Annotated in this window: 172 protein-coding genes and 5 pseudogenes (2 of these 177 running past the window's edge); 100 read left to right on the top strand and 77 right to left on the bottom strand. The window is 60.9% G+C overall.

What is annotated here, in order from left to right; translation table 11 throughout:
- The 7 genes from ACVI9W_RS23260 to ACVI9W_RS23290 form a co-directional block, all read right to left on the bottom strand.
- Positions 1-354: the beginning of a peptidoglycan-binding protein gene (locus ACVI9W_RS23260; RefSeq protein ID WP_461531363.1), read on the bottom strand. The gene continues 579 nt to the left of window position 1, outside the view; the window shows 354 of its 933 coding nt (coding positions 1-354); it begins with the start codon at positions 352-354; its stop codon lies beyond the left edge, outside the window.
- 236 nt (positions 355-590) lie between these two features.
- A complete protein-coding gene (locus tag ACVI9W_RS23265; RefSeq protein ID WP_461531364.1) occupies positions 591-2,546 on the bottom strand; it encodes an alkyl/aryl-sulfatase in 1,956 nt (651 codons plus the stop codon).
- A gap of 89 nt (positions 2,547-2,635) precedes the next feature.
- Entirely contained in the window at positions 2,636-3,538 is a 903-nt protein-coding gene (locus ACVI9W_RS23270; protein WP_461531365.1) for a transporter, read from the bottom strand.
- Positions 3,539-3,593: 55 nt separating this feature from the next.
- Positions 3,594-4,382 (bottom strand): hypothetical protein, encoded by a 789-nt coding sequence (locus tag ACVI9W_RS23275; RefSeq protein WP_461531366.1) that lies wholly within the window; start codon positions 4,380-4,382, stop codon positions 3,594-3,596.
- 273 nt (positions 4,383-4,655) lie between these two features.
- Positions 4,656-5,522 (bottom strand): diguanylate cyclase domain-containing protein, encoded by an 867-nt coding sequence (locus tag ACVI9W_RS23280; RefSeq protein ID WP_461531367.1) that lies wholly within the window; start codon positions 5,520-5,522, stop codon positions 4,656-4,658.
- Entirely contained in the window at positions 5,512-5,667 is a 156-nt protein-coding gene (locus tag ACVI9W_RS23285; RefSeq protein ID WP_342622521.1) for a hypothetical protein, read from the bottom strand. Before ACVI9W_RS23285 ends, ACVI9W_RS23280 begins: the two co-directional genes overlap by 11 nt.
- Before the next feature lie 186 nt (positions 5,668-5,853).
- A complete protein-coding gene (locus tag ACVI9W_RS23290) occupies positions 5,854-7,014 on the bottom strand; it encodes a GGDEF domain-containing protein (RefSeq protein WP_461531368.1) in 1,161 nt (386 codons plus the stop codon).
- Positions 7,015-7,234: 220 nt separating this feature from the next.
- On the opposite strand from ACVI9W_RS23290, the gene ACVI9W_RS23295 reads away from it, so the two are divergent.
- The gene (locus ACVI9W_RS23295; protein ID WP_461531369.1) at positions 7,235-8,590 is read left to right on the top strand and encodes a DUF1214 domain-containing protein; all 1,356 of its coding nucleotides are present in this window, start codon (positions 7,235-7,237) and stop codon (positions 8,588-8,590) included.
- 58 nt (positions 8,591-8,648) lie between these two features.
- The gene (locus ACVI9W_RS23300) at positions 8,649-9,686 is read left to right on the top strand and encodes a DUF1254 domain-containing protein (protein ID WP_461531370.1); all 1,038 of its coding nucleotides are present in this window, start codon (positions 8,649-8,651) and stop codon (positions 9,684-9,686) included.
- A gap of 926 nt (positions 9,687-10,612) precedes the next feature.
- On the opposite strand, the gene ACVI9W_RS23305 is transcribed toward ACVI9W_RS23300, so the two are convergent.
- Together ACVI9W_RS23305 and ACVI9W_RS23310 are read right to left on the bottom strand one after the other, a co-directional pair.
- A complete protein-coding gene (locus tag ACVI9W_RS23305; protein WP_461531371.1) occupies positions 10,613-11,983 on the bottom strand; it encodes a DUF1329 domain-containing protein in 1,371 nt (456 codons plus the stop codon).
- 23 nt (positions 11,984-12,006) lie between these two features.
- On the bottom strand, positions 12,007-13,839 hold the full coding sequence (locus tag ACVI9W_RS23310; protein WP_461531372.1) for a DUF1302 domain-containing protein: 1,833 nt from the start codon (positions 13,837-13,839) through the stop codon (positions 12,007-12,009).
- Positions 13,840-14,043: 204 nt separating this feature from the next.
- On the opposite strand from ACVI9W_RS23310, the gene ACVI9W_RS23315 reads away from it, so the two are divergent.
- Complete coding sequence (locus tag ACVI9W_RS23315) at positions 14,044-16,497, top strand: LuxR C-terminal-related transcriptional regulator (RefSeq protein ID WP_461531373.1); 2,454 nt, start codon at positions 14,044-14,046, stop codon at positions 16,495-16,497.
- On the opposite strand, the gene ACVI9W_RS23320 is transcribed toward ACVI9W_RS23315, so the two are convergent.
- A complete protein-coding gene (locus ACVI9W_RS23320) occupies positions 16,498-19,212 on the bottom strand; it encodes a LuxR C-terminal-related transcriptional regulator (RefSeq protein ID WP_461531374.1) in 2,715 nt (904 codons plus the stop codon).
- A gap of 208 nt (positions 19,213-19,420) precedes the next feature.
- On the opposite strand from ACVI9W_RS23320, the gene ACVI9W_RS23325 reads away from it, so the two are divergent.
- From ACVI9W_RS23325 to ACVI9W_RS23360, 8 genes are all read left to right on the top strand, one after another.
- Complete coding sequence (locus ACVI9W_RS23325; protein ID WP_461531375.1) at positions 19,421-20,548, top strand: CaiB/BaiF CoA transferase family protein; 1,128 nt, start codon at positions 19,421-19,423, stop codon at positions 20,546-20,548.
- A gap of 147 nt (positions 20,549-20,695) precedes the next feature.
- Complete coding sequence (locus ACVI9W_RS23330; protein WP_461531376.1) at positions 20,696-21,883, top strand: lipid-transfer protein; 1,188 nt, start codon at positions 20,696-20,698, stop codon at positions 21,881-21,883.
- Positions 21,884-21,914: 31 nt separating this feature from the next.
- Entirely contained in the window at positions 21,915-22,355 is a 441-nt protein-coding gene (locus ACVI9W_RS23335; protein WP_461531377.1) for a MaoC family dehydratase N-terminal domain-containing protein, read from the top strand.
- A gap of 9 nt (positions 22,356-22,364) precedes the next feature.
- Positions 22,365-22,799: a MaoC family dehydratase gene (locus ACVI9W_RS23340; protein ID WP_461531378.1), complete on the top strand. Its 435-nt coding sequence runs from the start codon at positions 22,365-22,367 to the stop codon at positions 22,797-22,799.
- A gap of 46 nt (positions 22,800-22,845) precedes the next feature.
- A complete protein-coding gene (locus ACVI9W_RS23345) occupies positions 22,846-23,676 on the top strand; it encodes an SDR family NAD(P)-dependent oxidoreductase (RefSeq protein ID WP_157192269.1) in 831 nt (276 codons plus the stop codon).
- A gap of 18 nt (positions 23,677-23,694) precedes the next feature.
- Positions 23,695-24,846, top strand: coding sequence for an acyl-CoA dehydrogenase family protein (locus ACVI9W_RS23350; RefSeq protein ID WP_461531379.1), 1,152 nt, complete (start codon positions 23,695-23,697; stop codon positions 24,844-24,846).
- A gap of 111 nt (positions 24,847-24,957) precedes the next feature.
- Positions 24,958-26,526: a long-chain-fatty-acid--CoA ligase gene (locus ACVI9W_RS23355; protein WP_461531380.1), complete on the top strand. Its 1,569-nt coding sequence runs from the start codon at positions 24,958-24,960 to the stop codon at positions 26,524-26,526.
- 12 nt (positions 26,527-26,538) lie between these two features.
- Complete coding sequence (locus tag ACVI9W_RS23360; protein WP_461531381.1) at positions 26,539-29,181, top strand: LuxR C-terminal-related transcriptional regulator; 2,643 nt, start codon at positions 26,539-26,541, stop codon at positions 29,179-29,181.
- A 91-nt stretch (positions 29,182-29,272) separates the two neighbouring features.
- On the opposite strand, the gene ACVI9W_RS23365 is transcribed toward ACVI9W_RS23360, so the two are convergent.
- The 10 genes from ACVI9W_RS23365 to ACVI9W_RS23410 form a co-directional block, all read right to left on the bottom strand.
- Positions 29,273-30,055, bottom strand: a complete 783-nt coding sequence (locus tag ACVI9W_RS23365; protein WP_461531382.1) for an SDR family NAD(P)-dependent oxidoreductase — start codon at positions 30,053-30,055, stop codon at positions 29,273-29,275.
- A 55-nt stretch (positions 30,056-30,110) separates the two neighbouring features.
- Positions 30,111-32,222 carry a 3-hydroxyacyl-CoA dehydrogenase NAD-binding domain-containing protein gene (locus tag ACVI9W_RS23370; RefSeq protein WP_461531383.1) on the bottom strand — a complete coding sequence of 704 codons (2,112 nt, stop codon included), beginning with the start codon at positions 32,220-32,222 and terminating at the stop codon, positions 30,111-30,113.
- Between the two features lie 35 nt (positions 32,223-32,257).
- Positions 32,258-34,060, bottom strand: a complete 1,803-nt coding sequence (locus tag ACVI9W_RS23375) for an acyl-CoA dehydrogenase (protein WP_461531384.1) — start codon at positions 34,058-34,060, stop codon at positions 32,258-32,260.
- Between the two features lie 844 nt (positions 34,061-34,904).
- Complete coding sequence (locus ACVI9W_RS23380) at positions 34,905-36,701, bottom strand: acyl-CoA dehydrogenase C-terminal domain-containing protein (protein WP_461531385.1); 1,797 nt, start codon at positions 36,699-36,701, stop codon at positions 34,905-34,907.
- A 139-nt stretch (positions 36,702-36,840) separates the two neighbouring features.
- On the bottom strand, positions 36,841-38,439 hold the full coding sequence (locus ACVI9W_RS23385) for an arylsulfatase (protein WP_461531386.1): 1,599 nt from the start codon (positions 38,437-38,439) through the stop codon (positions 36,841-36,843).
- On the bottom strand, positions 38,436-38,897 hold the full coding sequence (locus ACVI9W_RS23390; RefSeq protein WP_461531387.1) for an acyl-CoA thioesterase: 462 nt from the start codon (positions 38,895-38,897) through the stop codon (positions 38,436-38,438). Before ACVI9W_RS23390 ends, ACVI9W_RS23385 begins: the two co-directional genes overlap by 4 nt.
- A gap of 4 nt (positions 38,898-38,901) precedes the next feature.
- Positions 38,902-40,185, bottom strand: a complete 1,284-nt coding sequence (gene hisD / locus ACVI9W_RS23395) for a histidinol dehydrogenase (RefSeq protein WP_461531388.1) — start codon at positions 40,183-40,185, stop codon at positions 38,902-38,904.
- Positions 40,186-40,218: 33 nt separating this feature from the next.
- Positions 40,219-41,523, bottom strand: coding sequence for an MFS transporter (locus tag ACVI9W_RS23400; RefSeq protein WP_461531389.1), 1,305 nt, complete (start codon positions 41,521-41,523; stop codon positions 40,219-40,221).
- Between the two features lie 49 nt (positions 41,524-41,572).
- The gene (locus ACVI9W_RS23405) at positions 41,573-42,616 is read right to left on the bottom strand and encodes a LacI family DNA-binding transcriptional regulator (protein WP_461531390.1); all 1,044 of its coding nucleotides are present in this window, start codon (positions 42,614-42,616) and stop codon (positions 41,573-41,575) included.
- A gap of 160 nt (positions 42,617-42,776) precedes the next feature.
- Positions 42,777-45,473: a LuxR C-terminal-related transcriptional regulator gene (locus ACVI9W_RS23410; protein ID WP_461531391.1), complete on the bottom strand. Its 2,697-nt coding sequence runs from the start codon at positions 45,471-45,473 to the stop codon at positions 42,777-42,779.
- Positions 45,474-45,642: 169 nt separating this feature from the next.
- Between ACVI9W_RS23410 and ACVI9W_RS23415 the strand changes: the two genes are divergently transcribed.
- Complete coding sequence (locus ACVI9W_RS23415) at positions 45,643-46,386, top strand: SDR family NAD(P)-dependent oxidoreductase (protein WP_461531392.1); 744 nt, start codon at positions 45,643-45,645, stop codon at positions 46,384-46,386.
- Positions 46,387-46,486: 100 nt separating this feature from the next.
- On the opposite strand, the gene ACVI9W_RS23420 is transcribed toward ACVI9W_RS23415, so the two are convergent.
- Positions 46,487-47,545: an MBL fold metallo-hydrolase gene (locus ACVI9W_RS23420; protein WP_461531393.1), complete on the bottom strand. Its 1,059-nt coding sequence runs from the start codon at positions 47,543-47,545 to the stop codon at positions 46,487-46,489.
- A 182-nt stretch (positions 47,546-47,727) separates the two neighbouring features.
- Between ACVI9W_RS23420 and ACVI9W_RS23425 the strand changes: the two genes are divergently transcribed.
- From ACVI9W_RS23425 to ACVI9W_RS23455, 7 genes are all read left to right on the top strand, one after another.
- The gene (locus ACVI9W_RS23425) at positions 47,728-49,422 is read left to right on the top strand and encodes a DUF1302 domain-containing protein (protein WP_461531394.1); all 1,695 of its coding nucleotides are present in this window, start codon (positions 47,728-47,730) and stop codon (positions 49,420-49,422) included.
- 102 nt (positions 49,423-49,524) lie between these two features.
- Positions 49,525-50,607, top strand: a complete 1,083-nt coding sequence (locus ACVI9W_RS23430) for a WD40/YVTN/BNR-like repeat-containing protein (protein WP_461531395.1) — start codon at positions 49,525-49,527, stop codon at positions 50,605-50,607.
- On the top strand, positions 50,607-53,078 hold the full coding sequence (locus ACVI9W_RS23435; RefSeq protein WP_422421461.1) for an efflux RND transporter permease subunit: 2,472 nt from the start codon (positions 50,607-50,609) through the stop codon (positions 53,076-53,078). The genes ACVI9W_RS23430 and ACVI9W_RS23435 overlap by 1 nt, the downstream gene beginning before the upstream one ends.
- A 46-nt stretch (positions 53,079-53,124) precedes the next feature.
- Complete coding sequence (locus tag ACVI9W_RS23440; protein ID WP_461531396.1) at positions 53,125-54,273, top strand: acyl-CoA dehydrogenase family protein; 1,149 nt, start codon at positions 53,125-53,127, stop codon at positions 54,271-54,273.
- Between the two features lie 211 nt (positions 54,274-54,484).
- Positions 54,485-55,171, top strand: coding sequence for an acyl-CoA dehydrogenase family protein (locus ACVI9W_RS23445; protein ID WP_461531397.1), 687 nt, complete (start codon positions 54,485-54,487; stop codon positions 55,169-55,171).
- Positions 55,172-55,256: 85 nt separating this feature from the next.
- A complete protein-coding gene (locus ACVI9W_RS23450) occupies positions 55,257-57,230 on the top strand; it encodes an alkyl/aryl-sulfatase (protein ID WP_461531398.1) in 1,974 nt (657 codons plus the stop codon).
- Positions 57,231-57,233: 3 nt separating this feature from the next.
- Positions 57,234-57,947 (top strand): TetR/AcrR family transcriptional regulator, encoded by a 714-nt coding sequence (locus ACVI9W_RS23455; RefSeq protein ID WP_461531399.1) that lies wholly within the window; start codon positions 57,234-57,236, stop codon positions 57,945-57,947.
- A 776-nt stretch (positions 57,948-58,723) separates the two neighbouring features.
- On the opposite strand, the gene ACVI9W_RS23460 is transcribed toward ACVI9W_RS23455, so the two are convergent.
- From ACVI9W_RS23460 to ACVI9W_RS23475, 4 genes are all read right to left on the bottom strand, one after another.
- Entirely contained in the window at positions 58,724-60,295 is a 1,572-nt protein-coding gene (locus tag ACVI9W_RS23460) for an AMP-binding protein (protein ID WP_461531400.1), read from the bottom strand.
- Between the two features lie 83 nt (positions 60,296-60,378).
- A complete protein-coding gene (locus ACVI9W_RS23465; RefSeq protein WP_038610249.1) occupies positions 60,379-61,299 on the bottom strand; it encodes an SDR family NAD(P)-dependent oxidoreductase in 921 nt (306 codons plus the stop codon).
- 85 nt (positions 61,300-61,384) lie between these two features.
- Positions 61,385-62,629 (bottom strand): thiolase family protein, encoded by a 1,245-nt coding sequence (locus tag ACVI9W_RS23470; protein WP_422420169.1) that lies wholly within the window; start codon positions 62,627-62,629, stop codon positions 61,385-61,387.
- A 45-nt stretch (positions 62,630-62,674) separates the two neighbouring features.
- The gene (locus tag ACVI9W_RS23475) at positions 62,675-63,448 is read right to left on the bottom strand and encodes an enoyl-CoA hydratase/isomerase family protein (protein ID WP_157192292.1); all 774 of its coding nucleotides are present in this window, start codon (positions 63,446-63,448) and stop codon (positions 62,675-62,677) included.
- A 167-nt stretch (positions 63,449-63,615) separates the two neighbouring features.
- On the opposite strand from ACVI9W_RS23475, the gene ACVI9W_RS23480 reads away from it, so the two are divergent.
- From ACVI9W_RS23480 to ACVI9W_RS23515, 8 genes are all read left to right on the top strand, one after another.
- Entirely contained in the window at positions 63,616-66,327 is a 2,712-nt protein-coding gene (locus tag ACVI9W_RS23480; RefSeq protein WP_461531401.1) for a LuxR C-terminal-related transcriptional regulator, read from the top strand.
- A gap of 114 nt (positions 66,328-66,441) precedes the next feature.
- Positions 66,442-67,587, top strand: coding sequence for an acyl-CoA dehydrogenase family protein (locus tag ACVI9W_RS23485; RefSeq protein WP_342625294.1), 1,146 nt, complete (start codon positions 66,442-66,444; stop codon positions 67,585-67,587).
- 17 nt (positions 67,588-67,604) lie between these two features.
- Positions 67,605-68,405 (top strand): enoyl-CoA hydratase/isomerase family protein, encoded by an 801-nt coding sequence (locus ACVI9W_RS23490; protein WP_461531402.1) that lies wholly within the window; start codon positions 67,605-67,607, stop codon positions 68,403-68,405.
- A 130-nt stretch (positions 68,406-68,535) separates the two neighbouring features.
- A complete protein-coding gene (locus tag ACVI9W_RS23495) occupies positions 68,536-69,723 on the top strand; it encodes a lipid-transfer protein (RefSeq protein ID WP_342625296.1) in 1,188 nt (395 codons plus the stop codon).
- A gap of 13 nt (positions 69,724-69,736) precedes the next feature.
- Positions 69,737-70,933, top strand: a complete 1,197-nt coding sequence (locus ACVI9W_RS23500; RefSeq protein ID WP_461531403.1) for an acyl-CoA dehydrogenase family protein — start codon at positions 69,737-69,739, stop codon at positions 70,931-70,933.
- A gap of 15 nt (positions 70,934-70,948) precedes the next feature.
- Positions 70,949-72,088, top strand: coding sequence for an acyl-CoA dehydrogenase family protein (locus ACVI9W_RS23505; protein WP_461531404.1), 1,140 nt, complete (start codon positions 70,949-70,951; stop codon positions 72,086-72,088).
- A 36-nt stretch (positions 72,089-72,124) separates the two neighbouring features.
- Positions 72,125-72,580 (top strand): MaoC family dehydratase, encoded by a 456-nt coding sequence (locus ACVI9W_RS23510; RefSeq protein ID WP_461531405.1) that lies wholly within the window; start codon positions 72,125-72,127, stop codon positions 72,578-72,580.
- An 834-nt stretch (positions 72,581-73,414) separates the two neighbouring features.
- Positions 73,415-74,767: a DUF1329 domain-containing protein gene (locus ACVI9W_RS23515; protein ID WP_461531862.1), complete on the top strand. Its 1,353-nt coding sequence runs from the start codon at positions 73,415-73,417 to the stop codon at positions 74,765-74,767.
- Between the two features lie 75 nt (positions 74,768-74,842).
- On the opposite strand, the gene ACVI9W_RS23520 is transcribed toward ACVI9W_RS23515, so the two are convergent.
- Positions 74,843-76,420, bottom strand: coding sequence for an AMP-binding protein (locus tag ACVI9W_RS23520; RefSeq protein ID WP_461531406.1), 1,578 nt, complete (start codon positions 76,418-76,420; stop codon positions 74,843-74,845).
- Between the two features lie 176 nt (positions 76,421-76,596).
- Here ACVI9W_RS23520 and ACVI9W_RS23525 point away from each other — a divergent pair, with 176 nt between their 5' ends.
- From ACVI9W_RS23525 to ACVI9W_RS23555, 7 genes are all read left to right on the top strand, one after another.
- Positions 76,597-77,739: an acyl-CoA dehydrogenase family protein gene (locus ACVI9W_RS23525; RefSeq protein WP_422419989.1), complete on the top strand. Its 1,143-nt coding sequence runs from the start codon at positions 76,597-76,599 to the stop codon at positions 77,737-77,739.
- A 248-nt stretch (positions 77,740-77,987) separates the two neighbouring features.
- Complete coding sequence (locus ACVI9W_RS23530) at positions 77,988-80,669, top strand: LuxR C-terminal-related transcriptional regulator (protein ID WP_461531407.1); 2,682 nt, start codon at positions 77,988-77,990, stop codon at positions 80,667-80,669.
- A gap of 260 nt (positions 80,670-80,929) precedes the next feature.
- A complete protein-coding gene (locus ACVI9W_RS23535; protein ID WP_461531408.1) occupies positions 80,930-82,075 on the top strand; it encodes an acyl-CoA dehydrogenase family protein in 1,146 nt (381 codons plus the stop codon).
- 32 nt (positions 82,076-82,107) lie between these two features.
- Entirely contained in the window at positions 82,108-83,247 is a 1,140-nt protein-coding gene (locus tag ACVI9W_RS23540) for an acyl-CoA dehydrogenase family protein (RefSeq protein ID WP_461531863.1), read from the top strand.
- A gap of 25 nt (positions 83,248-83,272) precedes the next feature.
- Entirely contained in the window at positions 83,273-85,090 is a 1,818-nt protein-coding gene (locus ACVI9W_RS23545; protein WP_461531409.1) for an SDR family oxidoreductase, read from the top strand.
- A gap of 62 nt (positions 85,091-85,152) precedes the next feature.
- A complete protein-coding gene (locus ACVI9W_RS23550) occupies positions 85,153-86,250 on the top strand; it encodes a thiolase C-terminal domain-containing protein (RefSeq protein ID WP_461531410.1) in 1,098 nt (365 codons plus the stop codon).
- Between the two features lie 86 nt (positions 86,251-86,336).
- Positions 86,337-88,034 carry an AMP-binding protein gene (locus tag ACVI9W_RS23555; protein ID WP_461531411.1) on the top strand — a complete coding sequence of 566 codons (1,698 nt, stop codon included), beginning with the start codon at positions 86,337-86,339 and terminating at the stop codon, positions 88,032-88,034.
- Positions 88,035-88,254: 220 nt separating this feature from the next.
- Here ACVI9W_RS23555 and ACVI9W_RS23560 read toward each other — a convergent pair whose 3' ends face one another.
- Positions 88,255-88,881, bottom strand: coding sequence for a DUF1963 domain-containing protein (locus tag ACVI9W_RS23560; protein ID WP_461531412.1), 627 nt, complete (start codon positions 88,879-88,881; stop codon positions 88,255-88,257).
- A gap of 88 nt (positions 88,882-88,969) precedes the next feature.
- Between ACVI9W_RS23560 and ACVI9W_RS23565 the strand changes: the two genes are divergently transcribed.
- Positions 88,970-89,826 (top strand): IS5 family transposase gene (locus ACVI9W_RS23565; protein WP_461531413.1). Its coding sequence is split into 2 segments (ribosomal slippage): positions 88,970-89,324 and positions 89,324-89,826, totalling 858 coding nucleotides; the frame shifts between segments, so codons are not numbered across the junction.
- 327 nt (positions 89,827-90,153) lie between these two features.
- Here the strand turns inward: ACVI9W_RS23565 and ACVI9W_RS23570 are convergent.
- The 4 genes from ACVI9W_RS23570 to ACVI9W_RS23585 form a co-directional block, all read right to left on the bottom strand.
- Positions 90,154-91,089 carry a hypothetical protein gene (locus ACVI9W_RS23570; RefSeq protein ID WP_461531414.1) on the bottom strand — a complete coding sequence of 312 codons (936 nt, stop codon included), beginning with the start codon at positions 91,087-91,089 and terminating at the stop codon, positions 90,154-90,156.
- 127 nt (positions 91,090-91,216) lie between these two features.
- Positions 91,217-92,269, bottom strand: a complete 1,053-nt coding sequence (locus ACVI9W_RS23575) for a hypothetical protein (RefSeq protein ID WP_461531415.1) — start codon at positions 92,267-92,269, stop codon at positions 91,217-91,219.
- Between the two features lie 96 nt (positions 92,270-92,365).
- Complete coding sequence (locus tag ACVI9W_RS23580) at positions 92,366-93,301, bottom strand: hypothetical protein (RefSeq protein WP_461531416.1); 936 nt, start codon at positions 93,299-93,301, stop codon at positions 92,366-92,368.
- Between the two features lie 9 nt (positions 93,302-93,310).
- The gene (locus ACVI9W_RS23585) at positions 93,311-94,750 is read right to left on the bottom strand and encodes a metallophosphoesterase family protein (RefSeq protein WP_461531417.1); all 1,440 of its coding nucleotides are present in this window, start codon (positions 94,748-94,750) and stop codon (positions 93,311-93,313) included.
- A gap of 554 nt (positions 94,751-95,304) precedes the next feature.
- On the opposite strand from ACVI9W_RS23585, the pseudogene ACVI9W_RS23590 reads away from it, so the two are divergent.
- The 3 genes and pseudogenes from ACVI9W_RS23590 to ACVI9W_RS23600 all read left to right on the top strand — a co-directional run.
- Positions 95,305-95,607, top strand: a pseudogene (locus ACVI9W_RS23590) (transposase); the annotation flags it as partial.
- Positions 95,608-96,347: 740 nt separating this feature from the next.
- The gene (locus ACVI9W_RS23595; protein WP_461531418.1) at positions 96,348-97,775 is read left to right on the top strand and encodes a hypothetical protein; all 1,428 of its coding nucleotides are present in this window, start codon (positions 96,348-96,350) and stop codon (positions 97,773-97,775) included.
- Positions 97,768-98,325 (top strand): hypothetical protein, encoded by a 558-nt coding sequence (locus ACVI9W_RS23600; protein ID WP_461531419.1) that lies wholly within the window; start codon positions 97,768-97,770, stop codon positions 98,323-98,325. Before ACVI9W_RS23595 ends, ACVI9W_RS23600 begins: the two co-directional genes overlap by 8 nt.
- Before the next feature lie 638 nt (positions 98,326-98,963).
- Here the strand turns inward: ACVI9W_RS23600 and ACVI9W_RS23605 are convergent.
- Complete coding sequence (locus ACVI9W_RS23605) at positions 98,964-99,659, bottom strand: winged helix-turn-helix transcriptional regulator (protein WP_461531420.1); 696 nt, start codon at positions 99,657-99,659, stop codon at positions 98,964-98,966.
- A gap of 103 nt (positions 99,660-99,762) precedes the next feature.
- Between ACVI9W_RS23605 and ACVI9W_RS23610 the strand changes: the two genes are divergently transcribed.
- Both ACVI9W_RS23610 and ACVI9W_RS23615 read left to right on the top strand, forming a co-directional pair.
- Entirely contained in the window at positions 99,763-100,704 is a 942-nt protein-coding gene (locus ACVI9W_RS23610; RefSeq protein WP_461531421.1) for a carbon-nitrogen hydrolase family protein, read from the top strand.
- A gap of 71 nt (positions 100,705-100,775) precedes the next feature.
- Entirely contained in the window at positions 100,776-101,210 is a 435-nt protein-coding gene (locus tag ACVI9W_RS23615) for a GFA family protein (RefSeq protein WP_461531422.1), read from the top strand.
- Positions 101,211-101,284: 74 nt separating this feature from the next.
- Here the strand turns inward: ACVI9W_RS23615 and ACVI9W_RS23620 are convergent, their stop codons facing one another.
- The 4 genes from ACVI9W_RS23620 to ACVI9W_RS23635 are packed head-to-tail and all read right to left on the bottom strand — an operon-like array spanning position 101,285 to position 107,774.
- Positions 101,285-101,905, bottom strand: a complete 621-nt coding sequence (locus ACVI9W_RS23620; protein WP_461531423.1) for a DcrB/PsbP domain-containing protein — start codon at positions 101,903-101,905, stop codon at positions 101,285-101,287.
- A 58-nt stretch (positions 101,906-101,963) separates the two neighbouring features.
- Positions 101,964-102,368, bottom strand: a complete 405-nt coding sequence (locus tag ACVI9W_RS23625; RefSeq protein ID WP_461531424.1) for a DUF6632 domain-containing protein — start codon at positions 102,366-102,368, stop codon at positions 101,964-101,966.
- A 40-nt stretch (positions 102,369-102,408) separates the two neighbouring features.
- Complete coding sequence (locus tag ACVI9W_RS23630; RefSeq protein ID WP_461531425.1) at positions 102,409-103,593, bottom strand: alpha/beta hydrolase family protein; 1,185 nt, start codon at positions 103,591-103,593, stop codon at positions 102,409-102,411.
- A complete protein-coding gene (locus ACVI9W_RS23635; RefSeq protein WP_461531426.1) occupies positions 103,593-107,774 on the bottom strand; it encodes a hypothetical protein in 4,182 nt (1,393 codons plus the stop codon). Before ACVI9W_RS23635 ends, ACVI9W_RS23630 begins: the two co-directional genes overlap by 1 nt.
- A gap of 725 nt (positions 107,775-108,499) precedes the next feature.
- Here ACVI9W_RS23635 and ACVI9W_RS23640 point away from each other — a divergent pair.
- Complete coding sequence (locus tag ACVI9W_RS23640; protein WP_461531427.1) at positions 108,500-109,156, top strand: Bax inhibitor-1 family protein; 657 nt, start codon at positions 108,500-108,502, stop codon at positions 109,154-109,156.
- Between the two features lie 67 nt (positions 109,157-109,223).
- On the opposite strand, the gene ACVI9W_RS23645 is transcribed toward ACVI9W_RS23640, so the two are convergent.
- Both ACVI9W_RS23645 and ACVI9W_RS23650 read right to left on the bottom strand, forming a co-directional pair.
- Complete coding sequence (locus ACVI9W_RS23645; RefSeq protein ID WP_461531428.1) at positions 109,224-110,117, bottom strand: polysaccharide deacetylase family protein; 894 nt, start codon at positions 110,115-110,117, stop codon at positions 109,224-109,226.
- Positions 110,117-110,989, bottom strand: coding sequence for a GNAT family N-acetyltransferase (locus tag ACVI9W_RS23650; RefSeq protein ID WP_461531429.1), 873 nt, complete (start codon positions 110,987-110,989; stop codon positions 110,117-110,119). Before ACVI9W_RS23650 ends, ACVI9W_RS23645 begins: the two co-directional genes overlap by 1 nt.
- Positions 110,990-111,209: 220 nt before the next feature.
- Here ACVI9W_RS23650 and ACVI9W_RS23655 point away from each other — a divergent pair, with 220 nt between their 5' ends.
- Together ACVI9W_RS23655 and ACVI9W_RS23660 are read left to right on the top strand one after the other, a co-directional pair.
- The gene (locus ACVI9W_RS23655; protein ID WP_461531430.1) at positions 111,210-112,070 is read left to right on the top strand and encodes a CAP domain-containing protein; all 861 of its coding nucleotides are present in this window, start codon (positions 111,210-111,212) and stop codon (positions 112,068-112,070) included.
- 175 nt (positions 112,071-112,245) lie between these two features.
- Positions 112,246-112,974 carry a lytic transglycosylase domain-containing protein gene (locus tag ACVI9W_RS23660; RefSeq protein WP_461531431.1) on the top strand — a complete coding sequence of 243 codons (729 nt, stop codon included), beginning with the start codon at positions 112,246-112,248 and terminating at the stop codon, positions 112,972-112,974.
- A gap of 122 nt (positions 112,975-113,096) precedes the next feature.
- On the opposite strand, the gene ribD is transcribed toward ACVI9W_RS23660, so the two are convergent.
- Positions 113,097-113,561, bottom strand: a complete 465-nt coding sequence (gene ribD, locus ACVI9W_RS23665; protein WP_461531432.1) for a bifunctional diaminohydroxyphosphoribosylaminopyrimidine deaminase/5-amino-6-(5-phosphoribosylamino)uracil reductase RibD — start codon at positions 113,559-113,561, stop codon at positions 113,097-113,099.
- Between the two features lie 366 nt (positions 113,562-113,927).
- On the opposite strand from ribD, the gene ACVI9W_RS23670 reads away from it, so the two are divergent.
- Together ACVI9W_RS23670 and ACVI9W_RS23675 are read left to right on the top strand one after the other, a co-directional pair.
- Positions 113,928-115,244, top strand: coding sequence for an NHL repeat-containing protein (locus ACVI9W_RS23670; protein ID WP_461531433.1), 1,317 nt, complete (start codon positions 113,928-113,930; stop codon positions 115,242-115,244).
- Positions 115,245-115,409: 165 nt separating this feature from the next.
- On the top strand, positions 115,410-116,339 hold the full coding sequence (locus tag ACVI9W_RS23675) for a malate dehydrogenase (protein WP_461531434.1): 930 nt from the start codon (positions 115,410-115,412) through the stop codon (positions 116,337-116,339).
- 249 nt (positions 116,340-116,588) lie between these two features.
- Here ACVI9W_RS23675 and ACVI9W_RS23680 read toward each other — a convergent pair whose 3' ends face one another.
- The 3 genes from ACVI9W_RS23680 to ACVI9W_RS23690 are packed head-to-tail and all read right to left on the bottom strand — an operon-like array spanning position 116,589 to position 118,480.
- Positions 116,589-116,981 (bottom strand): DoxX family protein, encoded by a 393-nt coding sequence (locus tag ACVI9W_RS23680; protein ID WP_422418886.1) that lies wholly within the window; start codon positions 116,979-116,981, stop codon positions 116,589-116,591.
- A 9-nt stretch (positions 116,982-116,990) separates the two neighbouring features.
- Positions 116,991-117,476: a YybH family protein gene (locus tag ACVI9W_RS23685; protein ID WP_461531435.1), complete on the bottom strand. Its 486-nt coding sequence runs from the start codon at positions 117,474-117,476 to the stop codon at positions 116,991-116,993.
- Positions 117,477-117,493: 17 nt separating this feature from the next.
- On the bottom strand, positions 117,494-118,480 hold the full coding sequence (locus tag ACVI9W_RS23690; RefSeq protein ID WP_461531436.1) for a zinc-binding alcohol dehydrogenase family protein: 987 nt from the start codon (positions 118,478-118,480) through the stop codon (positions 117,494-117,496).
- A 136-nt stretch (positions 118,481-118,616) separates the two neighbouring features.
- Here ACVI9W_RS23690 and ACVI9W_RS23695 point away from each other — a divergent pair, with 136 nt between their 5' ends.
- Positions 118,617-119,504: a LysR family transcriptional regulator gene (locus ACVI9W_RS23695; RefSeq protein WP_461531437.1), complete on the top strand. Its 888-nt coding sequence runs from the start codon at positions 118,617-118,619 to the stop codon at positions 119,502-119,504.
- Between the two features lie 147 nt (positions 119,505-119,651).
- On the opposite strand, the gene ACVI9W_RS23700 is transcribed toward ACVI9W_RS23695, so the two are convergent.
- Positions 119,652-120,785, bottom strand: a complete 1,134-nt coding sequence (locus ACVI9W_RS23700; RefSeq protein ID WP_461531438.1) for an alanine--glyoxylate aminotransferase family protein — start codon at positions 120,783-120,785, stop codon at positions 119,652-119,654.
- Between the two features lie 286 nt (positions 120,786-121,071).
- Here ACVI9W_RS23700 and ACVI9W_RS23705 point away from each other — a divergent pair, with 286 nt between their 5' ends.
- From ACVI9W_RS23705 to gapS6b, 3 genes are all read left to right on the top strand, one after another.
- Positions 121,072-122,199, top strand: a complete 1,128-nt coding sequence (locus tag ACVI9W_RS23705; RefSeq protein ID WP_461531439.1) for a PIN domain-containing protein — start codon at positions 121,072-121,074, stop codon at positions 122,197-122,199.
- Positions 122,200-122,699: 500 nt separating this feature from the next.
- Positions 122,700-123,041: a GapS6a family protein gene (gene gapS6a, locus ACVI9W_RS23710; protein ID WP_461531440.1), complete on the top strand. Its 342-nt coding sequence runs from the start codon at positions 122,700-122,702 to the stop codon at positions 123,039-123,041.
- Between the two features lie 37 nt (positions 123,042-123,078).
- On the top strand, positions 123,079-126,402 hold the full coding sequence (gene gapS6b / locus ACVI9W_RS23715) for a GapS6b family protein (protein ID WP_461531441.1): 3,324 nt from the start codon (positions 123,079-123,081) through the stop codon (positions 126,400-126,402).
- A 66-nt stretch (positions 126,403-126,468) separates the two neighbouring features.
- On the opposite strand, the pseudogene ACVI9W_RS23720 reads toward gapS6b, so the two are convergent.
- The 5 genes and pseudogenes from ACVI9W_RS23720 to ACVI9W_RS23740 all read right to left on the bottom strand — a co-directional run.
- Positions 126,469-126,864 (bottom strand): annotated as a pseudogene (locus tag ACVI9W_RS23720) (IS3 family transposase); the annotation flags it as partial.
- Positions 126,865-126,938: 74 nt separating this feature from the next.
- Positions 126,939-127,379 carry a pyruvate kinase gene (locus tag ACVI9W_RS23725; protein WP_461531442.1) on the bottom strand — a complete coding sequence of 147 codons (441 nt, stop codon included), beginning with the start codon at positions 127,377-127,379 and terminating at the stop codon, positions 126,939-126,941.
- A gap of 246 nt (positions 127,380-127,625) precedes the next feature.
- Positions 127,626-128,023, bottom strand: a pseudogene (locus ACVI9W_RS23730) (IS5 family transposase); the annotation flags it as partial.
- A gap of 113 nt (positions 128,024-128,136) precedes the next feature.
- Positions 128,137-128,610: a GNAT family N-acetyltransferase gene (locus ACVI9W_RS23735; protein ID WP_461531443.1), complete on the bottom strand. Its 474-nt coding sequence runs from the start codon at positions 128,608-128,610 to the stop codon at positions 128,137-128,139.
- A 374-nt stretch (positions 128,611-128,984) separates the two neighbouring features.
- Positions 128,985-129,140 carry a DUF3077 domain-containing protein gene (locus tag ACVI9W_RS23740; protein ID WP_461531444.1) on the bottom strand — a complete coding sequence of 52 codons (156 nt, stop codon included), beginning with the start codon at positions 129,138-129,140 and terminating at the stop codon, positions 128,985-128,987.
- Between the two features lie 671 nt (positions 129,141-129,811).
- Between ACVI9W_RS23740 and ACVI9W_RS23745 the strand changes: the two genes are divergently transcribed.
- Positions 129,812-130,057 (top strand): hypothetical protein, encoded by a 246-nt coding sequence (locus ACVI9W_RS23745; RefSeq protein ID WP_461531445.1) that lies wholly within the window; start codon positions 129,812-129,814, stop codon positions 130,055-130,057.
- Positions 130,058-130,244: 187 nt separating this feature from the next.
- Here the strand turns inward: ACVI9W_RS23745 and ACVI9W_RS23750 are convergent, their stop codons facing one another.
- The 4 genes from ACVI9W_RS23750 to ACVI9W_RS23765 all read right to left on the bottom strand — a co-directional run bounded on the left by ACVI9W_RS23750 (position 130,245) and on the right by ACVI9W_RS23765 (position 139,259).
- Positions 130,245-130,607, bottom strand: a complete 363-nt coding sequence (locus ACVI9W_RS23750; RefSeq protein ID WP_461531446.1) for a hypothetical protein — start codon at positions 130,605-130,607, stop codon at positions 130,245-130,247.
- A gap of 325 nt (positions 130,608-130,932) precedes the next feature.
- A complete protein-coding gene (locus tag ACVI9W_RS23755) occupies positions 130,933-135,270 on the bottom strand; it encodes an AAA domain-containing protein (protein ID WP_461531447.1) in 4,338 nt (1,445 codons plus the stop codon).
- A gap of 718 nt (positions 135,271-135,988) precedes the next feature.
- Positions 135,989-137,359, bottom strand: a complete 1,371-nt coding sequence (locus ACVI9W_RS23760; protein WP_461531448.1) for a DUF1329 domain-containing protein — start codon at positions 137,357-137,359, stop codon at positions 135,989-135,991.
- Between the two features lie 25 nt (positions 137,360-137,384).
- Positions 137,385-139,259: a DUF1302 domain-containing protein gene (locus ACVI9W_RS23765; protein ID WP_461531864.1), complete on the bottom strand. Its 1,875-nt coding sequence runs from the start codon at positions 139,257-139,259 to the stop codon at positions 137,385-137,387.
- Between the two features lie 310 nt (positions 139,260-139,569).
- On the opposite strand from ACVI9W_RS23765, the gene ACVI9W_RS23770 reads away from it, so the two are divergent.
- From ACVI9W_RS23770 to ACVI9W_RS23795, 6 genes are read left to right on the top strand one after another with little or no spacing between them, the layout of a single operon-like run.
- Positions 139,570-140,757 carry a lipid-transfer protein gene (locus ACVI9W_RS23770; protein WP_038610348.1) on the top strand — a complete coding sequence of 396 codons (1,188 nt, stop codon included), beginning with the start codon at positions 139,570-139,572 and terminating at the stop codon, positions 140,755-140,757.
- Between the two features lie 57 nt (positions 140,758-140,814).
- Positions 140,815-141,255 carry a MaoC family dehydratase N-terminal domain-containing protein gene (locus tag ACVI9W_RS23775; protein WP_461531449.1) on the top strand — a complete coding sequence of 147 codons (441 nt, stop codon included), beginning with the start codon at positions 140,815-140,817 and terminating at the stop codon, positions 141,253-141,255.
- A gap of 10 nt (positions 141,256-141,265) precedes the next feature.
- On the top strand, positions 141,266-141,685 hold the full coding sequence (locus ACVI9W_RS23780) for a MaoC family dehydratase (RefSeq protein ID WP_461531450.1): 420 nt from the start codon (positions 141,266-141,268) through the stop codon (positions 141,683-141,685).
- A gap of 26 nt (positions 141,686-141,711) precedes the next feature.
- Positions 141,712-142,539 (top strand): SDR family NAD(P)-dependent oxidoreductase, encoded by an 828-nt coding sequence (locus tag ACVI9W_RS23785; protein ID WP_461531451.1) that lies wholly within the window; start codon positions 141,712-141,714, stop codon positions 142,537-142,539.
- Between the two features lie 49 nt (positions 142,540-142,588).
- The gene (locus tag ACVI9W_RS23790) at positions 142,589-143,170 is read left to right on the top strand and encodes a DUF2889 domain-containing protein (protein ID WP_422421233.1); all 582 of its coding nucleotides are present in this window, start codon (positions 142,589-142,591) and stop codon (positions 143,168-143,170) included.
- Between the two features lie 20 nt (positions 143,171-143,190).
- The gene (locus tag ACVI9W_RS23795) at positions 143,191-144,594 is read left to right on the top strand and encodes a DUF1254 domain-containing protein (RefSeq protein WP_461531452.1); all 1,404 of its coding nucleotides are present in this window, start codon (positions 143,191-143,193) and stop codon (positions 144,592-144,594) included.
- 97 nt (positions 144,595-144,691) lie between these two features.
- Here ACVI9W_RS23795 and ACVI9W_RS23800 read toward each other — a convergent pair whose 3' ends face one another.
- Genes ACVI9W_RS23800 through ACVI9W_RS23810 form a run of 3 tightly spaced genes read right to left on the bottom strand, consistent with a single transcriptional unit; the run spans position 144,692 to position 148,222 of the window.
- On the bottom strand, positions 144,692-146,236 hold the full coding sequence (locus ACVI9W_RS23800) for a class I adenylate-forming enzyme family protein (RefSeq protein ID WP_461531453.1): 1,545 nt from the start codon (positions 146,234-146,236) through the stop codon (positions 144,692-144,694).
- Positions 146,236-147,393 carry an acyl-CoA dehydrogenase family protein gene (locus ACVI9W_RS23805; protein WP_461531454.1) on the bottom strand — a complete coding sequence of 386 codons (1,158 nt, stop codon included), beginning with the start codon at positions 147,391-147,393 and terminating at the stop codon, positions 146,236-146,238. Before ACVI9W_RS23805 ends, ACVI9W_RS23800 begins: the two co-directional genes overlap by 1 nt.
- A 16-nt stretch (positions 147,394-147,409) precedes the next feature.
- The gene (locus tag ACVI9W_RS23810) at positions 147,410-148,222 is read right to left on the bottom strand and encodes an IclR family transcriptional regulator (protein WP_461531455.1); all 813 of its coding nucleotides are present in this window, start codon (positions 148,220-148,222) and stop codon (positions 147,410-147,412) included.
- Positions 148,223-148,508: 286 nt separating this feature from the next.
- On the opposite strand from ACVI9W_RS23810, the gene ACVI9W_RS23815 reads away from it, so the two are divergent.
- From ACVI9W_RS23815 to ACVI9W_RS23875, 13 genes are all read left to right on the top strand, one after another.
- A complete protein-coding gene (locus tag ACVI9W_RS23815; protein WP_461531456.1) occupies positions 148,509-149,279 on the top strand; it encodes an enoyl-CoA hydratase in 771 nt (256 codons plus the stop codon).
- A gap of 3 nt (positions 149,280-149,282) precedes the next feature.
- Positions 149,283-150,800 (top strand): 3-hydroxyacyl-CoA dehydrogenase, encoded by a 1,518-nt coding sequence (locus ACVI9W_RS23820; protein WP_461531457.1) that lies wholly within the window; start codon positions 149,283-149,285, stop codon positions 150,798-150,800.
- A 23-nt stretch (positions 150,801-150,823) separates the two neighbouring features.
- Entirely contained in the window at positions 150,824-152,023 is a 1,200-nt protein-coding gene (locus ACVI9W_RS23825; protein ID WP_461531458.1) for a 3-oxoadipyl-CoA thiolase, read from the top strand.
- 13 nt (positions 152,024-152,036) lie between these two features.
- Positions 152,037-153,815: an acyl-CoA dehydrogenase C-terminal domain-containing protein gene (locus ACVI9W_RS23830; protein ID WP_461531459.1), complete on the top strand. Its 1,779-nt coding sequence runs from the start codon at positions 152,037-152,039 to the stop codon at positions 153,813-153,815.
- A gap of 23 nt (positions 153,816-153,838) precedes the next feature.
- Positions 153,839-154,885 (top strand): AraC family transcriptional regulator, encoded by a 1,047-nt coding sequence (locus tag ACVI9W_RS23835; RefSeq protein ID WP_461531460.1) that lies wholly within the window; start codon positions 153,839-153,841, stop codon positions 154,883-154,885.
- A gap of 174 nt (positions 154,886-155,059) precedes the next feature.
- Positions 155,060-156,007 carry a lactate/malate family dehydrogenase gene (locus ACVI9W_RS23840; RefSeq protein ID WP_461531461.1) on the top strand — a complete coding sequence of 316 codons (948 nt, stop codon included), beginning with the start codon at positions 155,060-155,062 and terminating at the stop codon, positions 156,005-156,007.
- Between the two features lie 83 nt (positions 156,008-156,090).
- Positions 156,091-157,299 (top strand): hypothetical protein, encoded by a 1,209-nt coding sequence (locus ACVI9W_RS23845; RefSeq protein ID WP_461531462.1) that lies wholly within the window; start codon positions 156,091-156,093, stop codon positions 157,297-157,299.
- 187 nt (positions 157,300-157,486) lie between these two features.
- The gene (locus tag ACVI9W_RS23850; protein WP_157192354.1) at positions 157,487-158,542 is read left to right on the top strand and encodes a beta-keto acid cleavage family enzyme; all 1,056 of its coding nucleotides are present in this window, start codon (positions 157,487-157,489) and stop codon (positions 158,540-158,542) included.
- Positions 158,543-158,605: 63 nt separating this feature from the next.
- Positions 158,606-159,433, top strand: coding sequence for an SDR family NAD(P)-dependent oxidoreductase (locus ACVI9W_RS23855; protein ID WP_461531463.1), 828 nt, complete (start codon positions 158,606-158,608; stop codon positions 159,431-159,433).
- A 29-nt stretch (positions 159,434-159,462) separates the two neighbouring features.
- On the top strand, positions 159,463-160,197 hold the full coding sequence (locus ACVI9W_RS23860) for a carboxymuconolactone decarboxylase family protein (protein ID WP_461531464.1): 735 nt from the start codon (positions 159,463-159,465) through the stop codon (positions 160,195-160,197).
- A 63-nt stretch (positions 160,198-160,260) separates the two neighbouring features.
- On the top strand, positions 160,261-161,595 hold the full coding sequence (locus ACVI9W_RS23865; protein ID WP_461531465.1) for an MFS transporter: 1,335 nt from the start codon (positions 160,261-160,263) through the stop codon (positions 161,593-161,595).
- A 97-nt stretch (positions 161,596-161,692) separates the two neighbouring features.
- On the top strand, positions 161,693-163,513 hold the full coding sequence (locus tag ACVI9W_RS23870; RefSeq protein WP_461531466.1) for a DUF1302 domain-containing protein: 1,821 nt from the start codon (positions 161,693-161,695) through the stop codon (positions 163,511-163,513).
- Entirely contained in the window at positions 163,513-164,865 is a 1,353-nt protein-coding gene (locus ACVI9W_RS23875; protein WP_461531467.1) for a DUF1329 domain-containing protein, read from the top strand. The genes ACVI9W_RS23870 and ACVI9W_RS23875 overlap by 1 nt, the downstream gene beginning before the upstream one ends.
- A gap of 172 nt (positions 164,866-165,037) precedes the next feature.
- Here the strand turns inward: ACVI9W_RS23875 and ACVI9W_RS23880 are convergent, their stop codons facing one another.
- Positions 165,038-165,925: a LysR family transcriptional regulator gene (locus tag ACVI9W_RS23880; RefSeq protein WP_461531468.1), complete on the bottom strand. Its 888-nt coding sequence runs from the start codon at positions 165,923-165,925 to the stop codon at positions 165,038-165,040.
- A 92-nt stretch (positions 165,926-166,017) separates the two neighbouring features.
- Here ACVI9W_RS23880 and ACVI9W_RS23885 point away from each other — a divergent pair, with 92 nt between their 5' ends.
- From ACVI9W_RS23885 to ACVI9W_RS23905, 5 genes are all read left to right on the top strand, one after another.
- Positions 166,018-167,040: a YeiH family protein gene (locus tag ACVI9W_RS23885; protein WP_461531469.1), complete on the top strand. Its 1,023-nt coding sequence runs from the start codon at positions 166,018-166,020 to the stop codon at positions 167,038-167,040.
- 35 nt (positions 167,041-167,075) lie between these two features.
- On the top strand, positions 167,076-167,243 hold the full coding sequence (locus tag ACVI9W_RS23890; protein WP_461531470.1) for a hypothetical protein: 168 nt from the start codon (positions 167,076-167,078) through the stop codon (positions 167,241-167,243).
- Positions 167,240-170,107 (top strand): HD domain-containing phosphohydrolase, encoded by a 2,868-nt coding sequence (locus ACVI9W_RS23895; RefSeq protein ID WP_461531471.1) that lies wholly within the window; start codon positions 167,240-167,242, stop codon positions 170,105-170,107. The genes ACVI9W_RS23890 and ACVI9W_RS23895 overlap by 4 nt, the downstream gene beginning before the upstream one ends.
- Before the next feature lie 101 nt (positions 170,108-170,208).
- Entirely contained in the window at positions 170,209-171,216 is a 1,008-nt protein-coding gene (locus ACVI9W_RS23900) for an acyltransferase family protein (RefSeq protein WP_422417379.1), read from the top strand.
- Between the two features lie 259 nt (positions 171,217-171,475).
- Positions 171,476-172,747, top strand: coding sequence for a RidA family protein (locus ACVI9W_RS23905; protein WP_461531472.1), 1,272 nt, complete (start codon positions 171,476-171,478; stop codon positions 172,745-172,747).
- Positions 172,748-172,812: 65 nt separating this feature from the next.
- Here ACVI9W_RS23905 and ACVI9W_RS23910 read toward each other — a convergent pair whose 3' ends face one another.
- The 3 genes from ACVI9W_RS23910 to ACVI9W_RS23920 form a co-directional block, all read right to left on the bottom strand.
- Complete coding sequence (locus ACVI9W_RS23910; RefSeq protein WP_461531473.1) at positions 172,813-174,159, bottom strand: tetratricopeptide repeat protein; 1,347 nt, start codon at positions 174,157-174,159, stop codon at positions 172,813-172,815.
- 110 nt (positions 174,160-174,269) lie between these two features.
- Positions 174,270-175,898 (bottom strand): ATP-binding protein, encoded by a 1,629-nt coding sequence (locus ACVI9W_RS23915; protein ID WP_461531474.1) that lies wholly within the window; start codon positions 175,896-175,898, stop codon positions 174,270-174,272.
- A 179-nt stretch (positions 175,899-176,077) separates the two neighbouring features.
- A complete protein-coding gene (locus tag ACVI9W_RS23920) occupies positions 176,078-176,368 on the bottom strand; it encodes a hypothetical protein (RefSeq protein WP_461531475.1) in 291 nt (96 codons plus the stop codon).
- 228 nt (positions 176,369-176,596) lie between these two features.
- On the opposite strand from ACVI9W_RS23920, the gene ACVI9W_RS23925 reads away from it, so the two are divergent.
- The gene (locus ACVI9W_RS23925; protein WP_461531476.1) at positions 176,597-176,977 is read left to right on the top strand and encodes a hypothetical protein; all 381 of its coding nucleotides are present in this window, start codon (positions 176,597-176,599) and stop codon (positions 176,975-176,977) included.
- 11 nt (positions 176,978-176,988) lie between these two features.
- Entirely contained in the window at positions 176,989-177,213 is a 225-nt protein-coding gene (locus ACVI9W_RS23930) for a YMGG-like glycine zipper-containing protein (protein ID WP_038610370.1), read from the top strand.
- Positions 177,214-177,228: 15 nt separating this feature from the next.
- Here the strand turns inward: ACVI9W_RS23930 and ACVI9W_RS23935 are convergent, their stop codons facing one another.
- Both ACVI9W_RS23935 and ACVI9W_RS23940 read right to left on the bottom strand, forming a co-directional pair.
- A complete protein-coding gene (locus ACVI9W_RS23935; protein ID WP_461531477.1) occupies positions 177,229-179,022 on the bottom strand; it encodes an alpha/beta fold hydrolase in 1,794 nt (597 codons plus the stop codon).
- A gap of 295 nt (positions 179,023-179,317) precedes the next feature.
- Entirely contained in the window at positions 179,318-179,659 is a 342-nt protein-coding gene (locus tag ACVI9W_RS23940) for a DUF6124 family protein (RefSeq protein ID WP_461531478.1), read from the bottom strand.
- A gap of 717 nt (positions 179,660-180,376) precedes the next feature.
- Between ACVI9W_RS23940 and ACVI9W_RS23945 the strand changes: the two genes are divergently transcribed.
- From ACVI9W_RS23945 to ACVI9W_RS23955, 3 genes are all read left to right on the top strand, one after another.
- Positions 180,377-181,057 carry a hypothetical protein gene (locus tag ACVI9W_RS23945; protein ID WP_461531479.1) on the top strand — a complete coding sequence of 227 codons (681 nt, stop codon included), beginning with the start codon at positions 180,377-180,379 and terminating at the stop codon, positions 181,055-181,057.
- An 81-nt stretch (positions 181,058-181,138) separates the two neighbouring features.
- Positions 181,139-181,573, top strand: coding sequence for a DUF6998 domain-containing protein (locus ACVI9W_RS23950; RefSeq protein WP_461531480.1), 435 nt, complete (start codon positions 181,139-181,141; stop codon positions 181,571-181,573).
- Between the two features lie 90 nt (positions 181,574-181,663).
- On the top strand, positions 181,664-182,500 hold the full coding sequence (locus ACVI9W_RS23955; protein ID WP_461531481.1) for a hypothetical protein: 837 nt from the start codon (positions 181,664-181,666) through the stop codon (positions 182,498-182,500).
- Positions 182,501-182,848: 348 nt separating this feature from the next.
- On the opposite strand, the gene ACVI9W_RS23960 is transcribed toward ACVI9W_RS23955, so the two are convergent.
- A complete protein-coding gene (locus ACVI9W_RS23960; RefSeq protein ID WP_461531482.1) occupies positions 182,849-184,153 on the bottom strand; it encodes a hypothetical protein in 1,305 nt (434 codons plus the stop codon).
- 334 nt (positions 184,154-184,487) lie between these two features.
- Positions 184,488-187,199, bottom strand: coding sequence for an AAA domain-containing protein (locus ACVI9W_RS23965; RefSeq protein WP_461531483.1), 2,712 nt, complete (start codon positions 187,197-187,199; stop codon positions 184,488-184,490).
- 325 nt (positions 187,200-187,524) lie between these two features.
- On the opposite strand from ACVI9W_RS23965, the gene ACVI9W_RS23970 reads away from it, so the two are divergent.
- From ACVI9W_RS23970 to ACVI9W_RS23980, 3 genes and pseudogenes are all read left to right on the top strand, one after another.
- Positions 187,525-188,067 carry an AAA family ATPase gene (locus ACVI9W_RS23970; RefSeq protein WP_461531484.1) on the top strand — a complete coding sequence of 181 codons (543 nt, stop codon included), beginning with the start codon at positions 187,525-187,527 and terminating at the stop codon, positions 188,065-188,067.
- 80 nt (positions 188,068-188,147) lie between these two features.
- Positions 188,148-188,658 (top strand): annotated as a pseudogene (locus ACVI9W_RS23975) (GrpB family protein).
- An 81-nt stretch (positions 188,659-188,739) separates the two neighbouring features.
- A pseudogene (locus tag ACVI9W_RS23980) lies at positions 188,740-188,873 on the top strand (transposase); the annotation flags it as partial.
- 88 nt (positions 188,874-188,961) lie between these two features.
- Here ACVI9W_RS23980 and ACVI9W_RS23985 read toward each other — a convergent pair.
- Together ACVI9W_RS23985 and ACVI9W_RS23990 are read right to left on the bottom strand one after the other, a co-directional pair.
- Complete coding sequence (locus tag ACVI9W_RS23985) at positions 188,962-189,516, bottom strand: YdeI/OmpD-associated family protein (protein WP_461531485.1); 555 nt, start codon at positions 189,514-189,516, stop codon at positions 188,962-188,964.
- Between the two features lie 152 nt (positions 189,517-189,668).
- Positions 189,669-190,583: a LysR family transcriptional regulator gene (locus ACVI9W_RS23990; RefSeq protein ID WP_038610382.1), complete on the bottom strand. Its 915-nt coding sequence runs from the start codon at positions 190,581-190,583 to the stop codon at positions 189,669-189,671.
- 199 nt (positions 190,584-190,782) lie between these two features.
- Here ACVI9W_RS23990 and ACVI9W_RS23995 point away from each other — a divergent pair, with 199 nt between their 5' ends.
- From ACVI9W_RS23995 to ACVI9W_RS24005, 3 genes are all read left to right on the top strand, one after another.
- The gene (locus ACVI9W_RS23995; protein ID WP_422417397.1) at positions 190,783-191,805 is read left to right on the top strand and encodes a zinc-dependent alcohol dehydrogenase family protein; all 1,023 of its coding nucleotides are present in this window, start codon (positions 190,783-190,785) and stop codon (positions 191,803-191,805) included.
- A 498-nt stretch (positions 191,806-192,303) separates the two neighbouring features.
- Positions 192,304-193,776 carry a hypothetical protein gene (locus ACVI9W_RS24000; RefSeq protein WP_461531486.1) on the top strand — a complete coding sequence of 491 codons (1,473 nt, stop codon included), beginning with the start codon at positions 192,304-192,306 and terminating at the stop codon, positions 193,774-193,776.
- Positions 193,776-195,164, top strand: a complete 1,389-nt coding sequence (locus tag ACVI9W_RS24005; RefSeq protein ID WP_461531487.1) for an aminotransferase-like domain-containing protein — start codon at positions 193,776-193,778, stop codon at positions 195,162-195,164. The genes ACVI9W_RS24000 and ACVI9W_RS24005 overlap by 1 nt, the downstream gene beginning before the upstream one ends.
- Here ACVI9W_RS24005 and ACVI9W_RS24010 read toward each other — a convergent pair.
- Both ACVI9W_RS24010 and ACVI9W_RS24015 read right to left on the bottom strand, forming a co-directional pair.
- Entirely contained in the window at positions 195,161-196,081 is a 921-nt protein-coding gene (locus tag ACVI9W_RS24010) for a SphA family protein (protein ID WP_038610388.1), read from the bottom strand. The two genes, ACVI9W_RS24005 and ACVI9W_RS24010, sit on opposite strands and share 4 nt — an antisense overlap.
- A gap of 24 nt (positions 196,082-196,105) precedes the next feature.
- Complete coding sequence (locus ACVI9W_RS24015) at positions 196,106-197,524, bottom strand: OprD family porin (RefSeq protein ID WP_461531488.1); 1,419 nt, start codon at positions 197,522-197,524, stop codon at positions 196,106-196,108.
- 178 nt (positions 197,525-197,702) lie between these two features.
- On the opposite strand from ACVI9W_RS24015, the gene ACVI9W_RS24020 reads away from it, so the two are divergent.
- The 4 genes from ACVI9W_RS24020 (at position 197,703) to pgm (ending at position 204,337) form a co-directional block, all read left to right on the top strand.
- Positions 197,703-198,608 carry a LysR substrate-binding domain-containing protein gene (locus ACVI9W_RS24020; RefSeq protein ID WP_422417403.1) on the top strand — a complete coding sequence of 302 codons (906 nt, stop codon included), beginning with the start codon at positions 197,703-197,705 and terminating at the stop codon, positions 198,606-198,608.
- A gap of 85 nt (positions 198,609-198,693) precedes the next feature.
- The gene (locus ACVI9W_RS24025; protein ID WP_461531865.1) at positions 198,694-200,346 is read left to right on the top strand and encodes a VRR-NUC domain-containing protein; all 1,653 of its coding nucleotides are present in this window, start codon (positions 198,694-198,696) and stop codon (positions 200,344-200,346) included.
- Positions 200,343-202,604: an ATP-dependent DNA helicase gene (locus tag ACVI9W_RS24030; protein ID WP_461531489.1), complete on the top strand. Its 2,262-nt coding sequence runs from the start codon at positions 200,343-200,345 to the stop codon at positions 202,602-202,604. Before ACVI9W_RS24025 ends, ACVI9W_RS24030 begins: the two co-directional genes overlap by 4 nt.
- Before the next feature lie 95 nt (positions 202,605-202,699).
- Positions 202,700-204,337 (top strand): phosphoglucomutase (alpha-D-glucose-1,6-bisphosphate-dependent), encoded by a 1,638-nt coding sequence (gene pgm / locus ACVI9W_RS24035; RefSeq protein WP_461531490.1) that lies wholly within the window; start codon positions 202,700-202,702, stop codon positions 204,335-204,337.
- A gap of 90 nt (positions 204,338-204,427) precedes the next feature.
- Here pgm and ACVI9W_RS24040 read toward each other — a convergent pair whose 3' ends face one another.
- Entirely contained in the window at positions 204,428-205,126 is a 699-nt protein-coding gene (locus ACVI9W_RS24040) for a pirin family protein (protein WP_461531491.1), read from the bottom strand.
- 221 nt (positions 205,127-205,347) lie between these two features.
- Here ACVI9W_RS24040 and ACVI9W_RS24045 point away from each other — a divergent pair, with 221 nt between their 5' ends.
- Positions 205,348-207,822 (top strand): UvrD-helicase domain-containing protein, encoded by a 2,475-nt coding sequence (locus ACVI9W_RS24045; protein WP_461531492.1) that lies wholly within the window; start codon positions 205,348-205,350, stop codon positions 207,820-207,822.
- A 115-nt stretch (positions 207,823-207,937) separates the two neighbouring features.
- Here the strand turns inward: ACVI9W_RS24045 and ACVI9W_RS24050 are convergent, their stop codons facing one another.
- Both ACVI9W_RS24050 and ccoN read right to left on the bottom strand, forming a co-directional pair.
- Positions 207,938-208,150, bottom strand: coding sequence for a cbb3-type cytochrome c oxidase subunit 3 (locus tag ACVI9W_RS24050; protein WP_461531493.1), 213 nt, complete (start codon positions 208,148-208,150; stop codon positions 207,938-207,940).
- Between the two features lie 11 nt (positions 208,151-208,161).
- Positions 208,162-209,589, bottom strand: coding sequence for a cytochrome-c oxidase, cbb3-type subunit I (gene ccoN, locus ACVI9W_RS24055; RefSeq protein WP_461531494.1), 1,428 nt, complete (start codon positions 209,587-209,589; stop codon positions 208,162-208,164).
- A gap of 449 nt (positions 209,590-210,038) precedes the next feature.
- Between ccoN and ACVI9W_RS24060 the strand changes: the two genes are divergently transcribed.
- The 5 genes from ACVI9W_RS24060 (at position 210,039) to ACVI9W_RS24080 (ending at position 215,404) form a co-directional block, all read left to right on the top strand.
- Positions 210,039-211,640 (top strand): phosphopantetheine-binding protein, encoded by a 1,602-nt coding sequence (locus tag ACVI9W_RS24060; protein ID WP_461531495.1) that lies wholly within the window; start codon positions 210,039-210,041, stop codon positions 211,638-211,640.
- Complete coding sequence (locus ACVI9W_RS24065) at positions 211,627-213,204, top strand: class I adenylate-forming enzyme family protein (RefSeq protein ID WP_461531496.1); 1,578 nt, start codon at positions 211,627-211,629, stop codon at positions 213,202-213,204. Before ACVI9W_RS24060 ends, ACVI9W_RS24065 begins: the two co-directional genes overlap by 14 nt.
- A 37-nt stretch (positions 213,205-213,241) precedes the next feature.
- Positions 213,242-214,168, top strand: a complete 927-nt coding sequence (locus ACVI9W_RS24070) for an alpha/beta fold hydrolase (protein ID WP_461531497.1) — start codon at positions 213,242-213,244, stop codon at positions 214,166-214,168.
- A 12-nt stretch (positions 214,169-214,180) separates the two neighbouring features.
- Positions 214,181-214,864 carry a ribulose-phosphate 3-epimerase gene (rpe, locus tag ACVI9W_RS24075; RefSeq protein ID WP_461531498.1) on the top strand — a complete coding sequence of 228 codons (684 nt, stop codon included), beginning with the start codon at positions 214,181-214,183 and terminating at the stop codon, positions 214,862-214,864.
- A 111-nt stretch (positions 214,865-214,975) separates the two neighbouring features.
- Positions 214,976-215,404 (top strand): MarR family winged helix-turn-helix transcriptional regulator, encoded by a 429-nt coding sequence (locus ACVI9W_RS24080; protein ID WP_157192387.1) that lies wholly within the window; start codon positions 214,976-214,978, stop codon positions 215,402-215,404.
- A 12-nt stretch (positions 215,405-215,416) separates the two neighbouring features.
- Here ACVI9W_RS24080 and mobA read toward each other — a convergent pair whose 3' ends face one another.
- From mobA to ACVI9W_RS24095, 3 genes are all read right to left on the bottom strand, one after another.
- Entirely contained in the window at positions 215,417-215,992 is a 576-nt protein-coding gene (gene mobA, locus ACVI9W_RS24085) for a molybdenum cofactor guanylyltransferase MobA (protein ID WP_461531499.1), read from the bottom strand.
- Between the two features lie 61 nt (positions 215,993-216,053).
- The gene (locus ACVI9W_RS24090; RefSeq protein WP_461531500.1) at positions 216,054-219,182 is read right to left on the bottom strand and encodes a multidrug efflux RND transporter permease subunit; all 3,129 of its coding nucleotides are present in this window, start codon (positions 219,180-219,182) and stop codon (positions 216,054-216,056) included.
- 11 nt (positions 219,183-219,193) lie between these two features.
- Positions 219,194-220,372 (bottom strand): efflux RND transporter periplasmic adaptor subunit, encoded by a 1,179-nt coding sequence (locus ACVI9W_RS24095; RefSeq protein ID WP_461531501.1) that lies wholly within the window; start codon positions 220,370-220,372, stop codon positions 219,194-219,196.
- Positions 220,373-220,529: 157 nt separating this feature from the next.
- Here ACVI9W_RS24095 and ACVI9W_RS24100 point away from each other — a divergent pair, with 157 nt between their 5' ends.
- Both ACVI9W_RS24100 and ACVI9W_RS24105 read left to right on the top strand, forming a co-directional pair.
- Positions 220,530-221,231, top strand: a complete 702-nt coding sequence (locus ACVI9W_RS24100; protein WP_038610422.1) for a response regulator — start codon at positions 220,530-220,532, stop codon at positions 221,229-221,231.
- A gap of 7 nt (positions 221,232-221,238) precedes the next feature.
- Complete coding sequence (locus tag ACVI9W_RS24105; protein ID WP_461531502.1) at positions 221,239-222,537, top strand: ATP-binding protein; 1,299 nt, start codon at positions 221,239-221,241, stop codon at positions 222,535-222,537.
- Here ACVI9W_RS24105 and ACVI9W_RS24110 read toward each other — a convergent pair.
- The 3 genes from ACVI9W_RS24110 to ACVI9W_RS24120 all read right to left on the bottom strand — a co-directional run bounded on the left by ACVI9W_RS24110 (position 222,512) and on the right by ACVI9W_RS24120 (position 225,877).
- Positions 222,512-223,627 carry a GGDEF domain-containing protein gene (locus ACVI9W_RS24110; protein ID WP_038610426.1) on the bottom strand — a complete coding sequence of 372 codons (1,116 nt, stop codon included), beginning with the start codon at positions 223,625-223,627 and terminating at the stop codon, positions 222,512-222,514. The two genes, ACVI9W_RS24105 and ACVI9W_RS24110, sit on opposite strands and share 26 nt — an antisense overlap.
- A gap of 97 nt (positions 223,628-223,724) precedes the next feature.
- Positions 223,725-224,879, bottom strand: coding sequence for a non-hydrolyzing UDP-N-acetylglucosamine 2-epimerase (gene wecB, locus ACVI9W_RS24115; protein WP_461531503.1), 1,155 nt, complete (start codon positions 224,877-224,879; stop codon positions 223,725-223,727).
- Positions 224,880-224,950: 71 nt separating this feature from the next.
- Positions 224,951-225,877: a LysR substrate-binding domain-containing protein gene (locus ACVI9W_RS24120; RefSeq protein ID WP_461531504.1), complete on the bottom strand. Its 927-nt coding sequence runs from the start codon at positions 225,875-225,877 to the stop codon at positions 224,951-224,953.
- Between the two features lie 97 nt (positions 225,878-225,974).
- On the opposite strand from ACVI9W_RS24120, the gene ACVI9W_RS24125 reads away from it, so the two are divergent.
- From ACVI9W_RS24125 to yiaY, 3 genes are all read left to right on the top strand, one after another.
- Positions 225,975-226,403, top strand: a complete 429-nt coding sequence (locus ACVI9W_RS24125; protein ID WP_191831770.1) for a PACE efflux transporter — start codon at positions 225,975-225,977, stop codon at positions 226,401-226,403.
- A 178-nt stretch (positions 226,404-226,581) separates the two neighbouring features.
- Positions 226,582-228,144: a threonine ammonia-lyase, biosynthetic gene (gene ilvA / locus ACVI9W_RS24130; RefSeq protein ID WP_461531505.1), complete on the top strand. Its 1,563-nt coding sequence runs from the start codon at positions 226,582-226,584 to the stop codon at positions 228,142-228,144.
- A gap of 82 nt (positions 228,145-228,226) precedes the next feature.
- Positions 228,227-229,375, top strand: a complete 1,149-nt coding sequence (yiaY, locus tag ACVI9W_RS24135) for an L-threonine dehydrogenase (protein WP_157192397.1) — start codon at positions 228,227-228,229, stop codon at positions 229,373-229,375.
- Positions 229,376-229,451: 76 nt separating this feature from the next.
- Here yiaY and ACVI9W_RS24140 read toward each other — a convergent pair whose 3' ends face one another.
- A protein-coding gene (locus tag ACVI9W_RS24140; protein WP_038610434.1) for a GntP family permease crosses the window boundary here: on the bottom strand, positions 229,452-230,686 show its 3' portion. It continues 118 nt past the right edge of the window; only the last 1,235 of its 1,353 coding nucleotides appear in the window; its start codon lies off the right edge, out of view; its stop codon occupies positions 229,452-229,454.

Genomic DNA, 230,686 nt, shown 5'->3' on the forward strand with positions numbered 1-230,686 from the left:
CCAATAGGTCTGATCGAAGAACTGGTCCTGGGTCTCGCGCATGACCGGGTCGTCGGCGGTGGCGCGCAGGATGTTGTGCAGATGCCCGGCATGGTCGAGGGCGGTGTCACACGCTGCCAGGCGAGCCAGGAAGGGGCTGAGACGTGCACTGAATCGCGCACCGGGATTCTGGCAATAGCGCTCGATCAGGGTATGCAAGTTGCCGGTGGCCAGGGTGGTTTGCGATCGACCGAAGGTCAGGTGCCCGGAATCACCCTTGATCAAGGTGACATTGCCATAGTCACCGAGGACGCTCCCGGTTTCGAAGATGTTGACGATGGCCTGGGCGGTTTGTTTCTGTAGTGGCGTCAGCATGGCTGTTCTCCTCGCGTTCAGCGAGTGACGAGGAGCAACCTCCTGCTCTTGGTCGCAGAGCTACATCTGTTCATCGGCACTAGTTAATAGGGTTAGCCGAGAGTTTTATACGCGTCTACCCGCATGCGCGGTCGCACGACGGAAGGTGTTTGCCGGGGCGCCTGTGGATGTCGGCAAACACACAGCAGGTAGATCTTCGATCGCGCCCCACAGCGGGGGCGCGGCCGAATCTTCACTCAGGGTGTGACGATATTGAACATGCCTGGGAAGGTATCGAGCAGACCCAGTAATTCGTTCACCTTGTCCGCACCACCTTCCAGCTTGGCTTTACCGCCGGCTACTTCCTTGTCCAGCGTCGCGCCACCCATCATTAATCCGGCGAAACCCAGCTTGTCGACGGTGAGGGTGGCGTCCGCATCGTCGAAGCTCTTGTCGGCGGTGTAGATCAGCACGCCATTGCGCAGTTCGATGGCATAGGTCTGACCCTCAGGCTGCTTCCAGTTGATCCGCAGGTGCTTGCCGGTGGCCTTCGGCCCATTGATCCGTACGCCCATGTAATCAAGCAGCAGGTCCGGGCTCATGGCTGCCACCATGTCGGGACTTGCGGTGTTGATCGCAGGCAAGTTGGGTACGCCATTACGCAACTCGAAAGCACCCATCAGGTACTCGTTACGCCAGGTCGGGTTCTCGGTCTGGTAGCCGAGCTGTTCCAGTGCATCGGCCTGCAAGTTGCGCGCAGCCTGGTTGTCCGGATCGGCAAAGACCACATGCTTGAGTACTTCCGCGGCCCAGCGATAGTCCCCCTTGGCGATAGACTCCTTGGCCTTGTTCATGATGACCTCAGCGCCACCCATGAACTCGACGTACTTCTTCCCGGCCTCGACCGGCGGCAACGGATGCAGGTTGGCCGGGTTGCTGTCGTACCAGCCCAGGTAGCGCTGGTAAACCGCTTTGGCGTTGTGATTGACCGAACCGTAATAGCCGCGGTTATGCCACTGCTTGCCGGTGCTGTCGGGCAGCTCCAGCTGCTCGGCGATTTCGGTCATGGTCAAGCCCTTGTTGGCCAGGTTCAGCGACTGGTCGTGGATGTACTTGAACATGTCGCGCTGGTCGGAAATGAAATTGACGATGCGCTGCTGGCCCCACATCGGCCAATGGTGCTGGGCGAGCACCACCTCCACCTTGCCACCGTAGCTATTGATGGCCTGGTTTAGCGTCTTCCACCAGTTGGCCGCGTTACGCACCTGGGCGCCGCGCAAGGTGTAGAGATTGTGCAGGGTGTGAGTGGCATCCTCGGCGGTGTTGAGCAGCTTGAACTGCGGGAACCAGATCAGCATCTCAGTGGGTGCCTCGGTACCCGGGGCCATCTGGAATTCCATCTCAACGCCGTCCACTGTGCGCTTTTCGCCGGTTTTGGTAATCGTGTCAGTGGGCGGGATCAGGGTGAAAGTACCAAAGGAAGTGGTCTTGCCAAGACCCGCGTCCATCTGGCCTTTAGCGCTGCGCGGCAGCATCGCACCGTACTGGTACAACGTGCGGCGGTTCATGGCGGTGCCAGCTAGCACGTTCTCACTCACCGCCTCCTCGAGGAAACCGTCTGGCGCGTAAATCTTCACCTTGCCGGACTTCACATCCTCTTCGTTGGTGACGCCCTTCACGCCGCCGTAGTGGTCGGCATGACTGTGGGTGTAGATCACCGCCACCACCGGTTTCTTCGGACGGTTAGCGTAGTAGAGGTCAAGGCCGGCTTTGGCCACTTCAGTGGTCACCAGCGGATCGATGATGATCAGCCCGGTGTCGCCTTCGATGATGGTCATGTTGGACAGGTCGAAGCCACGGATCTGATAGACCCGTTCGGTGACCTGGAACAGGCCGTTGTTGAGGTTCAGTTGTGAGATGCGCCACAAGCTTGGGTTGACCGTATCCGGCGCCTCGCCTTTGATGAAGTCGTAGCTGGTCAGGTCCCAGGAGATCTTGCCCTTGGCGTCCTTGATGGTCATCGGCGTCAAGGTGGCGATAAAGCCCTTCTTCGCATCTTCGAAGTCCTGTTTGTCGGCAAAGGGCAAATCCTTCAGTACCGCCGCGTTCATCTGCTTGGTGATCTCGCTGGCATCCTTGGGCTCGACAGCGCCCAGCGCCGTAAAGGACGTCAGGGCCAGGGCCATGGTCAACACCGACAATTGAAACTTCATCTTGTACTCCTTGTGTTGGAAATCAGCCCCCGCTACTGCTTGTCTTGGGGGATTGGCGTGTGGTTCAGGAAAGAAGCTGCTAGCTGCGCTTACCAGAGGTATTGCAGGCGCAGGGTCCAGGTGTTCACATCGGGCGAGCCAGTCTGCTCAGAGACGGTATCGCTGTAAGCAACCAGGCCACCGAACTGCGGCGAGAGCATGAAGCCCAGGCTGGCACCGAGCAGGGTATTTTCCTGCTCGTTGTCCTGCTTCACGCCGTCAACCTTGGTCTCGCCGCCCTTGTTCCAGGTGGCGTCCAGGGAGACCCAGAGGGCACGATTAATGGTGTAGCTGTAGTGGCCTTCGATGGCGTACAGCGGGTCCTGCTCCAGCTTGCTGTTGCCCTGGTAGTCATCGTTGTCACCGTAGAGCGAGACCCAGGTGTTCAGCTCCAGCCAGGTCGGTCCGATGGGGTGACCGAAGGCAATCTCCGGCTTGACCACCCAGCGGTTGGCGCCGATGTTGATCACCCTGTCCTTGTCATAGTCGCCGTTGGGAACGGTGAGCCAGACTGCACTGGTAAGGAAGGTTTCCGGTGTCCACTGCGCGAATTCCTCCTTGCTCAGCGCCGGGCCGCCAAACAGGTTGTGGACGAACACCACCTGGGTATCACCCATACCGCCATTGTGTTTGGTGCCGTTGAAAAATCGCGCGTTGTCGAACGACGCTGAAACGTCGGCATAAGGCTGCAACAGCTGAATGGCACTGTTGCGTCCGGCAATGTCGAACGAGCGGGCGTAACGCAGGATGTACAGGTCGGCATTCAGTGACAGGCCGTCCAATGGCAATGAAGTGTCGATCGGGGTGTTTGTGTCGATCTTGCTGTAGTAGCCAAACACCATGTTCAGGTCGGTCGGCAGGTTCTGCCAGTCGCGGGCGTTGTCCGCCTGGGCCTGCAGACTCAGGCCGAGACCGAGCGCGGCCAGCCCGTTCAGATAACGTGAAGTGTGCATTGGGTTACTCCTGGTACTGTTTTCTGCAGCCCGCAGCCTATTGGCCACCCGGAATCTAGTTGCCGAGCGTGATGTTCAGTCCGGCGAACAGCGTGAACTTCGGTAGACCTTCGCCCTTGTGGTCCACCGTCCATTGCGGCTCGACAAACAGGTTGTAGACGTTGCTGCCGACTTTGCTGGCCTTTCCCACCCCAAAACCGATCGGGATGTAATGGGTGTCGTTCTTCAGATCGTAGGTCCAGGTACCTGTGGAGCGCAGGTACCAACCCTGAGTGAGGTTGTGCATGAGGAAGGGCTGGAAGGTGGCGGTTTCCACATGTTGGCGATCGCTGTCGCCGGCGAATGAACTCTGGTATTGCACCAAGGCTCCGAGCAGGCCACGCGGCGAAGCATCGATGGCCACGGCAGCAAGGCCGGCCTGCCATTTTCCGCTGCCCAGTTCGTCATGCTCGGCCGTGGGGGCAGTGATCTGCGGACCGATACCGAGCTGAACTCCATCAGTCTTGAGCAGGAAGATGTCGAAGATGTTCAAGTCTCCGATCCCGGTGCTGTAGCCGCTGTGCGGGTCGGGACGGGTACTGACGGGAAGGGTGGCGCGTAATAGCTGTGGAACGCCGATGAAGTCGCCAGAAGCTACCGGTAGGGTACCGCGCAGCAAGAAGTCGTTTGTGTGGGCGTCGCTGTCGTACAGCTCAGGCGTGTAATAGTCTTGAAAGTTCAGACCTGGAGCCAGACTTAGCGGATTATTGCTCTTGTTGGCAATCTCTGCGTTATCCGCTCGGGCTAACCCGCAGTTCAGTACAAACAAGACTGTCGCGATAACGATATTGAGGATCTTTTGCATTGATTTCCTTATCTATGGCACAGCTCCGTATAACTTCATGATGTTGCGGATCTAATAAATTCGAGCGAGCTTGAGTGGTTGGACGGCCCATAGGTATTAGGCCGATTGAACAACCTGGGTGTCTTTTCATCACGCGGCCTTCAGCGAGCCAGGCAAAGACCTTTGGAGAGTAGACCGCATTGAGCAGTTATCAACTAATCCCAAACACTGATCTAAATTTCTCTCAAACATAGCGGGAGGCAGTCCGCCGTTAAACTGATGTCAGCAGGCTCGCTACCCAGCCGCCGAAGAACGCTGCCTTTTGATCCGGTACATCTCGCCATCGGCATGGCTGAGCAGCGTATCGGCATCTTCCCCGTCCGCAGGATAAAAGGCCACGCCGATACTGCAGGACGGCATGTTGATCGCGCCAAACTCAGCACCCAGCGGCTCGGCCATGGTCGCGAGAATCTGCGCTACCTTCTCGGCGACGGCTTCCTGCGACTGGATATCCGTCAACAGCACGGTGAACTCATCACCCCCCATCCGCGCCACGGTGTCCGTCTCGCGAACGCTGGCTTGCAGCCGCCGAGCAACCATGCAGAGCACCTGATCACCCATTGCATGGCCATGCACATCGTTGATGCCCTTGAAGTCATTGATATCCAGGAACAGCAACGCCAGCATGTTGTTGTGGCGATGTGCGGCGCGCAGGGCCGAGTCCAGCCGGTCATTGAACAGCGAGCGGTTGGTCAGGGCGGTCAGCGGATCGTGGTGGGCCATGAAGCGCAATTCTTCCTCGGCCTGCCGGAGGGCGGTCACGTCCCGCGCGACACCGATCCGCGCTTCCACCTCATCGGACCAGAAGGCCGCCCAGAGGATGTGCACGACACCGCCATCCTTGCGGATGTAACGGTTGCGGAAATCGACGTGGGAATGCCCGTTCATGACCCGGATGATGGAGGCCCGTGTCACCGACAGGTCGTCAGGATGGATGTAGTCGGTGATCGGGGTGCCGATCAGCTCGACGGCCCGGTAACCGAGCAGGGTTTCACAGGCATCACTGACAAAGACAATCTGGTTGTCCCGATCGACCACGAACACTGTGTCCAGCATCAGGTGGATCAGTTTGGGGTAGAGCGCTTGTAGGTCAACGGGCATAGGCCAGGAGGTCCGGTTCAAATTGCTTGATCATAGCCTGACCGCGCAGGGCGGCGGCAAGCAATCCTGCAGACTTGCGCTGCGCCTGTAAATGGACTTGCGTGCCATTCAAGTCTGGTTTTGCGCCACCTGACAAACGGATCATGCACGCGTTCACTGGGAGTTGCTTTCAAGGGGAGGCCTTCACGGAATCCCGGGGAGCATGATCTTGGGACTGGACTGGGGCTGGGAAGGGGCCGGCAGCATCGCCACACAAAATGGATAAGCTCACAGCCACAACAACCCAGCCCAACCCAAGGATCATAGCCCCCGAGACTCCGTGAAGAACCTTTTAAAGACTTGCAACCGTACGCTCCACCAGACGAATACTGTCGCGCCCACCACGCTTGGATTCGTAGAGCGCCGCATCACCTTGCTCGATCAGCGCCGCCAGGCTTGCCGGTGGCTGGTCGAACAAGGTGGCGCCGATGCTCAGGGTCACGGCATCGGGGGTGACGAACGAGGCTGAGGCCGTCTGCTGAAAGCGCTCGCGCAAGGTATTCCCCAGCTCGACAATGCGCTGCGCAGAGGTATTGCTCAGGACAATGACGAACTCGTCACCGCCCAGTCTGGCGGCCAACGCGCCTTCGGGCAGGTGCGCACGAATCATCTCGCTCAGGGCCATGAGCAGGCGGTCGCCGGCCAGATGGCCGTGCAGGTCGTTGACACCTTTGAAGTTGTCGATGTCGATCAGCATCAAGGCGCCTGGGTGCGTGGCCGAGACACTTTCGAACAAGCGCGGAGCCCGCACTTCAAGGGCGCGGCGGTTGTACAGGGAAGTCAGCGGATCGCGTGCGGCCAGCCGCGCTATGCGCGCTTCACGGCGGTGGCGCTCGGTACCGGTCATCGACAGCGCGATCAACATGATCGCCATCGCGCCTTCGACCAGCGAAATCTGGATGATCTCGCCATGAAACGCCGCCAGATCGATCAGTGTGCCGGGAATCACTGCGGCCAGGGCCTTGGCCAGATAGAACAGGCCGTGGATCAGCAATACATAGCGCAGTTGCACGGCGCCAACGCTCAATGACTTGCCATGGGGGCGCAGAAGCAAGCTGGCTCTGAGCGCCAGCACGGCAACCAGCAGCGAGTTGGCCATCAACATGACCTTCGACCACCATGGCTCGCTTGGCAGTAGCAGCAGCGCCAGCCAGGTGACGAAGACCAGGTACCAACCGCGTGACAGACGAGTTTGGGTGAAGCGCGCGACGCCGATCAGAAATAGCCAATGGGCCAGCACCAGCAGGCCGTTGGCGAACCAGATGCCGATCAGCAGCAGGCCACTGATGCGCAGCAGGGCGAGGGTCGAGCCGACGCTGATGGTGGCAAAGCCTGCGCTCCAGAACAGCAGCGAGGATTCGCGAATGCTGCGCCATTCGACCGCCAGATACAGGGCGGCGGCCGCGGCGAGGGCGATAGAAAGGATCAACAGCGTAGGAGGGTCGAGAGCCATAGCCTGAGGGGTCTGTCTGATGTGCAGAAATGGAATCAATTGTAAGCGTTTGCGTCGATTTTTTCCGCGTCCCGGCCTGCCACAACCCGAACGCTGAAGCGCTGCAGCTGCAAGATACCCTAGCATCCGGCTACCCACTCCAAAGGAGAGGTGTGGAACCCGTCTGTCTCATGCATAAGCTGCGGGTGCTGCAGATAATGGATTACCACGGAGAATAATAATGAAACGATCATCGCGACTGGCGCTTGCCGGAGGCGTTTTTGCAGTTTCCTGCCTGACGGCCGCGTTGCAGTCATCTTTTGTCCACGCCAGTGAAACCGTCACTGCGCCACAAACGCAGGCGTTCTCGGACCAGGAGGTCAGTGACGCCTATATCTATTTGCTGGGTCGCCTGCTGGTGCTGCGCCAACAGCAGCTGGACTTTCAGCAAGGGATGCAGTGGAACCAGCTTGTGCACCGCAAGCCAGGAGCCGTGGACTGGCCCAATCCGAACCTGGATGTGGCCTATTCGGAAGCCTGGCTAGCTCTGGACGAGCGCAGTTGCGCGCAGATTTCGGTACCGAAAATCGTCGATCGCTACTACACGGTGCAGTTCCTCAATGGCTGGGGCGAGACACTGGCCAATATCAATGAGCGCAGTCAGCCCGATCATCCTTTTGGCGATTTTGCGGTCTGCCTCAAGGACGCGAAGGTGACGCTGCCCGCTGGCGTCAAACGTATCGATCTGCCGGTGCGCACCGCCCGCGTGCTGTCGCGGGTGGAGCTGGGCGCCGATGCCAGGCAAGCCGAGCAGCTGCAGCAGCAGTTCAGCTTGCGTCCTACCGGCACGCCAACGCTTGCGGCGGTACCCGAGGCGCTGATGTTCGAGCTGAGCAAGCTGCCTGGCGTCGAGGCATTCGACAAGGCTGAGGTTGCCCTGCAGGAGCCGGACCTGAATCCCGGCATGCAAGCCGTGCAGGCCAAGGTGCGGGCAATTGCCGCGCAGGTTGCAGACCCGGCCACGCGCGCACGTATCGATCAGCAGATCAAAACCCGTACCTATCCTGCACTAGCCAAGTCGGCGGCTACGATCGGGCCGGGAACCGTGCGCAACGGCTGGGTGCGCCCGGCAGTCTCCGGCGCCTACGGCAGCGACTTCCTGACCCGGACCCTGGTCGACTATGGCGGCATTTGGGCCAACACCCAGCAGGAGGTTCACTACTTCCGTGCGGCCGCAACGGGCAGCGGCGAGGTGCTTGATGGTGGCCAAAGCTATGCCCTGACGATTCCGGCTGACCAGTTGCCGCAAAATTTTGCCCGCTACTTCTGGTCGATCACCGCCACCGATGCGAAAAACTTCCGCGTCTTGCCCAACACGCTGGGGCGTTTTCTGCTCAACAACCAATCCGACCTGAAATACAACGCCGATGGTTCGCTGACCCTCTATTTCGGTCCGCAACAGCCGACAGGCGCGAATCAGGGCAATTGGCTGCCTACCGCCGCGGGCCAGCCGTTCAGGCTGATCCTGCGCTATTACGGCGCCAAGGGTGTGGTAGCCGATGGCGACTATTTCCCTCCGGCGCTGGTCAGGCTCTGAGAGGCGTCAAGACCGCGGCCAGCGCGCCGCGGTCATTGCAACCATAAGGACAACAACAATGAATGAATTGAAAGCACTGGTGGCTGCTATCGCCTTGTACGGCGCCTACCTGCCGGTAGCCCATAGCGATGCGTTGCAAACGGCGGCGGTGCCGGTCACCGTCGACAACTTCGCCCGCGCCGAGACCGACCGTTACTTCGGCCTGACTGCCAAGCGCGGCGGTTTTGGCACGTTCTCCCATTGGCGCGACCTGATTCCGGTGGATCGCCCGACCGTGATCCGGCCGAACCGCGACACGCTGTATTCAACCGCGGTGTTCGATATGGACGCCGGCCCTGTCAGCGTGACCCTGCCAGACGCCGGCGGGCGCTTCATGTCGCTGGTGATGATCGACGAGGATCACCAGGTCATCGGCGTTCACTATGGGGCAGGGGAGTACCGCCTCAACCGCGCGGACGTGTCCACTCGCTATGTCATGTTCGGCGTGCGGACCCTGATCAACCCCGCCGACCCGCAGGACCTGACCAAGATTGCCGCCCTGCAGGATGCCATCGTCGCCAGGCAGGACGGCGGGCCTGGGCAGTTCCAGGTGCCGAACTGGGACGAAGCCAGCCGCGCGCAAATACGCAAGGCATTGTTGGCGCTAGGCTCGACCCTTGAAGATTCGCGCGGCATGTTCGGCAAGCGTGAAGACGTCGACCCGGTACGCCACCTGATCGGCAGTGCCATGGCCTGGGGCGGCAACCCGGAGAAGGATGCTTACTACCAGGTTGTCACGCCGCAGCTTAATGATGGCAAGACCCCGTACCAGCTGGATGTTTCCAATGTGCCTGCAGGGGCTTTCTGGTCCATCAGTGTTTACAACGCGCAAGGGCAATTCCAGAAGAATGCCCAGGAAGCCTACGCACTGAACAACCTCACTGCACGCAAAGGTGAGGACGGTAAGGTGTCGGTTCGCTTTGGCGGATGCACGGCGACGGTTGCCAACTGCTTGCCGATCATGCCGGGCTGGAACTACATGGTGCGCTTCTATCAGCCGGCCAAGGCGGTGCTGGATGGCTCGTGGAAGTTGCCTGAGGCACATCCCGCCTCCTGAGGTAGGCAATAAAACAAACGGCGGCCAAGTGGCCGCCGTTTGTTTTTATGGTTCTTCACGGAAATTCGGGGACTATGATCCTTGGGTTGGGTTGGGTTGGGTTGGGTTGTTGGGGTTGTGAGCTTATCCATTTGGTGTGGCGCCGCTACCGGCCCCTTCCGCCTTTACGGCGGGTCCCTTTTGTCTTGGCAAAAGGAACCAAAACCGCTCGCTCCTGCATCCGGCCCTACGCTGCGCTCCGGGTCCCTTCGCTCCGGCACCTTCCGGGGCCACGCGGCCTACGACTTGCTTCGCCAAGTCTACGGCTCGCGTTCTTCGGCTACGCCGAAGGTGCTACGCACTGGCCCCTACAGGCACCTACGCTCAGCCTCCTGAAGTCGCAGTCCGCAGCGTCTGAACTTGCGTGTATGAAGATCAAGATCAAGATCAAGAGCGTGTCGTTACTGACTTTACGCGGGCTTGTCCCGCAATGGCAGCGGCCTGCCGCCGCCAATATCTGATGTCGAAGATGCGTCAGCACAGGCGCCGCCCGTAACTTTGCGACTTCAGGAGGCTGAGCGTAGGTGTCTGGAGGGGGCTGGTGCGCAGCACCCTTCGGCCTCAGCCGAAGTTCGCGAGCCGTAGACTTGGCGAAGCAAGTCGTAGGCCGCGATGCCCCTGGAGGGCACCGAAGCGAAGGGACCCGGAGCGCAGCGTAGGGCCGGATGTAGGAGCAGGCGGTTTTGGTTCCTTTTGCCAAGACAAAAGGGACCCGCCGTAAGGGCGGAAGGGGCCGCCAGCATCGCCACACAAAATGGATAAGCTCACAACCCCAACAACCCAACCAACCCAACCAACCCAACCAACCCAAGGATCATGCCCCCCGGGATTCCGTGAAGAGCTGTTTTTATCCGATAGCTGCTACGCCCCTGGTGAGCGGGCTGTTCCTACCGTACGCCGGCATTGCGCAAAGCCGCCGGGGTGAAGTCGTTCATGCGGGTCGGCTTGCCGTAGTAGGTCGCATGTTTGGACTCGTTGGTCATCGCCAGAATGTTGTAGCGGCCGGCGATCAGGTCAAAGACGCCCTGCATGGCGTAGGCTGGCGCACCGCGCTCGTAGTCATTGACCGCATAGCCTTCAGCGACACGCCAGAGTTGGCCGCGGCCGTCATAGTGGTCGACTTCGGCGAGCTGCCAGGTGTCTTCATCAAAGTACAGATCACGCTTGGCATAGATGTGCCGCTGACCAGCTTTGAGCGTGGCCTGCACGTGCCAGACACGATGCAGTTCGTAGCGAGCCAGGTCCTGGTTGATGTGGCCGGGTTTGATGATGTCGGCGTACTTGACGCTCGGCGACCAGAGTTTGTAGTTGTTGTAGGGGATGTAGATCTCCTTCTTGCCCATCAACTTCCAGTCGTAGCGGTCCGGCGCGCCGTTCATCAGGTCGGTGTTGTCGGCGGTGCGCAGCCCATCGGCAGCCGACCCGACACCGTCATAGGCGACCTGCGGCGCACGGCGAACGCGGCGTTGGCCGGCATTGTAGACCCAGGCCAGGCGAGGCTCCTTGACCTGGTCAATGGTTTCGTGGATGAGGGTCACGCTGCCGGCCAGGCGTGCAGGTCCGGTGATACGCTGCTTATAGAAGTAAAAGATGTTCTCGGCTTGCTTGGCGTCGACTCCCTCCATGTATTGCGGGTAGCTCAGTTCGTCATCGTATTCGACGATGGAATAGGACCCGTTGACCTGCGGCGCGGCCTGGGCGGCCTGGCGCAGCATGTTGCCGCCGCGATAGCGGTTGGTGTGGTTCCAGTACACCTCAACGCCGTTTTTCGGGATGGGGAAGGGGTAGTAGCGGGTGTCGGCAAAGTTGCGCAGGCCGTTGCCGTCGTCGGTCAGTTCGGTGTTTACCGCGCTCTTTTTGGCGATGGTGTAGATCGCCTCGGGGACGGCGGCGGTGCGCTGGCTCTTGTACACCGGAATCTTGTAGCTGTCGGGGTAGCGCTTGAACAGCGCCAGCTGGCCGGGGGTCAGCTTGTCCTTGTATTGCTCGGCGTTGGCGGCGGTGATGACGAACAGCGGTTGCTCATTGGCAAACGGATTGCCAAGAAAGCCATTGCCATCCACTGGCGCGGCACCGGGCTTGAGGCCGCCGGTCCAGGCCGGGATGCTGCCGTCGGCGTTGCCTTCCTTCTGCGCGCCCAGCGGGGTGAGGGTGGTGCCCAGTTGTTGCGCTTCCTGCGGCGAGACGGCGGCGATCACGCTGGTGGCCAGCAGCGACAGGGCCAGTGCGCCAGTGCGCATCATGGTGAGGGTAGTCATGCTTGTGTTCCTCCGGTCTTGCATCAGAAATTCAGGCCAAAGCTGAGCGCTACATAGTCGCGGTCGACGTTGGTGTTGAAGTCGCCACCGAAGAAGTCGGTGTAACTGAGGCTGGTGGTGTAGGTATTGAGGTAGTCGGCATCCAGGCCGATGCTGACGGCCTTGTTACCTTCCTCGAAGTTCGGCCCGTAACCGTCGACATCGTGGGACCAGGCCAGGTTGGGCGACAGGTTGATGCCGGCGAGCACGTTGGGGTAATCGAGCTTGGCGCGCACGCGGTAGCCCCAGGAACTGCTGGTGTAGAAACCCTTGTCGTTGCATTGCTGGGCCGGGTTACTCGCGCTCGGGGTGCCGGCGCCGCTGCCGAGGCAGGTAGCAAGGCCGGCTGCGCCGGGCAGGATGCCGGAGCCATAGGCCGGACTGCGACCAAAACGCAGGTCGTTGCCGTCGCTGTCGCCCAGGCCGTTGATACGGTTGTAGCCGACTTCGCCGATCAGGGTCAGGCGGCTGGCGCCCATCACCTGATCGATGAACTGGGTGGCGGTGACTTGCGCCTGGACCACGGGCATGCGCTTGTAGCCATTGATATCGCTGCCGGCCACCGCCGCTGACGCCGGCGCAATGAAACCGGTGGTGATCAGCGGTGAGGTGGCGCTGTTGAGCGTGCCGGTGAGCAGGTCGGCGGTGTTGAGCTGCAAAGGCATGTTTGGCCGGTAGCTGACTTCACCGCCCAGCGAGATGCCACTCAAGTTGGTCTGGAAACTCAGGCCGTAGAGACGGATGTCCTCGGGGTAATCGATGAAGTAGCGCGCGTTGCGCGGCACGTTCAGGGCACTGGGCGGTGTGCCCGCACCGGTGGTGCGCACGGTGCTCAGGTAGGGGTTGCGGCTGTGGTAGTTCATGGCATACGCACCGAACTCGGTGTCGTGCAGCTCGGGTACGTACCAGCGCAAGGCGATGCCGAACTGACCGCTGTCGCCGGGTTCATTGTCTTCCAGGCGCGGGATGTACACGTTGTTGTTGGCACCCGGAGCGCCGACGTTGCTGGAGACGCCGGGCGGCAGATCGAGGCCGGCCACCACCAGGCGGTCGTTGCAGCCCTGGGCCACGCCATCGTTGCCGAAGAAGGTGCCGCAGTTGTCCACCACCGAGTTGTCCCACTCCAGCTGATAGAACGCCTCGGCGGTGAGGTTTTCGGAAAGCCCCTGGGAGACATACAGCATGTTTACCGGGATCAGGCCCTCCTTGATCTCGGCCCCCGGACGCCGCAGTGCGGCAACGTCAATCGGGTTGATGCTGTTGATCGAGTTGCCGATGAAGGTACTTTCGCCCCAGCTCACCACCTGCTTGCCCAGGCGCACATTACCGGCCAGGTCGGCGAGGGTGTAGTTGTGGTAGACGAAGGCGTCGAGGAATTCGGCGCCCGAGGCTTTGGCCAGGTCGTCGCGGCCGCTGTCATCGATGTCGTAGAACAGCCGGTGTTCGTCCTTGAGCTCAAAGTCGTACCAGTACTTGCCGCGTACGAACACGCCGCTGTCGCCGTATTTCAGCTCCAGGTCATGCACACCCTTGAAGATCTTTGAAAACGTTTCGCCTTTCTTGAAGTTCAGGCGGTTGTCGTCGACGGTGCGTGAAGACGATGTGCCGCGCTTGCCCATCGAGTTGAAGTTGGAAATCAGCGACGGGTCGGCACCGCGCACTGACCAACTGGCACCGATCGACAAAGACGAGTCGAACTGGCCCTCGATTTCCCCGATGTTGAAGTCAACGGCACACGCCGGATGGCTTGCGCCGATGGCGACTGCAGCAGCCAGCAGACTTGGCTGAAACACTCCGCGCTTTTTTGTTGTTGTCATGCGGTTCTCCAGGTTCGGATGATGTAGCGATGCCATCCTAGGGGGGCGAACCTGGGTGATGTATTGCCTGATCGGATAGTTCTGCGTATTACCCGAAAGCATTAGTAGCCTGCTTGTGCCCTGAAAATACCTCGATTGGCGGATGGGGGATTTACGCCTCGCGCGCGAACATAGCGCTTACCTTGATCGACTTCAGGAGGCGCCGTGTCCCAGCTCCATTCAGCAATGGCGGCCTTGCCCAGGCCCCCTTCGGCACACCTTCAGCGTGAGCGGCTTGAGGATCGATTGCTTGAACGCAACTATCGCCTGCGCCTGCTCTGTGCACCGGCTGGCTATGGCAAGACTGTGCTGCTCAACGATTGCCTGCGTCGTCGGCAAGCCGGGGCTCGCTGCCTGTGGCTGGACCTCGGCGGGCACACGCCGACCTTTGTCCAGTTCTGCCAGCGGCTGGCCGATGGCCTTGGCCTGGAGCCGAAAGCCGCCGCAGACGGCAATGCGCTACTCGCCCTGCTGGAAAGCAGCAAGGTGTGCTGGTGTTTTGCCTTCGACGACTTTCCGGCCGATGCCTGCGCCGAACTCAACGCCTGGATCGACCGCCTGCTGCGTTCCCAGGCGCCGGTGCAGCTGTGGGTCAGTTGCCGGCAACGGCCAGCCTGGAAGCTGGCGCGTTTGCTGCTGGAAGGTGAACTGCTGGAGCTTGGTGCCGGACAGCTGGCGTTCAATGGCCAGGAGCTTGAAACCCTGGCCGAGCGCCTTGACCCGCTGGCTGGCCCCTCCAGCCTTGCCCAACTGTGGCTACAGACCCAGGGCTGGTGCGCAGGCGTGCGCCTGTTGCTGGGCGCAGAGGGCCGCAACGAGCGGGCTGGGGGAACCTGGATGCGCGAGTACCTGGGCGGCGAGTTGCTGGCGTTCTTGTCCGAAGACCAGCGCAAGCTGTTGTTGAGCGTCGCCTACCTGCCACGGGTGTCGATCGGGTTCTGCGCACGGCTGTGGCCGGAGCGCGATGCGGGCGCGCTGTTGCGTGGCCTCTTGCAGTCCGCGTCGTTCTTCCAGCCGCTGGGCGGGGACGGGCAGTGGCATCGTTTGTTGCCAGCGGTGGCGCTGGCATTGCAGGGGGAACTTGCCGCTGCAGAACTCAACCGCCTGCGCCTGGATGCCTGCCGGCTGTTGTGCGAAGACGGCTTCATTGACGAAGCCATCGAGTTGGCGTTGTCCACCCAGCAGCCCGAGATGGCTGCCAGCCTGATGGAGCGCCTGACCCTGGACTGGATGTTCAGCGAGCGCCACTTGCACACCTGGCTCAATTGGCTGACGCGCCTGCCTGTGCGGACGCTGGAAAGCTCGCCGAACCTGATTTACCTCAACGTCAGGGCACTGCTCAGCAGCTGGCGCCTGGACGATGCCCAGACGCACATCGCCAGGCTGGCATGGGCAGTGCCGCAGCCCAAGGCGCGCAACAACAGTCGTCTGCTGGCCAACTGGCAGGCGCTGCAGGGCACGCTTTACGGCCTCAGTGGCGATGCCGACGGCGCACGTGAGCACTGTCACTCGGCCTTGCAGCATCTGGAGTTGCGTGACTGGCCGTCGTCGTTCCTGTGTTACTCGACCCTGGCCCGGGTGTCGATGGCCGCGGGCGAACCGGAGCAGGCCCGGCTGTTGCTGGATTCGTCGCTGCAACTGGCACGCCGCCACCGCTGTATTGCCAGTGAAGTGCTGATCAACGCTGATCGCATTCGGCAATTGATTCTCAACGATGAGCTGGCGTTGGCCGAATCGGTATTGCAGGAGTGCCTGGCGCTGGTTGCCGCCGACGGCGGTAGTCATGATCTGCTGCTCAGCCGTCTGCTGTTGTTGCGCGGCGAACTGTGTCTGCTACGGGGCGACCTGCAGGCCGGTGAAAGTGCGCTGCGCGCGGGCCTTGAGCGTGGCACCGAGAGTAGCGACCCCTATGTACTGCATGCGCTGATCGGTCTGTCGGAAGTGGCCTCGTGTAAGGGCGAGTTGTGGCAGGCGCAGCAGCATCTGCGCAACGCCGAGCGGCACATGCAGCGCTGCCGGGTCAGCGAAACCTGCTACAAGGGGCTTATCGACTATCAGCAGATGCGCCTGCTGGTCCGTCAGAAAGACTGGGAGGCGATATTGCGGCTGGCCCGCAACGCAATCAGCGCCGATATCGGGCGCCTGCCACCGCTGCATGCACCTTCTTTGCCGCAACGCCTGCAGCTGATGCTCGCCCTTGCCGAACTGGGCACGGGCAAGCCGGAGCATGCCGCCAAGCGCCTGCAGGCCTTGCTCGCCGCGTGTGAGCGCCTGAGTTTCCGTGGCCTGCTGGCGGAGGCGCGGGTGGCGCTGGCCCAGGTCGGCAAACACGGCGGTGTGAGCTGCGCGGATGAGCCTCCGGCCCTGGTGCGTACCAGCCTGCTGGCCGACTGGCGCGCGACGCCGTCGGGGCCGGGCGCCCGTGACGGCCTCACTTCTCGGGAGTTTTCGGTGCTGCAACTGGTGGCCCACGGGCTGTCCAACCAGGAAATCAGCGAGCGGCTGTTCATCTCCTTGAATACCGTCAAAGCGCATACGGTGAAGATCAACCATAAGCTTGGGGTCAAGCGGCGCACCCAGGCGGTGATGCGGGCCAAATCCTTAGGGATGCTTGCCTGATCAGTCGAGCAGACCACGGGCGCGGGCGATGGCGATGGCTTCGGTGCGGCCCTGGGCGTCGAGCTTGGCGCTGATGTTGCGCAGGTGCGTCTTGACCGTATGTTCGGACAAGTGCATCTGCTCGGCAATTGCGCGGTTGCGATGACCGGCGGCCAGCAAACGGATCACCTGCAGCTCGCGTGCGGTCAGTTGCAGGTCGCTTTGGGCCGACTCACTGCCTTGCGCCGGTTCTGTCCGGGCACCGCTGCGTTGCAGCAAGTCGGCGAGAAACTCCGGAGCAATGCCCAGGCTGCTGGACGACGCCTGGTAGGTTACCGCCCAGCGTTCCAGCAGTTTGACCAGTGCCGGCCCTTCTTCGAGGAAAGTGCGCAGGAAACCTTCCTGGCTGGCATGGCGCAAGGCGGGTGTCAGTGTATCCAGCGCGAGTTTTTGCCGGCCTTTTCCTGCCAGGGCCATGGCCAGTAACAGGCGTAGTTTGAGCGCCCGGCGCCGCTGCTGGCGACTGTCGGCAAGCTCGATGCGCGGGCGCAGCTCGGCTGCGGCCAACTCATAGTCGCCGCGGGCAATACTCAGGCGCTGGCGGGCAACAAAGGGGGTATCGGTATCGCAGGCGAATGTCGTTACGTCGGGGCGGTCCCATTCACCGGCAAGCTCCGCCGATGAGAGCGCCTGCGCGGCGACTTCCAGACGCCCTTCAAGGGTGGCAACGCGGGCGCGCTCAAGCCAGGCCGCGCAGAGAATTCGCAGCGAGCCGCTGCGCCGTCCCAGTTGCTCAAGATCGGCCAGGTGACGGAGCCAGGCCTCGCGGTTGCCGTGTTGCAAGGCGATGCGCGCCAGCACCACACGGTGGGCGATAAGGGCATCGGGGCCGCCGAGATCGAGGGCATGCTGGGGGATCTGGTTGAGCATGGTCCAGGCGTGCGTCAGCTCATCGCCTTCGTACAGCACCAGCGCATGGAGGATGTCCAGCGTCGCCTTGGCACCTACCCAGCGTCCTTCCAGCACTGCAGCCTGCACGTTGCTGGCAGCCTCAAGGCGGGCGAGGGCGGCATGGCGATGGCCCAGGGTCAGTTCCAGTGAGCTTTCTATATAGACCGCGATGCCATCGACCAGGGCGGAGCGCTCCTGGGGTGCCTGGCGCGCCATGTCGGTCAGCACCTTGCGGGCATCGTCATAGTGGCCGGTGGCAATCATGCAGAACGCCAGGGGCGTGGCCACCATGCCGTATTGCAGGTTGTCACTGGGCGACAGGCGGGCGAGCTGGGCTTGCGCTGCAATTACCGCCGCCTCCGGCTGGTCGGTAAAGGCCAGCAGCAGGCAGCGGATGGTATCGGTTTCCAGACTGACCGGATTGCCTTCGACCACCTGCATGGCATCCCGGTAGCGCCGGTCGAGCACCAGCAGCCAGGCGTGGGTGAGGGTCAGTCGCGGTCGTCCTTGCAGTGTGTCAGCGGGCATCTGCTGCAGCCAGCGCAACATCAGGCGCAGGCGTCCGGCATCGACCAGCTCGTCCAGGTGCCGTTCCAGCAGCGCCGCCGCCTGGTCGATGGCGCCTGCGCGCATCAGGTGCTCGATCGCCGCCGCCGGGTGTTTGTGGGCGAGGTACCAGCCGGAGGCGGCGCGATGCAGTCCTTCGGCGTGCCCGGGCAGTTGACGGGCCAGGGCGTTGCGCAGGAAGCCGCTGAACAGACGGTGGTAGCGGAACCATTGCTGCTCAGGGTCGGTTGGCTGGATGAACAGGTTGGCGCGCAGCAACTGCTCAATCAGCCCGGCGCTGTCGCGGCGCTGGGTGAGGGCGTCGCACAGCGGCGCGCAGAAGCGCTCGAGGATGCTGGTCTGCAGCAGGAACAGACGCACCTCATCGCTCTGCCGGGCGAGGATGTCTTCGGTCAGGTACTCGGCCAGCTCCTGGTTGCTGCCGGAAAACGAACCGATGACATCAGCCTGGGCACTGCGGCCGTTGAACGACAGGGTGGCCAGGAACAAGCCGGTGATCCAGCCTTCGCTGATGTCCTGCAGCCGCGTCACCTGTTCGTCGCTGATCGGCAACTGGCAGCGGCCACGCAGGTACGCCCGGGTTTGCTCCGGGCGCAAACGCAGCGCTTCGGTGTCAATGTCCAGCACCTGGCCCTGCATGCGCAGGCGGCCAAGTCCCAGCTCGGGGTTGACCCGCGAGGCGATGGCCAGGCGGGCGCCAGGCGCCAGTGCGGCCAGCACCTGCTGGATGAAGGCCAGGGCCTGGGGGGTATCGAGTGCTTCGAAGTCGTCCAGCACCACGGTGAAGCCCGGCTGCAGTCTGCCCAGTTGTTGCAAGAGCGCCTGCGGGGTGGCCAGCGGATCGGCGACTGACTGGCCATCCAGGGCCTGCAACCCGGCATGCAGATGGGCGGCCAGGCGCCTGGGGTCGTTATCGGCGCTGTCGAGAGTGAGCCAGAGTACGCCTTGGCCATTGGCCAGGCAGCGCTCGCGCAGTTGACGCAACAAGGTGGTTTTGCCAAAGCCTGCGGCGGCGCGGATCAGGATCAGGCGGATATCGCCGGGTGGGTCGATACTTTGCAGTAAGTGGTCACGCGGCAGCAGGCCGGCGGTGGTGCCCGGCGTGGCGAACTTTTCTGCACGAATAGGGTGAACGGCCGGCTCCGGCTGCGCGTCTGCGGGCGCATTGCCGCCGGTTACAAGGCGCAGGCGGGCAATAAGATCCTGGCGATCGGGCATGGGTCTCTCTGGCCATGTGGGCTGACTGGCAGCCTCTGATTGTTCTGTGTGCCGATAATGCCACGGCTACGCGCATCGGGGAAAAACCGCAGTGCGAACTTCACTCTTTCGAGCGATAGGTAAGCGCAAATGGACTGGCTAGCCTGTTGCCGGTCGCAAGCCTTCGCGTTGCTGACTTCAATGCCCATAACAAATAGAGAGAACAACCATGGCAGGAGCACTGGCAGGGGTAAAGGTAATCGAAATGAATGCGATCGGGCCGGCGCCCTTTGCCACCATGTTGCTTGCCGACATGGGCGCAGAGGTGATCCGCATCGACCGGCAACAGTCAGGATTCCTCAATGGTGATGACAGTGTGATCGGCCGTGGCCGCCGCAGCCTGGCGATCGACCCGCGCAAGCCGGGGGCCACCGAGGTGCTGCTGCAGCTGATCGAGGGTGCCGATGTGTTGATCGAAGGCTTCCGGCCAGGGGTCATGGAGCGTCTGGGGCTCGGGCCCGACGTCTGTCTGGCGCGTAATCCCGGGCTGGTCTACGGGCGCATGACCGGCTGGGGCCAGAGCGGGCCGTTGGCGCAGAGCGCCGGCCACGACCTCAACTACCTGGCGATTACCGGTGCCCTGCATGCCATGGGCCACGCCGACCGCGAGCCGACGCCGCCGCTGCACCTGGCCGGCGACATGGGCGGTGGCGCGATGTTTCTTGCTTTCGGCGTGGTGTGTGCGCTGTTCGAGGCGCGTCGTTCGGGCAAGGGGCAGGTGGTGGATGCCGCCATCAGCGATGGCGCTGCGCTGCTCAGCACCATGTACTACGAGTTCAAGCAGAGCGGCCAATGGGCCGGACGCGGGGAAAACATCTTCGATGGCGGGGCGCCGTTCTACGGCTGCTACACCTGCGCCGATGGCCGCTTCATTTCCATCGGCGCCATCGAGCCGCAGTTCTACCAACGCTTGCTGGAGCTGTGCCAGATCGATGACCCGCTGTTCCAGGTGCAGTGGGACCGAAGCCTGTGGCCGGTGCAGCGCGAGAAGCTGGAAGCGCTGTTCCGCACCCGCAGCCGCGACCAGTGGTGCGAGCTGCTGGAAGGCACCGAGGCCTGCTTTGCCCCGGTGCTCGACTTCAGCGAGGCACCGACCTATGCCCATAACCAGGCGCGCGGCACCTTCATGCGCAGCGCTGGCGTCGTTCATCCGGCCCCGGTACCGCGCTTGAGCCGCACTCCGGCGCAGGCTGGCGAGCAGGTGCGCAACGGTCAGCACAGTGTGCAGATTCTCCGTGAGCTGGGCCTGGACGAAGCCGCGATTGCCGCGCTGCGCGAGGCCGGCGCCATCGCTTGAGCAAAAGGAGTGGGGTGACCCCACTCCAATCCCACCCCTTTCTACTCCCGGGGGGCGGGATACAGCTCAAAAGCGTTGCGCAACCATGATGCCAGGGCCCCGGAACGACCGGTGTGCCAGTCCAGTCAACTGACCGCGGAGAAACAGATGTCCCAGAAAACCTATGTTGCCGGTGTCGGCATGATCCAGTTCGCCAAGCCCGGTGCCAGCGCCAGCTACATCGAGATGGGCGCCCAGGCTGTGCGCCAGGCGCTGCAGGATGCCGGTATCGGTTATGAGCTGGTGCAGCAGGCCTATGCCGGTTATGTCTATGGCGACTCCACCTGCGGCCAGTCGGCGCTGTATGAAGTCGGCATGACCGGCATTCCGGTGATCAACGTCAACAACAACTGCGCCAGCGGCTCTACCGCGCTGTTCATGGCGCGCCAGGCGGTGGAAAGCGGCGCTGTCGATTGCGCCCTGGCCTTTGGCTTCGAGCAGATGCAGCCGGGTGCGCTGAAGAATTTCTGGACCGATCGTCCGCTGACCATGGGCAAGGGCTTCGACAGTGCCGCCCAGGTGTTCCCGGAAGGCATCGGCATGCCGGGCGCTCTGATGTTCTTCGGAGGCGCTGGCCGCGAGCACATGGAAAAATACGGCACCAAAATGGAAACCTTTGCGGCGATCCGCGCCAAGGCCAGCCGTCATGCTGCCAACAACCCGCTGGCAGTGTTCAAAAAAGTGGTCAGCACCGAGGAGGTGATGGCCGACCAGGTGGTCTGGGAAGGCGTGATGACCCGGCTGATGGCCTGCCCGCCGACCTGCGGCGGCGCTGCCGCGATCATCGTTTCCGAGCGCTTTGCCAAACGCCATGGCCTGCGCACCGATGTGTCGATCCTGGCCCAGGCCATGACCACCGATACCCCCGATGCGTTCGATCCGCCCTCGATGATTGAGATCGTCGGCTCCGGCATGACCCGCTCGGCCGCCTGGCAGGTGTACGACAAGGCCGGTGTCGGCCCTGAAGATATCCGCGTTTGCGAGCTGCATGACTGCTTCGCCCACAACGAGCTGCTGACCTATGAAGGCCTGGGTTTCTGCCCGGTCGGTGGCGGCGAGCAGTTTGTCCTGGATGGCGACAACACCTACGGCGGGCAAGTGGTGGTCAATCCGTCTGGCGGCCTGCTGTCCAAAGGCCACCCGCTGGGTGCCACCGGGCTGGCGCAATGCTACGAGCTGACCCACCAGTTGCGCGGCAGCGCCCAGGCCCGCCAGGTCGAAGGCCTGCAGCACGCGCTGCAGCACAACCTCGGCCTGGGTGGTGCGGGCGTCGTGACCCTCTACGGTCGCGGCTGATCGCCCCGTCAATCTTCAGGAATCAATCGAAATGGCAGACAAAAGTCTGATCGGCCGTTCCCTAGGCGTCACTACCTGTGCGGTGGAAAAAGGTCGTTTGCGCTTCTTCGCCAAGGCTATCGGCGAGACCGATCCGCTGTACACCGATGAAGAGGCGGCCAAGTCCGCGGGTTATCCGGCCCTGCCGGTGCCACCGACCTTCCTGCTGTGCCTGGAAAGCGAGGGGCGCAATCCGCAAGCGATCGTCGAGGACATTATGGGCTTTGACCTCGGGCGCATCCTGCATGCCGAGCAGGAGTTCAGCTACCACCGCATGGCCTTTGCCGGCGATGTGCTGACCTTCGATACGCGCATCGTTGATGTCTACGAAAAGAAGGGCGGGGCCCTGCAGTTCGTGGTCCAGCAAACCCGTATCACCAACCAGGACGGCGAACACATCGCCGACCTTCGCTCTTCGCTTGTGCAGCGCTGAGGTACAGCCATGACTCACTCACGAACCTACGGCCCGCAGTACAGCGACGTACAGGTCGGCAGCGAACTTCCGCTGCTCAAGTTGCGCCCGGTCGATCGCACCACGCTGGCGCTGTATGCCGGCGCGTCCGGTGACCACAACCAGATTCACATCGACATCGATTTTGCCCGCAAGGCCCGCGTTCCGGACGTGTTCGCCCACGGCATGCTCTCGGCAGCCTACCTTGGCCGGTTGCTGACCAGCTGGGTGCCGCAGACACAGATCCGCGCGCTGTCGATGCGCTTTGTCGGCATCACCCAGATCGGTCACATCCCGCACCTGAGCGGGCGCATCACCGAAAAATTCGAGGCCGACGGCGAAAAGCGCGTGCGCCTGCAGATCCAGTGCGCCAACCAGTATGGCGAAGCCAAGGTGGTGGGCGAGGCGGTCGTGGCCCTGGCCTGACGCTCCTTGCGCACTGACAACCCGACTTAATTAGAAGGCAATAACAATGAAAAAACTTGAAGGCAAAGTCGCCCTGGTCACCGGTTCCGGTCGTGGCATTGGCCGTAGCGTCGCGCTGAAACTGGCGGGCGATGGCGCCCGTGTGGTGGTCAATGACCTGGATGCCGGCCCTGCTGAAGAAGTGGTTGCCGAGATCCGCGCCGCTGGCGGCGAAGCCGTGGCCTGCGTCGGCAGCGTCACTGCTGTCGATTTCGCCGAGCGCTTCGTCAAGACCGCGGTCGACAACTTTGGCGGCATCGACATCATCGTCAACAATGCCGGTTACACCTGGGACAACGTGATCCAGAAGATGAGCGATGAGCAGTGGTACGCCATCATCGACTGCCACCTGACCGCACCGTTCCGCATTCTGCGCGCTGCCCAGCCGGTCATCAGCGCCCTGGCCAAGCAGGAGGCCGCCGAAGGCCGTGTGGTCAACCGCAAGGTGGTCAACATTTCCTCGATCGCCGCTGGTGGCAACGCCGGGCAGGCCAACTATTCCTCGGCCAAGGCCGGCATCCTCGGCATGACCAAGTCGCTGTCCAAGGAGTGGGGGCGCTACAACGTCAACGTCAACGCCGTGGCTTTCGGTCATATCGACACCCGTATGACCCAGGCCCTGGCCGGTGATGCCAGCAAAACCGTGAGCATCGAAGGCCGCGAGATCAAGGTCGGCATCCAGCCCGCTGCGATTGCCGCCAGCAACCAGCTGTGCCCGCTGGGCCGTCCGGGCACCCCGGACGAGGCCGCCGGTTCGGTTTACCTGTTCTGCATCCCTGAATCCAATTTCGTCTCCGGCCAGGTGCTGGTGTGCGGCGGCGGTTTCGGCAACGTCTGACCTGATAAGGAGAGCATCATGCGTGTAGAGAACTACGTATCGCCCTGGGAAGACGCCGACCTGGTGGCCTTCCGCGACAGCATCCGCCGTTTTGTCCGCGAGCAACTGCTGCCCCACGAAGACAAGTGGCGCCAGCAGCACCGCTCCGACCGTAGTGCGTGGCTGGCCTGTGGCGAAATGGGCATGATCCTGCCGGACATGCCGTCCGAATACGGCGGCGCCGACGGTACCCCGGCGCACTACGCGGTGGCCATGGAAGAGCTGACCTATGCCGGTGCGATGAGCATCGCCCTGAGCATCAACCACATCGTCGGTCACTACATTCTGGCCAGTGGCACCGAGGCGCAAAAGCGCCAGTGGCTGCCGAAGATCGCCTCGGGCGAGTGCATCTGTTCGATTGCCATGACCGAGCCGGGTACCGGCTCCGACCTGCAAGGCGTGCGTACCCGTGCCGTGAAGCACGGCGACAAGTACCTGATCAGCGGTTCGAAGACCTTTATCAGCAACGGTCAGAACAGCGATATGGTGATCGTGATCGCCAAGACCGACCAGGAAGCCAAGGGCTCGCGCGGCATTTCGTTGTTCATCGTCGACACCAACACCCCGGGTTTCCAGCGCGGCAAGTGCCTGGACAAGATCGGCCTGCCAGGCCAGGACACCTCGGAAATGTTCTTCCAGGACTGCGAAGTGCCGGCGGATTGCCTGCTGGGCGGCGTCGAAGGCCAGGGCTTCGTCCAGTTGATGCAGCAACTGCCCTATGAACGCGCCGAGATTTCGATCCAGGCTGCCGCTTCGCTCGAGCGTGCGCTGGCCTTGACGGTGGAGTACACCCGCGAACGCAAGGCCTTTGGCAAGTCGATCCTGGACTTCCAGAACACCCGCTTCACCCTCGCCGAAGTAAAGGCTACGGTGCTTGCTTCACGGCTGTTCGCCGACCTGATTGTGCAGCGCTGGGTGGATGGCACTCTGGATACGACGCTGGCCTCGATGGGCAAGTTCTGGCTGACCGATCGTCAGGGTGAAGTGATCGACGATTGCCTGCAGTTCTTTGGCGGTTTCGGCTACATGAACGAGTACCCGATTGCGCGCATGTTCGCCGATGCGCGGGTGGCCCGTATCTATGGCGGCGCCAACGAAATCCAGCGTGAGCTGGTGGGACGCTCGCTGTAAGGGGATGGGCCGGGCGACGCTCATCCACGAGAGTGTCGTGCGGCTCGCCAGGGACGGCTTGAGCTTTTTGATCCGAAAGCTCAGACAACAACAATAAGATAGGAGGTTAGGATGAATATCACCCAAGGACTGCACCGCCATCTGCAGCAACGTGCCGATGCCGTTGCCGTGCGTGAATCGGGCCGCAGCCTGACCTTTGCCCAGCTTGCCGAGCGGGTTGCACGCCTGGCCGGTGCCCTCAAGGGCCTGGGCATGGCCAGCGACGACTGCATTGCCATGCTGGCGCGCAACTCGCAGCGCTACATCGAATACAGCCTGGGTGTGCCTTGGGCCGACGGCGTACTCAACCCGGTCAACACCCGCTGGAGCAGCGCCGAGATCGTCTATTCCCTGAACGATTCGGGCTCGACCCTGCTGATCGTCGACGATGCCTTCAAGGATCAGGGTGCGCTGATTGCCAGTCAGGCCGAAACCGTGCGCCATGTCATTTACGCCGGCGACGGCGAAACCCCGCCAGGCATGCTCAGCTACGAAGCGCTGCTGGCCGAAGCGACGCCTGTAGAAGACGTGCGCCGTGGCGGTAATGCCTTGCTGGGGATTTTCTACACCGGCGGCACCACGGGCTTCCCCAAGGGCGTGATGATCAGCCACGACAACCTGGCGTTCGCCGGGCTGTCGGCGATGAGCCGGGGGTTTTTCGGCCCGAACTCAGTGTTCATGCATGCCATGCCGATGTTCCATCTCGCTGATTTTTCGGCCTTGTACTGTCTGATGGTCAGTGGTGGCACGCACGTCATTCTGCCGGCATTCACTGGCGAAGCAGCGCTGGCCACCATTGTCGATGAAGGGGTCACCGACCTGATGCTGGCGCCGACCATGATCCAGATGATGCTGGACGCCCGTCAGGCCAACCCGGACACCGCCGGGCTGGAGCTTGCGAGCATCCGCCATATCGTCTACGGCGCCTCGCCGATCACCCCGGCGCTGCTTGATCGTGCCTGCCAGGCTTTCCCGGCGGCCGGCTTTTTTCAGGGTTACGGCATGACCGAACTGACCACCGGCGGCACCATGCTCGATGCCGAGTATCACTGCGTGAAGCACCAGCTCAGCGGCAAGATGTATTCGGCGGGTCGCGCCGTGAACTGCGTGGAGGTGAAGATCGTCGACAGCCAGGGTCACGAGGTGCCGCGTGGTACGGTCGGCGAGATCATTGTCCATGGCCCCAACGTCATGCTGGGCTACTGGAACCGGCCGCAAGACACCGCACAAGTCCTTAAAGATGGCTGGATGTACACTGGTGATGGCGCGTACATGGACGCTGAGGGCTTCGTGTTTATCGTCGATCGACTCAAAGACATGATCGTCAGTGGTGGCGAGAACATCTACTCGGCCGAAGTGGAAAATGCCCTGTGCAGTCATCCGGCGGTGGCCCAGTGCGCGGTGATTGGCATCCCGTCGGACAAGTGGGGCGAAGCCGTGCATGCCGTGGTCGTGCTCAAACCCGAGGGCAACGCTGACCTTGAGCAACTGGTCGCCCATTGCCGTGAGCGCATCGCCGGCTACAAGTGTCCGCGCAGTGTCGAATTCCGTGCGGCCATGCCGCTGTCGGGGGTGGGCAAGATACTCAAGAACGAGCTGCGCAAGTCCTTCTGGGAAAACCGCACACGCAATGTCGGTTGAGCGGATGAACTCATGACCAGCGTTCAGTTGATTACCACCAAGTTCGCACCACCGCGTCTCGGTACCCAGGCCGTGGCGCGAGAGCAGTTGCTGGAAAAACTGCAGCACTGGCGCCACAGCCGCCTGTTGCTGGTGACCGGCAGCGCCGGGTTCGGCAAGACCACCCTGATTACCCAATGGCGGCAAAGCCTGATCAAGGCCGGTGCACAGGTGGCCTGGCTATCGTTGTCGGCGGACGATGCCCGCTTCGAATCCTTCTGTGCCAGCCTGCTGGGGGCGCTGCGCCATGCTGCGGTTGCGGTCGACGAAGACCTGTTGCTGCTGGCGGGTGCCGAGCGTGATGCGGTGCAGACGGTCTCGGCGCTGCTGGTCAACGCACTGGCGCGCTGTAACGGCAAGCTTTACCTGATGCTCGATGACTTTCACCACGCTCACGACGAACGCATCGCCAGGCTGGTGCAAATGCTCGCCGAGCACCTGCCAGAGGATGTTCACCTGGTGCTGGCGTCGCGCATTGCACCGAACCTGCAATTGGGGCGGTTGCGTGCGCAGGGCGAAGTGTACGAGGTGGATTGCGCGCAGTTGTCCTTCGATTTTCGTGAATCTCTGACCTTTCTCAGGGCGCAGCTCGACGAGCACATGGACCTGGATACGGTGCACGCCGCGCACGAACTCACCGACGGCTGGCCCATCGGCCTGCAGTTGCTGGCCATCGCCCTCAAGAGCAACCTGCGCAAGGCGGTACAAAGCACCCTGCCGGCACGCAGCAGCACGGCGCTGGCCGACTACCTGGCCCAGGACGTGATGGCCGATTTGCCGGGTGATCTGTTCGAGTTCCTGCAAAAGCTGTCGATACTGCGGCGTTTCAATGCCGAACTCGCCGCCCATGTCACCGGCGTGCCGGAGGCTGCCGCGCTGATCGCCGCGATCGAGGAGCGCAATCTGTTCATCCAGCCGGTGGATCAGGCGGGCCAGCAGTGGTATCGGCTGCATCCATTGTTTGTCGAATTCCTCGGCCAGCGCTTGCACAACGGCCAACGCGATATTCGCTGCTTGCACCGGCGCGCGGCGCAGTGGTTCGAGCGCGCCGGACTGGTGCAGGAGGCACTGCGCCACGGCCTGTTGTGCGAGGACTTCGGCCTGATCGTGGAAATGCTTGAGCGCATGCAGCCGTCCACGCGCCGGGTCAGCCACCTGAACCAGTTCATGCGCTGGCTGGAACAGGTACCCAGCGGGGTGCTGGCGGCGCACCCGAACCTGATGTTGCTGGGGATCTGGGGGGCTGTGCTCACGGTACTGACGCACAAGGCGCAGGCCTGGATCACTGAACTCGAGCGTGAGCCGCTGGAGGAACAATGGGCGCTCCAGGTGGTGCTGCTGAAGGCATCACTGGCCATGCACAACGATGACGACAGCCGCTGCATGGCCCTGCTGGAGTCGTTGCAGGGCAGGGCGTTGGAGGTGCCGTTTCTGCAGCAGGTGCGGATCGGCCTGACCCTTAACTGCCTGGCCTTGCGCGGACAGCACGCCCAGGCCCGCAGTCTGTTCCGCCAGCCCGAGGCACGCTGCCTGCGCAGCGACGACGAAATGGCGCTGATGGGGCAGTTGAGCATGGCTTCGGTGAGCCTGCTGGAGGGCAAGGTGCTTGAAGCCGAACGCCTGTGCGCGCCGTTGCTGGAGCAGGCTGAGGCCGTGCATGGGCGGCGTTCGGTGAGTGCCTGCGGCGCTGCCGTGGTTATGGCTCAGGCGTGCTACGAGCTGGACCGTGTGGAGCAGGCCCGTGAGGTGTTGGCCAATCGCCTGGATATCCTGCGTTTTTCCACCCCGATGTCGATGATCGGTGCGGCACTCTGCCATGCGCGGTTGATGACACTGGAAGCATCGCCGCGGGTCGCGCTGGATTACCTGGCCGAGAAGGAAGAGCATTTTTGCACCCTGGGCCTGGATCGCGGTACGGGCAGCATGCTCGCCGAGCAGCTGCGCCTGGCCCTGACCTGCGGGGATCTGTTCCACGCCGAGACGCTGCAGTGCAGGCTCGACGAGCTGGCCCGCAGCCATCGCGGGGCGACACCTTGCGACGCCGAGATCATGGCCCTGGCGGCGCTGTCCAGGGCGCGTCTCTCGCTGGCGCGCCGGCAACCCGAGGCGGCGCTGCAAGTGCTGGATATCGCTCATCGCTATGCGGGCGAGTTCGATCGCGGACGCTGGCGGGTTCAGGTCGAGTTGCTGCGGGCGTTCGCCCTGCAGGCCCTGACGCGTGATACCGAAGCGCGGGAAAGGCTCCAGGCTGCGCTGGCCTGCGGATACCGGCTGGGCCTGGCGCGCACCTTGCTCGATGAAGGTGAGCCGTTTCAGCTGCTGCTTGGCACGCTTGAGCTGGAGGAGGGGGCGGTGCTGGCGGGCTATCGCAATGGGTTGCTCAAGACGTCGGCGATCCGTCCTGCGCCGGTTGCGCGCACGTCGAGCGCGTTGATGACCCGGCGTGAGCAGGAAATCCTCGAGCTGCTGGAGCAGTCGATGTCCAACAAACGCATCGCCCTGGCACTGAACCTGAGCCTGCAGACGGTGAAGTGGAACCTGAAGAACATCTTCTCCAAGCTTGGCGTGTCCAGCCGTTACGACGCCATTCTGGTGGTGCGCCGGCAGCGTGAATGAATCACCCCGGTGGGAGCGGGCTTGCCCCGCGATTGCGGGCTGTCAGCCACATCGCATCGCGGGGCAAGCCCGCTCCCACCGGAAAGCAGCCTTACAAACTTCCCACCAATTGGCCGCCATCTACCGCCAGTACTGCTCCGGACATATAGGCTCCGGCCTGGCTGGCCAACAGCAAAAACGGCCCCTCAAGCTCCTCCAGGCGTCCAAGGCGGCGCATCGGCACGGCGTTGCGAATGTAAGCCTGACCCTGTTCGCTGTCGAAGTAACCGTCGGTCATTTCGGTGATGAAGTAGCCCGGTGCAATGGCGTTGACCCGAATGTCATAGCGGGCCAGCTCCAGCGCCAACGACTTGGTCAGTTGCACCACGCCAGCCTTCGCCGTGCAGTAATGGCTGTAGCCGGTACCGACGCGCAGGCCGAGCATGGAGGCGATGTTGACGATGCTGCCGCCCTGCTTGGCGCGAGCCAGACGTTGCGCTGCACACTGGGCCACGCGCCAGACGCCGTCGAGGTTGGTCGACAGCATGTGGCTCCAGTCCTGCTCGCTGACCTCAAGCACGCGCTGGCCATTGCCGATGCCGGCATTGTTGAGCACCACGTCGACAACGCCGAACGCGGCTTCGGCAGCATCGAAGGCGGCTTCGACGCTGGCCCGATCAGTGACGTCCATGGCCACTGCCAGGGCCTGGCCGCCGTTCTGGCGCAGGGCTTCAGCCAGTTCGTGCAGGCGTTCCACGCGGCGTGCGGCCAGAACCACCCGCGCTCCGGCACGGCTGGCAACGCGGGCGAGGTGGGCGCCGATACCACTGGAAGCACCGGTGACCAGCACGGTTCGGCCATTCAGGGAGAAGGGAGAGGTGATGTCTTCTTGCATGGGCTAATCCTGTTTGTGCGAGGGGCAGGCGCCAGTGTGGCGCCTGCCTGATGCATCAGATGCGTTCGATGGTGGTTTTGCCGGCGGCCACCAGGCGTTCGAGCAATGGCGCCGGGGTAAACCACATCCGGCCATAGTCACCCAGCGAATCGCGATAGTGGCGGATGCCGGCCAGCACTTTGTCCAGGCCGTACTGCTCGGCGTAGTGCATCGGGCCACCAAGGTGGGCCGGGAAGCCATAGCCGTTGATCCACACCAGGTCGATATCCCCCGAGCGCAAGGCGATACCTTCATCGAGCAACTGGATGCCTTCGTTGATCAACATGAACAGGCAACGGGCATGGATTTCCCCATCGTCGACGGGGCGGCGGGTGACATGCAGCTCACCGGCCAGGCGCTCGGCGAGCGCGACCACTTCGTAGTCGTTGTGGCGCTCGCGACCTTCATACTGGTAGAAGCCGCGCCCGGTTTTCTGGCCGTAGCGACCAAGCGCGTAGAGCTCGTCACCGACGCGGCAGTAACTCTCGTCGTGGGCGATGGCAGCGCGGTTGGCATCGCGCACCAGAAAGTTTACGTCGATGCCGGCCAGGTCAAGCATGCTGAACACGCCCATGTTCAGGTCCAGGCCGGTGAGGACGTTGTCCACCTGGGCCGGGGTGGCGCCTTCGAGCACCAGGCGGTGGGCTTCACGGGCGTAGGGCTCAAGCATGCGGTTGCCGATAAAGCCGAAGCAGACACCGGAAACCACCGGGATCTTGCCGATGCTGCGGCCCATCTTGAGCGTGGTGGCCAGCACATCGGCGGCGGTTTCCCGGGCGTTGACCACTTCCAGCAGGCGCATGACATTGGCCGGGCTGAAGAAGTGCAGGCCGATCACATCCTGCGGGCGCGAGGTCACGGCGGCGATCTGGTCGACGTCCAGCGACGAAGTGTTGGTGGCGAGAATCGCGCCCGGCTTGCACACGCGGTCAAGGGTGCGGAACACCTCCTGCTTGATCTGCAGTTTTTCGAACACCGCCTCGATCACCAGGTCGGCGTCGGCCAGGTCGGCATAATCCAGGGTGCCGCTCAGCAGAGCCATGCGCTGCTCCAGCTGGGCCTCGCTGAGTTTGCCGCGCTTGACGCTGATGCCGTAGGTCTGGCGGATCTGGGTCAGGCCGCGGTCCAGGGCATCGCCCTGGCGTTCCAGAAGGATTACCGGAATACCGACATTGGCGAAGTTCATGGCGATACCGCCACCCATGGTGCCGGCGCCGATCACCGCGACCTTGGCAATCGGGCGCAATGGCGTGCAGGCGTCGATCCCGGGCACCTTGCCGGCCTCGCGTTCAGCAAAGAATACATGGCGCAGGGCCTCGGACTGGCGCGAGGCTTCAGCCTGCTTGAACAGCGCCAGTTCGCGTGCCAGGCCTTGCTCCTGCGGCAGCAAACAGGCGGCTTGCACCGCCGAGAACACCAAGCGCGGCGCCAGCCGGCTTTTCCAGCGCGGCTCCTGCTCGACGCAGTAACGTTCGAAGAAGTCTGCAGCCACGCCCTTGGCCGGATCGGCAAAAGGCTCGCTCGGGCGGGCCGGAGCGCCGCTGGCAATCAACTCGCGGGCATACTCGCAGGCGCTGGCAAGCAGGTGTTCGGCGCTGTCGGCGAGGCGGTCTACAATCCCCAGCTCCAGGGCGCGTTTGGCCGGAACCTGGGCGCCACTGATCATCATCTCCAGTGCCGCTTGTACCCCGATCAGCCGCGGCAGGCGCTGGGTTCCACCGGCACCGGGCAGCAGGCCGAGGTTGATTTCCGGCAAGCCGACGCGGGTTTGCGGCTCACCAATGCGATAACCACAGGCCAGGGCCAGCTCAAGACCGCCACCCAGGGCGAGTTTGCCAATGGCGGCAACCAGGGGCTTGTCGAGCCGGGTCAGGCGCAGCAGGACGTCGGGCAGATTCGGTGTGGCAAAGGATGCGGGGCTGCCGAATTCAGTGATATCGGCGCCGGCGCAGAACAGCCCCGAGGCGCCGAAGATCACGATGGCACGCACCGAAGGATCGCTGTTGGCCTGTTCGCATGCCTGCAGCAGGGCGGCGCGCAGCGGCTGGCCGAGGGCGTTGACCGGCGGACGAGCGAGGCCGATCAGGGCCAGGTTGTCTTCCACCTGATAGGTAACCAGAGAATTCATGGTGACTCCTTTGTAGCGCTAATGGGGGGACGGGCTCAGAACCACTGGTCCTGCATGTCAACGCTGGTGCGGTTGGCACTGGCGAGCAGGCGGGCCTGGGCATCGATGCCGGCCAGTTCCCAATCCATGAAGTAACGTGCCGCCTGCAATTTACCGCTATAGAAGTCGGCTTCGCTGTTTACTGCCCCGGCATCCAAGGCGCGGCTGGCGACCAGTGCCATGCGCAACCAGAGCCAGCCCACCAGCACGCGGCCGAACAGGTCCAGGTACGCAGTGGCGTTGGACAGGCCGCGATTGGCGTCGGCGGCAACCTGGGCCAGCAGGCTTTCGGTGACATCCTGCAAGCGATCCATGGCGCCACTCAACAGGTAGGCAAGGGCGGCGCAGCGGTCGTCGCGCCCGGCTTCGCCGAGGGTGCGGCGGACCCGCTCGCAGAACAGACGGTAACCTGTGCCGCCGTTCTGCTGCAGCTTGCGCCCGAGCAAATCAAGGCCGTGAATACCTTCGGTGCCTTCATGGATGGGGTTCAGGCGGTTGTCCCGGTAGTACTGCTCCAGCGGGTACTCGCGGATGTAGCCGGAGCCGCCGAGGATCTGCACGCCGATGTCCGAGGCGATAACGCCGTACTTCGACGGGTAGGACTTGACCATCGGAATCAGCAGGTCGAGCAGTTCGCCGGCATCGCGGCGCGTTTGCTCCTCGGCTGCGGTATGGGCGTCTTCGTACAGGCTGCTGGCATACAGACACAGCGCCAGGCTGCCTTCGGCGTAGGTCTTCTGCTGCAGCAACATGCGCCGCACATCGGCGTGTTCGACAATACGCACCTGTGGCGACAACGGGTCTTTGGCGCCTGGCAGGCGGCCTTGCGGGCGTTCGCGGGCGTAGTCCAGGGCGTGAATGAAGCTCTGGTAGGCCAGCGCCGAAGCGCCCAGGGCCACACCGATACGCGCCTCGTTCATCATCTGGAACATGTACGACAGGCCCTTGTTGGCTTCGCCCACCAGGTAACCGACCGCACCCGCCTGCTCACCGAAGTTCAGCACGGTCGAGGTGGTGTTGCGGTAGCCCAGCTTGTGCAGCAGCCCGGCCAGGGCCACGTCGTTGCGTTCGCCGCGCTGACCGTTGGCGTTGACCAGGAACTTGGGCACCAGAAACAACGAGATGCCACGGGTGCCGGCAGGAGCGCCTTCGATCCGCGCCAGCACCATGTGCACGATGTTGTCGGTCAGCTCGTGGTCACCACCGGAAATGAACATCTTCTGTCCGAACAGGCGGTAGCTGCCGTCGTCGGCCGGGCGGGCGAGGGTGCGCAGATCGCCAAGGGCCGAGCCCTGGCCCGGTTCGGTCAAGGCCATGGTGCCGCTGAAGCGGCCATCGAGCATCGCCGGCAGAAAGCGCTCGCGCAGGGTGTCGCTGGCAAAGCTCTTGACCAGGTTGGCAGCGCCGATGGTCAGGAACGAGTAGGCCACGGTGGCGATATTGGCGGCATTGAAATAAGCCATGCTGGCGCGCAAGATGACTTCCGGCAGTTGCAGCCCCCCGTCGTCGGCGTCATGGTGGGCGGCGAGGAAACCGGCTTGGGCGAAGGCATCCCAGGCAACCTTGGTTTCTGGAATCAGGGTGATTTTTTCACCGTCGAAGGTGGGCTCCTGGGCGTCGCCTTTCTGGTTGTGCGGGGCGAAATATTCGGCGGCGATGCCGCGAGCAGTTTCTAAGGTGGCGTCAAATACCGCACGGTCGTGCTCGGCATAACGTGGACGCTGCAGCAGCGCCTCGGTGTCGAGCAGTTCATAGAGTTGGAAACTCAGTTCGCGTTCGTTGAGCAGTGCATCGGTCATCGTGGTCTCTCGCACAGGACCTGGCGCCTAGGTGGCCAGCGGTTTGTGATCGGTATCAGTAGAGCCAATTGCCGGGAGTGGTGCGCCCCCCCAAAGGGGTGGGACAAGAGGTTGTTGCTGTTGAGGCTGTGGGTTGATCCATTTTTTGTGGCGATGCTGGCGGCCCCTTCCGCCTTTACGGCGGGTCCCTTTTGTCTTGGCAAAAGGAACCAAAACCGCTTGCTCCTGCATCCGGCCCTACGCTGCGCTCCGGGTCCCCTCCCTCCGGCACCTTCCGGGGCCACGCGGCCTACGACTTGCTACGCCAAGTCTACGGCTCGCGTTCTTCGGCTACGCCGAAGGTGCTGCGCACCGGCCCCTACAGGCACCTCCGCTCGGCCTCCTGAAGTCGCAGTCCGCGGCGCCTGAACTTGCGTGTATGAAGATCAAGATCAACATGTTGAAGCAGGATTTTCCCGCGATTGCATCAGCCTGCCGCCACCAACATCTGATTTCGAAGATACGCCCGTATAGGCGCCACCCGTAACTTTGCGACTTCAGAAGGCTGAGCGTAGGTGTCTGGAGGGGGCTGGTGCGCAGCACCCTTCGGCCAGAGCCGAAGTTCGCGAGCCGTAGACTTGGCGAAGCAAGTCGTAGGCCGCGATGCCCCTGGAAGGCACCGGAGCGAGGGGACCCGGAGCGCAGCGTAGGGCCGTATGTAGGAGCCAGCGCTTTTGGTTCCTTTTGCCAAGACAAAAGGGACCCGCCGTAAGGGCGGAAGGGGCCGTCAGCGTCGCCACACAAAATGGATAAGCTAACAACTCCAACACCCCAAACACCCCAACGCTGACAGAACGGGCAGAGTTCAGAACTGCTGATCGTCCATCTGCAAGACAGCATCCGCACCCTGAACCACGACCCGCGACAGACTTTCGACCTGGGCCAACAGCTGATCCGCGTAGAACCGGGCGGTGAGCAGTTTGCCGCGATAGAAATCCTGATCGTCGCTGCCGGCCTTGAGCTGGCGGTGGGCGACCAGTGCCGAGCGGGCCATCTGCCAGCCACCGGCGACGATACCGAGCAGCTCCAGAAACGGCACGGCGCCGGCCGCGACACGGGCCGGTTGCGTGGCAAAGTGGCTGACGATGAACTCGACGCTGGCGTTCAGCGCCACCAGCGCCCGGGCCAGCGCACTGGCGTTCGCCTGCAGTTGTGGATCGTCGGTCCAGGCCAGCTCTTCCATCACCCGGTAAATCTGCTTGCTCAACTGGCCGATGGCCTTGCCGCCATCACGGGCGATCTTGCGGCCGATCAAGTCGGCAGCCTGGATACCGGTGGTGCCTTCGTACAGGGTGGTGATCCGCGCATCGCGCAGGTGCTGGGCAGCGCCGGTTTCCTCGATAAAGCCCATGCCGCCATGGATCTGGATTCCCAGCGAGGCGATGTCCACGGCGTTCTCGGTGCTCCAGCCCTTGACCACCGGGATCATCAGGTCGACCAGCGTTTGGGATTCCTGACGCACCGCCGGGTCTAGATGGCGCTCGGCGCAGTCCATCGCCGCCGCGACGGCGCAGGCGAGGGCGCGCATGGCCTCGGTGCGCGACTTCATCGACAGCAGCATGCGCCGCACATCCGGGTGGCGGATGATCGCGACGTTGCTGCGCTCAACTGCGCCGATCTCGCTGCCCTGGATCCGCTCGCGGGCATAGGTGCGCGCCCGCTGGTAGGCGCGTTCGCTTAAGCCCACGCCTTCAACGCCGACGCTGAAACGGGCCGCGTTCATCATGATGAACATGTATTCCAGGCCACGGTTTTCCTCGCCCACCAACCAGCCCAGGGCGCCTTCATGGTCACCGAACGCCAGCACGGCAGTCGGGCTGGCGTGGATACCCAGCTTGTGTTCGATGGATGCGCAGCGCACATCGTTGCGCGCGCCGAGGCTGCCATCGCTGTGCACCAGGAATTTCGGCACGACAAACAGCGAGATGCCTTTTACCCCGGCCGGCGCGTCCGGTGTACGGGCCAGCACCAGGTGGACGATGTTTTCGGTGAGGTCATGTTCGCCATAGGTGATGAAGATTTTCTGGCCCTTGATGCGGTAGGTGCCATCGCCCACCGGCTCGGCGCGGGTGCGCACCGCAGCCAGGTCGGAACCGGCCTGGGGCTCGGTGAGGTTCATGGTGCCGGTCCATTCACCGCTGATCATCTTCGCCAGGTAGGTTTGTTTCAGATAGGCCGAGCCGCGCAGCTCGATGGCCTCGATAGCGCCACGGGTGAGCATCGGGCACAGACCGAAAGACAGGTTGGCACCGTTCCACATCTCTTCCACCAGCGCCGACACCACCCGTGGCAGCCCCTGTCCGTCGAACTCGGGGTTGCAGGAGAGTGCGTTCCAGCCGCCATCGATGAAGCGCTGGTAAGCCTCGCGCCAGCCTTTGACCGTGCTCACTTCGCCGTCGCACCAGCGTGCGCCTTCGCGGTCACCTTGTGTGTTCAGCGGCGACAGCACGCCGTGGGCGAACTTGCCGGCTTCGCCGAGAATGGCTTCGACAAGCTCGGCATCGAGCTGATTACAGCCGGGTAGTTCTCGCACCTGGTCCAGGTAGCCCAACTCATTGAGAACAAACTGCATGTCGCGCAGGGGCGCGTGGTATTCACTCATGACTGGATCCTTGGCCGATTTTATTGAGGCTCATGAAGACTGCGAAAGGTGAGCTTGTGTGCTCAGGCACTGACGCAGAGTTCAACAGATTGGCTGGACAAAGTGCCCACCCCAGTGGGGTGGGCGTTGCATTGCGGGGTCAGGGGGCTTTCTTCTGGCTCTGCAAAAAGTCCTGAACCAGGTTCGAGCGGTCAAACGTCTTGGCCGGTTGCACCGGTGGGTACTCGGCCAGGGTCTTGAGGTGCGCGCCGATCAGCTCGCCCATCGGCCCCGAAATCCAGGAGGATTTCTGAATCAACTGGCCATAGGAGTCCTTGCTGTCGTAGCTCTCGAACGGGTCGCTGCGCAGGTTGAACATCAACGGTGCGAAGCGCGGTACCAGTTGCGCGTAGTAGTCCTCCTTGGTGGAGAAATGCAGCTTCCAGGGACCCATGCGCACCGCGGTCAGTTTGCTTTCGATGTAGTAAAGGATGCTGGTGCGCTTGCTCACCGGCGACTTGCCGGTCCAGTAGGCGAGGTTGTTGATGCCGTCGATGTACTGCTTTTTTTCGGTGCGGATCCGCTCCGCGACATCCGGCACTCCGGCCGCGGTCGCCAGGGTGGTGAACATGTCCTGATGCGCCTGGATGCCGTTCTTGATCTGGCCCGGCTGGATCACGCCTGGCCAGCGCAGCATCGAGGGCACGCGCACGCCGCCTTCGTAGGTGGTCATCTTCTCGCCGCGAAACGGCGTGGTTGCACCATGGGGCCACGACGAATGCTCCGGACCATTGTCGGTGGAGTACCAGACGATGGTGTTGTCCTCCAGGCCCTGATCCTTGAGGAAGGCGAGTACCTGGGCAATGTCATGGTCATGCTGGAGCATGCCGCTGCCCTGGGTATCGTCTTCGTGGGTGTACTGCGCGGCGGCGTGGCGCCATTTGTCGTTGAGGTGGGTGTAGAGGTGCATGCGACTGGTGTTGAGCCAGACGAAGAAGGGCTTGTCCTGATCGTGCGCCTTGCGCATGAAGTCCAGGGCTTTGGGGATCACTTCGGCGCCATCGAAGTCTTCCATGCGCTGCATCGTCAATGGCCCGGTGTCTTCGATGGTCTGCTTGCCGACCGGCCCGAATCGGGGGTCTACAGTGGTGTCGTCCTGCTCACTGGCGAAGGTATGCAGCACGCCCCGGGTCTGGAATTTCTTCGCATAGGCCTGCGGCCCGCCGGGATAGTCTTTGGCGTAGTTCTGGTAGTCGGTGTACTGGTGCTGTTCTTCGGTGTTGAGGTGGTACAGGTTGCCAAAAAACTCATCGAAGCCATGCACCGTCGGCAGGTTGGGGTTGTTGTCGCCCAGATGGTTCTTGCCGAACTGCCCGGTGTTGTAGCCGGCGCTTTTCAGCACCTGGGCAAGGCTTGGCGAGGCGGCCTGCAGGCCGAGTTTGTCACCCGGTTGGCCGACGGTGGTCATGCCCGAGCGGATCGGGTACTGGCCGGTGATGAAGGCGGCCCGGCCTGCGGTGCAGGAGGGCTGCGCGTAGTGGTCGGTAAAGCGGATGCCCTGCATGCCGATGCTGTCGATGTTCGGCGTGCTGTAGCCCATGGTGCCCATGCCATAGGCGCTGACATTCTGCCAACCGATGTCGTCGCCCCAGATCACCAGGATATTGGGTTTGGCTGTCTGCGCATGGGCAAGCGGGGCGGCCAGTGCCAGGCAGGTCAGACAGGGTACGGCCAGCAACCGCCTCAGGTAGCTGATCATCGGCGCTCTCCTTTATCCGCTGGTAAAACCTGCAGGGTTTCCAGCGCATCGCGCAGTGCCGCTGGCAGTGGCACCGGCCGACGGCTTATGCGGTCGACATAGACATGCACGAAGTGGCCCTGGGCCGAGGCCTCGGTGTTGTCGTTGGCGAACAGCCCGACCTCGTAGCACACGCTTGAACTGCCCAGGCGTGCCACGCGCAAACCGGCGCGCACCAGGTCGGGGAAGGCAATGGAGGAGAAGTAACTGCAGTGGGTATCGACCACCAGGCCCACGGTCGGGCACTGATCGAAGTCCAGCAGCTTCTGTTCCAGCAGCCAGCCGTTGACCACGGTGTCGAACCAGCTGTAGTAGATGACGTTGTTGACGTGACCATAGACGTCGTTGTCCATCCAGCGTGTGGTGATGTCACGCAGGTAGGGGTAGGCGCTGCGCGCTTGCGGTATGGGTTTGCTCATGGCTTCAAGCCTCCTGCTGCAGGCGGCGTACACGAATGTCCGCCTGTTCTTTGTGCCCCGACATATGTTCATAGCTGCACAGCCGCGAGCAGTACTGGCCAATCATCACGCTCGCGGCGTCGGTCAGCACGCGCTGGTAGGTGTGGGTCTTGATGAACTTGCCGACCCACAACCCGCCGGTGTAGCGACCGGCGCCCATGGTCGGCAGGGTGTGGTTGGTACCGATGACTTTGTCGCCATAGCTGACATTGGTGCGGTGGCCGAGAAACAGCGCGCCGTAGCGGGTCATGCGCTGGTGATACCAGTCCGGGTCGTGGGTCATTACCTGCACATGCTCGGAGCACAGGCGCTCGGCGACTTCCAGCGCCTCTTCGTCGCTGTCGCACAGGTAGATCTCGCCGAAGTCGCGCCAGGCGACGCTGGCGACCGGTGCTGTATCCAGACGTGAAAGCACCTGGTCGATAGCGGCCGGAAGCTGTTCGGCGATGGTTTTGCTGGTGGTCACGCAATAGGCCGGGGAGGTGGGGCCGTGCTCGGCCTGGCCGAGCAGGTCGACGGCGACCAGTTCGGCGTCCACCGTGTCGTCACAGATCACCATTGTCTCGGTGGGGCCGGCAAACAGGTCGATACCGACGCGGCCATACAGCTGACGCTTGGCTTCGGCGACATAGGCGTTGCCCGGGCCGACGATCATGTCGACCGCCGCGATGCTGTCGGTGCCAAGGGCCATCGCCGCCACGGCCTGGACGCCGCCCAGGCAGTAGATCTCATCGGCGCCGGCCAGGTGCATGGCGGCGACGATTTCCGCGCAGGGCTTGCCATCGAAGGGTGGCGCACTGGCAATCACCCGCTTGACCCCGGCAACCTTGGCGGTCAGTACGCTCATGTGCGCGCTGGCGATCAACGGGTACTTGCCGCCAGGAATGTAGCAACCCACCGAGTTGACCGGGATGTTGCGATGACCAAGGACTACGCCGGGCAGGGTCTCGACCTCGACGTCGTGCATCGAGTCTTTCTGCACCTGGGCGAACCGGCGGATCTGTGCCTGGGCAAACAGGATGTCATCGAGTGTCTGCTTCGGCAGGCTGGCGATGCAGGCGTCGATCTGTTCCTGGCTCAGGCGCAGGCTTTGCGGCGTCCAGTTGTCGAATTTCGCCGAGTACTCGCGTACCGCCGTATCGCCGCGCTGCTCGATATCGCTGAGGATGCCCTCGACGGTGGCGCGCACCTGGGCCTGGTCGCTGGCCTTGGCCTGGGCCGATTGCCCCTTTTTGAGGTGTTGAATCACGGTAGATCTCCTTCAGGTTTCAGAGGTTGCGCCTCAGGCGGATTGGTAGGTCGGCACTGCAGGCCGGGCGACCCGCAGCACAATGGCACTGGCGAGCAGGTACAGGCCCATGACCAGGAACAGGCTGTAGGTGGTGCCGCCGCTGGCGGTATTCAGGGCACTGGTGAGCGAAGGAATGACCGCCCCACCGAGGTTGCCGATGCTGCTGACCAGGGCAATGCCTACCGCTACCGAGGGGCGCGGCAGGTATTCCGAGACCAGGGCGAAGAACACCGGCGGTACCGAGGCGATGCCCAGCATGGCCAGGCACAGGCCGAGCAGCGAGACGCCCAGTTGCCCCTGGGCCAGGACGATGATCGCCAGGCCGCAGGCGGCCACCAGTGCGCCGCTGGAAAAATGCCAGCGCCGCTCGCGAAGGCGGTCCGAACTGCGGCTTAGCAAGAGCACCCCGGCCACCGCGCACAACTGTGGCAGGGTGGCGTAGATGCCGACGTCCATCAGGTCGGAGACGCCCCAGCCGCGAATCAGCGTGGGGGTCCAGAAGGCCATTGCATAGGTGCCTGCAACCATCAGCACGTAGACCAGCGACAACGCCCAGAACTTCGCATCGCCGAACAGGTCGCGCAGCGAAGCATGGCTGGCCTTGAGCGATGACTGCTGCTCGGCGTCCAGTTGTGCGCGCAGGCGGGCTTTCTCGTCGGCGCTTAGCCAGGTGGCCTGTTCAGGACGGTCGACCAGTACGCGCCAGGCCACCAGGCCCAGGAGCGGGGCGGGCAGGCCTTGCACCAGAAACAGCCATTGCCAGCCGTGCCAGCCATTGAAACCGTCAAGGAATTTCATGATCGCACCCGACAGCGGCCCGGCGATCAGGCTGGCGAAGATAGCCCCGAGCAGGAACACCGCGATCATCCCCGCACGCCGTGCTGGCGGGTACCAGAAGGTCAGGTAGAGCAATGCCCCGGGGGTGAAGCCGGCTTCGAAGGCGCCCAGCAGAAAGCGCAGCACATAGAACTGCGTGGGGGTCTGCACGAACATCATCGCCATGGCGACCACACCCCAGCAGACCATGATGCGCAGCAGTGTCTTGCGCACGCCGATCTTTTCCAGCATCAAGTTGCTGGGCACCTCGAACAACAGGTAGCCGATGAAGAAGATCCCCGCGCCCAGGGCATAGACGGCGTCGCTGAACGCCAGTGTCTCTTTCATCTGCAACTGCGCGTAACCGACGTTGATGCGATCAAGAAATGCCACGACATAGGCGGCCATCAGCAGCGGCATGATGCGCCAGCCGATTTTTCGATACAGCCTGCGGTCGTCTGCGGTTTCGCTGCGGTTCATGCCTGTCTCCTGATGGTTTTTGTTGTTATTGACCTGCAAGGGTGTGGCGCTAAGCCGTGGCGCGCCGCACCAGATGCCCGGGCACTTCGTACAGCGCCGGGATGCTGCCAGCGGGGCGGCCTGCGCCCAGCAAACGGATGGCGCAGGCGATCATCTGGCTGACCGGCTGGTGCACGGTGGTCAGGCCATGCTCCGGATAGCCGGCGGCGAGGATGTCATCGAAGCCGACCACGGCGACGTCTTTGGGTACCCGCAGGCGGGTGTTCATGCGCAGGTGACTCAGCACCCCAAGGGCCATGACGTCGTTGGCACAGAACACCGCGTCGATGGCCGGCTGCCCGGCGCTGAACAGATGAGCGGCTGCGGCGCGTCCGCCTTCGTAGCTGTACCCGCCGTGGATGCAGGCGACCACCGCCTGACCATGCACCGCCAGGCCCTGTTCGAAGCCGAGCAGGCGGTCGGCGGTAGTGGAGACGTTCGGATCACCGGACACGAAGGCGCAGGCGCGGCGTTTTTGCCCCACCAGGTACTCGGCCACCCCGGCGGCCATGCGCTGGTTGTCGCAGCACACCGACCAGACGGTCGGGTCTTCGACGCGGCGGTTGAGGAACACCACGGCAACTCCTTGGCGAGCGCACAGCTCGGACATGTGCGAAGACAGCCTGGCCGCCGTGACCACAATGCCATCGACCTGGTACTGCAGCAGCTGGGGCATCAGCGCGTCGGCATCACCGCCGGCCGGGACCACGAACAGCAGCAGTTGCTGGCCGGACTCGCGCAGCTGCAGGGAGAACGCCTCAAGCACTGCGGGGTAGAACGGATTGCTCATGTCGCCCATCACCAGGGCCACGATGCCGGTACGCCGTCGGTTCAGCGAGCGGGCGATGGCATTGGGTCGATAGCCCAGCTCATCGGCCATGGCCAGGATGCGTGCGCGCACTGCGGCGGAGATACGCGACTGGGCGTCGAAGGCACGGGTGACCGTCGAAGTGGCGACCCCCAGGCGTTGGGCCAGGTCCCGGGCGGTGATCCGGGTGACGGCCAGCTGGCTGGGTTGGGCGGGTGACTCCGTGGCGCCGCGCTCGTGTGGCATGCCAGTTCCTCAGGCGGTTGTGCAATCGTGTGCACTGATGACCCGGATGCTATCCACGTTGCCCATCACGCACCCCTCCCCAATGGAGGGGGGAGCCGATCGGCAGGTTTGTCGAGAAATGGCTTTTCATTGCCCCGCAGCGGGGGCCGGCGGGCGGATGTCAGTCGATCAGCTTCTGGTTGCGGGCCTGGACCATGGCGTCGTAACGGCTGGAAACGCCGAGCTTGGCGAAGATATTGCGCAGGTTCCACTTCACCGTTTCCAGGGTGATGTCCAGGGTGTGGGCGATGCGTTTGCTCGACATGGCCTGGGCTACCAGGCTGAGGATTTCGCGTTCCCGCGGGGTCAGCAATGGCTGCTGCCCGGGTGTGGTGGTGCGCCGTGCGTGTGGCGTTGCAAGGTTTGGCGAACAGGGGCCGGTGAGTTTGTCGATCAGTTCGTTCACATACTGGCGTAGCGGGTCTTGCAGCTCAGTGCTGGCCAGCGCACACAGCAGCTTTTCACTCAGCGCACCTTCGTCCAGCAAGGTGCGCACCAGGCCCAGGCGCTGACCGGCTTCGACGGCTTGGCGCAGGTGCAACAGCGCTTGATCATGACGCTTGAGGTCTTCCAGTACCCCCGCCGACAACAGGTCAGCGAGTACGCCCAAGCGCCCACGGTGGAAGCGCTCGGCAAAATCCTTGACCCTGTCCAGCGCCTGCAGCGCCGCGTGTGAATCCTCACGGACCAGAATGCGCGCGTGCGCCAGGGCGGCGATGGCCGGCAGCTCCGCCCGGCCGCCCTGGTCCTTGCCGTGCTCGTGTGCCAGCGCTTGCAGGGCGTGCAGCAGTTCGATGGCGTGATTGCGCTGGCCCTTGATCAGGCACACGCGGATCTGTTCGCCCAGCAGGTGGGCGACCGGGCGCATCTGCCCCAGGCTGCGCAGGTGGGCGATCTGCTGGCGTAAGAAGCTCAGGGCCGCGTCCGGGCCTTTCTGTAACAGGTCTAGACGGCTGCGGCTCAGGTTGGTGCGCACGATGACATCGGGTACCGAGGAATGCAGCAGTCCGAAGCGATTGGCGATCAGCTCGCGGGCGTCATCGATCCGGTCCAGTTCGTAGAACGCGTCGGCCAGCAGGCTGGCGCAGAGGTTGGCGCAGATTGAACGGTGTCCGCCTTCGCGGGTGGAGCGTTCCAGCAGTTCGGATGCCAGGGCTTCGGCTTCGACGATGTCGCCGGCCTGCAAATAGGTGGTCAAGCGGGCGGATTCTGCCACCAGGGCCATGTCATTGCTGCGATCCTCGGGGGGGATCGGATGGGTGTCGAACAGGCGCCGGGCATCGGCATAGCGCCCCGCGGTGGCGTAGGCAACCGTCAGGGCGGCGAGCAGTACATAGCGCAGGAAGGGGTTGTCCATCGGTGCGTCGCGCACCGGTTCCAGCAGGCGTATGGTCAGTTCGCTGTCGTCTTCCTGGATGGCCACCGCGGCATGGATCAGCGGCAGGCCACTGGCAAGTTCAGGGTGGGCGTCCAGGTTGCAGGCCTGCAAGCGGCTGAGCCAGGCTTTCGCCCGCCCCGGACGCGAGGTCAGCGATACCGTGAGGCAGGCCAGGAACAGCAGGCGTTGATGGCGAAACAGCACGTCCTCGGGCAAACGCTCGAGCAGGCGCAAGGTCGGTGCCAGGTAATCCAGGCTCCAGGTCGCCGGCGTGGTGTGTTCAATGACCTGGACGGCAAAATCGGTGTCGTCAGCGAGGCTGGCGTGGCGGACCGCTTCGGTCAGGCAGTTGTGTCCGGCGAACCAGCGGGCGCCCAGGCGGTGCAGGGGCCGCAAGTCGTGCTCGCGGCGTTGCAGGCGGGCGCTGAGAAACTCGCCGAACAAGGGGTGGAAGCGATACCAGACGATGCGGTCGTCGGAGTCGACCCGATAGATCAACAGGTTCTCGTCTTCCATGCGCTTGATCAGTTCGCCGGCTTCGGCGTTGCCGGTCACGGCGATGGCCAGGGCCGCGTTGAAACGCCGGAAGATCGACAGCACTTCCGCCACCTCCACCAGCTCGCTCGGCAAGTGCGCCACCACTTCCTCGCTGAGGTAGGTCTGCAGGTCGTTGGAGCGCCACACCAGGTCATCGAGGATCGAACGGGGATTGGGGCGGTTCTTCAGCATGATCGCGATCAACTGCAGGCAGGAGGGCCAGCCGCTGGTCAGGTCGTGGATCAGGCTGAGTTCATCGGCGTTGAGCTTGTCGGGGCCGAGGTTCTCTTCGATGAAGGTGCGGGTTTCGGCCAGGTCGAACGGCAGCTCGGCACTTTCAATCTCCACCACCTGGTCCATGACCCGCAGCCGTGACAGGCTCAAGGGCGGATTGATCCGTGAGGCAAGCACCAAGTGCAGGTTGCCGGGGCTCTGGTCGAGCAGTTTCTGTATCAGCTTGTGGGCATGCGGGGCTTCGACGTGGTGGTAGTCATCGACCACCAGGAACAGCTCCTTGCTCAGCATCGCCGCCGCGTTGACGATGATCGCGACCGTACCGTCGATGGCCGAGAGGGTGTTGTCTTCGCGCTGCAGGTTGATGTCGATATCGATGCCCAGGCGCCGCAAGCCCTCCAGAAAGGCCGTGCAGAACGCTGAGTAACCCTTGTCATCGGCAGTCAGGGAAACCCAGGCGACTTCCGCGCCGGCTTTCAGCCGGTCGTGGCGCCACTGCGCCAGCAGGGTGGTCTTGCCATAACCCGCAGCACCGGTGACCAACACCAGCCGGCAATGATGCATGCGTTTGAGCTGCGCCAGCAGCGCGGCCCGGGCGACATGCCGGGTACCGATGCGCGGGGGCGAAAACTTGGTCGAGACCAAGTGCCTGGCAGGATTCTTGGGCAATGTGTTTTCCACGATTCTTATTGGTTCGAACGAAGCTAGCCAAGCCGTCCAGACAGGTCAAGCCTTGCGCGGACAGCCGCTGACCGCCCGCAAAGGGAGGGACGGGAGGGTGGCGTTGTTTTCTAAGATCCGTCAGGTCCCCATTCAGGGTGCTAACCAAGGAATCACGATGAAACTGGATAATAAAGTAGCCGTTGTCACGGGGGCGGCCTCGGGGCTGGGCCTGGCCACCTGCAAGGCCCTGGCGGCAGCCGGGGCCAGGGTGGTGGGCTTCGATCTGGATCAGCAGCGGCTCGACGCGGCGCTTGAAGGTATTGCCGGGATCGCCGTAGACGTTGCCGACGAAGCCAGCGTCAAGCGCGGTATCGATGCCGTGGTGCAAAAATACGGTGCAGTGCATGTGGCGGTGAACTGCGCCGGGGTGCTGGGGCCGTGCAAGACCCTTTCCAAGGGCCAGGTGTTTCCAACCGAGCTGTGGAACCGGGTATTGGCGGTCAACCTCACCGGTACCTTCAACGTCATTCGGCACGCGGCCCTGGCCATGTCGGGCAACGCTGCCGAAGATAGCGGCGAGCGCGGGGTGATCATCAACACCGCCTCGGGCGCTGCACGTGAAGGGCAGATGGGCCAGGCGGCGTACAGCGCCAGCAAGGCCGCTGTGATCGGCATGACCCTGCCCATCGCCCGCGACCTGGCTGAGCATGGCATCCGTGTGGTGAGCCTGGCACCGGGGTTGTTCGAGTCGGGGATGTCGGCGGGCATGCCGGTGAAAGTATCGGAAACCATCGTCAACGGCTTGCTGTTCCCCCGTCGCATGGGCTATGCCCACGAGTTCGCGGCGTTGGTGCAGCATGTGGTGGAGAATGCCTACCTGAACGCGCTGACCCTCGATATCCAGTGCGGCACCCGCTGATGGTAGGAGCGGGCTTGCCCCGCGATACGATGTGTCTGACACAGCGCAATCGCGGGGCAAGCCCGCTCCCACCGGGTGGGGGGCTGACACAGCCTGACGATTACAGGCGTTGGTACCACGCCACGCCTTGGTCGTCGAGGCTGCAGCTGATCTCGCCACGGTGTAACAGATAGTTCAGGCAGGCGAGGGCCTCACCGGTTGCCAGGGTGTATCGTGTGCTGTCTTCGCTGCGCACTGTGGCGCGGAACAGCAGCGCGAACAGGTCGACCACCCGCCTGGGCTGGTCCAGGCCTTCGCGCAGACGCTCCAGCGCGTCATCGGCATCCGCCTGCAATTGCTCGATGCGCGCATGCAGCCCATAGAAGGGTTTGTTATGCGCCGGCAGCACCAGCACATCATCCGGCACACACCGGCGCAGCTTGCTCAACGAATCAAGCCACTCGCTCATCGGATCGGCGTCCGGTTCTGTCGGCTGTACCGAGACGTTGGAGGAGATGCGCGGCAACACCTGATCGCCCGATATCAGCAGCTTTCGCTGCGCGTCGTAAAGGCAGGCGTGCTCCGGCGAATGGCCAGCACCGACCAGCACTTGCCAGCCATGCCCATCAATCTCGAGCTGCTCGCCGTCCTCGATGCGCCGATAGCTGTCCGGCAGGGCCGAGAGCATGCGGCCAAAACCGCCGAAGCGCGTGCGATAGCGTTCCAGCGCCTGCTCGTCCCAGCCGGCGCGCCGATAGAACCCTAGCGTCTCTTCGGGGGCCTGGCGGCTGCTGTCGCTGGCTTGCATTCGACAGTGCAGGTATTCCAGGCGGGTCATCCACAGACGGCAGCCGCAATGCCGGCTGAGCCAGCCGGCCATACCGACATGGTCAGGGTGCAGGTGGGTGGCGATGATCCGGGTCAGTGGCCTGTCGCGCAACGCTCCCTCCAGCACTGCGCGCCAAAGAGCCACTGTTTGCTCATCGTGGATGCCGGTGTCGACCAGGGTTGTACCCATACCGTCAGCCAGCAACCAGACATTGATGGTTCCCAGCGAAACCGGCAGTGGCAACCTGAGCCAGTGCACGCCCGCAGCAATCTGTTGTGGCACGCCAGGTGCGGGCGGCGTGGCGTAGGGGTAGCGCAGTTGCGCGTCTGAGCTGAGCGAAATGCCGTCCATCGTTCTGTTCTCCTGTGGATGTGCCAGACGCTACAGCAGGGGGGGGGTAGGGGGCACCTCCCTTTCAGAAAGGGGGGGGAGGACAGTTGCACGACGCTGGCACCCTTCCGGGCACTCGATCACTGATTGAGCGGCTTGCGAACCTGGAGGTCCAGGTTCAACCCAGGGGAGGAGACACCCAGATGAATAACAAGAAAAAATCGAATCCACGTCGTCCCACCAGTAACCATGCAGTTCGGGCAACGGTCGTGACCTTGTGCACGCTGGCCTGCGCCAATGCCGTGGCCGTCGAGATCGACACCGGTAATGAAGATATCCAGCTGCGCTGGGACAACACCCTGCGCTACAACCTGGGCATGCGTGTCGAGGGGCAGGACAAGGCCATCCTGGCGAACCCGAACAACGATGACGGCGACCGCAACTTCGACAAGCACCGCCTGGTCAACAATCGCCTGGACATCCTCAGTGAGTCGGACATCGTCTACAAAGGCAAGTACGGCGCGCGCGTCAGCGCCGCGTTGTGGTACGACGCCGCCTATGCCGGTGACCTGGACAACGACAGCGTCGCCACGTCCAACCACCTGGGCGCTGGCGGGCGTCCGGCCACGGGCTTGAGCCGCTATACCAACCGTTACTACGAGGGGCCGTCCGCCGAGTGGATGGACGCCTTCGTTTTTGGCGAGTACAACCTTGGCGAGATGCCGCTCAAGGCCCGTCTGGGTCGTCACACCGTGAACTGGGGCGAGTCGCTGCTGGGTGCCGGCGCCATTCATGGCATCTCCTACGGCCAGGCGCCCCTGGACCAGGGCAAGGCCCTGGCGCTGCCGGGGATCGAGGCCAAAGAGCTGTACCTGCCGCGCAATCAGTTCTCCACCCAGTTGCAGGTCAACCCCGCGCTGTCCTTTGCCGCGCAGTATTTCTTCGAGTGGCGGCCATCGCGGGTGCCTGAGTCCGGCAGCTACCTGGGCTTTGCCGATATCTACCAGCAGGGCGGCGAGTCGTTCATCCTCAGCCCCAGGCTGCGCGCCCTGCATGGCGATGACATCGAGCCGGACAACGCCGGTGACTGGGGCGTGATGGCGCGCTGGAGCCCGGAATGGCTGGACGGCACCCTGGGGTTCTACGTGCGCCAGTTCTCCGATACCCTGCCACAGGTGATCCTGCTGGCTAATGCACGACCACAGTACTTCCTCAACTACGCCGACAAGATCGACATGTACGGCATCAGCCTGTCGAAGGAAATCGGCGGCATCAGTGTCGGCGCCGACCTCAACTACCGGCGCAACATGCCGCTGGTGAGCTCGGCGGCGCGGGTGACCTCTGCGGCGCAGTTGCCGGATGACGGCGACATTCTCGGCGCCCGTGGTGACACCTTGCACGGTGTCCTCAACGCCATTGGCTCGCTCAGCCCGACGCCGCTCTACGATGGTGCCAGCTGGTCGGCCGAGCTGACCTGGAGCCGCTGGCTGTCGGTCAACTCCGACCCGCTGAACCTGTTCAAGGGCTCGTCCGCCTACAAAGCGGTACCCACCAACATCGACGCCGTGACCCGCGATGCCTATGGGCTGGCCGTCAACTTCACGCCGACCTGGTACCAGGTGTTCCCCGGTGGCGACCTGTCGATGCCACTGAGCTTCTCTCAGGGCATCAACGGCAACTCGGCCGTGGGCTCGGGGGGTAACGAAGATGCCGGCAGCTACGCCGTCGGCCTGGCGCTGGATGTCTACAGCCGGTACCGCTTCGACCTCAAGTATGTGGACTACTTCGGTGATTACTCGACCAACCCGGTCACTGGCGCGGCCCTGACCCCAAGCGGGAGCCAGGCGCTGCTGGAAGACCGCGGCGCGGTGTACTTCACCTTCAAGACCACGCTCTGAGCCGCGCTTGCCACTGCTGCAAGCTTCCCGGCGCTGCTCCCGTTGGCGGGGCCAGCGCCGGTGCAATGCGCGCTCGCGCGCAACTGATGTGAGGTGAACACGGTGTTCAAACAACGTTTACGACTATCACTGATCCTGACTGCGCTACTGGCGGGCCAGGCGCTCGCGCAACCGGCGTTTGTCTCGCCCCTGGATATGCCCGCGGCGCAGAGCAGCCAGGCGATCCATGCGCCACTCAACGCCTTGGCGCAGGCCGGTGGCCGGCTGATTGCCGCCGGTCAGCGCGGCCATATTCTGTTTTCCGACGACAGCACGACCTGGGTTCAGGCCCAGGTGCCGGTCAGTTCCGACCTGACCGCATTGATGTTCCCCAGTGCCAGCCAGGGCTGGGCTGTGGGCCATGAAGGCGTGGTCCTGCACAGCAGCGACGCGGGCAAGACCTGGCGCAAGCAGCTCGACGGCCGGCAGATCGCGGCGCTGTTGCTCAAGCACTACGGCAACCCGGCCAACCCCGATGACCCTGAAGCGCAACGCCTGAAACAGGATGCCGAGCTGTTTGCCCAGCAGGGCGCCGACAAGCCGTTGCTGGATGTGTGGTTCACAGACGAGCGCACCGGTTTCGTCACCGGTGCCTTCAATCTGATCCTGCGCACCGAAGATGGCGGGCAAAGCTGGACGCCCTGGCAGGATCGCGTCGACAACCCGCGCAGCATGCACCTGTATGGCCTGCGCCCGGCGGCCGGCACGCTGTTCATGGTCGCCGAGCAAGGGCTGGTGTTGAAGCTCGATGCTGCCAGCCAGCGTTTCGTCAAAGTGCAACTGCCTTACGAGGGCACCCTGTTCGGTGTGCTCGGCGATGACCAGCTGGTGCTGGTTTATGGCCTGCGCGGCAACGCCTTGCGCAGCCTTGATGGTGGCGCCAACTGGAGCAAGGTCGATACCGGCATAGAAGCCGGTATCACCAGCGGCCTGATCGCCGCTGACGGCACGATCGTGCTGGCCAGCCAGACCGGGCAACTGCTGCGCTCCAGCGACCGTGGGGCGACCTTCAGCCGCGTGGCGCTAGACCGCGTGGCACCCAACTTTGCCGTGGCAGCCGTTGCCGACGGGGCCGTCGCCCTGGCCGGGCTCGGTGGCGTGCGTGTGCAGAGCCTGCAACAGAACCAGAACGCCGGAGAGCTCTGATGGGTATCCACAATGCCAGCGACAACCTGCAGACCATTAGCAACCTGAAGGATTTCAATCACCGCTCAGGCAGTCGCCTGGAGCGCCTGATCTTCAACAATCGCTTGCTGGTCATCCTCTTCTGTGCGGTGGCGACGGTGATACTGGGGTGGGATTCGACCCGCTTGACGCTCAACGCCGCGTTCGAGAAAACCATCCCGCAGAACCAGCCTTACATCCGCAACTTCCTTGAGAACCGTGACGAGCTCAAGGGCTTGGGCAATGCCGTGCGCGTGGTGGTCGAGAACCGCTCGGGCGATATTTTCGAGCCTGCCTACCTGCAAGCGCTCAAGCACATCAACGACGCGCTGTTCCTGACCCCAGGCGTTGACCGGGCCAACGTCAAGTCGTTGTGGATGCCGGTGGTGCGCTGGAACGAGGTCACCGAAGAGGGCTTCGCTGGCGGCCCGGTGATGCCCGACAACTACACCGGCTCGCAAGCCAGCATCGATGCCCTGCGCCAGAACATCAGCCGCGCCCAGTTGCTCGGCAACCTGGTGGGTACGGATTTTCGTTCGAGCATGATTTTCCTGCCGCTGCTCGACAAGGACAGCAACAGCGGTGAAGCGCTGGACTACTGGGAACTGTCCAAGCGCCTGGAAAGCATTCGCGCCCAGTACTCCGGCGATCAGGGCGGCGCCGACCTGGATATCCGCATCGTCGGCTTCTCCAAGGTGGTCGGCGACCTGCTCGATGGCCTGCAGCAAATGGTCATCTACTTCGCCGTGGCGGCCTTGATCGCGGCGCTGATCATTTTTGCCTGGACCCGTTGTGTGCGCAGCACCGCGCTGGTGCTCGGCTGTTCCTGCATCGCCGTGCTCTGGCAGCTCGGGCTGATTGCTCGCCTGGGTTACGAGCTCGACCCTTACTCGATCCTCGTGCCGTTTCTGGTGTTCGCCATCGGCGTGTCCCATGGCGCGCAGAAGATGAACGGCATCATGCAGGACGTGGCCCGCGGCACCCATAAGCTGGTGGCTGCGCGGTACACCTTCCGCCGCCTGTTCCTCGCCGGGGTCACTGCGCTGGTCGCCGACGCCGTGGGCTTCGGGGTGCTGATGCTGATCGACATCCCGGTGATCCAGGACCTGGCCATCACCGCCTCGATCGGCGTCGCCCTGCTGGTGTTCACCAACCTGATCCTGCTGCCGGTGATGCTCTCCTATACCGGCGTCAGTCCCAAGGCCGCTGCGCGCAGCCTGCGCGCCGAACAGAAGCCTGCCGCTGGCCTGTGGTTGTTGCTGGAACGCTTCACCGAACGCCGTTGGGCGACCGCGCTGCTGGTGGTGTCGGCGATCCTCGCGGTGGCGGGCTTTGTCGTCAGCACCCAGCTGAAGATCGGCGACCTGGATGCCGGGGCCTCGGAGCTGCGCCCCGATTCGCGCTACAACCTCGACAACGCCTACATCAACAGCAAGTACTCGCTGTCTTCCGACCAGTTTGCGGTCATCGTCAAGACTAAAGCCGAAGGCTGCCTTGAGTACCAGACGCTGGTGGATGCCGACCGCCTGGGCTGGGCCCTGCAGCAGGTACCGGGGGTGCAGAGTACGGTGTCGCTGGCCGACGCAGTACGCAAGATTACCGCCGGGTCCTACGAGGGCAGCCCGAAATGGATGTCGATTTCGCCGAACCAGGACGTGCTCAACTACGCCGCCCGCACCGCCAGCACCAGTAACCCGGAGCTGTTCAACAACGATTGCTCGGTGATGCCGGTGGTTGCCTACCTGACCGACCACAAGGCGCAGACCCTGGACCAGGTGGTGCAGGCCGCCGAAGCCTTCGCCACCGCGAACAGCACACCGGAGCGGCAGTTCCTGCTGGCGGCCGGCAGCGCCGGAATTGAAGCTGCGACCAATATCGTGGTCAAGAAAGCCAACCTGACCATGCTGATGTACGTGTATGCGGCGGTGATCGTGCTGTGCTTCATCACCTTCCGCAGCTGGCGTGCGGTGGTGGTCGCCGTGGTGCCGCTGGTGATCACCTCGATTCTCTGTGAAGCGCTGATGGTCGCCCTGGGCATGGGCGTCAAGGTGGCGACCTTGCCGGTGATCGCCCTGGGCGTGGGCATCGGTGTCGACTATGCGCTGTACCTGCTGAGCATTCAGCTGGCCCGTCAGCGCGCCGGTGCGAGCCTGGCCGAGGCCTACCGGCATGCCTTGCGTTTCACCGGCAAGGTCGTCGCCCTGGTCGGTGTGACCCTGGCCGCCGGGGTCATCACCTGGGCGTTCTCGCCCATCAAGTTCCAGGCCGACATGGGCATCCTGCTGACCTTCATGTTCCTCTGGAACATGCTCGGTGCATTGGCCCTGATCCCGGCGCTGTCGCACTTTCTGCTCAAGGACGTGCGTGCCAGCGGCTCGGCGCTGGTCACCCCGGTGGTGCGCGAGGCCGAGGCGCCCGCCGAACCGCAAGCGCGGACTGTGCAGTGTGTGTAACGCCAACCTGAACCTGTTTTTAGCCCCGGATTCATAAGGAATCACCATGAGCGACACCTGTGCAACCTTCCTCAGCGAACAGGAAATCATGATCCGCGACTCGGCGCGCAAGGTCGCCGCCGAAGTCGTTGCCCCCACGGCTGCCGAGCGTGACCGCAGCGCCGCCTGGCCGCGCAGCGAACTGCGCGCCGTTGCCGAGCTGGGTTTTCTTGGCATGCTGATACCCGAAGAGTATGGCGGTGCCGGTGCCAGTTTCGTTGAGTATTGCCTGGCCATTGAAGCGTTCGCGGCCGCCGATACCGGTTTTGCCACCTTGATCCACGTGCACAACTCGGTGGGCCTGGCCGTGGCGCGCCTGGGCAACGAGGCGCAGAAGCGCAACTACCTGGCGGACCTGGCCAGTGGCAAGCGCATCGGTGCCTTTCTGCTCAGCGAGCCGCAGGCCGGCTCCGACACGGCGGCGTTCCGCACCCAGGCGCGCCTTGAAGGCGACCATTACGTACTTAACGGCAGCAAGCAGTTCATCTCCAACGGCAACGAAGCCGGCCTGGGCCTGGTGCTGGCGGTGACCGACAAGGCAGCCGGCAAGAAAGGCAGCAGCCTGCTGATGGTCGACCCGCAGGATAACCCGGGCTACGTAGTGGCCGCTGTCGAACACAAGATGGGCCAGCGTTCGGCCCACGTTGCCCAGATCCAGCTCGATCAATGTCGCGTACCGGTTGCTAACCTGCTGGGTGGCGAAGGGGAGGGTTACCGCAATGTGATGGGCTCGCTGTCGGAAGGGCGGGTGGCGATTGCCGCAGTCGCCACCGGCACCGCGCGCGCAGCACTGGATGCCGCGGTTGGCTATGCCAAAGAGCGCGAGGCCTACGGTGCGCCGATCATCAACCTGCAAGGGGTGGCGTTCGACCTGGCCGACATGGCCGCCCAGGTTGAGGTTGCCCACCACTACATGGTGCATGCCGCGCGGCTGTGCGAAGCCGGTGTAGCCTGTGCCAAGGAAGCCTCGGTGGCCAAGCTGTTTGCCAGCGAAATGGCGGAAAAGGTCTGCTCCGACGCGCTGCAGATTCACGGCGGCTACGGCTACCTGAATGATTTTCCGGTGGAGCGTTACTGCCGGGATGTGCGGGTAACCAAGATCTACGAAGGCACCAGCCATATTCAGAAGCTGATCATCGCCCGCGGCCTGGTGTAGGAGCGGGCTTGCTGTGGGAGCGGGCTTGCCCCGCGATTGCGATCTGTCAGCTACATCGTATCGCGGGGCAAGCCCGCTCCCACCGAAGCCCGTTCCCACAGGCAGTTGCTGCCAATTTCGCCTACCCCCTCCTCATTGAGGGGGGCAACCGGTCAGTCACAGGCATAACCTGCTGCGAACGGCGCGCGGATTTGAGCAGGGAACCAGAACCATGACGATACCGATCACCATCGATGTGCAGCGACTGGCAGTGGAAAGCTTCCGCACCTTCCTTGCGTCCGAGGTAGCGCCGGTGGCCCGCCTGTTCGAGGGGCGGAGCATACCTGCGCAGAAAATGCGCGAACTCACCCAGGGCATTGCCGAGTTTGGCCTGCCCGGCGCCAGTATCGCCCAAGCCCACGGAGGCATGGGCCTGTCGGCGCTGACCGAGGCCATGTTGTTCGAGGAGCTCAGTGCGGTCTCCAGCGTGATCGCCGAGTGCGTGCTCGGCAACCTGTTGGTAGCGTCGGCGCTGGCAAATTTGCCAGCGGGCCGGGATGCGTTACGCACGCGCTACCTGCCGGCTCTGCTGGCCGGGCGCAGTTTCAGCGGCTTCTTTCTGGAACAGGCAGAAGGCGTCAGTGCCAGGTCGACTGACGAAGGCTGGCTGATCAATGCTAATCACCAGTGGGTTTGCCATGGCCAGTTCGCGGATGTCCTCGTCACCCCGTTGCCTACCGAGGAGGGTGCCTGCTGTTACGTGGTGGTGGAGCGTGAGCAGCATGACTATGTATCGCACAACGAAGCCTCAGCCCCGGCACAGCTGACATTCAGCAACGTACGTTTGTCGGCCGACCTGAGCGAGGCTCAGAAACTGTCTATCGCTCATGTGCTCACAGGGATCAGCGCGCAGGGCTGATGGTTTTACTGCTTCAAGGAAGGCTGTCAGAGTGTGGCCAGCCAGAATAATAACGGTGGACACGATCCACGCTTAAGGAATCCATATGCGCTATTCACTTGCTGCACTTGCCACTGCCATTGCGTTGTCCAGCGCCCCCTCCTGGGCGGCAGAGGTGGCCTCCACCAACCCGGCCAAGGCTGCCAGCCCGACGACGGCTGCGGTCAACCAGGCGGTGCTCAAGGCGTTGCCATTCGAGGATCGCGCCGACTATGACGCCGCGCGCAAGGGCCTGGTGGCTGCCTTTGAGGGGCAGGTGAAGAATGCTGACGGCAAGCCTGTGTGGGATACCCACCAGTATGATTTTCTCAAGCAGGCCCAGGCGCCGGACTCGGTGAACCCCAGCCTGTGGCGTATGGCCCAGCTCAATGCCAACGCCGGTCTGTTCCAGGTCACCGACAAGGTCTACCAGATTCGCGGCATCGATCTGGCCAACATGACCATCATCGAAGGTGACGACGGGTTGATCATCATCGACCCGCTGTATGTGACCGAGACGGCCAAGGCCGGCCTCGAGCTGTACTACCAGAACCGCCCGCGCAAGCCGGTGGTGGCGGTGATCTACAGCCATAGCCACATCGACCACTTCGGTGGCGTGCGCGGTGTGATTGACGAGGCCGACGTCAAAGCCGGCAAAGTCCGTATCTATGCCCCGAACGGCTTCATGGAGCACGCGATCCAGGAGAACGTGCTGGCTGGAACGGCGATGTTCCGCCGTGGCATGTACCAGAGTGGCGGTGCGGTGCCCAGGACTGAACGCGGCCAGGTCGATACCGGGATCGGCAAGGGCGCGCCGATAGGTGGCACCATCAGCCTGATCGCGCCGACCGATCTGATTGTCCAGCCGCTGGAGAGCCATGACATTGCCGGCGTGCAGTTCGAGTTCCAGCTGACGCCCGGCACCGAGGCACCGTCGGAGATGAACGTGTATTTGCCGCAGCTCAAGGCATTGAGCATGTCCGAAAACGCGGTGATGTCGATGCACAACGTCCTCACCCCACGCGGTGCTGAAGTGCGTGACGCCAAGGCCTGGTCGAAATTCATCGATGACAGCCTGGTGCGCTATGGCGACAAGGCCCAGGTCATGTTTGCCCAGCACAACTGGCCGACCTGGGGCGGCGAGGGCATCCGCAGCATGCTCGCCGACCAGCGCGACATGTACGCCTTCATCAACAACCGCACCTTGCACCTGCTCAACCAGGGCATGACCCCGCTGGAGATTGCTGACGCGGTGAAGAAGCTGCCTGGCGAACTCGATCATAAATGGTACGCCAGGGGCTACTACGGCACCTTGAGCTTCAACACCCGTGCGGTGTACCAGCGTTACCTGGGCTTTTACGATGGCAACCCGGCCAACCTTGATCCGTTGCCGCCGGTTGAGTCCGGCAAGCACTATGTGCAGGCCATGGGCGGCGCCGAGAAAGTGCTGGAGCTGATGCGCACGGCGATGCAACAGGGCGACTACCGCTGGGCCGCGCAGCTGGGTAATCACCTGGTCTTCGCCGAGCCTGACAACAAGGCAGCCCGTGAAGCCCAGGCCGACGCGCTTGAGCAGTTGGGTTACCGCAGCGAATCGGCGATCTGGCGCAACATGTACCTGACTGCAGTCCAGGAGCTGCGCCAGCTCGCACCGCAACAGGGGGCGCGCGGGAGTGCCGATCTGGTGCGCGCGGCGACACCGACGATGTTCATGGACATCCTCTCGGTACGCATGGACTCCGACAAGGCCCAGGGCCATGACATGACCCTGAACTGGGACTTCGACGACCTTGACCAGCACTTCGCCCTGACCTTGCGCAACGGCGTACTGACCTATCGCGAGCACAGCAGCCATGCCCAGGCGGACGCCACCGTGAAAATGAGCAAAGCCGTACTGGACCAGATCAGCCTGCGCCAGCTCGATTTCCCGACGGCGATCAAGCAGGGCGATATCAAGCTCGAAGGCGATGCTGAGCGCTTCAAGGCGATGCTCGGCATGCTGGCCAGCTTCCAGCCGACGTTCAACGTCGTGACGCCCTGACCCATGGGCCGTCGTCCAGACACGGCGCCACGCCACGAGGGGACAGGCTCTCGTGGCCAGGGCAGCCATGACAATGTCGTGGTGGAGCTGCCGGCCAGGCCGCGCAAGCAGCCGAAGCAGGCGCGCTCGGTCGCCCTGGTCGAGGCCTTGAAAACCGCCGGGCGGGAAATCCTCGAAGGGGAAGGGCGCGAGGCACTGTCGATCTATCGCCTTTCCGATTACTCCGGCGTGGCCATCAGTTCGATTTACGAGTATTTCCCGACCATCGAGTCGCTGATCGGCGCGATCTTCGAAGATTATCGCGCTGATGCCCGCCTGCAAGTGATTGCCAGTATTGATGCACTACCGGCGTCGGCGACCCTCTATGACGGTATCGAAATCATCTTGCGCACCGGTCTTTCAGCCTTGCATCGCTGGTTGCAGATCGACTCTGAGCAGAGCATTAAAACCGCCTACTATGGCGAGCTGGTGCGCCTGGAAATCGTCAAGCCGGAGCGTTTCTGGATTTCGATGGTGATTCCGGCGCTGGTGCAACGCTTTTCCAATCAGGTGCTGGTGCGTGATCGCGAGAAAGCGGGGTTTCTTGCCTATCAGGCGGTAACCGCGTTGCCTCGTGCGTTGTTGATCGAGAAGCCGCATTACCTGATTGAAGACGGTACGGTGCGGATGCTGGCGCGGATGATTCATGCGCTGTTGACTACGCAAAATCCGGAATAGTAGTTGGTCTTGGGTTGTTGGGGGTGTGGGCTTATCCATTTGGTGTGGCGACGCTGCCGGCCCCTTCCGCCTTTACGGCAGGTCCCTTTTGTCTTGGCAAAAGGAACCAAAACCGCTCGCTCCTGCATCCGGCCCTACGCTGCGCTCCGGGTCCCCTCGCTCCGGCACCTTCCGGGGCCACGCGGCCTACGACTTGCTACGCCAAGTCTACGGCTCGCGCTCTTCGGCTACGCCGAAGGTGCTACGCACTGGCCCCTACAGGCACCTCCACTCAGCCTCCTGAAGTCGCAGTCCGCGGCGCCTGAAATTGCGTGCATGAAGATCAAGATCAAGATCAGCTTGGCTGCGCCAATATTTGGTTTCGAAGATACGCCCGTATAGGCGCCGCCCGTAACTTTGCGACTTCAGGAGGCTGAGCGTAGGTGTCTGGAGGGGGCTGGTGCGCAGCACCCTTCGGCCTTAGCCGAAGTTCGCGAGCCGTAGACTTGGCGAAGCAAGTCGTAGGCCGCGATGCCCCTGGAGGGCACCGTAGCGAAGGGACCCGGAGCGCAGCGTAGGGCCGTATGCAGGAGCAGGCGGCTTTGCCTACTTTCCCCAAGAGGAAAGTAGGCCGCCGTAAAGGCGGAAGGGGCCACCAGCATCGCCACACAATACGGATAAGCCCGCAGACTCAACATCCAAACCCAAAAAAAAGCCCCGATGTCCCCGCCTGACCAAGGACGGAGGGGGACATCAGGGCACAAAACAAAGGGGTTTTCTTTACGAACCAAGGCGCGTCAGGACACGCAACGCGCCTTGTCTTTCCAGTACTTTTCCCGCACCTGGCGACGCAACACCTTGCCCACCACACTGACCGGCAGCGCGTCGACAAACAGAATGGACTTGGGCACTTTGAACCGCCCCAGGCGACCTTTCACATGCTCGATCAACGCCTGGGCTGAAACGCTTTCACCGGCTTTGAGCACCACTTCGGCATGCACCGCCTCGCCCCATTCCTCATGGGGAATGCCGACCACCGCCGAATTGGACACCGCCGGGTGGGCATTGAGCGCTGCTTCCACCTCGATGGCGTAGACGTTGAAACCACCGGTGATGATCATGTCTTTCTTGCGATCAACCAGGAACAGGAAGCCCTGCGGGTCGATGTAACCCATGTCGCCGGATTTCCAGTAGCCGTTGTGAAACTCCGTGGCCGTGCCTTCAGGATTCTTGTAGTAACCGGCAATCGTCCCGCGAGAACGCACCCACAGCTCGCCGGTGGTGCCCAGCGGCACTTCCTGGCCGTTGTCGTCGACAATCAGGATCTCCGCGCCGACGGCGATGCGCCCGGCCGAAGACAGCTGCTTTTCGTTCTCGGTCAGGTGATCGGCCTTGCTCAGCAGGGCAACGGCATGCAGGCTTTCGGTGGCGCCGTAGATCTGCATGAAAATATTGCCGAAACGCTCCTGGGCCTGACGCAGTTTCGTCGGGCTCATCGGTGCGGCACCGTAGGCCATGGTCTGCAGCGAGGACAGGTCGTAGTCCCTGGCTTCGGGCAATTCCAGCAGACGGTAGATCATGGTCGGCACCAGCAGGGTCATGGTGGCCTGTTCTGCTTCGATGTTGCGGCACAGTTGCGCCAGGTCCGGGATGTTCTGGGTCAGGGTGCAACCACCGCGGAACAAGGTTGGCAACAGCCCCAGGCCGGAGCCGTGGCTGATGGGCGCCATGTGCAGGAAGCGGGTGTCCGGCTGGTAAGGCTGTTCAGCCTCCAGGTACATCGAATCGCGCAGCGCCATCCAGTTGTCGATGGTGTAGGCAGCGCATTTGCTCTGGCCGGTGGTGCCACCGGTGAAGCGATAGACCAGCGCGTCCTTCTGTACGTCGTTGTCGATGCCAGGGTTGTGATCCGGGACGCCTTCCAGCAGGTCCCAGAAATACCACAGACCCTCGCGCGGGGTGGCGGGAGGGTCCATGCAGACAACCTTGATGCCTTGGCCATGCAGCAGGTCGAAATAGCGATCGATCAGGGCGTTCTCGATAAACACCACTTTCGGCCGCAGAAACTCCACCTGCCAGCGATGCTCTTCGAAGGCGTCGCGATAGTTGGTGTAGGCTGCCGATGCATCACCCTTGAGCGCGGTCCAGGCATGGAACAGCGAGATATTGTCGTTTTCCAGAATGCACAGGTAGACATCCCCGCGGCGCAGTTCAAGACGCTCGCGCAGCATGTTGACAATGCGATTGGTCAGCGCGTGCAGCTCACGGAAGGTATAGCGTCGATTGCGCTCGATGTTGACCAGGGCTTCCCGGTCGCCGAAACGCACGGCCAGGTTACCGACCGTGTGTGCGAAGTTCATTATTGTCATGGTTATTCTCCGTCCGGGCGTGTGGCTGCACGCCCGTTGCGATCATCATCGCACGTTTATCTCGAGCCCTGTCCCGCGAACACTCAGGCCTGCTGAGCCTTGATGGCCTGCAGGGCGGTGTCGATGAAGACCTTCACCTGCTGGTTGGCGTCATCGCGGGGCACGGCGCTACTCCAGTCGGTGATCTGCTCCAGGTGCGCCTCGATGGCCTCCGGCGACAGCTCGTCGTTGCCGATGTACACCGGCGCGGTCTCTTCCATGCGCACGGCGCTGAACACACCGGCACCGGCGCCGAGGATCAGCTTGGTCGGTGCGTTTTCACTGACCAGGAACAGCGCGCCCGGGGTGACCTGCTCAGGACGGCTGGCGGCCAGCAGTTCGGCCGGCATGACGTCTTCGGTCATGCGCGTGGCGGCCATCGGCGCCAGGGTATTGACCAGAATGTTGTTCTTGCGGCCTTCGATGGCAAGCATGTTCATCAGGCCGACCACGGCCATTTTCGCCGCGCCATAGTTGGCCTGGCCGAAGTTGCCGAACAGGCCGGCCGCCGAGGTGGTCATCAGGATGCGCCCGTAGTTCTGCTCGCGCATCAGCTCCCACACCGCTTTGCTGCAGTTCATCGAGCCCATCAGGTGGACATTGATCACCGCCTGAATGTCTGCCATCTCCATCTTGGCGAACGACTTGTCGCGCAGGATGCCGGCGTTGTTGATCAGGATGTCGACGCGACCGAAGGCTTCCACCGCCTGTTTGACCATGGCCTGGACCTGCTCGTAGTCGGCCACGTTGGCACCGTTGGCGATGGCAGTGCCACCAGCCTGGCGGATTTCTTCGACCACAGCCAGGGCAGCGTCGGAAGAGCTGCCGGAGCCGTCGCGGCTACCGCCGAAGTCGTTGATCACCACCTTGGCGCCACGGGCGGCCAGGTTCAGGGCGTGAACGCGGCCCAGGCCGTTGCCGGCGCCGGTGACGATGGCAACACGGTCATCGAAGCGAATGGTCATGGTGTTTTCCTCTTGTTATTGATAATAGGTGGCGAACGGCGGAGGAAGTGCGTGGTTTCCCCTGGGTCGCCGTTCCCCATAAAGGTCAGGCGCGGCTGAAAATACCGACATGCTCGGTGGATTCTTCCACACGCCAGAGGCCGCCGCCGTTGCCTTGCAGGGCAATGCGCGCACCTTCTACCTGACGCGGGCCGCAGTTGCCACGCAGTTGCTCGACCAGTTCGAAAATCTGCCCGATGCCGGTGGCGCCGATCGGATGGCCTTTGGACTCCAGGCCGCCGGACGGGTTGACCGGCAAGCGGCCGCCGAGAGCGCTGTCACCGCGTTCGGCCATGACCCCGCTCATACCCGGCTCGCACAGGCCCAGCGCCTCGATGGCGAGCAGCTCGCCGATGGCTGTGGCGTCATGCACTTCGGCCACATCGACGTCCTGCGGCGCAATGCCGGCTTGTTCGAACGCGGCTTTGCCGGCCAGATGGGTACAGCCGTTTTCGTAGTCGTCGGCAGCGCGGGCTGAGGCGGAACGCACGACACTGGCCAGGACCTTGATCGCACGGTTTTTGTCGAAGCCGTATTTTTTCAGCGCCGATTCGGTGCACAGGATCGCCGCGGCGGCGCCATCGGAGATCGGCGAGCACATCGGCAGGGTGATCGGGTAGGTGATCGGCGGCGCGGCGAGGATTTCCTCGATGCTCATGGCGTTGCGGTACTGCGAGCGCTGGTTGTGCACCGAATGACCGTGGTTTTTCGAGGCGACGGCGGCCAGCTGGCGTTGCGTCACGCCATAACGCTCCATCAGGCCGCCACGGCCGAGGGCCGCGTAGACGTCCATGAACGGGCTGTAGGGCTTCTCCGATTGCGAGCCGGCAGGCGGGACCACGCCTTGGCCCATGGCGGCCAGGTAGTGCTTGTTCTCTTCGAAGGTTTCAATGTCCCAGGCCGATTCGAAGGCGGAGAACATTTTTGCCTTGTCGCTGTAGAACATTTTTTCCGCGCCGACCGCCAGGGCGACTTCGGCCGCGCCTGCCTGCAGTTGGGTCACTGCCAGGTTGAAGGCATGGCTCGACGAGGCACAGGCGCCTTCGATGTTGAAGATCGGGATACCGTCCAGGCCCAGCGGCAACAGTGCTACCTGGCCACGGATCATGTGCTGGCCATCGAAATGGCCCTGGGTGCAGTTGCCGAAGAAGCCGACCTGGATCCACTTGCGGTCGCAACCGGCGTCTTTGAGCGCGTCTTCCACCGCCCAGGCGGTGAGTTGCTTGACGGACTTGTCGATGTGCCGGCCAAAGGCGGTCATGCCAACGCCGACGATGTATACGTTTTCCATCGTTGCCTCGAATTGTTCAGAAATAAGGGGGGCAGGGCGCCCGGCTCAGTAGCCCTTGAAATCAGGCTTGCGCTTCTCGGCGAAGGCGCGCACGCCTTCGGCCATGTCGTAGGAGCGCTGGTGGTTGCGCAGCTCCAGCAGTTCCTGGCGCAGGGCATCGGCACGCGACTTGTCACCGGCTTCGTCGGCGACTTTTTTCATCTTGCGCAGTACCAGCGGGCTCTTCTGCGCCAGTTTGTCGCCCAGGGCCTGAACGCGTTCGAGCAGCTCGGCATCGGCGACCACTTCGCAGACCAGGCCGTAGGTCTTCATGTCCTGGGCGGGTAGGGCGTCACCGGTGAACAGCATGTACTTGGCGATGTTCTCCGGGATCTTGCGTGGCAGTACCGCCGCGCCACCACCGCCAGGGAACACGCCGAAGTTGGAGTGGGCATCTCCGAAGCGCGCACTCTGGGCGGCGATGACCAGGTCGCAGCACAGTACGGTTTCCAGGCCACCGGCCAGGGCCAGGCCGTTGACGGCGGCGATGACCGGCTTGGGGAACACCCGCAAGGTATCGAAGAAGGTGACGATAGTGTCCAGCAGGTCTTTCTCGCCTGGCAGCGGGGTGCCACCGGCCTTGAGGTCGGCGCCGGCGCAGAACGCCGTGCCGGTGGCGGTCAGCACCACCACGCGGACCTGGTTGTCGTTTTCCCAGGCGTGCAGGCGGGCGGTCATGGCCTCCAGCATTTCACGGTTCAGGGCATTCATGGCCTTGGGCCGGGTCAAGGTGATCCAGCCCACCTGGCCCTTGATTTCAAAAGAAACGGACTCGCTCATCTCCAATCCTCAATCACGCTGCAATTGACGTTTCTGTCTGAATTGGAACTTACGCGAGTGCCTCAGGGCCTCACCCCCCCCCTTGCGGACGGGGGCGCCCACCCTGGTGTCTGTTGCAGGATGCGGGCGACATCCAGGCAACACTGCCACGGGCGGAGACTCTAATAATGCATACAAATGTCATCAACGCCGGCGATCTGCTGGTCGCCACCAAGTTCTCGCCACCGCGCTTGAACGCTCGGCACATTGTCCGTAGCCAGCTGCTGGGCCGCCTGCGCGAGTCGCAGCCGTGCAGCGCAACGCTGATTACCGGGGGGGCCGGTTTCGGCAAGACCATCCTGCTCGCGCAATGGCGCCTGGAACTGATGAAGGCCGGGCTGGACGTGGCCTGGATCTCGTTCAGCCTCGACGACCGGCAGTTCGGCAGTTTCCTCTCGTATTTGCTTGAGGCGTTGCAGCGTCTGGGGATCGCCATCGAACAGGACTGGCTGCACAGCGATGGCAGCGAGCAGTCGATCAACACCCTGATCGCCATCGTTACCCACGCCGCACACGGCATCGACAAAGAACTGCATCTGTTGATGGATGACTTTCATCATGTGGAATCGCCTGCCGCCCACCGCTTGATGCAGAAGCTGCTGGATCATTGCCCGGCCAATCTGCATATCACCATTGCCTCGCGCTCCACGCCAGCGCTGAGCCTGGGGCGTTTGCGCATGCAGGGCCACGTGGTCGAGATCGATACCGTCGAGTTGCCCTTCGATACCGACGAAACCCGCGACTTTTTCAAGCAGAACCTCAGCACCCTGGTGCTCAGTGCCGACGAAGAGCGGCTGATTCATGACCTCACCAGCGGTTGGCCGGCCAGCCTGCAGCCGATTGCCACCATGTTGCGGGTGCGTCCGAGCAAACGTGCGCACCTGCGCTCGATCCTGCGCAACTCGGCTGACCTGCAGGCCTACCTGGCCGAGGATGTGCTGGTGTGCCTGTCGCCGGAATTGCTGGAGTTCATGGAGAAAGTCTCGATATTGCGGCGTTTCAACGCCGACCTCGGGGCGTTCGTCAGCGCCAACCGCCACGCTCCGGAGATGATCAAGCGTGCCGAGGACGAGAACCTGCTGATCTACCGTATCGAATCGGATGACAGCACGCCGTGGTACCGATTCCATCCCTTGTTCGGCGAATTTCTCACCCAGCGCCTGGCGGCCCGCGGCGAGGGCGCGGTTCAGGCGCTGCATCGTCGCGCGAGCCAGTGGTTCGCCGAACAGGAGTATCTGGTCGAAGCGGTACGCCACGCCAACCTCGGCGGGGATCGCGACTATGCGATCAAGGCAATGGAGGAGGCCGCGTCCAGCACCTGGAGCATGGCCTATATCAGCCCGATGCTGAGCCTGCTTGAGCGTTTGCCGCAGGACACCCTGTTTTCGCATCCCCAACTGTTCATCACCGGCTGCCTGACCTACGCCTTCACCGCCCGCCCGGAAAAGGCCCAGCGCTGGCTGGAACAGATGCGCCGCAGCGACGCTGCGCGCAATCCAGCGATCTCCTCGAAACTGGTGCTCGCCGATGCGGCAATCGCTCTGCAGCTCGACCAGCCACGGCGGGTCATCAGCCTGCTGGAGGCGGCCCACCAGGCGCCCCTGGAAAACCGCTCGTTGCGCTACATCAGCTTCTCCGGCCTGGCCACTGCCTATCTTTCCGTCGGACGTGCGGCGGATGCGCGCAAGCTCCATGAACAGTATCCGATCGATCTTCAAGACCGCGCCAACGACATGGCCATGGTGTTTGAAAGCACGCAGGCGCTGGCCCGCCTCAAGGAAGGCAATGCCCGCCAGGCCCTGAGCATTGGCGAGAGCGTTATCGCCCGGGCCGAGGAAGCCTATGGGCGCGGGTCGGTGTCTGCCAACCTGTGCGCCGCCACGCTGTGCGACGCCTATTACGAACTGGACCGCCTCGATGACGCCTTGCGCGTGCTGGCCAACCGCAGCGGCATTTTGCGTTCGTCCATGCCTGATGTGATGGGCCGGGCTTCGATTTGCCGCGCGCGCATCACCCTGCAACAAGACTCGCCTCAGGCGGCGCTGAGCTTCCTCGACACCCAAGGCGCGCATTTTCAGGTGCTGGGGCTGGACCGGCTGCTGGCATTGATCCTGGCCGAGCAGGTGCGGGTGCTGGTGCTGCAGGGCGAAAACCGCCGTGCCGCCGAGGTGGCCGGACGTCTGGCGAGCCTGGCGGCGGCGCAGCGCCCGCATGCCGAAGCACGTGGCGAAATCGACTATCTGGTGGCGTTGTCCCGCGTGCGTCTGGCGCTGGCCGGGCATGACGGGCAATCGGCACTGGAGGCGCTGCCGGCTGTCCATGCCTACGTCGAACAGGCGACACGTGGCCGCAGCTGGGTCAGGGCGCACCTGCTCAGCGCCCAGGTGCACGCGTTGCTGGGGCAGACGGAGGCGCTGCTGGTGAGCCTGCAGCAGGCGCTGGAAGCCGGCGCGCGGATGGGCCTGGTGCGCACCGTGCTCGATGAAGGTCAGGGCGTGCTTGGCTTGCTTGCCAGGCACCAGGATGCGATCGCCTGGGAGCCGGCTGTTGCCGAGTACGTGCAGGCTTTGTTGAGTCGCGAAACGCCTGCGCAGGCGCCGTCGCCGCTGGCCTGTGCGGCAAGGAACACGGTCGATTCGCCACGGGCCAGCCTGACCCCGCGCGAGCTGGAAATCCTCGGGCTGGTGGCTCAGGCGATGTCGAACAAACGTATCGCCCTGACGCTCAACATCACCTTCGGTACGGTGAAGTGGAACGTGAAAAACATCCTCGCCAAACTCGGCGTCTCGAGCCGCTATGCGGCGATTACTCTGGCGCGCCAGCAGGGCGTGCTCAAGTGACTGGACGCTGGCGGCGGCCGCTGCGCCCTCCCGAGAGGATAGGCGCGCATGGCCGGGGCCAGCCCGCATGCTCAGGTCAGATTCGACTATCCGACCCGGTTCAAGAGGAAGACCATGAGCGATACATCTGCAGCATTCCTGAGCGAGCAGGAAATCATGATCCGTGACGCCGCCCGCAAGGTGGCGCAAGAAGTGGTGGGTGCCACCGCCGCCGAACGCGACCGTACTGGCGCCTGGCCACACGCGGAGCTGAAGGCGGTGGCCGAACTGGGCTTTCTGGGCATGCACATTCCCGAGGAGTCCGGCGGCGCCGGCATGTCGTTTCCCGAATACTGCCTGTGCATCGAGGAGTTCGCGGCGGCAGACGCCGGGTTCGCCACCATCCTGCATGTACACAACGGCATGGCCGACATGCTCCACCGCTTCGGTACCGAAGAGCAGAAGGCCAAGTACCTGGCGGGCATGATTAGCGGTGAACTGATCGCTGCCGGCTTGCTCACCGAGCCGCAGGCCGGGTCCGACACCTCGGCATTTCGCACCACGGCGCGTCGTGACGGCGACCATTACGTGCTCAACGGCAGCAAGCAGTTCATCTCCAACGGTAACGAAGCCGGGATCGCCTTTGCCATTGCCGCAAGCACCGAGACTGCGGAGGGCCGCAAAGGCCCGAGCATGTTCATCATCGATCCACGCGAACCCGGCTACATCGTTACCCGCGTGGAAAGCAAGATGGGCCAGCGCTCCGCTCACGTCGCCGCGATCCAGCTGGACAACTGCCGGGTACCGGCGCACAACCTGCTGGCCGAAGAGGGCACCGCGTACAAGCGCCTGATGGCGACTTTGTCCGAAGGGCGCATCGGTATCGCCGCCGTCGCCGTGGGTGGTGCCCGTGCTGCGCTGGAGGCCGCGGTGAAGTATGCGCAAGAGCGTGAAGCCTACGGCGCGCCGATCATCAATCTGCAAGGTGTGGCGTTCGACCTGGCCGACATGGCTACCCAGTTCGAGGTCGCGCAGAACTACATGCTGCACGCCGCGCGCCTGCATTACGCCGGTGTGCCCTGCGCCAAGGAAGCCTCGATCGCCAAGCTGTTCGCCAGCGAAATGGCCGAGAAGGTCTGCTCTGAAGCGCTGCAGATCCATGGCGGCTATGGCTACCTCAGCGATTTCCCGGTGGAGCGCTATTGCCGTGATGTGCGGGTGACCAAGATCTATGAGGGAACCAGCCATATCCAGAAAGTGATTATCGCGCGCAACCTGTGAGTGAGGAGGGAAGGGACATGACTGACAGTGCGGTGCTGTATGAACGGATCGGCAAGACAGCGCTGATCACCCTGAACCGGCCGCAGAAGAAGAACGCCTTCGAGGCGGCCATCAACGAGGCCTTGCCGGTTGCCCTGAAGGCGGCGCGCGATGATCGTTCGGTGCGTTCGATCGTGCTGACCGGCGCTGGCGGCGCCTTTTGTTCCGGTTTCGACCTTGGCAGCCTGGATGAGGGTGAGGATGCGGCGTTTGCCGGGCGCAAGCTGGTGCTGGGCTTTCAGGCGTGGTTCACCGGCCTTGCCGACATGCCCAAACCGGTCATTGCCGCCGTCGATGGTGCCGCCGTAGGCGCAGGCTTTTCCCTGGCCCTGGCCGCCGACTTCATGTTTGTCACGCCACGCGTGCGGCTGTTGCCGACGTTCCTGAGCCTTGGGCTGGTGCCGGACCTGTCGATGCTCTATGTGCTGCCGCGCCTGGTCGGTTTGGCCAAAGCCAAGGAACTGATTTTTTGCGCCCGTGCCGTGGATGCGCAGCAGGCCTTGGCGCTCGGCCTGGCTCAGGCGATCATCGATCAGGAGCAGTTGCTCGACAGTGCCCTGCAGTTCGCCCGGCAGTTCGATGATGCCCCCGCGGATGCATTAGCATTGAGCAAGACACTGCTGAACCGCTCCTTCGAGACCGATCGCCCGGCGATGACCGAGTTCGAGGCCTGTGCCCAGTCCTTGTGCGGAGCCAGCCATTACCATGCCGAAGCCGTACGGCGCTTCCTCGGCAAAGAAGGCTTGCCCTACCGTGGCGCGGTGCTGCCAGCGCCGTAAACCTCCAAATAGGGAGGGGCCGTGTGCTTGAGCGCGCGCCTATCCTTGAGATTCAAAGCCTGCCGCCCGGTACAACCCGGCGTACAAGCCCGCAAGGGCCGGCAGGGTATCCAACGCTGAGGAGTAAGACATGAGGCAGAAAGTCGTCATCGCGGGTGTCGGTATGATTCCCTTCGTCAAGCCTGGCCAGAGCGAAACCTATGCAGTCATGGGCGAGCAGGCCGTGCGCCTGGCCCTGGCCGATGCCGGGGTCGGTTACGAGTCGGTCCAGCAGGCGTATGCCAGCTTTGTCTTCGGCGACTCCACCTGTGGTCAGCGCGTGCTCTACAACGTCGGCATGACCGGCATTCCGGTGATCAACGTCAACAACAACTGCGCCAGCGGCTCTACCGCGCTGTTCCTGGCCAACCAGGCGATTGCCAGCGGCATGGTCGATATCGTTCTGGCCTTCGGTTTCGAGCAAATGATCCCCGGTGCCATCGGCAGCGCCTTCCCGGATCGTCCGAGCCCGCTGGAGCTGTTCCTCGATCAATGCGACGAAGCCATTCCTGGTGCCTCCGAAATCCCGGCAGCGTTGCGTATCTTCGGCAGCGCCGGGGTGGAGCACATGAAGCGTTTCGGCACGCCGCTGGAAACCTTCGCCAAGATTCGCGCCAAAGCCAGCCGTCACGCGGCCAACAACCCCAAGGCGGTGTTCCGCAAGGTGATCACCACCGAAGAGGTGATGGCCGATCAGGTGGTCTGGCCTGAAGTGATGACCCGACTGATGGCCTGCCCACCGACCTGCGGTGCTGCCGCAGTGGTGCTGTGCAGCGAGGCCTATGCGTTGAAGCATGGCCTGGACCGCAGTGTGTCGATTGCCGGCCAGGCGCTGACCACCGATGGCGCGGAAACCTTCAAGTCCGGCGACATGCGCGACGTGGCCGGTTACTCGATGTCACGGGCGGCGGCCCGGCAAGCCTATGAAATGGCCGGTATCGGGGCCGAGGACGTGCACGTGGTCGAACTGCACGACTGCTTCGCCCAGAACGAGCTGCTGACCTACGAATCCCTGGGCCTGTGCCCGGAAGGCGGGGCGCAGAAGTTTGTCGACGATGGCGACAACACCTATGGCGGCCAGTACGTGGTCAACCCGTCCGGCGGCCTGCTTTCCAAAGGCCACCCGATTGGCGCAACGGGCCTGGCGCAATGCACCGAGCTGGTCCTGCAACTGCGTGGCCGCGCCGAGCAGCGCCAGGTAGAGGGTGCGCGCATTGCCCTGCAACACAACATCGGCATTGGTGGCGCCTGCGTCGTCACCCTGTACCGTAAAGACTGACAGGGGAAACACCATGGATTTTCGACCTGATACCAGCCTTGAGGCGTTCCGCGCAGAGGTCCGTCAGTTCCTTCGCGACCAGGTCCCGGCGGACCTGAAAGGGCAACAGCGTTGCACCCGCTCGCCGCGCGAGCAGATCATGCGCTGGCAAAAGCTCCTCAACCAGCGCGGCTGGGGAGCGCCGTACTGGCCCAAGGAACACGGCGGCACGGGCTGGTCGGTACCGCAGATCCTGGTGTTCGATGACGAGTGCAGCCTGGCCGGTACCCCCACCCAGGATGGCTTCGTGCACAAGATGCTCGGGCCGGTGCTCAATGCCTTTGCCACGTCTGAGCAAAAGGCCGAGCACCTGCCGGCCGTGTTCAATGGCGAGCGCCTGTGGTGCCAGGGCTTTTCCGAGCCTGGCGCCGGCTCCGACCTGGCGTCGCTGCGCACCCGTGCCGAGCGTGACGGTGACCACTATGTGGTCAACGGCCAGAAAATCTGGACCAGCTATGCCCACCACGCCGACTGGATCTTCCTGCTGGTGCGCACCGATGCGCAGGTGAAGAAGCAGGCCGGTATCAGCTTCCTGCTGGTGGACATGCGCACACCCGGTATCACCGTGCGGCCGATCCGCAGCATCGACGATGCCCATCACCTGAATGAAACCTTCTTCGACAATGTGCGGGTGCCGGTAGGCAACCTGATTGGCAGCGAAGGGCAGGGCTGGAGCATCACCAAATTCCTGCTCAACAACGAACATGCCACTACCGCTGACTTGCCTGAGCTGAAGCGCTACCTGCGGGAACTGCGCTTGATCGGCTCCACGCTGAAAGTGGCCGGCCAGCCGCTGTTCGAACGCCCGGAGTTCGCCCTCAAGCTGGCGCGCCTGGAGGCGGAACTGCAGGCCATCGAAATGCTGGTGCAGCGTGTCGCGCGTCTGGACGAACAGCACAACCCGGCGTCACACACGCTGGGTTCGATGCTCAAGATCCGCGCCACCGAATTGCAGCAACGCATGACCGAGGCGCAGATCGAGGCGCTGGGGGACTACGGTGCAATCGCCTATGCGCATCCGCATGAGGCCGATCCCGAACAGCCATTCCCGCAGCAGGCGCTGGCCCGGGGCATTTGCAACGATATGTTCCTGCGCCGGGCATCGACCATCTACGGCGGCACCAGCGAAGTGCAGCGCGGCATTATCGCCAAGATGCTGTTCCAACTCTGATATCAGGAAACCGCTATGGATTTCGAATTCACTTCGGAACAACAACTGTTGCAGGACAGCCTGCGACGTTATGTAGACAAGGCCTACAGTTTCGAGGCGCGTACCGCCCTGCTCAAAGCGAGCAAGAACGGTAGTGCGGACAACTGGGGCATCTTCGCCGCCAACGGCTGGTTGATGGCGGCGCTGCCGGAGGCCTATGGCGGGCTTGGCGGTTCGCTGGTGGATACGGTGATCATTGCCCAGGAACTGGGCCGCGGTCTGGTGCTGGAGCCATTCCTGGGCTGTGGCGTGCTGGCTGCCCAGACCGTGCTGGCCGCTGCTAGCGAGGCGCAAAAGGCTCAGCTGCTGCCGCAGATGGCCGATGGCAGCTACCGTGTAGCGTTGGCCTACAGCGAAGCGGGTTCGCGCGGTATGCCGGAACCGGTAACGCTGCAGGCCGAGCGCATGGGCGACGGTTTTCGCCTGTCCGGGCGCAAAAGCCTGGTACTCGGGGGCCCGGGCGCGCAAGCGTTCATCGTTTCTGCGCAGATTCCGCAAACGCCAGGTATCAGCCTGCTGCTGGTAGACGCGGATTGTCCCGGACTGACAGCCCAGACGCTGCCGTTGCACGATGGCACCTGGGTTCAGGAACTGCACTTCGACGGCGTTGAAGTCGGCGCCGATGCCTTGCTGGGTGAAGCCGGGCAAGGTTTGCCCGGGCTGCGCCAGGGCCTGGCCAACGGCATTGTCGCCCTGTGTGCCGAGCTGATCGGTGGCATGGAAAAAACTATTGAAGTCACCGCCGACTACCTCAAGGTTCGCCAGCAGTTCGGCGTGCCCATCGGTTCGTTCCAGGCCTTGCAGCACCGCCTGGCGGACATGGCTGCGGAGCTGGAACTGGCGCGCTCGAGCCTGCACGTTGCCCTGGCATCAATGGCCAACGATGACCAGGTGACCCGCGACAAGACCGTTTCCGGCAGCAAGATGCTCATCTGCCGCGCCGCCAGGTTCGTCTGCGGTCAGGGTATCCAGTTGCACGGCGGGATTGGCATGACCGAGGAGTACCTGGTCGGGCACTACTACAAGCGGGCCGTTGTCGCCGAGGTGCTGCTGGGCAGCAGTGACAGCCACGAAGCCGCCTATGCCGCCGCCTTGCAGGCCGAGCTGCGCGCCTGATCCGTCAACCGCAAAAACATCGAGAACACAACAACAATGAAGAGCTACGAAACCCTGGCTGAACTGCAAGGCCTGGTCGGCGAAGTCGTCGGCACCAGTGACTGGGTCAGCATCGATCAGCAACGCATCAATACCTTTGCCGAAGCCACCGGCGATCACCAGTGGATTCATGTCGACCCTGAGCGCGCGGCCACAGGGCCGTTTGGCAAGCCGATTGCCCATGGCTTTCTGACCTTGAGCCTGCTGCCGACCTTCATGACCAACGCCTTCGAGGTGCGCGATGTGAAGATGGGCGTGAACTACGGCATGAACAAAGTGCGCTTTGTGCAGCCGGTGCCGGTGGACAGCCGGTTGCGGGCGCATTTCAAGTTGCAGTCCTGGGAGGCGCTGGACGGTAACGGTGCTCAGGTGACCTATGAGATGACCGTTGAGATTGAAGGCGCAGCCAAGCCAGCTTGTGTGGCGGAGACCATCTTGCGGGTTTTCGCCTGACCGCTGCTGCTGTACCAACGCCACGCGCATGATCATGCCGCGTGGCGTTTTTTTTGGATCTTCGCGGGATTATCGGGGCTATGGTCCTGGGGTTGGTTTGTTGTGGCTGTGGCTGTGGCTGTGGCTGTGGCTGTGAGCTTATCCATTTGGTGTGGCGATGCTGCCGGCCCCTTCCGCCCTTACGGCGGGTCCCTTTTGTCTTGGCAAAAGGAACCAAAACCGCTTGCTCCTGCATCCGGCCCTACGCTGCGCTCCGGGTCCCTTCGCTCCGGCACCTTCCGGGGCCACGCGGCCTACGACTTGCTTCGCCAAGTCTACGGCTCGCGCTCTTCGGCTACGCCGAAGGTGCTACGCACTGGCCCCTACAGGCACCTCCACTCAGCCTCCTGAAGTCGCAGTCCGCGGCGCCTGAACTTGCGCGTATGAAGGTCAAGGTGGCTTACAGTCCACAATCGTGGGGCAAGCCCGCTCCCACCGGGCGACCAATTAACCCGGTGGGAGCGGGCTTGCCCCACGATTGCATCAGCCTGGCTACGTCAGTGTCTGGTTTCGAAGATACGCCAGTGCAGGCGCCACCCGTAACTTTGCAACTTCAGAAGGCTGAGCGTAGGTGTCTGGAGGGGGCCGGCAGCATCGCCACACCAAATGGATCAACCCACAGCCTCAACATCCAAACCCAAAGCCCCCCCATGCCGCGCCAATAAGGGGGGGGCGAAAGGAGAGGGTGGTTGGTTAAAAACATAGGGCCAGGACGGGAAGAGAAACCGCATTTCCTGAGGGGCCGGGCGCGTTTTAGCAGACGCTCAAACCACCATCCTAGAGGTTGGAGACATGATTAAACTGACAAAAACCCTGATGGCAGCCGCGTTACTGGCTGCACATGCAGGCGTGCTCCATGCAGCAGTAACCGAGCAGGAAGCCAAGCAACTGGGCAGCACGTTGACACCCCTGGGTGCCGAGATGGCCGGTAACGCCGATGGCACCATCCCTGCCTATACCGGCGGGCTGCTGACCCCGCCTGCAGGCTTCGACAAGACCACCGGCATTCGTCCTGATCCGTTTGCCAACGAAAAACCGCAGTTCACTATCGATGCCTCGAACGTTGATACCTATGCGGACAAACTGACCGAAGGCACCAAGGCGTTGATCAAGGCCCGGCCGGGTTTCCGCGTCGATGTATATCCGACGCACCGCACCGTCGGTTACCCGCAGTTCGTGCTGGACAATACCCGCAAGAACGCCACCCAGGCGCAGCTGACCAACGACGATCAGAACCTGCAAGGTGCGCGCGCCGGCGTGCCGTTCCCGATTCCCAAGCGCGGTATCGAGGTGATGTTCAACCACCTGACCCGCTACCAGGGGGTGGCCTACCTTGCGCCCAAGTACGGCGCGTACAACGTCGATGCGGCGGGTAAGCTGGTGGTCTCGACCGAGGGCCGCTGGACCTACGAGATGCCGTACTACGACACCAGCAAGGCCGAGGCGCCAACGATCATTACCCGCGCCCGTGCCAACTACACCGGCCCCGCCCGCCGCGCTGGCGAAGCGGTGATGACCTTTGACAACATCGATACCGAAAAGGGTCGCCGTGCCTATCAGTATCTGCCGGGCCAACGCCGTGTGCGCCTGGCGCCCGATCTGGCCTACGACACGCCGAACGCCAGTACCTCGGGGATGTCCACCGTCGATGACATCTACCTGTTCAACGGCAGGCTGGACCGCTTCGACTGGAAGCTGATCGGCAAGAAGGAGATGTACGTTCCTTACAACACCTATCGCTTCACCTACGCCGAGGATCCGAAGAGCGTGTTCGGGCCCAAGTTCATCAACCCGGACCTGGTGCGCTGGGAACGTCACCGCGTGTGGGTGGTGGAAGCGACCCTCAAGGAAGGCAAGCGCCATATCTACTCCAAGCGCACCTTCTACATCGACGAGGACAGCTGGACCGCTCTGGCCGTGGATCAGTATGACGGCCGTGGCCAGCTGTGGCGTCCAGGCTTCAGCTACATGACCCAGATGTATGACGTCGGCGCGATCAACAACTCGCCGGGCGGCCACTACGACCTGATCGCCGGCACGTATTACATCAACGTCTGGCCAGGCAAAGGTGGGGTGAAGGTCATGGACAAGCTCAGCCCTGACAACGGCTGGACTTCCGACAGCCTGGCGGGTGCCGGGGTTCGCTGACTCAAGCTTCATGTCCATCGCGGCGCAAGGCCGCTCCCACAGCACAGTGGGAGCGGCCTTGCGCCGCGATGTCGTTCAGGACACCCGGCGCGCCTGATCAGACCAATAGCGCTCCCTTACCTGACGCCGCAGCACCTTGCCGACGGCGCTCAACGGCAGGGCATCGACCAGCTTGACAGATTTCGGCGCCTTGAAGCGGCCCAGACGCTCCTTGACCAGGGCAATCAGTTCCTCTTCGCTGACGGACATTCCTGGCTTGAGCACCACTTCGGCATGCACCGCTTCACCCCATTTGTCATCCGGAATACCCACCACCGCCGACAGGGAAACGGCCGGATGGGCATTGAGCGTGGCTTCCACCTCAACCGCGTAGACATTGAAGCCGCCGGTGATGATCACGTCTTTCTTGCGGTCGACGATGAACACATAGCCAGCCTCATCGACATAACCCAGGTCGCCGGACTTCCAGAAGCCATCGCTGAACTCGGCGGCGGTGCCTTGCGGGTTGTTGTGATAGCCGCTGATCGTGCCGCGCCCACGCAGCCAGATTTCCCCGGTGCTGCCGGTCGCAACGCGATTACCCGCTTCATCGACAATCTTCAGTTCGATGCCGGTCACCGGCCGCCCGGCAGAGGCCAGCCGGCCGGTCTCCACGGCGTTCAGGTGATCGGCCTTGGTCAGGGTGCAGACCGCCTGGGCACATTCGGTGGCGCCGTAAAGCTGGAAGAAGATGTTGCCGAAGCGCTCCTGAGACTGCTTGAGCTTGGCCGGACTCATCGGCGCAGCGCCGTAGAACAGTGTTTGCAGGCTGGACAGATCGGACTCTGAGGCTTGCGGCAGTTCAAGCAACCAGCCCACCAGGGTCGGCACCATCAGCGCGGTGGTGATGCGTTCCGCTTCGACGTTACGGCACCAGGCCTTGAGGTCGGCGGCATTCTGGGTCACGGTGCAACCGCCACGAAACAGCGTCGGCAGCAGCGACAACCCCGACCCGTGGCTAATCGGCGCGATGTGCAGATAGCGGGTGTTTTCGTTGAAGGCCTGACCCTGTTCGCTGTCGGCATACATCGAGTCACGCGCCGCCAACCAGTTGTCGATGGTGTAGCGGGCACATTTGCTCTTGCCGGTGGTGCCCCCGGTAAAACGGTAGATCAGGGTGTCCCGGTACACATCGGACTCGACCTCGGGTTCCTCCGCGCAAACGCCGTCGAGCAGCGCCCAGAAGTGCAGGGCGAAGGTGCAATCGGCGGGCGGGGCATCCATGCACACCACGGCGGCACCACTGGCGCGCAGCATGTCGCTGTACTGCCGCAACAGCGCGGTTTCGATGAAAATCACTTTCGGCGCGATGAACGCCACCTGCCAGCGGTGTTCCTCCAGGGAGTCGCGGATGTTGGTATGGGCAATTGCCGCTTCGCCCTTGAACGCGGTCCAGGCGTGCAGCAGCGACAGGTTGTCGTTTTCCAGAATGCACAGCGCGGTATCGCCGCGCTGCAGCTTGAAGCGGGTGCGCAGCAGATTGGCGATCTGGTTGGTCAAGCGGTGCAGTTCATCGAAACGATACCGCCGGTTGCGCTCGACGTTGACCAGCGCTTCCTGAGCGGCATAGCGCTGGGCAACCTGGGCCATGACGCGGGAAAAATTCATCTTCATCGCGATCTCCGTTTGTTGTTGTCGTCAGTGGAGAACGCATTCTAGGAAGCACCGCCGGGCACAACCCCTCCCTCCAGGAGAGGGGCGCGCCCGCGCCTACCCGCTTCGAGGGGGCGCAACCGCGGCGCACAGCCCTAAGGTGACGCAAAGCAGCCACCGTCTCCCGAGGTCAAACGATGATTCCGCGTACCCTTTTCGATCATGAGCATGAAGCGTTCCGCAGCACTGTCCGGCGTTTCCTCGCCGAGCACTGCTCACCCTTCCATGAGCAGTGGGAGGAGGATCACCTGGTGCCGCGCCAGGTGTGGGCGCGTGCCGGTGAGCTGGGCATGCTCAACGCCACCACCCCGGAGGCTTATGGCGGCCTGGGCCTGGACCGGCGCTTTTCCATGATCGCGGTCGAGGAGGTGGCCCGTGCCGGGCTTTCGGGCCTGAGCGGTTTCAATGTCCATGACATCTGCGCCGGTTACCTGATCAACTTCGGCACCGAGGCGCAAAAGCAGCAGTGGCTGCCGCAAATGGCCAGCGGTGAAGCCATCGCCGCCGTGGCCATGACCGAACCGGATACCGGATCCGACCTGCAGGCGGTGAAAACCCGCGCGGTGCTGGACGGCGACGACTATGTGATCAACGGTGCCAAGACGTTCATCTCCAACGGCACCAACAGCGACATCATTGTGGTGATTGCCAAGACCGGCAACAGTGGCAAGGGCTCGCGGGACATCTCGCTGATCCTGGTGGAAGCCGACCGGGCGGGCGTCAGCAAGTCGAAACCGTTGCGCAAGGTTGGTTTGCACGCCCAGGACACCACCATGGTGTTTTTCCAGGATGTGCGCGTGCCCAAGGCCAATATCCTTGGTGGCGAGCCGGGCCAGGGCTTCTATCAACTGATGAAGGAACTTGCCTGGGAGCGCCTGAGCATCGGCATCCTGGCGATTGCCGCGAGTCAGGCGGTGCTCGAGCAGACCGTTGCCTACACCCGCGAACGCAAAGCCTTCGGCAAGCCGATCATCGAGTTCCAGAACTCCCGCTTCAAACTGGCCGAACTCAAGACCGAGATCGTCCTCGGGCAGACCTATGTCGATCGCTGCATGGAGCTGATCCTGCAGCATCAGCTGAGCCCGGAGGCGGCTGCGGCGGCCAAACTCTGGTGTACCGAGCTGTATTCGAAGGTGGTCGATCAGTGTGTGCAGTTGCACGGTGGCAACGGTTACATGCTGGAGTACCCGGTGGCGCGCCATTACCTGGATAGCCGGGTCAACCGTATCTACGGTGGTGCCAACGACATCATGCGCGAACTGGTGGCCCGCACGCTCTGACTCCCGGCATCGATTTCGCCAGCCCCCTCACTTGTAGGGGGTGGTTTGTCTCGGTTCCCCGCCACCATCTGTGCCAGGCGGATCCCCGAAGTTGCCGCAAGCCAGGGCGTGGTATCGATACGTGCTGACTTTTGCCGGTATTCGGGTGAATATTCCGAAAACGCCAGAACGTGGCCACACCTTGCCGATCGTGCAGCGCCAAAGGCGCTGTCCCGGTGCATTCGGCAGGATCGGAGACCAGTCAGCACATGCATACCGACAAACTGCTCGTTTCGACGAAATTCGCTCCACCGCGCATCGGTACCCAGACGATCATTCGTGAACGCCTGCTGGAGGACCTGCGCGGCATGTCACAGTGTCGCGTGGGCCTGATTACCGGCAGTCCCGGGTTCGGCAAGACCACGCTGCTGGCCCAGTGGCGGCAAGTGATGATGCGCTCCGGCGCCGAGGTGGCCTGGCTGTCGCTGAGCGCCGATGACAAGCACCTGTCGATCTTCTTCGCTTATTTACGCGGCGCCTTGCAACGCCTGGGCATCGTGCTGGACAGCGGCATCCCGCTGGAAGGGGCACGCCAGGAGCTGATCGATGAAGTCGTCGCCTCGATTGTCGAAGGCGCCGCCGCGATCAACAAAGAGCTGTTCCTGGTCGTCGATGACTACCAGCATGTGGTGGACCCGCGCGCCCACCAACTCATGCAGAAGTTGCTGGATCACAGCCCCGACAACCTGCACTTCGTCATTTCATCGCGGGTCGGCCCGCCACTGAGCTTCAGTCGCCTGCGCCTGAGCGGGCAGTTGGTGGAGATCGACTGTGCCGCGCTACCTTTCGACCTGACCGAGTCGCGCCTGTTTCTTGAACAGAGCCTGGCTACGTTAAAGCTCAGCCCGGAGGAGCTGCACCAGATCCACGAGCTCACCAGCGGCTGGCCGGCCACCCTGCAACTGGTGATCATCCTCCTGCGCAGCGACCCGGATTCGCGTGGCACGTTGCGCGAAATGGGCTGGCGCTCCGACGATTTGCAGAGCTACCTGGCTGAAAACGTCATGGCCCATTTGCCCGCCGAGCTTGCGACCTTTATGGAAAGCATCAGCATCTGCCGGCGCTTCAATGCCTCGCTGGCGCAAGCGGTGACCGGCAGTGACTCGGCGCAGGCCATGTTGAAGCGCCTGGACGAAGACAATCTGCTGATCTTTCGCGTCGAAGCCGATGACCGCCAGCCCTGGTATCGCTTTCATGCGCTGTTCGGCGACTTCCTCGCCACGCGCCTGGAGCGCCGCGACAGCACCTCGCAAACCGAACTGCATTGCCGCGCGGCGCACTGGTTCGCCGAGCGCAAACTGCTCGCCGAAGCCGTCCGCCATGCCACCCAGGCCGGCGACCTGGGGTTTGCCGCCGAGGTGATCGAGCGGGCTGCACCGGCGACCTGGAGCCTGGGGCAACTGAGCCCGTTGCTGCGGCTGCTGGACCGCCTGCCGCAAGACATCCTGTTCTCCCGGCCGCGGCTGTTCTTCCTCGGTTGTCTGGCCTATGCCCTGACCGCACGCCCGGCCAAAGCCGAGGCCTGGCTCGAGCAGTTCCGTCACAGCGGTGCGGCCCACCAGGACGACGTCGCCTATCGCTTGCCGCTGGTGCAGGCCACAATCGAGCTACAGCGTGATCGCACCGAGCCGATCATTGATTTGCTGAATGACTTCCAGCCTTTGCCCGATGACTATTCGGTGACCCGCTACGGTGCGCCAGCGTTGCTGGCCATTGCCTACCTGGCGGCGGGAAGGATGGAGGAGGCGATGCGCTGCCTGGATGACAACCCGATTCCTGAATCCGAGCAGGATGCGGAAATGGCCCTGGTCGCCCAGGGCGCGCGGACCCTGTGTTACTTGCAGGAAGGGCGCATCCTTGAGGCCGAGCGCGTTGGCTCGGCACAGCTGGCGCGCGCCGTGTCGGTTCACGGTCATCGGTCCGCCAGTGCCTACCTGGGCGCAGCGACCCTGGCTGAGGTGTATCGCGAGCTGGACAGAACCGACGAAGCGCGGGAAATCCTCGCCAACCGCAGCGGTTTGCTGCAATGGGCCATGCCCGACACCATGTTGCGCGCCACGATCTGTCGTGCGCGCCTGGACCTGCTGCAAGATTGCGCCCCGGTGGCCATGGCATTCCTGGAGCGCCAGGAGCGTCACTTCCGTACCATTGGCCAGGATCGTGCGCTGGTTCACTGCCTGGCCGAGCAAGTGCGGATCGCCTTGCTCGAAAATGACAAGGCGCACGCCACCGAGCAAGTCACCAAACTGCAGGCACTGATCGTTCCCTACCAGGGCGCGCAGGGTTTTCAGGCCGACATCGTGGCGATGGCCGCCTTGGCCCGTGCTCGCCTGCTGCTGGCCACCAACTACCCGGACAAAGCCCTGCTCGAACTGGAAACGCTCGATCGCTACGCCAGCCAGTACCGCCGTAGACAGCTGCAGGTCACCGGCCAGCTGTTGACGGCATGCGCCAGAGCCGACTTGCTGCAACCACAGCTGGCTCAGGAGCACTTGCTGGCCGCCTTGTCCCAGGGGCGTCAACTGGGGTTGGTGCGCACTTTCCTGGATGAGGGCGAGGTGCTGCGCAAGCTGCTCTCGACGCTGACCAATGTGTCGATGACGGCGCCAGACGATAGCTACCTGACGCTGCTACTGGAGCGTTTCGGTCAAGGCGGCGCAGGGCGCAGCAATGATGCTTCGGCCACTGGCGCACCGTCGATGCTGACGCCGCGTGAGCTGGCAATCCTGCAATTGATCAGCCAGGCAATGGCCAACAAACGGGTCGCTCTGACACTGAACATTTCGCTGGAAACGGTGAAATGGAACCTCAAGAACATCTACGCCAAACTCGGCGTCTCCAGCCGCTATGACGCCGTGTCCTGGGCGCGCAAGCACGGCTTGATCGAGTAGGCACGAATCACCCGTGCAGGGCGGCCGGGGACGTTGCGTGGACGTACCCATCGCCGCCTGCACGGGTGTTTCGCCGACCTAGCCTAGGCCCCTTGGCCGCTGGCCGACCAACCCCGGTCGGGGGGGCGCGGCCGTTACCTTCAACAACCCCGCAAATCCCCCCCGCAGTGAGGGGGCGGGGTCACCGACAGCTCCTCCTATGATCGATTCAGCGCCACCTGCAAAGGCGGTAGAACGATTAGCCGAGGAGAGAACCTTCAATGATTCCGCGTAGCCTGTTCGATCATGAGCACGAGGAGTTTCGCAACAGCGTGCGGCGCTTCCTCGCGCAGGAATGTGCCCCCTGCCAGGAGCAGTGGGAAGCCGATCATCGCGTACCCCGTGAGATCTGGGCCCGTGCCGGCGAGCTGGGCATGCTCAACGCGACCACACCGGCGGCCTATGGCGGGCTGGAGCTGGATCGGCGTTTCTCGATGGTTGCCACTGAAGAGATCTACCGCGCCGGCCTTGCGTCCGGCCTGATCGGCTTCGGTGTGCATGACATCGTTGCCGGCTACCTAGTGAATTTCGGCAGCGAAGCGCAAAGGCACCAGTGGCTGCCGAGGATGGCGGCAGGCCAGGCCATCGGTGCGGTGGCGATGACCGAACCGGATACCGGTTCCGACCTGCAGGCGGTCAAGACCCGTGCGGTACTGGATGGCGATGAATATGTCATCAACGGTGCCAAGACCTTTATTTCCAACGGCAGCAACTGCGACATCGTCGTGGTGGTGGCCAAGACCGGCAACACCGGCAAGGGCGCCCAGGACACTTCGCTGATTCTGGTCGAGGCCGATCGCGCCGGTTTCAGCCGCTCGCAACCGTTGCGCAAGGTGGGCCTGCATGCGCAGGACACCACCATGCTGTTCTTCGAGGACGTGCGCGTACCCAAGGAGAACCTGCTCGGTGGCGTGCCCGGTCAGGGCTTCTTCCAGTTGATGAAGGAGCTGGCCTGGGAGCGCTTGTCCATCGCCATCAGCAGTGTTGCCGGCGCCCTGGCGGTACTGGAAAGCACCCTGGAGTACACCAAGGGCCGCAACGTGTTTGGCAAACCCATTTTTGCCTTCCAGAACACCCGCTTCAAATTGGCCGACCTGAAGATGCAACTGGCGGTATCGCAGAACTACGTCGACCGCTGCATGGAGCAGTGCCTGGCCGGCACCCTCAGCCCTGAAGCGGCCGCAGCGGCCAAATTGTGGTGCTCGGACCTCTACACCAAGGTAGTGGACGAGTGCGTGCAACTGCACGGCGGCAACGGCTACATGCTCGAGTACCCGGTAGCCCGTCATTACCTCGATCACCGCGTGCTGCGCATCGCCGGTGGCGCCAACGACATCATGAAAGATCTGGTCGGACGCACACTCTGAGCCGGGCCGCTGAGGACTACCCAATGCAATACCTGATCCCCCGTACACTGTTCAGCACCGAGCACGACGAGTTCCGCCGCGCCTGTCGCCGCTTTATGGAAGAAGAAGTCGCGCCTTTCCACGCCCAGTGGGAGAAGGACAAGTGCGTCCCCCGTGAGGTGTGGCGCAAGGCCGGCGAGCTGGGCATGTTGCTGCCGTCGATGCCCGAAGAATATGGCGGCCCGGGTGCCGACCGCCTGTTCGATATGGTCTTCGCCGAAGAATTCATGCGTGTCGGCGCCACCGGCCTGATCGGCTTCGGCGTGCATGGCCTGGTGGCGTTCTACATCCTCAACTATGGCACCGAGGCGCAAAAGCAGGCCTGGTTGCCGAAGATGATTGCCGGTGAGGCGGTGGGCGCAATCGCCATGACCGAGCCGAACACTGGCTCGGACCTGCAGGCCGTGCGTACTCGCGCAGTGCTGGAGGGCGACCAGCTCGTCCTCAACGGTTCCAAGACCTTTATCTCCAACGGTGCCTCCTGCGACCTGGCCGTGGTGGTGTGCAAGACCGGCAACAGCGGCAGCGCCAAGGACATCTCGCTGGTCATCGTCGAGAAGGAGCGGGCCGGTTTCAGCCGTTCCCAGCCGCTGGAAAAGATCGGCCTGCACGCCCAGGACACCAGCATGCTGTTCTTCGACGACTGCCGCGTGCCCGCCGAAAACGTGCTCGGTGGCGAGCAAGGGCAGGGCTTCTACCAGCTGATGCACGACCTGGCGTGGGAACGAATCATCGGCGCCGTGGGCTTCCAGGCCCAGGCCGAAGCCGCGCTGGAACATACCCTCGACTACACCCGCACGCGCATCGTGTTCGGCAAGCCGGTGCTCGACTTTCAGAATTCGCGTTTCACCCTGGCGCAACTGAAGACCGAAATCCAGATCGGCCGTTCCTGGGTCGACAGCTGCATGGAGCTTTTACTGCGCGGTGAGCTGAGCGCAGAGACCGCAGCGGTGGCCAAGTACTGGACCGCCGAGCTCAGCAGCCGGGTGGTCGATGCCTGCCTGCAACTGCATGGCGGCAACGGCTACATGACCGAATACCCGATCGCCAGGCTGTACCTGGACACCCGCGGTAACCGCATCTGGGGCGGCACCAACGAAATCATGAAGGAAATCATCGCTCGCACCTTGTGAGCGCGATAACAATAGGAGTGCACACGTGTCTGAAGAAATCCGTTTTGACGGCAAAGTCGCAATCGTCACCGGCGCCGGCAACGGCCTGGGCCGCGCCCACGCCTTGCTGCTGGGTTCGCGCGGCGCCAAGGTTGTAGTCAATGACCTGGGGGTCAGCACCGATGGCCGCGGCAGCTCAAGCGCGGCAGCCGACGCCGTGGTCGCTGAAATCCGTGCCATGGGTGGCGAAGCGGTCGCCGACCATCATTCGGTGACCGAGGGCGAGAAGATCGTCGCCACCGCGCTGGAGGCATTCGGCACCGTCGATATCCTCATCAACAACGCCGGCATCCTGCGTGACACCTCGTTCCACAAGATGACCGAAGAGCAGTGGGACCTGATCCAGGACGTCCACGTCAAAGGCGCGTTCCGCCTGACTCACGCGGTATGGCCGATCATGCGCGACAAGGGCTACGGTCGCATCGTCATGACCGCCTCCGGTGCCGGTATCTTCGGCAACTTTGGCCAGTGCAACTACTCCACCGCCAAGTCCGGGCTGATCGGTTTTGCCAACTCGCTGGCCATCGAAGGCGCGAGCAAGAACATCCGCGTCAACACCATTGCGCCGATTGCTGCCTCACGCATGGTGATCGCCAGCGGTCTGTTCCCGGAGGAGCTGCACGACAAGCTGAAAGTGGAAGACGTTGCGCCATTGGTTGGCTGGCTGTGCAGTGAGCAGTGCCAGGACACTGGCGGGCTGTTCGAAGTTGGCGGTGGTTTCCATGCCAAGTATCGCTGGGAACGTTCCCAGGGCCGGTTCCTGCACAGCAACACCCTGAGCCCGGAGCTGGTGCGCGACAACTGGGAACGCATCACCCGTTTCGATGAGCACAGCGTTTATCACGCCAACGGCGGCGAAAGCTTCAAAGAGTTTTTTGCCCGCATGGAGTCCCCGGCCAAAGGCGGCAACGCCTTCGTCGATATGGAAGTGGCGGCCAATGCGGTGTCCTACCTGGAAACCGAGTACGACCAGAACGATGCTGCGCTGTACGCGCTCGCCGTTGGTGCCGCCAAGGACCCGCTGGACCGTACCGAGCTGCTCTACGTCAACGAGTTCGCCGGCGACGATTTCCGCGTGCTGCCGACCATGGCCGTGCTGCCTGCCACCGAAGTGTTCCTGCGTGCGGCCAAGTCCGGCGAGCCACAGCTCGAAGGCCTGAACCTGCCGTTCGCCAAGGGCCTGCATGGCGAGCAGTACACCGTGATGTACCGTCCGCTGCCGCCCAAGGCCAAGCTCAAGCACACCATGCGCTTGAAAGCCGCCATCGACAAAGGCAAGAGCTCGGTCAGCATCCTCGCCATCGAGACCACCGACGAGCACGGCACGCCGCTGTTCTACAACGAGGTCACAGGCTTCTACCCGGGGGTTCCGGGGGCCGGGCTGGAGCGCGTCGCCAGTGAAGAGATCAACGTCGCGCCGGACCGCGCACCCGACGCCGTCCTGGCCGATGCCACCGAGGTCAACCAGGCGCTGCTGTATCGCCTGTGCGGAGACTGGAACCCGATGCACGTCGATCCGGACTATGCCGCCAAGGCTGGTTACGAGAAGCCGTTCCTGCATGGTCTGTGCACCTTCGGCTACCTCGGCCGTCATGTGATCAAGGCGTTCTGCGACAACGATTCGCGCCTGTTCAAGAGCGTGCGCGCGCGTTTCGCCTCGATCGTGATGCCCGGTGACACCCTGGAAACGCGCATGTGGCGTGAGTCTGCTACGCGCATCATCGTTGAGATGCGTGCAGTGGAGCGAGACGTCCTGGTGCTGAAAAATGGTGCGGTCGAACTGTTCGAGTCCGTGCCGGCCTGACTCATGGCCACCTGCCGCTAGCCTGGACCGGTAGCGGCAGCTTTGTATTTCAGGAGAGCACGATGCAACGTTGCGTCAATGTGATTGGCGTAGGTATGTCCCCCTTCAGCTCGGCGGCATTGAGCCCGGACATAGTGGCCTTGGTTGGCCATACGGCGCGTCAGGCGCTGGTCGATGCCGGGGTGCCCGCCAGCAGCCTTACCTCGGTTTATGCCGCTGCGGATGGGCCCGACGCTGCTGCATTGCAGCCTGGTCTTGAGCAGGTTGGAGTGGGGCAGGTGCCATTGCGCCGCGTTGGGCAGGGAAGCGACTTGTTCTCTGAAGCTTGCCAGGCCATCGCGCAGGGGCAGGCTGAAAGCATTCTGGTGTTGGGCGTCCAAAGTGCCCCCACCGTTTTTGCCGACATGAGCGGCATGCTCGAGCGCCTGGGCAGTACGGCGCGCGAGTACATGGCGCGCTATCAGGCACGGCGGGAAACCTTTGCGATGATCGCCGTCAAAGCCCGTCAGCATGCGGCGCTCAATCCCCTGGCGGCGTTCCGGCAGCCACTGAGCCTGGATCAGGTACTGGGCGCGAGCATGCTTGCCGACCCGCTCACTCAGCCACAGTTCGCCTGGCCCGTTGCGGGCGCGGCGGCGCTGCTGCTGTGTTCCAGCGAGTTCGCCAGCCGCTACTGCAACGGCCCGGTGATCCGCACCCTGGCCCAGGCCTGCGTTGCACCCGTGCAGGTGGCCGGTGCCACGCTGGGATCGACGTTTGCCGAAGTTGGCTACGACATCAACGTGGCTGCCGCCCGCGAGCTGTATGAACAAGCGGGTAGGGGGCCACAGGAAGTGGAAGTGTGCGAACTGCATGATTGCAGCACCCTTAACGAGTTACTGCTGTACGAAGCGCTGGGCTTCTGCCTGGAGGGCAGCGCCGAGAAACTGGTCGAGGAAGGTGACAATACCTATGGCGGCAACCTGGTCGTCAATCCCAGTGGTGGCCTGTTGTCGCTCGGTCAGGCGCAATCGCTCAGTGCTCTGGCACAATGCATCGAATTGACCCACCAGTTGCGTGGCAGCGCTGGCCGGCGTCAGGTCGCCAACGCCCGCATTGCCCTGCAGCACCACGTCGGCGTTACGGGTACGGTGATCACCACACTTTATCAGCGCAGTTGAAGCATTGCGCCAACGCGCACCAGGACCGGCTCGAAACAGAACAATTTCAATAGGTGGAACACCACCCTTCAGACGCAGGATCTGCCATGTACAACAACAATAATCAGACTACGCTGTTGCATCGTTTCCTCCACTGGGAGAGCAGTACCCCCGATACGATCTACCTGACCCAACCCCTGGCGGATGGCAGTGTGCAGGAGTACAGCTGGCGCGAAGTCGGCGACCAGGCGCGGCGCATGGCCGCGCACTTGCGTTCGCTCGATTTGCCGGCCAAGTCCTCGATCGGCCTGTTCGCGAAAAACACCGCCCACTGGATCATCGCCGACCTGGCGGTCTGGATGGCCGGGCACGTCAGTGTGCCGCTGTACACCACCGCCAATGCCGACACCGTGCGCTATGTGCTGGAACACGCCGAGGTGCGCCTGCTGTTCGTTGGCCGCCTGGAAGGCGAGGCGGCCGGCTGGCAGGCGGTTTGCGCCTCGATCCCGGAGAGCTTGCCGTTGATTGACCTGCCGATGTCCAGTTGTGGCAAAGGCACGTCTTGGCAACACATCATCGCCACGACCGGGCCATTGCAATCGGTGCACCTGCCGGGCCCCGAAGAACTGGCCACGATCATCTACACCTCCGGCAGCACCGGCGACCCCAAGGGCGTGATGCACAGCTTCGCTGCCATGTATGCCGCGCCGGCAGTGACCGGCTGCATGTACGCCAACGGTCAGGGCACCAGCAGCAGTGACCGTCTGCTGTCGTACCTGCCGCTGGCGCATACCGCCGAGCGCGCGGTGGTGGAAGCGGTATCGTTGTTCAGTGGTTGCCAGGTGTTCTTCAGCCTGGGCCTGGAAACCTTCAGTGAAGACCTGCGCCGGGCACGGCCGACGATCTTTTTGTCGATGCCGCGCTTGTGGACCAAGTTCTACCAGGGCATCAACGAACGCATCGACCCGGCCACTCAGGCTTCCGTGTTCGCCAACCCGGTGGAAGGTAAGCTGATGAAGGCGCAGATCCTCTCGGCGCTGGGGCTTGACCAGGTGCATACCGGGCTCTCCGGTTCGGCGCCATTGCCGGTCAAAGTCATGGAGTGGTACCGCCAGCTGGGGCTTGAATTGCTGGAGGGTTATGGCATGTCGGAGAACTTCGGCACCTCGCATTTCAGCCTGCCGGGGCAGGTGCGTGTTGGTTATGTCGGCGCGGTGATTCCGGGTGTCGAGTGCCGTATCGGGGCGGACAACGAAATCCTGGTGAAGAGCCCGGCGCAGATGCTCGGCTACTACAAACTGCCTGAACTGACGACCCAGAGCTACACCGAGGACGGCCTGTTCCGCACCGGTGACCGGGGCGAGCTGGACGAGCAGGGGCGCCTGCGCATCACCGGGCGGGTCAAGGAACTGTTCAAGACCGCCAAGGGTAAATACGTTGCACCGGTGCCTATCGAGGCCAAGCTGGGTAACCATCCGCGGGTTGAGGCGTCATGCGTTACCGGTGTAGGGTTGGCGCAGCCATTGGCGCTGCTAAACGTGTCCGCCGAGACCCGTGCAGCCCTGGCCAGCGCCGAAGGGCGTGACAAGGTTGCCACCGAGCTTGAGGTGTTCCTGGCAGAGGTCAACGCCCAGTTCGAGGCACACGAGCAACTGGCGTGTCTGGTGGTGGTCAATGAGCCCTGGTCTATTGCCAATGCTTTGCTGACGCCGACCTTGAAGATTCGCCGTAGCCAGATTGAAGAGCGTTATCACAACCAGATCGAAGGGTGGGGCGGTAGTCGTTGCAAGGTGGTGTTTGAGTAAGCTGTCGGTGGGAGCAGCTGTCTTAACTAGGTACTTCGGTGCCCCTTGCTATTAGCGATCCGTCACTGACTGCCGCCAAGCAGGGAAGGATGACGGATTGCGCAAGGTTGTCGGACCGGTCTGAAGGAGTCCGGCACTTGTGAAGAAGTCCATGTGCAGCCCGCTATAAAACATCATCGCAGGCACAAAAAAGCGCCTGCTATGGTGATATTGATGATAATCAGTAGAAATCATAGTAAATAGTCCATGTACCAGTGGTGGTATTCTTCCAGAACATCAGGCTTCCGCCGTCCACCACATTCAAGTTTATTTTTGAGTCTGACGATATCTGGAACACGAACTCAAAATTATCACCCGGGTCAACGCCAGATTGGCAGAATGAGGGGTATCCGCCGATCTTGTGTTCGTATGTGTGAGTCACCAGGTCGTAGTAACTCTGTATCTCACCTGTCCGCTCAAGCCTGAGTATTTCAGCCTCGATGCCCGCCGGTACGCCGCCTCCATCCCATAAAGGAAAGTCTTCTGCCACCAGTTCAGCCTTCAAGGGAAAGGGTTTGATGTGCGAGCCTGATACCGACAGCTCCTTTCGGACAAGCACATCGTCAGCCCCATATTCTCTGATAAGCCAGTTGTTACCCATTGGTTCGAACTGCTCTGGAAAGGGATCAGCAACAAACAGTGTAAGGATACGAACCCCTTTTAGAGCCGGGCTGGTGAATGGCAGGCTTGGTAGGTGAAACTGTGCATACGGAAGCAGCTCATCTCCGGCCTTGTTTCTTGGTAGAACTTCATCAGGCCGGAAAAGGAATACTTTTCCAAGCCAGCTTTCCTCAATCTCATTAGGCACTGTCTGAAAGTCGGAGAAACCGAACTCCAGTGCCGCGGGCGCTGAGATTTTGTAAGGTTCTCAGCCATCTATGGAAAGGAATCCTGTGATGGCTAAGCGATACGAACTTTCGGATGAAGCATGGGATGTGGTTGCGGATCTCTTCACCCCAACCCACACCAGAGGCAGACCGCGATCAAGTGATCGCCTGATGCTAGATGGCGTGCTTTGGTTGTTGCGCTCAGGTGCTGCTTGGCGGGACATGCCCGAGTGTTTTGGGCCTTGGCGGACGGTTTATCACCGCTTCCGAGTTTGGCGAAACCGGGGAACATTTGATCAGATGCTCAAGCGATTGCATCTTAAGCTCAATGATCAAGGGCTAATTGACCTGCAGACCTGGATGATCGATTCAACTGCTGTTCGTGCTACCCGCGCCTCATCAGGTGCAGGCAAAAAAGGGGGGGCGATGAACCCGCCGATCACGCTCTAGGCCGCAGTCGCGGTGGCCTTACCACCAAGATTCATATGCTCTGCGACGCCAACGGCGTGCCATTGCGCTTTCTCCTTTCTGGCGGTCAAGCCAGCGATATCAGCTACGCACAGCCATTGCTGGACGATGTCTGCATCCCGACGAGCAAACGCGGCCGTCCTCGCAAGCGCTGCCGCTGGCTTTTGGCCGACAAGGGCTACGACGCTGATGCACTACGGCGCTTCTGTGACCGATATCGCATGCAACCGGTCATTCCTTTGCGTGCGATGAAGCGCAAACCCAAGCCTGGATTGCCCCGCCTGTTTGATCGTCCAAAGTACCGCCAACGTAATGTGATCGAGCGCATGTTCGGTTGGCTGAAAGAGAACCGCCGAATCGTGACACGCTTTGACAAGCTCGCAAAAAGTTATGGCGCGATGGTCTCGCTGGCTTGTGTCATGCGGTGTATGCGACACCTTTTTTCAGACAGAGCCTAGTTGTGGGTTATTCCGGTCGTTAACCGCTATCTGGCCAAGATCTCCCTTCCCATTACTTTCTCCCTCACCCTTTGCTGCTTCATCAGTCATAGCCGCCTCCCTAAGATGCAGTTATTGCCCTGGCACAAAAAATGAACTCTCATCAGTCGAATAACTGGCCATCATTAGGCTAGCAGAGGCGCTGGGAAGTTCGCCAACTTCAAGCCTTCACCAACTGCCTGGATAATGCACTGAGTTATGTAGAGGAAGTCGATGGCGCCGCAGCGGCGAGTTCCTCGATCAGATGTTCGATAAGCTCCGTCAAGAACAGCACCCCTGGCGCCTAGGTCAGTCGATACCACGAAAGTGCCTGTAGAGCACCACCGGCCGCCTCATTACACCCCACCGCTCCACATGCCTCTTTTTGCCGCCACAGTTGATATCTGGGTCGGAGTAGGCGTCCAACTGGGCTTGAATCCGATCAACTGCCCCAGCTGCCTTCCCTAGGGCACACTTCGCCGTGGCGGGGCTTGAGTTGCGAATCCGGCTGTTGACCATGGCATCCTCGACCGATCCACCGGCCGACATCACTGCCTTGTAGGACGGTACCCAAACCCGATTGATCCAGCGCTCGATGATGAGCCGTTGGATTTCACGCGTGCGCAAGGCAGCGCGCATCCAGTGGCGGAAAATGCGCCAGTCCTCCAGGGTTGTGTTGCCCTTCCTGAAATCCCTGCAATACGAGTCGCCCCCACCGTATTTCGAATGCCCGAACGGAGCCCCATCCAGGTCCAGGGTGATCTCCGCTCTCGGCTCAACACACACGCCGCCATTGGCTCGAATCCTGTCGAAGTTGATACCACGCAACTCGAAGAATCGATCCGCCTCCGGCGCCAGGTTGGGGTGATTCTCTTTGAGATAGTCAATCAGGTCTACCAGGCTACTACTGTCGGTATGGTCAAGACCAATTCCGCCCACGGCATAGCTCATCAGATGCTTGCCGTCGTTGCCCTTGCGCGGTCCTTTCCACTCCTTACCCTCTGGATCCGCGGGCAGCCCAGCGACCGGCGTCACGCCCCACGCGGCCGTAGAAGTGGCGAGCGTCAGCGCCGCGAGGCCAGCGGTTGATTCAATGATCGCCGGGTCGAACGCTTGTACCCAGCGCTGCACGAGGGCCGCCGGTATCTGCTCCTTGTAAAAAGTCTCATGGTCCTCGGCAGTGTCCTTCCAGTTCCCCGCGTCAAGGATCGCTTGAAAGTCCTCTTCTGACAGGCTCAGAGTCATGACAATGCCTCCAGGTGGTTTAGTGAACATTTAGCCTAATAGTGGGAAACGAACGCTTCCGCCTTCAGTTTCCAGTACCGCCTGGCTCCTGACGGACGCCGGTGTGGTTCTGGAGCTGGAATGTCTGCTACGCGGGTTTGAACAGATCGTCCATGATGTTATTCACCAGAGCATCATGAATCTTCTTTAGCCTTTCTCGTTCGGCGCTTCCCTCCGGCAGTCGTTTTAAGGAGTCGGCCAGAGCCATCGCCTTTTTGCGAAAGCGCATGTCTGACATAAGTTTGATGCCTTCCACGATGGTATCAATCGGGGTACGAACGTCTTCGCCCAAATTGAGGAACTGCTTGAGTACCGAAGCGCTTGCGGCTGTCGAGGCAAAGTCAGCGAGATCAGGGCGCTGCCTTCCATCAAGGCTGATCACCAGATAGGGCTCATCGCCATCGTAGACCTTCTTCGTTTTACGGTTAACCATCCCGCGTTGACTATCGTATTCGTAGTCAAGCCGGAGCGTCTCTGAATGGGTCACCAGCCGAAAATCAGCATCGACTACAAGCTCGCCCGGCGAGTCGAAAGGGAGCGATTCAGTGATTTCAAATTCGGGCTTTCCATCAAAGATTCCGTTTCCGAGGCTGCCTCCTAGCTTGATGATCTCACCTGCGGCCAGCAAATACCCTGCATAAGGTAGGAGCAGCGGAATACCAGCGAGCGATTGGAATGCCCCTCCGACCTTGTCCACAAACTCCTGCGGGAAGTCGTCTACCGCCAACTCGAACGACACCGTTAGGCTTTCAGTGGTGACTGCCGGGAAGTATGCGACTATCGTCGTTCCATCGACGAAGGCTGGCGGCGTTTTGATTGACGTATACGCAGCGTGATCGCGCTGAACAAAATTGAGCGCACGGGTTGTGGCGTTGAAGACCGAGTAATCCTTTACGCCTGAAACAACAGCGACATCTTTCGATCCACCGAAAGCCCTCCGTTTCGGAAATTTCCCCGTATACACATGGCGAATCTGGATGGTAAGTGGCTTGCCGATCCCTATTGGCTCAAATGGGGTCTTTGCCCCATAAAGAGCACCCACCGCCAACGGCTGCTCAGGCATCTCGGCTAGCCGCGCAGCCAACTGCCGGAATTCGGTTTCTGGTACGTTTACGTCCCCGACTATCCTGAAAATACCCATCACACACCCTTTGGTTGTTAATGCGCCACTGCTGGCGCTAAAGGAAACCCATTGTCGCCCAGATCCAGATGTCGCACCCGATAGCCGCCCAGGAAGCTAGCCTTCAAGAAGGCTCTCCAGGGTCGGAACCGATCGTGTCACCGTCTGGCTCTCGCCCGTGATCGTGCAGTGAGGGTCACGGATGCAGGTCCAGATTTTCAACGGTCGCTCCTGGAGTTCATTAGTGGATGGGTCGCGGTACAAGCTGAGGCTCTGCAGGTGCTTGGCCAAGGTCCAAAAGTGCTCGGGGGCCACGGTGTTCTGGGAGGCACTGGGCGCGAGGTCGATGTTGGCGGCGCCGTACGCCATTTGCACGTATGCCGCCGAATACATCGACTGGCCCAGGGACAACGGATTGCGCACTTCCCCCTTGTCGGTCAGGTAGTGAAACCACTGGCCTGCCAGCGCCGCCAGGCCGATTTGCTGGCGGGCCTTCTGCGGCCAGAGTGCAGCCTTGCGGATAGCTGCCCGCTCCTTATCAGTCAGTGCTAGCGAGATCACCGCGAAGTTCGGGACGCTGGTGATCCTTTGCCAGTCGAACTTCGCCGGCGCGTACTCGGCGAGGCGGCGCGGCATCACGCCATCGCGATAGAGGGCATCGCTCAGGGACACGCTGGGGCGCAACGTGCATTCGAGCAACCAGGGGCTCTCGGGGCCCCGCAGCCGCTTGAACTCATCTGTCAGACCACCGTTGAGCAAGAACGTGTGACTCCAGTACGACGGTCCGCGGTCGAGCCGGAGGATTTCCTGACTGCGCCGCAGACCGTAGCCGAACAGCCCATAGGACCCGATCAAGCCGATTGCCATTTCACCGTCAGGAGCATGATAGGGAACACCATCTCCCTTGGGGCCCTTGAGCTTCTTCAACCTCTTGGCCACTTCAGCCAGGAACGCTGCGTTGTCCTTGTCATGAAACTGCTTGGTCAGATCCGTGGGGGTGGCAGACGGTTCGACATCGAAGAACTCCGTGTCATAGAACAGGCGACAGCTCATCGTAGGCTCCTAGCTCAGATCTATAGGGACATTCCACAACTCTTTCGCACCCAACCTGGACTCAGCATCGGCTATGTAGCCTGGTGCCATGTCGCTGGGAATATGATTTCCATTGCCATTGATCTCCCACCAGCGCACCGTGCACCGAAGCAGTCGCTGGTCGTGGGTGGTGAATCCGAGGCTTGCGTAGGTGTGCGTCTCGAAGCTGTCAGCCGTGCGTTTCGCGCTGATACACCCCCCCGGCCAGGTCACCTTGCTCTCCAACCCTCGCCATTTGACGGAAGTGAGACTTATGCGCGAGAGGGCCGACGAAACCACCTCGTAGTGCCTCATTTTCTTGTCCCGCACGACCTCCTGCACACGACTCCAATGGATATCGCCGGTGAGCAGCAGCACCTGATGCTTACAGCCCAGAAGCGCGTTCCACAGCGCGGCAAATTGGTCCTCATAGTCCGCCAGGTTGCTCTCGGAGCCGCGGCCCCGGTCGAGCAGGGACTGGGAGGTGACCAGCACTGTGGGGCCATTGCGTTCAGCCAGGCGCTGGGTGACATCCTTGAGCCAATGCGGATCCGTAAACTGATACGCGTTGGCCTTGATGTCCAAGGCGCTACGTCGGGTGCGCGTGTCCAGCACCAGCATGCAAAAGAGCTTGCGGAAGTTTGCCGGGGCATGCGCACCGGGGAACTCGAAGTAGTAGAGGTGGTCCTTGACCAAGGTTCCTAGGGCCAGCAGCTCATCGGGGTCGGTGTTGAGAACACCTTGGTAGATGAGGAATGCCTGTTCCATCTTCCGGTCAATGCCTGCAGGAGGCTCTTGGAAGAAGGCGCTCAGAATTCCTGCACGTTCCTGGCTGGGATAGTTGTTCCAGAACTCATGGTCGTCTGGTAAACACAGATTGCCGCCCGAGGCCATCCAAGACAGAAAATGGTCGTCGTTCCACTGCTGCTCATATGCCTTACAGGGATCCTTGAGCGGATGTGGATGCAAGCCGCCTTTCGAAAGGTCGAGGTAGATCTGATCGCCACAGAGCATCTTGACGTGCGGCAATCCAACAGGCTTGGGTAAGGGCGCCGAGGAAAGTCGACTGTTCCCGTGATAGAAACAGCTGGCGAGCACCATGTTCACCCCGTCCGCGGTACTGGGCAGGGTGCGCGAGTATGCGGTATTGCTGACTTCATTCTTATAGTGGACTCGCAGCTGGTGAGGCGCTCCAGAAGCGCCATCGGCATGCGTAGTCACCACCAGGAAGGTGCGCGCGGCGAGCTTCCCAACTTCGCCGGTGGTCATGTTCAACGCTGCGCTCACACTCAATAGCAGTGGGATGCCCGGCAGCATCACGCCGTCTAGCTCCAAGCTGTACTGCCCAGGTGCTGAGTCAGGCCCCTGGAACCACCACAGCAAGGCACCAAAGCCCGGGCGACCGGGCACGGCAATCACTGAACGTAGCATTGCGCCTCCTGACGACGAGGATGGGGCCTGCGAGTACAACCGGGTTCTCGTTTGCACAATCGTCCGCGCTCCGACTACAGCGGCGGCGGTAGATGGACCTCAGAGAAGGGCTCTGGTACTACGTAGTTATAGTCCTCCAGTGGCTCGATCAGCCCGCCGTAGTCCTGCGGCGGAACGGTTCGAGCATTCCGACCTCCTTGTGAGTCACAGGGACGCCGCCGCCAGGTACTCTTCACTTTGGAAGCGCTGACGCATGGCATAACGCTAGTAGTGTTCGGGTGCCCTGTCCAATCGTCGTTCGGTATAATCGTGGAACGCTTCCCAATTGGCCCCAAGCTCCATCTCGTTGCCGCCGAAGGCTGCAATCCCTGTAAGCACTTGGTGGTCTTCACTGAGGGCTTTTTTGTCCGGCAATCAACCCATTGGGAAACGACAACAACAAATGGGCTTGCTGGCCCAGTTGATTGAGCGCGGTGCCCAGTGACGCCGGGGGAATATCGTGGTGTTGCACGCTGCTATCGGTGGCAGCCCGCACTGGCGAGGAAGTGGCGAGATGCTCCATGCAGAAGCAGTGTACGACCGGTAAAGAGCGGCGATTAAAGCGTTGGGAGCATGAAGCAGTAGTTGAAGGAGTGCGGATCCGATTGGAGCATGATCCGGGGAAGATGAAGGTTCGCCGGCAGACGGTGGAGCATCCCTTTGGCACGCTCGAATTCTGGATGGGAAGTACCCACTTTCTGACCAAAACCCTGCCGAGGGTAAGCACCGAGATGAGCCTTCAGGTGCTTGCCTACAACCTCAAACGAATGATTAGCATCTTCGGCATCGCAGGGCTACTTGAGGCGATCAGGGCGTAAATCCCGCCGCTTACTGGCCCGTTAAAAGCCATATGGGCCGCTGACGCGGCCCATATGGCATTACAAACGCCTTTTTTGCTGAGTAGGGCTATTCGCGCTTTCGCCTGCTGATTCCACAGGCAATCCGCGCGACTCTCAGTTTTCGATGTATTTACTGCGTTTTCACACAGCCTGGACCCATAGCGGCCAGTCAATCATCCAAGTCCTCACGATCGCATTTCGGCCCCCAGTCTATCACTCAGTCTTAAAGCTGCTGCCCGGCCGTGCTGAGCGTGATGTTTTTACCGCGAACCAAGTAATAGCCTTTCCCATCCTGAAAGCGTGTGGAACAGCTGAATCAGTTTGGCTTGCTCCAAGGTCATCATCTACTGGCCAGGAGCTAGTCAACAAGAGCACCTGGCCGCGTCGATGGCTAGCTCCGACTGGTCGAAGTGCAAGCCACTCTCCAAACCAGCCCAATTGCTGAGTCACCGCACTGGAGGCAACGAACTGGTTGGAGTCAATCGGCCGGGGCAGGCGTGGCGCCTCGGTGCGCGAAGTAAGGCGCAACGTTAAAGGTTGATTTGGCCCGCGCAGGCGCCGTTTCGGTTGACTATAGTCCATGCAAGAGGCCCAGCGCGTGAGCTTTAAACGCTCTGCTGAGCCATTGGCGTATTGTCTTGCTTTCCGTTCGTGAGTGTTCGCCGCTGACGCCGGCAACGTTGGTTATAAGACTGCGATCATGAAAACACGGGGGTACTATGCAGCCAGCTGACAGCGGGCCGTCTAAGGCTCGGGTTTATCTCCGCAAACGTCAAGGCATCCACGATGTGTGTGATTGGTTCGTTGCGCTCAACAGCACGCCCGAGCGACTGCGGCCGCCACAGTGGGCAAACGAGTGCTTTAGCGAGGAAGAACTGGCGAGCTGTGAAACCTTTTTAGAACTGCTGCTAAAGAAGCTGGAGACGGTTGATCTCGCCGAGGGCTACTATTCCAGGGCGATCGCTCGGCTACCAGCTGATCTTCAGGAAAAACTTAAACTCAGCGATGAACTCGTTGTGGGCGCCGAGCGTCGGGGGGATATTAATGGCACTGTGTGTCGCGTGCCGCAAACAGATCGCGCGGTAGCCATCCTAATTCCCATGGGAACCACGGCATTGATCGAGCGTTGCTGTGACTTGATTGCCATTCATACCGGTTTCGATTTTTCCACGATAACCAACAGTGCGTTCTACAGCCGTGTCGGTGTAAGGGAGAGAGCCCGCAGGAAACTAAAGCGACTGTGGCGAACCGTTATCGAGAAGCGACGCCTGAAAAAAAAATACCCGCTGCAGTGGGTGGCTTTTCAACTTCAAACCCAGTTGCATCGTCAGGCCACCCTTGGCGTGGTGGACGTCAATGATTTTACGAAAGAGGCACTGCCCCTTCCAAGTGTCTTGAGCGAAGCGCGCATGTGCCATCCGCTGGAAGCGGGGGCGTCGTTGGCCGAATTTTCCTGTCACTTCATAATGCTGCACGAATGTGCGCATATTCTTGAGCACACGTTTGCTTCGCCTGACCCTACACAACATCTTCACGCGCGTGAGTTCGAAGCGGACGCCATCGCCTTAAAGTTGTCTGTCCAGTCGGGCCGTACAGCGCACGAGCGAATAACCAGTTGCTTGGGGGCTTTCGTTTTTTTGTTGATCAATCAATGGTTGTACGCGGCCACCACGGAAAGCGCCCACACCCATCCTAGCCCGGCAAAGCGTATCAACGCGCTGATGAAGGTCATTGCCAATCAGATACCACTGACACACGCCGAGCGTAGAATTTTGCACGGTCTGCTCAATAAGTTGTTCGTACTGTTTGAGCGCTTGTACCAGTCCTCCACTATTCTGCGTGTGGGGACGAATAACACCGTCCGCAATGTGTTAACTGCTCATGTCATGGAGGGCACCCCGGAGAAGTTTCTGGATACGATTTCGCGGTGGTTCCTGTTCGGTATTCCCGACAAACTTTGCCACGCGCTGGCCTTGACGCGGGTTGAACTGGAGCGGGAAGTTCAGAGCGGCACGAGCAGGGCTGCGGAAAAGCTTGAGGTGTTAATGAAAATTTATGAGTCCGCATCCCACTCCCGGGCTTCTTGGTTAGCCGACGAGCTGGACGCTGCCTATCAGGCTGCTAGGAGGAACCAGGCCAATGAATGACCACCAACTTGCCGATCTTAGACATGCAGTGAACCAGCGTGCTGAGGCTGTGGGCGTAGAGGTAGACGCAGGGAACGCTTTGGCCGAAGCCTTGGCAACTGATTCTGCATTGATCACGGCCGCAGAAGAGCAAAACCTGATGTTCGAAACGCGCGGGCGGACATACCACCTGTCGATATTGAAGTTGTCTGGCGCGATCATCACGGCACTGGGGGCCATCGCCAACTCGGAAGGATCATCGCTGAAAGTGGGGGTTGCCATTCTCTCTGCGCTTTATGCCATGGCCGAATCGACGACGAAGATGACGGTGTTCCAGGCCGCCATTTGCCAGGCCTTGTACGGTGGCAAGAGCAGCAACCCGGAAGGCGTGGAGATCGCCAGCCTGAAGGCCGATGTGCGCGAACTGCTCGCTGGAACCGATAACCTCGACGAAGGCTTTGACGATGCTGTTCAGCGACTAGAAAAACTGGGCATCGTGGAGCGGGGTGCGGACGATCGACTTCACCCTGTCGATTACTTCATCTTCACCTCCCGTGCGCCACTCGCGTAGCGCTGATGTAGGGGCTGGCGCAGCAGTCGGGCGCAAGGGCATCTGGAGCATAGCTACTTCCTCAGTCCCGACCGGCCGCTTTCGGCCGTGGCTGTGTAAAAACGCTTTTGAGCGCCGGCAGTATCTGAAAACGCGCCAAAAACCGTGCTCCTGCGTAAATTCCAGATCCGCTAGGCTGCCGAACGCCGACACATTTTACGTAGCAACGCAGACTACAAAACGGTGCATGCGTTTTCACACAGCCTGGACCCTAAGCGGACGCTCACGAGGGGCAATATCGGCCAATCAATCTTTACAGTTCGGGCTTCCAATCGTTACGCGCACTGGTCACCATGGGGGTGGGTGGTGATTATCGTGGAGTCGCCCCTCCACCTGTCGCAGCTAGCGCCTCAGCGCTCAGCTGACCGGTCCTTGCTCGAGACAGAGAGCATATGCAGTCCGATCTTATTAAAAAAAGAATCATTGGTAATCTGATCGGCGAGGTCGTCGAGCTAGATGCTTCTTCTCTGGAAATTGTTGGGCATAGTCTCATTGAGTTGCTGCCGCTCGCGAACGGCAGCTATCGACCCATAGCCGCCCTTCACGGAAGGCAGCGATCGGCCAGAAGCGCACGGTCGATCGCTTACTTTTCTCGATGGCTAATCCACCGGCTGGATTGCAGCGCTCCGGGTACCGGCGAACGCACTCGTACCAAGCCAGCGCCACAAGTTTTCCGCATCCTGCACCGCACCATCTACACGCAGCTCTCGCGACTGAAGCACCTCCCTGGGTGTGCGGTCGCCCGTCCACACCTCGGTCAATGCCCGCACGCTGGAGTCCACGACGAGCGTGAGTTCGCGTCCGGGGTCGTCGCGGCACAGATCTGCCACCCCATGTTCGACCACAAGCCACCACGCTTGCTCGCCGGACCGCGCGTCGCGGAACCTGAAGTGAATGACCACCGAGCGGGGCGGGAACATCTCGATGCGCGCGAACCGGCGCACGTCCCACATGAGCAGGCCCGCGTCGAGTTCGCTATCGCGAAGGCGACTGCCTATCCAGCGCGCGCCCCAATGGCCTAGCGCCATTATGATGGGGCGCAATTCTTCGCCGGCCTCGGTCAGGCTGTATTCCCAGACTTTGCCTGCGGCTGTGCGATGTACCACACCGATTTCTTCCAGGTGGCGCAGCCGCTGTGCGAGCAAGCTGGTGGACATCCGTGGCACGCCGCGGTGCAGTTCATTGAAGCGCTTGCTGCCGCATAGCAGCTCACGCACGACCAAAGGCGTCCAGCGCTCGCACAGGGCTTCAGCGCCGCGCGCGACCGTGCAGAACTGACCGTAGCTTTCATCCATCGCCTGTACTCCGCAACTACAACGCTTCAGATTCTGAACTAGCCTTGCGGCTTCGCCGCGCGCACGCTGAAACCTCCGAAAGCCAACGCCTCAGGAGAACGCCATGACCACGATAGCCATCATTCAGCGGCCACCCGTGCTGCTCGATCGCAGCGCGACGATCGCCAGGGCCGTGCAATCGGTCGCTGAGGCCGCGGCGGCCGGCGCCTCGCTGATCGTTTTGCCCGAATCGTTCATTCCAGGTTACCCATCGTGGATCTGGCGGCTGGCGGCGGGAAAAGACGGGGCGATAATGGGCCAGCTGCACACGCGTCTGCTGGCCAGCGCCGTTGATATCGCAAACGGTGACCTCAACGAATTGTGCGAGGCCGCCAGCGCTCACGCCGTGACAATCGTATGCGGTATCAATGAATGCGAGCGGCGTAATGGCGGCGGCACGCTCTACAACAGCGTAGTCGTTATCGGTGCGAACGGCGAAGTGCTCAACCGGCATCGCAAGCTGATGCCAACCAACCCCGAACGTATGGTCCATGGTTTCGGTGATGCGTCAGGGTTGCGTACGGTCGATACCCCCGTCGGGCGCATTGGTACGCTCATCTGCTGGGAAAACTACATGCCGCTGGCACGCTATTCTCTGTATGCCCAAGGGGTGGAAATTTACGTTGCCCCCACCTACGACACGGGCGATGGCTGGATCAGCACGATGCGCCACATTGCCCTCGAAGGCCGCTGTTGGGTACTCGGCAGTGGCACCTCGCTGCGCGGCAGCGACATTCCCGATGATTTTCCGGTTCGCCTGCAACTGTTTCCCGATCCGCAAGAGTGGATCAACGACGGCGACTCGGTGGTGGTCAACCCTCAAGGGCGGATCGTGGCCGGTCCATTACACCGTGAGGCAGGCATTCTTTATGCAGACATCGACGTGTCACTCGTGGCGCCGGCGCGGCGGGCGCTTGACGTCACCGGGCACTATGCGCGCCCTGACATCTTCGAATTGCAGGTGCGACGCACGCCGGCGACAGCGGTGCGTTTCATCGACGAATGAAGCTAACCGCCTCTCAGGCGATCCATTCCAGTTTCGGTGATGTGTGTCACAACTGATAAAGGAGTCATTCCATGAGCGTTCAAAAGTCTTACAAAGGCAGTTGTTTTTGCGGCGCAGTCGAGTTCACCGTCAGCGGTGAGCCGGCCGCAATGGGCTATTGCCATTGCGAGTCGTGTCGACATTGGTCAGCAGCACCGGTCAATGCCTTCACGCTGTGGAAACCCGAGGCGCTGCAAGTCACTCGGGGGGCTGAGAACATTGGCAGCTACAACAAGACACCGCAGAGTTTGCGCAAATGGTGCAAGCGTTGCGGCGGGCATATTTTCACCGAACACCCCGGAATGGGGCTCATCGACGTGTATGCCGCAGTCATCCCGGATCTGGCGTATTCGCCAGAGGTTCACGTCCACTATCAGGAGACCAGGCTGCGCATCAAAGACGGGTTGCCCAAGCTCAAGGATGTCCCTAGTGAGTTAGGGGGATCGGGCGTCAGCGTGGACGAATAGCGCCAGTACGGTAGCGTTCGGCGCTCCAGCTTCTGGGCGCCGACAAAGCGTTGCAAGCCGTAGGGGCTTGCATGCTATTTACCGTGATTTTTGGGAGATTCCGAAATCGGCATCGAGGATTCACCCGCGATTCGCTTGACCAGCGCAGCATGACCGCTGGCATCGTCGCCGCGGGAAATGACCTGGATGACTGCCATGCGATCGCCGGAGCCTGCGATAAAGGTGCTGTTCAACGTTTTGCCGCCGCCCAGGGTCGCCGTGCTGTCGACTTGTCGCACACCCAGGCCGTTGCGGTTAAGGCGCGATTCGCCGGTTTGTCGAAAGTCCGGCAGCCCGGCGCTCTGGCGGTCGACGAAACCACTGACGGCGCCGTCGAGGAAGGCATCGTCGTTGTCGCCGGGGCGAGACGCTTCGGGGAGCGGTTTCTCGACCACCATGACCACGCGCTTTTCCTGTGCATTGGCATACAGGGTACCCACGGCATCGGCGCCTTCGCTGCTTTGTTCATCGGCGCTCAGAGGGCTGGCGTTGAAGCCTGCCGGCAGGTTGAAGCTGAACTTGCCGCCGAGCACCGCGACGTTTACTTCAGGTGTCGGCTTGGTGGTGGGTTTGCTGGCGGCATGCAGATTCGACAGACCCAACAGGCCGACGACGGCCAGGGTCAGCGTCAGGGTTCTTGTGTTGAAAATCGACATACGGCCTCTCATGGGGCAGGGGGCATGGCAGGGTGGATATGCTCACACAAACCTGCTCTTAGGCCCCATTTTGTGTCCGGGGCCGAGCGGATAATTGCGAGCGGGGCGTCAAGATGGCCAAGGCAACCGCCACGATGAAGAGCGCCGGTACGTCGCCTGCCAAGTGCCCCATTTGCCCCGGCTGGGTGACCGCCTGGACGGCCATGATTCCTCCGTGTACGGCGCTAGACCACACGGCGAACCAGATTAGACTCAGATTGGCTAATGGATCACGTGCGGCCAGGATCAAGAACACGCCAAGTGTTGCGTAGATGCCAACGATCATCATCGGGTAGTCCGAGTGACCGACGTGCCAGGCCCAGCCAGACGGCCAGAACAACATAAGTGGGTAGAGAGCAAGGCACGCGAGGCCAGCCAAAACTAGAACGACGCGCAAATACCTGAGGCGATCGACCACGGTCATGGCGGACTCCTAATCAGCTCCGGCAGTAGATCAAGCATAGCTACTCACTTGCCGGGCTGATAGGGCATTTGCCAATCGGGGCCAGGCCGCTCATGTACTTGCAGCTATCCACTTGTTCCTTCCTCAGTTTTTCGGTGCAGGGCATATAACGGCTTGCTAACCAGGCATCACCTTGTGTGTACGTGGTCTTTCCACCGCTTGCTGTGTAGATAGCTTCTGCAAGTTTACTCATGGAGTGTCGAGAAACCGGCCCCCAAGCGCCAGAGAGGTTGAACGTTACTTCCTGGACATAGGGAAGAAGCCCGAGGAATGTCTTGTGAGGTAGTCTCAGGGACGAGAGGATTTCGTAGTCAAAGTAGACTCTCAAGATTCTTGCCTCTGAGCCTAGATTGACGCCTATATGCTTCAGGTGTTCTGGTAAACAGGAGCAGTTTTCAACCTTTTTGGCTGTTTCACTGACATCCACCGAGGCCGTCACAGGGGTGGGGTCAAACGCGATAACTTGCTCGATGCGATCAGGAAACGCATAAAGCATGTGCTGGGCAAGCCCTCCACCAAGTGAATGTCCCGTCGTGATGAACCGGGGCGGTTGCATTCCTAGTTCCACAGCCTGGGCTTCGTAGTAACTCAGGATCTGGCGCATGTGTACGCGTGCCATCTCGTACTGGTTGGCTGTCGGCAAAAGCCTTGTGAACCACCACATGTTGCCGTAAACCCAGTCGTTTTTCCCCCCGGAAGTCCCTCGGAAGGCGACCGCCACCCTCATCTGATTTCCAACCTGGCGTTCCCAGACGTAATACATCAAGCCCGTATTGTCCTCGCAACCAAAGTTTACCGGGCCAGCGCTGTTGTAAATGCTGAGATCTGAACGTTCTTTCCATTCGGACCCGCTGGTAGTTTCAAGCAGGTGCCGATTGATAGTCTTGGCATCCTCATCGTTTACACGAACTGGATTTCCAGGGTCATCCGGACAACCCGTCGGCACCCGATAGGCATAGGCTGACATCAACGCATAGGGCAGGACCCTCGCTGCGGCCAATGCCGGATCGCCGATGACCGCCCGGTAGTGTTCCGTTCGCAGCCGAACTGTACCTGGTGTTCTTAGACCCAGCACCGAATAGTTCTCACATGGCTCTATCGCAAAAGAGCTGCATGCAGTGACCCCCATCATGCTTGCTGTGATGCAGAGGCGAAAGTTCAGTTTAAGTAAGCTTGAAAAGCTCATCACGGCCAGTTCTTGATCACCTCGTCGACCACCTTGTAAATGTGCTTAAAGGCGAACGTATCGGGCACGTTCTGCCACACACACACGAAGGGCACGTTGTCGATCGTGCGTTTCAGGTACAGCGCTTCGGATTTGACCGTCTCAACGTTCGCCGAAGGACTGTCCGAATGCCCGACCTTGGCGCCGGTGGACGTGAACGAATAGGGCCCGCCCGCGCCCGTCACCGAGAGCCACGAACCGCCGGTGGCGTAGATGTCGCGCATGGTCTGGCTAGCGGCGGCGTCGATCAGCTCCTTGCGGTGGATGCGTGTCAGCAGGTTGGCCATGCTGATACAGGTGCAGGCAGCCGATGAGCTGCCGCCGCCCGCCACTGGCACATGGAACGATGGCCAGTTACCGGGTTCTGCCGGGTTGTCCTTCATGTAGTCGGTGGCCATCCAGATGCCGGTTTCGGTGGCGACGCCGAAGAAGCCTGCGGCGTCCATGTTGCCATTGACGTAGCTGAAGCCCAGACGTCGCATGCAGCCCTTGGCGCCTTCGTTCTGGTTCTGGTTATTGAAGATGCTACGCAACTCCTGGTCGTGGCGCGGGCTCATCGTCACGCTGAAGTTGCCCGAAGCGTTAGCAGTGGCGGTGAGCGCCTTGTCGAACGAGACCTGGCGCCATGGCCCGGCCGAAATTTTGGGAATGGCTCCTACGATCTTGGGATCGAAGTCGCTCTTCACCTTGGCGAAGAAGTCGGCTGCGCTGCCGGCCGTGATGTGCGGCGCCACTGCGTTGACACGCGCCACCAGCTCGAAGCTGGTGTACAGCAGGCTCACCTTGAGCAGGCTGCCGGAGAACAGCATCTCGTGCTCGCGCACGCCGGCGAATTCCATGGTGCCGCTCGGCGTGAGCTTGGCCACGAAGATCGCCACCTCGTCGAGCGTCTTCTTTTCTTCAGCCGTCGCCAGGCTATTGCGCACCGTCTGCAGCGCATTGGTAAGCCGCGTGTTGTGCGCCGTGCCCGGAACCATTTCGGTGGGGTAAAGCTTGGTGGAGAACGGGCTCACCGTCGTGCTAGCAGAGCTGCCGCCTGCGCCGCCGATGCCGCCGCCGGCCCCGGTCGTGCCGTCATTGGCATAGCCGAGCACGTCGCGGGCCAGGTTGCCGGCGGGCTCGCCCATCGGGCCCCACAGCGCGCGCTCGAACGCCGCCTGCCCCGAGCTGCCTTGCGAGGACCCGCCGAACACGGCGCGCTCCACGCCTGTGCCGTCAGCGCTTTCGCCGCCACCACTCGATCCGTCGTCACCGCCAATGTCCGGTGACGCGCCGCCGCCCGCTGCACTGCCCGGCGTCAGGCCGGCCGCATCGCGCTGCTCGCCGTGCGCCACACGCGCGGCCTCAGCCGTGATGCTCTGGTTGCTACCGCCGGAAGACGGCATGCCCATCGCAGTCTTCGCCAGATCGGCCGCGATCTGTCCCATCGCCACGGCCTTCTGCATCTGCGCACGCATGTTCGCGCTGGCGATCTGCGCCGCTGCTGTCGCGGCATCGAGCGTACCCTGCGACGTCTGCCCGGCCAACGCCTGCGTGCCAGCCAATCCTGCCATGTCACGGAACATGTTGCCGTTGGAGACCGCCGTCAGCACCGCGCCGAGGCCCGCAGGATCGGGCAGTGATGTCGGGTTGACGATGTTGAGTAGCGGCTGGCCGAGCTGCCCGGGCTTCAGGTCTTCCGGCGTGGCGCGCGAGCCTGTCGATACCGGCGCGATTTCGGTCGGCTGCAGCGGAATCGGCGAGTCTTGCCAGTTCCAGAAGCGCGTGTACTCCAGCTTCTCGGCGCTGTTCGAGCGGCCGAGCACCGCCTCGGCGAACACACCGTTGGTGGGGATGGGCACGACGCGCGCATCGGGCTCGTCGCCCATGTCGAAACCGCGCTGCACCAGCAGCTTGCTCCACGCTAGCTCACGCCCATCGACCCGCACGCCCGACGGCTCGCCGTCGTCGAGCGGCGCGCGCAGCACCAGAAAGTTGCCCGCCACCGTTACCGGTTTAGGCTCCACCTGGTCGATGACCGGTCGGCCGTTCCAGGTGTAGTCGGCGAGCAGCAGTACTAACGTGGCACTGTCGAGCGAGCGCAGAATGGCCTGTGTGTAGTGCGCGTTGTTGGCCTGCAGGTGGGCGAGCAGCTCGCGGCGCCGGTCAGCCTGGTCGGTGCGCAAGGCGACTACGCGGCTGACCGCCGTGCCCACCTCGATGGGGATGGTCGGCAGCGAGAAGCGCCGCCCGAGATGCGCGCACCACAGCGTCATTTGCCCCGAGCCGCTGCTGCTCTCGGTGCGCGAAGCGTGGATGGCGTCGAGATCGCCCATGCGCACGCCGGCCGGCAGATCGACCCGTCCGCTGTGCACCGTCAGGTCGGTGTCGCTGGCTTGCGGGTCGATGCGGTCGAGCCGCAGCTTGTCGATCACCACCTGGTCGAAGGTAATGGCCAGCAGCTCTGTATCGTCGGGCACGAATAGCGCGTCGGAGCCAGGGCGCACGATCGGCCGCGCCAGAAAGCGCGACGCAGTCGCCAGCTCGGCGCGATCCCAGGTGCGCACGCCAGCGACGCCCATCATCGCCGTCGCACAGAGTGCCGTGGCCGGCGCAACAGCGGCGCCTGCGGCCGCCAGCGTTTCGGGCCGCGCCATCATCGCCGCCGCGTTCAAGCGCACGGCCGCGCGCAGCAGGTCGGCCTGGGCAAACGGCGCCACGATGCGTGCGCTGGTGGCCCTCACTTCGACGGCCGACACCTCATCGAGCAGCAGCTCGCGGGCACGGACATTAAGCGCGGCGCGCGCCAGCGCTCCGCGAAAGCGCTCGACGAACTGATCGCCCTTACCGGCGCTGAAATCGATCCGCTCGATCGGGATGAACAAGCAGCGCTCTGCCCGGTGCAGGCGGGTGGTCACGCGGTACACCTGCACGATCTCATAGTACTGGATGGTCAGCGCGTGCATGTGGTTGTAGTTGGCGACGATGCGCGTGCTGACTTGCTCGTGCTCGCTTTGCGAGACCTCGCGTACTGCGGTTGCGCGGCGGTTGCGGGCCGAAGTGCTGTGCTGCTCGGTGCGGTCGTTGATGTTTTGCGTCATCGAGGCGGCCACCGAGCGGTTGCCGAGCGACCACGACGACGACGAGGCTGTGGTGTCGGTGGTCGAACCTTGCGTGGTGCCAGACACGTCGCCGCTCGCCCACAGACTGGTCAGCAGCCCGGTGCCCACCGAAGCCTGTGCGCTGTAGGCGCTCGATTCGGCGTGTGAGGTCGACATCGACCCACCTTGCTGCATTTCATTGGCCACTGCGTTCTGCACCTCGCTCAGTGCGCGTGCATGCGAGGTGGCCGAGTCGAGCTGCTCGGTTTCACTGATCGCTTCCGTCGAGGTGGCCCGCGTGCGGCGCGACCAGTCGACGATGGCGATGCGTGTCGCTTCGCCGGGGGCGAGGGCCAGCGAGTGCAGCAGATGGCCAAACGTGATGCCCTGCACGTACCACGACTGCGAGTAGGTGAGCTGGGCGCCGATCGCCGGCTTGGTGAAACCGTTGCGCTGGGCGAGCGAAGCGTCTAGCGAAATGCCGCCGTCGAGCACCTTCATGCCGTCGGCCGCAGTCTCGTTCATCTGCAGCATGACGAGCGTCGTGTAGTACACACGTTCGGTCGGAAACTCGCCGAAGGTCGGGCGCAACCGCTCTTCCTGCAAGGCATCGCGGTCCATCGAAGCACCGCCGAACGAACCGTTGACCAGTTGGCGCGCAGCGACGTAAGGCGGCCACTGCGCGAAGTCGCGCACCGTCGTCACCTGCAGCGCCTGGCTCAGCTTGGTTGCCTGGGTGCCGCTCAGCAGGCGCAGAGCTTTGAGCGGCAGCGTGCCTAGCGCTTCGAGCGTGTCATAACGGGTGGCGTCGTCGAGCAGGTCGCCGGGTGCCAGGCCATGCATGGCCGCCGGGCCCAACTCGTCCTTGGTGAAGGCGACGACGCGAGCGTCGGCGAACAAGCGCGAGCAGCCGAGATCAAAGATGGTCTGGATGCCGAGCGACTGCAGCGCGGTCGCCGCGTCCGGTGAAACGGCCAGCAGCTCGGTTAAAGGCTGCTTTAGAAGCGCCGGCACGTCCAGATGTGCGCTCGTCGAACGCACGAACCCTCTTTCATCATTCATTGCAGGAACTCCGGTTCTTGAGTGCGGGGTGCGCTATTCATTCCTTCGACGGAATTGCCCATCCAACTGTTCAACGCCGGGACGTATTTAATCAATGCGCCGAACTATTATTAAGTAATAGGCGACATACGCTGTCTATAACACGTCAGTTACTGTTGCATAAAATTCTGGTTGTGTACGTAGCACCCTGATTTTCTTGATGTCCGCCGAAATAAACGCGGCGAGTGTCCAGATAACACACGGCACCACGGAACAAGCCGTGTGCCGGCTGGGTGAGATTTCTCGCACAGTGCAATTAACACTAGTAAAACTTTCGACTAGCTGTTGACTCTTCGCTAAAGAATTTCGCGATATCTATCCGGCGACGTAAGCTCGAATGGGTCTTTAAAAGTCGGTCACTTCAAGTAATTACCCAGGCGCTGTACGAGATCCCCAGAAACCCAATCGTCACCTCATCCCTCAAGCGCTGGAATTTTGCGGCCTAAGTCGAAGTGCCATTTCTTAGTCCATTTCGCAGGTGATTACGGTTACCATCACGCTTGCTGTCAGAGCGTACCCGGCGTCGTAATATCACCACGCTCCGAGCCATCGAACCCGCGCTTGCGCTGGCGGCTCTCGCGTGGGACATCGATCTCGAGTAACAGTAGCGGCTCAGCCAGGTGGCATGGAATGCACGTCATTCCGGGCAGCATTCACAGAGACACTATCCAGGGAACATAACGGACATGCTGGAAAACCAAACTTTCAACCGGGTCGGAACCAACCATCAGATATCGGCCAACGCCTACAATCTCATCCTCGGTGCAGTGCTGCTGTGGGGCTTTGCCGTCAACTGGTACCTGGTAACCATTGTGCCGGCCGACGTTATTAAGGCCATCCCCATGCTGCTCTTCTTGGCCGGTTACATGATCACAACGCTGACGGGTGTCGCCATCATATTCAAGTCTGAGAAACCGCTGTACAGCTTTCTCGGCTACAACCTGATCGTGGTTCCGATAGGCTTGCTGCTGGTCATTGTCCTCCCGGACTATTCGCATCAAAACATCATTAAAGCCGTGCAAACGACCGCCTTGCTGACCGTGGGCATGATGCTCCTGGGCTCCGCGTTTCCCGGCTTCTTCAAACGCATCGAAGCGTCGCTGTTTATCGCCCTGGTGGTTACGATAGTCGTCGAGTTGGGGCAAGCCTGGTTGTTCGGCACCCATCTGGCGGCGATGGATTGGATCGTTGCAGCGATCTTCTGTGGCTATATCGGGGTGGACTGGGGACGTGCGAACCAGATCGAGCGTAGCGTGGACAATGCGATCGATAGCGCCGCATCGCTGTATCTGGACATCATCAATCTGTTCCTGCGGATCTTGCGGATCATGTCCAGGAAGTGAGTTGCGCAGCGGCTACGGCACAAAATCCCGGCCAGCGTGACTCGGGCCGTTTCGAACCACTGGCCGCTCACGCGGGGAATTGGGATATCCAGTGCCTGGCAATGTCTTCGCGCCGGCAGATCCACACCGCGTCGTGGCCTTGCACGTAATCGAGAAAGCGCGCCAGCGCCATCGCACGACCAGGATGGCCACTGATCCGCCCATGCAGGCCGACGCTCATCATCTTCGGCTGTTGCGCGCCCTCCTGCCACAGCAGGTCGAAAGCATCCTTGAGCAGCCGGTAGAAGTCTTCACCGCAGGCAAAACCATTCGGCAGCAGATAACGGGCGTCGTTGTTGACCAGTGTGTAAGGGATCACCAGGTGGGCGGGCGAGCCTGGGAGCCAATAGGGCAGGTCATCGTTGTAGGCGTCCGAGCTATAGAGAAACCCGCCGTCCTCACGTAACAGGCGGCGGGTGTTCTGGCTGACCCTTCCGGTGTACCAACCTACCGGGCGTTTACCGCAGATCTGCTCGATAATGTCGAGGGTGAGGCGGATATGGCGCCGTTCCTGGTCTTCAGGTATGTCGCGATAGTCCAGCCAACGGTAGCCATGCCCGGCAATCTCATGCCCGGCAGCGCAGAGCGCATGGCCAATCGCCGGGGTGAGTTCCAGTGCTCGACCGACAGCGAAGGCGGTCAGCGGCAAGCCGCGGGCGCTGAACAGTTCCAGAATGCGCCACACACCTGCGCGCGATCCATATTCGTACATGCCCTCGACGCTCAAGTCCGATTCCCCCACACGCGGCGGGCGGCCCGGTAGCTCATGAAGCCAGGCCTCAGACTGTGCATCGCCATTGGCAATGCAGGATTCCGCGCCCTCTTCGATGTTGAGTACGAACTGGACCGCGACGCGCGCTTCACCAGGCCATCGCGGGTGGGGAGGGCAGCCGCCATAACCGATGAGGTCGCGAGCGGACATCAGCCCAGCTCGAAGGTCGTGACGCCGAACACACGTTCGTGCGCGATCGCCGGAGGCGGGCCGAGGTACATGCGTGCGCAGCCGAAAACCTCGACCATGCCCTGTTGGCGCACGAGCGCCATTGCGGCGGGGTTATTCTCCGGGGCATCGAGAAACAGCGGGCCACCCTGCGCAAATTCCGCCAGGCGCGCGTAGAGGGCATTGGCTGCCAGGGCGTCATCGGCGAACAAGGGACCGATCTTGTAGCCTTCCCGGCAGCGCCTTACTACACCGTAGCCGCTTAGCCTGCTCTCGCGCTGGCAACCCACGGCGAGTGCGTCGGCCTGGGTTATCCACCCGCTCAGGAAGGTTTCACGCGCGGCGGGGAAGCAGGTGCGGTCGTAATCGACAACCTCAGCGAACGGGAAACTGGCCAACGGGAGGATGTCCTGATCGTCTACCTGTGAGGACGCCGTGCGCTTAGTGATCTCGGCACGAAAACGCATGTTGCGATGGGAGAAGACGAAACCACCCTTGGCGTAGTAGTCCTGCATCGCGAAGACGCCGTCCATGCCAATGCTTGAGCCAGGGCGGAGGCGGGCGAGGAGTCGCTCGCGGCGTGCGTGCCAGAGGGTATTGCCCAGACCTTGACCGCGATGTTCAGGCCGGACGATGAAAAAACCCATGAAACCGAATTCGCCGTTGTAGGAGGTGATCGCACCGCCGCCTATCAACTCGTCACCGCGGGACGCCGCGATGAAGGCGGCAGGGTCCGTAGCCCAGAACAACTCGGCATCGTGAAGACCGGGATTCCACCCCTCACGGGCAGCCCAATCGACGAGCTCGTCCAGCTCGGGACGGGTCATGTTACGTATGACCAGCTGATTCGACACCGCGAGGCTCTCCTCAGTTGCTAATCAAGCATGTGCTCCATCACCACTCTTAACCCTTTCGGTATAGCTTCAATCCGAGTAGTGATCCAGGCCGTCACGTCACCTTGCTCCGACAGTAAATTTGTACCCTTTGCTCGTGAACCTTGTGATGAGGAGCGCAGTCTTAGCCGAGCCCTTTTTTCGGCATTACCGCCGTCATCCCATCAGAGCTGTTCGCCCCATGCGCCAAGCCTTCCGCTGCTCCCGCTTTGTCTCGCTCTGCCTCATTCCTTTGTTCCCCCTGTTCGCCAGCCCCGCCCATGCCGGCGGGGAACGGCAACTGGTGGAGGCCATCAACGACTACCGCGCCGAGCCCCAGCGCTGCGAGAGACGTGTGGTTCGGGTCTCGACGCCGCTGGTGTTGAAGTCGAACCTGGCGTTGCCGGTCGGCTATGGCGGCGCCTTGCGGGAAAGGTTGAAGGCTGCCGGTTATCAGGCGGTGGCGGTGCGCAGCATCCGTCTGGTCGGCGCGCAAGACGCCGAGGAGGCCTTTGACATGCTCCAGAGCGACTACTGCGCAGCCTTGCTCGATACTCAATTTGCCGATATCGGTGTCAGCCGCGCCCGGAACGAGTGGCGGGTGGTGCTGGCGCGGCCGTTGCTCGATGCTCAGCTCGGCGATGGGCGATCCGCGAGCAAAGCGTTGCTGGCACAGGTCAACGCAGCACGGGCGAAGCCGCGCCTGTGTGGTCGCCAGCGCTTCGCCGCAGCACGTCCGTTGGCCTGGAATACCGCCCTGGGGGCGGCGGCGCAGAAACACAGCCGGACGATGGCCAACAGCAATTACTTCGCGCACCGTGACCCCGACGGTGATATGCCGGCAGACCGGGCGAGGGACGCCGGCTACCGTGGCCGTCAGATCGGCGAGAACATCGCCGCCGGACAGGGCTCCGCGAGCAAGGCTATGGCCGGCTGGCTGGCCAGCCCCGGGCATTGCGCCAATCTGATGAACCCGATGTTTACCCAGGTGGGTGCGGCCTATGCCGCGAACTCGCGTAGCGATGAGGGGGTGTATTGGACGATGCTGTTCGGCGCGCCTTGAGAGGGCGCTAGCCCGTACGTCAACGCAAGTTCGATGGCCGGTTACAAGGGGGGGTACAAGGGGTATAACTACCAGAACAAAAGGCGGGTCACCCACAATAGGATAGGCCCTCCAAAGGCAGCGCCCGGGCCAGGCGCTCCAGGCCTGATCGGCGCCTGCGGTGTGGAGCGATGTGATGAGTTTCAGAGCATGGCGATGGGCTCGCAAGAGCCTGCTTGGCTGCATCCAGCTGGCCTTGCTGGTCACGCCACTGTGCGCCAGCGCCATGTTCACGTGCCAAGCCAGCGACGGCGCCAAGGCAATGGCCCAGCCACGGATTGTGCGGGGCGACGACCCTGGCGCGGTGCGGGTTCGGGTGTTCACCTTCGTCCACCGGGGGGTTCGTCAATATGTGAGCCGGCGCCCCGTCGGGATCGCCGCACGGGTCGATGTTCTTGAACTCTATTACATCAAGGGCTGCTATCTGTGCATGGCGCCGAAGGATTTCAAGGTCGCCTCACTGCGCCTGGACACCCAATCCTATCGGCGCGAGATCGAAGCTGCAGCGGGTCAATATGGTGTCGACAGGGCGCTGGTCCGCGCCGTGATACATGCCGAGTCGGCGTTTCGCCCCAACGTTATTTCCGTAGCCGGCGCCCAGGGGCTGATGCAGTTGATGCCCGCCACCGCCGCGCGCTTCGCTGTGGACGATCCGTTCGATGCCCGGCAGAACATTCGTGGCGGCGTGCGCTACCTGGCCTGGCTGCTCAAGCGCTTCAATGGCAACCAGATGCTGGCGTTGGCAGGTTACAACGCCGGCGAAGCGTCCGTGGTCGAGTACAACGGGGTGCCTCCCTACGCCGAGACGCAAACCTACGTTACCCGCGTGCAGTCCTTGACCGAACGCTATCGCAACCATCGCTAGTAGCGTAGGGCGCATAACCATGAACAGGTAGTACGCCGGGCGAGGAATGGCTTAGCCGAACGTCCACGCTCACCGGTAGCTATCGACCCATTGCGGACGTTCATGGCTTCGGGTTGAAACACTCACTGCACTTGGCACAGGTAGGGTGACAGGTGCTGTTGAGCCTGGTCTTGGAGAAGACCCACAGTGACTTCAATTCCAGCTTGGCGAAGCATTTCGATGCCTGCCCCAGCGTTGCGCGGGTCGGGGTCAAGCATTGCAACATGCACACGCGCTACCCCCGCGCTAATCAAGGCCAATGCACACGAAGGCGTACGGCCGGCAAATGAACAGGGCTCCAGCGTGACGTAAGCGGTCAGGCCATCGAGCGCTGTCTCCAGTTGCGACAGTGCCATTGCTTCTGCGTGATGCTTTCCCGGTGGCTGGGTGTAACCGCTAGCGATGATGGCTCCGTTACGTACGATAACGCAGCCTACAGGTGGGTTTGGCAGACAACCGGGAAGTGCCTGCCTGCCTAGGTCCAGAGCCTGGCTCATCAGCGATCGGTCCGCATCGCTGAACGTTTCGAGTTCGCTGGTAAGTGACATATCAGAAGCTCCTTGCTAGTGAGATCAGGCCGTCAGGATACAGGGTCAACATAACGAAGACTGTCTATTTCTGAGTCGTTTGCACGGCCCGGATCATCTCTCGACCCGACAGATCCGTAACCTGGAGCCGGATTTACCGTGCCGGATAATGCAGGAAAAAGCCGTGCCGGCCGGCATGGCGACCGCCGGTCTTCTGAGCGCTGATATTGTTTTGACATATTGATGGGCAGATCTTTACTTACGCGAAACGCCCAGTGGGCGCTCAAGCGCGGTCGCTGGGCGTCTGGTGCTGATGATGCCAATGGCGAGTCGCGGCTGTGGGTATGGGCGTCCGTTTCCCCTAACGTACCAGGAGCGAATGCGTCCATGCATACCCCTCGCGTGAACATCTATTCAATGGTCAGCGCTCTATTGCTGGTGCTCTGTTCAGTGCTGGCACTGGCCGGCGCATTGAGTATCCGCAGCGCCTTCAGTGCCGACGTTTTGTATATCGGCGATGCCGCTGACAAGACCGTCAAGCGTTTCGACGCCGTATCAGGGGCGTTCCTCGATGGCGACCTCGATCCTTCGAACAACCCGGACGCCTTCGTGCGCTCAAAAAGCGGCGGGCTGGTCGGGCCCCGGGGCATGTTCGTGGATGGGGAGCAGTTGGTGGTCGCGAACGAGAATGTCGACAGCAAACAGCCAGGATCGGTGTTGCGCTTCAACCGCGACACGGGCGCCTTCCTGGGAGCCTGGGTTCCTTCTACGGATAAAAATGCTCCGTTTGCACCGTTCGGTATCGTCCGTGAGGCTTTCCCGGAAAAGGTGCTTTACGCCGCGAGCAGCGTGTCCAGCCCCGGCAACTCGCCGGGCAGGCTCTTGACCTACAACGCAGCAGGCACACTTCTGGGCAGCTTCAGGAGTGTGTCGTCTCACGGTGACTTTCATCCCCGGGGCATTGTGTTTGGCCCTGACGGCCTTCTCTACGTGTCGGTGCACGGCCAGAAGAAGGACGAGCTTGGTGGGCAAATCTTGCGCTTTGCCGCTGACGGCAAGTTCCGCGGCAGCTTCATCGCCGACAAAGGCGGGGTGGGCCAGCTTAATCGGCCGCAGGGCTTGGCCTTCGGCCCCGATGGTCGGCTGTATGTCACCAGCTTCAGGGCCAACAACAGTGATACGGACTCGATCCGCATCTACGATCAAACCGGCAAATTCGTCGACAAGATCAATCTTTATGAGCCGGGCAAGGACCGCGCTTTCGCCCAGGCGCTGTTGTTTGGGCCGGAAAAGAAACTGTTCGTGCCCATCACCAACACCGGAGAGGTGCGTCGCTACGACGTGGCGAGCAAGCAATACCTGTTGTTTGTCCCTCCGGCCAGGGGCGGTGGCCAGCTGCGCGAGCCCTGGTATTTGACCTTTGGCGCTACCGACGCGAAAACGTTGAATTACCAGGAGGTGGTTGCCGGCGGGCCTAACCTGCTGCGGTGCTTCTGCCAGAATGGCACTACCGTTGATGTTTGCGCGGCGCTGGACTGCGCTTCCGGTGCCGAACAAGATGCAATCTGTGGCCCGGTCTGCGAAGCGCAGGGCGGTGAAGCGGCGACGGCATGCTTTGAAAATGACCCCCAATGCGCGACCCAACAGCAGGCACCTGCGGGCGCCTTGGGTACCAGGCAACCTGCAAGTCCGCTTGGGCGTTAAGTTGGCGGATGGCCGCCGGCACCTTCGTTGAGTTCGGCTGGGGGTGATGAGGACTTTTACCGAGCGCCACAGACCACCTTCGGGTGGTCTTTTAGCATTTGCGGGTAATACTTCCCTGTACACGCGGGCATGTTGCTGGTGGCGCGACCCGCAGGGAGGTGTTAGGTGAACAAGCTATCAATTGTGGGTGCCGGAATAGTGGGAGAGGCGGCGGCGCAGATCATCGCCCGGGAAGAGTACTGTCGTGAGTTGATGTTGATTGATGTGCAGGGTGATTTGGCCAAGGGCAAGGCGCTGGATGTCTGGCAGGCGGCAGTTGAGTCCGGTTCTGATACCAGGGTTTACGGCGGCTCCGATGCCGAATTGCTGCAGGACTCTGACCTGGTGGTGATTACCGCAGGTGTACCGCGCAAGCCTGGTCAGTCGCGTCAGGATGTATTGAGCATCAATCTGCCAATTCTCGATGGCATCATGCGCGATATCAATCGGCATGCCCCAGCGGCGACGGTGCTGGTGGTGTCGAACCCGGTTGACGTGCTGACCTACCGGGCTTGCAGTCTCAGTGCGCTGGGCCGCAACAGGGTGTTCGGCCAGGCGGGTGTGCTGGATACCGCGCGCATGAAGTGTTTCATCGCTGAGGAGACTGGGTTTTCTGCTCGGGATATCACCGCGCTGGTGCTCGGAGGGCATGGCGATAGCATGGTGCCGCTGATGCGCTACTGTGCGGTCGGTTCGGTGCCGCTGTCGCACTTTCTGTCCGATCAGCAGATCGAGCGGATTGTGCAGCGCACACGTCAGGGCGGCGGTGAGATTCTGGGGTTGAAGAAGGTCGGGAGCGCCTGCGATGCGCCGGGTGTGGCCATTGCAGAGATGGTCGATGCTATCGCCAATGGACGAAACCGCATTTTGCCGACGGTCGCGATTCTCGAAGGCGAGTACGGCCGCACAGATATCGCCATGGGTGTCCCCTGTGTGCTGGGAGAGCTGGGGGTTGCGCGGGTGATCGAGTTGCCGCTGGATGCGCAGGAGCAGGCGATGTTCGACCACTCTGCCGATCAGGTGGCGCGTGATATTGCTGAAATGAATGCTTTGTGAACGGGACTAAATGAGGGGGCGCCACGGTGTGTGAGTCGCCCCTGAATAAGTGGACATTGGCCGGTAGCGGATCTTCCCGGCAGGTAGTCATCAATCCAGGGTAGGAGCAACTGTCTTGACCTGGTGCTTTGAAAGCAGCCTCTGCGGTGGGAGCGGGCTTGCCCCGCGATTCGATGTATCTGATAGACCGCAATCGCGGGACAAGCCCGCTCCCACCGGCATTTTCTATTTCGCCTTATAAAAGCTGAGTCAGACTGAAACCCTGCGGGCGTCGAGACTGAACGCGCCGGGTCCCGTGACTGCCAACAGCACAAGTCCACCAGCCATTGCGACGTTCTTGAGGAACATCACCATCTGGATTTGATCGCTGAACTGACTGTGGAAAATCGCGCCCGTCACCAGACTGAAGACAGCCAGCGACACAGCGGTAACGCGGGTTCTGAAACCGCCAACGATTAACAGCCCGGCACCAATCTCGAACAGGATCGTGGGCCACAACAATGCGCCGGGTACATGCATGATCTCCATGTAGCCGCGCATGGCATCAGCTCCGCCGATCTTGGACAGGCCAGACAAGATGAAAATCAGCGCCATCAACGTTCTCGCCGCGGCCATCACATAAGACTCGATCTTGGTATTCATGTCGGACACTCACGGCAATTTGGGTGGATTGGTGGTCGAGAAGATGTAGCGCGCAAAGCGCCATTGACCATCGCTTTCTCGATGCAGCAGGAAAATTTCCTGGTTGCCTTCGGCGCTGGCCGCCCGGTCGCCGGACAGCGGCTTGACCGTTCCGTCAGAGCGCGTACGCGCAAACGCCCAGTCGTGTGACAGCGGTCGGATCTCATCAATGGTAAAACGTATGTCGAGCTTGATCGTGTTGAAGACCTGGCGATACGCCGCGCGCACTGCATCACGGCCTACGGCCGGCGGGCTGTGCTGAGGCATGAACACGGCATCGTTTGCATACAAGGTCATGACACGGTCGACGTCGGATGCGTTCAGTGCGGCTTCATAGTGGTTGAGTTGCTGGGTGACGGCAGTCTTCACCGCATCCTCGGAGGCGGGTTTGGCGGCCTGAGCCGTCATGGGTAGTAGAACCGCGCCGAGAACCAGTGAGATCAATGCGGTACGCATGGCAGTACTCCTTAATGTCAGAGCAGGACGACGAGCTTGCCAAGTGCGCGATCGCTTTCCATCAAGCGGTGCGCGTGGCGGACTTCGTCGAATGCGAAGGTTCGGGTACGGATGGAGGGCATCCGCTTGGCAGCGAGTTCCTTTGCGAGCCACGGCAACGGCGTGTCCTGCAATGGCAAGGCCGGTGTTCCCAATAAGCCGCTCGGGAAGAAGTTCAGTCGCGTTCCGCCAGGCAGGTCCTGCATCAGGTGGAATTGCTCCACTACCGGCGGGCCGCCGAGCAGGCCGATGACGCTCACCGCGCCGAACGGTCGCAGCGTCTTGATCGTGTCGCGCAGTGTTGTGGCACCGACGACTTCCAGTGCGGCATCCACCCCTGCAGGCATGATTTCGCGAATACGCTGAGCGATGTCACCGTTGTCGACGACCACCTCATCAGCCCCCATTTCGTAAAGGCGTTCGATGTTCGCAGCGCTGCGCGTAGTTGCGATCACTGTCAGTCCGCGGGCCTTGGCATAGGTGATGGCGGCCAGGCCAACCGATGAAGTGCCTCCCCGTACCAGCAAAGTCTGGCCTTGTTGAATGGCTAAACTCTTGTCGAGCGCCCCCCAGACAGTGAGATACGCCTCAGGCAGCGTGGCAAGTTCTTCCCACGAGAGAGACGTGTCGTCCAGTGAGATCACGTTGTTGCGCAGTACCGTAACCTGCTCGGCATAGCTGCCATTGCGGCTGAACTGCATGCCGCCCATGGCCGTGGCCACGCGCTGGCCGGTGCGCAAGACCCCGGCGGGGTCATGGATGACTTCGCCCACGGCCTCGATGCCGGGCACGCGTGGAGTGGTGATGTCACCCATTTTTCCAGCGCGCAGGTAGGTTTCTGCGCGGTTGAGGCCAAACGCACGGACGCGAATCTGCACTTCGTCCGACGTTGGCTCGGGTGACGGGATATCTCGCAGTTGCAGGACTTCAGGGCCGCCCGGTTGTTCAATCACATAAGCTTTCATGGTCGTTTCCTCAGGTACGTGGCTGGTTGGTTGAAACGTTGTTTTCAAGCCAGTGAGTGCACTATCCACTACTCGAATGTGGAAGATAATCCGCGCTAGAGATAAGCTTCATCTCAAAAATGAGAGGAAAGCTGTAATGGACTTCAACGCCGTCCGGATGTTTGTCAGCGTGGCGCAGACCGGTAGCCTCTCGGCCGCAGCTGAGCGCCTGGACATTCCGCTACCTACCTTGAGCCGACGCATTCGCGAGCTTGAACAGCAGTTGAAGGTGCAACTGCTCGAACGTTCTGTACGTGGCACCAAACTCACTGATTCGGGGACGCGGTTGTACGAACATGCCAGCCGTGGCATTGAGGCTTTGATTGAAGGCGAACAGGCCGTGATCAGTGATCAGGCGCATTTGAAAGGGCGCTTGCGGCTGTCATTGCCGCCGTCGTTTGAACCGTGGTGGGAAGTACTGTCGGCTTTCCAGCGCCGCTATTCGCAGATCCAGATCAGCGTCTACACAACCGAGCGCCGTATCGATCTCATCGAAGATGGTGTCGATGTGGCGCTGCGCGTAGGCATGATCGCGCACGAGACTATGGTCGCGCGCCGCATGCTGACCTATCGTCACATTCTCGTGGCCAGTCCGGCATTGATTGAGCGGCTAGGTGGGCTCAATAGCGTCGAGGCTCTACACGGTTATCCATGTGCGGTCTGGAGCCAGGGTGGCAATGCGACCTGGCAGTTGGGGGGCGTGGTATTCAAACCTGAGGCGATGCTGTCCACCAACGACTATGCGCACCTGCGCAGCCGGGCGTTGGCCGGTGATGTGGTAACGGAGCTTCCGCCATTTTTGGCGGCGAGTGCCATCCGGGAAGGGAAGTTAGTTGCGCTACTTCCCGAACATCCACTACCGGAACAGCAAATCAACTTGCTCTACCCATCACATCGTCACCCGTCTGCCATTGTGCGGGCGTACCTGGACTTCTCGCAGGAGTACATGGGATATCTCGCAGAGGTGTCGTCTACTTCCGGGTAAAGAGCCGATTCTGGCCGTCAGTTGCCCTCCGTGAAGGGCAGCTTTAGGTCGACCCAAGTCATACAGCGCCATGGGCCGGCAGTGCCCAGAGCAGGATACCTTCCTGGAGTTCACAGGTTCGGTATGTGCTGCCGGCAAGATGGGGGCTTAGTTCACCATCACCTCGTCCAGTGCCTGTTCGAGGGTGCTGACCGTGCGCTCGATATTGTGCAGCTTTTCGAGTCCGAACAGACCGATGCGGAAGGTCTGGAAGTCGGCCGGCTCGTCGCATTGCAACGGCACTCCGGCGGCGATCTGCAGGCCGTGGTCGGCAAATTTCTTGCCGCTCTTGATGTCGGCATCATCGGTGTAGCTCACCACTACGCCAGGGGCCTGAAAGCCGGCAGCGGCCACGCTTTTGAAGCCTTTGCCGGTCAACATTGCGCGCACCCGATCGCCCAGAGCCTGTTGTTCGCCGCGGACCTTGTCGAAACCGTAGGCTTGCATCTCTTTCATCACTTCGTTGAATCGCGCGAGGGAATCGCTGGGCATGGTCGCATGGTAGGCATGTCCGCCCTGTTCGTAGGCCTGCATGATCTGAAGCCACTTTTTCAGGTCGCAGGCAAAGCTGCTGCTCTGCGTCTGCTCGATGCGCTCGAGGGCCAACGCACTGAGCATAACCAGGGCGCAGCAAGGGGAGGCGCTCCAGCCTTTTTGCGGTGCGCTGATCAGCAGGTCGACTGCGCACGCCTGCATATCAACCCAAATCGTGCCCGAGGCGATGCAGTCCAGCACGAACAGGCCACCGACCGCATGCACGGCGTCGCCGACGGCCCGCAGGTAGTCGTCGGGCAGGATAATCCCTGATGAGGTTTCAACGTGGGGGGCGAAGACAATCTGCGGCTTGTGCGCCTGAATGGCTGCCAGCACGTCGTCCAGAGGAGGTGGCGCGTAGGCAGCCTGGCGACCAGTCTCGACCGGTCGGGCTTTCAGCACCGTGGTGGCCGCCGGGATGTTGCCCATCTCAAGGATCTGGCTCCAGCGATAACTGAACCAGCCGTTGCGTATCACCAGGCATTGCTGGTCGGTGGCAAACTGTCGTGCTACCGCTTCCATGCCGAATGTGCCGCTGCCCGGAACTACCGCAACAGCCTGGGCGTTGTAGACCTGTTTCAGGGTCGTGGAAATGTTCTTCATCACGCCTTGAAATGACTGCGACATGTGGTTGAGCGAGCGGTCGGTGTAGACCACCGAGTACTCAACCAGCCCCTCAGGATCGATACTGGGATAGAGCTTTGACATGGGTGACTCCTTTGGCAGAGATGTCAGTGGTATCGACCCTGCCCTAAGCCTTGGCAAATGACAAGATTGCTCGGGACTGATTGTGATTTCTGTTGAACGGCAGTTGCCGACCCAAAGCTGCCGGTCGCCAAGGGCTCCAACCGACCCATAGCGACCGTTGAGCGCTCAAACGGCGGTTTGGGGTGCCTACGGAAACAGGCCTAGTTCACTCGGTCTGAATTACCTCTACTCACCAGTAGTATCATTACGCTATCATGCAGCCTTGTCCGCCGCCAATAAAGACACCATGAGCATTACACCTGAACATTTTGAAAAATTGCGCGAGATGCTTATTTCAGGTGCTATCACCGCAATCACCTTTGATACACAGGTATTTGACAGAAACAGCAGAACTTTCAGAAAAGGGCTCTTAGCACAACTGGGACAGCTAAAGAACTCCAGCATTCAACTAATTGTCACTGAATTGGTTCGCGACGAAGCAGAAAAACATATGCTTGAAATGCACAGCTCAAAGCAGAAGCGAGTTGATGACGCATTTGCGCTTGTTGCCCAGCATTTGAGTGAAGATTTAGTTAATGAGATGCAAGAAGAACTCGAAGCAAGGGCCACCCCAGAGCAAATCGCCTTTCGTGAAATAAATGATTTTTTCCTAGCAACGAATGCCGAGCTAGTATTCTACGACGAAATATCCACCAGAAAGCTTTTTGAGCTTTACTTCAACAACAAACCCCCTTTCCACAAAGGCAACGATAAAAAATACGAATTTCCTGATGCGGTAGCGCTTCTAAGCTTGGAGGCATATGCAGAAAACAGCGGGATTCTAGTTGTCTCTACCGACAAGGACTGGATTACATTCTGCAATAGGCCTGAAAGTAAAAAACTTCATTGCATCCCAGACCTAACAACTGCACTTGCACTGATCAACTCAGTAGAAGTTGATGTCAAGGAGATCGCTAGCCAACGCTCTTTAAAGTTCCAGCGCCTCAATGACAGCGGAGGTCTCGAGTCAGCAATTAGAGATAATCTGACAGAAACACTCGAGCGCGAGTTGTTTTTTACTGCCAGGACTAATTATTTCTACAGTGCTCGTTGCTCAAGCATAAAGATTATCTCAATTACTCATGGAGAGGGTAAATCATTCGGAACAATCCGGGATGATTCAAGCAAGACGATTTGGGCGATTGAGCTAGATGCTGCATGCCATGTTGCCGTAGACGTTGATTTTTTTGATGATAATGAAAGCTACATTGGTTGCAATAGCTATAATCACTTTCTGTCTATACCAGCGATTTCAATTGTCAAAATAGCAGGCGAACGTATTGATATCGAAGTTAACTTTGACCCGAAAACAACTTTAGACCTGGGGGCGATTGCACCAAGCGAGCTAAACGAGAGCGTGACAGACGATCACTAGGTGTACAGTCGAAAGCGGTCCGCTGCTTGTCGATAGCTGCGCTTCACCAACGGCAGCTTAGGTTCGAAAACGGTCATTCGGGAACCGATACTATCGCCCCATAGCCGCTGGTCAGGCAGCCATTTGCTTTCGCACAGGACCAAGCGGTCGCCGGAAGACAGGTGATCAAGGTGCCCTGAAGAATTGCGTGCTAGCGACACCTAAATGCTGTAGCTCGCCGCATTGCAGACGTTCTAATGGATTTCGCCACAACGAAACGGAAAAGATTTTCCAATCCGCAGAGGCGGTTTTCAGCCCGCGGCACTCCAACGAGGTACAATCCGTCATCACGACGCGGGTCGAAAAAATCCTATAAGCCGCTCCAGCCAGCCGTTGCCTCATCTATGCATCGTGGCAACTACCTGAGAGACCCTACGTCTATTCCGTTTGTCCAATTACATCCGCCGGCGGAATTTCTGGCAGAAAGCGGAACTCTCCACTGCAATGCAAGGAACGTGGTTATGGACTTCATCACTAGTGCAATCATTTCTAACGCTGCCTACGATATTGTCAAGCATGGCTTCCTGATAACTGCGGGCAAGGTCAAGGAGCGCCTGGGTCGTTGGATCACTGAGGACGTCGCGGCTGAGCAGGTGGCCTTGCAACTGGCCAAGCTCGAAATCACGGACGAACACAGCCCCATCGCTATCGAGCGCCGCATCGATAAATCGCCTGAGCTCGGCCAACTGATGCAGCAAATCAACGCCCACATCGCGACCGTCGCACCCTCCACTATTACCACTGTGAACCAAACCCACAGCGGGAGTGGTGACAACGTAGCTGGTAACAAGATCTCGTATTGAAGTTGAAGGGCGCGACGTTATGGTTCAAGGCGGCAACGTGAGTACGATCAATCAGCGCCACAGTGGCTCGGGAGATAACGTCCAGCATAAGCTCGACATCGTCATACAGGCGTTGGCGCCTTCCCACCTCCGCAAGGCCATCGATCTTGTGTTGGCCGATGTCCGAAGGAAGGATATCGCTACTGCCAAGCTGCGGTTCGAGACGCTCAAGGCTACCGAACACGGTAACTCGGAAGTCTCTGACCTCCTAGAGGTCATCGCGCTCTACGGAGAGTTTGTCGAGCCCAAAGCCACTCACGACGCTTTGAACGCGGTCACGCGTGTCGCTGCGGCAACCCAGGATGCAATCGTCAAAGACTATTGCATCGCCGCGCTCCTGAAATTCACGAGAAACACTGAATCCGAAGAGTCTGCTAAGTCGCTCTATTACGACACCCCCAGTCCGGGGCCGTACTCCCGCGAAGCTTTTTACCGCTACTACGCAACTCAGGAGGTCTTGCTTGCGGCCAGCAAGCAATTGATTCTGAGCGAAGGAGAACTCACCGGCATCGTTGACGGTGCTCACCGGCTGGATGCCACAGAAATTTCGACGCCCGCGTCTGTTCGACTCCATAGCCTGTATCCCTCGGGTAACTCGAGGGTATTACTGTTGACCAATAAGGCATTACGCCTCAACCCTCTGGTAAAAGAGCGCCAGTACTGGTTGACGGATCCACAGCTGAAAAAGTCGATTGCCGAGTTGGTGGAGGAGGTCGCGGAGCTCATTGAGCAGTCGGAAGGAAACGATCCACGACTCTTTGATATGGCCGGGCCGATTCTCCATTATTTTCAGACTTCACTTCCAACCAGGCTGCTGGATGTCTGCGCCAAATATGTAGACCGGATGGAGATATCTTATCCGGACGTAGCCGCGCGCATCCGATCAACCCAAGGAGATCACTCCGGGCTCCCTGAGTCGTTGCAATCAATGATGGCGGCGCATGGTGATAACGAGGCGCGATCTGCCTGGTGCCAGGCGTTTCTAACGAGTGATACCGTCGAGCTGGTCGATGCTGTTTTTTTCACCCGCCTGGCGAAGCCGGCGGAGCTCGAGAGCTGGCTGTCTGGCGAGGCGCACATCCACAATGCGGGTGATATTGATGCTGCGTTGGTGCTGCTTCTGGCTCGTTCTCAGCTAATCGTCCATACGAAGGATCCGGCCGAGCGCTATGGGCTGGAGTCGAGGGTAAACGAATTCATCAATCAGTTCGGACAACGCGTGCAGAAGGAGTTGTCTGTCTGGATTGTGGTTGAAGTAGCCGAGAGCCTGTTTGAAGCCGAGATCCCCCACAAAGCGTTGGCGTTGACATCCGCTATGCTACCTGAGGGTGAGCTTTGGCCGTCGCCGTTCGTGCTGCTCCACCTGAGATGCTTGCTCGAAACCCAGCAGTATCAATCGTTCGACACGGTGCTTGAACGGATTCCGGAAGATGAGCGATCGCTGTCACTGTTGAATTTTCTATCGCGCAAAGAAGAAGCGCTTGGGAATGCTGAGCGGGCTCTGGGGCTGAGCGATCAGATGATCCAGGCAGCGCCGCACAATCTGAATTGCTGGCTGCGCGGTTGCGAGTTGCGTGAACGGTACCGAAGCCTGGAAGAGCAGCGTCGCTTCCACGAGGAAATCCCCGATAGCCTTCTGAAAGATTACTCGCACGAAACCATGGTGGCGATGCGGTTTTTGACGTCCGCTGGAAACTTCAAACGGGCCGAGCCTAGGTTGGTACGATGGTTCATGGAAGACCCGTCTGATAGGGCGATCATGCTGGTGAATTTCCACTTCGGGCACGCTTGGCGTCGACAGGCTGGGTTCGACGTTTCAAGAGTGATCCCTGGCTACCTGGAGGGTATTGAGTTCGAACAAGACGATGTATTGCAGATACGGATGATTGTCGAGGATGGGGAGGCGAAAGGGCAACATGTGCTGGTCAGAGAGACCCAACTTGCGAATCTCTTAGCTTCGCTTGAGGTCGGTCAGGCGACGCAGCTCGGAGTTGTGAAGTACAAGCTCCTTTCTCGCCTGCCACCATATGTGGCATGCATCCGACTCGCTTCAAAGCTTCGGCATTTACAGAACGATGGAAGTGATGTCTTCGCCATTCTCCAGATGCCCGAGGACCCAGCGGAATTCGCCTCTTTCCTGGAGCAGAGGCTGAGTCTTAACCGCCCTCGTCGCGCGGTGGGCGTGGACGATGAAATTCCGCTTTTCATTCTCGCGCATGCGCAGCAGGGCGATAACCCTATCAAGGCCGCGCTGAATGCATGGTCTGATAGCAGCATCCCTAAATCCTTGATGGTGAATGAAGGTATCGCAGAGCCCTGCGAGGTTGTGTTGGACTCTTACTCCATCGCTTACCTGACGATGACCAATCTGGTAGATAGGCTTTTGGGGGAAGGTTTCACCTTCGTGCTCCCCGCTGAAACCAGGGTGATCCTGCAGCGCTGGGTTGATGACGTTACGCATGAAGACTTTATGATGATGGGAGTCAACGGCGCCGGCAGGTTGTTCCGGACGACTGCATCCGACGTCAAGGTTCGCGATGGGCACACATTACTCGGAATGAAGCGCATCCTCGATACCGCGGTGGTAAAGCATCCCGTTGTTCACGATACCGCTTTGGAGCTGTACTCCATCAAAGACGGGATCGACATTACTGTGTACCTAGCAATGCAGTTATCAGCTGCAAACGACATTCCGTGGTTCTGCATGGATTTCCCCTTTGCCGGCCTTCATCATTCGAAAGGTTGGAAGGTAGCGAATGTGAACAGCATTCTGCTCCGCGTGACCGACACGCCAGATTTCGATTTCGAGGAGCGGCGTCATGGGTTACTGCTCTTCGCGTTGAAGACGTTGCCAAGGCCTCTAATGGTGACGGAGCTGAGGGGGTTGGCGGGAAATCCCAACCCGTTGTCCAGCTTCATTCTGAGCAAGATCTTTGAGAATCATGGTCGCCAGATCTTCACGGATAGCAACCGTAGCTGGTTATTGCTTGAACTGCTGATTTCTCATGTCGTGCGTACTCATTTCCGACTCGCAACGCCCGCAGTTCTTGCGCCTGCTTATACGCCGTGGGGCAAGTATGAGGAGCACGTTTTCAATCATGGGCTTCGATTATTTGTCTTCAACCGGGGCGAGAAAACCGCCGAGTTCTGGTTAGCGGTGGCTCTTAGGGCCTGCCTTCAGATTGTGTGCGTTGACGCGAAACTGTCCCGCTACGCGATGGAGTTGTTCGCAGATTTTGCCGTTGGGCACTTCCTGGACGTCGAGTCGATCGTTCAGCACTACAACTCTCTTCCAGAGGAAAATCAGCTGGGAAAGATCTAGCATTCAAGCTGGGCACAATTAGCCGCGGCTCGCTTTTTTGGAGGTTGTGAATCGCACCCTGGTTTCCTAGACACTCTCCAAGCTCAGGAAATAGCGTTTCTCATACTCTACTGGCGATATCCGCATAGCACTGCTGTGCAGGTGTTTAGGGTTATAGAACATCTCGATGTAATCGAAAATATCACTCCGGGCTTCTTCGAGTGTTCCGTAGATCTTTCGTCGGATTCGCTCCCGCTTTAGCAGCTGGAGAAAGCGCTCTGCAACGGCGTTGTCGTGGCAGTTACCTCGCCGACTCATACTGCTGACCGCATTTTTAGCCTTCAGGAAACTTTGCTAGTCTGAGCTGCTGAACTGGCTACCTTGATCTGAGTGAATCATCACTTCTTGCTTCGGTTTAAGCCGCCACACTGTCATCAGCATCGCGTCGATAGCCAGGTCGCTGCGCATCCTGGGTTTCATTGACTATTCAAGGTTTCCCTTATAGATACCTGAAATTAGTCAGAGTGCACTACTGGGGGGAGTCAGTTCGTAGAAACTCAGACCAAAAGATCCAGCCTTCTCTTGTTAAAGGACTTTATGACGCGCTGATGCCATTCTCTAATGATTTTTGTGGTCTCTACTTCATTTACACATGGCTCAAGAGTACCCCGTGGTTGAGGTAGTGTCTTACCGTCCAGTTCCCAGTCGAGCACTCGAATAGGTCTTCGGTTCTTGATCCAACCCAGAGAGGGATCTTCATCAGATACTTCATACCACCCGCCTACAACCTGAACCAGGGCAATTAGTTGCGCGCCGGTTTTTACGGCAACTATGTCATTGACTTTCATTTTATTACGGAATGAGTCTATGGTATTTTTCCCGGCTTCCCAATCCCCCAGGCCGATTATTTTCTTGTGCTCAAGAATCGAATGTACGTTCGCATCGGCAAAGGATTTGTCGTCCGGATGAATTTGCATATGCCAATAGGTAGTAGCCATTTTTAATCCTTGAAGATAGCGGTTTTGGTGGTTTCGCCAATTGCATGCGTGATCGCAATGTCCGGCTGTGAGCGTTGAGGTGCTCGCGAAAACAAATCGGCTCGAATAGAGAGGAATCTACAACAAGGCTGGACTTGGCTGCGCGCCCTATAAGCTAGCAGTTCGCCAGTACGGCGTCGAGTGACCGTTTATGACCGATTTCTGCCTGTTACAAAGAACTGAAAACGCGAACGGCAGTAGTTGAGGGCCGCATCGGCTACGGCCTAACGCGTGGTCAGGAGGTTCTTCAGGCCCCCTTTTTTACCCGCGCCTGATGAGGCTCGGGTAGCACGAATTGCGGTTGAGGCGATCATCGAGGTTTGCAGGTTGATCAGGCCGTGCTCGGTGAGCCGGATGTGAAGACGCTTAAGCATTTGGTCGAAAGTACCGTGGTTTCGCCAGTCTCGAAATCGCTAATAAACCGTGGACCAGGGACCAAAGTGCTCCAGCATATCGCGCCACTTGGCACCTGAGCACAACACCCACCGCACACCGTTGAGCATCAGCCGATCATCAACGCGAGGCCGGTCTCTGTGTCGCGATTCAGTGAAAAGATCGGCGACCACTTCCCACGCCGCATCCAACAGTTCGTAACGCTTTGCCATCACAGGATTTCTTTTCTTCAATGACCAGAGACTCTACGAAGTCTCAGCAAGGAACGGGCTGCTGTTAGTTTTCACCGAATTTCGTACAAAGCCTAGCGCATGCAGGCCACCATTCATGTGTCGCAATTTAGGTTTTTCCGCATCAATGCATTCTGAAGCGTTACACCCCGACGGATCGGAAAACCTCGCCGTACAACATGAAAACCGTGTAATTCAAAAAACGGTTCAGCCGTCTTGCTGACATCTGAAGTAAGTTCGTAAATGCCAAGTAACCTGGCTTCTTTATGGATACGGTTCATGAGTAAAGTGCCTATTCCTTGCCGAGGATGAGTACCCGACACAAAAAAATGGTCGATGTAACCGTTCGGTTGAATGTCGGCATAGCCCACTATTTTCCCGTCGACCTCAGCCACGAACGGGCGGAGATTTCGCAGGTGCTCCGCCCATAGTGTCTGATCAAGATCAGCAGGAGCCCAGGCCTCGATTTGCTCGCGAGTGTAATCGCGTGACGCGATTTCATGAATGGCAGAATAAAAGACGTCGAACAACGCAATCTCATCCCCGATTCTGAACCGTCGAATATCCATGGTTTCTCGCAAGGCGCCCGCAAAAACGAAGAGTCTGCCATACCTGCTAAAAATCGGAAATGAATGACCTCAAGAGCCATGGACACAGTCGGGTGACTGCTTTTGGCTGTGCAGTCTGTCATGAAGGGCAGGCAATGCTAACGACATTGGATTGGGCCGCATCGGCGGCCCAGGCCAATCGCTGGCGATCACTCCACCGCCGATTGCCCTGCTTGCATCGAGCGACGCAACAACGCCGCGGTTGCCGAGCGCGCTTCGACTTCGTCCAGCAACGCCTCGACCAGTGCGAGGCTCATCTCCAGCGATTGCTCCGTCGCCCAAAACAAACTGCGCACCTCGGCATTGACCATCTCACAGGCGTGGGCGTTGGTCTGTTAGGCGCTTTTGAGCAGGACGGAGGCGTGGACCAGGGCGTCTTCGGATGAGACACCGGCACGGACAGCGAAGAGTGGGTCGTGGCTGCCGTTGCAGGAGCCGAAGGTGGTGCTGGTTTGGGTGGTTAAGGGGGGATCGGGAACGGGTTTTGTCATGGTGGTACTCCTTCGTAGAAAGGATCCGCCACCGACTGCCGCCAAGCAGGGAAGGGTGACGGACTACGCAAGGTTGGCGGACCGGTACGAAGGAACCCGGCACTTCCGAAGAAGTCCATGCGCAGCCCGCCATAAAGCATCATCGCGGGCACAAAAAAAGCGCCTGCGATGGTGATTGTGGGGCGCTTTGCGCCTTCGTGTCGGACCGCCAAGCCCGAGTCGCTGAATTTGCAGCGACTGGGGGAGGTTAACGGGGTTGGGGTGGGGGTGCAAGGGGGGAGTTCTTTGTGGCAATTTTTGACCCGTAGCGGACGTTCATCCTCAGGTTGCTGACATCTGCTTTGCAGCGGGAGCGGCCTCTCACCTGCTCAAACTAGACGCCTGTAAACTCCCGTTCAACTCTTAATATGAGTAGACGGAGCCGGCTCACAGTGTGGATTACTGCTGGATTAAGGGCTATACGACATCATGTTCCTCGCGTTCCCTGTTCCAGAACTTGCACTTCCAGGGAGTAACGTCTTCACGAGATCTCGTCCTCTAGTGGCCGCTTGGAACGAACTCACGACGATTTTTTTGGCCATCGAATAGGGAGGTTTGGTTTGGCGACAAGAGCTGGCTCTCATGCGGGACGTGGGTTCCGATATCAGGATGCGGTTGCGGCAAGCCTTGCCGTGGAAAGCTTTGTCGGCCAGTTTGGGTACGGCAGCGTCGTCCCTGAAGGGGGCGACGATCTTGAGCTCCGGACGGCCAGCGCTAGAACGCTCGCGCAGGTCAAGTCACGACGCGACCACATGGGCCCGTTTTCAGCTCGCTCAGTGGCGGGCTTCGTCATGAAAATGTGGGACGGAAAAGGGCTTCAACCTGACGACCAATTTCTGCTGGTGCTCGAAAGCAATGTTGGTGAGAGCAGTGCATAAACTCGGCAATGACAACCATGATCTACACCCACGTGTTCAAGGTGGGTGGTGGCACGGCGGAGCCCTTTGGATTCCTGCCCAGGACTGATCTGCTGCAAAGCAGCCATTGCTGCACTTCCGCCTTACCGCCTAAAGCTGTCGTCAGGAAGGCTGCACTGGAGGACTGCTCCTGGCCGATTTCTGCCTGTCACAAAGAACTGAAAACGCGAACGACGGTAGTTGATTGGGCCGCATCGGCGGCCCAGGCCAATTGCAGGCGATCACTCCGCCGCCGGCTGGCCTGCTTGCATCGTGCTACGTAACAACGCTGCCGTTGCTCGTCCAGCAACGCCTCGACCAGGGCAAGGCTCATCTCCAGCGATTGCTCAGTCGCCCAAAGCAAACCGCGCACCTCGGCATTGACCATCTCACAGGCGTGGGCGTGGATCAGGGCGTCTTCGGAGGAAACACCGGCGCGGACAGCGAAGAGTGGATCGTGGCTGCCGTTGCAGGAGCCGAAGGTGGTGCTGGTTTGGGTGGTTAAGGGTGGATCGGGAACGGGTTTAGTCATGGTGGTACTCCTTCGTAGAAAGGATCCGCCACCGACTGCCGCCAAGCAGGGAAGGGTGACGGACTACGCAAGGTTGGCGGACCGGTACGAAGGAACCCGGCACTTCCGAAGAAGTCCATGCGCAGCCCGCCATAAAGCATCATCGCGGGCACAAAAAAAGCGCCTGTGATGGTGAGTTTGGGGCGCTTTGAATCGCCCCGGAATGTATCGACACTGAATATCCACTTTTGGCTGTGGATTCAATCGAGCGGTTTCTATCGATCAGAAAGGACATCCAACGATTAACGTAAATGCAGGGCAACCGTTTGTGGCCGCCCTGTAGACGTTATCCCCAGCGACGGCTTTTGCGAAAACGGCGTTGTGTTGTTTTCCCGGTCTGGGGACTGGCCTTGTTGCCCTTGCAGATCATGCACACGCGGCCGAAACCGCCAGCACCACCGCCTAGTGTTGGATCGTAATAATCCGCCTTTTCCCTAATTTGGCCGCATTTCGAGCACGGTTTGAGCTCTTTGTTTGCCAGGCCTTGAGCCTGAGACTGAATATGGTTGACCGCCTCTGACATCTGCTCGCCCACGGCAATTTCCACTAACTGGTAAAGGCGATCTGAAATGGTTGCGACAGGGTCGTCACCCAAGTTGAAGCGATTGATGCGTAGGAACCGATAGCCGTAGCTCTCCAGCGTTAGCTGGCGCTCCACGTCGGCCTCATTCAGGTAGCGTTCATGATTGCCCACGTGAACGTGTTTGCCCTTGGCAAAGTGATAATCGAAGCCGTCGTACTCGATCACGATCTGGATGGGGCCCTTGCTCGACTGGTACGTCACCAGAAAGTCAACGCGCCATTTTGGATGCTCGTAGGTCGGGTCAAGTTGCTTGAGATAAGTTCCGATCTCGAACTGAGCAAAAACATCAATGGCGTCGATATTGGACTGATAGAACTTGGTCTGGCGAAACCACTCAAGAACCTTTGCTTCCATAGGGCTGGACTGATCGGTGTCTTCGGCAGAAGGTATTCTATTGGCGTTCTCAAGAATGTTCGCATAGTGGTTAAGCGCTTGTCCGATGGAACCGCGAAACTCATTGAGTGGCTTGGAGTGAACAAACCAAATCATTTCCTGAGCGCGGCTAAAGCCGACGTTGAGACGCTGTACCTTCAGTTTTTGCTCCACTGCCTGTTCAGCGTCACTCAGCTCAACTGGGAAGATATAGTTGAGCGCATCCTCATCAGCGGTCGCCACCATCGAGTAGAAAATGATGTGCCGTTCCTCTCCTTGGCAGCTGTCGAAGGTCATAACCTTCAATCGCAACAGACGTTCGAAGTCTGCTCCGCGGGGGTGATTGAACAGCTTCTTGGACAGTAGGGTCTGCTGCTCCCGGAAGGGCGAGATAATGCCTACGGTCGGTGGCGCTTCCTCCTCGATCAGCTCAAGAAGGCGGTCAAGAATAAACTCCGCCTCCGCTTCATTGGTACCTCGGGTCACTCTCTTATCTGTCGTATCGACTATGTCGAATCGGATGACTTCGTCGACCGGGATGCCGCGAATTTTGATGGCTTGCAATTGGTGTCCATAAAACGTGCCCGAGGAGTATCCGATTAGCTCCTGATAAGAGCGAAAGTGCTTGCGCAGCATTACTGAGTATGAGGCCGCGTGATTGCAGAACTCCAGAATGGAACGCTTAACGTCGAACATGGAAAGCCGCTGCAGGGCGTCGGCTGCGCCGCTGACGTGGGAGGTGAAGTAGTTTTTCAGCTCATTGCGATACTTGTCATTCTGCTCAATGCTGGCGTTCGCCGATTTCACGTTTGAAAATTGTTTGTCATCACCCAGCACAACGACCTTCTTCGCGCGCAACAAAGCCGGTAATGCTTGGGCGACCGAGACCTGCGAGGCCTCGTCGATGACGACCACATCGAACATGTCCGGGGCCAATGGCATGTATTCACCAAACTCGCGAATACTGGCGATGATGACTGGGAAGCTCTCGCGTACGTGCGTGAACTTGTCTTCTGGAAATTTTTGTCGGTTAGCGATTACGCCAGCTAGAGCCCGTGCGTCTGAGCGGTAATTCTCCATGAAACTCAGAAGGCGCGTGTCAACGTGCGCGTTCATGACCGAAGTGTTGAGGCGCTCGAGCTGGGTTTTGGTTCCGGCATAATCATACTGGGGGGCCGATGCGAAGGCCTCCCTTGTGCGGAGCCAGCCGTGCAGGAACCGAACGGACAGGGGCCAGAGACGGGCATCATCCTTTGGTTGTTCAAGCAGCACATCCACGATTTTGCTATCGACACGACGCAGAATGGCCAAGGCTTCTGCCGCATTGCCTGCGTTGAGTTTTGGCGTTTTTCCTCGGGTAAGCTGCCGATAGCAACCCTCGAATTCGTCTTCTAGATCTTCGCTCTGTAGCTTCAGTCGCAGCTTATTTGCCGCCTCCACGAGGTTGGACAACATCGCTTGCCGTTGCTTGAGCTGCAAGGGGCTGCTGACGGGTAGAGCATTAAGCTGACGTTCAACTTCGCGCACCTGTCCGCCACGGAACAGGTAACCGAACAAAGGCATTTTCAGTTGACCATAGCTGAGTAGAAGTCCGCCAAGCGTGCGCAGTTGGGAGGGCGACATCGACTCGAACAGATCCCATGGGGCGTCAGAATGTTCCTGAGTGAAGGCTACCAGTAAAGCATCCCTGCGCGCTCTGTTCCAAAGGCTTTGTGGGTTAAAGTCTCGCTCCGAGAAGACTTCAAGAAGATACTGTTCCACCCCCGTTAGGTGCTCGCTGATGCACTCGAGCTCTGAAATCAGACTGGCTCCACTTGCGCGTTTCAACACTTCCAGTAATGACGGGGCAAGCTCAGCGAGCTCGGTTTCGTCCTTGAGCATTGCTTGTACGCTGGACATTTCGATGGCGCCTAATGTCGCCACAGTCAACTTGATCTGTTCCTTCAAGTTCTCCGACCGACTTTTGCGTTCCTCTTCGAGTCGGGGCTGATTCGCCTTCATTGCCTTGGCGTAGGCCCCGATCTGGGTCACCGCCTGATTCGAGGTCAGTTTGCGGAAGTTATGAGCTTGTTGGCCGAGCCGGAGTATCGGATTCGGGAAATCGCTATCGTGGCGTACGCGTGACATGGCTTCCGACAGTTTGTCGTAGACCACATCCAGCGCTTCGGTCTTATCCGACAACACCAGGCAGGATCGTTGGTTAAAGGCGCAGTCGGCGGCGATTGCTGTGATTGTGTGGCTCTTGCCTGTACCTGGAGGGCCGGAGACAACAATGATCTTGCCTTCAGGCTGTCGCACGGCAATCAATACTTTGCGTTGCTCTTCGTTCAGCGGTATCGGTGAGTCGAAGACCATTCTATCCACCATCGGAAGCGCATCCCAGGTGGTCTCCACGGCCGCAGCGATGGACTTTGGGTTCTCGCGCAATACACCACCAACGATGCCCTCGAACAGCTCAACCACAGCCGATCCGCCATGTTCCAGAGCTTCGAGGATCTCTTCGTAGTCGTTGAGTAATGCCTCGTCCGAACGTTCATACGCAGCCAGGGACAGTGAGCTAGACAGCCCGACCGCAATTGTCGAGGCGTCTGTATCAGTGGAAGAGAGGTTGATCTTGCCGCCGAGGTCCATAGCATTGGCTACGCGCTGGAACAGGACGCGTGCCTCTTCGTATATGGACTGCTCGGGTTTGATGTAATGGATTCGTTCGGGGATCGGAGAAACCCACGCGCGCTCAAGTCCGGCAGCTAGCTCCTGCAGAACAAAGTCGATCGCCTTGCGGTTGGTATAAAGTTGGTTGAGTAGCTTTAGCTTGTAACCGGCTCCTTTTTCTTCCCTGTGTACCTCGATAGGCAGGAAGAAGAGCGGGTATTGGTTTCCGCCATACTTCACTGCACCGATGTATAAATAGAGTTGCATACCGTCGCTGGTGGCAACGTAGGTCTCAAGGTCCCGAAACTCGTGGAAAGCGTCAGCGGCTACGAACCCTTCAAAGAACGCCATCAATGCCTGGCGAGTCCCCTCAAGAGTCAGGAACTGTGGAATCGCCTCTTTGAGCGGGGCTGAGTCCTGTGTGGCAAGTAGCTTGGCCAGCAGCTCTGGGAGTATTCGGGATAGGTCACCGCAGACACGATCAACAAGGTCCTTCTCCGCAGCGAATAATGAGTCCATTACCCAGTACGCCTGATTGCGCAGTGGACCATCCAGATGAGCGATCAGGGGCTTGATGATGTGCTCGGCGACTTTGCTGCCCAAGTAGTTTTGGACTGATTCCACCCATAACTCCGGGTCATCTATCGCTTTTGCGTAGGACTCTGCGGCTAGTTCCTCCACCGAAGTATGTACAGTTTTTAGGGATGAAGCGGGGATGGCGTTTACTTGCTCGTGGATCACTTTACGAAGCACATCACTGATCGGACGCGTATAACGCCGTGGGTCGATCGTCAGTGATAGGTCCTCGCTAGATGGGCGCCCCAAAAGATTCCATAGGTCGCGATCCAAGGAGGGGTAGGGCGAGGTACGCATGCCCGATCTGAATCCGGAGTCGGTGGTCAGCACGATTCGGCGGCGCGGAGCTTGTTGACGCTTGAAATCCGAGTCTAAAAAGTCACGGAAATATTGACTGATCCGCGTGGCGACCGGCCGAAGTTGCTGCCCCAGAGCTTCCATTAGATTCCCCTAAAAACGAACACTGGACTTCGCCGCTCGAAGCCCCGTGGAATCGGTATCGAGAGAAATCCAAAAATGACAATAAGTTGGGTGTCACAATACTGGCTCTGGCACGACCGCGCCAACACACTTGCGTTTCCGCTAATAGAAACGGTAATTACAGGCTTCGGTGAGATACCAATTGATGTCCTGCGGAGCGGCATTACACGGACTCCGAAGGATTGAGTCGGCGCAGGGGGGCAGGGGCACGGTTCCATCACGGGCCTGCAAGGGGAAGGTACGGGTTTTTCACTGGCATGGTTTTTGCCGGGTTTTCTAATTGCCAAACGGAAAGTTGCTTGAGCCACCAGGGCACCACAGTAGTGCCCTTATTGGCCAGTTCCGGCAGTGGTTTGCCTCAATCTCCGCTGGCGGGGTATATCCGATGGGTTCGAACGTGCGTTGGTCGATGAGCCACAATCCCCATTCGTTCCACTTGCCGCCACACTGCTCCAGATTTGCTAGACACATCCGAATGACTCCTTTTGGCCGGTAGCAGCCAGTACTCAGTGTGGAGCCGGCGTTGCCTGCGATGGGATCGATGAGGCGTCAGCTGGTACGCGGTGGCTGTATCGCTGGCAAGGCCAGCTCCCACAGGCGTTATGGACAGTTTCATTTGCGCCCGACAAAAAAACGCCCCGCAATCGCAGGGCGTTTCTTATAACGCAACCTTCAAACCTCAGCGAATCCCCGCATTCCGCAACGCCGCCGGCGTAAAGTCCGCAAGCTTGGTCCTTCCCCCATACTGCGGCGCCAGCTTCGACTCGTTGCTCATCGTTGCCACCACATAACGACCCGCCAGAATGTCATAGAACCCCTGAGCCGCAGGCGCATTCAGACCCTTGTCATAGTTGTTGTAGGTGTAGTTCTCACCCACCCGCCACAGCTGCCCGCGACCATCATAGTGATCCACCTCGGCCAGCACCCAGGTGTCCTCATCAAAGTACATGTCGCGCTTGGCATAGATATGCCGTTGCCCGGACTTCAGCGTCGCCTGCACATGCCACACGCGGTGCAGCTCGTAGCGGGTCAGGTCCTGGTTGATGTGTCCGGGTTTGATGATGTCGGCGTACTTCAGGCTCGGCGACTGCAGCTTGTAGTTGTTGTAGGGAATGTACATTTCCTTCTTGCCCACCAGCTTCCAGTCGTAGCGGTCCGGCGAGCCGTTCATCATGTCGGCGTTGTCGGAGGTACGCAGGCCGTCAGATACCAGGCCCGGGGCATCGTAGGCCAACTGTGGCGCACGGCGGACACGACGCTGACCGGCGTTGTAGGTCCAGGCTTTGCGTGGTTCGGTGACCTGGTCGATGGTTTCATGCGCCATCGAAACCGTACCGGCCAGGCGCGCCGGGGCGTTGACCGCGAAGATGTAGTAGTAAAGGATGTTCTTCGCTTCTTCCGGGTTCACGCCATCCATGTACTGCGGGAAGCTGTTCTGGTCATGGGTTTCGACGATCGAGTAGGCGCCGTCGACCTGTGGCGAGGCCTGCACCGACCAGCGCTCGACGTTGTCGCCGCGGTAGCGGGTGACAAAGTTCCAGTACACCTCGACACCGCTCTTGGGGATCGGGAAGGCGTAGTAACGCGAGCCGGCGAAGTTGCTCAGGCCGGTGCCGTCATTGACCAGTTGCACATTGACCGCGCTCTTTTTCGCTGCCGCATAGATCTCCGGGGCGACCTGAGCGGTACGGTGGCTCGGGTAGACGGGAATCTTGTAGGTGTCCGGGTAGCGTTTGAACATCGCCAGCTGGCCGGGTGTGAGTTTGTCTTTGTACTGCTCGGCGTTGGCGGCGGTGATGGTGAACAGCGGCTTTTCATTGGCGAACGGGTCAGCGAGAAAACCTTTGCCGTCCACGGCTGCCGCACCGGCTTTAAGGCCACCGTTCCAGGCCGGAATGCTGCCGTCGGCGTTGCCTTCTTTCTGTGCGCCCAGGGGCGTCAGGGTGGTGCCCAGCTGCGCCGCTTCCTGTTCGCTGACGGCGGCCAGGACGTTGCTGGCCAGCAGGGTGAGCGCCAGCGCGCCGACGGTGTTGATCATGCTTGCTTTCATGGATGTACCCTCTGTCGATTGCGACTCAGAAGTTGACGCCGAAGCTGAGCGAGACGTAGTCGCGGTCGGTGTTGGTGTTGTAGCGACCGCCGAAGAAGTCGGTGTAACTCAGGCTCGCGGTGTAGTTGTTCATGTAGTCGGCATCCAGTCCGACACTGATGGCTTTGGCGCCTTCCTCGAAGTTCGGGCCCCAGCCATCCACGTCATGGGACCAGGCAAGGTTCGGCGACAGGTTGATGCCGGCAATGACGTTGGGGTAGTCCAGCTTGGTGCGTACCCGGTAACCCCACGAATCGGTGGTGTAGAAGCCGTGGCTGTTGCACTCCTTTTGCGGGTTGGTGGCGGTAGCGCAGACGGTGGTGTTCTGATTGCCGGGGAAGGCACCAGGGCCAAACACCGGGCTGCGGCCGAAGCGGACATCGGTGCCATCGGCATCGCCCAGGCCGTTGATGCGGTTGTAGCCGACCTCGCCGATCAGGGTCAGGCGGCTGGCCCCCCAGATCTGGTCGACGAAGTGGGTGGCAGTGACCTGCGCCTGCATCACCGGCATGCGTTTGTAGCCGGGCAGGTCGCCGCCCAGTGCCTGGGCGGTTTCACCGCTGGTGAACACTGGCGAGGTCTGGGTTTTGAAGTCGGTATCGGTGGACTGCAGCGCCGCCAGATTGAGGTCGGCGGTGTTGATCTGCAGTGGCATGTTCGGCCGGAAGCTGACTTCGCCACCGACCGAGGTCGCGCCCAGGGTAGTCTGGAAGCTCACCCCGTACAGGCGGATATCCTCCGGATAGTCGACGAAGTAGCGGGATGAACGCACCCGGTCGAACTGGTTCTGAATGGCGGCAAGTTGCCGGGCCGCGGCGGGCAGGGCGCCCAGCTGGGCAGCGGTGATCGGCGCCGTGGTGGTCTGCTTGAAGCTCAGGAACGGCGTGCGGCTGTGGTAGTTCATGGCGTAGAAGCCGAATTCGGTGTCGTGCAGCTCCGGGACGAACCAGCGCAAGGCCACGCCGTACTGGCCACTGTCGCGCGGGTCGTTGTCTTCCAGGCGCGGCATGTAGACGTTGTCCACTACCGTGCCGCGCAGGATCTGCGCGGCGGTCGCGGTGTTTTTCGCCACACCCGGGGCCAGGTCCGGGCCGGCGAATACCAGGCGGTCGTTACAGCCCTGGGGCAGCGGGTCGGAGCCGAAGAAGGTGCCGCAGTTGTCGACGACCGAGTTGTCCCATTCCAGCTGGTAGAAGGCTTCGGCGTTGAGGTTCTCGCTCAGGCCCTGCGAGAGATAGAACATGTTCACCGGCACCAGGCCTTCTTTGACCTCGGCACCCGGGCGGCGCAGGGCGGCGACGTCGATCGGGTTGATGCTGTTGATCGAGTTGCCGATGAAGGTGCTTTCGCCCCAGCTTACGACCTGTTTGCCAAGCCGCACGTTGCCGGGCAGTTCACCCAGGTTGTAGTTGTGGTAGATGAAGACGTCGAGGAACTCGGCGCCGGAGGCCTTGGCCAGGTCGTCGCGCCCGCGGTCGTCGATGTCGTAGAACGGGCGGTGCTCGTCCTTGAGTTCGAAGTCGTACCAGTACTTGCCGCGCACGAAGACACCGCTGTCGCCGTACTTGAGTTCAAGGTCATGCACGCCTTTGAAAATCTTCGAAAAGGTCTCGCCTTTCTTGAAGTTCTGACGGTTGTCATCGGCGGTGCGGGTGGCCGACTCGCCGCGCAACCCCATGGTGTTGGCGGCGTTGATGAATTTCGGATCCGGTCCGCGCACGGCCCAGCTGGAGCCGATCGACAGCGAGGAGTCGAACTGGCCTTCGATTTCACCGATCTGGAAGTCGATGGCATTGGCACTGGTGCACGCGCCAAGGCCAACGGCGAGCGCCAGTAGGTGAGGGCGGAACTCTTTGTGCAGCGTGGTGGCGGGCCACTGGCGATGCGCGCTTGGGTGTAGGGCGAAAGTCACGTCTAGGATACCCCTGTGATCTTGTTGTTGTTCAGGTGACTGCCCGCAAACGCTAACCCCGGTGCGTTTTACCCTTCCCCCTCAAGTGGGGGGGGAGCGTCGCCTTTGACCAACCCTCAGCACCCTGGCCGCCGCGCCCCCTCCACCCGGGGGGGCGGCGCTGCTCATCATTACGTGACCATCGTTAGACGGTTTGCCGCGATCGCCGCCAGGCAGGGGCGCATGGCACAGGCCTTGATAACTGACCTTGGAGAACATGATGTCGCAGAAAGTATTTGTCGCCGGTGTCGGCATGATTCCATTTGCCAAGCCTGGCCAGAGCGGGACCTACATCGAAATGGGCGCGCAAGCCATCCGCCAGGCCTTGCAGGACGCCGGCGTGGACTACCGCAAGGTCCAACAGGCGTATGCCGGGTATGTGTACGGCGACTCCACCAGCGGCCAGTCGGCGCTGTATGAGGTGGGCCTGACCGGTATCCCGGTGATCAACGTCAACAACAACTGCGGCAGCGGCTCTACCGCCCTCTACCTGGCGCGCCAGGCGGTGGAAAGCGGCGCGGTGGATTGCGCGCTGGCCTTCGGCTTCGAACAGATGCAGCCCGGTGCCCTGAAGTCGCACTGGCTCGACCGTCCGATCACCTACGGCAAGGGCCATGAAGTGGCCGACGCGATCTTCCCCGAAGGCCGCGACATGCCGGATGCGCTGAAATTCTTCGGCGGCGCCGGTCGCGAGCACATGGAAAAGTACGGCACCCGAATGGAAACCTTCGCGGCGATCCGCGCCAAGGCCAGCCGCCATGCCGCCAACAACCCGTTGTCGGTGTTCAAGAAGGTCGTCACCACCGAAGAAGTGATGGCCGACCAGGTGATTTTCCCCGGCGTCATGACCCGTTTGATGGCTTGCCCGCCGACCTGCGGTGGTGCCGCCGCGATCGTGGTTTCCGAGCGCTTCGCCAAGCAGCACGGTCTGCGTACCGACGTGTGCATCCTTGCCCAGGCGCTGGTGACCGATCAGCCTGAGGCCTTCGAGCCGCCGTCGCTGATCAGCATCGTCGGCGTCGGCATGACCCGCCAGGCCGCTACCGAGGTGTACGAGAAAGCCGGTGTCGGCCCGGAAGACATCCGCGTTTGCGAGCTGCACGACTGCTTCGCCCACAACGAACTGCTGACTTACGAGGGCCTGGGGTTCTGTCCGGAAGGTGGCGCCGAGCGCTTCGTGATGGATGGCGACAACACCTATGGCGGCCAGGTGGTGATCAATCCGTCCGGTGGCCTGCTGTCCAAAGGTCATCCGCTGGGCGCCACCGGCCTGGCCCAGTGCTACGAGCTGACCCATCAGCTGCGCGGCACTGCCGACAAGCGCCAGGTGGCCAACCTGCAGCACGCCCTGCAGCACAACCTGGGCCTGGGCGGCGCCGGCATCGTGACCCTGTTCGGTCGCGCCTGACGATACTGCGCGCCCGTCAAGGGCGCGCGTTTGCACTGACTGACAGGAATACCTGAGATGGCAGACACGAGTCTGATCGGCCGTTCACTGGGTGTGACCACCTGTGAAGTTGAAAAGGGCCGCCTGCGTTTTTTTGCCAAGGCGATTGGCGAGACCGACCCGGTTTACACCGACGAAGCGCTTGCCCGGCAGGCCGGACACCGGTCGCTGCCGGTGCCGCCCAGCTTCCTGATGTGCCTGGAAGCCGAAGGGCGCGACACCGATCACATCGTCCAGGAGGTTTTTGGCTTTGACCTTGGGCGCATCCTCCATGCTGAACAGGGTTTCGACTATCACGGCATGGCTTACGCCGGCGACGTGCTGACCTTCGATACCCGGGTGCTGGACGTGTACCAGAAAAAAGGCGGGGCGCTGACCTTCGTGGTGCAACAGACCCGCGTGACCAATCAGGATGGCCAGCACATCGCCGACATCCGTTCATCCCTGGTCCAGCGCTGAGGAGCCGGCAATGAACCCTATTCAATGGCGCGATGTGCAGGTCGGTTTCGAGCTGCCGTCGCTGACTTTGCCAGCGGTCAATCGCACCACACTGGCGCTGTACGCCGGTGCCTCCGGCGACCATAACCAGGTGCACATCGACCTGGACTTCGCCCGCAAGGCGCGCCAGCCCGATGTGTTCGCCCACGGCATGCTTTCGGTGGCCTACCTTGGCCGCTTGCTCACGGCGTGGGTGGCGCAAGCGCAAATCCGCAGCTTGTCGGTGCGCTTCACCGGCATCACCCAGTTGGGGCATGTGCCTACCTGCAGCGCCAGGGTCATCGAGCGCTTCGAGGCCGCGGGTGAACTGCGTGTACGCCTGGCGATCCGCTGCGCCAATCAATACGGCGACGACAAACTGGTTGGCGAAGCCGTCGTGGCGCTGACCTGAACCCTCTAAAAACAAGGAATATCCCGATGAGCAAACTCACAGGCAAAGTCGCCCTGGTAACCGGCTCCGGCCGTGGCATTGGCCGTAGCGTGGCCTTGAAACTGGCCGCCGATGGCGCCCGCGTGGTGGTCAATGACCTGGATGCCGGCCCCGCTGAAGAAGTGGTTGCCGAGATCCGCGCCGCTGGCGGCGAAGCCGTGGCCTGCGTCGGCAGTGTCACTGCTGTCGATTTCGCCGATCGTTTCGTCAAGACCGCCGTCGACAACTACGGCGGCATCGACATCATCGTCAACAATGCCGGTTACACCTGGGACAACGTGATCCAGAAAATGAGCGATGAGCAGTGGTACGCCATCCTCGACTGCCATATCACCGCGCCGTTTCGCATTCTGCGCGCCGCGCAGCCGATCATCAGCGCCATGGCCAAGCAAGAGGCCGCCGAAGGCCGTGTGGTCAATCGCAAAGTGGTGAACGTCTCGTCGGTATCGGCCAGCGGCAACCCGGGGCAAGTCAACTATTCGACCGCCAAAGCCGGGGTACTGGGCATGACCAAGTGCCTGGCCAAGGAATGGGGGCGGATGAAGGTCAACGTCAATGCCGTTGCTTTCGGCCATATCGAAACCCGCCAGACCCAACCGGTGGAAGGCGACCCGAACTACATCAACATCGAAGGCCGTGAGATCAAGGTGGGCATCAGCCCGGCCATCGTCGAGCAGTCGAAAAGCCTGATTCCGCTGGGCCGTCCTGGCAACACCGAGGAAGCGGCGGGCGCGGTGTACCTGTTCTGCATTCCGGAGTCCGATTACGTCAGCGGCCAGGTGCTGGTGTGCGGTGGCGGTCTGGGCAACGTCTGAGAACGGTTGCGGGGCGCCTTGGCGCTCCGCAACACGGGAGTGCATAGCGATGACACAGTCTATTGGCGGTCAGCCGAAGCGCCGACTGCTCCATAGCCGCCAGGTTGTCTGCACCGGCTTTGAGCGCGATGACGGCCTGTTCGATATCGAGGGCCGCCTGCTCGACACCAAAGGCGTTGATACCGACTTCCCCTACGGCACCATCCCGGCCAATGGCGTACTGCATTACATGCGCATTGTCATGACCATCGACCGCGCGCTGGTGATCCAGCAGATAAAAGCCGTTTCCGAGCAAGCGCCAACACCGGTGTGCAGCCAGATCAACCGCGCCTATGCGGCATTGGTGGGGGTGAGTATCGGTCCGGGCTTCAAGAAGCGGGTTGCCGAGCGGGTAGGGGGCGTGAAGGGTTGCACCCACCTGACCGAATTGCTCGGGCCCATGGCAACCACCGCGATCCAGACCCTGGCGCCGCTGCTGCGCCTGCGCCAGCGTCAGCGCGCCGCGCGGGATAGCGATTATCAGCTGCCACAGCACTGGGTGATCGGCACCTGCCATGCCTATCACCCTGATGGCGATGCCGCCCGACGTGCCAATGAATGGCAACCGATCGCTGATCCAGCGCCGCGCTGAACCCTCACAAGGAGTACCCGGTGAACACAATTACAATAAAACGCTTCGTCCTGCTGGCCGCCCTGGCGCTGTTCAGCCATGCGCAACTGTCCGTCGCCGAGGCGCTGACGCCGAGCGAGGTGCGTAGCATCGCCAAGCAAGCCTATACCTATGGGTTTCCTTTGGTGGATCACTACCGCGTCCAGTACACCTATTTCCAGGACCGGCAACACCCAGAGTTCAAAGCGCCGTGGAATACCCTGCATAACACGGCGCGCATTTACACGCCGGACGACAAGGCCTATCCGACGCCCAATGCCGACACGCCGTACTCCCAGCTTGGCGCAGACCTGGGCAGCGAACCACTGGTGCTAACCATGCCCGTGGTAGAGGACGGGCGCTATTATTCGGCGCAGTTCGTCGATGCCTACACCCATAACTTCGGTTATGTCGGCAGCCGTACCACCGGCAACGGTGGGGGTACCTTTCTGCTCGTCGGCCCGGACTGGCAAGGCAGTGTGCCGCCGGGTATCGATCGCGTGCTGCGCTCTGAAACCCGCTTCGCTTTTGTCTTCTACCGCACCCAGCTACGCGGCGCCGACGACCTGGAGAATGTGAAAAAGGTCCAGGCCGGCTACAAGGTTCAACCGCTCTCGGCGTTCCTTGGCCAGCCCGCGCCGGCAGCGGCCCCTGCGATTAACTTTCCGCCACCGCTCAGCGCCGAAGCCGAGCGTAGCGACCTGGCGTTTTTCAAACAGTTGAACTTTATTCTTGGACTTTCGCCGATCCATCCTTCGGAACAAAGCCTGATGCAGCGCTTTGCAAAACTGGGCATTGGTCCTGGGCTGAGCTTTGATGAGCAGTCATTGCCGGTGGAGATTCGCGAGGCGATCCGCGCCGGTATTGCAGATGCCTGGCAGGACTTCGAGGCGCTCGGTCAGCAGGTTGCGCGTGGCGAGATATCGACTTCGCGTTTTCTCGGCAGCCGCGAGTTCCTTGCCAACAACTACCTGTACCGCATGCGGGCAACCGTCACCGGCCTGTATGGCAACGACCGCGAAGAGACGCTCTATCCGCCGTTCTACCTCGACGTCCAGGGGCAAAAACTCGACGCTTCGCGCCATCGCTACACCTTGCGCTTTGCGCCGGGGCAGCTGCCACCGGTGAATGCCTTCTGGTCGCTGACCCTGTATGACGCCAAGCGCTTGCTGGTCGCCAACCCGTTGAACCGCTACCTGATCAACTCGCCGATGCTGGGCAACCTCAAGCGCGATGCCGATGGTGGCTTGACCCTGTACATCCAGCATCAGCAGCCGGCCAGCGAGCAGCTGGCCAACTGGTTGCCGGCGCCCGATGGCCCGTTCTACCTGGCCGGCCGGCTCTACTGGCCCAAGGCCGAGGCGCTGGACGGGCGCTGGCAAGCGCCGAAAGTCGAACGGTACTAGCGGAAACAATACTGCCTGTGGGAGCGGGCTTGCCCCGCGAAGCAATGTAGCTGACACACCGCAATCGCGGGGCAAGCCCGCTCCCACCGGAGGGGGGCTAAAGCGCCAGGCTCATGGCCTGCAGCTGGTGCTTCAGTACTTTTCCGCTCGCCGCGCAAGGCAGGGCTTCGAGCACGCGAACATGGCTGGGGCGCTTGTAGGGCGACAAGTGTTCCGCCAGGTGAGCTTCAAGTGCAGGCAGGTCGAAGCGTTCGGCATCGGCCACCTGGACGAACGCCACCACCTCTTCATTGCCCGGTACCGGACGCCCGACCACCGCCGAGAGCACGACGCCGGGGTAGGCATTGAGCACGGCTTCGACCTCCGGCGGGTAGACGTTGAAGCCCGAGCGGATGATCAGCTCCTTGCTGCGCCCGACGATAAACAGCGCGCCTTCATCATCCTGACGCGCCAGGTCACCGGTGTTCAACCAGCCGTCGGCCGTCAGTACCTGTGCGGTCTGCTCGGCAGCACGGTAGTAGCCTTTCATGACATTCGGGCCACGCACCCAGAGTTCACCGACTTCACCCCGCGGCACCGCATTTTGCCGGGTACTGTCGAGCAAGCGAATCTCCAGCCCCGGAATCGGCCGGCCCACCGAGGTGTCGCGGCGCGGTGCTTCGATGCGGGTCTGGCTGATGGTGGGTGAGCTTTCGGTCAGGCCATAACCATTGTGCAGCGGCACCCCGAAACGTTGTTCGACGGCATCCTTGAGGCTCATGTCCAGAGGTGAGCCGCCGGCATAGAGAAAGCGCAACTGCGGCGCGTGCAAGGCAACGCCCTGGTTGTCGGCGTGCTCCAGCAAACGGGCGAACATCGCCGGTACACCCTGCATCAGGGTGATGCCGTCTTCGGCCAGCGCACGCGCCAGTTCCGCTGGGTCAAAGCGCGCTTGCAAGTGCAACGCCGCGCCACTGTAAAGGCTCGCCAGGCAGACCGCGGTGAGGCCAAACACATGGGAAATCGGCAACACCGCATAAACCCGGTCGTCACGGCGCAAGTGCCGCAGCCGACTGGCGGTGCAGGCGATGTACAGCAGATTGCGGTGGGTGAGCATCACGCCTTTCGGGGCACCGGTAGTTCCGGTGGTGTAGATCATCGCCGCCACTTGCCTGGCCGGGTCCGGTTCTACCGGTTCAACCAGGCAGGTGTGGTTGAGGGCAGCGATGTGAAAGCTGCCCAGGTGGGCAACTTCACGTGCTTGTGCCCCGACCCGTTCGGCGTGGCGTGCGGCACTGCCCGAGGCGGCACTGGCAAACAGCACCCGGCGCGGTGTGCAATGGCTTTCGATGCTGTCCAGCTCGCTGGCCGACAGGCGTGCATTGACCACCACCGCCCAGGCATCCAGGCGGCTCAAGGCGAGCAGGGCGGCGACCAGCAGGCGGCAGTTCTCGGCCACCAGCATGACCCGGTCGCCAGCCCGCACGCCATCCTGGATCAGTTGCGCCTGCAGCAGCTCGACGGCCAGGCGCAGTTCACCGTAACTGAGGGTGATGGCGCCTTCATGCACGGCAGGGCTGGCGGCGTGTTCACGGCCGTGGCGGTCCAGCAACAGGTGCAGGCGCCCAGGCAGTTCGGCAATGATTGCATCGCGTTCAAGCATCAGCGGCTCTCCGCACGACGGATCAGGTTACGCGCGATCACCAGTTGCTGGATCTGCGTGGTGCCTTCGTAAATGCGGAACAGGCGCACATCCCGGTAGAAACGTTCGATGCCGTATTCGGCAACGTAACCGGCGCCGCCAAAGATCTGCACGGCACGGTCAGCGACGCGCCCGCACATCTCCGAGGCAAACATCTTGCAGCACGACGCCTCCATCGATACGTCCTGTTTGAGATCACGCTTGCGCGCGGCATCGAGGACCATGCAGCGGGCGGCGTAGATCTCGGCCTGGCTGTCGGCGAGCATTGCCTGGATCAGCTGGAACTCGGCCAGAGCTTGACCGAATTGTTGGCGCTCCAAGGCGTAGGTCAGGGCGTCATCGAGCATGCGCTCGGCGGCACCGACGCAGATTGCGGCGATGTGCAGACGGCCCTTGTCGAGGACCTTCATCGCGGTCTTGAAGCCGACGCCTTCGACGCCGCCAATCAGGTTGGCGGCCGGAATGCGGCAGTTCTCGAAAATCACGTCGCAGGTGTGGGCGCCTTTCTGGCCCATCTTCTGGTCGACCTTGCCCAGCGACAGGCCAGGAGTGCCGGCTTCAACGATGAACGCCGAGATGCCGCCTGCGCCCTTGATCTGCGGGTTGGTGCGGGCCATGACGGTGAAAATGCCCGCGTGCGGGGCATTGGTGATAAAGCGCTTGGTGCCGTTGAGCACATAGCTGTCGCCGTCACGTACAGCGCTGGTGCGCAGCGCCGCCGCGTCGGAGCCAGCGCCAGGTTCGGTCAGCGCGAACGAGCCGATCAGTTCACCCGAGGCCATGCGCGGCAGGTAGTGGCGCTTCTGCGCCTCGGTGCCGTCGATGATCAGGCCCTGGGAGCCGATGCCGTTGTTGGTGCCGATCAGGGAACGGAAGGCCGGGGAGGTCTTGCCCAGTTCGAAGGCCACCAGGACCTCTTCTTCCATGCTCAAGCCAAGGCCATCGTAGTCCTGGGGAATGCACAGGCCGAACAGGCCCAGTTCGCGCATTTCCTCGATGATGGCTGGCGGTATGCAGTCGTTTTCCGCCACCTCATGCTCGGCGGGCACCAGCCGTTCGCGGACGAAACGCGACAGGCTGTCGAGCAGCAGGTTGAGTGTTTCCTGATCGTTGATCATGCAAGACCTCTTGGAGTTATTGTCGGCCCAGAGTGGCTTCGACAGTGCGCACCAGGTGCGCGAGACGCGGTCCCAGGTCGTCTTCAAGCATGTGCTGGCGCAGCACGAAGGCCGGTCCTCCACAGCTGAAGGCAACGACGCCGGAACCGTCCGGGTGGATCAGGGGCACGCCGACGGCGTTGATGTCTTTCTGCCATTCGCCGACCGCCAGGCAGTAGCCATGGTCCTGGTATTGGCGAAAGGCTTTGTCCAGTTGTGTGCGCAGCGCGGGCCAGTCATCGCCGTGACGGGCGCGCAGTTGGTCGAGCAGCAGATCGCGTTCGTGCTCCGGCAGGCCGGCCAGATAGGCGCGGCCCATGGCGGTGCTGGCCATCGGAATGCGTGAGCCGATGTCCAGGCGCAGGGTCAGCGGGCCGGGGCCCTGGCAGTTCTCGACGTAGACCATGCTCAGGCGGTCGCGGGCACCCAGCGACACCGAGCTCTGCGTGAGGTCGGCCAGCTCCTGCATCAACGGTCGGGCCTGGCGGCGCACGTCGAGGCCGCTGAGGTGGGCGTAACCCAGGGCCAGCACGCCGGTGTCGATGGCGTATTTGCCCAGATTGTTCAGGTACTGCAGGTAGCCGAGGCGGGTCAGGGTGTAGGTCAGGCGCGACACCGTGGCTTTCGGCAGGCCGCTGCGCGCCGCCAGTTCCTGGTTACCCAGGTGCCGTTCGCCGGGGCGGAAGCAACGCAGCAGCTCCAGGCCACGCGCCAGGGCGGTGACGAACTGACGGTCCGGCTCCAGGGCTTGCAGGTCGATTTCGGTGTCGATGCGTTTGCGCTTGTCCATGGACATTCCTCGTGGATCAGGTAGGGGTTCACCGATCGCCGGCCGGATGCTGGCACAGGAAAAATCGGCGAGTCAAGAAATCAAAATCTAGTTTCGCACGGCGAAATTAGTTAATCCAGCAGGCTTTGTCGCTGAACAGGCTTGTAACCCGCAATTCAGACACTTTCCCTAAAATTCATTCAGCGCAAGGCGACGCCAGCGATTTACAACGCTCGATGAATTTGCGTAGTCTGGATTGTATTGCGAAACAGTGTTCCGCACAGCGAAATACAACAAGGACAAAAGCATGAGTGAAACCCTCGTAGAGCACCCCTTGCCAGGGGTGGCGCTGGTACGCCTGAACCGTCCCGAAGCGCGCAATGCCCTGAACCAGGCGGTGCGCGAACAGCTGGCTGGGCATTTCAACCAGCTGGGTAATGATCCTGCGGTGCGCTGCATCGTCTTGACCGGTGGTGACACGGTGTTTGCCGCCGGTGCCGATATCCGCGACATGGTCGAGCGTGGTGCCATCGACATGTTGCTGCGCCAGACCCAGCGCCTGTGGGCGGCGATTGCCCAGTGCCCGAAACCGGTGATTGCCGCGGTCAATGGCTTTGCCCTTGGCGGCGGTTGCGAGCTGGCCATGCACGCCGACCTGATCATCGCCGGACGCGGTGCCAGCTTTGCCCAGCCGGAGGTGCGCGTGGGCATCATGCCCGGCGCGGGCGGCACCCAGCGCCTGACCCGCGCGGTCGGCAAGTTCCAGGCCATGCGCATGCTGCTGACCGGGCTGTCAGTCAGTGCCGACGAAGCGCTGGCCATGGGGTTGGCCAGTGAGGTGGTGGACGATGCGCAGGTACAGGCCCGCGCCCTGGAAATGGCGACGCTGATCGCCGCCATGCCGCCCTTGGCGGTCATGCAGATCAAGGAAGTGCTCCTCGCCGGTCAGGACGCTTCGCTGGAGGCCGCGTTGATGCTTGAGCGCAAGGCGTTCCAGTTGCTGTTCGATTCGGCCGACCAGAAAGAAGGCATGCGCGCCTTTCTCGATAAACGCAAACCAGTCTATGCGGGGAGCTGAAGCATGCAGCCACGGGATATCAATTGCATGGCGGTGGTCGGCGCCGGGGTCATGGGCGCCGGTATCGCCCAGATCGCCGCGCTGGCCGGGGTCACGGTGTACCTGTTCGACCGCCGCGAGGGCGCTGCACAGGCTGCGCGCCAGAACATCCAGCGCACGCTTGAGACGCTGGCCGGCAAAGGCAAGCTGAATGCCGATCAGGTGCTGGCCGCGGCGCAGCGCTTGCTGCCGGTCGATGACCTCAGTGAACTGGCCGATTGTCAGCTGGTGGTCGAAGCGATCATCGAGGACCTGGCGGCCAAGCGTGCCTTGTTCGCCGAGCTGGAAACCATCGTCAGCGATGACTGCCTGCTGGCCAGCAACACCTCGTCGCTGTCGGTCACGGCGATTGCCGCGCAATGCCGGCTGCCAGCGCGGGTCGGTGGCTTTCACTTTTTCAATCCGGTGCCGTTGATGAAGATCGTCGAAGTCATCGAAGGGCTGCAGAGCGCTCCGTGGGTCGGGCAAACCCTGCTGGCTTTGGGTACGCGCTTCGGTCATCTGGCGGTGCGCGCGCAGGATACTCCGGGCTTCATCGTCAACCATGGTGGCCGTGGTTATGGCACCGAAGCCATGCGTGTACTCAGTGAGTCGGTGACGCAGCCGGTTGAACTCGACCGCATCCTGCGCGAACAGGCCGGCTTTCGCATGGGCCCGTGCGAGTTGTTCGACCTGACCGGGCTGGATGTTTCCCATCCGGTCACCGAGTCGATCTACCAGCAGTACTTCCAGGAACCACGCTACCGGCCGACGCTGATCACCCGTCAGCGACTGGAAGCCGGACTGCTCGGGCGCAAGACCGGCGAGGGGTTCTATCGCTACATCGATGGTCTGCAGCAGGTACCCGCAGAACAGCCGCCGGCCCCGATGCCCGACATCCCGGTGTGGGTGAGCAATGTGCGCCCTGCGGCGCGCGCCCGCGTGGTCAGCCTGTTGGCAACGCTTGGCGTGAAGGTTGAGCCGGGCGTGCGGCCCAGTCCCGACGCACTGTGCATCGTCCTGCCGCTGGGTGTCGATGCCAGCCTCAGTGCGCAGGCCGAGCAACTGGACCCGCGCCGCACGCTGGCACTCGACACCTTGCTGCCACTGGAACGCCGTCGGGTATTGATGACCACGGTGGCCACCACGGCGCAATGGCGCGAGGCGGCCCGTGCATTGCTGGCCGCCGATGGTGTGGCGGTCAGCGTGATCCGCGACAGCGCCGGTTTCGTCTCGCAGCGGGTGCTGGCGCAGATCATCAACATTGCCTGCGACATGGCCCAGCAACGGGTGGCCAGCCCGGCGGATATCGACAACGCCATCCGCCTCGGCCTCGGCTACCCCCGGGGACCGTTGAGCTGGGGCGACGAGCTGGGCGCCGAGACTGTGCTCGAGGTGCTCGACCAGCTGTACAGCTACTACCGCGATCCACGTTACCGCCCAAGCCCGTGGCTGATGCGCCGCGCCGGCCTGCGCCTGTCGTTGCTCACTGCTGATACCTGATGCTGTCCAATTGAGGATTGACCATGCTTGACGCTTATATCTATGACGGTTTGCGCAGTGCCTTTGGCCGCCATGCCGGAGGCCTTGCCCCCTTACGCCCGGACGATCTCGCCGCACAAGTGATCAAGGCGCTGGTGGCGCGTTCGCCGTTTGCCGCCGAACAGATCGAGGACGTGATCCTTGGCTGCACCAACCAGGCCGGTGAAGACAGCCGCAACGTCGCGCGCAATGCCTTGCTCGCCGCGGGCTTGCCCGTCACGGTTGCCGGCCAGACCGTCAACCGCCTGTGTGCCAGCGGCCTGGCGGCAGTGCTGGACGCCGCCCGCGCGGTGAGCTGTGGTGAAGGCGAGCTGTACCTGGCCGGTGGTGTGGAAAGCATGAGTCGCGCACCGTTCGTGCTGGGCAAGTCCGAGTCCGCTTATAGCCGCGAGGCCAGGCTGTTCGACACCACCATCGGCGCACGCTTCCCCAACCCGCAGGTCAGCGCGGCCTATGGCAGCGAAACCATGCCGGAAACCGCCGACAACGTAGCGCGTGACTACGACATCAGCCGGGAAGCTTCGGACGCCTTTGCCCTGGCCTCGCAGCAGCGGTACGCCCGGGCCCTGGCAGACGGTTTTTTCGACGCGGAGATCGTGCCGGTTGCCGTGCCGGCAGGACGCAAGGGCAGCGTGAGCATTGGCTACGACGAACACCCTCGGCCTGAAGCCGATGCCCCGGGGCTGGCACGGCTCAATCCGTTGTTCCAGGGCGGTGTGGTCACGGCTGGCAATGCTTCGGGTATCAACGACGGTGCCGCCGCGCTGCTGATCGGCAGTCGTGCGCTGGGTGAGCGCGCCGGGGTCAAACCACGGGGGCGCATTCTCAGTGGCGCTGCCGCCGGTGTCGCGCCGCGGGTGATGGGCATCGGCCCGGCCTATGCCATTCCCAAAGCGTTGCAGCGTGCTGGTCTGACGCTTGCCGATATGGACCTGATTGAAATCAACGAAGCCTTCGCCGCCCAGGTACTGGGTTGCCTGAAGCTACTGGAGTTGCGCGAAGACGACCCGCGCATCAACCCCAACGGCGGGGCGATTGCCTTGGGCCATCCGCTCGGCGCGTCCGGCGCGCGGTTGGTGCTGACCGCGCTGCGCGAACTGGAGCGCAGGGGCGGGCGCTATGCGGTGGTCAGCCTGTGCATTGGCGTCGGCCAGGGGCTGGCCGTGGTCATCGAGCGAATCTGAGAGGACAACAAGCATGGCAACCTACACTGCACCGCTGCGCGATATGCAGTTCGTCCTCGATGAACTGCTGGAACTGGAACACTATGCCGACCTTGACGGCTTTGCCGATGCGCCCAGGGACGTCAGTACGGCGATCCTCGAAGAGGCCGGGCGACTGGCCAGCGGCGTCCTGGCGCCGCTCAATGCGGTAGGCGATCATATCGGTTGCCGCCTGGAAAACGCCGAGGTCACTACCGCACCCGGCTTTCGTGAGGCCTATCGGCTGTACGCCGAAGGTGGCTGGACCGGCCTTACCGCCTCACCCGCCTATGGCGGCCAGGGCTTGCCTCATGTGCTGGGCATCGCCGTACGCGAAATCATGACCAGCGCCAACCTGGCGTTCTCGATGTTCGCCGGCCTCAGCCACGGCGCCGCCAATGCCATCGCCAATGGCGGTACTGCCGCGCAGAAGGCGCTGTTCCTGCCGCCGATGATCGCCGGGCGCTGGACCGGCACGATGAACCTCACCGAACCCCATTGCGGCACCGACCTTGGCCTGTTGCGCAGCCGCGCCCATCCGCAAGCGGACGGCAGCTACCGGATCAGCGGCACCAAGATTTTCATCTCTGCCGGTGAGCATGATCTGGCGGAAAACATCATTCATCTGGTGCTGGCGCGTCTGCCGGATGCGCCTGCCGGGGTCAAGGGCATCAGCCTGTTCATCGTTCCCAAGTTCCTGGTCAACCCCGACGGCTCGCTGGGTGCGCGCAACGGCGTGCAGTGCGGTTCGCTGGAAGAGAAGATGGGCATCCACGGCAACCCGACCTGCGTGATGAACTACGACGACGCCACCGGCTATCTGCTCGGCGAAGCGCATCAAGGCCTGAAGGTGATGTTCGTGATGATGAACAGCGCCCGCCTGGCCGTGGGCGTGCAGGGCTTGAGCCTGGCCTCGGTGGCTTATCAGAATGCCGCCAGCTATGCCCGTGACCGCCTGCAGGGGCGTGCGCCGGGGGGAGCGATTGCGCCTGAACGCGCGGCCGATCCGATTGTCGCGCACCCGGATGTGCAACGTATGCTGCTGAGCCAGCGCGCCTTTGTCGAAGGTGGCCGGGCGCTGGCGTACTGGGCGGGCTTGCAGGTTGATCTTGCGCACAAGCACTCGGATCCTGAGGTGCGCGAATCAGCCAACGACCTGTTGGGCTTGCTGACACCAATGATCAAGGCCTACTGCACCGATCAGGGCGTGGAAAGCATCAGCCTGGCGATGCAGTGCTTCGGCGGCCATGGCTACATTCGCGAATGGGGCATCGAGCAGCTGTTGCGTGACGCCCGCATCACGCCGCTGTACGAAGGCACCAATGGCGTGCAGGCCATGGATCTGGTGGCGCGCAAACTCAAGCTCAACGAGGGCAGGGCGCTGAAGCGGTTCATGGCCCTGGTCGAGGATTTCTGCCAGGAACGGGGCGCGCAACTGGGCGACTGTACCGTGGCGTTGCAACAAGCACTCGGCGACCTGAAACGGGCCACCGATTACTTGCTTGAACGTAACGACCCGGCCACCAGCGGCGCTGCGGCGGTAGACTACCTGCACCTGACCGCGCTGGTCGCCTTCGGCCTGCAATGGGCACGCATGGCGTTGATCGCTGATCGGCATCTGGCCGACAGTGACGACAGCACCGGGTTCTACCGTGCCAAACGGCTGACTGCGCGGTTCTTCTTCGAGCGAATTCTCCCGCAGACAGCGATACACTTGCAGCGAGTACGGGCCGGGGCCGAGGTCTTGAGCGCCTTCGACCCCGAGCAGTTCTGAGGTCGCAACCAACTGAGGTAGCCATGAAACGAGCGAACGATGTGGCGGAGAAATCCATCCCACTGGGTGCGCTCGTCTCATTGCCGGTGGTACTGCAGTCGCTGGGTTTTGATCCGTGGCCGATGCTGGCGCGTTACGGTATCGAACAGCAGTCCTTTGCACAGCCGATGCTGCCGCTGCCGGTCCTGACCCACGGCCGGATACTCGAAGAGGCCGAGCAGTTAAGCGGCTGTGATCACCTGGGCCTGCTGCTGGGGCAGCGGGCCAATCTGCAGAACGCCGGCCCCTTGCGCTTTCTGGTGCTCAACGCGCCGACCGTACGCGACGCCACCGAGTCGCTGATCCGCTATTGCGGCCTGTGGTATCGCGGCCTGCACCTGAGCCTGGCCCAGGAACAGGGCTATGCCGGCCTGCGTTTGTCCATCGACGGCAACGTTCCGGGCGCCGAGCAGCTGCTTACCGCGTACCTGGCCGCCATTGTCACCATCATGGAGCTGATTGTCGGCCGCAGCTGGCGTCCGGCGCTGGTGCGCATTGCCTACCGCAAGCCGGCATCCTCGGCGTTATACGAGCGTTTCTTCCGTTGCCCGGTGTGGTTCGGCCAGTCCCAGCACGAGGTGCTGTTCGCCCAGTCGTTGCTGGACATGCGCCGTGAGGGCCATGACCGCCAGCTCGACGACTTTTTGCGCAGTCACCTGAGCGAACTCAAAGCCCGCGAAAGTTCGGATCTGGTTGCTCAGGTTATCCAGGTCATCGAGGGCCTGTTGCTGCATGGCGAGTGCAGCGCGGAGAAGGTCGCTGAATTTTTTGCCGTGCACCGTTTTACCCTCTATCGCCACCTGAGCGAGCAGCAGACCAGCTTCGAACTGTTGCTGGAACAGACGCGCAAGACCCTGGCCGCCAAGTTGCTCGGTGATCCCAGTCTACCGATTGCCGAGGTCGCCATCCGCCTGGGCTACGAGACGCAAGGCAACTTCACTCGCGCGTTCAAACGCTGGTACGCCTGTACCCCGCGTGACTGGCGCAAGGGGGCCGGGCTGCCCGTGTTGCGCAGTACAAAACGCCTGTGAGTGTAGGTTCTCAACATAAAAGTCTGTTGAGAACTTGCCTTTTCCTGATCTCGCTCAGGCCTTGATGTTCCCTCTCCTTATACCGTTGGGTCAGCTGCGCTGCTTAACAACTACGCACACAGACTGACGCCTGGTTGAGGTGTCCAACTCTCAAGGTATGACGGAAAGCATGCTATGCGGCAACCCAAGATCGTAATTGTCGGCGCTGGATTGGTGGGTGGGTCTGCGGCCCTGTTTGCGGCCGTGGCCATTCCGAGCGCCGAGATCGTTATCATCGATGTCGCGCGGGTACGGGCCGAAGGGCAGACGCTGGACCTCGCCCACGCAGCAGCACTCTGGGGACACAATCGCTACTATGCGGGTGATTACGAGAACGCACGCGATGCGGACATCATCGTGCTCACGGCCGGTGTCGGTCTGCAGCCAGGGCAGACTCGTCTGGATCTGGCCAGAACCAATGCGGCCATCACAGCGGACATTGTGGATCGCACTGCGCCATTGGCCCCAGAGGCGATTTACGTAATCGCAACCAACCCCTGCGATGTATTGACCAGTGTCGTTTTTGACCGCCTGCGCTGCGCGCGCGAGCGCGTGATCAGCACCGGCACCTCCCTTGACACCGGGCGACTGCGATCGCTGCTCTCCGAGCGGCTGGGCGTCGTGGCGCCTGCAATTCATGCCTACGTTCTCGGCGAACACGGCGAATCCGCATTAATCGACTGGTCCGGCGCGACCGTCTCGGGTATGCCCCTGGAGATGTTCCTGGCCAGGAGCGGTAAAGAGTTGGGGCCTGCCAGCCGCGATATGATCCTGCGCTCCGTTCACGAGTCCGCCAAACTCATCAAGGAAGGCAAGGGCGCCACCCACTATGGAGTCGCCAGTGCGATTGGGCGGATTTGTCAGGCCATCGTGCACAACACCGACCTCATTCTCCCGGTCGCTATCGTGCATGCCGAAGTCGAAGGCGTACCGGAGGTATGTTTGTCGCTACCGATGGTGCTCAATGGCCGCGGAGCACAGTTAATGGCTTATCCAGAACTCAACCCCGGAGAGCGCGAGGCCCTGCAGCGCAGTGCGCGCATTGTCAAAGAGGCAACCAACAGCGTGCTTCTAGACCGGTAGTGACCCGGCGCGCGACTACCGTCAGCAGTTGATCATGGTGCATGATCGGTCGCCTTGCCCGCTCATTCACTCTGGAGAACTGCATGTCCACGCCAATTGATGTGTCCGACCACCCGGTGGGATCGGTGAGCGATCCGGGTCGCTACCTGCTTAACCTGACGGGCTTGCACAGCCATACGCTGAACCAAGAGGCGGGGCGCGGCAATCTCATCATCGGTCCTGCCAGCATGGGTAAAAAAGCCGATCTGCACGTCGCTCCGGACCAAGCGATCAGTTGGTCGGCATTCGATCCTTTTTCCACACCTGCCGGATCGCCGTGGCCACGCTATATAAGGTATTTTGGCAATGACAGCGGCTTTTTCGGCTGGTCGCAGCGGCGCAGGATTGAATCATTCGTGTGGGTTCCGGCATTTGCCCAGAGGCGCAGCGTCGATGCCAGTGCCGCAATGATTTGTGCGTTGCAAATCCGGCTTGAACAGGTGTCCGGCCATCTTGATCTGATGCTACCCAAGGATGGCCAACTTGACTTGGTCGGCGACCTCTCACGTTTTACCGCAGCGGGTAATTTGCCGCACTCGCTCTCGCTGGCACCGACGCTTTCGCGCCGTCATAGCAGCACACCCTATACGCTGCCCGAACTGGGTCTGCTCCACGATGTGCCCTCACTGTCGCTGAACAGCAACCCACTGGGTCAACCGATTTCGCTCAAAGCGCTTGAGCGTTTTTCACAACTGGATAGCCTCGCGCTCCATGGCTGCTTTACCGACTGGGCAGCGCTCGCGAAGCTTCCCCGGCTCAAGCGTCTGGAAATCAGGTTTGCGCCCGATCTGACAGGCTTGCCGTCACTCGACATTTGGCCGGAGCTCGACATGTTCATTGCCTATAACGTCGACGAGGCCGGCGGAAAACTATTGAAAGCGCAGATGAAAGCACGAGGGAAAGTTCGAGCCTGGAATGACTATGCATCGGTCAGCAAGCTGCGCAAAGTTGAATGGTGGCAGAGCGAGTTCGCAAGGCCGTTCGCAGGCTGGGGCAGTCGCTTGGCGAAGGCCGCGAATGCTGCCTATGACGCTGCTGTGGGCGCACTCGCAAAAGCTGAAAGTGCGCAAGCGGTCAAAGCCATAATCACGGCCTTTGCCAATCATTTCAATACCATGAAGGGCATTGAAACGACTGAGCGCGAAGACCTTGGTGTGGCGGTGTGGCAGCTCAGCCAGCTTGCCCGTGTCGCCAGTTTGAGCGTGACCGAAGAACAGGCGCAACGTTGGTTCGATGAGGCACGAAATTATTGACTGCGTTTCAAATCTGAACCTGCACTGAGTCACCCAGGCTCGCCAGGTGAGCAAAGTGTCGAAATGATAAAAAGCAGTGCCAGGATGATAAAAGCCGGGCAGCCGTGACAGGTAACTTCCTCCGTACTCCAGAGCCGCACCGCGCGCTCGTTTCCTTCAATAACGATAAATCAGGACGGAGAAGTACATGCATTTTCTTGACGACAGTCTGTTCCCGGAAAACCAGGAAAAACTGGTGATTCAGGTGGCTCCCTACGGTCCGCAATGGACCCCCGCCGATTCCGACGATATCCCGGTGAGCATGGATGAGCAGATCCAGAAAGCCATCGACTGCTACAACGCTGGCGCCACGGTGCTGCATGTGCATGTCCGCGAAGAAACCGGCAAAGGCTCCAAGCGCCTGAGCAAGTTCAACGAAATGCTTGGCCTGCTGCGCGAGGCCGTGCCAGAGATGGTTTTGCAGGTCGGCGGCTCGATCTCGTTCGCCCCGGAAAGCGAAGGTGAAGCGGCGCAGTGGCTGGACTACGACACCCGCCACATGCTCGCCGAACTCGATCCCAAGCCCGACCAGGTCACCATCGCCATCAACACCAGCCAGATGAACATCTGCGAGCTGCTGACCGAAGACGACGTCAAGGGCACCATCCTCGAACAACCCGGCTACTTCAACGCCTATCAGGAGATGGTCTCCGATGCGCGTCCATCGTTCTTTATCGAGCACCTCAAGCGCCTGCAGGCGGCCGGCATCCAGCCGCACTTCATGCTCGGCCACGTGCACCAGCTGGAAACTGTCGAGCGCCTGATTCGCAAGGGCCTGTATACCGGCCCGCTGATCCTCAACTACGTCGCCATCGGTGGTGGCGCGGCGGGCCTGGACCCGTCGGACATGATCGAGTTCGTCAAGCGCACGCCAGCGGGTTCGATCCTGACCATGGAAAGCGCGATGCGCGCGGTGCTGCCGATGAACGCCATGGCGATTGCCATGGGCCTGCATGTGCGGGTCGGTATCGAAGACACCCTGTGGGGCCGCAAAGGCGAGCGCATGACCTCGGTGCAGCAGATCGAGCAGACCGTGCGTCTGTCCCGCGAGCTGGGCCGCGAAATTGCCAGCGGCCAGGAAGCGCGGGCGATCTACAAGATTGGCGAACACTACGCCAGTGCCGACGAAACCATTGCCCGGCTGGGCATGGCGCCAAATCGCAAGCCAGGTCAGCGCGGTTTCACCGTGCCCGGCCAGGCCTGATCAGGCGTATGACTGGCGGCGCTGCCGCCAGTCTTGTTCCTTTACCCAGCCAAGAGGTGTGTGATGGATCTGCAATTCAAAGACAAAGTGGTGCTGGTTACCGGTGTTGGCCCCGGGCTCGGCAGAGCCTGTGCCGAAGCCTTCGCCAAAGCCGGTGCGAAACTGGTGATTTGCGATGTGAATCAGGAGGCGCTGGCCCAGGCCTGCGAAGCGGTCACCGGGTACGGTGCCGAGTGTCTGGCGCTGCGTTGCGATGTGTCGTCCAGCGCCGAAGTCGTGGCGATGTTCGAGCAGATCAAAGCGCGTTTCGGCACCTTGCATGTGCTGGTCAACAATGCGGCGTTGACGCCCAATCGCCCGGTCGATACCGAGCGGCGCAATGCCTTCTATCGCTACATCTCGACGCCCGAGCCACGCCGCTCGCTGGGTTTCACCAGCGCCATCAGCGACGAAGAATGGCATCGCTACTGGGGCGTGAATGTCCACGGGGTGTTCTATTGCACCCGCGAGGCGCTGAAGTTGATGGAGCCGCAGCGCGAAGGGCGCATCGTCAACATCGCCTCGATTGCCGGGCTGTCGACCAAGAGCGTGCACAGCCCGCACTACTGCGCGACCAAAGGGGCGGTGATCGCCTTTACCAAATCGGTGGCCTATGAGGTGGCTGGCGCCAACATCTTCATCAATGCCATGGCCCCGGGCGGCGTTGCCACGCCGGCGTTCAACGCCTATCTGGACGAAGTCGGCGAGCAGGCGCGCAACCGGCTCTGGCAAGGCTGCCCGCTGGGCCGCTTCGGCACGGTCGAAGAGTACGCCAGCACCGTGCTGTACCTGGCAGGCGAACACTATCTGGTCGGCCAGGTGATCAGCCCCAATGGCGGCTCGGTGATCTGAGCCGGGCACTTTCTACGAGAACAATAACAATGACCGATACCCCGAAATACAATGCCCTGCGCGCCGCCGGTGTGTTCGACGCGTCGCTGGACAGTCTGGCGCAGTGGGCGCCGCAGTGGACCGAGCAGTACATGGACCTGGTCGAGGACGGCCATACCAACGAGGTGCTTGAACCCAAGCTGGTGGCGCTGATTCGCCTGAACATCGACGTCACCGCCACGCATCTGTATGCGCCGGGTGTGCGTCGGCACGTGCGCAATGCTTTGCGCCTGGGCGCCAGCCGGGCAGAGATTCTGGAAGTGTTCAAACTCGCCAGCGTCGTCGGCATCCATGCCTGTGCCCTGGGTGTGCCAATCCTCGAAGAGGAACTGGCTGCGGCGGGCAGGGAGGATGACACTGTTATCCCCGGGGCTACGCCGGTGTGCGATCAGGTGCGTGCCAACGGCATGTTCAACCCCTTGTGGGAAACCCTGTATCGCTGGGACCCGCAGTACCTGGAGAAATTTCTCGGCATGGGCCTGGGGCTCTGGCAGGACGGTATCTTGCCGCCACTGTGGATCGAGTTCCTGTGCATCGCCGGCGATGCCACGGTGACCCATATGTACGGCCACGGCACCCGTCGGCACATCGAGGCGGCACTGCAGCTGGGCGCCACGCGCGAGCAGATTCTGCAGGTGCTGAAAATTGTCAGCCTGCAAGGCATCGAAGCCTGCGAGCTGGGTGTGCCGATGCTCGATGAAGCGTTGCATAGCCTGGCCAAGTGACCTTTGACGTGCAGCCTGGACAATAACAATGAGCACCCCGTGCCAAAGCAGGAGTACCGAGACATGACCAGTGTGGCCGAACACAGCCCGGCACTTGCCGACGACCCGGCGGGCCGGGCGTTGAAAGCGACCTATCGCAAGATCATCTGGCGCTTGCTGCCGTTCCTGTTTCTTGCCTATGTGATCAACTCGATCGACCGCATCAATATCTCCTTCGCCAAGCTGCGCATGAGCGAAGACCTGCTGCTCAGTGATGCGGCCTACGGCCTGGGCGCGGCGGCGTTCTTTGTCGGTTACCTGCTGTTCGAGGTGCCGAGCAACCTGTACATGCAGCGCGTCGGTGCGCGCCGGACCATCACCCGGATCATGATCCTGTGGGGCCTGGTGACCATGGCCACCAGCCTGGTCAGCACCCCGCAACAGCTGTACGCCGCACGGTTTTTCCTTGGCGTGGCGGAGGCGGGGTTCTTTCCCGGGGTGATTCTGTACCTCACCTACTGGTTCCCGGCGGCGCGCCGCGGGCGGATCACCTCGATCTTCATCATGGCCGGGATCTTCGCCGGGATTGTCAGCGGGCCACTGGCCGGCTGGATCATGACCCATTTCCATGGCTGGTACGGGCTGCGTGACTGGCAGGCGCTGTTTGTCTTCGAGGGTATTCCGGCGGTGGTGCTGGGCCTGTTTGCCTGGTTCTGGCTGGACGACAAACCGCAGCAGGTGAAGTGGCTGACAGAACAGGAAAAGGCCATTGTTGCTGCGCAACTGGCGCCTGAGCAGGGCAAGGCCGGGGCACGACATGCATCGTTCCGGCAGTTGTTGCGCGATCCTCGCGTGTTGATGGCCGGCATGGTGTTCTTCTGCATCTATTCGGGCACCAACACGGTGGCTTACTGGATGCCGACGCTGATCCAGGGCTTCGGCCTTGAAGACATCCGCCACATCGGCCTGATCAGCAGCCTGCCGTACCTGGTGGCGCTGGTGGCCATGTACCTGCTGGGGCGCAGCTCCGATCGCCACCTGGAACGCCGCTGGCACCTGGCCTCGACCATGCTGGTGGGCGCCGCGTGCTTCGTTCTGCTCGGCGTGTTCCAGGGCAACCTGGTGCTCTCGGTGTTGTTCATGAGCCTGGGGGCCGGCGCCTGCCTATCGGCTGTACCGCTGTTCTGGACCATCCCGCCGTCCTACCTGTCCAGTGCTGGCGCCGCTGCCGGGATTGCCCTGATCAGCAGCCTTGGCGGTATCGCGGCAATGGTCAGCCCGGTGCTGGTGGGCAGCATCAAGGCCAGCACCGGCAGCTTGTACATCGCCTTCGATGTGATCGCCGGGCTGTTGGTACTGGGTTCGCTGATTCTGCTGCTGGGCATTCCAGCCAGGTTGCTGCGCGAACACCGCAGCTGATTTCCCGCTCGTTCGAAAACCCCGTCACGGCTGGTGCGTTCGCGCACCGGCACGGGGAACGCTTGGCCATAAAACAACAATAAAAGGTGAATCCTGCATGAAAAGCACTTTGTTGCGCCTTGCCCCGCATCCGTACTGCCTGCTGGCCGGGAGTGTGGCGCTGGCGTTGTTTGGTGGTTCCGAAGCCGGGGCCACGACCTTCGAGGTCAATGACAGCTGGTCACTGACCACCAATACGACGCTGACCCTGGGCTCGAGCTGGGCCCTGCGCAACGCCGATCCGGGGCTGCTGTACGCCCCGGATGCGGCCAGTATCGGCAAGCACGGCGAAGGCATCGATACCAATGGCGACGATGGCCGGCTGAACTTCAAGAAGCACGATCCGATCTCGCAGATCTTCAAGGGCCTGACCGATTTCGACCTCAATGACGGCAGCCAGGGCGCCTTCATCCGCTTCAAGTACTGGTACGACCATGCCCTGGAAACCCGCGACGGTGACTTCAAACAGTTTGACGATTCCAGCTACCCGGACCTGGCCAAGTTCCAGGGCTTCGAAACCCTGGACGCCTATGTCTGGAAAGACTTCGATGTCGCCGGCAAAGCGCTGAACGTCAAGTTCGGCAAGCAGGTGCTGAGCTGGGGTGAGGCACTGTTCTTCCAGAACGGTATCAATGCCATCAACCCGCTGGACGTGTCGGCGTTCAACCGTCCCGGGGTCGAGCTCAAGGAAGGCCAGCTGCCGGTGGAGATGCTCTCGTTCAACCTCGGTCTGAGCGATACCCTGAGCCTGGAGGGCTTCTACCAGTACAACTTCCGTCCCTCGGTGCTCGATGGTTGCGGCACCTTCTTCCAGGCCGCCGATTTTGCCCCGGAAGGCTGCGGGCCGATCATTGCCGCAGTCAGTGGCGACCGCACCACGGCCAACGCCCTGGCCACGGGCACCTTCATACCGCGCGGGCCGAGTGACTACCCGCATGACGGCGGGCAATACGGCCTGGCCGTGCGCAAGGTGCTGGAGAGCCTCAACGATGCCGAGCTGGGCCTGTACTACGCCAACTACCACAGCCGCTTTGCCTCGTTCAACGGTACCGCCGTCACCGCGCGCGGCCTGAGCAACTTCAAGACGGCCAGCTACAACTCGGTGTACCCCGAAGACATTCGCCTGTTCGGCATCAGCCTGAGCGGCGTCGTCGGTGGCACGGCGGTGTTTGGTGAGTTGAGTTTCCGCCCGAATCAGCCGTTGGGCTTCAACGGTAACGATACCGTGCAGTTCCTGCTGCGCAGCCCCAACACGCCGTTCACCGCACCGGGGGTGACGCCGGCGCTGGGCGCGCCGATCGAAGGTTATGCGCGCAAGCCGGTCAGCCAGTTCTCCCTCGGCGCCACCGATACCGTCGCCAACGTGCTGGGCGCCAACCGCCTGGCCCTGGCGGCGGAGGCGGCGGTCAACCATATCGGTGACCTCGGCGATGAGCGTTTTGGCCGCGGTGGCGCCTATGGGCGCAGCGAGCTGAGCACCGGCGCTTACAACCCGGCAAACCCGGCCAGCTTTTGCGTCAGCCCGGGCACCGCCAACCTCGACCCAGGGCAGATCGCCAACCTCAACGCCAACAACTGCAACGACAACCGCGGGTTCTTCACCGACTGGTCCTGGGGTTATCGCCTGCGTGGTGCGCTGAGTTACGAAGGCCTGCTGCCGTCCACGGTGGTCACCCCGAGCATCAACTTTCGCCATGACGTGGACGGCTATGGCCCCAACTTCCAGGAAGGACAAAAGGCTGTCGGCCTTTCGCTGCTGTTCGAGTACCGCAACGACTACTCGTTGGAGTTTGCCTACAACGATTTCTTCGGCTCGAACGACTTCACCACCCTCGACGACCGCGACTTTGCCTCGGTCAACCTAAAGGTGAGCTTCTGATGACTACTCCAATGAAAAAACTGCCTGCTGTTTTTGCCTTGCTTGTGGCCTGCCTGCAGGCGCCTGTGTATGCCAAAGGAACTGATGCCAGCCAGCTTGACGGCCGTCTCAACCCCATGGGCGGCGAGCGTGCGGCCAATGCCGACGGCAGCATCCCGGCCTGGTCCGGCGGCCTCAAGCCCGGCAGCGTCACCGCCGCCAGCAACGGCGACTATGCCGACCCGTTCGCGGCGCAAAAGCCGCTGATGGTGATCAGCGCCGCCAATGCCGGGCAATACCAGAACCTGTTGACCCCAGGTCAGCAGGCGATGCTCAAGCGTTTTCCCAGCTATCAGCTCAACGTCTATCCCAGCGAGCGCACCGCGCATATGCCGGCAGCGGTGACTGCCGCCACCCGCGCCAACGTCGCCGCTGTCAGCCTGGCCGAATCCGGTTATGGCCTGGTGGGCTACCAGGACGGTATCCCGTTCCCGCTACCGACCGAACCGCTGGAAGTGATGTGGAACCACCTGGCCCGCTATGTCGGCCACTCGGTGCAGCGCGAAATGGCCTCGGCCACCGTGGAAAGCAACGGCAGCTCGACGCTGGTCACCTATCAGCAGTCGGTGCACTGGCGCTCGGCGATCAGCGACCTGCCCGAGCAGGAAAACGCCCTGTACTACAGCGTCATCCGCGCCCTCAGCCCGTCACGGGTGGCCGGTGAAATCACCATGGTCCATGAACCGCTGAACCAGGTGCAGGAGCCGCGCAGTGCCTGGCAATACATTCCCGGTCAGCGCCGCGTGCGTCGCGCACCGACCGTGGCCTATGACACCAGTGCGCGCTACAGCTATGGCCAGCTGACCAGCGACGGTGTCGGCGGTTACAACGGCGCGCCGGATCGCTACGACTGGAAACTGCTCGGCAAGGAAGAGCGGCTGATTCCCTACAACAGCTATAAACTGGCCAGCAAATCGCTGAAGTACGCCGACATTCTCAAGGCCAACAGCATCGATCCACAGCTGGTGCGCTATGAAAAGCATCGGGTCTGGGTGGTGGAAGCGACCCTCAAGCCCGGTAACCGTCACGTCTATGGCAAGCGCCGCTTCTATATCGACGAAGACACCTGGCAGATCGCCAGTGCCGAGATGTATGACAGCCGGGGTGAGCTGTGGCGCATGTACGAGAACTACCCGATGCAGCTGGCCGACATCGAAGTGCCGTTCCCGGCCATGGACGCTACCTATGACCTGATTTCGGCGCGTTACACCACCAACTTCATGACCAACGAATACCCGCAGAAGATGGTGTTCAACGCCCTGGCCAAGAAAGAGGATTACAGCCCGGCGGCGTTGCGCCGCTACGGCAAATAACATCGCGAATCGACGCACTTTGAGGGTTCGCTTTACCCAACCGCTGCTGATGCAGCGGTTTTTTTATGCCTACGGTGGGAGCGGGCTTGCCCCGCGATTGCGGTCATTCAGCCACATCGCTTCGCGGGGCAAGCCCGCTCCCACTGGGGGCACTCAAAAACACTCATAGCCTTTACCCCACCGGGCTCTGACAGAACTCCAGAAATCGCGCCAGGCCGCGGGTCGGCTGCTTGTCCTTGTGGATCACCCGGTACAGGGTGCGCTTGAGCGGGCCGCTGGGGCAGGGCAGGGTGCACAGCTGGCCCAGGGCAAGTTCGCCGCGCACCATCACCCGTGACACACAGGCGATGCCAGCGCCGGCGATCACGCAGTGCTTGATCGCTTCGCCATTGGACACTTCCAGCAAATGCTGTGGGCTGCCCAGCCACGGGCCGATCAGGTGCTCGAGCATATTGCGCGTGCCCGAGCCCTGCTCGCGGGTAATCCAGCGGGCGCTGGCCAGCGCCTGCGCGTCGGGCTGGGACAGGCGGGTCAAGGGGTGACCGGGCGCGGCGATCAGCACCAGCTCATCTTCGCGCCAGGGGCGCACATCGATATCAGGGTGCTGGACCGGGCCTTCGACAAAACCGACATCGACCGTGAAGTTGCACAGCGACTCGACGATGCGCTCGGTGTTTTCGACCTTGAGCTCCAGGCGGCTATGCGGTTCGGCGGCGAGAAAGGCGGCCAGCAGTTCGGGCAGCAGATAGGCGCCAATGGTGGTGCTGGCACCGATGCGCAGGTGGCAGGTCAGTTGCTGCTGGAACAGCGTTTCGGCTTCCTGGGCACCTTCCAGGGTGGCCTTGGCGTGGGGGTAGAAACGTCGCCCATGCTCGTTGAGCACCAGGCGCTTGCCATGGCGATCGAACAAGCGGGTGCCGAGCTGGTGCTCCAGGTCTTGCAGCGACATGCTCGCCGCTGCCTGGCTCAGGCTCAGGTCCTTGCTGGCGCGGGTGACGCTGCCGAGGTCGGCGACGGCAACGAAGGTGGCCAGTTGTTTGAGAGTGATGCGGCATTGCATATCAGCTTTCCTGATATGACCAATAAGAATATCTAGCTTCATATAGGTTATAAGAGATTGCAAGCTAGCGTCACCACAAACGAGGTGTCGTTATGCTTGTTCTGAGTCGTACCCAGCTTCCCTACAGCCTGCTTACCGGCGTCACCGGCAGCCTGGCGTTGGCAGCGCTGGCCATGTGGCTGTCGTCTTCGCCGCTGCTGCACGGTAGCGGGATCGGCACGCTGACCCTGGCCATGCTGCTGGGATTGGCGGTCGGCAACCTGGTGCCGGGCACGGTGCACCGTGCGGCCGCGGCCGGTGTTCAGCTGTGCAAGCAGCCGGTGCTGCGCCTGGGCGTGGCGCTGTATGGCTTCCGGTTGACCGTGCAACAGGTGCAGGCCCTGGGGGTACAGGCGTTTGTCACCGATGCGCTGCTGATTCTCTCGACCATCAGTCTGGCCATCTGGCTGGGCACCCGGGTGCTGGGTATGGAGCGTGGCACCGCCGTACTGATCGGCGCCGGTCATGCGATCTGTGGCGCTGCGGCGATCCTGGCCAGTGCCGGGGTGGTCAGGGCGCGCAATGACCAGGTGGCGATTGCGATTGCTTGCGTGGTGCTGTTCGGCACCCTCGGCATGCTGCTCTATCCCTGGTTGTTCACCCTGATGCCGACCCTGTTCGGCGATAGCCATGGCTTCGGTATCTTCACCGGCGCGACCCTGCATGAAGTGGCCCAGGTGGTTGCCGCCGGCCAGGCCATGGACCCGCAGGCGGCCGAGGCAGCGGTGGTCGCGAAACTGATCCGGGTGTTGCTGCTGGCGCCTTTCCTGCTTGGCCTGGGCGTGTGGCTGAGCCGCAAGTCCGAGGGCGGGCAGCGCACTGCTGCGGTAAAAGTGCCGCTTTTTGTCCTCGGCTTTATCGCCTGCATGCTGATCAACTCGTGGCTGGCGCTGGATCAGAGCGTGCATCAGGCCCTGGTCAGCTTCGATGACCTGTTGCTGGCTGCAGCCATGGCGGCCCTGGGGTTCAGTACGCGCTTGATCGATTTGCGCAAGGCGGGGCTTAAACCATTGATTCTGGCTGCGGCGTTGACGCTGCAACTGATGATTGTGGGAGGTGCCTTGACCCTGCTGTAAATCGTGTAGCGGTCAGCAGTTGAAATCGGCCCGGCATGATCGATTTCGCCGATTACACTGTTGAAACCGCCACACATCGAGTACCTGGAATGGGCTGCGTGCTGATTGGTCATGCTGCTTGGCTGGAGGGCCGCCTGTTGGCGAGCCTGGCGTTGTCGGTTCGCGCCGTCGAGGTTTCGCAGGGCTGGGGCCGTCAGCCATGAGCAACCAGGGACGGGGCATCTCGCTGCAATGGCTGGTGGCGCTGGCGATCATGCTGGGCATGTTGCTGCTCGGCGTCGGCCTGGCCTGGCAGGGCTATCGCGGGATACAGCAGACGTTGGTGGCGGCCACTGGCGATGCCGCCCAGCAGCTTGGCAAGACGATTGACGAACGCGCCCGTCGCTTGGTCGATCCGGCGCAGAGCAGTATCCGGCTGCTGGCCTTCAACCCGACTGCCGGCAACCTGACGCAGCGCCTGGAGAGGCTCGCGCAACTGGTCGAGAGCCTGAACGCCAACAAGATGCTCAGCGCCGTTTACGTCGGTTATCCCAACGGTGAGTTCCTCCTGGTCCGCAGGCTCCGGGATCCGCAACTGCAGCAGCGCTTCGCTGCGCCGCCAGGTGCTGCGTTCCTGGTGCAGAGCATCAGCGCAGGCGCCGACGCTGCGATGCTGGGCGAATGGCGTTTCTACGACCAGGCGCTGACCCTGCTCAAAACCGAGGTCAAGCCGGAGTATCACTTCGACCCACGCCAGCGCCCCTGGTTTGTCGAAGCCTCCGGGCGCTCGGCCACCGTACTGACCCGCCCCTATGTGTTTTTCACCACCCGCGAGATCGGCCTGACCATGGCGCAGCGCAGCGTCGACGGCGCGGCGGTGATCGGCATGGATGTCTCGGTCGACGATCTGGCCAGTGAGAGCCGGGACCTGCGCATGACCGCTGGCACCGAGATCGCCGTGGTTGACGATCAAGGCAGTGTGGTGGCTTATCCGGATCTGCAGCGGGTCATCGTGCATGAGGGGCAGGCTGTGCGCCTGTCGCGTATCAGCGAGCTGGGCATTCCCAGCCTGGAGCGTATCTACACCGACCTGCCCCAGGGCACTGCGCTGCAGGCTTATCAGGTGCAGGGGCAAACCTGGTATGGCATGCGCGCGCAGCTTACGACCCTGGCCGGGCAGGATCTGCAGGTACTGATTGCCGTGCCAGCCCACGAGCTGCTGGCCGGTGCGCGCAAGGTGCTGTTCGAGCAGCTGCTGTGGACGGCGGTGCTGATGGGCGTGTTACTGCTGCTCGGTGGCCTGCTCGGTCGACGTATCGGTCGCCCGCTGCGTTTGCTGGCCGATCAGGTGCGAGCCCTGGCCGGTTTCGATTTCAGCCGCGAGGTGGGCGTCACGTCGCGGGTGTCCGAGGTGCGTGAACTGAGCCGGGTGCTGAGCCGCATGTCGGGAACCATCCGCAACTTCCAGGCGATCACCCTCACGCTCAGCCGTGAGAGCCAGCTGGAGCGGATGCTCGACGGGGTACTCAGCCATCTGGTGGACGCCGCTGGCGTCAGTGCTGGCGCGGTGTACCTGTTCGATGCCGAGCATGCGCTGCTGCGCCTGGCCGCCTCCTGCCGGGGCGAGGGTTACCCTGAGGAGCTAAGGATCGGCGAACGCGATCACGAGGATCTGCCAGCCGCCGTGACACAAGCGATGGCGCTACAGGGGCACAGCCTCGCGGTGGTGCTCAATGACCGAAGTCAGGCGCTGCTCGGCATTCTGGTCTTGCAGCTGGAGAATGAGCAGGCGCGCGATGAAGTGCACGAACCGTTCCGGCGCTTTGTCGAGGAGTTGTCCGGCGCTGCCGCCGTGGCCATCGAGACACGCCAGTTGATCGAAGCCCAGCAACGCTTGCTGGATGCCATGATCAAACTGCTGGCCGATGCCATCGACGCCAAGAGTCCCTACACCGGTGGCCACTGCGAACGCGTACCGCAACTGGCGCAGATGCTGCTGGACAAGGCCGTGCAGGCCGACAGCGGCCCCTATGCCGACTTCAACATGAGCGAAGCCGAGCGCTACGAGTTCCGGGTGGCGGCCTGGCTTCACGATTGCGGCAAGGTCACCAGCCCCGAATATGTGGTGGACAAGGCGACCAAGCTGGAGACTCTGTACAACCGCATCCATGAGGTACGCATGCGTTTCGAGGTGCTCTGGCGCGATGCCGAGCTGGCTTACTGGCAAGGCCTGGCCAGCGGTGCCGATCAGCAGGCGCTGCAACGGACGCTGGAGCGCTGCCAGGCTCAACTGCAGGAGGAATTCGCCTTCGTCGCCAAAACCAATATCGGTGGTGAGTTCATGCAGGATGACGACGTCGAGCGTTTACAGCGGATCGGCCAGCGCCGCTGGCAGCGGCACTTCGACAACCGGCTGGGCATTTCGCGTGACGAAGAAGAGCGCTTTGCCGGTGTACCGCAGGTGCAGTTGCCGGTGGATGAACCGCTACTGGCCGACCGCAGCGAGCACCGGGTGCCCTGGGGGCCGCGTAAGCCACCGGTGGCCAGGGACGATCCGCGCAACGTCTGGGGCTTCGACATGCGCCTGCCGGCCAATGCCAGCAACTACGGCGAGCTGTACAACCTGTCGATCCGCCGCGGCACGCTGAACGACGAGGAACGATTCAAGATCAACGAACATATCGTGCAGACCATCATCATGCTCTCGTCCCTGCCGTTTCCGCGCCAGCTCAGGCGCGTCCCGGCGATCGCCGGCAACCATCACGAGAAGATGGACGGCAGCGGTTATCCGCGTCGGCTGGGCAAGGATGAGCTGAGCATCGCCGAGCGGGTGATGGCGATCGCCGACATCTTCGAAGCGCTGACGGCCGCCGACCGGCCATACAAGGCGCCGAAAACCTTGTCCGAGTCGGTGAAGATCCTGGTCTTCATGGCCCGCGACAATCACATCGATGGGCAGCTGCTGCAGCTGTTCCTGAGCAGCGGCGTGTATCGCCAGTATGGTGAGCGGTTCCTGCGTGCCGAGCAGATCGATGAGGTGGATGTGGACTATTGGTTGGCGCAGATACAGGGCACGATTTTTTCGTGACCTGAAGGGTAAAGCGCAAAAGGTGTCCTAGACTTCAGGCTTAAAGGCTTTGGCCTGATAAAAAAATCACCGCTGCGATTGCTCAAAGAGTGAGTGCACATATGAATGGTAGTTCCGCAGCGGGCTCTCGATTAAGCGTACTTGACGGATGGCGCGGCATTAGCATTTTGCTGGTGCTGGCGTGTCACCTGCTGCCACTCGGGCCAAAGCCATGGCAAATGAATTCCGCCGCCGGCGTGATGGGCATGGCGATATTCTTTACCCTGTCGGGATTCCTGATCACAAGTTTTCTGCTCAACAACAGCAGCGTCGTTGATTTTTTAATTCGCAGGATCTTCCGGATTGTGCCGCTTGCCTGGTTGTACATGGCCATTGCTTTGTTTGTCATGAACAGCCCGCCGGAATTCTATATCACAAATTTCCTGTTCGTTGCCAACTGGCCGCCGATGTGGCTTGGCAGTGCAAACGGTCATCTCTGGAGTTTGTGCATGGAGGTCCAGTTTTATCTGGCCATCGCGTTGCTGGTGGTGCTGATGAGAAACAAGTGGATGATGCTGATCCCTTTTTTCTGCATCGCCGTGACGATGTACCGCGTCATCAATGAAGTCCATGTCGCCATCAATACCTATTACCGCATTGATGAAATATTGGCAGGGTGCATACTGGCACTGGTATACAACGGCAAGCTGGGCGACAGTCTGATGCACTATGCGAAACAAATGTGGATTGCGCAAATAGTTCTAGCGCTGCTGTTTGTCGTGTCCAGTCACCCCGAAGCGGGCTTCATGAACTACTTGCGTCCCTATTTTGCCGCTGCAATGGTGGGCAGCACGTTATTCAATGGGCGCACGCTGGTTGCCCAGCTTCTGAATACGCGCATTCTGTTTTATATCGCCACCATCTCGTATGCGCTCTACGTTGTTCACCCGCTGTTGGAGCAGACCTGGTTGGGGAGCGGGGATACCCTGGTCAAATATTTGAAGCGGCCTCTGTTGTTTGCCGCAGTTTTTATCACTGCGCATATCTCGACTTTCTACTATGAAAAATGGTGGATTGCGTTTGGCAAGACATTTTCCCGGAAAGTGGTTAGCCAGTCTGTTACAAGCTGAACGTCCGCAACAGGCGGTTCAGAGGACTGGCGCTGGTCTGCTTGAGTGGAGACCTCACCCTCCTTGATCGCTGCAATGGCGCAGCACGCAAAGATCACTACACTTGATCCTGCTCCATGGAACACCCCTGGGTACGGATTCACTTGTCCCTCGTGGACGTGAGCCAGTCGCCCGGACGAACGGTGGCAGCCATCGATAGCGCAGTGGAATGGGTGCTCGCCACACAACCCGCGAAATCCAAATGGATGGGAGTACTGTTATGAGTGGCTATAACGCTGTATTGGCGAGAAATACAGGTAATGCTCCAAAAGGAATAGGTCCGTACTCACAAACCGTAGCGTTCTCTCACTACAATAATCTTTCCGCTCAGTTACCTGTCGACCCGGCAACTGGTGCGTTGGTAGCGGGTGGTGTAAAAGCGCAGGCTGAACAGTGCTTCAAAAACATCAAGGCGATTGTGGAAAGCATCGACCATGTGATGGAAGATGTCGTCAGGATTACTATCTTCCTTAAAGATATCGCCGATGTTGAGGCTGTTAATAGCGTGTATGCAGGATTCTTTCCTGGCTATGTCCCCGTGCTGACGACAGTCGCAGTTGCAGCGTTGCCTATGGGGGCTTTAGTGCAAGTTGAAGCGCTGGTTTCAAACGGCGAAGGCACTATTCCACAAGCACCACAGGCAGGCGACCTGGTAAAAACTGTCAGGAATACGGAGAACGCACCCGTAAGCGCACTGTCTGCGCAGACCGTGGCTTTTTCGCATTACAATAACCTGTCGGCTCAGCTACCAATCGATCCAAAAACAGGCAAGTTGGTCGCGGGCGGTGTAAAAGAGCAAGCTGTGCAGTGTTTGAAGAATGTCAAGGCGATTTTGGAAAGTATTGATGTTCCTTTTGATGATATCGTCAAGATTACTATCTTCGTTAAAAATCTCTCGGACATTGAGCGGGTAAACGAAGTTTACACAACCTTTTTCCCGGATTCGGCCATTGCCAGGACGGTAGCCTATTTCCCCGCGCGGACTAGCGTTGCGGTCCAAGCGTTGCCCATGGACGCTTTGGTGCAAATAGAGGCGGTTGTATCACACGGAGACGGCACGCCACCGCAAGTTGTTGAAGACCGGCACGGGATTGTCATAAAGGCAAACAATACGGCGGCTGCCCCCATGCATGCGCTATCTACACAAACGGTAGCCTTCTCTCATTACAACCATGTATCTGCGCAATTACCAATCGATCCCGCCAGCGGGAAGGTGGTGGGCAAGGGGGTGAGAGAGCAGACTGAACAGTGTCTAAAAAACATCAAGGCGATTGTCGAAAGTATCGATCACGCCATGAGTGATGTCGTCAAGGTCAATGTCTTCCTTAAAAACATCGAAGATATTGCGGCAATGGATGAAGTGTACACGGCCTTTTTCCCCGGTGGCGTTCCTGCACGCAGGGTAGTGGGGGTGTCGGCGCTACCTGAAAATGCGCTAGTGCAAATCGACGTGGTTGTGGCAAACGCTGAAGGCACGCCTCCTGAAAAATAGCGGGATTCATTTCCCAGTAACGAGAAAGGGAAGCCGGGGCTAGTCCCCAGCTTCCCTTTTTCCACTTACCACGATCCCTCATGCAGCGACTGCAATTGACCCGCGCGCATTTTCCAGGCGCGGTTGATCGGGCTCTCAGGCTTCAATGCAAGGCGCTCGGCAACCAGTGCCTCGGCAAGTGCGCGGTTGCCAAGGCGGATGGCTGCCTCTATCAGCGTCCATGAGAAAACATCACGCTGCGCGTGACTACCGCCGAAGCGGTTGGCTTTGGCGCGTAATGGCATCAACGACGCTATCGCCTGGGCGTAATCCCCACGACCAAACGCCACCAATCCTTCGCAGGCCGGCACACCAATCTCTCTACTCATCATGGCATTGCTACCGATACCAGCAGCAGCCCGCCTCAGGGTATCCAGCTGTTGAATTTGTGCCCGGCTGTTCGCAGCACCCACAAATGACATCATCGCGTTCACGTCGTTAAAGGCGTAGATACCGTCTTCACAACGTGATTCCCATTTTTCCGCCAGTCCGTTCCACCGATCGCCAACGTCATGACCGAGCAGGGAGAGTCTCCAGAGCAGCGCCGATCCATCAAGCAGCTCAAGCGCTTGAGCAAATCCACCCGCTGAAATGTCTTCATCAAAGAGGCGCAGCGCGCCAGCCACGTCATTAGCCTCAAGGAGGAAAAGCGCCTGGTGCCACCACAAATGGAAGGCAAACATGCTGTTGGGAGCCCAGGCACTGGCGCTGGAGGAAAGGTATTTGGCCCCCTCTACGCTGCGGCCCTGCATTTCTATGACATGCGTGACGGCGTGCACCGCCCAGCCATCCTGTGGGTTCAAGGCAACGGCTTCGCGACCCTGTTCTTCGGCCTGGCGGTAATCCCCTGACTCTTCCAGGCCAAAGGCATACATCCCTTTGACAAAGCCAACGCCGGGAACGTCCTTATCCCAGTGCGGCATCACCCGCGCTATGCGATCACGCAGCATATGCGCGTAGCCTAGATAGAAGTCGCCCAAATGGGCGAACTGCAATGCCAGCAGATCGCGGGGGTACTCGATCGAAACACGCCCCCAGATTTCGATTGCCCGCTCCCAGTCGCCGTCGAACCAGGCGCGTACTGCATGGATATGCTGGCGCTCGCGATCATTCGCTTGCGCTGCCAGGCGCTCTGCCGCGTCCAGGCTTTTGTGCAGCTCTGAGTCAAACGCCTTGTCGGTCGCCGTGGCAATCGTGCCAGCACGAAAGGCGTAGGCCAGTGGAAAATCCGGGTGTTGTGCAATAATTTCGTCAGCTGCAGCCAAAGGATCGGCCTGGTAGGCATGCAGCAGTTCGCAAGCGCTGTCCAGCGCATCGATTGCCTCCTGCGAACCATAGGAAACAGGATTGCCACGTTTGTCGCGTTTGCTCATGCTTTCCTCCTGACCATGCCCTGAGGGCATACATGATCGAGATGTGAGGATCGCTCTTGATTGTCCCTCCTGATTTGCCTCAGAGACACTTTTCCGACGAAGCGTGAACACTAGCCATTGCTTGCCATCCGAAAGCACAAGTTGACGGTTGTCCCTTTGTTTTTGCCACTGGTCAGGCTAGCGTGACCGCCAAAGCGCTTCATTATCAATTTCACCAACATTAAGCCAATTCCAAACCCGCCATGTTTGATGGAGCAACGAGGCCGAAACAGTGCTTTCTGTTGGGCGGCGGTCATTCCCTTGCCGGTGTCACGCAGTATTATGCTCAAACGCCTGGATGAGCGCTGATCGATTGTTATGTACAAAATCCCCCCGTCTGGCATCGCATCAATAGCGTTGGATACCAGGCTGTCCAATATTTGAACAAGCAACTGGTGATGACCTGTTACCGGCAGGGTGCTGGTTGCTGAAAATTCCACATGTACATTGGCGCTGGATAATGGCAGTTCAAAATTCCGAAGGGTCTCAAGTACAGCCTCTACCGGATCGGCCTTTCCGATTTCACCCTTCAGGGAGGTGGACGCAACATGCAGTTCATTGATCCATTCCGACATGCGATCGACCTGATGGATGATGTCGCCGATGTTTTTGCAGGCAGCTTGGGTACTGACCTCCAAGGCCAGCTCGGCACTGGAGCGGACCACGGCGAGGGGGTTGCGTAAGTTGTGAGCCACTACGCTAGTCACTTCGTTAAGCAAGGTGGCCATTTCATTGTCAATGTTGTGTTGAATCCTCGACGAAAATACGCCGCCACGTTTACCTGTGAAGGAAAGGAGGCCTAGATAAATCAAGGCTGCGCCCATGGAGCAAGCGAGCCACAGCACGAGGTAACCCGATTGAGTACTGGCCAGCCAGCCGGGGGGCTCTGTATAGAACTCAACAATCGAGGGCACTTTCCCCGCTGTATTTACGAGCGGGATGTAATTCTCAATAAATATGCTGCTTGGTTGACGGGTGAATTGCTGCTCATTGTGATTTTCTTTTGCTTTGTGGTAGCTGGCAACGACGCCGTCCTTGCTGGACTCAGCGCTCTCAAGCTCCTTGTCGCCGGTGAAGCGCTGGCCGATCAATTTTGGATTGCTGGACCAGATAATGACATTGTCAGGCGCATAAACATTAATCAATAACGTACTCGGGTGATTGGCAATGTTGCTCAGGCTCTCAAAGAACATGTTTCGTGATTTTTGCCGATTAACCTGGGCTTCTTGAGGTAGGCCACTATCTTCGCGCGAGTCCAGTAGGTCGCTTGTTTGATATCCAGTCAACCCCATGTTGCTTGCATCCACGGCTCCCAAGGCCTGAATGAACTTGGCAGTGAGTGCTGTATTTTGCTGGGTGTTTGTACTGATAATGAGACTGCTGGCAATAAATCCAAAGAGGGTTGCGATTAAAATTATACTGGGGCCGATGAATGGCGAGGGTATTCGGGTCTCTTTTAGTTTCGCCAAAAGCGAGGCAATGCCTTTGATAGGTAGTACATTGAGATTCCATGGCACACGGCGCATAAAGGAATCTCTTGTTTTTTGCGCTGTACAGTCCAACCCATCTTTTGAATCTGCTGTCTCAGTGATTGCTGGCGGCTGCCCGAGAGCGCGCTTGGTATCGCGTCGGGCGCGTTCATCCAGACTGGATTTCTGCAGTGCTGAGGTTAGCGGGTTTCTCTCGTGAGTTTGCTGCATGCGCTTCACACCTCGAGATATTGAGAGAACAATCTGCAATTTCGAATGTGGAATAAGCACGCATCATGCCAAGCGCGATAGCCCATGACGTCTGAGCCGAGGCTAAGTCGCGCTTGATTGGTTACCCAGAAAATCCCCTCATTTGGGGGTGTTTGGGTTTTTCGTCACCCGATTGGGGGCTATTTGATCTGCACAATCACCGGACCTTCCGTCACGATCGGCGGGTCCGCGTGGATATGCGCTGCATTTTTTTGAATCCAGTCACGTGCGACTTTCAAGCTCGCATCGCTACCGGCCTTGTCGTTGCAAACTGTTACTGCTGTACCACCATCACCGGTATTGAGCAGTGTGTAGCTTACCAGGCCAGGCACTGTGCGCAGGGTAGCGTCGACGTCGGCACTGCGTTCTTCCAAAAGCTCGAAAAGCTGCTTTGCTCCGGTACCCAGGTAGGTTCTTATCACCGCGTACATGTTCGTCTCCTTTGGGAGCACCGCCTCCAATCCGGATCTACTGAGGCCGCTATCTCCCAGGTTTCAATTCACCCCGATTCATTAAGCTTAGCTACACGCCGACGACCAGCGAAATGCAACGACCATCGGCGGCTTCTGGTCGTCCACATAATCCCGCCAGAAGCACTCAGGTATCTAAACTTGTCTGTAAGCCCGGGGTTACCGGCTGACTGGCGAGGAGCGAAGGCGATGAGAGCATTGCGATTGGGCACGTTGGTATTTACGGCATGGGTGACCCTGCTGACGGCTTCGGGTATTGCCCATGCCGAAGGGGTTGCCTTGATCACCGGCGAGCAATGGATGCAGTCGTCGGAGGAGCTCAAGAAGGTCTATCTCATCGGCATCGCCAATGCCTACGAGGTGGAGGCGGCCTACTACAAGGCGAAGCCGCCGTCCGATGAGCACAGCCTGATTCCACGTTTCGGCAGGGGCTTGAAAGGCCAGACGCTCGATACCGTGCGCGAAGGGCTCAACCAGTGGTACGCCGCCCATCCCGACCAGGTGAAACGGCCCGTCATCGAGACCATCTGGTTCGAGATGGTTGTGCCCGGTCTGAAGCAGAACAAGTAGCGGAGGTGAACATGAACAGGTCCTTATTATTTGCCGCAGCCCTCACTGCGGTGAGTGTGATCGGCTGTACCTCGATGTCCGCTCAGCAGCAGGGGACGGTGAGCGGTGCCGCCATCGGTGCTGCGGCCGGCGCCGGCATTGCCGCGATCTCCGGCGGCAGTGGATGGACTGGCGCCGCGCTTGGCGCCGTTGCCGGCGGGGTTGCCGGCAACATCAGAGGCAGACAGCAGAAGTAGCTGCGCCAATCCGCCTCAACGCTCCATGACATAAGTACCAGGGGCGGGGCAGAGGGGCGGGTACTTGCGCGAGCCGAGCTTCTTCGGCGCTGGCAGGCTGTCACCCGAGCGCTGCCCGATCCATTCGCGCCAATGCGGCCACCAGCTGCCTTGCTGGCGCTCCCCGGCGTTCTGCAGCCAGGTGTCCGGGGTTTCGGCGGCGGCAGGCGCCGCGTAGTAGAACGACTTGGGGTTGCCCGGCGGATTCACCAGGCTCTGCAGGTGCCCGGCGTTGGACAGCACGTAGGTTGTGTCTTCGCCAAACAGCCGGGCGGTGCCGTAGCAGCCCTGCCAGGGCGTGATGTGGTCGGTGGTGCCGCCCACCACATAGGCGCCGACCTTCACCTGGGTCATGTCGATCGACTCGCCGGCGATCTCCAGGGTGCCCGGATTGCTGTAGGGGTTTTGCTGGATCAGGTCGAGGTAGTCCGCGTGCAGTTGGGCGGGTAGCCGCGTGGTGTCGTTGTTCCAGGCCAGGATGTCGAAGGCCGGCGGCTTGTTGCCCAGCAGGTAGTTGTTGACCCAGTAGTTCCAGATCAGATCGTTGGGCCGCATCCAGGCGAACATGCTGGCCATGCCCTGGCCGCTCAGCACACCTTTGCGCCGGGAGCTGGCCTTGGCCGCGCGCAGGGCGGACGGGGTGGTGAACAGTCCCAGGGTGGTGTCGCCCAGCGCCGAGGGCATGTCGAGCACGCACACCGCCCAGCTGGTGTTGGCCACCTTGTGGCCTTCGCCACGGGCCGCCAGCCAGCCCAGGTAAGCCGCCAGGGTGATGCCGCCGGAGCAGGAGCCCCACATGTTCACATCCGGGCTACCGGTGATCCTGCGTGCTACGTCTACGGCCTGATCGAGGCACAGCGCGTAATCGGACAAGCCCCAGTCGCGGTGCTCGCGGGTGGGATTGCGCCAGCTGATGACGAAGAGGTTGACGCCGCTGTCCTGAATCCACTTGATCAGGCTTTTCTCCGGCGACAGGTCGATGGCGTAGTACTTGTTGATTTGCGGTGGCGACATCACCAAAGGCCGGGCATAGACATTTTCGGTGGTAGGCGCGAACTGCAGCAGCTCGAACATCTCGTTGCGAAACACCACCTGGCCCTTGGCCGTGGCGATGTTTTCGCCAACCTTGAACGGCGTGCTGTCGACCTGTTTCGGCAGCCCGCGGTTGTTCAGCATATCGTCGCCGAACTGGCGCAGGCCCCTGGCCAGGCTCATGCCACCGGTGTCCACCAGCTTGCGCAGCGCCGCCGGGTTGGTCAGCGGCGAATTGCTCGGTGCCATTGCATCGGCCAGCAATGCTGCGACGAACCGGGCCCGGCTCTTCTCCTGCGGGGCCAGGTCGGTGGACTCGATGAAGCGGGTCAGCTCACTTTGGCCGGCCAGGTAGCTTTGCAGCAGTGCGCGCAGGAAGGCGTTGGACTGCCAGGCCGGATCGGCGAAGCGCTTGTCCTTCGGGTCTGGCGCGATGCTGGAATTGCCGCGGACGATGCTGCGCATTGCTTTCAGGTAGCCACCCAGATGAGCGCCGGCCTTGAGCGGCGAAGTGCCCACGGCCTTGAGCAGGTAACCGGCCGAGCTGGCCAGGTCTGCCGCGCGCACGCTGACCAGCGGATTGCCTGCCAGGGTCTGGTTGGCAGCCGTGCCGATCAGCTCTTGTTGCTGGGTGCTGTCCGGGAGATCGGCATTCTTGCGAGGGCGACGCTTGCGGCCGGTCGCCGGAGGGCGCCGGGTAGGGGTTGCTGTCTCGGTCGTGCGGGTGGATCTGCTCATGGCGGCTCTCGTGTTTCGGGGCGCTGTATTGTTGTGCCCCGACTCTAGAGCAGGAGCGGCAGCGGCCACCTCGCATCGCACGACAGCGAATTTTCATCTCATGACAAGGGGGTAGGGGGCCGACGAGCTGAATGGGTGTTTTGAAAGCGGTCTCTGCGGTGGGAGCGGGCTTGCCCCGCGATACGATGTAACTGACAGCCCGCAATCGCGGGGCAAGCCCGCTTGTGTCTAGCGACAGGGAATACACTCTGAGGTGAGAAGGGCCGCATCGGCGGCCCAGGCCAATCGCTGGCTATCACTCCGCCGCCGATTGGCCTGCTTGCATCGAGCGGCGTAACAACGCGGCCGTTTCCGAGCGTGCTTCGACTTCGTCCAGCAACGCTTCGACCAGCGCGAGGCTCATCTCTATCGATTGCTCAGTGGCCCAGAGTAAGCCGCGTACTTCTTCATTGACCATCTCACAGGCGTGGGCGTTGGTCTGGTAGGCGCTTTTGAGCAGGACGGAGGCATGGACCAGGGAGTCTTCGGACGAGACACCGGCACGGACAGCGAAGAGTGGATCGTGGCTGCCGTTGCAGGAGCCGAAGGTGGTGCTGGTTTGGGTGGTTAAGGGTGGATCAGGAACGGGTTTTGTCATTGTGTTGCTCCTTGATTGATGGAGCCGCCACATATCGCTACCAAACGAATGGTGACGGCTGTACGCAGGTTGGTAGACCGGGAATCAAGGAACCCAGCGCGCACGAATGCGCCCTACGCACAGCCGCCATAACACGAAACAGCGGACACAAAAAAAGCGCCAACTGCTCGGATAGGACGCTTGTGCGCCTTGATTATCAACTGGGCTACCAAACCCGGTCGCTGGATTTACAGCGACGTGCAGGAGGGTAACGGGGTTGGGGTGGGGATTCAAGAGGGGATTCTTTATGCTTTCTTTCGAAAGCTGTCCGATGGGGCCGACTATTTTCCACCTGTGGCTGCCTGTCGCGGATGTCGGCAATCGGCCAGGAGCGGACGGTGGACGTGCGACTGGCATTTTGCTAGCGTCGGTGATATCTAGCGACCAAAAGCAGTCGTTTGACAAAAATCTGCTCCCATTGTCACCACAAGTAATCGGGACACCAACCCAATTGTCTCTCCTCTCTGCACCGCGCTAGCCTCAGCGCTTGCTGAGCACCGCATAAAAAGGGATTTTACATCATGGTGCATAACCGCCTTATACCTCCACTGCCGCCCCCGTAAACACCACGCACCAGAGCGACTACACACATTCGCCCCTGAGTTTTACCCACCAGACCGGCCCAGTTTGATACGTACCAGCTGGTATCTATTTACAGATTAAAATCTAGAGAGTCACATGTTCCCTGTAAACCAAACTATAAATCAGCCATTTGTCTTCCTTGTCGACTCTCCATCTCATCAGGACTTGTATGATGGCTATAGCATTGGAATGGCGCTTCGGGATGCATTGAGAGCAGTTAGAATCCCTTGCTTTTATACGCTTACAACAAGTAAAGAGAGTTTTGAGTCTGCATTAAGGGTTCGACTGCAAGACTCTATTCGATCAATGCAGTCATCCCAAAACATAAATGCCACTCCATTTATTCATTTATGCATGCATGGAGCTACTACAGGTATCGCTCTAACAGATGGGTCCTTCCTGAGTTGGCAAGAACTGCGCAATCTATTATTGGCGCATAACCACGCCAAAGGCCATGACCCCTATGTGTGTATGGCCTCATGCAACGGATTCAATGCAACCAATATGGCAAATGCTTTTGACAGTGCATTCAACGTCCTAGTAGGAAATACTGGCGCTGTATTGCAGTCCGACGTAACAGTTGCTTACATGTCGTTCTACAATCATCTCTTTTATAAGAAGGCTAGTTTTGATCAGGCGGTTAACTCCATGCGACTTGCTTCTGGAGATCATAACTTTTTCTATACATTTGGTGAGCAGGTTAAAAATCAGCGCTTCTCTGAAATGCAGTATCAATTCGCCAGCACCCCATGGCCGAACTCGCAACCAAGATGGTAGCCATATTTCTAGGTGGTTGGACGCTACGCAATAAACCGTGCAGCGCAGGTTAGCTCTACGTTTGGCGTTAAGGAGAACCACATGCCAATGACTGATGAACAAACGACTGCAATCGGAGATTTCTTCTTAGCTGCCGATCGACTGAAGATGCTCGGAATTACTCGCTCGGACAAGTACCTTGGAGACATTGCTGAGTTCATTGCCGCATCCCAGCTTGGTATGGACATGGCCGCAAGCGGCCGGGAGCCAGGGCACGATGGTCACATTGAAGGTAGGAAAGTGCAGGTCAAATTCAATGGTGGCACAAGCATCACAATCGATTGCGGAAATCCAGATGGCTACGAAGAGTTGATCGTCATTCTCGGTCCCAAAAGCGTAATGCGGAGATCCGGCTTACCTGAGCCATACGTCATTTATCGAATCCCCAGCAACACAGTTCGAAAAAAAACGCCACACAAAGACGGAAAAATTAGGTTCGCAAAAGGCGACCTTCCTCCAGAATGTCGCGTCACATGAGGGTCATGCCCCCTTTCCCTCACTCCACCGCACTGCGTAAAAAATTACGCAAACGTATGAATTCAGATGCTAGAGACACTGGAGAATTTGATGTTTGAAAATTTCACAAGAAGAAATCAGCTTGATTATGAGCCATGCGATCTTCGCTATAAATATCTACCAAATGCATTCAGGTACGATCTCTTAAAATTAGTCATAGATGAAATTTACCAAGAGGAATCTGGTGTAATGCGAGAGTACTCGTTATACCGGAGGCTTTCATTGGCGACAAACCAAGATCACGTGCAGCTGGTTGGATATGACGACATACACGAAAACTACAGTAGCGACTTCATAATTGAACTACTCCGCAAGGCACAATGGCACGAAATGCTTAGCATCGCGGAGGAAGTTGTCGCTTCTACAAATATTTCAGCAAAAGAAGTCAACAGGCTATTCGAATACCATAACATAGGATACGAGTTGGTTCAAGACGGGATAAGCGCCCCTTGGCAGGCCACTATAAAGTACAGCGTAGTTATTGAGGATATTGGTAGATCGCTTGAGTCCGCTGCAAAATACCCTGCTATTGTTGAGTTAATTGAACGTGCAAGGCATGCGCTTGCTGACCCGAAAAATATAGATATTGCGACTTCAATATCGAACTCGGTTAAGGCTCTAGAAGGGTTTCTTCGAGAGTGGCTGCAAGACATGCACTCAGTTAAGGCAGCCACGCTTGGCGACGCCGTAAAGGAAATCAAGCGGCAGAAGCTCGCAGATGAAAATATCATCGAGTCCTTGCATCAATTTTATATCTATAGAAATAGAACCCCAAATATTGCGCATGGAAATACTACATACGCGAATGCAACAGAGAACGAAGCTTTACTGGTAAATGAAATGGCAGTTTCGTTTATAAATTATTTTTCTAGGTACAATCTCTCCTAACAAATCACTCGCTAGGTAGTCTTGGGCAGCACGTGCTTAGCATTATGCGAAACACCTGTGCCCGCCCCCTCCTTGCGTATAGGCGAAGACTGCTTTGAGTCCAGGCTGTGTGAAAAGGTTTTAGAGCAGGTTTGACAGCCAGGACTGGAACGAAAATCGCGCTCCTACGTAAATTTCCGGTCTGCTGATTAACCAAACGCTGGCAGATTTTACGTAGCGACGCAGACTTCAAAACGGTGCATGCGTTTTCACACAGACTGAGTCGACACCGGCCGGCAACAGCCGCCCAGAAGCGGTCATCGAGTGTTAACAGATTCAGGGTCGAATCATTTAATAAAACTAAAAATTTCAATTCTCTTGAATGTCTAATCCTAGACTGCTAAAGATCTCCCAGGTTGCGAGAAAATTTGTAAGCATTTCGTAGGAGTATGTAGGTAATCCGTCATGATAATATATTTCGTCCCACCCTTCATCGTATACGTAATTTACGTATTCAAGATGCATTGATCGTAGTAGGCCTGTCGTATAAGTTTGCAGGTTGTGAACTGATACAGCCTCAACGAAGCTGGTTTTTAGCCCATACCAATCGCAAGTATCCAAGTGAAAATCAATGTCATCCAGATGTGTTCGGACAGCAAGTTTAAAGGTGTCCCGAATCTCTATAATTAGCCGCCCGAGGAAGTTTCTTTCCATCGCATCAACCCAATGCCAGCCTTTCGCTTCGTCAGTCATTTGATCGTATATTGATTGCACATTGTTACGCCTATCACTTTCAGAAGCACCATAAATTACCCCCTCATGTACGGAGGTGCGAGCCGACGAGTACGGGTTAACCGCTGCGACGACAATCATATTTGGCTGACGACACAAATGTGCTATTTCTCCCCATTTTTGATTGGCATAGACTATCGAGTGAAAGCCACTTGCTTCTAGCTGATGAGATATTGTATTCGCCATAGTATTTAATGCGTCAATAGAGTACTGAGGTGGCGCGCCGGTGCTCGTCTTGACATCAGAATCAATCCAGCCGTCGATCATTGGAAATGAAAGCGTTACGCAAGCCATTGAGTGATCATTGATAAAGTTGTTCTCAAATGATTTGTAGTAAGACTCATCTGGATAAAACACCTCAAGAGTAAACTTTCCAGAATTTTCGTGCGGAATTAGGGCGAGGATATTTTTTTTATTGAAGATTAGCTCTTGGATGTATGCATCTTTGACGGTTCGCGTTTCCATCGGCGCGACAAGCACAGAGGTAATCGCTAACTCAGTCAGGCCAGGAAATATAGAGCAGAAATGGTTTGAGTAAGCCAGCAATTCAGTAAATGATTGTCTCTCTGTCTGTCCGGACTTTTTCAGCTCAATAATTGTTATTCCGGTTGCTTCCGAATTTCCGAATAAATCAATGCGTGTCGGATGTGGCGTGGTTCGTTCTAGACGAAGCTCTTTTGCTGTCAGAGTTAGTCCCTTAAGTCGCGTTAGCACTTCGTTAATTTTTCGCTCAGCTTTTCTCTGCAAAAGGAATCTGATCGGGGGGAATCCTTCACCCTCCCACTCTATCTCTTTTCGCTCACCGACTATTAACGAGGCGAAATCGTCTTTGTGGTGTTCAAACACGTGGTCGCGGAATTCATTTTCGGAAATGGAAAGCATGGAGGTATAGCTCATGGATAGTTTAGGAGTATTAGAGGTCAGGTGAATCATCCCTGAATTTGTAGAGGCCGTGAATGGCCGTAGTAGGTTCAGGCTATGGGAAACGCGAGTGGATGCCTCACCTTTAGACCGTAGATGCCATTGCCGGAGTGTCTGGGACGATTACGTAGCCTAAAAAAACCGAATTGCTTTTGGTTGAAGGGCTGCAATGGGTCGAAAGCAGCCGGCGATGGCAGCAGTGATCTTTGTGGGAGCAGGTTTACCCGCGAAGCAGGCAACGCTCCGGATGGCACAGCTGAGCCATTGCAACCGTCGGCCTCAGCCCCTGTGTTGCCTATGCGCCTGGAGCAGGCCTGGCCCACTGCGCCACAAACTCGCCAATTCTGCGCTCAATACCACTCTCCACTGTCCGCAGCCGCAGAATGGGAAGGCCACTGGCAGCCAGAATCTCATTCTTCATGGCGTCCCGAGCCGCCTGCACGGGGTGGTCGTGATACCCGCCATCGACCTCGATCACCCCAATCGGGGTCTTGCCCACTTTGAAATAGATCACGAAATCGCAACTGGCGCGCCTCATGAATGCCCGCTGGGTTTGCGTCCACTCGTGGTTACTCGTCGACGCGAGCTTATCCAGCTGGATCTGCGTGTGGTACGTCAACGCCTGGCACGCCGGCGCCGAGAGCGCTTCGCGCAGCAACTGCGCCACAATCTGCTCGGACTTGTAGCGTGATTCCTCGGGCCGCAGACGGGCTTTCAGGCGTTCCAGGGACTGGTCGTACTCGCGGTACAACAAGTCGAATGCCGACACCACTGGCGCACGCACGATCTGCTCGTCCTGCGCGTAATAGCTGATATAGCGGATCAGCGCGGCGATGTGGCCATTGTTCTCGGTGAACACCTCGTCACCGGTCACCAAGGTGAAGCGATGTTTGGCCCGCGACACTGCCACATTGATCATGCGCGGGTCATCGACGAAATCCAGGCGTCCTTGCGCCTGGTTGTAGCGCTTTTTGTCCAGCACGGTAGAAAAGACGATCTCGTCGCACTCGCGCCCCTGGAACTTGTGCACCGTGTCCTTGACGAAGTCCGCCGGCAGGTGCTTTTCGCAGAGGCTGACCTGTGCCCGGAACGGGGCGATGTAACCGCGGCCTTCACCGTCCACTGCGATGGATTGCCCCTCGTCTTCGAGCATCTTCAGCAAGGAATCCAGCTCCCGGAGGTTGGTGTTCTTGCGTGCGTGATTGCCCTTGGCGGTCACCACCAGGCGCAGGGGTTCCTCGCCGTTGTCCACGGTCATCGGCACCAGTGCGTTGTCATAGAACTGCTGGTTGCAGAACTGGATGATCCTCGGGTGGCAGCGGTAATGCTCCTTCAGCAGCGTCCTTGGCAATGCGTCCTGGAACACGGCAATGCACGAGTCCAGCAGGCTGTAGTACTCGCAGTCGTAGGCCTCGGCCGGCGCCTGCAGCCCCAGTTTCACTGGGATGTGCGGCAACTGGCGGTTGTCGCCGACGACGATCAGGTTCTTGGCGCAGCCCAGCGGCAGGATGCCTGGCACGATGTCCTGCAAGGACGCTTCGTCGATGATCACGTAGTCGAGGATCGCACCCGGCGCGATCGAGTTGACGATGGAGTGCGTGCCGCTGCCCAGGATAGGGAAACGCTGTACGAAGGCATCAAAGTCCCTGTGGTAGGTTTTGACATCGAAGCTATCTCGCGGCGGAACCTGGCTTTGCAGATGTTGCTTCAGATGGTGCATCGATGCGGTTGTCAGTTCTTTGAGCAACGCCGTGAAATCTGCGCGCGCTAGGGATTCGCGGCAGGCACGCAGCTCGGTTTCCTTATCCTGCAGCGACTTGTCGTAGTAATGCATCTGCAGGGCATGGAACGCGGCCATTCGCGCCTCGCCCTCGGCGAACGGCTTGGTGCGAAAGACTCTGAATTTGAAAAGCAGCTCTAAACGGTCCTTGAGCTTAACGTGCTGCTCGCCCAGGTGCGCCAGGTAGGCCATGAGGTCGGCAGTCTTGCGCGGGGTCAGCCCGTACTTGTCCAACGAGTCCGTGGCCTGCACACCGTTTTCTGCCTGCCACTGCTGCAGGTAGCGCCGCTCGATGACCAGCTCATCCAGTTCGATCTGCAGTTGTGCCGCCCGGTTGTGGTCTTGCAGGTGCTGCTTCAGGCAGGTCAGCAAGCCCTGAATCTCTTCCAGGGACGGTGCCGGCCCGGGCGCGCTGGAGGGCCATGCAGGCAGGTCGTCGAAGAAGGCTTCGCGGTTTTCTTTTTTTCCAAGCTTGGCGACCAGGTAGCCCAGGCCGCATTTCTCCAGCTTTTCGTAGACGTTTGCCACGGCCGCATTGTTGTTGGACAGCACCGCCACCGTCTGCCCGCGCAACAGGATATTGGCGAGGATGTTGAGGATGGTCTGGGTCTTGCCGGTTCCCGGTGGGCCTTCTATCACGCTGACTTGCGCGCTGAACGCCCGCTCGACTGCCTGGTACTGGCTTTCGTTCAGCCCGAACGGATAAATGAGCCCCTGACCGGGGGCGAGCGTGCCGTTGCGCCCGGTGCAATAGGCTTGCAAGGCAGTGCTGGCGATGGCTGGCAGTCTTCCAAGCTGAGTCACGACATTGCTGGCTATGTCACGATCAGCCTTCGACTGCGCTTGAGCGTGCCGGGCACTCGCAACCGCAGTGAAATAGCCGAAGACCGGCGTGTCCTTGATCGAGGTAGGGGCGGTAAAGGCGATGCCGTCCATCTTGTGGACATAGGGCCTGTTGCTTCCCGGATACTGCACCACGGCATATCGCTCGCCGTAGATCACCGCTTTGTCGATGGGTGTGACGATCGTGCTGCCAGGTTTGGTCAGCAGTACATTGCTCAGCTCGCGGGTAGGTGACACTCGGCAGTTACTGAGCGGGCGCGTGTATTTTTTATTTGAGGGGAAATGACAGGTCAGTTCCAGTGCTTCGTACTTTTCGCTCCAGCGAATAGCCCAGTCACTGATCTTTGCGGTCTTGTCCTCACCATCCACCTGAATCGAAGCCATATTCCCTTATTCCTGTGCGCATGACATTCGGTTACGTCTTGTACCGGATGCTTTTCCTGTCTGGAGTCATGGTGCCACTATGGTGGGCAGGTTCGATAGCCGGTTTGTGCGTTTCCGGTCGTCATGTGCCACCTCACCCAGCGAATGCAGTTTTTCGCGGTTCTCGCGAACGGCGGCAATGGGGCGATACCCGCTATCAATGAGCTGCATTTGTCGATCTGCAAAGGACGCCGAGAGCATGAGTGCGCTTGCAGTTGACCGAGTCAGCCATTGCCATACAATCGCGTCCCCCAAAAATCAGCAGGCATGGCGGGAGGGAGCTTCAATGCAACGGGTGATGATCATTGGTCAACCAGGGTCTGGGAAAAGTACCCTGGCGCGCAAGCTTGGCGAGCGCACGGGCTTGCCGGTCGTGCATATCGACACGATTCACTGGCAGCCAGGGTGGGTCGAGCGCAGCCGAGACGAGAAGACGCGTCTTTGCCATGAGGTCGAGGCCCGTGAGCGCTGGATTTTCGAAGGTGGGCACTCGACCACATGGGGCAACCGGCTGGCCCGCGCTGACATGTTGATATGGATCGACCGCTCGGCGCCGCTTCGATTCTGGCGCGTGTTCCTCAGAACGGCGCTGAACCGCGGTCGCTCTCGGCCTGACCTGCCGGACGACTGCCCGGAACTGCTAGCCAACCTGTCGGAGTTTTTCAGGTTCATGTGGCGGACGAAAACCTCGTCTCGGAAGGTGATAAAGCGATTCGTGGCCACGGCCCCGTCGGGTTGTCGCATGGTCTGCCTGCGGTCGAACCGGGATACCGAGGTTTTTCTTGAGAGTCTGGGTGCGCAGCCTGATCAGGCTGTGCAAGGTCATTAGAGGCTCGATCGCGCTCGATTGACGGCAGGCGCCTGCCGTGAAGGCGCATCAGAACGTTTTAACCTGCTCAAGGATGGCCCATGGCGCTGACCAGCAAGATCACGACCTACAACCCTGAATGGCCGCAGCGGTTCGAGGCAGACAAAGTGCTGCTCGCCTCGGCATTCGGTGATGAGCTTCTGGCCATGCACCATGTAGGCAGCACGGCTGTCCCGCAACTTGCAGCCAAGCCTGAGATCGATGTGCTGATCGAAGTTTCAGAGCATCGCAATGAGGTAGCGCGAGACGAGGTGTTGCTGAACTGGGGTATGTACGCGGCAGTGACCTGTCGCAAGGACACCATTTCTACCGCCGCAATGTTGGCGAGGTGCGCACCCACAAGATCCACATTTGCAGGTGTGGTCACGATTCAGTCATCCAGATGCTGACGTTCAGGGATCAGCTCAGGAACGACGCCTCCTTCCGGCAGCAGTATCAAGATATCAAGATTGAGCTTGAGGCCACCAATACCGGGGGATGGCTGAGTACCTGGAGAAGAAGGGGCCGTTTATCATCGCGGCGCTGTGTGAGGTCGGCATCAGGCCTTGGTGATGGTTTGATATGAGGCGATTCAGTCGCTTGTGATCGGCTGCTATCGACCCGAAGCCGCCCTTCACGAAGGACAGTAGCCGGCCATATCCGCTGATGGCGATGCTACTTCCAGCTGATGCAAAACTGGTTCGGCTACAGCGATCCAACGATGGCAGAGGCACTGTATGAGACGTACTATTCTGCGCCAGTTTGTTGGGCTGAGCCTGGAACGCATTCTCGCAATGAAGCTAATAGGCCGGCTTTAGCCGCTACCGGTGAACGATTTGAACGCATTGTTAATGTGTATTCAACGCAATGATCCATTTAAAAATCTTCTGCCTCAGGCGCGCGGAAGGCCTTACTGTAGTAGCCTGACTGGTCGAAACAGCATACCTGTTTCTTCCCGGAAGCAAGCATATCGCAGGCATTAACAATTCGTTTTGCGCGCGTCTTGAGTTGCTTGGCTGAAGTAATCCAGTGTATCCAGTCTACTCGTGCGATGGTCGTCGTATTGTTCCAGACTAAACGAGCCTCAGGCGTGGCTGCCAGTGCCTCCTGAAAATCTGGTGGGATGTCAGGCTCGGGTTCCTTCTTCACAGGGGTTAACTCTAGTGTAACGATATCCCCAACGGCCGCACCTGCGGCTTCGAGTAACTCTTTACTTACCTGCAGCCAATGGCTCAGCTGACCATCCGGTTCAAGGGTTGCCTGGAAATGGTGCCCATTGATTGTCCCTTCAACTGTGGTCCTTCCTCGCCTCGGAAGCTGTTCACTCGTGTCTCTTGGCAGTACTACGAACGCCCACGACGTATCATTTCCAGGCTTTGCCGGACGAAGAAGCTTTGCTTCGAATCGGGATTTCACATCGATTGTTGTCATTGCAACTCCTCCAGCTAACACGCCAAGCTCAGCTGCTTGCTGCCTGTCGTGAAGGGCAGCGACCTTCCATGTTGTTATCCCGACCCAGTCAACCCCTCGTTGACAGAAAGGGGATAACTTATCTCAAGCAGCGGAAACAATCTTACGGCGCCTCAAAGACTATCCGGATCCCCAAAAAACATCTGAATCCGCGACCGCAACCAGCGCTCCCCCGGATCGTTATCCTGCGACCCACGCCAAGCCATATGCAGTTCAAAACTCTGCACCTCAACCGGTGGATCGTCGGCTCGCAAACCACCAGCCGCTGTCAGCACTTCGGCCGTATAGTCAGGCACGGTGGCGAGAATGTCGGTACCCGTCAGCAAACTACCCAGCCCATTGAACTGCGGCACCGCCAGAACCACATGACGCTTTCGCCCAAGCTTTTCCAGAACTTCATCCATAAACCCACCCAGGTCACCCGCAAACGACACCAACGCATGCGGCCGGGCGCAGAAGTCGTCGAGGCTCAGGCTGCCTGGCATGCTGTCGGCGCGCAGCACTTTGGGTTTGCTGCGGCGCAGCACTTTGCGTTTGGCGTTGGCGGGCAGGTCGCTGGTCCAACTGACACCGACCGAGATTTCACCGCTGGCCAGCAAGGCCGGCATCAGCAGGTAGTTGACCCGCCGCACCACCAGGACCACGCCCGGCGCTTCGGCGCGTATGCGCTTGAGCAGTTGCGGCAGCAGGGCGAATTCGGCGTCGTCCGACAGGCCGATGCGAAACACGGTGGTGCTGGTGGCCGGGTCGAAGTCGGCGGCGCGGCTGACTGCGGTGGAGATCGAGTCCAGGGCCGGGGACAGCAGGGCGAAGATTTCCACGGCGCGCGCCGAAGGCTCCATGCTGCGCCCGGTACGCACAAACAAGGGGTCGTCAAACAGGCTGCGCAGGCGCGACAACGCGGCGCTGATCGCCGGCTGGCCGAGAAACAGTTTTTCGGCGGCGCGGGTCACGCTGCGTTCGTGCATCAACGTCTCGAAGACGATCAGCAGGTTCAGGTCGACGCGACGCAAGTCGTTACGGTTCATCGGCTCGGCTTCACTGGACGTTTGGGGCAGGGGTGAATCTTAAGGGTAAAGGCTGCTACCCTGCACCGCATAATTTGCTGGCAGCGGTACTACCAGCAATCAATGACAGGCATGTTGACTATTAATGGCCACAGATGGTCTAACGGTAAAAGCCCGGATAGAGTTCAGGGTATTAGAGTTTCACTAGGCGAGGTTTGCGATGTCCCGCATGATCCGTTTCCACAAGTTTGGCCCGGCCGAGGTGCTCAAGATCGAAGAGCAGGCCGCGCCGCAGCCGGCTGCCGGCGAGGTGCAGATCCGCGTTGAAGCGATCGGCATCAGCTGGTACGACGTGCTCTGGCGCCAGAACCTGGCGCCGTCCCAGGCACGCTTGCCAGCCGGCATGGGTCATGAAATGGCGGGCGTGGTCAGCGCGGTAGGCGAGGGTGTCGACGACCTGCAAGTCGGTGACAAGGTCGCCAGCTTTCCGGCTGCCAGCGCCAACGACTACCCGGTGTACGGCGAGGTCATCGTGTTGCCGCGCAACGCCGTGACCCGCTACCCGGAACACCTCACCCCGGTCGAGGCCAGCGTGCATTACACGCCGCTGCTGATGGCCTACTTCGCCTATGTCGACCTGGCCCGGGCCAAGGCCGGGCAGACTGCCCTGGTCACCGATGCCAGCCACTGTGCGGGGCCGGCCTTCGTGCAGATGGGCAAGGCGCTGGGCCTGAAGGTTTTCGCCGCGACCAAGGATGCCGAAGAGCGCGACTACCTGCTTTCGCTCGGCGCCGAGAAGGTTATCGTCACCGAGGAACAGGACCTGCTCATGCAGGTCAACAAGTACACCGGCAACCGTGGCGTCGATATGGTTCTCGATGGCCTGGGCGGTCCGCAGATGTCGTTGCTCGGCGATGTGCTGGCACCGCGTGGCAGCCTGGTGCTGTATGGCCTGCAGGGTGGCAACCAGACACCGTTCCCGGCGTGCGCGGCGTTTCAGAAGAACATCCAGTTCTTCGTGCATTGCATTGGTAACTTCACCGGCAAACCGGAGCTGGGTATCAGCCAGGACCAGGTGGCGTTGCAACGGGCACTGCGTGACATCAACCAGTTCACCGCCGACAAGCTGCTGACCCCGCAAATCATCAAGACTTACCCCTTCGAGCGTGTGGTCGAAGCGCATCGCTACATGGACGAATGCCCATGCGGTGGTCGCCTGGTGCTGGAAATAGCCAGCGCCTGAAGTTGCAGGTAGAAACAAGCCCGGGCTGTGCTCGGGCTTTTTTGTGCCTATTTCCTATGTGAGTTTCGGATATTTCAATCAAGTACATTGCCTGCGCAATGCAGGTAAGTTCGCTATGTTCAAATTTGTCGGAAAATCTACCGTCGCTGGCTGAAAGCAAGCAGAAAGCTGTTTGAATCTGAACGGATTTTTTACCGGGTTCTGTATCTTTTATTCATCAGCCAACACCCGATAATAACCTGTCGTTTGTGCACTCAAGGAGTGAGTTGTGATGAAGCAAGGTCCGGTTGTTCAGGCTGTCGGTGGCTTTGGTGCGGGTGAGTTCGCCTGGTTGAATTGGCAGGTCAGCAAGTTTCTGTAGGAACTTGTGGGAAGTTTCCTAGGATATTAGACGGGTCTTTATTTCTGCTGATTGAATGATTTCGCAGGAGCGATTTCTTTCAGGCGGTCGTAACTGAAATTCAGGTGGGCGTTATGGGCAGTATTCACGATCAGGCCATGCAGTATATATATCAGCAAGTATTGCAACGATTGCTTGAGCATTTGTCGCAGGCGCAAAAGGCCTCGCAGCAGCTATTGATTCAGCGGCTGATTGTGGCCGCTGGCGGGGTCGAGCGTATCAAGGGATTGCGCTTGATGTTCGTGCTCGATGCCAGCTTGTCTAGCGCCCAGGCGCTTGCCTGTTTGCGCGCGGCGCAGCTGAGCATTGCCGCACGATCCCCGGCGACTTTCCATCTGCGTATTGCCACTGCCTGGCAAGCCGGAATGAGCACAACCGCCCTGGCAAACATCGATAGCACGTTCTCCAGGTTGTTTATGCATGATGATCCGCGCATCGATTTGCTGGTGCTCGATGCCGGCGAACTGTTGCCTTACGACAGCCGTCGAGTACCGTCCAGCGACCAGCAGCAGGCAGAGCGGCAGGAATGGTTGCTGTGCGGGCATCTGTCGAGTGACGGGCCGTTGCTGGCGAACTTTGCCAGCCATGGCTATCTGCATCTGGCTGAACTAGCCCTGCAGGCAATGCGCTGCAAGGGCGGTGTGGATGCCATTATCAGTACCGAGTCGCTCGCTGATCGCAAACGCTACCTGGCCTGGAGCCGGCGCTCATTGCGCGATGCCGAGTTGCTCGGGGTGCGTCCGATCCACAGCTGTGCCATCTCGTTGCTGGAAGGGATGAGTGAACTGCGCGCCCGCTATTGGAACCTGTTGCAGGGGCGCGAGCCCGCGCCTGCGGTACCGCCTGGCCCTGATGCGGACTGTCGGCCGGCATTGCGTTTTATCGCCATCGATGACCTGGTGTCTGATCGTGATTCCCACCAGGGTGAACGGCTGAGCCGTTTTCTGGGCCATCGTTTTGACGAGCAGGCCTTTCCCTGTGAACGCTCGGGGGTTGCCAATCCCTTGCTGTTGGCCCACCTGCAAGGGCTGCAGGCGGAATTCATCGACGACACGCGCTATCGCGACGGTATCGAGCGCTACCTGCAGCAAACCCGTCAGGTGATGCAGCGCAACGCGCTAGCGCAATCTGTGCAGACCCGGGTGCTCAATCACTGGCAACCGGGGGTACTGGAACTGCGACGTAGCGAGGCGAATGATTTCGCCCTGCAAGCGTATGGCCTGCGCGAAGCGCAACTGGTTTGCCAGTTGTTCAGCCCTTTTGTCGGGCAGGGCCTGAAGCTGGAAGCATTTCTGCGCCGCTGCCACCCCGGCATGCTGGTTGCCATCCCTTATTTGCACAAGGCGTTGCGCAGGCAACCGGCGCCGGAACCGGTGGTGCAGTGGCTGGTGGATATCAGTGGCTTGCCGCTGGTCATGCTGCAACAGCTCTATGCCCGCGAGCCATTGGCCGAGCGTCCTGCCGACTGCCTGTTGAACCGTTTGCGAGTGCGGGGTGCCGATCTGCGTCATCTGCAGGCTGACCGTGCGAACGGCATACGGCACAGGGTTGATCAGGTTGGCAGCCCTTGATGAAGCGAGCGACCAAAACCAGCGTGTTTGCCTATCAGGCGGTGTATCGCTACCTGGTTGAACTGATTGCTCAGATGGCGCCGGGGAGTTACAACAAGCTGCCTTCGCTACGTGATCTGTCGCAGCGTTTGAATGTTTCGATCTCGACCATCCAGTACGCCTACTCATTGCTTGAGCACGAAGGGCGCGTACAGTCAGTGCCCAAGTCCGGCTATTTTGCCAGGGGCGGTGCGCTGGCAGTGCAGGCACTGGCTGATGAGCACTTGTTGCAGGATCTGCAGCAGCATGCCAGTAGCCCGCAGCTGCTGGAGTTCAGTGGAGTGCAATCGCTGCCTTCACTGGAGTCGAATCTAATGGCTGTCGAGCGCCAGCTGTTGCGCCAGAGTCCACGGCCTGCCGGGCTTGTACATCCGTGTGGCGAGCTCGAGCTGCGCACGGCGCTGGCGGCGCGCTATACCCATTCGGTGCAGCTGTACTGGAATGCCGAAGATGTTTATCTGGCACTGGACCTGCGTTCCCTGTTCGAGACGATGCTGGCAGCCCTGGAGCTGCAAGGCTGCACGATTGTGGTGACTGCGCCGTGTTCCTGGCGATTGCTGAGGATCTTGCGGGTCAGCGGGTTACGGGTCATCGAGCTGCCTTTGGGCAGTGACGGGGCGCTGGACCTTGAGCGGTTTGCCAGGGTGCTGCAGCGCGAGCCGGTGCGCATAGTCATGCTCGCCTCGCGCCTGAACAGCCCTCATGGCAGCCTGGTGCCGCTGGCACAGCATCAGGCAATTGCCCAGTTGCTGGCTGAGCACGGGGTGTGGCTGCTGGAAAACGACCTGGAGTCCGAGTACTGCTTTGCCGCACCGCCACAGCGCAGCCTGCGCGAAATGGTCGACCCGCAGCGATTGCTGGTGTTCTCGTCACTGGAGCGCACGGTGGGGGCTGAAGCGCCGTATGCCTACCTGTTGTCGCGCCATTGCCCGCGGCAACTGCAGCATCAATTTCTGGCCCGGGGCTTTCGCTTGCCGCCTTTGCGTCAACAGGCAGTGGCCCGGCTGTATGCCAAGGGGCGGATTGATCTTCATCTGGAGCAGGCACGGTTGCGCCTGCATGAGCGCGTCACCCACCTGTATCGGCAGATGCAGGTGCAACTGGGCGCTCATTTGCACTTTCAGATGCCGGCGGGAGGGGCAACGATCTGGGCGCAAGCGCGGACGCCGCTGGACATCCGCGCTCTGTTTCATCGCATGCTGGATCAGGGGCTGGTGATCGCGCCGGGTGAGCTGTTCAGCCTGCAGGGGGATTATTGTCAGCATATGCGTCTGGGCTGGCCGCCAACACCGCACGATGATCTGCAGGGTGGGTTGAGTGTGTTGCGTGAGGCGTTGCAGCGGCTCTAGAAGGCCAGCAGGTAACGCAAGGTCAACTGGTCACCTTCGGCACGGTTGCGTGCCCCGGATTCGCTGTAGTAGTTGACGAACACGCTGTGCCCGCCGGTGCTGTAACGCACCCCGGGCCCGAAGCCGAACACCTGCTCTTTGGAGTCCTGCTGACGATGGCCGTCGATGCGGTCGGCACTGATCTGTTTGAGGTGGTAACCGGCCAGGCCCACACGCCAATGATCGTCCAGTGCGTAGGAGGCGGCAAAGTTGCTGTGCACGGCTTCACCGGGCTGGATGTCGCTGGCTTGCAGGCGTTCGGCCGGGCTGTCGTTGCGGCTGTTCCAGGCGTAGTGCAGGCGACCGCTGAATTCCAGGCGCTCGCTGGCCAGCCAGGTGAAGGCGTAGTGCGGGCTGAAGGTCCAGACATTGCTGCCGGTATTGATCTGCGCGTTCTTGTCGTAATCACCGGTGGGCAGGGTGAAAACGAAGTTCAGGCGCTGCCAGAAGGGGCGGCCGAACAAGGTGACCGGGTCCCATTGCAGCAACAACGGGCTGACCACCAGGTCGCCCTGACGGGTGCGGGTGCCTTGCGGGCCGCCGTCGATATCCAGGTCCAGGTGCACCAGTGGCAACAGTACTTCGGCACCGTAATAGGCGCCCGCGATGCGCTGCTCGCTGATGTAGGCGAAGTGCGGCAGCACAGTGGCGCTGCGTACCCGCTGGCGCCCCGGCACCGAATGGCCGCCGGCATCGACGCTCTGGTTGCTGCGGTTGTACTGGACTGGCAGCTCGAAGAGCATGCCGGGCTGGGTAATACCATCCAGAAAACTGGTGTTGCCCAGGGGCAGGGGAGGCAGGCTGACGCTGTCGGCCTGGGCTTCCAGGCACATTAACGGCCAGAGCAGGCCAAGGGTGGGCAGGTGGGCTGCACGCATGCAAGAGTCTCTTGTCAGGTTTGATCAAAGCAGGTTGAAGGGGTAATCGAGGATCACCCGGTATTCGTCGGCGCTGGCGTTGCCGCGGGTATTGCCTGGGGCGGTGTAGCCGTCACCGGGACGATGACTGGCCCAGCGCAGGGTCAGGTTCAGGCCCTTGGCCGGGCCATCGGGCACGGCGTAGCGCAAGGCGATATCGCGCTCCCAGTGTTTGGCATGCTTGCCGTCGGGGTTGTAGATGTAGCCATAGCCGGGGCTTGCCGGATCGACACGGGTGAGGTCGGCTTCGCCGCGGGTGTAGCCGACACTGAACTGCAGGTTCGGCGTGCGCAGGGCTTGCAGGTTGGTCTGGTACTGCAGTTTCCAGGACTTTTCACCGGGGCCGTTGAAGTCGGCGTACTGCATGGCGTTGTTCAGGTAGAGGAACGTCCGGTCGTTCTGGGCGAGGAAGTCGAACGGGGTGTCGCCATCGATCTTCTGCAACCCGAAGGTCAGCGACTGCGCACCCTGCGCCAGGGTCAGGCCGGCACTGTAGGCATCGTTGTCGATCGGCCCCAGCTGGCTGCGGCCCTGGTCACGCGTCTTGTAGTAGTGCAGGTAGGGCGTCAGGCGCAGGGTGGAACTCAGCGCGAAGGTCTGGCTCAGGCCCAGGTAGTGCTGGTCCCAGATGTCTTCGAGGCGGCCGCTGTACCAAGTCAGGTTCAAAGCCTGGACAACGTTGTAAGTCGCACCAAGCCAGGTCATGTGCGAGCTTTCGCGGTCAGGTGCGACACCGGCCCGGTTGCCATTGCCGTAGGCGCTTTGCAGGTTGCTGTGGCCGCTCTGGTTGCGCAGGCGAGTCGACTCGATCCAGCCGGCATCGAACATGAGCTGATCGATGCTGAAGTTCTTGACCGTCACCCCTCGATAGCTCTGCGGGAACAGGCGACTGCTGCCACTGGCGATCAGCGGGTTTTCCAGCAACTGGTCACCGACCTTGAGCAGGCTGTCGAAAGCACGAAATTTCAACGCCGCACCGGCAGCGGAAAACTCGTCTTGCGGTCGCCCCTGGCTGTCCAGCGGCATCAGGCCGGCACCGCCACTACCGCCACCACCGTCTAGCTTCAAGGCGCTGAAACCGTGCACATCCAGGCCGATGCCGATAAGGGTGTCGGTGTAGCCGGAACGAAATGACAACAGCACTCCCTGCGCCCACTCGCGTTGATCGCGCCGTGCCGGGGTGTGGTGGTTGTCGCGGGCGAAGTAGTAATTGCGCAGCAGGCCGTTGAGGCTCGAGCCGCTGATCAATCCGGGGGCGATGGCCAGTTCCGCGTGCTGGCGCTGGGTCAGGTCGATGTTGATGTTGTCGCGTTGCCCGAGGGAGTTGTCGGCCTGGCTGGCCGTGGAGGCACACATCAGGCTCAGGGCCAGCAACGGTGATCGGCTTGGGTTTACCCGGTTCATCTGTGCGGTGCCCCCAGATGTTGTCGTTGTTCTAGTGGTGGTACGTTATTCAGTCAAAATGTGTCGCCATCGACCACCTGAATCGAATAACTTGTGACTTTAGTGGGTTTCTGGTGGTCGCGTAATCCACATGTTCGGACTTCTAAGTCCCATTTATGGAACGATCGAGAGTCCATGCATGATTGATCTGAATGAGTTGTTCGTGTACTTGAAGGTAGTCGAGCAGGGTGGCTTTGCCGCTGCCGCTCGCCAGTTGGGCATGCCCAAGTCGACCGTCAGCCGCAAGGTCGGCAGCCTGGAAGAGCGTTTGGGCTTTCGTTTGATCCAGCGTTCGACCCGCTATTTTCAGGTCACTGAAATCGGCCAGGACTACTATCGCCATTGCCAGGCGATGATGGCCGAGGTGGAGGCGGCGGAGAGTGTGGTGCAGCGCAACCGCGCCGAACCCTGCGGGACGATCCGCATCAGTTGTACCACGCTACTGCTGAATTTCGCTCTGGCGCCGATGTTGGCCAGTTTCATGAGTCAGCACCCGCGGGTCGAACTCTATGTCAAATCCTTCAACCGCAAAGTCGATGTGATCAGCGAAGGTTTCGACCTCTCCCTGAGCCTGGCCTTTCTGCCGCTGGAGAACAGCGACCTGGTGATGAAGCCACTGGCCCGCTGCCCCCAGGTGCTGGTGGGTAGCCCGCAATTGCTGGCGCGTCATGTGCTGCCGCAGTTTCCACTGCAGCTGGGCGAGTTGCCCAGTGTCGAATGGGAGCGCACCCGTGCCAGCAATACCTGGCAACTGAGCGATGGCGAGCAAGTGGTTGAAGTTCGCCATCGACCCCGGCTGATCAGCGACGACATCGCCACCTTCAAGCAGGCGCTGCTCGACGGAGTAGGGATTGGCTGTGTGCCGCACTTTCTGGTGGCCAGCGAACTGCAGCAAGGACAGCTGGTGCAGGTATTACCCGCATGGGCCCCGGCCGAAGGCGTTGTGGTGGCGATGTTTGCGTCACGGCGTGGGCTGTTGCCTTCGGTGCGGGCGTTGATTGACTACCTCGACGAGGCGTTCCGGCAGGCCTGGGGGCAACGCTAGGCGATCAGTGGTCAGCAGGCAGGTTGCCAACGGGGTTGGTCTGTATGTATAACCAGTGCCATCCATGCCTGCAAGTAGCCTTGCCGTGATTGCCCACTCTGTCGACGACCCGTTCTATTACCTGCACAACTTCGAGCAAGTGCTGCAGTGGATTGCGCTGCGCTATGCCGACCTGCTGGACGACAGCGAGCGCGCCTTCATTGCGCAGTTCCCTGAGCAACCGCGTGCTGCCCGGGCGCTGCTGGTGCGCATGGTGATGCGCAAAGGCGAGCTGTTTCGCCCGAGCAAGCTGGCGTATGAAGAAATCGGGCCGCCGCTGCCGGCCTTGCAGCCTTTGCTGGCGCGGGGCTGGGTCACTGACGCTAGCCCCTTGAGTCTTGAGCAGCTGTTCCAGGTGTTGCGCAAGGAAGAAATCGTCAGTGGTTTTGCGCCGCAACTGACGCGTCCGAGGGCGGCCAAGGCCGAGCTTCTCGCCCAGTTGCAAGCGCTCGAACTGCCGCCTCGGCCCTTGCAAGACTGGTTGCCGGGCTTCGCCGAACCGATCATTACCCTGCAACTGCAAGCGCTGTGTGATCGCTTTCGCCTGCTGTTCTTCGGCAACCTGTATCAGGACTGGTCGGAATTCGTCCTGGCGGACCTGGGTCTGCTGCGCTACGAGCAAGTGGCGTTCAGTGAAGAATCGCGGGCGCTGCGTCAACGTAGCGATGTTGATCTGGCCCTGGCGCTGCACCATTGCACCGAGTTGCTCGAGCAGGGTGCGCCGCTGTCGCAGGTGCTGGAGCAGGTCGAGTCACTGGACAGCGATAACCCCTGGCTGCGACGTCGCCGCTCGCGCCTGCTGTATCAGCTTGGCCAGCACAGCGAGCGTATGGGCGACTGGGACCTGGCGCTGCGGATCTACCCGCGCAGCCAGCACCCGCAAGCACGGATTCGACGGATTCGGGTGCTCGAACGCAGTGAACAGTGGGACCAGGCTCATGGCCTGGCTACGGAAGTTGCCTCACAACCTGCTAGCCCCATTGAAGTCCAGGCGCTGACGCGGATCCTGCCACGCCTGCAGCGCAAACTGGGTGGCCCGCCGCAGCGACGACGGGTGAAAACGCAGACTGGCCTGATCGAGCTGCAATTGCCGCTGGAGCAGGCGGCGCTGGGGGTAGAGCAGGCGGCGCAACTGTACCTGGAAGAGCAGGGCGGTCAGGTGCATTACGTGGAGAACACCCTGTTCAACAGTCTGTTTGGTCTGCTGTGTTGGGAAGCCATTTTCGCGCCGTTGCCGGGCGCGTTCTTTCACCCGTTCCAGAGCGCCCCGCAGGACCTGCACGATCCGGAGTTTCAGGTGCGGCGCAGTGCTTTGTTCGCTGACTGTCTGGAGCAACTGGAGGATGGTCGCTACCGGCAGACCATCCGCCGGCACTTCGTCAGCAAACAGGGCCTGCAGTCGCCCTTTGTCTTTTGGCAGGTGCTCGACGAAACGCTGCTTGAACAGGCTCTGGCCTGCCTGCCAGCACTGCACCTCAAACGCTGTTTCGAGCGTTTGCTCGAAGATATCCAGAACAACCGCGCCGGCATGCCCGACCTGATCCAGTTCTGGCCCGAACAGCAGCGTTACCGGATGATCGAGGTCAAGGGGCCGGGTGACCGCCTGCAGGATAACCAACTGCGCTGGATCGATTTCTGTAGCGAGCATGGCCTGCCGGTCGAGGTGTGCCATGTGCGCTGGATAACGCCGACACCATGAGTTATCGCGTGGCAGTGCGGGCATTGTGCGAGTTCAGCGCCAAGGTTGGCGACCTGGACTTGCGCTTCACTCCGTCGCCCACCGCCCAGGAGGGCATCAGCGGCCATCAACGGGTGGTGGCCAGGCGTGGGCCGGGATTCGAGGCCGAGGTCAGCCTGGAGGGGCAGTTTGGGGCTTTGCAAGTGCGCGGCAGGGCCGATGGCTATGACCCACAGCTCAATCGCCTGGAGGAGATCAAGACCTACCGCGGCGATCTGGGGCGCCAGCCGGACAATCACCGGCAGTTGCACTGGGCCCAGGCCAAAGTCTATGGCTGGCTGCTCTGTCAGCAACGTCAGCTCAGCGAAATCAATCTGGCCCTGGTGTACCTGGATGTCGACAGCGACAGCCAGACCCTGATCGAACAGCACTGCAGTGCGCTGGAGCTTGAGCAGTACTTCAATACCCAGTGCGCGATCTTCCTGCACTGGGCCGAACAGCAACTGCAGCGGATGGCCCGGCGCGACGCCGGGCTGCAGGCGCTGGGCTTTCCTTATGGGCAGATGCGCCGCGGCCAGCGCGATCTTGCCGAGACTGTGTACAAGGCCGTGAGTACCGGGCGCTGCCTGATGACCCAGGCCACCACCGGTATCGGCAAGACCCTCGGCACCCTGTTCCCGTTGCTCAAGGCTATGGTCCCGCAGCAGCTGGACAAGATCTTCTTTCTCACCGCCAAGACGCCGGGCCGTGCCCTGGCCCTGGAAGCCCTGCATCAGGTCCACGACAGCTCTCCCGAGCTTGCCTTGCGCAGCCTGGAACTGGTGGCCCGCGACAAAGCCTGCGAGTATCCCGGCACGGCGTGTCATGGCGAGGCCTGCCCCTTGGCCAAAGGCTTCTACGACCGTCTGCCCGCTGCTCGCCAGGCGGCCCAGGCGCTGACCATCCTCGACAAGGCCGCATTGCGCGAGACTGCCCTGGCTCATCAGGTCTGCCCTTATTACCTGGGGCAGGAGATGGCCCGTTGGGTCGATGTGCTGGTGGCCGACTACAACTACTATTTCGACCAGAGTGCTTTGCTCCATGGTCTTGCTCAGGTCAATCAGTGGCGTGTGGCGGTGCTGGTGGATGAGGCGCACAACCTGGTGGAGCGGGCGCGCCAGATGTACAGCGCCAGCCTCGATCAATGGCAGTTGCAGGCCTTGCGCCGGAGCAAGCCGGCTGGCATGGGCAGTGCGCTGGATCGCCTTAACCGTCAGTGGAATGCCCTGCACAAGGCGCAGGTGGCGCCTTATCAAGTGGTCGAGGCGTTACCGGAGGCGTTCCTCAAGGCGTTGCAGCAGTGTGTCGGTCTGATTCAGGAGCAACTCAACCAGCAACCCACCGGGCTTGATCCGGCACTGTTGCAGTTTTTCTTCGATGCATTGCAGTTCATCCGCGTCAGTGAGCTGTTCGACGCCCATTATCTCTTCGATATCAGCAAGCGCGAGGGACCGGGCAAACGCAGCCTGTCGACCCTGTGCCTGCGCAATGTGGTACCGGCGGCACAGATCGGCCCGCGCATGGCGAGCGCCCGCAGCGTCACGTTGTTTTCCGCGACCCTGAGCCCAAGGCACTACTACGCCGATTTGCTCGGAATGCCGGCCGACACCGCCTGGCTCGAAGTGGCTTCACCCTTTGCTGCCGAGCAATTGCGCGTGCAGGTAGTCAGCCATGTCTCGACCCGTTATCAGCATCGAGCCGCCTCGGTGGCGCCGATCGCCGAGCTGATTGCTGCGCAGTTTGCCGAAGCGCCCGGTAACTATCTGGCGTTCTTCAGCAGCTTCGAGTACCTGCAACAGGTGGCTGCAATGCTGGCAGCAAGCCATCCGCACATCGTCCAGTGGTGCCAGGCGCCGGGGATGGACGAGACGCAGCGCCAGGGATTTTTGCAACGCTTCGAGCCCCAGGGGCGTGGTGTGGGATTCGCTGTGCTGGGTGGGGCCTTTGCCGAGGGCGTCGATCTGCCTGGCACACGCTTGATCGGCGCCTTTGTCGCCACGTTGGGGCTGCCGCAGGTCAACCCGGTGAACGAGCAGATCAAGCAACGCATGGCCCAGCTGTTCGGCGCCGGATTCGACTACACCTACCTGTATCCCGGGGTGCAGAAGGTCATCCAGGCCGCCGGGCGGGTGATTCGCGGCACAGACGACAGGGGTATGGTCATGCTGATCGACGATCGCTTTGCCGAGCCGCGGGTGCAGGGCATGTTTCCGGCCTGGTGGGCGTCGCAGCAGAAATAATCACGGCAGCGGGGAGCATTGGCATCGCGTGCTTGTCAAAGTGCCAGTAAACTCCGTGTTTTCATTACCCTGAACATCCTTTCTTGAGGTTTTGCATGAAGCTCAGTCCTTTGGCAGGCAAACCGGCTCCAGCCTCCGTGCTGGTGGATATCCCGCGCCTGTTGACCGCCTACTACACCGGCCAGCCCGATGCCAGCATTGCCAGTCAGCGTGTCGCGTTCGGCACCTCCGGGCACCGCGGCAGCTCGCTGGACCTGAGCTTCAACGAGAATCATGTCCTGGCCATCAGCCAGGCGATCTGCCTGTACCGTCAGGCCAAGGGCATCGATGGTCCGCTGTTCGTAGGCGCCGATACCCATGCGCTGTCGACACCGGCTGCGGCCAGTGCCTTGCAGGTGCTGGCGGCCAATGGCGTTGAAGTCATGCTGTCCAAAGATGACGAGTACACGCCGACGCCAGCGGTGTCCCACGCGATCATCTGCTACAACCGTGGACGCAGCAGTGGCCTGGCCGATGGCATCGTCATCACGCCTTCGCATAACCCGCCGCAAAGCGGTGGCTTCAAGTACAACCCGCCCAATGGCGGCCCGGCCGACAGCGATGTGACCAAGTGGATCGAAGCCAAGGCCAACGAGCTGCTGGCCGGTGGTCTCAAAGACATAAAATGCATGGATCACGAGCAGGCGCTGCAGGCCAGCACCACTCACCGCCATGACTATGTGGCCAGCTATGTCGCAGACCTGGAAAACGTCATTGATTTTGACGTTATCCGTAACGCTAACCTGCGTCTGGGCGTTGATCCGCTGGGCGGGGCGGGCGTGCGTTACTGGTCGGCGATTGCCGAGCATTACAAGCTGAATCTGGAAGTGGTGAACACCGAGGTCGACCCGACTTTCCGCTTCATGTCGGTAGACTGGGATGGCCAGATCCGCATGGACCCGTCCTCACCCTACGCCATGCAGGGCCTGATTGGCCTGCGCGAGCGTTTCGACGTGGCCTTTGCCTGCGACCCGGACCACGACCGCCACGGCATCGTCACCAAGAACGGCTTGCTGGCCCCGAACAACTACCTGGCCGTGGCCATCGACTACCTGTTCCAGCACCGTCCGCAGTGGCGTGCGGATGCAGCCGTCGGCAAGACCGTGGTCAGCAGTGGCCTGATCGACCGCGTCACTGCACGTCTGGGCCGCCGCTTGTACGAAGTGCCGGTGGGGTTCAAGTTCTTCGCCGATGGTCTGTTCGATGGCAGCCTGGGCTTTGGTGGCGAGGAAAGCGCCGGTGCTTCGTTCCTGCGCAAGGATGGCAGCGTCTGGACGACTGACAAGGACGGCCTGATTCCGGCGCTGCTGGCGGCGGAAATCACCGCCCGTACCGGTCGTGACCCGAGCCAGGCTTATGCCGAGCTGACTGCTGAGCTGGGCGAACCCTTTGCCACTCGCGTTGAAGCCAAGGCCAATGCGCAGCAAAAGGCGCTGCTGAGCAAGCTTGCACCGGAGCAGGTCAAGTCGACCGAGCTTGCTGGTGAGCCGATCGAACAGATCCTCAGCCATGCCCCGGGTAACAGCCAGGCCATTGGCGGTCTGAAGGTGATGACTGCCAACGGCTGGTTCGCCGCACGGCCATCGGGCACCGAGGACATCTACAAGATCTACGCGGAAAGCTTCATTAGCGAAGAGCACCTGCAACGCCTGGTGGCTGAAGCCCAGGCGCTAGTGGATGCTGCTATCGCTTGATGGTCTGAAATGCATCGCGGGGCAAGCCCGCTCCCACAGGGTGAATCAACACCCTGTGGGAGCGGGCTTGCCCCGCGATAAGGCTTAAAGCTATGCCACATCCACCAGCACGATCTCGCTGTCTTCCAGCGCTGTCACCCTGAGCACCTGCTCATCCTCAATGGCAACACCATCGCGCGCTTCGGCCCGCACGCCGTTCACCTCGATCAGCCCCTTGGCCGGCACCAGATAGCCGCGCCGTCCGGCTTCAAAGCGATATTCAGCACTTTCCCCTGCGTGCAGGGTTGCCGCCACCAGGCGTGCATCGGCGCGAATGCGCAGACTGTCCTCATCGCCTTCACGACCGCTGGCCAGGGTCACGAAGCCTTCGCCACGCTCGCCTTTCGGGAAGGGCCGGGTGCCCCACGAAGGCGCCTGTCCGACGCGCTCCGGCACGATCCAGATCTGGAAGATCCGCGTATCGACTTTTTCCAGGTTGTACTCACTGTGGGTGATGCCGGTACCGGCACTCATCACCTGCACATCACCGGCCTCGGTGCGGCCCTTGTTGCCCAGGTTGTCCTGGTGGCTGATGGCGCCTTCTCGCACATAAGTGATGATTTCCATGTCGCGGTGCGGGTGCGGCGGGAAGCCGCTGCCTGCCGCAATCAGGTCGTCGTTCCAGACCCGCAGGTTGCCCCAGTGCATCCGTTGCGGGTCGTAGTACTCGGCAAAGGAAAAATGATGGTGGGCGTCGAGCCAGCCATGGTTGGCATGGCCAAGGCTCTTGAAAGGGCGCAGTTGCAGCATGATGGGCTCTCCTGGTGAGTCGGTTGATGGGAGAATCATCGCTGAATCTATGATCGAAAATAAGCGTAAATTTCGACTTATTTCAATCGATTTGTTAGATATATACAGTTGCGGTGCTTTATACGCTTCATCGTCTAATTCACTGATCTGCAAGCAATCAGCTGGTGATTTCTGCCGGATGGAGCGAACATGAGCGCAGGTTTTTTCTTGTTGGAGTCAGTGTGTCTGAAGAGCGTCCCAAGCTACCCCTGGAGTTGACTCCACCTGCGCAATTGCCCTGGATCCGGCGCCTGGCGGCGCGCCTGCTGGGCCGGGGCTTGAGCCGTTTGCAGGCCCAGCACCGCGATTCCTGGTTCCAGGGCCACGCCACTGGCCAGCGCACCGGGCACGCCGACGGTTTGCGCGAAGGCTACGAAGAAGGGCGGGTAGACGGCTATGAAGCCGGGCGCCAGGTGCTGGTGATCCGTGATACGCGTCCCGACGGCCATGGCGTGCCGGGGCAGGATGACCACCTGTTCGACGACTGGCGCCTGCCGTTGACGGCCGAGTTGAAGAAGCGCTTCAAGGCTGACGTCGCCCTGCGCCTGCCAGCGTATGCCCAGCCAAGCGCGGCGCAATGGAAGATGATCTTCAGCGATACACCTTCTACCTGCGTGATTGCAGGTGCCGGGGCTGGCAAGTCGACGTCGCTGGTACTGCGCATCCTGTTGTTGCGTCATTACCTGGGCTACGAGCTGGACGCCATGACTGTGGTGACTTTCACCCGTGAGTCGCGCAAGGATTTCATTGCCCGTCTGGTGCAGGTCTTCGGCCTCTGGCAGCTTGAGCTGAGTCCCGCCCAGGCTCGTGAACTGGTGCGTACCTTCCACTCGCGCATCCTGCCGCTGGTGCGTAGCCTGCCGGGCTTCAACCAGGTGCGTGCGTTCGAGACCCTGGGCAGCGAGATGCCGGGGGGCAGCGAAGCCAATGCCGAGAGCAATCCGTTCGACCTGCGCATCAACGACGCCCAGCGCCAGCAACTCAACCTGTGCTACCGCGACCTGCTCAACAGCAGCCCGCGGTTTGCCGAGCTGATTGCCAGCCTGCGCCGCGAAGCCCTGCAACTCAAGGCCCTGGACCGCGATCACCCGGATGTGCAAAAGCGCGTGGCCGTCACCCAGCTGTCCGCCAGCCGTGACGAAGAGCTGTGCGACACCCTCGAAGACCTCTGGTTTTCTGCCGGCGCCTGGCCGATCAAGGGTATTGAGCCGAGCCGCGAGACAGTCGAGATCAACGGCAGCCGGTTCCACTTCCATGGCCATATCGCCGAGCTGGACGCCTGGGTCGTGCTCGGTTTCGATCCGGGTGAAAACCAGCAGTACAAGCGTCCCGGGGCCAAGCTTCCGGTCTGGGCGGAGTGGGTGATCAAACGCACCCTGTTTCAAGCTTTCTGCGATAAGCCTGTGATTTGGTTGGAAAACTATGCTGCAGCCAAGCGCCTGACATCCTCCCTGGCGGGTGATGCAGTGGCCGGGCCGGGCTTCGATTACAAGGTCAAGGGTGAGCTGTCGGCGGTGCCGCTGCTCGATGCCTTTGTCGGTGCCGCAGGCTTTATCGAGAACCTTGGCCTTGAAGTAAACCAGGCGGTGGGCGCCATGAGCTTTCCCGCAGGCGACAGCGATGCGCAGTTCTTCGAAGCCCTGGGCCTGTACTGGAAGGCCCTGGAGGCGCACCTGCTCGCCCAGTCGCCACCGATCATGAGCTACAACCGCATGTTTGCCCTGTTCGGCGAGAACAACCCGGAGAACCTGCGCTTGCTGCCTGACCCGCTGTTGCGGCCACTGGCGCACCTGATGATTGACGAGTTCCAGGACGTCTCGCCGCAGATCGTCTCGTGGTTGCGGGCCTGCCTGCGCGAGATCCGCAGGCGCGGCCCAAGCCTCAACGTCGGGCGGGTAGCCCAGCATTCCTCGCTGCTGTGTGTGGGGGATGACTGGCAGTCGATCTACGGCTGGCGTGGCAGTTCGCCGAAATTCTTCATGGAGTTCAGCAAGGAGTTTGTGTCCCCAGGCAATACCCGGGTGATGCTTGCCGACAACTACCGCAGCCATCAGCACATCATCGACGCGGCCGAGCATATCGTGAAGTCGGCACCGGCGATTACCGGCAAGAAGGCCAGAGCCTGTGGCCCGGCGGCAGAGGATCCGCTGCCAGTCAAAGTGCTTGAGCGTGACGAAGCGGCCTTGGTACAAACGTTGATGGAGCATTACCGACGCGGCGAATCGGTGATGATGTTGTTTCGAAAAAGCAGCGATAAGCTATTGATATCTGAGCATATCAAACCTTTGGTAAATCACGAGGCCGGGCTGCCAGCCAGCCAGCGCCGGTTCCGCCAACTGACCTATCACAGTGCCAAGGGACTGCAGGCAGACGCGGTGTTCATGCTCGGTGATTGCCAGCACCTGACCAGTTCGCCGTACAAGAACCAGGTGTACCGTCAGGCCGGGTTGGGGCGTGCGGGGGATCCGCTGGCATTCGACAACGCCCAGAAGGATGAAGTATTGCGTCTGGCTTATGTGGCCATCACGCGTGCGGCCAGGCATTGCTATTGGTATGTAGAGAAGCCGAACGCAGAGGCAGCCAATCTGCCCAGAGCGTCCAGTCAGGTAGATGGACGCAAGGCGTTTTTCGAAGATGGACGCGAAGCTGCTGGTTGACCTGTAGGAGCGGATTTATCCGCGATGGGGCGCGCAGCGGCCCCAAAGACTGGGCCTGCTGTGCAGGCCATCGCGGATAAATCCGCTCCTACAGGTTTGCGGTGTTCCGGGCTGATCAGGCCTTCAGCGCCGCATCCGGCTTGACCGCCGGCACCGGTTTGCCGGTTGCCTGCTCGACCCGCTGTGCGGCGGCCGGGTCATCGGCAAACGGCATCAGGCTGACCTGGTCGTCTACCTCGCGGCTATGGCCGCGCAGGCAGACGCTGGTGACCAGGTAGAAGAACACGACCCCGTTCAGGCAATACAGCGCATACAGCCACTCGTTCATGGGGGTTCTCCTCAGGCCATCTGGGCGTTGGACAACGCCAGCTTTTCATCTGCCACACGCACCGTGCGCCAGGTGTTGTAAGCCATCAGCAGCATGCCCGTGAGGAACAGCACCCCCCCGATGAAGCGCACCAGGAAGCCCGGATGGCTGGCCACCAGCGCTTCGACAAAGGAGTAGGTGAGGGTGCCGTCTTCGTTGGTGGCGCGCCACATCAGGCCCTGGGCGATGCCGTTGACCCACATCGAAGCGATGTACAGCACAGTGCCGATGGTCGCCAGCCAGAAGTGCGCGTTGATCAGGCCGATGCTGTGCATCTGCTCGCGGCCGAAGACTTTCGGGATCATGTGATAGAGCGATCCGAAGGTGATCATCGCTACCCAGCCCAGGGCGCCGGCATGGACGTGGCCGATGGTCCAGTCGGTGTAGTGCGACAAGGCGTTGACGGTCTTGATCGCCATCATCGGGCCTTCGAAGGTCGACATGCCGTAGAACGCCAGTGACAGCACCAGGAAGCGCAGGATCGGATCGCTGCGCAGCTTATGCCAGGCGCCCGAGAGGGTCATCATGCCGTTGATCATGCCGCCCCAGCTCGGCGCCAGGAGGATCAGCGACATGGCCATGCCCAGCGATTGCGCCCAGTCGGGCAGGGCGGTGTAGTGCAGGTGGTGGGGACCTGCCCAGATGTACAGGGTGATCAGCGCCCAGAAGTGCACGATCGACAGGCGATAGGAGTACACCGGCCGGCCAACCTGCTTGGGCACGAAGTAATACATCATGCCGAGGAAGCCCGTGGTCAGGAAGAAGCCCACGGCGTTATGCCCGTACCACCACTGGACCATCGCGTCGGTGGCGCCGGAATAGACCGGGTAGGACTTGAACCAGCTGACCGGAATCGACAGGTGATTGACCACGTGCAGCATGGCGATCACCACGATGAAGGCACCGAAGAACCAGTTGCCGACATAGATGTGCTTGGCCTTGCGGCGCAACAGGGTGGCAAAGAACACGATGCCATAAGCGACCCAGACGATTGCCATCCACACTGCACCGGTGAACTCGATCTCGGCGTATTCCTTGGTGGTGGTCAGGCCCAGCGGCAGACTGATCAGCATGATGACGATGGTCGCCTGCCAGCCCCAGAAGGTGAAGGCTGCCAGCTTGTCGCTGTACAGGCGCACCTGGCAGGTGCGCTGGACCGCGTAGTAACTGGCGGCAAATTGTGCGCTGCCGGCAAAACCGAAGATCACCAGGCTGGTGTGCAGGGGGCGCAAGCGACCGAAGCTGGTCCAGGGCAGTTCAAGATTGAGTTCCGGCCAGACCAGCTGCGAGGCGATCCATACGCCCATCGCCATGCCGACGATGCCCCAGAACACCGTCATGATGACGAATTGCCGGACCACCTTGTAGTTATAGGCCTGGGCCTGTTGATGTGTGCTCATGGCTAGTTTCCACAGTTCCTGTAAGGCTCGTCCTGCCGAAAAGGGCAGGACACCGGCGCAGACTGTAGGAACCTGCCGATATTCAAAACAGACTCAGAAACTGGGCATAACACCGGATCAGATAAAAGCCCCGTATTTGCTGGGGGTAATGCCCTCTGATATGGACAAGGTGCGACGATTTATCCCTGTTCTGCCTGAAAACTCCTAGAGCACTGTGGCTTTCTGCCACGCCTCTGTGCCAGTGGAATTACCTTGACATCACCTTCAGGGCGCCCTCAAAATTTCTATAAACTTTGCGCGCAAAGTTTTAAGCTTTACCGCAAGATCGTGTCAGTGATGCGCAATCAACAATGAAGCCAATCCGCCATCGAGCGTGTGCGCCGGTGCTTACACGCACGGACCAGCACCGCCGCCAGAGCGGGACACTATAAGAACGATGGGAGCAACAGATGAAGCTTTCCAAGGAACTCGTCATCCAGGCAAAAGCGACGTTCGGGACACCGACCTACCTCTACGATGAAGCGGTGCTGCGCAGCAGTTTCAACGAGTTGCGTGACGCATTGCCGGACTGCGTGGATATCTTCTATGCGTTGAAGGTCAATCCCAACCTGTCCCTGGTAAAACTGATCCGGTCATACGGTGGTAACACTGAGGTCTGCTCGCTGGGCGAACTGGAAATTGCCCTGAAGGCAGGGGTGGCGCCGCAGGACATTATTCTGCTAGGCCCCTACAAGAAGCCTGAAGAGCATCGCCGAGCCCTCGAAGTCGGGGTGTTCGCCATCGTTGTCGAATCGGAAAGCGAGTTGCGCAAGTTGTCTGCCCTGGCTGGGGAGCTGGGCTGTGACGCACCGGTTGCGGTTCGCATCAATCCGAATTTCTCGGCTGCCGGCTCACCCTGGAAGATGGGCGGGCGGCCTACTCACTTCGGTATCCAGGAAGACACCGCAGTGGCCAACTTCGCCGAGTATCTGGCGCTGCCCAACATCAAGATCAAGGGTATTCACGTCTATAACGGCACCAAGATCCTTGATGCGCAGTCGGTCTACGATAACGCCGCGTACATTCTCGGCTTGTTCCGCACCTTGTCTGAACGCCACAAACTGGACATGCGCATGGTCGATGTGGGTGGCGGCCTGGGCATCAAGTACTACGAAAACGAAACAGAGCTCGATACTGCCCAGCTCAAACAGTTGCTTGCGCCGCTGTTCAATGACTTCCACCAGGAGTTCCCGCGTACGCGCATCATCCTTGAGTCGGGGCGCTTCATTGCCGGCAAGTGCGGTGCCTTGTTGGTCACGGTCGACAATATCAAGGAAAACCACGGCAAGACCTTTGCCGTCACCGATGGTGGCACCAACTGCCATGGTGCGGCAGCGGGCAGTGGTCAGGTGCTCAAACGCAACTTCCGCATCATCAAGGCCACCGGCAATAACGGTGCGCCGCTGCGCGAATACCATATCTCCGGACCGCTCTGTAGTCCCGATGACCTGCTCGGGCGCGATGTGCGCCTGGAAACCCTGCACGAAGGCGATGTTCTGGCCGTGACTGCCTCGGGCGCCTACGGTCCTTCGGCTTCGCCGACCCTGTTCCACAGTCATGGTCATCCGGCCGAGGTTGTGGTCAGCAACAATCAGCTGTTTCTCGCCAGGGCGCGGCAGACGGCCTTGGATATTCGCGACAGTCATGCCGATGTGCCGCTTGAAGCGATGCTCAGTACAGCCGCCGCAGTCGAACCAGCTCCTGAAATCCAGCTTGCTACCCAGCGCCAGCTCAGCGACATCCTGCGGGTGGTACTGAAGTTGCCGGAAGGCACGATCATCACGGCCGACTCTCACTTGCGCGATGACCTGGGGCTGGATTCGTTGACCTCCATGGAGCTGCTGATCAGCCTTGAGGACGATATCGAAGGCTTTTTCGTCAACCCGGACACCATTGTTCCGGGGCATTTCAATACCGTGGCGACCCTGGCCGGTTACATCGATGCTCATCGACAGACCCGCTCGGTGGGGCGCCCGCTGGGCGTTGTCGAGGTGCAGCATGAGCGTGCGTGAAGTCCTTTTGCAGGATGTGCTGGAAACCCGCAACGGTTTGCATCCGGACAAAGCTGCGATCATCTATGCCGATGAAACCTACACCTATGCGCAGCTGGACGAAGCCAGCGCGCGCCTGGCAGCAGGCTTGCAGGTCAATGGCCTGCAGCGCCAGGAGCGGGTGGTGGTTTGTCTGGGCAACCGCGTCGAAACAGTATGCGCTTTCTGGGGGATCCTCAAAGCCGGTGGCGTAGTGGTCAATGTCGGTCTGGATACCTCAGCCGACTGCCTCGACTACATCGTTCGCGATGCCGAGGCCTCGGTGTTGATCACCACCACCGAGAAAATCGCCAGCCTGCCGGCGAGCATCGCCGACCTCGCGCATCTCAAGCTGATCGTGCTGCTCGATGGCGAAGCCGGTTCGACCGTGGCCCAGACCTTTGAAAGCCTGCTCGGGCAGGGCGGCGGCGAGCCGTTGCCGTGTGGCAACCTCGACCTCGACCTGGCGGCGATCATCTATACCTCAGGCTCCACCGGCGCGCCCAAAGGCGTGATGCTGACCCACCGCAACATGCTCGCGGCGCTGACCTCACTGCACACTTACCTGGGGTACAACGACACCGACAAGGTGCTTTGCTCGCTGCCGCTGTCGTTCGACTACGGCCTGTACCAGATGATCATGGCCATCAGTGCCGGATCTACCCTGGTGCTGGAAAAGGAATTCACCTGGCCGATTTTCCTGATCAGGAAGATCCGCCAATACCAGGTGACGGTGATCCCGTTCGTGCCGACCATGCTGACGCTGTTGCATGAGTACGCGCGCAAGCGCGAGGCGGTGTTTGCCGACGTGCGCATGGTCACCAACACTGGCGCCGCGCTCAAGGCACCGCATATCGCCCAGATGAAGGCGCTGTTTCCCCAGGCGCTGATTTTCTCGATGTATGGCCTGACCGAGTGCAAGCGCTGCACCTACCTGCCACCTGAAGACATCGACAGCAAACCGGGCAGTGTCGGCATTGCCATTCCCAACACCGAGTTGTGGCTGGTGGATGAGCAGGACCAGCGTATCGATCAGCCTCATCAGGTCGGACAGCTGGTGATTCGTGGCGCCACGGTCATGGCCGGCTATTGGCGCAACCCGGTAGCCACCGCACTCAAGCTCAAGCCTGGGCGCTATCCGGGGGAAAGCGTGCTGTATACCGGCGACTACTGCAGCCTCGACGAGGACGGCTATTTGTATTTTCGCGGCCGCATGGACCATATGATCAAGTCTCGGGGCATGAAGGTCAGCCCCAGTGAAGTGGAGGGCTTTCTCTACGCCATCGACGGTGTGGAAGCCGCTGCCGTGGTCGGTGTCGAACACGCCTCGGTCGGCGAGGGGCTGTGTGCGTTCATTACCTTGGGGCAAGGTGTCAACCTCAGCGCCGAGCAGCTGCTTGAACGTTGCCGTCATGGCCTGGAGGCGTACAAGGTGCCGTTATCGATCAGCATCGAGAGCAGCCTGCCACGCACCGCCAACGGCAAGATCGACCTGCTGCAGTTACAGCGCTCGGCAGGTACCACACAGCCGCTGGTGGCCGGATGACAACCGGTACACGGCGGCCCCGCAGGGAGAGCCACCCATGAGTCCGGGCCACAGCGGGCGCGACCAATCGCTGGACGTCAATGGCAACCACTTTGCCTTGCGTACCTGGGGTAATGAACGCGGGCATCCGGTGCTGGCCTTGCACGGCTGGCTGGACAATGCCGCCTCCTTCGAGCGCATCGCGCCGTTGTTGCGCGATTGCTTTGTGGTTGCCCCGGATCTGGCCGGGCACGGACGCTCACAACATCGCCGGGCCGACAGCGGTTACTACCTATGGGAACACGCCGACGATATGAACGCCCTGGTCGAGTGCCTGGGCTGGAAGCGTTTTTCCGTACTCGGCCATTCCATGGGCACTGGCGTGGCGTCGATTCTTGCGGCGATGAGCCGGGGTATCGACAGCATGGTGTTTATCGATGGCATGGGCGCACCGTTTACCGTGGACGACGGCAACACCGTCGAGCACATGCGCAAGGCGCAACGCTTGCTGCGATTGGCGCTGCGCACCCGCCTGCACGGCTTCAGCGGGCCTGAAGAGGCTCAGTTCAGCAACCTGGAGGCCGCCATCAACGAGCGGCGTAACAGCATCGACGGCAGCCTCTGTGCCGAAGGAGCACGCTTGCTGGCCCTGCGTGACCTGCTCAATCTGGGGCATGGCTTTCGCTGGCGCCATGACCCGCGCCTGGTGCTCCCCGAACCGCTGCAACTGACCGAACGTCAGGCTTGTGAATTCCTGCAGCAGATCAGTTGCCCTTTGCATGTGCTGCTCGGACACCAAGGGCTGTTCACGGGTAATGCCTTCGACAAACGAAAAAACGCCTTGCCTGCGGATACCCGTGTGCACTGGCACGACGGCGGTCATCATTTTCACCTGGATGCCCCCACGCCTGCGCTGATCGAACAGCTCAATGCAGCGCTGGGGCTGGGTGATTCGGGACCGCGGCAACGCTTAGTCAATGAGTAATGGAGTACGTGTGTGAAAGATTTCTGGATTGCTCCATCGATTCTGGCGGCCGATTTCGCCCGGCTGGGAGAGGAGGCCGAGCAGGTGCTGGCGGCCGGTGCCGATGTCATCCATATCGATGTCATGGATAACCATTATGTGCCCAACCTGACCATGGGCCCGCAGTTCTGCAAGGCCTTGCGCAGCCACGGTATTACCGCGCCGATTGATGTGCACTTGATGGTGACGCCGGTGGACGGCATGATCCAGGCCTTCGCCGATGCAGGCGCCGATTACATTTCGATTCATCCCGAGGCAACCCTGCACCTGGACCGTTCCGTGCAACTGATCAAGGACCTGGGTTGCAAGGCGGGGCTGGTGTTCAACCCGGCCAGTACCCTGGACGCTGCCCAGTACGTGCTTGACCGGCTTGACCTGATCCTGCTGATGTCGGTCAACCCGGGCTTTGGCGGCCAGCGTTTCATCCCGCAGGTGTTGCCCAAGATTGCCGCAGCGCGCAAGCTGATTGATGACAGTGGCCGCAACATCCGCCTGGAAGTGGACGGCGGCGTCAATCTGCAGACCATCGGTCAGGTTGCCGCGGCAGGCGCGGACATGTTCGTCGCCGGCACGGCAATCTTCGCCCAGCACAACTACCGCGAAACGATCTCGGCCTTGCGTCGCCAGATTGCTGACGCTGTGACCAACCGCACCTGATAATAAGCGGACTTACCCACGATTCTCGCGAATCCAGCATGAGTTACCTGTCCTTGCATAACAATACCGAAATCACCTTGCAGGCGTTCAGTCGGGTCAAGGGAGGTGGGCATGCTTGACCCGACCTTCGACTTCGACAAGATGCTGTGCTTCTCGCTGTACTCGACCGCCAACGCCATGGTTCGCGATTATGCCGAGCCATTGAAAAAGCGTGGCATTACCTATCCGCAATTGCTGGTGATGGCCGGATTGTGGGGCAAGGACGATGTGTCGATCAGCGCCTTGAGTGAATTGACCCTGTTCGACCTGGGTACCTTGACGCCTATTGTCAAACGCCTGGCCGATAACGGCTTTATCACCGTGTACCTCGACCCGAACGATCGCCGTCGGCGCAACCTGCTGCTGACGGACAAGGGCCGTGAACTCAAGGCCGAAGCGGCCCAGGTGTTCAATAGCATGGCCTGCAAGATCGACCTTGGGGAGAGCGAGGTGCAGCAGGTGCTGAGTGTGTGCCAGCGGATTCGTTCGCGGTTGCGCTGACACAGGCCTGGATCAGCCCTGGAGAAACTCCGGCGTATTGAAATTGCTCAAGCGCCGATCATCCTCCGGGTATTCCAGCGCCCGCACCGGATGCTTGAGCAGCGCCCGCTGAATCCCTCGATCACCCTGTTGCCAGGCCTGTTCAAGGTCATCGCGCAAGGCGCAGGGAATCAGGCTGAACATTGGCTGCCAGTAACCGCCCTGGCGAATCATTGCCGGTTGCCCCTGGTCATTGGCCTGGCTGAGCAGATCAACAATCAGTGCGCTGTCGATCAATGGGGCATCACAGGCCAGTACCAGCATCCAGGCATGGCGTGCCACTGCAAGCCCCGCCAGCACGCCGGCCAGCGGCCCGGGGAAGTCGGCCTGGGCGTCACTGACCAGGTGATCGGCAAAGGGCCGGTACTGGTCCTGGTTGCGGTTGCAGGAAATGATCAGGTCATCGGTCAGTGGCCGCACGACCGCCTGGATATGGGCAATCAGTGGCTTGCCCTGCCAGGGCAGCAGGCCCTTGTCCTGGCCGCCCATGCGCTGGCCGCGACCGCCGGCCAGCAGAAGAATGGAGCAGGGTGGAGTGGCGGCGGGCATGGGTAGGGTTCCTGGCAGTGTCAGCCGCTTACCTTCCCATGCACGCCGTCAACTGTCCAGATCAGTGCTCTTCGAGCGCGGCCTGTGGCTGTTGTGCCCGGGTCCGGCGCTTGCCGGTCAGGCGCATGACCACGACGAAGAACACCGGCACGAACACCACCGCCAGGGTGGCACTGAGCATGCCGCCGATCACTCCGGTGCCGATCGCCTGCTGGCTGGCCGAGCTGGCGCCGCTGGCAATTGCCAGCGGTACCACGCCGAGGATGAACGCCAGCGAGGTCATGACAATCGGCCGCAGGCGCAGGCGCGCGGCCTGTACCGTCGCTTCCACCAGATCATGGCCGTCATCGACCAGGCTCTTGGCGAACTCGATGATCAGGATGGCGTTCTTCGCCGACAGGCCGATCAGGGTGATCAAGCCGACTTTGAAGAACACGTCGTTAGGCATGCCGCGCAAGCTCACGGCGATCACCGCACCGAGCACACCCAATGGCACCACCAGCAGTACCGAGGTCGGAATCGACCAGCTTTCATACAACGCCGCCAGGCACAGGAACACCACCAGCAGCGACAGCGCCATGAGCATCGGCGCCTGGGCGCCAGACAAGCGCTCCTGCAGCGACAGCCCGGTCCACTCCAGGCCCATTCCCAGCGGCAGCTGATCGACCAGGCGCTGGATCTCGTCCATCGCCTGGCCCGAGCTATAGCCCGGTGCCGGTTCGCCCGACACCGCGATCGCCGGGTAACCGTTGTAGCGCGTCAGTTGTACCGGGCCGGTGATCCACTTGGCCTGGACAAAGGCGGACAGCGGGACCATCTTGCCGCTGTTGTTGCGCACATGAATCTTCAGCAGGTCTTCGACCTGGGCGCGCTGGTCGCCTTCGGCTTGCACCACCACGCGCTGCATGCGCCCCTGGTTGGGGAAGTCATTGACGTAGTTGGAGCCTACCGCGGTATTGAGCACATTGCCGATATCGGCAAAGGACACGCCCAGGGCGTTGGCCTGCTTGCGGTCGACTTCGAGCTGTACCTGCGGGCTTTCGGCCAGGGCGCTTTCACGCACGTTGACCAGCACCGGGCTCTTTTCGGCATTGGCCAGCAGTTGGTCGCGCGCGGCCATCAACGCCGCATGGCCGAGGCCGCCACGGTCCTGCAGACGGAACTCGAAACCGCTGGAGGTGCCCAGGCCGTCCACCGGTGGTGGCAGCACGGAATAGGCAATGGCGTCCTTGAGCTGGCTGAAGGCCGCGTTGGCGCGGTCGGCAATCGACTGGGCACTGTCGTCGGCACCGCGCTCGGACCAGTCCTTGAGCGTGGTAAAGCCCAGCGCCGCGTTCTGACCGTTGCCGGAGAAGCTGAAGCCGAGAATCAGCGTGCTGTTACCAACCCCTGGTTCTGTGGCGTTGTGCGCCTCGATCTGCGCCGCCACCGCTTCGGTACGCGCCCGGCTGGCGCCTGGCGGCAGCTGGATGTCGGTGATGGTGTAACCCTGGTCTTCGGTGGGCAGGAACGAGGAGGGCAACTGGCTGAAGCCGTAGACCAGGCCCGCCACCAGCACCAGGTACACCATCAGGTAACGACCGCTGCGCTTGAGGGCCTGGATCACCCAGCGCTGGTAGCCATTGCTGAGGTTCTCGAAGCGACGGTTGAACCAGCCAAAGAACCCGCGTTTTTCATGGTGCTCGCCCTTGGCGATGGGTTTGAGCAGTGTGGCGCACAGGGCTGGGGTCAGGCTCAGGGCGAGGAACGCCGAGAACAGGATCGACACCGCCATCGACACCGAGAACTGCTGGTAGATAACCCCCACCGAGCCGCTCATGAAGGCCATGGGCAGGAACACCGCCACCAGCACCAGGGTAATGCCGACAATCGCGCCGCTGATCTGGCCCATGGCTTTTTTCGTCGCTTCGCGCGGCGCCAGGCCTTCTTCGCTCATGATCCGCTCGACGTTCTCCACCACGACAATGGCGTCGTCCACCAGGATGCCGATGGCCAGGACCATGCCGAACAGGGTCAGCACGTTGACCGAGAAGCCCAGCAGCATCATCACCGCGAAGGTGCCCATCAACGCCACCGGCACCACCAGGGTCGGGATCAGGGTATAGCGGATGTTCTGCAGGAACAGGAACATCACCGCAAACACCAGGGCCATGGCTTCGAGCAGGGTGGTGATCACTTGTTGGATCGACACCTTGACGAACGGCGAGGTGTCGTAAGGGATATCGAACTTGGCGCCTGCTGGCAGGTAACGCGACAGCTCGGCAAGCTTGGCCTGCACCAGCGTCGCGGTTTCCATGGCGTTGGCGCCGGGCGACAGTTGCACGCTGAAGGCACTGGTGGGCTTGCCGTTCAGGCGGGTACCGTATTGATACTCCTGGCTGCCGATCTCGACCCGGGCGACATCGCCAATGGTCAAGCGCGAACCGTCCGGATTGGCACGCAAGACAATGTCTTCGAACTCCTGCACCGTACTCAGTTGGCCCTTGATCACCACGTTGGCGGTGATTTCCTGGCTGCCGGTGGTGGGCAGATCGCCGATGCTGCCTGGCGCGACCTGGGCGTTCTGGGCGGCAATCGCCTCGTTGACATCATCCGGGGTGAGGTTGAAACCGATCAGCTTCTGCGGGTCGAGCCAGATCCGCATGGCCCGTTCCGAGCCATACAGCTGGGCCTTGCCGACGCCCTTGAGGCGGCGGATCTCGTTCATCACGTTGCGCGCCAGAAAATCGCTCAAGGTCACTTCATCGAGACTGCCGTCCTCGGCGGTGAGGGTCACCAGCAACAGGAAGCCGGTGGACACCTTTTCCACCTGCAGGCCCTGCTGGGTAACCGGCCGTGGCAGGCGCGACTCGACCACTTTCAGGCGGTTCTGCACATCGACCTGGGCCAGGTCCGGGTTGGTGCCCGGTTCGAAGGTGGCGGTAATGGTGGCGCTGCCCAGGCTGCTTTGCGAGCTGAAGTAGAGCAGGTTGTCGGCGCCGTTGAGCTCCTCTTCGATCAGGCTGACCACGCTTTCGTCGATGGTCTGCGCCGAAGCCCCCGGATAGACGGCATAGATTTCTACCTGCGGCGGCGCCACATCGGGGTACTGGGCGACCGGCAACTGCGGAATCGCCAGGGCACCGGCCAGCAGGATGAACAGCGCGACCACCCAGGCGAATACCGGGCGATCAATGAAAAACTGCGGCATGAATCAGGCCCTCACTGGCCGGTGGTCTGAACGATGGAAGGGGCGTCCTTGCCCGCGTTGTCGACCTGTACCTGGTCGCCTGGATTGACGTGCTGCAGGCCTTCGACCACCACCCGGTCACCGGGGGCCAGGCCTGCGCTGACGATCCAGCGGTCGTGTTGCACGCCGCCGAGCACCACCGGGCGCTCGCTGATGCGCTGCTGGGCATCGACCAGCAACACCCTTGGGTTGCCGGCGCTGTCCCGCAGGATGGCGCGCTGCGGCACGCTGATGCCTTGCTGTTTGATCGCTTGCTCCAGGCGTACGCGAATGAAACTGCCCGGCAGCAAGTCAAGGTCGGGGTTGGGGAACTCGCTGCGCAAGGTGATCTGCCCGGTGCTCGGGTCGACACTGATGTCGGAGAACAGCAGCTTGCCCGGCAGCGGGTAGGGCGTGCCGTCGTCCTGGATCAGGGTAGCGCCGGCCTGGTCCTGACCCACCTGTTGCAGCTCGCCGGCACGCAGGGCGCGGCGCAGGGCGGTGAGTTCGCGAGTCGACTGGGTGACATCGGCATGGATCGGGTCCAGTTGCTGGATGGTTGCCAGCGGCGTGCTCTCGTTCTGGCCGACCAGTGCACCCTCGGTTACCAGGGCTCGGCCGATGCGCCCGGAAATCGGCGCGGTGACGGTGGCGTAACCCAGGTTCAGCTTCGCCCGTTCCAGTGCGGCCTTGGCTTCGGCGACGGCGGCATCGGCCTGCATCAGCGCGGCGCGGGCGTTGTCGTGGTCCTGGCGGCTGACGGCGTTGATGGTGATCAGTTCGCGGTAGCGCTGATCCTGCAGACGCGCCTGATAGCGCGTGGCCTCGGCCTTGGCCAGGGTTGCGCGGGCGCTGTCGTAATCTGCCTGGAACGGCGCCGGGTCGATGCGAAACAGCACGTCGCCCTGTTTGACGTCGCTGCCCTCACGGTACACGCGCTTGAGCACCACGCCGGCCACACGGGCGCGGACCTCGGCGGTGCGCGGGGCGAGGATACGGCCATTGAGCTCGGTGCTGATGGCCAGCGGCTGGATTTTCACCGTCTCGATGCTGACGGTGCTGGGCGGTGCCTGCTCGGCATCGACGGCGCTGTCATCGCACGCGCTCAGGGACAGCACGATGGCAAACAGCGGCAGCAGGGCGCACAGACGGACGGGGCTTGAACTGAACATGCGGATCTTCCATAAATGACCCGGCAATGCTAAGGCAGGAGGCCAACGTCCAACTGTTAAGCTGTGTAGGCCGAGTGTGAAAAAGTGTGAAGGGTTGCGCTGGCTGCGCACAAGGTCCTATATCCTTGCCTGACTTTCCCAGCCTGTCAAACTAGCCATGCCGAATATCCTTCTGGTCGAAGACGACTGCGCCTTGTCCGAATTGATCGCCAGCTACCTGCAGCGCAATGATTTCTGCGTCACGGTGATTGCCCGTGGTGATCACGTGCTGGCCGAGGCTCGCCGCATCAAACCGGACCTGGTGATCCTCGACCTGATGCTGCCGGGCCTTGATGGCCTGCAGGTCTGCCGCCTGTTGCGCGCCGAATCGCAGTCGTTGCCGATCCTCATGCTCACCGCCCGTGACGACAGTCATGATCAGGTGCTCGGGCTGGAGATGGGCGCCGACGACTACGTCACCAAACCCTGCGAACCACGGGTGCTACTGGCCCGGGTGCGGACCCTGCTGCGCCGCAGCAGCATCAATGAGCCGCGCCTGGAAACCGATCTGATCGTGGTCGGCGGCCTGCGCATCGACCTGGCCGAACGCAATGTGTTCTGGCGCGAGCAATGGGTGGAACTGTCCAGCGGTGAGTACAACCTGCTGGTGGTACTGGCACGCAATGCCGGCGTGGTGCTCAGCCGCGACCGCATCCTGCAACAGCTGCGCGGCATCGAGTTCAATGGCACCGACCGTTCGGTGGACGTGGCCATCTCCAAACTGCGGCGCAAGTTCGACGACAGCGCCGGCGAAGCGCGCAAGATCAAGACCGTGTGGGGCAAGGGCTATCTGTTCAGCCGCCTCGAGTGGGAGTTCTGACACCGGTATGCTGAAGATCCTGATTCGCCTGTACCTGGTGATCATCGCCGCGTACGCCGGTGCCCTGTTGCTGATTCCCGACGCCATTGTCGGGGCGTTTCATGAGCGCTTCATCGCCTACAACCTGAACCAGGCCAAGGGTGTGCAAAAGCTCATTGTCGAACGCTTTCAACAGGTCCCGGCCGAGCGCTGGCCGGCCGTGGAGCGTGAGCTGGCGGCGGCTTTTGCTCCGCTGCAGATCGAGTTGCGGCGCCAGGACCAGATCGGTCTGGCGCATGCCGAGCGGGCGCGGCTGGCGGCTGGCGAGAATGTCGTACGTCTGGGCGACTGGGGCTATTACAAGTCGGCTCTGGCACCTCTGGACGCAACCTGGGCGGTGGAGCTGCGCAATCCTCCGGACCCACTGGATATCAACCTGATTTCCTGGGGCGTCACGGTGCTGATCGTTGCCGCCTTGCTTGGCTGTCTGCTGCTGTGGGTCTGGCCGCACTGGCGTGACCTCGAACGCCTCAAGGAAACCGCCCGCAGCCTGGGCCAGGGGCGCTTGTCGGAACGTACGCAGATTCCGGCGCGCTCGAACATTGGCGAACTGGCCGAGGTGTTCGACACCATGGCCCAGGATGTCGAACGGTTGCTGACCCAGCAACGCGAACTGCTCAACGCCGTCTCCCATGAACTGCGCACGCCGCTGACCCGCCTTGATTTTGGCCTGGTGCTGCTGTTCGACGAAGTACCGCCGCATTGCCGCAAGCGCTTGCTGGAACTGGTCGGGCATGTGCGCGAGCTGGACGAACTGGTGCTTGAGCTGTTGTCCTACAGCCGCTTGCAGAACGCCGATCAGGCGCGCGAACGCGTCGAGGTGTCGTTGCTGGAGCTGGTCGACAGCATTCTCGGCAGCTTTGCCGAAGAACTCGATGGCCGCGGTATCGAATGGCAGGTGCGTGCCGACGACAACCTGCCGCGCTTTATCCTCGACCCGCGCCTCACTGCCCGGGCCCTGCAGAACCTGGTGCGCAATGCCATGCGCTACTGCGACCGGCAATTGTTGTTGCGCCTGAGCCTGGATGCCGAGGGTCACTGCCTGCTGACTGTCGAGGATGACGGCATCGGTATTCCGGCGGATCAGCGTGAATTGATCTTCCAGCCGTTCTACCGCCTGGACCGCAGCCGTGATCGCGCCACCGGTGGCTTTGGCCTGGGGCTGGCGATCAGCCGGCGGGCGATCGAAGGGCAGGGTGGAACATTGACCGTGAGCCAGTCGGCGTTGGGCGGCGCGCAGTTCAGGATTCGTCTGCCGCGGGGCTGAGCAGGGGATTTGTGGCTTCCCGCCACAACACATACCGATCCTTGCCGCCATGCTTGGCCTGATACAGGGCTTCATCCGCCTTCACCAGCGCATTGCTCAGGTTATCTTCGCGGCGTATCCGGGTCAGGCCAATGCTGATGGTGACCGGGTGCTCGGCGGCATCTTCGCGGACCCGTTGGCACAGCGCATCGACGCGCTGCTCGGCGTCAGCCTGATTGATGCCCCAGAGGTAGATGGCAAACTCTTCACCCCCCAGGCGTGCGTACTCGAACTCGGTCATCGATGCCTTGATGTTGGCCGCGGTACGTTTGAGCACGACGTCGCCGATGTCGTGGCCGAACTGGTCGTTGACCTTCTTGAAGTTGTCGATATCGACCATCGCCAGGTAGCGGCTCTGCTCGTCGTCTTCCTGCAGGTGGGTCTGAGCCTTGGCCATGAATGAGCGGCGGTTGGGGATCTCGGTGAGGGCGTCGACATAGGCCTGGTCCAGCAGCACCTTGGACATGTAGAAGTTGTACAGCTTGGCGCGGCGCATTTTCAGGTAGGTGTAGAGGATCAGGCCGTTGATGAACACGGCGTAGCAGATGAACATCACACCGCGCAGATCCAGCAGGTGCAAGCCGGGTACCTGGAAGGGGTGAAGATTGATCCAGGTGATCACCAGCGCGGCGAAAAACGACCAGCGCCGCACCGGCAGTACCGACACGCTGTACAGCACGCTGGAGGCGCCCAGCATCAGCCAGGCCGGGCGCAGTTCTTGCGGCAGGCCTTCGATCACCAGGCGCATGGCCAGGGTGATGACGCCGATGAATACCAGGTTGAGGAGGTCGAAGTGCCCGGCCTTGCGGGTAAACGCCAGGATGATGCTGAGGGTCGCCATGACCGTGATGAAGGCCATCGACTTCCAGGTGAAGTCCTGCTGGCCCAGGTAGCTGACGATCAGGTCGAACAGTAACCAGATGCCGATGCTGATGCCGAAGATCAGCAGGCAGAACGAATGCAGACTTTCGAAATCATGCTGGCGAAACTCCCGGCGCAGCTCGGGCGGTGCGATATTCCTGCGCACCTGTTGTTCGATGGTCTTGTACATGGCGGCCTTGCGTATTCGATGAGTTCTTGTAGTGCTTCCATTGCCGCTCAAGGTTAGCAGGCCCGCTGCACAGGGGTAACATCGACCATCGCCAACCTCATGCCTCGGGACGTTCGCGAGGGTTTTCCTCAAGCCAGCGGCTCAGCCGTTCGGCGATACGCTCGCTCGCATGGCCATCGCCATAAGGGAGGAAGACGCGACTCATCTGCTTGTAGGCTTCAGGGTCGTCGAGCAGCAAGCTGGTTTCCTTGACGATCCGCTCGGTCTGGGTGCCCACCAGTTTCACGGTGCCGCCTTCGAGCACCGAGTGCCGCTCAGTGACTTTACGCAGTACCAGCAGCGGCTTGCCCAGCGCCGGCGCTTCTTCCTGGATGCCGCCGGAGTCGCTGAGAATCAGGTAGGCGCGGTCCATCAGCCAGACGAAATGCTGGTAGTCCTGAGGGGGTACCAAGAGCATGTTCGACTGGCGCGAGAGCAGCGGGTATACCGATTTTTGCACCTGTGGATTGAGGTGCACCGGGTAGACGAACTGTACGTCCGGGTAGCGCAGGGCCAGTTCCGCCAGGGCCAGACAGATGCGCTCGAAGCCCGGGCCGAAGTTTTCCCGACGGTGGCCGGTGATCAGCACCAGCCGTTGGTCATCGCGCAACTGCGCCAGCGGGGAGCCTGCGCCCGGCTTCCAGCGGCTCTTGATCAAGTGTTCGCGCATCCACAGCAAGGCATCGATGACGGTGTTGCCGGTGACCTCGATCTGCTCTGGCGCCACGCCTTCGCGCACCAGGTTGTCGCGTGCGCGGGCGGTGGGCGGGAAGTGCAGGTCGGCGAGCACCGACGTCAGGCGCCTGTTGCCTTCTTCGGGCCAGGGCGACTTGAGATTGCCGGAGCGCAATCCGGCTTCGACATGACCGATGGGGATCTGCCGGTTGAAGGCGGCGAGGGCGGCAATAAAGCTGGTGGTGGTACTGCCATGGACCAGGACGATGTCCGGCTGGATCCGGGCGTACGTGGCGTCCAGCTGTGCCAGCAATTGCTGTGACAGGCTGTTGAGGGTCTGGTTCTGCGCCATTACCCGCAGGTCTTCATCCACGCTCAGACCAAAGTCCCGAAGCACCTGCTGAAGCATTTCCCGGTGCTGGCCGGTGGAGCAGATGTTCAGCTCGATGTCCGGCCACAGCCGCAGTATTTGCGCCAAGGGGGCCATCTTGATCGCTTCAGGACGGGTACCAAACACCATCATGACTTTGTAGGCCATTGTTGTGCGCTTTTTCCGGTTTTGTAGAGTTTAGATACAAGCAGCCGGAGGCTGGGATGTCCAGTCGGGCCTTATCGCGGGGCAAGCCCGCTCCCACCAGCTTGGTGGGAGCGGGCTTGCCCCGCGATGCTTTCCAGCCAATCGAGAAAAGCCCGCAGCGCCGGTTCGCGCTCGCGCCCCGGTAGCCACACCGCGCTGTACTGCGCTGCCGCAAGGCGCACTTCTTCGCGCCATGGCTGCAGCAGGCCCTGCCTGACACTGTCGGCCACCAGTACGTTGCTTGCCAGCACCAGGCCATAGCCGGCGGCGGCTGCCTGCAAGGCGTAATGTTCGTCGTCATAGTGATGAAAGCGTGCGCGCTGCAGCCAGTCTTCACAACCGGCCAGGGCGCACCAGCGCGGCCAGTCGATAACCACCCCGCTGACCGATACCCACGGCACCGCAAGCAGCGACAAGGGCTGGCCTGCAGGTGGCTCCTGCCAGCCGGGCGGGGTGTACACCGAAAAAGACTCTGCCAGCAGCGGCAAACGCTGTAACTGCGGGTCGGGGTTGAATTCGGCGCGCAAGGCCAGGTCAAAACTGTGGTCGCGCTGCAGGTCGACCACCTCGCTGCCGGTCAGCACCCGTACCTGGATGTCGGCATGGCGGCGATGGAAATCGCCCAGTCGCGGGATCAACCACAGGCTGGCAAAGGCAGCGGTGGTGGTCAGGGTCAGTTGTTGGCGATCGCAAGGCGGTTGCAGCTCGCCGAGGCTGCGCTGCAGGTCGGCCAGCCCCTGATGCACCTGACGATACAGGCGTTCACCGGCTTCGCTGAGCATCACCCCTTGCGCGCTGCGTTGAAACAGCAGCAGGCCAAGGTGCGATTCCAGGCGCTTGATCTGGTGCGAGACGGCTGCCGGGGTCACCGCCAGTTCGTCGCTGGCAGCCTTGAAGCCGCCCAGACGAGCCGCCGATTCGAAGGTGCGCAAGGCCGTCAGGGGCAATTTGGCGAACACGGTGCTCAAGCCAATTGAGGGAGGCTCAATTTAGCTCAATTGAACCGGCGCCTCAACGCAGCTAGGGTGATGTCTCATTTCCCGAATGGAGCCGGTCATGCAAGGCAAGGCGCGTAAAGTGGTTCAGGCCATCCTCTACGAAACCATCGCGGTGCTGTGTGTCGCTCCGGTGCTGTCCTGGGCCTTCGATGCCAGCATGGCCCACTCCACGGCGTTGTCGTTGATCCTCTCGGCCGTGGCCCTGGCCTGGAACATGTTCTACAACTGGGCGTTCGAATACTGGGAAGCCCGCCAGCAGCAGCGCCGGCGTACGCTATGGCGGCGCTTCCTGCATGCCTTGGGTTTCGAAGGCGGCCTGGTGCTGATTCTCCTGCCGGTGGTCGCCGGCTGGCTGCAGATCAGCCTGTGGGCAGCACTATTGACCAACCTCGCGCTGTTCCTGTTCTTCTTTGTCTATGCCTTTGTCTTTCAGTGGGGTTTCGACCGGGTATTTGATGTGCCTGAGTCGGCGCGCGAGCCTGCTTGACTTTGACTGTCGGCCTGCGCTAGTTTTCTCGCCATGAACACATTCCTGCAGTCGCCTCAGCAAAGCATTATTACCGCCATTATCGTTTTGGCGGGCTAGCTGGCACTTGCACCGAACCCGCCCTGGAGGCGGGTTCTTTCTCTCTCTCCTGGGCACTTTAAAAAACCAGGAGTCACTGATGACCAGCCTTGCCGTTAGCCCTCGCACACCGTCCGCGTCGCTGAACCTGCTGTCCGACTATGTGCGGCGCATTCTTGCTGCACCGGTGTACGACCTGGCAATCGAGACGCCCCTGCAGTTGGCGCCAGCCTTGTCCGCGGCCCTGGGCAATCAGGTGTTGCTCAAGCGTGAAGACCTGCAACCGACTTTCTCGTTCAAGATCCGCGGCGCCTATAACCGTCTCAGCCGCCTGAACCCGGCCCAGCGCGGCCGTGGAGTAATCACCGCATCGGCCGGCAACCACGCCCAGGGGGTGGCCCTGGCGGCGCGGGAGCTGGGTATGCGCGCTACCATCGTCATGCCGACCACCACACCGGAGTTGAAGGTCAACGGGGTGCGCTCACGCGGTGGTGAAGTGGTCCTGCATGGCGACAGTTTTCCTCATGCCCTGGCCCATGCGCTGAAACTCGCCGATAGTGAGGGCGCGACCTTTGTCCCGCCCTTCGACGATCCGGACGTGATCGCAGGCCAGGGCACGGTGGCCATGGAGATCCTGCGTCAGCAGCCGGGCGCGCTGGATGCGATCTTCGTTCCCGTGGGTGGCGGCGGCTTGATCGCCGGGATCGCCGCCTACGTCAAATACCTGCGCCCTGAAGTGAAGGTGATCGGCGTCGAACCTCAGGACTCCAACTGCCTGCAGGCCGCCATGCTGGCCGGTGAGCGGGTGGTGTTGGCGCAGGTCGGCAGTTTTGCCGAGGGTGTGGCCGTGGCGCAGATCGGTGCGCATTGCTTCGAGCTGTGCCGACACTATGTGGACGAGGTGATCACCGTCAGCAACGATGAGCTGTGCGCCGCGATCAAGGATATCTACGACGACACCCGCTCGATCACCGAGCCGTCCGGCGCCCTGGCGGTGGCCGGAATCAAGAAGTACGTCGCCCGCGAGCAGGTTCAGGGCCAGACCTTGGTGGCGATCGACTCGGGAGCCAACGTCAACTTCGACCGCCTGCGCCATGTCGCCGAACGCGCCGAGCTGGGCGAGCAGCGCGAAGCGATCATCGCCGTGACCATCCCGGAGCAGCCCGGCAGTTTCCGCGCCTTCTGCCAGGCCCTGGGCAAACGCCAGATCACCGAGTTCAACTACCGCTATTACCCGGGCAAGGAAGCGCGGCTGTTCGTCGGCGTGCAGACTCACCCGCAGCATGATCCGCGCGATCAGTTGCTGGCCAGCCTGAGTGCCCAGGGCTACAGCGTGCTCGATCTGACCGATAACGAACTGGCCAAGCTGCACGTACGCCACACGGTGGGCGGGCATGCCGGGCCGGGGGCGAAAGAGCGGGTGATGCGCTTTGAATTCCCGGAGCGTCCAGGCGCTTTGCTGGGCTTTCTGGAGCGTCTGGGCAAACGCTGGAACATCAGCCTGTTCCACTACCGCAACCACGGTGCGGCTGAAGCACGGGTGTTCGCGGCGCTGGAGGTGCCGGAAGAAGAGCAGGCCGGCTTGCCTGCGGCCCTCGATGCCATGGGTTATCGCTACTGGGATGAAACCGACAACCCGGCCTACCGGTTGTTCCTCGGCTGAGCAAGGCTTGCCCCAGATCAACACGTAGTGGGGCATAGAGGCGGATCCTGAAGGCAATGGAATATTGCACGAGGGTTTCGCCATGAGCAGCACGTTCTTCATCCCCGCCGTCAACATCATGGGCATCGACTGCCTCGACGAAGCGATGGCCGCCATCGCCGGCTACGGATTGCGCAAGGCGCTGATCGTCACCGACACCGGCCTGGCCAAGGCCGGGGTCGCCGAGCGTATTGCCGAACTGCTGGCGATGCGTGACATCGACTCGTCGATTTTCGACGGCGCCAAACCCAACCCCAGCATCGCCAACGTCGAGCAAGGCCTGGCGCAGTTGCAGCGCGAGCGCTGCGATTGTGTGATTTCCCTCGGTGGCGGCTCGCCCCATGACTGCGCCAAGGGCATTGCCCTGTGCGCGACCAACGGCGGCAAGATCAGCGACTATGAGGGGGTCGACCGCTCGGCCAAGCCGCAGCTACCGTTGATTGCCATCAACACCACGGCTGGCACAGCCAGTGAAATGACCCGTTTCTGCATCATCACCGACGAGGCGCGCCATGTGAAAATGGCCATCGTCGACCGCAACGTCACGCCCTTGCTGTCGGTCAACGACCCGGCATTGATGGCGGCCATGCCCAAGGGCCTGACCGCAGCGACCGGTATGGATGCGCTGACCCACGCCATCGAGGCCTATGTCTCCACGGCCGCCACACCGATTACCGATGCCTGTGCCATCAAGGCAATTGAACTGATCAGCCAGAACCTGCGCCAGGCCGTGGCCGTTGGCAGCGACTTGCAGGCGCGGGAAAACATGGCCTATGCGCAGTTCCTCGCCGGCATGGCCTTCAATAACGCCTCGTTGGGTTATGTGCACGCCATGGCGCACCAGCTGGGCGGTTTCTACGACCTGCCGCATGGTGTGTGCAACGCCGTGCTGCTGCCGCATGTGCAGCGCTTCAATGCCAAGGTCAGCGCCGCGCGCTTGCGTGATGTAGCCAAGGCGATGGGCGTGGAAGTGTCGGGCATGAGTGCGGAGCAGGGCAGTGATGCGGCGATTGCAGCGATTGAGAGCCTGTCACGGGATATTGATATCCCGGCCGGTCTGGCGGTGTTGGGCGCCAAAGAAGCGGATGTGCCGACCCTGGCCAGTAATGCGCTGAAAGATGCCTGTGGCCTGACCAACCCGCGGGTGGCCAGTCAGGAGGAGATTGAGGGTATCTTCAAGGCTGCCTTTTAAGCGCATCGCGGGGCAAGCCCGCTCCCACAGGTTTATCACAAACCTGTGGGAGCGGGCTTGCCCCGCGATAAGGCCTTCAGACCACCAAAGACAACAGCATGATAAAGATGATGCCGACCACCGAAAGGATGGTCTCCATCATGCTCCAGGTTTTGAAGGTCTCGGCCACGGTCATGTTGAAGTACTGTTTCACCAGCCAGAAACCGGCGTCGTTGACGTGCGACAGAATCAACGAACCGGCACCGGTAGCCAGCACCAGCAGCTCACGGTTGACCCCCGGCATCATGCCGATCACCGGTGCCACGATACCGGCACCGGTAATGGTCGCCACTGTCGCCGACCCCGTGGCAATACGAATCACCGCCGCCACCAGCCAGGCCAGCATGATCGGAGAAATCTGCGCCTGCACGGCCATCTGGCCGATGACATTACCTACCCCGGTGTCCACCAGCATCTGCTTGAAACCACCCCCGGCACCGACAATCAATATGATCGCGGCGGTGGGCGCCAGGCTCTGGTCGAGCAGTTTCATGATCTGCTGACGCGAGAAGCCCCGGGCTGCACCAAAGGTATAGAACGCCAGCAGCAGTGCGGCGAGCAGGGCGGTGATCGGGTGGCCGATCAGGTCCATCCATTGGCGCACGATGTGTTCAGCCGGCAACACCACATCGGCGAAGGTCTTCAGCAGCATCAGGAACACTGGCAGCAGCACGGTGATCAGGGTCACAGTGAAACTGGGCAGGTTCTTTTGCTCGGATTCGCGGGCAATCTGGTCCATCAGCTCCTGGGACGGCGATCCCGGAATGTAGCGGGAGATGAAGTTGCCGTACAACGGGCCGGCAATGATCGCGGTGGGCAGCGCGACGATCAGGCCATAGAAAATGGTCTTGCCGATATCGGCATTGAAAATGCCGATGGCCAGCAGCGGCCCCGGATGCGGCGGCACCAGGCCATGCACCACCGACAGCCCGGCGAGCAGCGGAATACCGATCTTGATCAGCGACACCCCGGAACGCCTGGCGACGATGAATACCAGCGGAATCAGCAGCACAAAGCCGATTTCGAAGAACAGCGGAATACCCACCAGGAACGCGGCGAACATCATCGCCCAGTGCACTTTCTGTTTGCCGAAGGCCCGGATCAGCGTCTGCGCGATCTGGTCGGCGCCGCCAGAGTCGGCCATCAGTTTGCCGAGCATGGTACCCAGGGCGAGGACGATACCGACAAAGCCAAGCACGCCACCAAAGCCGTCCTGGAAGGACTTCATGACCTTGGCCACTGGCATGCCCGAGGTCAGGCCGAGAAAGCCGG

It is taken from the genome of Pseudomonas sp. 210_17 TE3656 (assembly GCF_054821965.1).

Excerpts from the sequence above, each read along its gene's own strand:
- ACVI9W_RS23265 (WP_461531364.1), bottom strand. The coding sequence starts at position 2,546 with ATGAAGTTTCAATTGTCGGTGTTGACCATGGCCCTGGCCCTGACGTCC.
- ACVI9W_RS23270 (WP_461531365.1), bottom strand. The coding sequence starts at position 3,538 with ATGCACACTTCACGTTATCTGAACGGGCTGGCCGCGCTCGGTCTCGGC.
- ACVI9W_RS23275 (WP_461531366.1), bottom strand. The coding sequence starts at position 4,382 with ATGCAAAAGATCCTCAATATCGTTATCGCGACAGTCTTGTTTGTACTG.
- ACVI9W_RS23280 (WP_461531367.1), bottom strand. The coding sequence starts at position 5,522 with ATGCCCGTTGACCTACAAGCGCTCTACCCCAAACTGATCCACCTGATG.
- ACVI9W_RS23285 (WP_342622521.1), bottom strand. The coding sequence starts at position 5,667 with ATGATCCGTTTGTCAGGTGGCGCAAAACCAGACTTGAATGGCACGCAA.
- ACVI9W_RS23290 (WP_461531368.1), bottom strand. The coding sequence starts at position 7,014 with ATGGCTCTCGACCCTCCTACGCTGTTGATCCTTTCTATCGCCCTCGCC.
- ACVI9W_RS23295 (WP_461531369.1), top strand. The coding sequence starts at position 7,235 with ATGAAACGATCATCGCGACTGGCGCTTGCCGGAGGCGTTTTTGCAGTT.
- ACVI9W_RS23300 (WP_461531370.1), top strand. The coding sequence starts at position 8,649 with ATGAATGAATTGAAAGCACTGGTGGCTGCTATCGCCTTGTACGGCGCC.
- ACVI9W_RS23305 (WP_461531371.1), bottom strand. The coding sequence starts at position 11,983 with ATGACTACCCTCACCATGATGCGCACTGGCGCACTGGCCCTGTCGCTG.
- ACVI9W_RS23310 (WP_461531372.1), bottom strand. The coding sequence starts at position 13,839 with ATGACAACAACAAAAAAGCGCGGAGTGTTTCAGCCAAGTCTGCTGGCT.
- ACVI9W_RS23320 (WP_461531374.1), bottom strand. The coding sequence starts at position 19,212 with ATGCCCGATCGCCAGGATCTTATTGCCCGCCTGCGCCTTGTAACCGGC.
- ACVI9W_RS23325 (WP_461531375.1), top strand. The coding sequence starts at position 19,421 with ATGGCAGGAGCACTGGCAGGGGTAAAGGTAATCGAAATGAATGCGATC.
- ACVI9W_RS23330 (WP_461531376.1), top strand. The coding sequence starts at position 20,696 with ATGTCCCAGAAAACCTATGTTGCCGGTGTCGGCATGATCCAGTTCGCC.
- ACVI9W_RS23335 (WP_461531377.1), top strand. The coding sequence starts at position 21,915 with ATGGCAGACAAAAGTCTGATCGGCCGTTCCCTAGGCGTCACTACCTGT.
- ACVI9W_RS23340 (WP_461531378.1), top strand. The coding sequence starts at position 22,365 with ATGACTCACTCACGAACCTACGGCCCGCAGTACAGCGACGTACAGGTC.
- ACVI9W_RS23345 (WP_157192269.1), top strand. The coding sequence starts at position 22,846 with ATGAAAAAACTTGAAGGCAAAGTCGCCCTGGTCACCGGTTCCGGTCGT.
- ACVI9W_RS23350 (WP_461531379.1), top strand. The coding sequence starts at position 23,695 with ATGCGTGTAGAGAACTACGTATCGCCCTGGGAAGACGCCGACCTGGTG.
- ACVI9W_RS23355 (WP_461531380.1), top strand. The coding sequence starts at position 24,958 with ATGAATATCACCCAAGGACTGCACCGCCATCTGCAGCAACGTGCCGAT.
- ACVI9W_RS23360 (WP_461531381.1), top strand. The coding sequence starts at position 26,539 with ATGACCAGCGTTCAGTTGATTACCACCAAGTTCGCACCACCGCGTCTC.
- ACVI9W_RS23365 (WP_461531382.1), bottom strand. The coding sequence starts at position 30,055 with ATGCAAGAAGACATCACCTCTCCCTTCTCCCTGAATGGCCGAACCGTG.
- ACVI9W_RS23370 (WP_461531383.1), bottom strand. The coding sequence starts at position 32,222 with ATGAATTCTCTGGTTACCTATCAGGTGGAAGACAACCTGGCCCTGATC.
- ACVI9W_RS23375 (WP_461531384.1), bottom strand. The coding sequence starts at position 34,060 with ATGACCGATGCACTGCTCAACGAACGCGAACTGAGTTTCCAACTCTAT.
- ACVI9W_RS23380 (WP_461531385.1), bottom strand. The coding sequence starts at position 36,701 with ATGAGTGAATACCACGCGCCCCTGCGCGACATGCAGTTTGTTCTCAAT.
- ACVI9W_RS23385 (WP_461531386.1), bottom strand. The coding sequence starts at position 38,439 with ATGATCAGCTACCTGAGGCGGTTGCTGGCCGTACCCTGTCTGACCTGC.
- ACVI9W_RS23390 (WP_461531387.1), bottom strand. The coding sequence starts at position 38,897 with ATGAGCAAACCCATACCGCAAGCGCGCAGCGCCTACCCCTACCTGCGT.
- ACVI9W_RS23400 (WP_461531389.1), bottom strand. The coding sequence starts at position 41,523 with ATGAACCGCAGCGAAACCGCAGACGACCGCAGGCTGTATCGAAAAATC.
- ACVI9W_RS23405 (WP_461531390.1), bottom strand. The coding sequence starts at position 42,616 with ATGCCACACGAGCGCGGCGCCACGGAGTCACCCGCCCAACCCAGCCAG.
- ACVI9W_RS23415 (WP_461531392.1), top strand. The coding sequence starts at position 45,643 with ATGAAACTGGATAATAAAGTAGCCGTTGTCACGGGGGCGGCCTCGGGG.
- ACVI9W_RS23420 (WP_461531393.1), bottom strand. The coding sequence starts at position 47,545 with ATGGACGGCATTTCGCTCAGCTCAGACGCGCAACTGCGCTACCCCTAC.
- ACVI9W_RS23425 (WP_461531394.1), top strand. The coding sequence starts at position 47,728 with ATGAATAACAAGAAAAAATCGAATCCACGTCGTCCCACCAGTAACCAT.
- ACVI9W_RS23435 (WP_422421461.1), top strand. The coding sequence starts at position 50,607 with ATGGGTATCCACAATGCCAGCGACAACCTGCAGACCATTAGCAACCTG.
- ACVI9W_RS23440 (WP_461531396.1), top strand. The coding sequence starts at position 53,125 with ATGAGCGACACCTGTGCAACCTTCCTCAGCGAACAGGAAATCATGATC.
- ACVI9W_RS23445 (WP_461531397.1), top strand. The coding sequence starts at position 54,485 with ATGACGATACCGATCACCATCGATGTGCAGCGACTGGCAGTGGAAAGC.
- ACVI9W_RS23450 (WP_461531398.1), top strand. The coding sequence starts at position 55,257 with ATGCGCTATTCACTTGCTGCACTTGCCACTGCCATTGCGTTGTCCAGC.
- ACVI9W_RS23455 (WP_461531399.1), top strand. The coding sequence starts at position 57,234 with ATGGGCCGTCGTCCAGACACGGCGCCACGCCACGAGGGGACAGGCTCT.
- ACVI9W_RS23460 (WP_461531400.1), bottom strand. The coding sequence starts at position 60,295 with ATGACAATAATGAACTTCGCACACACGGTCGGTAACCTGGCCGTGCGT.
- ACVI9W_RS23465 (WP_038610249.1), bottom strand. The coding sequence starts at position 61,299 with ATGACCATTCGCTTCGATGACCGTGTTGCCATCGTCACCGGCGCCGGC.
- ACVI9W_RS23470 (WP_422420169.1), bottom strand. The coding sequence starts at position 62,629 with ATGGAAAACGTATACATCGTCGGCGTTGGCATGACCGCCTTTGGCCGG.
- ACVI9W_RS23475 (WP_157192292.1), bottom strand. The coding sequence starts at position 63,448 with ATGAGCGAGTCCGTTTCTTTTGAAATCAAGGGCCAGGTGGGCTGGATC.
- ACVI9W_RS23480 (WP_461531401.1), top strand. The coding sequence starts at position 63,616 with ATGCATACAAATGTCATCAACGCCGGCGATCTGCTGGTCGCCACCAAG.
- ACVI9W_RS23485 (WP_342625294.1), top strand. The coding sequence starts at position 66,442 with ATGAGCGATACATCTGCAGCATTCCTGAGCGAGCAGGAAATCATGATC.
- ACVI9W_RS23490 (WP_461531402.1), top strand. The coding sequence starts at position 67,605 with ATGACTGACAGTGCGGTGCTGTATGAACGGATCGGCAAGACAGCGCTG.
- ACVI9W_RS23495 (WP_342625296.1), top strand. The coding sequence starts at position 68,536 with ATGAGGCAGAAAGTCGTCATCGCGGGTGTCGGTATGATTCCCTTCGTC.
- ACVI9W_RS23500 (WP_461531403.1), top strand. The coding sequence starts at position 69,737 with ATGGATTTTCGACCTGATACCAGCCTTGAGGCGTTCCGCGCAGAGGTC.
- ACVI9W_RS23505 (WP_461531404.1), top strand. The coding sequence starts at position 70,949 with ATGGATTTCGAATTCACTTCGGAACAACAACTGTTGCAGGACAGCCTG.
- ACVI9W_RS23510 (WP_461531405.1), top strand. The coding sequence starts at position 72,125 with ATGAAGAGCTACGAAACCCTGGCTGAACTGCAAGGCCTGGTCGGCGAA.
- ACVI9W_RS23520 (WP_461531406.1), bottom strand. The coding sequence starts at position 76,420 with ATGAAGATGAATTTTTCCCGCGTCATGGCCCAGGTTGCCCAGCGCTAT.
- ACVI9W_RS23525 (WP_422419989.1), top strand. The coding sequence starts at position 76,597 with ATGATTCCGCGTACCCTTTTCGATCATGAGCATGAAGCGTTCCGCAGC.
- ACVI9W_RS23530 (WP_461531407.1), top strand. The coding sequence starts at position 77,988 with ATGCATACCGACAAACTGCTCGTTTCGACGAAATTCGCTCCACCGCGC.
- ACVI9W_RS23535 (WP_461531408.1), top strand. The coding sequence starts at position 80,930 with ATGATTCCGCGTAGCCTGTTCGATCATGAGCACGAGGAGTTTCGCAAC.
- ACVI9W_RS23550 (WP_461531410.1), top strand. The coding sequence starts at position 85,153 with ATGCAACGTTGCGTCAATGTGATTGGCGTAGGTATGTCCCCCTTCAGC.
- ACVI9W_RS23555 (WP_461531411.1), top strand. The coding sequence starts at position 86,337 with ATGTACAACAACAATAATCAGACTACGCTGTTGCATCGTTTCCTCCAC.
- ACVI9W_RS23570 (WP_461531414.1), bottom strand. The coding sequence starts at position 91,089 with ATGACTCTGAGCCTGTCAGAAGAGGACTTTCAAGCGATCCTTGACGCG.
- ACVI9W_RS23575 (WP_461531415.1), bottom strand. The coding sequence starts at position 92,269 with ATGGGTATTTTCAGGATAGTCGGGGACGTAAACGTACCAGAAACCGAA.
- ACVI9W_RS23580 (WP_461531416.1), bottom strand. The coding sequence starts at position 93,301 with ATGAGCTGTCGCCTGTTCTATGACACGGAGTTCTTCGATGTCGAACCG.
- ACVI9W_RS23585 (WP_461531417.1), bottom strand. The coding sequence starts at position 94,750 with ATGCTACGTTCAGTGATTGCCGTGCCCGGTCGCCCGGGCTTTGGTGCC.
- ACVI9W_RS23595 (WP_461531418.1), top strand. The coding sequence starts at position 96,348 with ATGCAGCCAGCTGACAGCGGGCCGTCTAAGGCTCGGGTTTATCTCCGC.
- ACVI9W_RS23600 (WP_461531419.1), top strand. The coding sequence starts at position 97,768 with ATGAATGACCACCAACTTGCCGATCTTAGACATGCAGTGAACCAGCGT.
- ACVI9W_RS23605 (WP_461531420.1), bottom strand. The coding sequence starts at position 99,659 with ATGGATGAAAGCTACGGTCAGTTCTGCACGGTCGCGCGCGGCGCTGAA.
- ACVI9W_RS23610 (WP_461531421.1), top strand. The coding sequence starts at position 99,763 with ATGACCACGATAGCCATCATTCAGCGGCCACCCGTGCTGCTCGATCGC.
- ACVI9W_RS23615 (WP_461531422.1), top strand. The coding sequence starts at position 100,776 with ATGAGCGTTCAAAAGTCTTACAAAGGCAGTTGTTTTTGCGGCGCAGTC.
- ACVI9W_RS23620 (WP_461531423.1), bottom strand. The coding sequence starts at position 101,905 with ATGTCGATTTTCAACACAAGAACCCTGACGCTGACCCTGGCCGTCGTC.
- ACVI9W_RS23625 (WP_461531424.1), bottom strand. The coding sequence starts at position 102,368 with ATGACCGTGGTCGATCGCCTCAGGTATTTGCGCGTCGTTCTAGTTTTG.
- ACVI9W_RS23630 (WP_461531425.1), bottom strand. The coding sequence starts at position 103,593 with ATGAGCTTTTCAAGCTTACTTAAACTGAACTTTCGCCTCTGCATCACA.
- ACVI9W_RS23635 (WP_461531426.1), bottom strand. The coding sequence starts at position 107,774 with ATGAATGATGAAAGAGGGTTCGTGCGTTCGACGAGCGCACATCTGGAC.
- ACVI9W_RS23640 (WP_461531427.1), top strand. The coding sequence starts at position 108,500 with ATGCTGGAAAACCAAACTTTCAACCGGGTCGGAACCAACCATCAGATA.
- ACVI9W_RS23645 (WP_461531428.1), bottom strand. The coding sequence starts at position 110,117 with ATGTCCGCTCGCGACCTCATCGGTTATGGCGGCTGCCCTCCCCACCCG.
- ACVI9W_RS23655 (WP_461531430.1), top strand. The coding sequence starts at position 111,210 with ATGCGCCAAGCCTTCCGCTGCTCCCGCTTTGTCTCGCTCTGCCTCATT.
- ACVI9W_RS23660 (WP_461531431.1), top strand. The coding sequence starts at position 112,246 with ATGAGTTTCAGAGCATGGCGATGGGCTCGCAAGAGCCTGCTTGGCTGC.
- ribD (WP_461531432.1), bottom strand. The coding sequence starts at position 113,561 with ATGTCACTTACCAGCGAACTCGAAACGTTCAGCGATGCGGACCGATCG.
- ACVI9W_RS23670 (WP_461531433.1), top strand. The coding sequence starts at position 113,928 with ATGCATACCCCTCGCGTGAACATCTATTCAATGGTCAGCGCTCTATTG.
- ACVI9W_RS23680 (WP_422418886.1), bottom strand. The coding sequence starts at position 116,981 with ATGAATACCAAGATCGAGTCTTATGTGATGGCCGCGGCGAGAACGTTG.
- ACVI9W_RS23685 (WP_461531435.1), bottom strand. The coding sequence starts at position 117,476 with ATGCGTACCGCATTGATCTCACTGGTTCTCGGCGCGGTTCTACTACCC.
- ACVI9W_RS23690 (WP_461531436.1), bottom strand. The coding sequence starts at position 118,480 with ATGAAAGCTTATGTGATTGAACAACCGGGCGGCCCTGAAGTCCTGCAA.
- ACVI9W_RS23695 (WP_461531437.1), top strand. The coding sequence starts at position 118,617 with ATGGACTTCAACGCCGTCCGGATGTTTGTCAGCGTGGCGCAGACCGGT.
- ACVI9W_RS23700 (WP_461531438.1), bottom strand. The coding sequence starts at position 120,785 with ATGTCAAAGCTCTATCCCAGTATCGATCCTGAGGGGCTGGTTGAGTAC.
- ACVI9W_RS23705 (WP_461531439.1), top strand. The coding sequence starts at position 121,072 with ATGAGCATTACACCTGAACATTTTGAAAAATTGCGCGAGATGCTTATT.
- gapS6a (WP_461531440.1), top strand. The coding sequence starts at position 122,700 with ATGGACTTCATCACTAGTGCAATCATTTCTAACGCTGCCTACGATATT.
- ACVI9W_RS23725 (WP_461531442.1), bottom strand. The coding sequence starts at position 127,379 with ATGGCTACTACCTATTGGCATATGCAAATTCATCCGGACGACAAATCC.
- ACVI9W_RS23735 (WP_461531443.1), bottom strand. The coding sequence starts at position 128,610 with ATGGATATTCGACGGTTCAGAATCGGGGATGAGATTGCGTTGTTCGAC.
- ACVI9W_RS23740 (WP_461531444.1), bottom strand. The coding sequence starts at position 129,140 with ATGACAAAACCCGTTCCCGATCCCCCCTTAACCACCCAAACCAGCACC.
- ACVI9W_RS23750 (WP_461531446.1), bottom strand. The coding sequence starts at position 130,607 with ATGACTAAACCCGTTCCCGATCCACCCTTAACCACCCAAACCAGCACC.
- ACVI9W_RS23755 (WP_461531447.1), bottom strand. The coding sequence starts at position 135,270 with ATGGAAGCTCTGGGGCAGCAACTTCGGCCGGTCGCCACGCGGATCAGT.
- ACVI9W_RS23760 (WP_461531448.1), bottom strand. The coding sequence starts at position 137,359 with ATGAAAGCAAGCATGATCAACACCGTCGGCGCGCTGGCGCTCACCCTG.
- ACVI9W_RS23770 (WP_038610348.1), top strand. The coding sequence starts at position 139,570 with ATGTCGCAGAAAGTATTTGTCGCCGGTGTCGGCATGATTCCATTTGCC.
- ACVI9W_RS23775 (WP_461531449.1), top strand. The coding sequence starts at position 140,815 with ATGGCAGACACGAGTCTGATCGGCCGTTCACTGGGTGTGACCACCTGT.
- ACVI9W_RS23780 (WP_461531450.1), top strand. The coding sequence starts at position 141,266 with ATGAACCCTATTCAATGGCGCGATGTGCAGGTCGGTTTCGAGCTGCCG.
- ACVI9W_RS23785 (WP_461531451.1), top strand. The coding sequence starts at position 141,712 with ATGAGCAAACTCACAGGCAAAGTCGCCCTGGTAACCGGCTCCGGCCGT.
- ACVI9W_RS23790 (WP_422421233.1), top strand. The coding sequence starts at position 142,589 with ATGACACAGTCTATTGGCGGTCAGCCGAAGCGCCGACTGCTCCATAGC.
- ACVI9W_RS23800 (WP_461531453.1), bottom strand. The coding sequence starts at position 146,236 with ATGCTTGAACGCGATGCAATCATTGCCGAACTGCCTGGGCGCCTGCAC.
- ACVI9W_RS23805 (WP_461531454.1), bottom strand. The coding sequence starts at position 147,393 with ATGATCAACGATCAGGAAACACTCAACCTGCTGCTCGACAGCCTGTCG.
- ACVI9W_RS23810 (WP_461531455.1), bottom strand. The coding sequence starts at position 148,222 with ATGGACAAGCGCAAACGCATCGACACCGAAATCGACCTGCAAGCCCTG.
- ACVI9W_RS23815 (WP_461531456.1), top strand. The coding sequence starts at position 148,509 with ATGAGTGAAACCCTCGTAGAGCACCCCTTGCCAGGGGTGGCGCTGGTA.
- ACVI9W_RS23820 (WP_461531457.1), top strand. The coding sequence starts at position 149,283 with ATGCAGCCACGGGATATCAATTGCATGGCGGTGGTCGGCGCCGGGGTC.
- ACVI9W_RS23825 (WP_461531458.1), top strand. The coding sequence starts at position 150,824 with ATGCTTGACGCTTATATCTATGACGGTTTGCGCAGTGCCTTTGGCCGC.
- ACVI9W_RS23830 (WP_461531459.1), top strand. The coding sequence starts at position 152,037 with ATGGCAACCTACACTGCACCGCTGCGCGATATGCAGTTCGTCCTCGAT.
- ACVI9W_RS23835 (WP_461531460.1), top strand. The coding sequence starts at position 153,839 with ATGAAACGAGCGAACGATGTGGCGGAGAAATCCATCCCACTGGGTGCG.
- ACVI9W_RS23840 (WP_461531461.1), top strand. The coding sequence starts at position 155,060 with ATGCGGCAACCCAAGATCGTAATTGTCGGCGCTGGATTGGTGGGTGGG.
- ACVI9W_RS23845 (WP_461531462.1), top strand. The coding sequence starts at position 156,091 with ATGTCCACGCCAATTGATGTGTCCGACCACCCGGTGGGATCGGTGAGC.
- ACVI9W_RS23850 (WP_157192354.1), top strand. The coding sequence starts at position 157,487 with ATGCATTTTCTTGACGACAGTCTGTTCCCGGAAAACCAGGAAAAACTG.
- ACVI9W_RS23855 (WP_461531463.1), top strand. The coding sequence starts at position 158,606 with ATGGATCTGCAATTCAAAGACAAAGTGGTGCTGGTTACCGGTGTTGGC.
- ACVI9W_RS23860 (WP_461531464.1), top strand. The coding sequence starts at position 159,463 with ATGACCGATACCCCGAAATACAATGCCCTGCGCGCCGCCGGTGTGTTC.
- ACVI9W_RS23865 (WP_461531465.1), top strand. The coding sequence starts at position 160,261 with ATGACCAGTGTGGCCGAACACAGCCCGGCACTTGCCGACGACCCGGCG.
- ACVI9W_RS23870 (WP_461531466.1), top strand. The coding sequence starts at position 161,693 with ATGAAAAGCACTTTGTTGCGCCTTGCCCCGCATCCGTACTGCCTGCTG.
- ACVI9W_RS23875 (WP_461531467.1), top strand. The coding sequence starts at position 163,513 with ATGACTACTCCAATGAAAAAACTGCCTGCTGTTTTTGCCTTGCTTGTG.
- ACVI9W_RS23880 (WP_461531468.1), bottom strand. The coding sequence starts at position 165,925 with ATGCAATGCCGCATCACTCTCAAACAACTGGCCACCTTCGTTGCCGTC.
- ACVI9W_RS23885 (WP_461531469.1), top strand. The coding sequence starts at position 166,018 with ATGCTTGTTCTGAGTCGTACCCAGCTTCCCTACAGCCTGCTTACCGGC.
- ACVI9W_RS23890 (WP_461531470.1), top strand. The coding sequence starts at position 167,076 with ATGATCGATTTCGCCGATTACACTGTTGAAACCGCCACACATCGAGTA.
- ACVI9W_RS23895 (WP_461531471.1), top strand. The coding sequence starts at position 167,240 with ATGAGCAACCAGGGACGGGGCATCTCGCTGCAATGGCTGGTGGCGCTG.
- ACVI9W_RS23900 (WP_422417379.1), top strand. The coding sequence starts at position 170,209 with ATGAATGGTAGTTCCGCAGCGGGCTCTCGATTAAGCGTACTTGACGGA.
- ACVI9W_RS23905 (WP_461531472.1), top strand. The coding sequence starts at position 171,476 with ATGAGTGGCTATAACGCTGTATTGGCGAGAAATACAGGTAATGCTCCA.
- ACVI9W_RS23910 (WP_461531473.1), bottom strand. The coding sequence starts at position 174,159 with ATGAGCAAACGCGACAAACGTGGCAATCCTGTTTCCTATGGTTCGCAG.
- ACVI9W_RS23915 (WP_461531474.1), bottom strand. The coding sequence starts at position 175,898 with ATGCAGCAAACTCACGAGAGAAACCCGCTAACCTCAGCACTGCAGAAA.
- ACVI9W_RS23920 (WP_461531475.1), bottom strand. The coding sequence starts at position 176,368 with ATGTACGCGGTGATAAGAACCTACCTGGGTACCGGAGCAAAGCAGCTT.
- ACVI9W_RS23925 (WP_461531476.1), top strand. The coding sequence starts at position 176,597 with ATGAGAGCATTGCGATTGGGCACGTTGGTATTTACGGCATGGGTGACC.
- ACVI9W_RS23930 (WP_038610370.1), top strand. The coding sequence starts at position 176,989 with ATGAACAGGTCCTTATTATTTGCCGCAGCCCTCACTGCGGTGAGTGTG.
- ACVI9W_RS23935 (WP_461531477.1), bottom strand. The coding sequence starts at position 179,022 with ATGAGCAGATCCACCCGCACGACCGAGACAGCAACCCCTACCCGGCGC.
- ACVI9W_RS23940 (WP_461531478.1), bottom strand. The coding sequence starts at position 179,659 with ATGACAAAACCCGTTCCTGATCCACCCTTAACCACCCAAACCAGCACC.
- ACVI9W_RS23945 (WP_461531479.1), top strand. The coding sequence starts at position 180,377 with ATGTTCCCTGTAAACCAAACTATAAATCAGCCATTTGTCTTCCTTGTC.
- ACVI9W_RS23950 (WP_461531480.1), top strand. The coding sequence starts at position 181,139 with ATGCCAATGACTGATGAACAAACGACTGCAATCGGAGATTTCTTCTTA.
- ACVI9W_RS23955 (WP_461531481.1), top strand. The coding sequence starts at position 181,664 with ATGTTTGAAAATTTCACAAGAAGAAATCAGCTTGATTATGAGCCATGC.
- ACVI9W_RS23960 (WP_461531482.1), bottom strand. The coding sequence starts at position 184,153 with ATGCTTTCCATTTCCGAAAATGAATTCCGCGACCACGTGTTTGAACAC.
- ACVI9W_RS23965 (WP_461531483.1), bottom strand. The coding sequence starts at position 187,199 with ATGGCTTCGATTCAGGTGGATGGTGAGGACAAGACCGCAAAGATCAGT.
- ACVI9W_RS23970 (WP_461531484.1), top strand. The coding sequence starts at position 187,525 with ATGCAACGGGTGATGATCATTGGTCAACCAGGGTCTGGGAAAAGTACC.
- ACVI9W_RS23985 (WP_461531485.1), bottom strand. The coding sequence starts at position 189,516 with ATGACAACAATCGATGTGAAATCCCGATTCGAAGCAAAGCTTCTTCGT.
- ACVI9W_RS23990 (WP_038610382.1), bottom strand. The coding sequence starts at position 190,583 with ATGAACCGTAACGACTTGCGTCGCGTCGACCTGAACCTGCTGATCGTC.
- ACVI9W_RS23995 (WP_422417397.1), top strand. The coding sequence starts at position 190,783 with ATGTCCCGCATGATCCGTTTCCACAAGTTTGGCCCGGCCGAGGTGCTC.
- ACVI9W_RS24000 (WP_461531486.1), top strand. The coding sequence starts at position 192,304 with ATGCAGTATATATATCAGCAAGTATTGCAACGATTGCTTGAGCATTTG.
- ACVI9W_RS24005 (WP_461531487.1), top strand. The coding sequence starts at position 193,776 with ATGAAGCGAGCGACCAAAACCAGCGTGTTTGCCTATCAGGCGGTGTAT.
- ACVI9W_RS24010 (WP_038610388.1), bottom strand. The coding sequence starts at position 196,081 with ATGCGTGCAGCCCACCTGCCCACCCTTGGCCTGCTCTGGCCGTTAATG.
- ACVI9W_RS24015 (WP_461531488.1), bottom strand. The coding sequence starts at position 197,524 with ATGAACCGGGTAAACCCAAGCCGATCACCGTTGCTGGCCCTGAGCCTG.
- ACVI9W_RS24020 (WP_422417403.1), top strand. The coding sequence starts at position 197,703 with ATGATTGATCTGAATGAGTTGTTCGTGTACTTGAAGGTAGTCGAGCAG.
- ACVI9W_RS24030 (WP_461531489.1), top strand. The coding sequence starts at position 200,343 with ATGAGTTATCGCGTGGCAGTGCGGGCATTGTGCGAGTTCAGCGCCAAG.
- pgm (WP_461531490.1), top strand. The coding sequence starts at position 202,700 with ATGAAGCTCAGTCCTTTGGCAGGCAAACCGGCTCCAGCCTCCGTGCTG.
- ACVI9W_RS24040 (WP_461531491.1), bottom strand. The coding sequence starts at position 205,126 with ATGCTGCAACTGCGCCCTTTCAAGAGCCTTGGCCATGCCAACCATGGC.
- ACVI9W_RS24050 (WP_461531493.1), bottom strand. The coding sequence starts at position 208,150 with ATGAACGAGTGGCTGTATGCGCTGTATTGCCTGAACGGGGTCGTGTTC.
- ccoN (WP_461531494.1), bottom strand. The coding sequence starts at position 209,589 with ATGAGCACACATCAACAGGCCCAGGCCTATAACTACAAGGTGGTCCGG.
- ACVI9W_RS24060 (WP_461531495.1), top strand. The coding sequence starts at position 210,039 with ATGAAGCTTTCCAAGGAACTCGTCATCCAGGCAAAAGCGACGTTCGGG.
- ACVI9W_RS24065 (WP_461531496.1), top strand. The coding sequence starts at position 211,627 with ATGAGCGTGCGTGAAGTCCTTTTGCAGGATGTGCTGGAAACCCGCAAC.
- ACVI9W_RS24070 (WP_461531497.1), top strand. The coding sequence starts at position 213,242 with ATGAGTCCGGGCCACAGCGGGCGCGACCAATCGCTGGACGTCAATGGC.
- ACVI9W_RS24080 (WP_157192387.1), top strand. The coding sequence starts at position 214,976 with ATGCTTGACCCGACCTTCGACTTCGACAAGATGCTGTGCTTCTCGCTG.
- mobA (WP_461531499.1), bottom strand. The coding sequence starts at position 215,992 with ATGCCCGCCGCCACTCCACCCTGCTCCATTCTTCTGCTGGCCGGCGGT.
- ACVI9W_RS24090 (WP_461531500.1), bottom strand. The coding sequence starts at position 219,182 with ATGCCGCAGTTTTTCATTGATCGCCCGGTATTCGCCTGGGTGGTCGCG.
- ACVI9W_RS24095 (WP_461531501.1), bottom strand. The coding sequence starts at position 220,372 with ATGTTCAGTTCAAGCCCCGTCCGTCTGTGCGCCCTGCTGCCGCTGTTT.
- ACVI9W_RS24100 (WP_038610422.1), top strand. The coding sequence starts at position 220,530 with ATGCCGAATATCCTTCTGGTCGAAGACGACTGCGCCTTGTCCGAATTG.
- ACVI9W_RS24105 (WP_461531502.1), top strand. The coding sequence starts at position 221,239 with ATGCTGAAGATCCTGATTCGCCTGTACCTGGTGATCATCGCCGCGTAC.
- ACVI9W_RS24110 (WP_038610426.1), bottom strand. The coding sequence starts at position 223,627 with ATGTACAAGACCATCGAACAACAGGTGCGCAGGAATATCGCACCGCCC.
- wecB (WP_461531503.1), bottom strand. The coding sequence starts at position 224,879 with ATGGCCTACAAAGTCATGATGGTGTTTGGTACCCGTCCTGAAGCGATC.
- ACVI9W_RS24125 (WP_191831770.1), top strand. The coding sequence starts at position 225,975 with ATGCAAGGCAAGGCGCGTAAAGTGGTTCAGGCCATCCTCTACGAAACC.
- ilvA (WP_461531505.1), top strand. The coding sequence starts at position 226,582 with ATGACCAGCCTTGCCGTTAGCCCTCGCACACCGTCCGCGTCGCTGAAC.
- yiaY (WP_157192397.1), top strand. The coding sequence starts at position 228,227 with ATGAGCAGCACGTTCTTCATCCCCGCCGTCAACATCATGGGCATCGAC.